The 223,408-nt window shown below is 65.6% G+C and carries 219 protein-coding genes, 2 tRNA genes and 2 pseudogenes (2 of these 223 only partly in view); 111 read left to right on the forward strand and 112 right to left on the reverse strand.

Features of this window, described 5'->3' with window-relative positions; genetic code table 11:
- Together hppD and phhA are read right to left on the reverse strand one after the other, a co-directional pair.
- Nucleotides 1–11: the 5' portion of a 4-hydroxyphenylpyruvate dioxygenase gene (gene hppD, locus sphantq_RS10800; protein WP_165363591.1), read on the reverse strand. The gene continues 1,054 nt to the left of window position 1, outside the view; only the first 11 of its 1,065 coding nucleotides appear in the window; it begins with the start codon at nt 9–11; the stop codon falls past the left edge of the window.
- 65 nt (nt 12–76) lie between these two features.
- Nucleotides 77–934: a phenylalanine 4-monooxygenase gene (gene phhA, locus sphantq_RS10805; RefSeq protein ID WP_443021476.1), complete on the reverse strand. Its 858-nt coding sequence runs from the start codon at nt 932–934 to the stop codon at nt 77–79.
- A 113-nt stretch (nt 935–1,047) separates the two neighbouring features.
- Between phhA and sphantq_RS10810 the strand changes: the two genes are divergently transcribed.
- Nucleotides 1,048–1,509 carry an Lrp/AsnC family transcriptional regulator gene (locus sphantq_RS10810; protein ID WP_066599076.1) on the forward strand — a complete coding sequence of 154 codons (462 nt, stop codon included), beginning with the start codon at nt 1,048–1,050 and terminating at the stop codon, nt 1,507–1,509.
- Nucleotides 1,510–1,535: 26 nt separating this feature from the next.
- On the opposite strand, the gene sphantq_RS10815 is transcribed toward sphantq_RS10810, so the two are convergent.
- Nucleotides 1,536–2,333, reverse strand: coding sequence for a hypothetical protein (locus tag sphantq_RS10815; protein WP_272798496.1), 798 nt, complete (start codon nt 2,331–2,333; stop codon nt 1,536–1,538).
- A gap of 120 nt (nt 2,334–2,453) precedes the next feature.
- On the opposite strand from sphantq_RS10815, the gene sphantq_RS10820 reads away from it, so the two are divergent.
- From sphantq_RS10820 to sphantq_RS10845, 6 genes are read left to right on the forward strand one after another with little or no spacing between them, the layout of a single operon-like run.
- Nucleotides 2,454–3,149, forward strand: a complete 696-nt coding sequence (locus tag sphantq_RS10820; RefSeq protein WP_272798497.1) for a DUF4129 domain-containing protein — start codon at nt 2,454–2,456, stop codon at nt 3,147–3,149.
- On the forward strand, nt 3,146–4,387 hold the full coding sequence (locus tag sphantq_RS10825; protein WP_272798498.1) for a hypothetical protein: 1,242 nt from the start codon (nt 3,146–3,148) through the stop codon (nt 4,385–4,387). The genes sphantq_RS10820 and sphantq_RS10825 overlap by 4 nt, the downstream gene beginning before the upstream one ends.
- Entirely contained in the window at nt 4,384–5,340 is a 957-nt protein-coding gene (locus sphantq_RS10830) for an AAA family ATPase (protein ID WP_272798499.1), read from the forward strand. Before sphantq_RS10825 ends, sphantq_RS10830 begins: the two co-directional genes overlap by 4 nt.
- A gap of 25 nt (nt 5,341–5,365) precedes the next feature.
- On the forward strand, nt 5,366–6,679 hold the full coding sequence (locus tag sphantq_RS10835; RefSeq protein WP_272798500.1) for a DUF58 domain-containing protein: 1,314 nt from the start codon (nt 5,366–5,368) through the stop codon (nt 6,677–6,679).
- A complete protein-coding gene (locus sphantq_RS10840; protein WP_272798501.1) occupies nt 6,676–7,710 on the forward strand; it encodes a stage II sporulation protein M in 1,035 nt (344 codons plus the stop codon). The genes sphantq_RS10835 and sphantq_RS10840 overlap by 4 nt, the downstream gene beginning before the upstream one ends.
- Entirely contained in the window at nt 7,694–8,572 is an 879-nt protein-coding gene (locus sphantq_RS10845; protein ID WP_129926364.1) for an RDD family protein, read from the forward strand. Before sphantq_RS10840 ends, sphantq_RS10845 begins: the two co-directional genes overlap by 17 nt.
- Nucleotides 8,573–8,635: 63 nt before the next feature.
- On the opposite strand, the gene pgeF is transcribed toward sphantq_RS10845, so the two are convergent.
- Nucleotides 8,636–9,397 carry a peptidoglycan editing factor PgeF gene (pgeF, locus tag sphantq_RS10850; RefSeq protein ID WP_066599090.1) on the reverse strand — a complete coding sequence of 254 codons (762 nt, stop codon included), beginning with the start codon at nt 9,395–9,397 and terminating at the stop codon, nt 8,636–8,638.
- 161 nt (nt 9,398–9,558) lie between these two features.
- On the opposite strand from pgeF, the gene sphantq_RS10855 reads away from it, so the two are divergent.
- Nucleotides 9,559–11,121 (forward strand): amino acid permease, encoded by a 1,563-nt coding sequence (locus tag sphantq_RS10855; RefSeq protein ID WP_272798502.1) that lies wholly within the window; start codon nt 9,559–9,561, stop codon nt 11,119–11,121.
- Between the two features lie 59 nt (nt 11,122–11,180).
- Here the strand turns inward: sphantq_RS10855 and sphantq_RS10860 are convergent, their stop codons facing one another.
- Entirely contained in the window at nt 11,181–12,452 is a 1,272-nt protein-coding gene (locus tag sphantq_RS10860) for a multidrug effflux MFS transporter (RefSeq protein WP_272798503.1), read from the reverse strand.
- Between the two features lie 225 nt (nt 12,453–12,677).
- On the opposite strand from sphantq_RS10860, the gene sphantq_RS10865 reads away from it, so the two are divergent.
- The gene (locus sphantq_RS10865) at nt 12,678–12,974 is read left to right on the forward strand and encodes a hypothetical protein (RefSeq protein ID WP_129926362.1); all 297 of its coding nucleotides are present in this window, start codon (nt 12,678–12,680) and stop codon (nt 12,972–12,974) included.
- Here sphantq_RS10865 and sphantq_RS10870 read toward each other — a convergent pair whose 3' ends face one another.
- The 5 genes from sphantq_RS10870 to sphantq_RS10890 form a co-directional block, all read right to left on the reverse strand.
- Nucleotides 12,975–14,108 (reverse strand): GNAT family N-acetyltransferase, encoded by a 1,134-nt coding sequence (locus sphantq_RS10870; RefSeq protein ID WP_066599100.1) that lies wholly within the window; start codon nt 14,106–14,108, stop codon nt 12,975–12,977.
- Nucleotides 14,101–14,736: a glycerophosphodiester phosphodiesterase family protein gene (locus tag sphantq_RS10875; protein WP_336314453.1), complete on the reverse strand. Its 636-nt coding sequence runs from the start codon at nt 14,734–14,736 to the stop codon at nt 14,101–14,103. The genes sphantq_RS10870 and sphantq_RS10875 overlap by 8 nt, the downstream gene beginning before the upstream one ends.
- 64 nt (nt 14,737–14,800) lie before the next feature.
- The gene (locus sphantq_RS10880) at nt 14,801–15,265 is read right to left on the reverse strand and encodes a RidA family protein (protein ID WP_272798505.1); all 465 of its coding nucleotides are present in this window, start codon (nt 15,263–15,265) and stop codon (nt 14,801–14,803) included.
- Complete coding sequence (locus tag sphantq_RS10885) at nt 15,262–15,918, reverse strand: hypothetical protein (RefSeq protein ID WP_066599105.1); 657 nt, start codon at nt 15,916–15,918, stop codon at nt 15,262–15,264. Before sphantq_RS10885 ends, sphantq_RS10880 begins: the two co-directional genes overlap by 4 nt.
- Nucleotides 15,915–16,202, reverse strand: coding sequence for a DUF3572 domain-containing protein (locus tag sphantq_RS10890; protein WP_066599111.1), 288 nt, complete (start codon nt 16,200–16,202; stop codon nt 15,915–15,917). Before sphantq_RS10890 ends, sphantq_RS10885 begins: the two co-directional genes overlap by 4 nt.
- 66 nt (nt 16,203–16,268) lie before the next feature.
- Between sphantq_RS10890 and sphantq_RS10895 the strand changes: the two genes are divergently transcribed.
- Complete coding sequence (locus sphantq_RS10895) at nt 16,269–16,631, forward strand: response regulator (protein ID WP_201785464.1); 363 nt, start codon at nt 16,269–16,271, stop codon at nt 16,629–16,631.
- Between the two features lie 151 nt (nt 16,632–16,782).
- Nucleotides 16,783–18,636 (forward strand): PhoX family protein, encoded by a 1,854-nt coding sequence (locus tag sphantq_RS10900; RefSeq protein WP_066599113.1) that lies wholly within the window; start codon nt 16,783–16,785, stop codon nt 18,634–18,636.
- Nucleotides 18,637–18,819: 183 nt separating this feature from the next.
- Here sphantq_RS10900 and rpmG read toward each other — a convergent pair whose 3' ends face one another.
- Nucleotides 18,820–18,987: a 50S ribosomal protein L33 gene (rpmG, locus tag sphantq_RS10905; protein ID WP_066599119.1), complete on the reverse strand. Its 168-nt coding sequence runs from the start codon at nt 18,985–18,987 to the stop codon at nt 18,820–18,822.
- A gap of 200 nt (nt 18,988–19,187) precedes the next feature.
- Here rpmG and sphantq_RS10910 point away from each other — a divergent pair, with 200 nt between their 5' ends.
- The 3 genes from sphantq_RS10910 to sphantq_RS10920 all read left to right on the forward strand — a co-directional run bounded on the left by sphantq_RS10910 (nt 19,188) and on the right by sphantq_RS10920 (nt 20,698).
- Nucleotides 19,188–19,517 (forward strand): hypothetical protein, encoded by a 330-nt coding sequence (locus sphantq_RS10910; RefSeq protein ID WP_066599122.1) that lies wholly within the window; start codon nt 19,188–19,190, stop codon nt 19,515–19,517.
- 12 nt (nt 19,518–19,529) lie between these two features.
- A complete protein-coding gene (locus sphantq_RS10915) occupies nt 19,530–20,096 on the forward strand; it encodes a TMEM165/GDT1 family protein (RefSeq protein ID WP_272798506.1) in 567 nt (188 codons plus the stop codon).
- Between the two features lie 110 nt (nt 20,097–20,206).
- Nucleotides 20,207–20,698, forward strand: a complete 492-nt coding sequence (locus tag sphantq_RS10920) for a Dps family protein (RefSeq protein WP_066599127.1) — start codon at nt 20,207–20,209, stop codon at nt 20,696–20,698.
- 81 nt (nt 20,699–20,779) lie between these two features.
- Here sphantq_RS10920 and sphantq_RS10925 read toward each other — a convergent pair whose 3' ends face one another.
- The 7 genes from sphantq_RS10925 to sphantq_RS10955 form a co-directional block, all read right to left on the reverse strand.
- Entirely contained in the window at nt 20,780–21,250 is a 471-nt protein-coding gene (locus sphantq_RS10925) for a GreA/GreB family elongation factor (RefSeq protein WP_272798507.1), read from the reverse strand.
- Nucleotides 21,251–21,346: 96 nt separating this feature from the next.
- On the reverse strand, nt 21,347–23,173 hold the full coding sequence (gene cobT / locus sphantq_RS10930) for a cobaltochelatase subunit CobT (protein WP_066599132.1): 1,827 nt from the start codon (nt 23,171–23,173) through the stop codon (nt 21,347–21,349).
- The gene (locus sphantq_RS10935) at nt 23,170–23,952 is read right to left on the reverse strand and encodes a tyrosine-protein phosphatase (RefSeq protein ID WP_066599138.1); all 783 of its coding nucleotides are present in this window, start codon (nt 23,950–23,952) and stop codon (nt 23,170–23,172) included. Before sphantq_RS10935 ends, cobT begins: the two co-directional genes overlap by 4 nt.
- On the reverse strand, nt 23,949–24,383 hold the full coding sequence (locus tag sphantq_RS10940; RefSeq protein ID WP_272798508.1) for an OsmC family protein: 435 nt from the start codon (nt 24,381–24,383) through the stop codon (nt 23,949–23,951). Before sphantq_RS10940 ends, sphantq_RS10935 begins: the two co-directional genes overlap by 4 nt.
- A 34-nt stretch (nt 24,384–24,417) precedes the next feature.
- Entirely contained in the window at nt 24,418–25,425 is a 1,008-nt protein-coding gene (gene cobS / locus sphantq_RS10945) for a cobaltochelatase subunit CobS (protein WP_066599142.1), read from the reverse strand.
- Between the two features lie 86 nt (nt 25,426–25,511).
- The gene (locus sphantq_RS10950) at nt 25,512–26,804 is read right to left on the reverse strand and encodes an Hsp70 family protein (RefSeq protein WP_066604772.1); all 1,293 of its coding nucleotides are present in this window, start codon (nt 26,802–26,804) and stop codon (nt 25,512–25,514) included.
- A 186-nt stretch (nt 26,805–26,990) separates the two neighbouring features.
- A complete protein-coding gene (locus sphantq_RS10955; RefSeq protein ID WP_066599144.1) occupies nt 26,991–27,611 on the reverse strand; it encodes a J domain-containing protein in 621 nt (206 codons plus the stop codon).
- 45 nt (nt 27,612–27,656) lie between these two features.
- Between sphantq_RS10955 and sphantq_RS10960 the strand changes: the two genes are divergently transcribed.
- The 3 genes from sphantq_RS10960 to sphantq_RS10970 are packed head-to-tail and all read left to right on the forward strand — an operon-like array spanning nt 27,657 to nt 29,614.
- Complete coding sequence (locus sphantq_RS10960) at nt 27,657–27,944, forward strand: BolA family protein (protein ID WP_272798509.1); 288 nt, start codon at nt 27,657–27,659, stop codon at nt 27,942–27,944.
- A gap of 60 nt (nt 27,945–28,004) precedes the next feature.
- Entirely contained in the window at nt 28,005–28,712 is a 708-nt protein-coding gene (locus tag sphantq_RS10965; RefSeq protein WP_066599149.1) for a glutathione S-transferase, read from the forward strand.
- The gene (locus sphantq_RS10970; protein WP_129926355.1) at nt 28,709–29,614 is read left to right on the forward strand and encodes a pirin family protein; all 906 of its coding nucleotides are present in this window, start codon (nt 28,709–28,711) and stop codon (nt 29,612–29,614) included. The genes sphantq_RS10965 and sphantq_RS10970 overlap by 4 nt, the downstream gene beginning before the upstream one ends.
- A gap of 67 nt (nt 29,615–29,681) precedes the next feature.
- Here the strand turns inward: sphantq_RS10970 and sphantq_RS10975 are convergent, their stop codons facing one another.
- Nucleotides 29,682–30,506: a zinc-ribbon domain-containing protein gene (locus sphantq_RS10975; RefSeq protein ID WP_066599155.1), complete on the reverse strand. Its 825-nt coding sequence runs from the start codon at nt 30,504–30,506 to the stop codon at nt 29,682–29,684.
- A gap of 169 nt (nt 30,507–30,675) precedes the next feature.
- Between sphantq_RS10975 and ftsE the strand changes: the two genes are divergently transcribed.
- From ftsE to sphantq_RS10995, 4 genes are read left to right on the forward strand one after another with little or no spacing between them, the layout of a single operon-like run.
- The gene (gene ftsE / locus sphantq_RS10980) at nt 30,676–31,386 is read left to right on the forward strand and encodes a cell division ATP-binding protein FtsE (RefSeq protein ID WP_066599158.1); all 711 of its coding nucleotides are present in this window, start codon (nt 30,676–30,678) and stop codon (nt 31,384–31,386) included.
- On the forward strand, nt 31,386–32,291 hold the full coding sequence (locus sphantq_RS10985; protein ID WP_129926353.1) for a cell division protein FtsX: 906 nt from the start codon (nt 31,386–31,388) through the stop codon (nt 32,289–32,291). Before ftsE ends, sphantq_RS10985 begins: the two co-directional genes overlap by 1 nt.
- Nucleotides 32,288–32,821, forward strand: coding sequence for a YdcF family protein (locus sphantq_RS10990; RefSeq protein ID WP_066599163.1), 534 nt, complete (start codon nt 32,288–32,290; stop codon nt 32,819–32,821). The genes sphantq_RS10985 and sphantq_RS10990 overlap by 4 nt, the downstream gene beginning before the upstream one ends.
- A 9-nt stretch (nt 32,822–32,830) precedes the next feature.
- Complete coding sequence (locus sphantq_RS10995) at nt 32,831–33,538, forward strand: lysophospholipid acyltransferase family protein (protein WP_272798510.1); 708 nt, start codon at nt 32,831–32,833, stop codon at nt 33,536–33,538.
- On the opposite strand, the gene sphantq_RS11000 is transcribed toward sphantq_RS10995, so the two are convergent.
- The 3 genes from sphantq_RS11000 to sphantq_RS11010 form a co-directional block, all read right to left on the reverse strand.
- Nucleotides 33,532–34,437 carry a prephenate/arogenate dehydrogenase family protein gene (locus sphantq_RS11000; protein WP_066599168.1) on the reverse strand — a complete coding sequence of 302 codons (906 nt, stop codon included), beginning with the start codon at nt 34,435–34,437 and terminating at the stop codon, nt 33,532–33,534. The genes sphantq_RS10995 and sphantq_RS11000 overlap by 7 nt on opposite strands.
- A gap of 4 nt (nt 34,438–34,441) precedes the next feature.
- Nucleotides 34,442–35,563, reverse strand: a complete 1,122-nt coding sequence (locus sphantq_RS11005; RefSeq protein ID WP_129926352.1) for a pyridoxal phosphate-dependent aminotransferase — start codon at nt 35,561–35,563, stop codon at nt 34,442–34,444.
- A 221-nt stretch (nt 35,564–35,784) separates the two neighbouring features.
- Nucleotides 35,785–36,615 carry a 23S rRNA (adenine(2030)-N(6))-methyltransferase RlmJ gene (locus tag sphantq_RS11010; RefSeq protein WP_272798511.1) on the reverse strand — a complete coding sequence of 277 codons (831 nt, stop codon included), beginning with the start codon at nt 36,613–36,615 and terminating at the stop codon, nt 35,785–35,787.
- Between the two features lie 226 nt (nt 36,616–36,841).
- Here sphantq_RS11010 and metX point away from each other — a divergent pair, with 226 nt between their 5' ends.
- Together metX and metW are read left to right on the forward strand one after the other, a co-directional pair.
- Complete coding sequence (metX, locus tag sphantq_RS11015; protein WP_066604775.1) at nt 36,842–37,978, forward strand: homoserine O-acetyltransferase MetX; 1,137 nt, start codon at nt 36,842–36,844, stop codon at nt 37,976–37,978.
- On the forward strand, nt 37,975–38,568 hold the full coding sequence (gene metW / locus sphantq_RS11020) for a methionine biosynthesis protein MetW (protein ID WP_066599182.1): 594 nt from the start codon (nt 37,975–37,977) through the stop codon (nt 38,566–38,568). Before metX ends, metW begins: the two co-directional genes overlap by 4 nt.
- A gap of 1 nt (nt 38,569) precedes the next feature.
- Here the strand turns inward: metW and sphantq_RS11025 are convergent, their stop codons facing one another.
- Both sphantq_RS11025 and sphantq_RS11030 read right to left on the reverse strand, forming a co-directional pair.
- A complete protein-coding gene (locus sphantq_RS11025) occupies nt 38,570–38,971 on the reverse strand; it encodes a PilZ domain-containing protein (protein WP_066599188.1) in 402 nt (133 codons plus the stop codon).
- 216 nt (nt 38,972–39,187) lie between these two features.
- The gene (locus sphantq_RS11030; RefSeq protein WP_272798512.1) at nt 39,188–39,370 is read right to left on the reverse strand and encodes a DUF6880 family protein; all 183 of its coding nucleotides are present in this window, start codon (nt 39,368–39,370) and stop codon (nt 39,188–39,190) included.
- Nucleotides 39,371–39,671: 301 nt separating this feature from the next.
- Between sphantq_RS11030 and sphantq_RS11035 the strand changes: the two genes are divergently transcribed.
- Genes sphantq_RS11035 through sphantq_RS11050 form a run of 4 tightly spaced genes read left to right on the forward strand, consistent with a single transcriptional unit; the run spans nt 39,672 to nt 44,666 of the window.
- Nucleotides 39,672–41,537: a CRISPR-associated endonuclease Cas3'' gene (locus tag sphantq_RS11035; protein ID WP_272798513.1), complete on the forward strand. Its 1,866-nt coding sequence runs from the start codon at nt 39,672–39,674 to the stop codon at nt 41,535–41,537.
- Between the two features lie 29 nt (nt 41,538–41,566).
- Nucleotides 41,567–42,520 carry a chromate resistance protein ChrB domain-containing protein gene (locus sphantq_RS11040; protein WP_272798514.1) on the forward strand — a complete coding sequence of 318 codons (954 nt, stop codon included), beginning with the start codon at nt 41,567–41,569 and terminating at the stop codon, nt 42,518–42,520.
- Entirely contained in the window at nt 42,517–43,920 is a 1,404-nt protein-coding gene (gene chrA, locus sphantq_RS11045; RefSeq protein WP_272798515.1) for a chromate efflux transporter, read from the forward strand. The genes sphantq_RS11040 and chrA overlap by 4 nt, the downstream gene beginning before the upstream one ends.
- 14 nt (nt 43,921–43,934) lie before the next feature.
- Complete coding sequence (locus sphantq_RS11050) at nt 43,935–44,666, forward strand: superoxide dismutase (RefSeq protein WP_336314424.1); 732 nt, start codon at nt 43,935–43,937, stop codon at nt 44,664–44,666.
- Between the two features lie 90 nt (nt 44,667–44,756).
- On the opposite strand, the pseudogene sphantq_RS24400 reads toward sphantq_RS11050, so the two are convergent.
- Nucleotides 44,757–44,864, reverse strand: a pseudogene (locus sphantq_RS24400) (metal-sensing transcriptional repressor); the annotation flags it as partial.
- Between the two features lie 964 nt (nt 44,865–45,828).
- Here sphantq_RS24400 and sphantq_RS11065 point away from each other — a divergent pair.
- The 7 genes from sphantq_RS11065 (at nt 45,829) to sphantq_RS11095 (ending at nt 53,987) form a co-directional block, all read left to right on the forward strand.
- On the forward strand, nt 45,829–46,572 hold the full coding sequence (locus sphantq_RS11065) for a DUF4198 domain-containing protein (RefSeq protein WP_272798516.1): 744 nt from the start codon (nt 45,829–45,831) through the stop codon (nt 46,570–46,572).
- Between the two features lie 32 nt (nt 46,573–46,604).
- Entirely contained in the window at nt 46,605–46,985 is a 381-nt protein-coding gene (locus sphantq_RS11070) for a hypothetical protein (RefSeq protein WP_066599294.1), read from the forward strand.
- 10 nt (nt 46,986–46,995) lie between these two features.
- Nucleotides 46,996–47,724: a HupE/UreJ family protein gene (locus sphantq_RS11075; protein ID WP_336314425.1), complete on the forward strand. Its 729-nt coding sequence runs from the start codon at nt 46,996–46,998 to the stop codon at nt 47,722–47,724.
- A 1-nt stretch (nt 47,725) separates the two neighbouring features.
- The gene (locus sphantq_RS11080; RefSeq protein WP_272798517.1) at nt 47,726–48,343 is read left to right on the forward strand and encodes a hypothetical protein; all 618 of its coding nucleotides are present in this window, start codon (nt 47,726–47,728) and stop codon (nt 48,341–48,343) included.
- Nucleotides 48,344–48,366: 23 nt separating this feature from the next.
- Nucleotides 48,367–49,581 carry a DUF1624 domain-containing protein gene (locus sphantq_RS11085; protein WP_082679086.1) on the forward strand — a complete coding sequence of 405 codons (1,215 nt, stop codon included), beginning with the start codon at nt 48,367–48,369 and terminating at the stop codon, nt 49,579–49,581.
- A 192-nt stretch (nt 49,582–49,773) separates the two neighbouring features.
- Nucleotides 49,774–52,596, forward strand: coding sequence for a TonB-dependent receptor (locus sphantq_RS11090; RefSeq protein ID WP_272798518.1), 2,823 nt, complete (start codon nt 49,774–49,776; stop codon nt 52,594–52,596).
- Nucleotides 52,596–53,987, forward strand: coding sequence for an FN3 domain-containing metallophosphoesterase family protein (locus sphantq_RS11095; RefSeq protein WP_272798519.1), 1,392 nt, complete (start codon nt 52,596–52,598; stop codon nt 53,985–53,987). Before sphantq_RS11090 ends, sphantq_RS11095 begins: the two co-directional genes overlap by 1 nt.
- Nucleotides 53,988–54,284: 297 nt before the next feature.
- Here the strand turns inward: sphantq_RS11095 and sphantq_RS11100 are convergent, their stop codons facing one another.
- Nucleotides 54,285–54,437, reverse strand: coding sequence for a hypothetical protein (locus sphantq_RS11100; protein WP_165363559.1), 153 nt, complete (start codon nt 54,435–54,437; stop codon nt 54,285–54,287).
- A gap of 160 nt (nt 54,438–54,597) precedes the next feature.
- On the opposite strand from sphantq_RS11100, the gene sphantq_RS11105 reads away from it, so the two are divergent.
- Nucleotides 54,598–55,896 (forward strand): methyltransferase family protein, encoded by a 1,299-nt coding sequence (locus sphantq_RS11105; RefSeq protein WP_272798520.1) that lies wholly within the window; start codon nt 54,598–54,600, stop codon nt 55,894–55,896.
- Between the two features lie 172 nt (nt 55,897–56,068).
- Here the strand turns inward: sphantq_RS11105 and sphantq_RS11110 are convergent, their stop codons facing one another.
- Both sphantq_RS11110 and sphantq_RS11115 read right to left on the reverse strand, forming a co-directional pair.
- Entirely contained in the window at nt 56,069–57,442 is a 1,374-nt protein-coding gene (locus sphantq_RS11110; protein WP_066599315.1) for a glutamate--cysteine ligase, read from the reverse strand.
- A gap of 99 nt (nt 57,443–57,541) precedes the next feature.
- On the reverse strand, nt 57,542–58,288 hold the full coding sequence (locus sphantq_RS11115; protein ID WP_272798521.1) for a 16S rRNA (uracil(1498)-N(3))-methyltransferase: 747 nt from the start codon (nt 58,286–58,288) through the stop codon (nt 57,542–57,544).
- A gap of 94 nt (nt 58,289–58,382) precedes the next feature.
- Between sphantq_RS11115 and ubiA the strand changes: the two genes are divergently transcribed.
- Entirely contained in the window at nt 58,383–59,291 is a 909-nt protein-coding gene (gene ubiA / locus sphantq_RS11120; RefSeq protein WP_272798522.1) for a 4-hydroxybenzoate octaprenyltransferase, read from the forward strand.
- Nucleotides 59,288–60,742, forward strand: a complete 1,455-nt coding sequence (locus sphantq_RS11125; protein WP_066599324.1) for a phospholipase D-like domain-containing protein — start codon at nt 59,288–59,290, stop codon at nt 60,740–60,742. Before ubiA ends, sphantq_RS11125 begins: the two co-directional genes overlap by 4 nt.
- A 1-nt stretch (nt 60,743) precedes the next feature.
- Here the strand turns inward: sphantq_RS11125 and smc are convergent, their stop codons facing one another.
- From smc to sphantq_RS11145, 4 genes are all read right to left on the reverse strand, one after another.
- The gene (smc, locus tag sphantq_RS11130) at nt 60,744–64,187 is read right to left on the reverse strand and encodes a chromosome segregation protein SMC (protein ID WP_272798523.1); all 3,444 of its coding nucleotides are present in this window, start codon (nt 64,185–64,187) and stop codon (nt 60,744–60,746) included.
- A 68-nt stretch (nt 64,188–64,255) separates the two neighbouring features.
- The gene (locus sphantq_RS11135) at nt 64,256–64,987 is read right to left on the reverse strand and encodes a DsbA family protein (RefSeq protein WP_129925607.1); all 732 of its coding nucleotides are present in this window, start codon (nt 64,985–64,987) and stop codon (nt 64,256–64,258) included.
- Between the two features lie 45 nt (nt 64,988–65,032).
- Nucleotides 65,033–65,719, reverse strand: a complete 687-nt coding sequence (locus sphantq_RS11140) for a thioredoxin domain-containing protein (RefSeq protein WP_066599329.1) — start codon at nt 65,717–65,719, stop codon at nt 65,033–65,035.
- 114 nt (nt 65,720–65,833) lie between these two features.
- Nucleotides 65,834–66,376, reverse strand: coding sequence for a DUF721 domain-containing protein (locus sphantq_RS11145; protein WP_066599332.1), 543 nt, complete (start codon nt 66,374–66,376; stop codon nt 65,834–65,836).
- A gap of 26 nt (nt 66,377–66,402) precedes the next feature.
- Here sphantq_RS11145 and sphantq_RS11150 point away from each other — a divergent pair, with 26 nt between their 5' ends.
- From sphantq_RS11150 to sphantq_RS11170, 5 genes are all read left to right on the forward strand, one after another.
- Entirely contained in the window at nt 66,403–67,470 is a 1,068-nt protein-coding gene (locus sphantq_RS11150) for an A/G-specific adenine glycosylase (RefSeq protein WP_272798524.1), read from the forward strand.
- Entirely contained in the window at nt 67,457–68,389 is a 933-nt protein-coding gene (gene nudC / locus sphantq_RS11155) for an NAD(+) diphosphatase (RefSeq protein ID WP_272798525.1), read from the forward strand. Before sphantq_RS11150 ends, nudC begins: the two co-directional genes overlap by 14 nt.
- Nucleotides 68,390–68,434: 45 nt before the next feature.
- On the forward strand, nt 68,435–69,781 hold the full coding sequence (locus tag sphantq_RS11160; RefSeq protein ID WP_272798526.1) for a TldD/PmbA family protein: 1,347 nt from the start codon (nt 68,435–68,437) through the stop codon (nt 69,779–69,781).
- A complete protein-coding gene (locus tag sphantq_RS11165; RefSeq protein ID WP_066599347.1) occupies nt 69,768–70,571 on the forward strand; it encodes an inositol monophosphatase family protein in 804 nt (267 codons plus the stop codon). Before sphantq_RS11160 ends, sphantq_RS11165 begins: the two co-directional genes overlap by 14 nt.
- 83 nt (nt 70,572–70,654) lie before the next feature.
- Nucleotides 70,655–70,999, forward strand: coding sequence for an NAD(P)-dependent oxidoreductase (locus tag sphantq_RS11170; protein WP_272800220.1), 345 nt, complete (start codon nt 70,655–70,657; stop codon nt 70,997–70,999).
- Between the two features lie 57 nt (nt 71,000–71,056).
- On the opposite strand, the gene sphantq_RS11175 is transcribed toward sphantq_RS11170, so the two are convergent.
- The 14 genes from sphantq_RS11175 to sphantq_RS11240 form a co-directional block, all read right to left on the reverse strand.
- Nucleotides 71,057–71,132 (reverse strand) — tRNA-Phe (locus sphantq_RS11175).
- 50 nt (nt 71,133–71,182) lie between these two features.
- The gene (gene yacG, locus sphantq_RS11180; RefSeq protein WP_272798527.1) at nt 71,183–71,389 is read right to left on the reverse strand and encodes a DNA gyrase inhibitor YacG; all 207 of its coding nucleotides are present in this window, start codon (nt 71,387–71,389) and stop codon (nt 71,183–71,185) included.
- Nucleotides 71,379–72,368, reverse strand: coding sequence for a ribonuclease (locus tag sphantq_RS11185; protein WP_272798528.1), 990 nt, complete (start codon nt 72,366–72,368; stop codon nt 71,379–71,381). Before sphantq_RS11185 ends, yacG begins: the two co-directional genes overlap by 11 nt.
- 8 nt (nt 72,369–72,376) lie before the next feature.
- Nucleotides 72,377–72,949: a Maf family protein gene (locus tag sphantq_RS11190; protein WP_272798529.1), complete on the reverse strand. Its 573-nt coding sequence runs from the start codon at nt 72,947–72,949 to the stop codon at nt 72,377–72,379.
- Between the two features lie 11 nt (nt 72,950–72,960).
- Nucleotides 72,961–73,179, reverse strand: coding sequence for a translation initiation factor IF-1 (gene infA / locus sphantq_RS11195; protein ID WP_003049127.1), 219 nt, complete (start codon nt 73,177–73,179; stop codon nt 72,961–72,963).
- 65 nt (nt 73,180–73,244) lie between these two features.
- Nucleotides 73,245–74,543 (reverse strand): adenosylmethionine--8-amino-7-oxononanoate transaminase, encoded by a 1,299-nt coding sequence (locus sphantq_RS11200; protein WP_272798530.1) that lies wholly within the window; start codon nt 74,541–74,543, stop codon nt 73,245–73,247.
- Nucleotides 74,544–74,673: 130 nt separating this feature from the next.
- Nucleotides 74,674–75,288 carry an OmpA family protein gene (locus tag sphantq_RS11205; protein ID WP_129925613.1) on the reverse strand — a complete coding sequence of 205 codons (615 nt, stop codon included), beginning with the start codon at nt 75,286–75,288 and terminating at the stop codon, nt 74,674–74,676.
- Nucleotides 75,285–77,096 carry a cation:proton antiporter gene (locus tag sphantq_RS11210; RefSeq protein WP_066604790.1) on the reverse strand — a complete coding sequence of 604 codons (1,812 nt, stop codon included), beginning with the start codon at nt 77,094–77,096 and terminating at the stop codon, nt 75,285–75,287. The genes sphantq_RS11205 and sphantq_RS11210 overlap by 4 nt, the downstream gene beginning before the upstream one ends.
- A gap of 135 nt (nt 77,097–77,231) precedes the next feature.
- Nucleotides 77,232–77,639, reverse strand: a complete 408-nt coding sequence (locus tag sphantq_RS11215; protein WP_272798531.1) for a DUF4168 domain-containing protein — start codon at nt 77,637–77,639, stop codon at nt 77,232–77,234.
- A gap of 224 nt (nt 77,640–77,863) precedes the next feature.
- On the reverse strand, nt 77,864–79,915 hold the full coding sequence (locus sphantq_RS11220) for a M13 family metallopeptidase (protein WP_272798532.1): 2,052 nt from the start codon (nt 79,913–79,915) through the stop codon (nt 77,864–77,866).
- 104 nt (nt 79,916–80,019) lie between these two features.
- Nucleotides 80,020–80,652: a dethiobiotin synthase gene (gene bioD / locus sphantq_RS11225; RefSeq protein WP_272798533.1), complete on the reverse strand. Its 633-nt coding sequence runs from the start codon at nt 80,650–80,652 to the stop codon at nt 80,020–80,022.
- Nucleotides 80,649–81,773 carry an 8-amino-7-oxononanoate synthase gene (locus sphantq_RS11230; protein WP_066599372.1) on the reverse strand — a complete coding sequence of 375 codons (1,125 nt, stop codon included), beginning with the start codon at nt 81,771–81,773 and terminating at the stop codon, nt 80,649–80,651. The genes bioD and sphantq_RS11230 overlap by 4 nt, the downstream gene beginning before the upstream one ends.
- 71 nt (nt 81,774–81,844) lie before the next feature.
- Nucleotides 81,845–82,840, reverse strand: a complete 996-nt coding sequence (locus sphantq_RS11235; RefSeq protein WP_066599375.1) for a sensor domain-containing diguanylate cyclase — start codon at nt 82,838–82,840, stop codon at nt 81,845–81,847.
- A 220-nt stretch (nt 82,841–83,060) separates the two neighbouring features.
- A complete protein-coding gene (locus tag sphantq_RS11240) occupies nt 83,061–85,184 on the reverse strand; it encodes a sodium-translocating pyrophosphatase (RefSeq protein ID WP_272798534.1) in 2,124 nt (707 codons plus the stop codon).
- 346 nt (nt 85,185–85,530) lie between these two features.
- Between sphantq_RS11240 and sphantq_RS11245 the strand changes: the two genes are divergently transcribed.
- Nucleotides 85,531–86,544: a LacI family DNA-binding transcriptional regulator gene (locus sphantq_RS11245; protein ID WP_272798535.1), complete on the forward strand. Its 1,014-nt coding sequence runs from the start codon at nt 85,531–85,533 to the stop codon at nt 86,542–86,544.
- Here sphantq_RS11245 and sphantq_RS11250 read toward each other — a convergent pair.
- A complete protein-coding gene (locus sphantq_RS11250) occupies nt 86,541–86,999 on the reverse strand; it encodes a low molecular weight protein-tyrosine-phosphatase (RefSeq protein WP_066599382.1) in 459 nt (152 codons plus the stop codon). The genes sphantq_RS11245 and sphantq_RS11250 overlap by 4 nt on opposite strands.
- Complete coding sequence (locus sphantq_RS11255) at nt 86,996–88,447, reverse strand: helicase HerA domain-containing protein (protein ID WP_272798536.1); 1,452 nt, start codon at nt 88,445–88,447, stop codon at nt 86,996–86,998. Before sphantq_RS11255 ends, sphantq_RS11250 begins: the two co-directional genes overlap by 4 nt.
- Nucleotides 88,448–88,573: 126 nt before the next feature.
- Between sphantq_RS11255 and ppc the strand changes: the two genes are divergently transcribed.
- Nucleotides 88,574–91,276 carry a phosphoenolpyruvate carboxylase gene (gene ppc / locus sphantq_RS11260; RefSeq protein ID WP_066604793.1) on the forward strand — a complete coding sequence of 901 codons (2,703 nt, stop codon included), beginning with the start codon at nt 88,574–88,576 and terminating at the stop codon, nt 91,274–91,276.
- Between the two features lie 31 nt (nt 91,277–91,307).
- On the opposite strand, the gene sphantq_RS11265 is transcribed toward ppc, so the two are convergent.
- Nucleotides 91,308–91,706 (reverse strand): DUF1489 family protein, encoded by a 399-nt coding sequence (locus tag sphantq_RS11265; protein ID WP_272798537.1) that lies wholly within the window; start codon nt 91,704–91,706, stop codon nt 91,308–91,310.
- 43 nt (nt 91,707–91,749) lie between these two features.
- Nucleotides 91,750–93,186, reverse strand: coding sequence for a magnesium transporter (gene mgtE / locus sphantq_RS11270; protein ID WP_129925623.1), 1,437 nt, complete (start codon nt 93,184–93,186; stop codon nt 91,750–91,752).
- A gap of 169 nt (nt 93,187–93,355) precedes the next feature.
- On the opposite strand from mgtE, the gene sphantq_RS11275 reads away from it, so the two are divergent.
- Nucleotides 93,356–93,811, forward strand: a complete 456-nt coding sequence (locus sphantq_RS11275) for a peptidylprolyl isomerase (RefSeq protein WP_066599397.1) — start codon at nt 93,356–93,358, stop codon at nt 93,809–93,811.
- A gap of 135 nt (nt 93,812–93,946) precedes the next feature.
- Here sphantq_RS11275 and sphantq_RS11280 read toward each other — a convergent pair whose 3' ends face one another.
- Both sphantq_RS11280 and sphantq_RS11285 read right to left on the reverse strand, forming a co-directional pair.
- Entirely contained in the window at nt 93,947–94,633 is a 687-nt protein-coding gene (locus tag sphantq_RS11280; RefSeq protein ID WP_066599400.1) for a hypothetical protein, read from the reverse strand.
- Nucleotides 94,633–95,334: a peptidase gene (locus sphantq_RS11285; protein ID WP_066599406.1), complete on the reverse strand. Its 702-nt coding sequence runs from the start codon at nt 95,332–95,334 to the stop codon at nt 94,633–94,635. The genes sphantq_RS11280 and sphantq_RS11285 overlap by 1 nt, the downstream gene beginning before the upstream one ends.
- Before the next feature lie 313 nt (nt 95,335–95,647).
- Between sphantq_RS11285 and sphantq_RS11290 the strand changes: the two genes are divergently transcribed.
- Nucleotides 95,648–96,205, forward strand: a complete 558-nt coding sequence (locus sphantq_RS11290; protein ID WP_129925626.1) for an outer membrane protein — start codon at nt 95,648–95,650, stop codon at nt 96,203–96,205.
- A 108-nt stretch (nt 96,206–96,313) separates the two neighbouring features.
- Here the strand turns inward: sphantq_RS11290 and sphantq_RS11295 are convergent, their stop codons facing one another.
- From sphantq_RS11295 to sphantq_RS11310, 4 genes are all read right to left on the reverse strand, one after another.
- The gene (locus sphantq_RS11295; protein WP_272798538.1) at nt 96,314–97,723 is read right to left on the reverse strand and encodes a UdgX family uracil-DNA binding protein; all 1,410 of its coding nucleotides are present in this window, start codon (nt 97,721–97,723) and stop codon (nt 96,314–96,316) included.
- Nucleotides 97,724–97,775: 52 nt separating this feature from the next.
- Nucleotides 97,776–98,246, reverse strand: a complete 471-nt coding sequence (locus sphantq_RS11300; protein ID WP_066599412.1) for a hemerythrin domain-containing protein — start codon at nt 98,244–98,246, stop codon at nt 97,776–97,778.
- 74 nt (nt 98,247–98,320) lie between these two features.
- Nucleotides 98,321–98,671 carry a hypothetical protein gene (locus sphantq_RS11305; protein WP_066604803.1) on the reverse strand — a complete coding sequence of 117 codons (351 nt, stop codon included), beginning with the start codon at nt 98,669–98,671 and terminating at the stop codon, nt 98,321–98,323.
- 74 nt (nt 98,672–98,745) lie between these two features.
- On the reverse strand, nt 98,746–99,990 hold the full coding sequence (locus sphantq_RS11310) for a putative DNA modification/repair radical SAM protein (RefSeq protein ID WP_272798539.1): 1,245 nt from the start codon (nt 99,988–99,990) through the stop codon (nt 98,746–98,748).
- Between the two features lie 131 nt (nt 99,991–100,121).
- Between sphantq_RS11310 and sphantq_RS11315 the strand changes: the two genes are divergently transcribed.
- The 5 genes from sphantq_RS11315 to sphantq_RS11335 all read left to right on the forward strand — a co-directional run bounded on the left by sphantq_RS11315 (nt 100,122) and on the right by sphantq_RS11335 (nt 107,021).
- On the forward strand, nt 100,122–100,433 hold the full coding sequence (locus sphantq_RS11315; protein ID WP_242495928.1) for a hypothetical protein: 312 nt from the start codon (nt 100,122–100,124) through the stop codon (nt 100,431–100,433).
- Between the two features lie 88 nt (nt 100,434–100,521).
- Nucleotides 100,522–101,682 (forward strand): FAD-dependent oxidoreductase, encoded by a 1,161-nt coding sequence (locus tag sphantq_RS11320; protein ID WP_272798540.1) that lies wholly within the window; start codon nt 100,522–100,524, stop codon nt 101,680–101,682.
- Nucleotides 101,683–101,821: 139 nt separating this feature from the next.
- Nucleotides 101,822–105,400: a hydantoinase B/oxoprolinase family protein gene (locus tag sphantq_RS11325; protein ID WP_272798541.1), complete on the forward strand. Its 3,579-nt coding sequence runs from the start codon at nt 101,822–101,824 to the stop codon at nt 105,398–105,400.
- A gap of 44 nt (nt 105,401–105,444) precedes the next feature.
- Nucleotides 105,445–106,434 carry an MlaD family protein gene (locus sphantq_RS11330; RefSeq protein ID WP_272798542.1) on the forward strand — a complete coding sequence of 330 codons (990 nt, stop codon included), beginning with the start codon at nt 105,445–105,447 and terminating at the stop codon, nt 106,432–106,434.
- Entirely contained in the window at nt 106,431–107,021 is a 591-nt protein-coding gene (locus sphantq_RS11335; protein ID WP_272798543.1) for an ABC-type transport auxiliary lipoprotein family protein, read from the forward strand. The genes sphantq_RS11330 and sphantq_RS11335 overlap by 4 nt, the downstream gene beginning before the upstream one ends.
- Here the strand turns inward: sphantq_RS11335 and sphantq_RS11340 are convergent.
- The 7 genes from sphantq_RS11340 to sphantq_RS11370 all read right to left on the reverse strand — a co-directional run bounded on the left by sphantq_RS11340 (nt 106,979) and on the right by sphantq_RS11370 (nt 115,377).
- Complete coding sequence (locus sphantq_RS11340; RefSeq protein WP_244884321.1) at nt 106,979–107,692, reverse strand: ATP-binding cassette domain-containing protein; 714 nt, start codon at nt 107,690–107,692, stop codon at nt 106,979–106,981. The two genes, sphantq_RS11335 and sphantq_RS11340, sit on opposite strands and share 43 nt — an antisense overlap.
- On the reverse strand, nt 107,674–108,441 hold the full coding sequence (locus sphantq_RS11345) for an ABC transporter permease (protein WP_272798544.1): 768 nt from the start codon (nt 108,439–108,441) through the stop codon (nt 107,674–107,676). The genes sphantq_RS11340 and sphantq_RS11345 overlap by 19 nt, the downstream gene beginning before the upstream one ends.
- A complete protein-coding gene (locus sphantq_RS11350; protein ID WP_272798545.1) occupies nt 108,429–110,555 on the reverse strand; it encodes a RyR domain-containing protein in 2,127 nt (708 codons plus the stop codon). The genes sphantq_RS11345 and sphantq_RS11350 overlap by 13 nt, the downstream gene beginning before the upstream one ends.
- A gap of 8 nt (nt 110,556–110,563) precedes the next feature.
- The gene (locus tag sphantq_RS11355) at nt 110,564–112,132 is read right to left on the reverse strand and encodes a C1 family peptidase (protein ID WP_129925634.1); all 1,569 of its coding nucleotides are present in this window, start codon (nt 112,130–112,132) and stop codon (nt 110,564–110,566) included.
- Nucleotides 112,133–112,159: 27 nt separating this feature from the next.
- Nucleotides 112,160–113,071, reverse strand: coding sequence for a hypothetical protein (locus sphantq_RS11360; protein ID WP_066599444.1), 912 nt, complete (start codon nt 113,069–113,071; stop codon nt 112,160–112,162).
- A gap of 63 nt (nt 113,072–113,134) precedes the next feature.
- The gene (locus tag sphantq_RS11365; protein ID WP_129925635.1) at nt 113,135–114,757 is read right to left on the reverse strand and encodes an SUMF1/EgtB/PvdO family nonheme iron enzyme; all 1,623 of its coding nucleotides are present in this window, start codon (nt 114,755–114,757) and stop codon (nt 113,135–113,137) included.
- Entirely contained in the window at nt 114,754–115,377 is a 624-nt protein-coding gene (locus sphantq_RS11370) for a hypothetical protein (protein WP_066599452.1), read from the reverse strand. The genes sphantq_RS11365 and sphantq_RS11370 overlap by 4 nt, the downstream gene beginning before the upstream one ends.
- 196 nt (nt 115,378–115,573) lie before the next feature.
- Here sphantq_RS11370 and sphantq_RS11375 point away from each other — a divergent pair, with 196 nt between their 5' ends.
- Nucleotides 115,574–117,199 (forward strand): caspase family protein, encoded by a 1,626-nt coding sequence (locus sphantq_RS11375; RefSeq protein WP_272798546.1) that lies wholly within the window; start codon nt 115,574–115,576, stop codon nt 117,197–117,199.
- Between the two features lie 17 nt (nt 117,200–117,216).
- Here sphantq_RS11375 and sphantq_RS11380 read toward each other — a convergent pair whose 3' ends face one another.
- On the reverse strand, nt 117,217–117,903 hold the full coding sequence (locus sphantq_RS11380; RefSeq protein WP_129925637.1) for a hypothetical protein: 687 nt from the start codon (nt 117,901–117,903) through the stop codon (nt 117,217–117,219).
- On the opposite strand from sphantq_RS11380, the gene sphantq_RS11385 reads away from it, so the two are divergent.
- A complete protein-coding gene (locus tag sphantq_RS11385; protein ID WP_272798547.1) occupies nt 117,902–118,837 on the forward strand; it encodes a toll/interleukin-1 receptor domain-containing protein in 936 nt (311 codons plus the stop codon). The genes sphantq_RS11380 and sphantq_RS11385 overlap by 2 nt on opposite strands.
- 13 nt (nt 118,838–118,850) lie before the next feature.
- On the opposite strand, the gene sphantq_RS11390 is transcribed toward sphantq_RS11385, so the two are convergent.
- Nucleotides 118,851–119,609, reverse strand: a complete 759-nt coding sequence (locus sphantq_RS11390) for a class II aldolase/adducin family protein (RefSeq protein ID WP_272798548.1) — start codon at nt 119,607–119,609, stop codon at nt 118,851–118,853.
- A 225-nt stretch (nt 119,610–119,834) separates the two neighbouring features.
- On the opposite strand from sphantq_RS11390, the gene rpsU reads away from it, so the two are divergent.
- On the forward strand, nt 119,835–120,041 hold the full coding sequence (rpsU, locus tag sphantq_RS11395; protein ID WP_006957190.1) for a 30S ribosomal protein S21: 207 nt from the start codon (nt 119,835–119,837) through the stop codon (nt 120,039–120,041).
- 88 nt (nt 120,042–120,129) lie between these two features.
- Complete coding sequence (locus sphantq_RS11400) at nt 120,130–120,717, forward strand: FKBP-type peptidyl-prolyl cis-trans isomerase (protein WP_272798549.1); 588 nt, start codon at nt 120,130–120,132, stop codon at nt 120,715–120,717.
- A gap of 76 nt (nt 120,718–120,793) precedes the next feature.
- Here sphantq_RS11400 and sphantq_RS11405 read toward each other — a convergent pair whose 3' ends face one another.
- From sphantq_RS11405 to pyrE, 6 genes are all read right to left on the reverse strand, one after another.
- On the reverse strand, nt 120,794–121,129 hold the full coding sequence (locus tag sphantq_RS11405; protein ID WP_066599465.1) for a hypothetical protein: 336 nt from the start codon (nt 121,127–121,129) through the stop codon (nt 120,794–120,796).
- A gap of 88 nt (nt 121,130–121,217) precedes the next feature.
- Nucleotides 121,218–122,303, reverse strand: coding sequence for an AI-2E family transporter (locus sphantq_RS11410; RefSeq protein ID WP_272798550.1), 1,086 nt, complete (start codon nt 122,301–122,303; stop codon nt 121,218–121,220).
- A gap of 20 nt (nt 122,304–122,323) precedes the next feature.
- On the reverse strand, nt 122,324–123,208 hold the full coding sequence (gene lepB / locus sphantq_RS11415; protein ID WP_272798551.1) for a signal peptidase I: 885 nt from the start codon (nt 123,206–123,208) through the stop codon (nt 122,324–122,326).
- A gap of 29 nt (nt 123,209–123,237) precedes the next feature.
- The gene (acpS, locus tag sphantq_RS11420) at nt 123,238–123,639 is read right to left on the reverse strand and encodes a holo-ACP synthase (protein WP_272798552.1); all 402 of its coding nucleotides are present in this window, start codon (nt 123,637–123,639) and stop codon (nt 123,238–123,240) included.
- A 13-nt stretch (nt 123,640–123,652) separates the two neighbouring features.
- Complete coding sequence (locus sphantq_RS11425) at nt 123,653–124,381, reverse strand: pyridoxine 5'-phosphate synthase (protein WP_066599476.1); 729 nt, start codon at nt 124,379–124,381, stop codon at nt 123,653–123,655.
- Nucleotides 124,382–124,386: 5 nt separating this feature from the next.
- A complete protein-coding gene (gene pyrE, locus sphantq_RS11430) occupies nt 124,387–124,968 on the reverse strand; it encodes an orotate phosphoribosyltransferase (RefSeq protein WP_066599478.1) in 582 nt (193 codons plus the stop codon).
- Nucleotides 124,969–125,253: 285 nt separating this feature from the next.
- Between pyrE and coxB the strand changes: the two genes are divergently transcribed.
- The 9 genes from coxB (at nt 125,254) to sphantq_RS11475 (ending at nt 133,599) form a co-directional block, all read left to right on the forward strand.
- Complete coding sequence (gene coxB / locus sphantq_RS11435; RefSeq protein WP_272798553.1) at nt 125,254–126,267, forward strand: cytochrome c oxidase subunit II; 1,014 nt, start codon at nt 125,254–125,256, stop codon at nt 126,265–126,267.
- Between the two features lie 15 nt (nt 126,268–126,282).
- Nucleotides 126,283–127,965 carry a cytochrome c oxidase subunit I gene (ctaD, locus tag sphantq_RS11440; protein WP_066599484.1) on the forward strand — a complete coding sequence of 561 codons (1,683 nt, stop codon included), beginning with the start codon at nt 126,283–126,285 and terminating at the stop codon, nt 127,963–127,965.
- 103 nt (nt 127,966–128,068) lie between these two features.
- Nucleotides 128,069–128,977: a heme o synthase gene (locus sphantq_RS11445; protein ID WP_066599489.1), complete on the forward strand. Its 909-nt coding sequence runs from the start codon at nt 128,069–128,071 to the stop codon at nt 128,975–128,977.
- Nucleotides 128,974–129,102 carry a hypothetical protein gene (locus sphantq_RS11450; protein ID WP_269076421.1) on the forward strand — a complete coding sequence of 43 codons (129 nt, stop codon included), beginning with the start codon at nt 128,974–128,976 and terminating at the stop codon, nt 129,100–129,102. Before sphantq_RS11445 ends, sphantq_RS11450 begins: the two co-directional genes overlap by 4 nt.
- Nucleotides 129,102–129,677 carry a cytochrome c oxidase assembly protein gene (locus tag sphantq_RS11455; RefSeq protein WP_066599491.1) on the forward strand — a complete coding sequence of 192 codons (576 nt, stop codon included), beginning with the start codon at nt 129,102–129,104 and terminating at the stop codon, nt 129,675–129,677. The genes sphantq_RS11450 and sphantq_RS11455 overlap by 1 nt, the downstream gene beginning before the upstream one ends.
- A gap of 42 nt (nt 129,678–129,719) precedes the next feature.
- A complete protein-coding gene (locus tag sphantq_RS11460) occupies nt 129,720–130,550 on the forward strand; it encodes a cytochrome c oxidase subunit 3 (protein WP_066599492.1) in 831 nt (276 codons plus the stop codon).
- Between the two features lie 85 nt (nt 130,551–130,635).
- On the forward strand, nt 130,636–131,283 hold the full coding sequence (locus tag sphantq_RS11465; protein ID WP_066599494.1) for an SURF1 family cytochrome oxidase biogenesis protein: 648 nt from the start codon (nt 130,636–130,638) through the stop codon (nt 131,281–131,283).
- Between the two features lie 44 nt (nt 131,284–131,327).
- Nucleotides 131,328–132,728 (forward strand): threonine synthase, encoded by a 1,401-nt coding sequence (gene thrC, locus sphantq_RS11470; RefSeq protein ID WP_272798554.1) that lies wholly within the window; start codon nt 131,328–131,330, stop codon nt 132,726–132,728.
- Between the two features lies 1 nt (nt 132,729).
- The gene (locus sphantq_RS11475) at nt 132,730–133,599 is read left to right on the forward strand and encodes a class I SAM-dependent methyltransferase (protein WP_066604810.1); all 870 of its coding nucleotides are present in this window, start codon (nt 132,730–132,732) and stop codon (nt 133,597–133,599) included.
- 16 nt (nt 133,600–133,615) lie between these two features.
- On the opposite strand, the gene sphantq_RS11480 is transcribed toward sphantq_RS11475, so the two are convergent.
- The 3 genes from sphantq_RS11480 to rnd are packed head-to-tail and all read right to left on the reverse strand — an operon-like array spanning nt 133,616 to nt 135,523.
- Nucleotides 133,616–133,999 (reverse strand): nuclear transport factor 2 family protein, encoded by a 384-nt coding sequence (locus sphantq_RS11480; protein WP_129925653.1) that lies wholly within the window; start codon nt 133,997–133,999, stop codon nt 133,616–133,618.
- 35 nt (nt 134,000–134,034) lie between these two features.
- The gene (locus tag sphantq_RS11485; protein ID WP_422932319.1) at nt 134,035–134,346 is read right to left on the reverse strand and encodes an I78 family peptidase inhibitor; all 312 of its coding nucleotides are present in this window, start codon (nt 134,344–134,346) and stop codon (nt 134,035–134,037) included.
- Nucleotides 134,347–134,356: 10 nt separating this feature from the next.
- Complete coding sequence (gene rnd, locus sphantq_RS11490; protein ID WP_129925728.1) at nt 134,357–135,523, reverse strand: ribonuclease D; 1,167 nt, start codon at nt 135,521–135,523, stop codon at nt 134,357–134,359.
- Nucleotides 135,524–135,650: 127 nt separating this feature from the next.
- Between rnd and aspS the strand changes: the two genes are divergently transcribed.
- From aspS to sphantq_RS11510, 4 genes are all read left to right on the forward strand, one after another.
- On the forward strand, nt 135,651–137,435 hold the full coding sequence (gene aspS / locus sphantq_RS11495; RefSeq protein WP_272798555.1) for an aspartate--tRNA ligase: 1,785 nt from the start codon (nt 135,651–135,653) through the stop codon (nt 137,433–137,435).
- A 108-nt stretch (nt 137,436–137,543) separates the two neighbouring features.
- On the forward strand, nt 137,544–138,326 hold the full coding sequence (locus tag sphantq_RS11500) for a polyphosphate kinase 2 family protein (protein WP_066599502.1): 783 nt from the start codon (nt 137,544–137,546) through the stop codon (nt 138,324–138,326).
- 74 nt (nt 138,327–138,400) lie between these two features.
- Entirely contained in the window at nt 138,401–139,714 is a 1,314-nt protein-coding gene (locus sphantq_RS11505; RefSeq protein WP_272798556.1) for a methyl-accepting chemotaxis protein, read from the forward strand.
- Between the two features lie 65 nt (nt 139,715–139,779).
- Nucleotides 139,780–139,965 (forward strand): hypothetical protein, encoded by a 186-nt coding sequence (locus sphantq_RS11510; RefSeq protein ID WP_066599506.1) that lies wholly within the window; start codon nt 139,780–139,782, stop codon nt 139,963–139,965.
- A 42-nt stretch (nt 139,966–140,007) separates the two neighbouring features.
- Here sphantq_RS11510 and bla read toward each other — a convergent pair whose 3' ends face one another.
- Nucleotides 140,008–140,889: a subclass B3 metallo-beta-lactamase gene (gene bla, locus sphantq_RS11515; RefSeq protein ID WP_272798557.1), complete on the reverse strand. Its 882-nt coding sequence runs from the start codon at nt 140,887–140,889 to the stop codon at nt 140,008–140,010.
- 107 nt (nt 140,890–140,996) lie between these two features.
- Here bla and sphantq_RS11520 point away from each other — a divergent pair, with 107 nt between their 5' ends.
- The gene (locus sphantq_RS11520) at nt 140,997–141,866 is read left to right on the forward strand and encodes a LysR family transcriptional regulator (protein ID WP_066599508.1); all 870 of its coding nucleotides are present in this window, start codon (nt 140,997–140,999) and stop codon (nt 141,864–141,866) included.
- Nucleotides 141,867–142,015: 149 nt separating this feature from the next.
- Here the strand turns inward: sphantq_RS11520 and greB are convergent, their stop codons facing one another.
- Together greB and sphantq_RS11530 are read right to left on the reverse strand one after the other, a co-directional pair.
- Nucleotides 142,016–142,501: a transcription elongation factor GreB gene (greB, locus tag sphantq_RS11525; RefSeq protein ID WP_066599510.1), complete on the reverse strand. Its 486-nt coding sequence runs from the start codon at nt 142,499–142,501 to the stop codon at nt 142,016–142,018.
- Between the two features lie 191 nt (nt 142,502–142,692).
- Nucleotides 142,693–144,744: a transglycosylase SLT domain-containing protein gene (locus sphantq_RS11530; RefSeq protein WP_443021558.1), complete on the reverse strand. Its 2,052-nt coding sequence runs from the start codon at nt 144,742–144,744 to the stop codon at nt 142,693–142,695.
- A 147-nt stretch (nt 144,745–144,891) separates the two neighbouring features.
- Here sphantq_RS11530 and dapA point away from each other — a divergent pair, with 147 nt between their 5' ends.
- The 8 genes from dapA (at nt 144,892) to sphantq_RS11570 (ending at nt 152,693) form a co-directional block, all read left to right on the forward strand.
- A complete protein-coding gene (gene dapA, locus sphantq_RS11535) occupies nt 144,892–145,770 on the forward strand; it encodes a 4-hydroxy-tetrahydrodipicolinate synthase (RefSeq protein ID WP_066599514.1) in 879 nt (292 codons plus the stop codon).
- A 61-nt stretch (nt 145,771–145,831) separates the two neighbouring features.
- Nucleotides 145,832–146,314, forward strand: a complete 483-nt coding sequence (gene smpB / locus sphantq_RS11540) for an SsrA-binding protein SmpB (protein WP_066599515.1) — start codon at nt 145,832–145,834, stop codon at nt 146,312–146,314.
- The gene (locus tag sphantq_RS11545) at nt 146,311–146,904 is read left to right on the forward strand and encodes a DUF2062 domain-containing protein (protein WP_066599516.1); all 594 of its coding nucleotides are present in this window, start codon (nt 146,311–146,313) and stop codon (nt 146,902–146,904) included. The genes smpB and sphantq_RS11545 overlap by 4 nt, the downstream gene beginning before the upstream one ends.
- A gap of 70 nt (nt 146,905–146,974) precedes the next feature.
- Nucleotides 146,975–149,359, forward strand: a complete 2,385-nt coding sequence (locus sphantq_RS11550; RefSeq protein WP_272798559.1) for a hybrid sensor histidine kinase/response regulator — start codon at nt 146,975–146,977, stop codon at nt 149,357–149,359.
- A gap of 85 nt (nt 149,360–149,444) precedes the next feature.
- Nucleotides 149,445–149,801 (forward strand): response regulator, encoded by a 357-nt coding sequence (locus tag sphantq_RS11555; RefSeq protein ID WP_066599520.1) that lies wholly within the window; start codon nt 149,445–149,447, stop codon nt 149,799–149,801.
- 123 nt (nt 149,802–149,924) lie between these two features.
- A complete protein-coding gene (recA, locus tag sphantq_RS11560; RefSeq protein WP_066599522.1) occupies nt 149,925–150,998 on the forward strand; it encodes a recombinase RecA in 1,074 nt (357 codons plus the stop codon).
- 380 nt (nt 150,999–151,378) lie between these two features.
- Nucleotides 151,379–152,158, forward strand: a complete 780-nt coding sequence (locus sphantq_RS11565; protein ID WP_066599525.1) for a transglutaminase-like domain-containing protein — start codon at nt 151,379–151,381, stop codon at nt 152,156–152,158.
- Between the two features lie 76 nt (nt 152,159–152,234).
- Nucleotides 152,235–152,693, forward strand: a complete 459-nt coding sequence (locus tag sphantq_RS11570; protein ID WP_272798560.1) for a hypothetical protein — start codon at nt 152,235–152,237, stop codon at nt 152,691–152,693.
- Between the two features lie 48 nt (nt 152,694–152,741).
- On the opposite strand, the gene sphantq_RS11575 is transcribed toward sphantq_RS11570, so the two are convergent.
- Together sphantq_RS11575 and sphantq_RS11580 are read right to left on the reverse strand one after the other, a co-directional pair.
- Nucleotides 152,742–156,962 (reverse strand): translocation/assembly module TamB domain-containing protein, encoded by a 4,221-nt coding sequence (locus sphantq_RS11575; RefSeq protein WP_272798561.1) that lies wholly within the window; start codon nt 156,960–156,962, stop codon nt 152,742–152,744.
- On the reverse strand, nt 156,962–159,094 hold the full coding sequence (locus sphantq_RS11580) for an autotransporter assembly complex protein TamA (protein WP_272798562.1): 2,133 nt from the start codon (nt 159,092–159,094) through the stop codon (nt 156,962–156,964). The genes sphantq_RS11575 and sphantq_RS11580 overlap by 1 nt, the downstream gene beginning before the upstream one ends.
- A gap of 139 nt (nt 159,095–159,233) precedes the next feature.
- Here sphantq_RS11580 and recJ point away from each other — a divergent pair, with 139 nt between their 5' ends.
- The 3 genes and pseudogenes from recJ to sphantq_RS11595 all read left to right on the forward strand — a co-directional run bounded on the left by recJ (nt 159,234) and on the right by sphantq_RS11595 (nt 161,973).
- Nucleotides 159,234–161,000, forward strand: coding sequence for a single-stranded-DNA-specific exonuclease RecJ (recJ, locus tag sphantq_RS11585; RefSeq protein WP_272798563.1), 1,767 nt, complete (start codon nt 159,234–159,236; stop codon nt 160,998–161,000).
- A gap of 101 nt (nt 161,001–161,101) precedes the next feature.
- Nucleotides 161,102–161,176: transfer RNA gene (locus tag sphantq_RS11590), tRNA-Glu, on the forward strand.
- A 126-nt stretch (nt 161,177–161,302) separates the two neighbouring features.
- Nucleotides 161,303–161,973: pseudogene (locus sphantq_RS11595) on the forward strand (peptidylprolyl isomerase).
- A gap of 6 nt (nt 161,974–161,979) precedes the next feature.
- Here sphantq_RS11595 and sphantq_RS11600 read toward each other — a convergent pair.
- Nucleotides 161,980–162,216, reverse strand: a complete 237-nt coding sequence (locus tag sphantq_RS11600) for a DUF2061 domain-containing protein (RefSeq protein WP_066599540.1) — start codon at nt 162,214–162,216, stop codon at nt 161,980–161,982.
- A 128-nt stretch (nt 162,217–162,344) separates the two neighbouring features.
- Between sphantq_RS11600 and sphantq_RS11605 the strand changes: the two genes are divergently transcribed.
- Nucleotides 162,345–163,085 (forward strand): DUF72 domain-containing protein, encoded by a 741-nt coding sequence (locus sphantq_RS11605; RefSeq protein WP_272798564.1) that lies wholly within the window; start codon nt 162,345–162,347, stop codon nt 163,083–163,085.
- 331 nt (nt 163,086–163,416) lie between these two features.
- Here sphantq_RS11605 and sphantq_RS11610 read toward each other — a convergent pair whose 3' ends face one another.
- The gene (locus sphantq_RS11610) at nt 163,417–163,602 is read right to left on the reverse strand and encodes a PspC domain-containing protein (protein WP_066599544.1); all 186 of its coding nucleotides are present in this window, start codon (nt 163,600–163,602) and stop codon (nt 163,417–163,419) included.
- 324 nt (nt 163,603–163,926) lie between these two features.
- Between sphantq_RS11610 and sphantq_RS11615 the strand changes: the two genes are divergently transcribed.
- Both sphantq_RS11615 and sphantq_RS11620 read left to right on the forward strand, forming a co-directional pair.
- Nucleotides 163,927–164,349, forward strand: a complete 423-nt coding sequence (locus sphantq_RS11615) for a gamma-glutamylcyclotransferase family protein (protein ID WP_129925670.1) — start codon at nt 163,927–163,929, stop codon at nt 164,347–164,349.
- 37 nt (nt 164,350–164,386) lie between these two features.
- Nucleotides 164,387–165,301 carry a dienelactone hydrolase family protein gene (locus tag sphantq_RS11620; RefSeq protein ID WP_272798565.1) on the forward strand — a complete coding sequence of 305 codons (915 nt, stop codon included), beginning with the start codon at nt 164,387–164,389 and terminating at the stop codon, nt 165,299–165,301.
- 39 nt (nt 165,302–165,340) lie between these two features.
- On the opposite strand, the gene sphantq_RS11625 is transcribed toward sphantq_RS11620, so the two are convergent.
- Together sphantq_RS11625 and sphantq_RS11630 are read right to left on the reverse strand one after the other, a co-directional pair.
- A complete protein-coding gene (locus tag sphantq_RS11625; RefSeq protein ID WP_272798566.1) occupies nt 165,341–165,868 on the reverse strand; it encodes a peroxiredoxin in 528 nt (175 codons plus the stop codon).
- A complete protein-coding gene (locus sphantq_RS11630; RefSeq protein ID WP_066599553.1) occupies nt 165,865–166,272 on the reverse strand; it encodes a VOC family protein in 408 nt (135 codons plus the stop codon). Before sphantq_RS11630 ends, sphantq_RS11625 begins: the two co-directional genes overlap by 4 nt.
- Nucleotides 166,273–166,392: 120 nt before the next feature.
- Here sphantq_RS11630 and sphantq_RS11635 point away from each other — a divergent pair, with 120 nt between their 5' ends.
- From sphantq_RS11635 to sphantq_RS11650, 4 genes are all read left to right on the forward strand, one after another.
- Complete coding sequence (locus sphantq_RS11635; protein WP_272798567.1) at nt 166,393–166,881, forward strand: hypothetical protein; 489 nt, start codon at nt 166,393–166,395, stop codon at nt 166,879–166,881.
- Between the two features lie 65 nt (nt 166,882–166,946).
- Nucleotides 166,947–168,017, forward strand: a complete 1,071-nt coding sequence (gene recF / locus sphantq_RS11640) for a DNA replication/repair protein RecF (RefSeq protein WP_066599562.1) — start codon at nt 166,947–166,949, stop codon at nt 168,015–168,017.
- A 108-nt stretch (nt 168,018–168,125) separates the two neighbouring features.
- Nucleotides 168,126–168,656, forward strand: a complete 531-nt coding sequence (locus sphantq_RS11645) for a CHAP domain-containing protein (protein WP_129925675.1) — start codon at nt 168,126–168,128, stop codon at nt 168,654–168,656.
- A gap of 150 nt (nt 168,657–168,806) precedes the next feature.
- Nucleotides 168,807–169,562 carry a CHAP domain-containing protein gene (locus sphantq_RS11650; RefSeq protein WP_066599568.1) on the forward strand — a complete coding sequence of 252 codons (756 nt, stop codon included), beginning with the start codon at nt 168,807–168,809 and terminating at the stop codon, nt 169,560–169,562.
- A gap of 38 nt (nt 169,563–169,600) precedes the next feature.
- Here the strand turns inward: sphantq_RS11650 and sphantq_RS11655 are convergent, their stop codons facing one another.
- From sphantq_RS11655 to sphantq_RS11685, 7 genes are all read right to left on the reverse strand, one after another.
- Entirely contained in the window at nt 169,601–169,891 is a 291-nt protein-coding gene (locus sphantq_RS11655) for a DUF3297 family protein (protein ID WP_066599573.1), read from the reverse strand.
- Between the two features lie 53 nt (nt 169,892–169,944).
- The gene (locus tag sphantq_RS11660; protein WP_066599575.1) at nt 169,945–170,778 is read right to left on the reverse strand and encodes a S1 family peptidase; all 834 of its coding nucleotides are present in this window, start codon (nt 170,776–170,778) and stop codon (nt 169,945–169,947) included.
- Between the two features lie 4 nt (nt 170,779–170,782).
- The gene (locus sphantq_RS11665; protein WP_066599578.1) at nt 170,783–171,205 is read right to left on the reverse strand and encodes a DUF350 domain-containing protein; all 423 of its coding nucleotides are present in this window, start codon (nt 171,203–171,205) and stop codon (nt 170,783–170,785) included.
- Nucleotides 171,206–171,277: 72 nt separating this feature from the next.
- Entirely contained in the window at nt 171,278–171,589 is a 312-nt protein-coding gene (locus sphantq_RS11670; protein WP_272798568.1) for a hypothetical protein, read from the reverse strand.
- Nucleotides 171,590–171,701: 112 nt separating this feature from the next.
- The gene (locus tag sphantq_RS11675; RefSeq protein WP_066599586.1) at nt 171,702–172,943 is read right to left on the reverse strand and encodes an SAM-dependent methyltransferase; all 1,242 of its coding nucleotides are present in this window, start codon (nt 172,941–172,943) and stop codon (nt 171,702–171,704) included.
- A 31-nt stretch (nt 172,944–172,974) separates the two neighbouring features.
- The gene (locus sphantq_RS11680; protein ID WP_272798569.1) at nt 172,975–173,721 is read right to left on the reverse strand and encodes a molybdopterin-dependent oxidoreductase; all 747 of its coding nucleotides are present in this window, start codon (nt 173,719–173,721) and stop codon (nt 172,975–172,977) included.
- Entirely contained in the window at nt 173,718–174,437 is a 720-nt protein-coding gene (locus sphantq_RS11685; protein WP_272798570.1) for a cytochrome b/b6 domain-containing protein, read from the reverse strand. Before sphantq_RS11685 ends, sphantq_RS11680 begins: the two co-directional genes overlap by 4 nt.
- A 362-nt stretch (nt 174,438–174,799) precedes the next feature.
- Here sphantq_RS11685 and sphantq_RS11690 point away from each other — a divergent pair, with 362 nt between their 5' ends.
- Complete coding sequence (locus sphantq_RS11690; protein WP_066599593.1) at nt 174,800–175,309, forward strand: porin family protein; 510 nt, start codon at nt 174,800–174,802, stop codon at nt 175,307–175,309.
- Between the two features lie 69 nt (nt 175,310–175,378).
- Here sphantq_RS11690 and sphantq_RS11695 read toward each other — a convergent pair whose 3' ends face one another.
- The 3 genes from sphantq_RS11695 to sphantq_RS11705 all read right to left on the reverse strand — a co-directional run bounded on the left by sphantq_RS11695 (nt 175,379) and on the right by sphantq_RS11705 (nt 177,693).
- The gene (locus sphantq_RS11695) at nt 175,379–175,801 is read right to left on the reverse strand and encodes a hypothetical protein (RefSeq protein WP_066599595.1); all 423 of its coding nucleotides are present in this window, start codon (nt 175,799–175,801) and stop codon (nt 175,379–175,381) included.
- 82 nt (nt 175,802–175,883) lie between these two features.
- Complete coding sequence (gene rlmN / locus sphantq_RS11700) at nt 175,884–177,146, reverse strand: 23S rRNA (adenine(2503)-C(2))-methyltransferase RlmN (protein ID WP_129925685.1); 1,263 nt, start codon at nt 177,144–177,146, stop codon at nt 175,884–175,886.
- 46 nt (nt 177,147–177,192) lie between these two features.
- Entirely contained in the window at nt 177,193–177,693 is a 501-nt protein-coding gene (locus sphantq_RS11705; protein WP_066604819.1) for a hypothetical protein, read from the reverse strand.
- Between the two features lie 172 nt (nt 177,694–177,865).
- On the opposite strand from sphantq_RS11705, the gene dnaN reads away from it, so the two are divergent.
- From dnaN to sphantq_RS11720, 3 genes are all read left to right on the forward strand, one after another.
- Nucleotides 177,866–178,978: a DNA polymerase III subunit beta gene (dnaN, locus tag sphantq_RS11710; protein ID WP_066599604.1), complete on the forward strand. Its 1,113-nt coding sequence runs from the start codon at nt 177,866–177,868 to the stop codon at nt 178,976–178,978.
- A gap of 98 nt (nt 178,979–179,076) precedes the next feature.
- Nucleotides 179,077–181,689, forward strand: a complete 2,613-nt coding sequence (locus sphantq_RS11715) for an EAL domain-containing protein (RefSeq protein ID WP_272798571.1) — start codon at nt 179,077–179,079, stop codon at nt 181,687–181,689.
- A 113-nt stretch (nt 181,690–181,802) separates the two neighbouring features.
- On the forward strand, nt 181,803–182,003 hold the full coding sequence (locus tag sphantq_RS11720; protein WP_066599610.1) for a hypothetical protein: 201 nt from the start codon (nt 181,803–181,805) through the stop codon (nt 182,001–182,003).
- A 104-nt stretch (nt 182,004–182,107) separates the two neighbouring features.
- On the opposite strand, the gene sphantq_RS11725 is transcribed toward sphantq_RS11720, so the two are convergent.
- From sphantq_RS11725 to sphantq_RS11735, 3 genes are all read right to left on the reverse strand, one after another.
- A complete protein-coding gene (locus sphantq_RS11725; RefSeq protein ID WP_066599614.1) occupies nt 182,108–182,536 on the reverse strand; it encodes a response regulator in 429 nt (142 codons plus the stop codon).
- 77 nt (nt 182,537–182,613) lie between these two features.
- Nucleotides 182,614–185,376: a TonB-dependent receptor gene (locus tag sphantq_RS11730; RefSeq protein WP_272800222.1), complete on the reverse strand. Its 2,763-nt coding sequence runs from the start codon at nt 185,374–185,376 to the stop codon at nt 182,614–182,616.
- Between the two features lie 181 nt (nt 185,377–185,557).
- Entirely contained in the window at nt 185,558–186,226 is a 669-nt protein-coding gene (locus sphantq_RS11735; RefSeq protein WP_272798572.1) for a 2OG-Fe(II) oxygenase, read from the reverse strand.
- Between the two features lie 92 nt (nt 186,227–186,318).
- Here sphantq_RS11735 and pip point away from each other — a divergent pair, with 92 nt between their 5' ends.
- Nucleotides 186,319–187,272, forward strand: a complete 954-nt coding sequence (gene pip, locus sphantq_RS11740; RefSeq protein WP_272798573.1) for a prolyl aminopeptidase — start codon at nt 186,319–186,321, stop codon at nt 187,270–187,272.
- Between the two features lie 11 nt (nt 187,273–187,283).
- A complete protein-coding gene (locus sphantq_RS11745) occupies nt 187,284–187,685 on the forward strand; it encodes a membrane protease subunit (protein ID WP_224547841.1) in 402 nt (133 codons plus the stop codon).
- 5 nt (nt 187,686–187,690) lie between these two features.
- Here sphantq_RS11745 and sphantq_RS11750 read toward each other — a convergent pair whose 3' ends face one another.
- From sphantq_RS11750 to sphantq_RS11760, 3 genes are read right to left on the reverse strand one after another with little or no spacing between them, the layout of a single operon-like run.
- Nucleotides 187,691–188,233 carry a SixA phosphatase family protein gene (locus sphantq_RS11750; RefSeq protein WP_066599633.1) on the reverse strand — a complete coding sequence of 181 codons (543 nt, stop codon included), beginning with the start codon at nt 188,231–188,233 and terminating at the stop codon, nt 187,691–187,693.
- Nucleotides 188,230–190,998 carry an ATP-dependent DNA helicase gene (locus sphantq_RS11755; RefSeq protein WP_129925694.1) on the reverse strand — a complete coding sequence of 923 codons (2,769 nt, stop codon included), beginning with the start codon at nt 190,996–190,998 and terminating at the stop codon, nt 188,230–188,232. Before sphantq_RS11755 ends, sphantq_RS11750 begins: the two co-directional genes overlap by 4 nt.
- A gap of 54 nt (nt 190,999–191,052) precedes the next feature.
- Nucleotides 191,053–191,427, reverse strand: coding sequence for a PilZ domain-containing protein (locus sphantq_RS11760; protein WP_066599637.1), 375 nt, complete (start codon nt 191,425–191,427; stop codon nt 191,053–191,055).
- A gap of 129 nt (nt 191,428–191,556) precedes the next feature.
- On the opposite strand from sphantq_RS11760, the gene sphantq_RS11765 reads away from it, so the two are divergent.
- Nucleotides 191,557–193,152, forward strand: a complete 1,596-nt coding sequence (locus sphantq_RS11765) for a lysine--tRNA ligase (RefSeq protein WP_272798574.1) — start codon at nt 191,557–191,559, stop codon at nt 193,150–193,152.
- Nucleotides 193,153–193,344: 192 nt separating this feature from the next.
- On the opposite strand, the gene sphantq_RS11770 is transcribed toward sphantq_RS11765, so the two are convergent.
- From sphantq_RS11770 to sphantq_RS11780, 3 genes are all read right to left on the reverse strand, one after another.
- Nucleotides 193,345–193,815 (reverse strand): RcnB family protein, encoded by a 471-nt coding sequence (locus sphantq_RS11770; RefSeq protein ID WP_066599640.1) that lies wholly within the window; start codon nt 193,813–193,815, stop codon nt 193,345–193,347.
- Between the two features lie 160 nt (nt 193,816–193,975).
- Nucleotides 193,976–194,650 (reverse strand): prolyl hydroxylase family protein, encoded by a 675-nt coding sequence (locus sphantq_RS11775; protein ID WP_066599643.1) that lies wholly within the window; start codon nt 194,648–194,650, stop codon nt 193,976–193,978.
- Nucleotides 194,651–194,776: 126 nt separating this feature from the next.
- Nucleotides 194,777–195,688 (reverse strand): RcnB family protein, encoded by a 912-nt coding sequence (locus sphantq_RS11780; protein ID WP_272798575.1) that lies wholly within the window; start codon nt 195,686–195,688, stop codon nt 194,777–194,779.
- 277 nt (nt 195,689–195,965) lie between these two features.
- On the opposite strand from sphantq_RS11780, the gene sphantq_RS11785 reads away from it, so the two are divergent.
- The 3 genes from sphantq_RS11785 (at nt 195,966) to sphantq_RS11795 (ending at nt 199,947) form a co-directional block, all read left to right on the forward strand.
- Entirely contained in the window at nt 195,966–196,505 is a 540-nt protein-coding gene (locus sphantq_RS11785) for a biliverdin-producing heme oxygenase (RefSeq protein WP_443021477.1), read from the forward strand.
- Entirely contained in the window at nt 196,498–199,062 is a 2,565-nt protein-coding gene (locus tag sphantq_RS11790; protein ID WP_066599648.1) for an HWE histidine kinase domain-containing protein, read from the forward strand. The genes sphantq_RS11785 and sphantq_RS11790 overlap by 8 nt, the downstream gene beginning before the upstream one ends.
- 72 nt (nt 199,063–199,134) lie before the next feature.
- Nucleotides 199,135–199,947 (forward strand): DODA-type extradiol aromatic ring-opening family dioxygenase, encoded by an 813-nt coding sequence (locus sphantq_RS11795; protein WP_272798576.1) that lies wholly within the window; start codon nt 199,135–199,137, stop codon nt 199,945–199,947.
- On the opposite strand, the gene sphantq_RS11800 is transcribed toward sphantq_RS11795, so the two are convergent.
- From sphantq_RS11800 to sphantq_RS11810, 3 genes are all read right to left on the reverse strand, one after another.
- Entirely contained in the window at nt 199,932–200,486 is a 555-nt protein-coding gene (locus sphantq_RS11800) for a (2Fe-2S)-binding protein (protein WP_129925699.1), read from the reverse strand. The two genes, sphantq_RS11795 and sphantq_RS11800, sit on opposite strands and share 16 nt — an antisense overlap.
- On the reverse strand, nt 200,483–200,974 hold the full coding sequence (locus sphantq_RS11805; RefSeq protein ID WP_066599657.1) for a DUF2721 domain-containing protein: 492 nt from the start codon (nt 200,972–200,974) through the stop codon (nt 200,483–200,485). Before sphantq_RS11805 ends, sphantq_RS11800 begins: the two co-directional genes overlap by 4 nt.
- A gap of 176 nt (nt 200,975–201,150) precedes the next feature.
- Complete coding sequence (locus tag sphantq_RS11810) at nt 201,151–202,362, reverse strand: LL-diaminopimelate aminotransferase (protein WP_066599661.1); 1,212 nt, start codon at nt 202,360–202,362, stop codon at nt 201,151–201,153.
- Between the two features lie 143 nt (nt 202,363–202,505).
- Between sphantq_RS11810 and sphantq_RS11815 the strand changes: the two genes are divergently transcribed.
- From sphantq_RS11815 to sphantq_RS11845, 7 genes are all read left to right on the forward strand, one after another.
- Nucleotides 202,506–204,245: a PHA/PHB synthase family protein gene (locus sphantq_RS11815; protein ID WP_272800224.1), complete on the forward strand. Its 1,740-nt coding sequence runs from the start codon at nt 202,506–202,508 to the stop codon at nt 204,243–204,245.
- 139 nt (nt 204,246–204,384) lie between these two features.
- Nucleotides 204,385–205,242, forward strand: coding sequence for a phasin family protein (locus tag sphantq_RS11820; protein WP_272798577.1), 858 nt, complete (start codon nt 204,385–204,387; stop codon nt 205,240–205,242).
- A 119-nt stretch (nt 205,243–205,361) separates the two neighbouring features.
- Complete coding sequence (clpS, locus tag sphantq_RS11825; RefSeq protein WP_066599673.1) at nt 205,362–205,772, forward strand: ATP-dependent Clp protease adapter ClpS; 411 nt, start codon at nt 205,362–205,364, stop codon at nt 205,770–205,772.
- Between the two features lie 84 nt (nt 205,773–205,856).
- A complete protein-coding gene (locus sphantq_RS11830) occupies nt 205,857–207,362 on the forward strand; it encodes a glycerol-3-phosphate dehydrogenase (RefSeq protein WP_272798578.1) in 1,506 nt (501 codons plus the stop codon).
- Nucleotides 207,359–208,843, forward strand: coding sequence for a glycerol kinase (locus sphantq_RS11835; RefSeq protein WP_272798579.1), 1,485 nt, complete (start codon nt 207,359–207,361; stop codon nt 208,841–208,843). Before sphantq_RS11830 ends, sphantq_RS11835 begins: the two co-directional genes overlap by 4 nt.
- 74 nt (nt 208,844–208,917) lie before the next feature.
- Nucleotides 208,918–210,699, forward strand: coding sequence for a sensor domain-containing diguanylate cyclase (locus tag sphantq_RS11840; RefSeq protein ID WP_066599680.1), 1,782 nt, complete (start codon nt 208,918–208,920; stop codon nt 210,697–210,699).
- 76 nt (nt 210,700–210,775) lie between these two features.
- Nucleotides 210,776–211,153: a MerC domain-containing protein gene (locus sphantq_RS11845; RefSeq protein ID WP_129925704.1), complete on the forward strand. Its 378-nt coding sequence runs from the start codon at nt 210,776–210,778 to the stop codon at nt 211,151–211,153.
- Between the two features lie 21 nt (nt 211,154–211,174).
- Here the strand turns inward: sphantq_RS11845 and glpX are convergent, their stop codons facing one another.
- Nucleotides 211,175–212,188, reverse strand: coding sequence for a class II fructose-bisphosphatase (glpX, locus tag sphantq_RS11850; protein ID WP_129925731.1), 1,014 nt, complete (start codon nt 212,186–212,188; stop codon nt 211,175–211,177).
- Nucleotides 212,189–212,329: 141 nt separating this feature from the next.
- On the opposite strand from glpX, the gene sphantq_RS11855 reads away from it, so the two are divergent.
- Nucleotides 212,330–212,761 (forward strand): hypothetical protein, encoded by a 432-nt coding sequence (locus tag sphantq_RS11855; RefSeq protein ID WP_242495937.1) that lies wholly within the window; start codon nt 212,330–212,332, stop codon nt 212,759–212,761.
- Nucleotides 212,762–212,766: 5 nt separating this feature from the next.
- Here the strand turns inward: sphantq_RS11855 and sphantq_RS11860 are convergent, their stop codons facing one another.
- Together sphantq_RS11860 and sphantq_RS11865 are read right to left on the reverse strand one after the other, a co-directional pair.
- Nucleotides 212,767–214,086, reverse strand: coding sequence for a homoserine dehydrogenase (locus sphantq_RS11860; RefSeq protein WP_272798580.1), 1,320 nt, complete (start codon nt 214,084–214,086; stop codon nt 212,767–212,769).
- Nucleotides 214,087–214,188: 102 nt separating this feature from the next.
- The gene (locus sphantq_RS11865) at nt 214,189–215,061 is read right to left on the reverse strand and encodes a hypothetical protein (protein ID WP_207212351.1); all 873 of its coding nucleotides are present in this window, start codon (nt 215,059–215,061) and stop codon (nt 214,189–214,191) included.
- Nucleotides 215,062–215,315: 254 nt separating this feature from the next.
- Between sphantq_RS11865 and sphantq_RS11870 the strand changes: the two genes are divergently transcribed.
- From sphantq_RS11870 to sphantq_RS11890, 5 genes are all read left to right on the forward strand, one after another.
- Nucleotides 215,316–215,978 carry an energy transducer TonB gene (locus sphantq_RS11870; RefSeq protein WP_066599698.1) on the forward strand — a complete coding sequence of 221 codons (663 nt, stop codon included), beginning with the start codon at nt 215,316–215,318 and terminating at the stop codon, nt 215,976–215,978.
- A 72-nt stretch (nt 215,979–216,050) separates the two neighbouring features.
- Nucleotides 216,051–216,806, forward strand: coding sequence for a MotA/TolQ/ExbB proton channel family protein (locus sphantq_RS11875; RefSeq protein ID WP_201785468.1), 756 nt, complete (start codon nt 216,051–216,053; stop codon nt 216,804–216,806).
- A gap of 114 nt (nt 216,807–216,920) precedes the next feature.
- On the forward strand, nt 216,921–217,409 hold the full coding sequence (locus sphantq_RS11880; RefSeq protein WP_066599702.1) for an ExbD/TolR family protein: 489 nt from the start codon (nt 216,921–216,923) through the stop codon (nt 217,407–217,409).
- Between the two features lie 24 nt (nt 217,410–217,433).
- On the forward strand, nt 217,434–217,856 hold the full coding sequence (locus sphantq_RS11885; RefSeq protein ID WP_066599709.1) for an ExbD/TolR family protein: 423 nt from the start codon (nt 217,434–217,436) through the stop codon (nt 217,854–217,856).
- A gap of 352 nt (nt 217,857–218,208) precedes the next feature.
- Entirely contained in the window at nt 218,209–218,538 is a 330-nt protein-coding gene (locus tag sphantq_RS11890) for a PilZ domain-containing protein (RefSeq protein WP_066599711.1), read from the forward strand.
- 44 nt (nt 218,539–218,582) lie between these two features.
- Here the strand turns inward: sphantq_RS11890 and sphantq_RS11895 are convergent, their stop codons facing one another.
- Nucleotides 218,583–220,370, reverse strand: a complete 1,788-nt coding sequence (locus sphantq_RS11895; protein WP_129925707.1) for an ABC transporter transmembrane domain-containing protein — start codon at nt 220,368–220,370, stop codon at nt 218,583–218,585.
- A gap of 141 nt (nt 220,371–220,511) precedes the next feature.
- On the reverse strand, nt 220,512–221,804 hold the full coding sequence (locus sphantq_RS11900; RefSeq protein WP_066599715.1) for a class I SAM-dependent methyltransferase: 1,293 nt from the start codon (nt 221,802–221,804) through the stop codon (nt 220,512–220,514).
- Nucleotides 221,805–221,907: 103 nt separating this feature from the next.
- Between sphantq_RS11900 and dgcA the strand changes: the two genes are divergently transcribed.
- Complete coding sequence (gene dgcA / locus sphantq_RS11905; protein ID WP_066604840.1) at nt 221,908–222,885, forward strand: N-acetyl-D-Glu racemase DgcA; 978 nt, start codon at nt 221,908–221,910, stop codon at nt 222,883–222,885.
- Here the strand turns inward: dgcA and sphantq_RS11910 are convergent.
- Together sphantq_RS11910 and sphantq_RS11915 are read right to left on the reverse strand one after the other, a co-directional pair.
- Nucleotides 222,879–223,286 carry a hypothetical protein gene (locus sphantq_RS11910; protein WP_272798581.1) on the reverse strand — a complete coding sequence of 136 codons (408 nt, stop codon included), beginning with the start codon at nt 223,284–223,286 and terminating at the stop codon, nt 222,879–222,881. The two genes, dgcA and sphantq_RS11910, sit on opposite strands and share 7 nt — an antisense overlap.
- Nucleotides 223,287–223,364: 78 nt before the next feature.
- A protein-coding gene (locus sphantq_RS11915) for a mechanosensitive ion channel family protein (RefSeq protein WP_129925709.1) crosses the window boundary here: on the reverse strand, nt 223,365–223,408 show its 3' portion. It continues 1,123 nt past the right edge of the window; only the last 44 of its 1,167 coding nucleotides appear in the window; the start codon falls outside the window, past its right edge — the gene reads right to left on this strand; the stop codon is at nt 223,365–223,367.

The raw sequence follows: 223,408 nt of genomic DNA on the forward strand, positions 1-223,408 counted from the left end.
TTGACGTCCATGGACAGGTCCTCTTTCTTATGTTCGTTATGCAGCAAGGGCGGTGCGTGTGGGGCCGTCGCCGGGATCATGCGCCGACCTCCGCCCGACTGAGGGCATGGGCCTGCGTTCCGCGCGTAAAGATATGGTCCCTTGGCAACAGCGCATCGGTGGCCAGATCGGGCTGCCCGTCCAACTCCGTGTAAAGGGGCGCAAAGTCGGTCTGCGCTGTCTGGCGCAGCAGGTCCTCGAAACTGTCGATCACGAAATAGCTCTGCTGATAATCGTCGATCTTGTAATTGGTCCGCATCAGCCGCCTGAGATCAAAGCCGATGCGATGGGGCGACGGATCGTCGAGCGCGAATAGCGATTCGCCATAAGAAGAGACGATGCCAGCGCCGTAGAGCTTGAGCCCGTCCTCCTGGCGGATCAGGCCGAATTCGACTGTGTACCAGTAAAGCCGCGCCAGCCGTTCGATCGCGCCCAGGCTGTCGGCGCGCAGCCCGCCCGCGCCATAGGCCTGCATATAGTCGGCGAACACGGGGTTCGCGAGCAGCGGCACATGGCCGAAAACATCATGGAATATGTCGGGCTCCTCCAGATAATCGATCTGGTCCGGGGTTCGGATGAAGCGCCCGGCGACAAAGCGGCGGTTGGCGAGATGGTCGAAAAATACCGCGTCGGGGACCAGCCCAGGCACGGCGACGACCTGCCAGCCCGTCGCCTTCATCAACCGTTCCGACAGCGCATCGAAATTGGGAATACCCGGCCTGTCCATGCGCAATATATCGAGACCAGCCATATATTCCGGCACGACCCGACCGGGCAGCATCCGGGCCTGCCGTTCGAACAAACGGTCCCACATCGCATGTTCCGCCGCGGTGTAGCGGTGCCAGTCCTGAGCGATCGTCCAGTCCCCGGCGGCGCCCTCCGGCCGTTCGTGCATATCCTGTCCCATAGCGACCTTATCGCATGAAAAAGCCGAAATCCCGTTTCAATATGCGCTAGTTTTCGGTATAATTTGAACTGCATGTTTCACAATAAAGGATAATATGAAATATGATCGACCTGGACGCCGTTGATCGGCGCATTCTCGACCAGTTGCAGTCGGACGCGACGCTCAGCAACGCGGAACTGGCCGAACGGGTCGGCAGCTCGGCCGCCTCCTGCTGGCGGCGAGTCAGGGCGCTGGAGGCCGCCGGGGTTCTCGGCCCGGCGGTCCGGTTGTTGAACGCGGTGGCGATCGATCGGAAGGTCAATGTCTTCTGCAACATCCGCGTGCGCAGCCACGCGCGGGAAGTGCGGGCGCCGTTCGAGGCGTTCGTGCGGGAACGGCGGGAGATCATCGAATGCTATTCGATGTCGGGCGACTGGGATTATCTGCTGCGCGTGGTCGCTTCGGACGTCGAGGACTATGAGCGCTTCCTGATGCGCGTCCTGCTGGAGCATCCCGCCGTCGGCGGCGCCTCCTCCCACTTCGCGCTGTCGCTCACCAAATATACCACCGCATTGCCGGTATGACTGGCCGCGGCGCAGAGCGGCGCGAGTCAGCCGAAGATGTCCGCCAGATCCTGCGATTGCGGCCCGTCCTTCCAGGCGCGCAGGTCGATATAAAGGCTGGCCTGCACCGTGCTCCAGAAGGCGATGATCAGCGTGTTGCTGACCGCCGACATCAGGAGATAGGGTAGCGACAGCGCCGATTCGCCAATGGCCTGGGTCGCCATGCCGCTCGCCAGAATGACCGCGCCCAGCGCTGCCGACACCAGCCATATCAGCACCAGCAACAATAGCTGTAGCGCGAAAATGCGCCAGCGCGCGCCCTTGGTCAGGAACCGGCTGCGCGAAAAGGCGGCCAGCACGCTGCTATCTTCGGCGATCAGCGCCGGCGCCGCGACCGACCACATCAGGAACAGGATCATGCCGGGCACGACGAACAGCGCGAACCCGGCCATGATCCCCAGGATCAGCAGGATGGTAAGGCCGATCAGCGGCGCCGCCTTGGCCAGGCCCGTGCCGATACATTGTCCAAAGCTGGCCCTCTGCCCCTGCGCCTGGGCCAGCGTGGCCCGGACGAGCGCGCCCTGCACCAGCATCGACAGCAGCAGGAACACGACGAAGGAGGCGACCGATACGGCAATCGCCGCGATCGCGCTCGCCCGGTCCGCGCTCGCCAGCGTCGAACCGATGAAATAGCTGTAGAGAGATTGCGGGATCGATCCGAACAGGAACGCGATGCCGAAGGTTGCGAGTGGATTGTCGCCCAGCGTGCCGAAGGCGCGGCTCAGCACCCGGCCGACCGAAAAGGATCGTTGCTCGTCCAAGGCCGCGCGCGTCGCCATCATCATATCCCCCATTTCCAAACCCGGATTCGACGCTGTCGTATTCGACCGGCTTTGTCATCCTTTGAATGGCTTGCGCCCGCGCCGCCAGCCGCTAGGGTCGCCCGCGACGGGGGGTGGGCATCGATGGCCGGACCAGCGCATATGTCGGACGATCAACTGGCTGCGGCGCATCGCGTGCTGCTGGCCGGCGGCGACGTGCAGTTCGACATGACCCCAGCGCCGGGTCGCCCGCCACCGCCCGCCTGGCTCAGGGCGCTGGGCGAATGGCTGGAATGGGCGCTTGCCCCCGTCGGCCGTTTCCTGCGCTGGATCGGCGGTTTCATGCCCGACGCGCCCTATGCCCGCATCGTCCTGTGGGCCATGATCGCTGCGCTGGCGCTGCTGATCCTGTGGATCGTGATCGACCGCGTCCGCCACGGCGTCTGGCGCTTGCCGCGCTGGCGACGGCGTCGTTCGGCCGCCGCAGTTGACGCGGCGGAAGAGGATTGGACCCCGGACGCCGCCCCGGCGCGCGCCTGGTTGGACGAAGCCGACGCCCTCGCCGCGCAGGGCCGTTATGCGCAGGCGGTGCATCATCTGCTGCTGCGCAGCGTCGAGGATTTGGCCCGCCGCCGTCCGCACGTCGTCCGCCCGGCGCTCACCAGCCGCGACCTCGCCCGCGCTGAGGGCATTCCGTCCGCGCCGCGCCGCTTGTTCACGGAAATCGCGTCCGCGGTCGAGCGCAGCCTGTTCGGCGGTCGCCCGATCGACGCCGACGAATGGGGCCGCTGCCGCCACGCTTATGCCGATTTCGCCCGGACACGGAACTGGGCGTCATGAGCGACGTCACGATCGCCCCGCCGTCGTCCGACGCCACGCTGTTCCACGGCCGCACCGTCGCGCTGATGCTGGCGATCGGGATAGTCGGCTTTTCTGCCATGCTGGTGCTGGGCGCCTATGCCCCCGACCTGCGATCGGGCCGCAACGGTGGCGCGCACGCTTTGTCCAATGCGGTGACCGGCTATGCCGGCCTCGTGCAATTGGCGCAGGCGACCGGCCGCCACCCGCGCATCATACGCACCGCCCACGAATTCGATACCGAAGACCTGCTGGTGGTCACCGCCGAAAGCGGCGCGACCGATATCAGTGCGGCGCTGATGCAGCGTGCGACCCGGCCGACCCTGTTCGTCCTGCCCAAATGGCGCACCGTGCCGGATGACGATCATCCCGGCTGGGCGCGCTATCGGGGGCTGTTGCCGCTTTCCGAGCCGATCGGCGTGCTCGCGCCCGGCGTCCGCTTCGCCATGCGGCAATATCGCAGCGGGGGCGGCGCGCTCGTCTCCAATGGCGTCCCCGGCCGCTTCCGGGCGCCGCGTCCGATCCAGGTCATCACTGGCATCGATCCCGACAATGACCAGCAACAGGACCGCTGGCGCAAACTGATCCCGCTGTTGACCGATGGCAGGGGCGGCGTCGTGTTGGCGCAGGTGGGGGAAGGACCGCTCTATGTGCTGTCCGATCCCGATTTGCTCAACAATCGCGGCATGAAGGATCTGGGCCAGGCCCGATCCGCGCTGGCGCTGTTAGACTGGATGAACAGCACTGATCCTGATGGCATCGCCTTCGACGTGTCGATGAACGGCCTGGGTCATTCGCGCAGTCCGCTCAAATTACTGTTCGAGCCGCCTTTCCTCGCCATGACGCTGGCCATCGCCGCCGCGCTGCTGCTCGCTGGCCTCCATGCCTTCGGCCGTTTCGGCCCGCCGCGCGCCCGCACCCGCGCCATCGCTTTCGGCAAGGCCGCGCTGGTCGACAATAGCGCGCTGCTGATCCGCAAGGCGGGGCGCGAGGCGCGGTTGGGCGGCCGCTATGCCGCCGCCATGCGTGATCGCGCGACGCGGGCGTTCGGCGCGCCCGCCCGTCTTCGCGACGGCGCATTGGACGCTTATCTCGATAGTTTGAAGGGCGCACGCCGCTTCACCGACCTCATACAGGCGGCGGATGCGGCAAGCGACCGGCACAGCCTGCTCGACGCGGCGCAGGCGCTCCATGATTGGCAAGAGGATAAGAGCAGATGAGGGTAGAAGAGGTTCAGGCGCTCGGCCAGGCCATCAAGCAAGAAGTGGCCCGCGCGGTGGTAGGGCAGGAATCGACCATCGATCTCATGCTCGTCGCGCTCTTTTCCGGTGGGCACATCTTGCTGGAAGGGCCGCCCGGCACCGCCAAGACGCTGATCGCCCACAGTTTCGCCCATGCGCTCGGCCTCGATTTCGGCCGCATCCAGTTCACGCCCGACCTGATGCCCGGCGACATCATCGGCGCCAATCTGTTCAACTTCCAGACCAGCCAGTTCAGCCTGACGCGCGGTCCCATCTTCACCGAATTGCTGCTGGCCGACGAAATCAACCGCACCCCGCCCAAGACGCAGGCCGCCCTGCTGGAGGCGATGCAGGAACGCACCGTCACCATCGACGGCGAAAGTCTGGCCTTGAGCGACCGTTTCATGGTCGTCGCCACGCAAAATCCGATCGAGCAGCAGGGCGTCTATCCGTTGCCCGAAGCGCAGCTCGACCGCTTCCTCTTCAAGCAGAGCGTCGATTATCCCAGCGCCGCGGAAGAACGGAAGATCGTCGCCACCCACGGCGCGCGCACCCATGCGATGACGCCGCAGGCCTGGGGCGTCGTCCCGGTCGCCGACGCCGCCCGCATTGCGCAGGCGATCGCCATGGTCAACGGCGTGCGGCTGGTCGATGAAGTGATCGACTATATTCTCGCCCTGATCCGCGGCACGCGCGACATCGCCGATCTCGAAAGCGGCGCTTCCCCCCGCGCCGGCGCGATGCTGGCGGGCGCGGCGCGCGCCCGCGCGGCGCTGGACGGCCGCGACTTCGTCATCCCCGACGACGTGAAGGCGCTCGCGCCCGCGCTGCTGCGCCATCGCCTCATCCTCTCGCCCGCCGCCGAAATCGATGGCCGCCGGGTGGAGGATGTCGTGACCGGCATCATCGACACGATCGAGGCGCCGCGCTGAGCGCGCCCGCCATGACCAGCCGCCCATGATCTATCCCACCCGCAATGCCATATGGACGGCGGCGGCCGGCGCGCCCGTAACGCTGCTCGTCGCCCTGCTGGTGCCGGGCCGCTGGTATGCCGCGCTCGCCTGGCCGGTGGCGGTGCTGATCGCAAGCCTCGCCGACGCGCTGCTGGGCAGCCGTCCGGCGCAAGCGGCGCTGCGGCTCGATCTGCCCCGCGCCGCCAGCGTCGGCGCGCCCGTGGAGGCGGCCGCGCATGTGACGATCGCGGGCGTCCCCCCGGCCCGCGCGCAACTGCTGCTGGACAGCGGACCGTTGCTGGAGCCGGAGGACGAGGACGGCCTCTGGGTCGACCTACATGCGGGCAAGGCGTCTGCCGCCATTCCGCTGCGCACCGTCCGGCGCGGCATGGCGCGGATCGCGCGCGGCTGGCTGCGCTGGAAAGGGCCGCTCGGCCTCGTCTGGAAACAGCGGATCGTGCCGCTCGACGCGACCATGGCGATCCTGCCCGACATCCGCCCTGTCCATGATCGCGGTGCGCAGATATTCCAGCGTCATGCGCTGCAAGGGCTGATGGCGCAGGTCGATCGCGGCGACGGTGCGGATTTCGACGCGCTGGTCGAGTTTCGCTCCGGTATGGACCGGCGCGCGATCGACTGGAAACAATCTGCCCGCCACAGCAAATTGCACGCCAAGGAATTCCGTTCCGAACGCAATAACCAGATCGTCTTCGCGATCGACGCCGGCCGCCAGATGAGCGAGCCGGTCGCGGGCCTCAGTCGCCTCGACCGCGTCGTCTCCGCTATGCTGCTGACCGCCTGGGTCGCGCTGAAGCTGGGCGACCGTGTCGCGCTCCACGCCTTCGATTCGCGCCCGCGCATCGCCAGCGGACTGGTATCGGGCGCCGCCGCCTTTGGTGAACTTCAGCGTCTCGCCGCCCGTATCGACTATAGCGGGGAGGAAACCAACTACACCCACGCCCTCACCACGCTGGCGACGCGCCTCACCCGCCGCTCGATGATCGTCCTCTTCACCGAGTTCACCGACCTCACCTCGGCCGAATTTCTCGTCCGCGCCGCCAGCCGCCTGGTCGAAACCCATCTCCTGTTGATCGTCGTTCTGCGCGACGAGGAACTGGAATCGATCCTCGACCGTCGCCCCAGCAATGCCGACGATGTCACCCGCGCCGTCACTGCCGCCGCCCTGCTGCGCGACCGGCGGATGGTGCTCACCCGGCTGCGGCATCTGGGCGCCCATGTCATCGAGGCCGAACATGACCGGGTCGCCGACCGGCTGGTCCAGGGCTATGTCGATCTCAAGCGGAGGAACCTGCTATGAGCGCGCTCATCGACGGCCGCGCCGCCGCCCCTCTGGTCAACGCCAGCCGCTTCCGCGCCGCGCATGAGGGCGAATGGGACCGGCTCGACCAACTCGTCACCCGCATGGAGAAACGCTCGGTCCGCGCCCTGTCCGAAGACGATATCCTCGCCCTGCCGCTGCTCTACCGCTCGGCTCTGTCGTCGCTCTCGGTGGCGCGCGAAACCTCGCTCGACCGGGCGCTCGTCATTTATCTCGAACAGCTTTGCACCCGCGCCTATTTCCAGCTCTACGGCGTGCCCGACACCGCGACGCGCCAGCTCGGCCGCTTCTTCGCTCGCGACTGGCCACTCAGCATCCAGTTGCTCTGGCGCGAAACCCTGATCTGCCTCATCCTGACGGTGGCGGGCGTCGTCGCCGGCTGGTGGCTCGTCGCCACCGATCCGAGCTGGTATTACAGCATCATCCCCGACGCGATGTCGGGCGGGCGCGATCCGTCCGCCAGCGCGGAAACGCTGCGCGCCACCATCTACGGCCCGCAGGAGGATGGCGGCCTCGCCACCTTCGCCGCCTATCTCTTCACCCATAACAGCCAGGTCGCGATCTTCGCCTTTTCCCTCGGCTTCGCCTTCACCGTGCCCACTGTGCTGCTGCTCGTCTATAACGGCCTCACTTTGGGCGCGATGCTCTGCCTGTTCGCGACCAAGGGGTTGGGTCTCAATTTTCTCGGCTGGCTCACCATCCATGGTTCGACCGAAATGTTCGCCATCATCCTGGCGGGCGCGGCGGGCATGAAGATCGGCACGGCGGTCGCCTTCCCTGGCCGCGAGGCGCGCACGCAAGCGGCCGTCATCGCCGGGCGCAGCGCCGCCATCGCCATGGCGGGCGTCGTGCTGATGCTGTTGGTCGCAGGCCTGCTCGAAGGAATCGGGCGGCAGACGGTCCAGTCGGACGCGATGCGCTACGGCATCGGGCTTGCCGCGCTGGCCGGCTGGCTGACTTATTATTATCTCCCCCGGCGCCGGGAGGATCGCGATGCGCTGGCGGCGTAACCGCGCGCCAAAGGCGCCCGCCTCGCTGCGGCGCAGCTTCATCACGCCCGAAGGCGTCGACCTGCGTCTGGAACTGGCCAGCGCGGGGACGCGCGCCTCGGCCTTCATGCTCGATATCCTCATCCTCTTCATCAGCCTCATCTTCGCCACCATCGCCATCGGCCTGCTCGGTATCGCCGGGGCCAGTGGCGAAATATTCCTGATCCTCTGGTTGGTCGGCGCTTTCGTCCTGCGCAACGGCTGGTTCATCCTGTTCGAAATGGGCGGGCGCGGCGCGACGCCGGGCAAGCGGCTGCTCGGCCTGCGCGTTATCGCGCGCGATGGCGGCCGGTTGACCGGCGGCGCGGTGATCGCTCGCAATGCGCTGCGCGAAATCGAAGTCTTCCTGCCGCTTTCATTCCTGGGGATGCAGGCTGCGCAGGGCGCGGCCGACGGCTTCCTCACCCTCTTCGCCTTGTGCTGGACCGGCATCTTCCTTTTTTTCCCGTTGTTCAATCGCGACCGGCTGCGGGTGGGGGATCTGCTCGCGGGCACCTGGGTCGTGAACAATGTGCGCGCGAAACTGGGCGCTGATCTCGTCGCCGCGCGCGCCGAGCAACCGCGCCGGGTCTTCACCGACGCCGCGCTCGACCTTTATGGCATTTATGAATTGCAGACGCTGGAAAATGTGCTGCGGGCTGGACAGGACGATGCGATCGCCACCGTCGCCGCCACGATCCGGCGTAAGGCGGGCTTGCCCGACGATGGCGACGATTACGGCTTCCTCGCCGACTATTATGCCGCGCTCTGCATCCGCCTCGAACGCGCCATGCTGGTCGGCCGCCGCCGCGAGGACAAGCATGGGACGGTGGGGCGGCGCTGACCTCAGCGCCGTTCGTTTCGAGCGAAGTCGAGAAACGGCGCGCGACGCGAACGCCTTTCCGTGTCAGCCCGGCAGCGCGATCATCGAAATCTGCCGCCCATAATCGCTCTCGCCCCGATGACAGGACCGGCGATAGCTGTAGAATCGATCGGGCTGGCTGTAGGTATCCTCGTCCAGCATCGCGATCCGGCCCACGCCGGCCCCCGCCAGCCGCGCCGCGACATAGGCGGCGATATCGAACTGGCAATGATCCGGCCGACCCGGCGTGAAGAAGCGCTCATTGGCCGCGTCGTCATCGACGAAGCGCGCCGCGAAATCGTCCGTGACCTCATAGGAGACGCGGCCGATGCACGGCCCGATGGCGCAGGCGATTCGCGCCGGATCGGCCCCCAACCCCACCATCGCGTCGATTGTGCGGTCCGTGACGCCTCCGATCGCGCCCTTCCACCCCGCATGGGCCGCGCCCACCACGCCCGCCGTCGCATCTGCGAACAGCACCGGCACGCAATCGGCGGTCAATATCCCCAGCACCAGTCCCCGCCGGTCCGTGACCAGCGCGTCGGCGCCCGGCCGTTCGCCCTCTGCGATCGGCGCGGTCACCGTCACGACGTCGGGCGAATGGACCTGCCGCACCGTCACCAGCGTCGCACCGGGCAGCAGCGCGTCCCGCGCCAGGTCGCGATTGCGCAGCACTGCGTCGCGTTCGTCCGCCGATCCCAAGCCGACATTCAACCCTGCATGGACCCCTTTCGATACCCCGCCGCGCCGTCCGGCAAAGCCATGAGGCACCATTTCCAGCCCCGACGCACGCAGCAATTCGATCATCAATCAACCCCTTGTCACCGCGCGCCGCATTTGGACGAGCATGTCGCATCCACGCAACATACTTGCGCGTGGCGGATTAGGCGATAGTCTCCCCTCCATAGCTCAACCGGGGCGGCGGCGCGTCGTCCGAGCAGAACAAATGAGTGTAAAGGGCATCATCCATGATTTTCGGGCGCGTTAAGCCTCTCGACGCCATATTGGCGACGGCCGAGAAGAAATCGCTGCACCGGTCGCTGGGCGCGTTCCAGCTGACCATGTTGGGCATCGGCGCCGTCATCGGCACCGGAATCTTCGTGCTGACGGCGGAGGCCGCGCAAAAGGCGGGGCCGGGCATGATGCTCTCCTTCGTCATCGCCGGCTTCGTCTGTGCGGTCGCGGCGCTCTGCTATGCCGAAATGGCCGCCATGGTCCCGGTGTCGGGTTCGGCCTATACCTACAGCTATGCGGTCATGGGCGAACTCATCGCCTGGATGGTCGGCTGGGCGCTGATCCTGGAATATGCGGTGGCGGCCGGCGCGGTATCGGTCGGCTGGTCCGGCTATGTCGTGGGCCTCATCGAACATACATTCCATATGGACATACCAGACCTGTTGACCCGCGGCCCGTTCGACGGCGGCATGGTGAACCTGCCCGCGATGCTGATTGCCTCGCTTGTCACCTGGCTGCTGGTCATCGGAACCAAGGAAAGCGCGACCGTCAACGCCGTGCTGGTGCTCATCAAGGTCGCCGCGCTGACCCTGTTCATCGTTCTGGCCCTGCCGGTCATCAACATGGACGAGTTCACCCCCTTCGCCCCGCTCGGTTTTTCGGGCATTTCGGCGGCCGCCGCCTCGATCTTCTTCGCCTATGTCGGCTTCGACGCCGTTTCGACCGCCGCTGAAGAAACCAAGAACCCGCAGCGCAACATGCCGATCGGCCTGATCGGCTCGCTCGGCATCTGCACCATCTTCTACATGCTGGTCGCCGCCGGCGTCATCGGCACCGTCGGCGCACAGCCCGTTGCGGGTCCGGCCGGCGAAATTCTGGCCCCCGGTTCGACGGCCCTGTCGCAGCAATGCGCCGCGCTCGCCGCCGCCGGCACCGAAGCGGTGACCTGCTCGAAGGAAGCGCTGGCCTGGACCCTGCGCGAAATCGGCTGGCCCCAGATCGGCAACCTGCTCGGCCTCGCCGCCGGCCTGGCGCTGCCCTCGGTCATCCTGATGATGATGTTCGGCCAGACCCGCATCTTCTTCGTCATGAGCCGCGATGGCCTCCTGCCGGCTGTCTTTTCGAAGGTGCATCCGACCTACAAGACGCCGCATGTCATCACCATCCTGACCGGCATCTTCGTCGCCCTCTTCGCCGCCTTCTTCCCGGTCGGCATCCTGGCGGACATTTCCAATTCCGGCACGCTGTTCGCGTTCGCCGCCGTGTCGATCGCCGTGATGCAATTGCGCAAGAGCGATCCGGGCCGCGCTCGCCCGTTCCGCACTCCCGCGATCATGGTGACCGCGCCAATCGCGATCCTGGGCTGCCTCTATCTCTTCTGGAGCTTGGGCGTCGAAACCAAGCTGATGTTCGTCGGTTGGGCGGCGATCGGCCTCTTGGTCTATTTCGGCTATAGCCGCAGCCGCAGCCATGTCGGCCGCGGTGTGGTGGACGTGCCAGAGGACGACGCCGGCATCCCGCCCCAGCCGGTGCCGCCGCTCCCCGGCGCGCATACGCCGGGCGGGCAGGACGCCTGATCGACACAAAGAAAAAGGGGCGGTTTTCCGCCCCTTTTTCTTGTCCGTTTCAGCCTGCTTCAGTGAAAGTCGATCTCCGCCTCGCGCAGCCCGCCATGGTGGGGTCGGGTGAACAGCTTGCCCCGTTCCGCCCAGATCACGATCAGGAACGACCCGATGCCGAACACCAGCAATCCGATGGTGAAGGGCAGGGTGGTGCCGTCAAAGGCGCGGCCGACGATGCTGCCCAGCGCGCTCGACAGCGCCGTCGTCAGGAACGCCTGGAAGGAGGAGGCGACGCCCGCGCCCTTGTGGAACGGTTCCATCGAAATCGCGCTGAAATTGGACGCGGTGAAGGCGACGGTCATCATCGTCATCGCCTGCAGCGCCATGAAGGTGGCCAGCGTCTCCATCCCCGTCAGAATCACCGCCAGATGGACCGCGGCGATCAGGATGAAGGCGATCAGCGCGCTCTGGCTCATCCGCCGGGCGCCGAATCGCTGCACCAGCCGGCTGTTGATCAGGCTGCCGATGCCCATGCACCCGGCGATCGCGGCAAAGGCGATCGGAAAGATATGCTCTGCCTCGAACACATCGAAAAAAATCTGCTGGACCGACAGGATGAAGCCGATCAGGCCGCCCATCACCGCGCCGCTCGCCAGCATATAGCCGATCGAACTGCGCGTGCGCATCACCATGCCCACCGTCTGCATCAGCGATCGCACCGTGATCCGCATCCGGTTTTCCGGCAACAGCGTTTCGGGCAGGCGCACCGTCATCCAGATCAGAACCAGGCTGGCCAGGATCACCAGCGCCCAGAAGATCCAGCGCCACGGCGCGACCCACAATATTGCCTGGCCGAAACTGGGCGCCATCACCGGGATCAGCATGAACACCGCGAAGATCAACGACATCACCCGCGCCATCGCGTCGCCCTTGAACCGGTCGCGCACGATGCCCACGGTGATCACCCTGCTCGCCCCGGCGAAAAATCCGGCGCAGGCCCGGCCCACCAGCATCATGGTGAAGCTTTGCGCACTGGCGCAGGCGACCGATGAGACGATGAACAGCGCCATCGCCCAGCCCAGCACCTTTTTGCGCCCATATCGGTCCGACAAGACGCCAAACAGCAAAGACCCAAAGCCCAGCCCCAGGAAATAGACGCTGATGATCAGTTGCCGGTCATTGGGATGCGGGATGGCAAGATCGCGGCCGATTTCCGGCAATGCCGGCAACATCGGGTCGATCGACAGCGCGTTCATCGCCATCAGGCAGGCGCATAGCAGCACGAATTCGCGGAACTGGATGTCCATGCGCGCTGGGGCGGGCGAAACAGGGGGGACTGAACTCATGCCGGGGCTATGCGGGCAATGGTCCGACGATGCCAGTCCCAATCCGCTACTGATGCCAAGAAGTTCGGCGAAGCGTTAACCCTGGTTGCGCCCCGATTACCTTAGGCGCGCGCTGTTACGGCGAAAATCACATTAACCATTTCTTATCGCTTCCCGGTCAAACCTGCTGTTCGTGGAAAAGGGGGTCCAGATCCATTGCATTAGATTGGGAACAGGGGAAATCACATGGGCAACAGCATCAAGAGCGCAGAATTTCTAATGGAAGCCCGCCTGTCGCGGGCAGCATATGGATCGGCCGACGATTGTTTCGACCTGGGCGTAGCCTATAGCTGCGGCACCGGCGGCCTGTCGATCGATCTGGTCGAAGCGCATAAATGGTTCAACCTGGCGGCGCTGCGCGGCAGCGAGCAGGGTCAGTCGATGCGCGCCGAAATCGCCGAGGAAATGACCGCGCGCGAAATCGCCGAGGCGCAGCGTCAGGCCCGCGCCGTCATCGCCGCCAGTCAGCTTCGCGCCGCCTGATCAATCGCCTTTTCTGAACGGCGTCCGTTCGGCCAGCCACATCCGGTCCTGCCGCACGCCCGCGCGTTCGGCCGTCAGGAAATCGGCGATAGCCCGGCGAAAGCCCGCATTGGGAACATAATGGGCGGAAAAGGTCGGTTCGGGCGCATAGCCCCGCGCCAGCTTGTGCCCGCCCTGCGCGCCCGCCTCCACCTTGCGGAGCCCGCGCGCGATCGCCGCGTCGATCGCCTGATAATAGCATAGCTCGAAATGCAGGTTGGGGACGTCCTCGACGCAGCCCCAATAGCGGCCGTACAGCGTATCCGCGCCGATCAGGTTGAGCGCGCCCGCGATCGGTCGTCCGTCGCGCAGCGCCAGGATCAGCAACACCCTCTCCGCCATCGTCTCGCCGATGATCGAGAAGAAGGCGCGGGTCAGATAGGGCTGCCCCCATTTGCGCGCGCCGGTATCCTGGTAGAAGCGCCAGAACATATCCCAATGCCCTTCGGTCAGGTCGCCGCCGCTCAGATGGACGATTTCCAGTCCCTCGACCGCGCGCGCCCGCTCCTTGCGGATATTCTTGCGCTTTTCGCTCGACAGGTCGGCCAGGAAATCGCTGAACCCGCCATAGCCGCGATTGGTCCAGTGGAACTGGCTATCCTCCCGGATCAGCCAGTCCGCCGCCTCGAACAGCGGCACCTGCTCTGGCGCGACGAAGGTCGCATGGGCCGACGACAGGCCGTTGCGCTCCACCAGGGTCTCGATCCCTGCGATCAGGGCGGGCGCCATGCTCTCGTCGCGCAGCAGCAAGCGGGGGCCGGGAACGGGGGAGAAGGGCGCGGCGATCTGGATCTTGGGGTAATAACGCCCGCCCGCCCGCTCCCAGGCGTCGGCCCAGCTATGGTCGAACACATATTCGCCCTGGCTGTGGCTCTTGCCATAGGCGGGCGCCGCCGCGGCGATGCGGCCGTCCGGCCCATCGACCACGATCGGCAAAGGCTGCCAGCCGCTGCCTTCGCCGACGCTGCCGGATCGCTCCAATGCGACAAGAAAATCCCAACTTATGAATGGGTTACCTGTTCCTGCGCAAGCATCCCATTGGTCCCGATCAAAATCCGCGACGCCCGCCGCGATCCGCGCCACGACCTCAGTCATGAGGATGCTCGAAGATGATCTGGTCGGCATGAATCGCCGCCCGCGCGCGATCGGCGGCGCTGCGCACGGTCCATGTCAGCACGGGCAGTCCCCTGGCGCGGGCGTGGCGGGACAGGCGAGAGGGCAGGTCGCGTATATCACAGGCCAGAAAATCGGGTTTCGACAGCCAAAGTGCAAGGGCGCGTTCGATCGGGCCGCGCCTTCGCCCCTTGCCCTGTTGCGTCACGACAAGGCCGAGATACTGTCCAACTCGCTGTCGCACGAACCAGCGCACCGCCCATGGGTTGAAGGACATGACCGCCACCGGCGCATAGGGCCATGCGGCCAGGTCGCGCGCCACCGCTGCGCAAATCGGCCGGACATGCCGCCCCTCCGCCTTGATCTCTACCAATAGCGGCACCCGTCCGCCGCACCGCGCCAGCAGCGCCGCCAAGCGCGGGATCGCGCCGCCATCGGGCAGGGTGACGCCGTCAATCGCCACGGCGTCCAGCGCGGCGAGCGCCTCTTCGCGCCCGGCCATCCTGCCCAACGTCGCGTCGTGAAAGACGAAGGCGACGCCGTCGCGGCTCGCCCGCACATCACATTCGATGCCATGGCCGGCGGCGATGGCGGCATCGAACGCCGCCATCCCATTCTCGCTCACGCCGCCACCGTGTAATCCACGATGGGCGAAGGAGCGATCGGTCGGAAAATCAGGCCTGCGTTTTGACAAGCACGATCGCATCGATCTCGACCACAGCACCCAGCGGCAGCACCGGCACGCCGACCGCGCTGCGCGCATGTTTGCCCGCTTCGCCGAAGACTTCGACCATCAGTTCCGACGCGCCATTGGCGACCTTGGGCTGGTCGGTGAAGGACGGCGCGCTGGCGATGAACGCGCCCAGCTTGACGATACGTTCGACCCGGTCGAGCGATCCCAGCGCCGCCTTCATCTGGGCGATCAGGTTGAGGCCGCACACCCGCGCAGCGGCGACGCCGTAATCCAGATCCTTATCTTCGCCGAGGCGGCCAGTCATCAGGCCGTCGGGCGCCAGTGCGATCTGGCCGCTGATATGCAGCAGGCCGTTCGCTTCAACCGCAGCGACATAGGCGGCGACGGGGGCGGCGGCCTGGGGCAGGGTGATGCCCAATTCGGTCAGGCGGGATTCGATGCTCATGATGGGACTCCTTGGATGATGCCTGTGTCGGTCGGGGCTGGCCCTTGCGCCAGCTTCTCCCTGATCCATTGTTCGGCCGCCGCCCAATCGTCAATCCGCACATGGGCATGGGTGGCGTCGGCCACATGTCCGGCGATTTCCGGTTCGCCCACCATGTGCAGCCGCCACACGTCCGGCGCATGGGAGGCGACCGATTTATGATGTTCGGCCAGATCGTCGATGAACAGGGTAACGCTGGGCTGGCGCTCCGCCACGATAGCGGCCAGCGGTTGCCCCTTGCCGCCCTGATTCCAGTGGACCGGCAGCGTCAGGCCATGGGACGCGAGTTGCGCGGATCGGGCTTGCTGGTGCCGTTCGGTGATGTTGGTCAGCACGACGATGTCGGCGATGCGTGACAGCCGCTGGATCGTTTCGATCGCGCCCGCGATCGGTGTCTGCCGGTGCATTTCGGTGTCGAAAAAGCCCAGCAGCAACTCCCATACCAGCGCGCGTTCGACCACCGCGCCGCTATCCTTGTGCCGCAGCGCCTCGGCGAAGCCGCGATCATGCATGTCGAAATGCACGTCATGCGTCTCGTCCAGCCAATGACGGAACGGCACGACCATGTGCAAAAGCACCTCGTCGCAATCGGTGATGATCAGCGGGCGGGTCATCGGCTCAATCTCTCCTGCGCCGCGATCAGCGCGGCGGGCGTGGTGTCGATCGCATCGGCGCAGGCGATCAGGTCCGGCTCATGGTCGGCCAGGAAAGCCAGCACCGCGCCCAATATCGCGGGATTGTCGATCCCCGCGCGCAGCGCGTCGGCATCCAGCCCCGTCAGCGACAGCAGCCGCTCGGCCCGCCCTACGTCGCTCAACGTCCAACCCAGCGCCATCAGCGCCAGGGTCGCGGCATCTGGATTGCTATCCTGCTTGCCATTGCCTGTGTCGGGTCGCATGATTGGCTTTCGGGGCGGGGTGGGTGTAGATGCGCCCCAAATTCATTTTCGGACCGCGGGTGACTGGTGGCAAAGCGCGTGCTCGTTGTCGAGGACAACGAACTCAATCTCAAACTTTTTTGCGACCTGCTGCGCGCGCACGGGCATGAGGTGCTTGCCTGTCGCGACGGGCGCGACGTGCTGGCCCAGGCGCAAGACTTCCTGCCCGACCTCGTCATTACCGACATCCATCTGCCCCATGTCAGTGGTCTCGACCTCATCGTCTCGCTCAAGGCGGATGATCGGCTGTCCGGCGTCCCGATCATGGCGGTCACCGCCTATGCCGGGCATGGCGACGAAGACCGGATTCGCGCCGCCGGGGCGCAGGCCTATGTCTCCAAGCCGATATCGGTGCTGCGCTTCGTCGAGCAGGTGAACGCCCTGCTGTAGCGCTCCCGACAGCGTCGTCACCGCGTTGTCATATGTTTTTCACGGACGTGACTTCGTTTCGAAGCCTTGCCGTCATGCCCCTCTGTCAACTCGCTGCCCAAGGCTGCGGCGTCCCGCCGACGGCCCTGCAACAAACCAGGGGTAGATATCCATGTCTCATCTGACCGACGAGGCGCGCGCGGCCTCTCGCGCCGCGCAGCCCACCATCGATATGGGCGCAAACAGCCTGGAAGCGATCGTCGCCGCCAATCCGGGCCGCCGCTCCGTGCTGAAGAACGGCCTGCTCGGCCTGTCGATCCTGCCCATGCTGGGCACGCTGGCCGCCTGCGGCGACGATGACGACGATTCGAGCACGCCCACGCCGACCCCAACGCCGACCCCGGCGCCCAGCTACGGCATCAGTTTCGCCGCCGTCGCCGCCAACATGAACGACACCGTGACCGTGCCGACCGGCTACACCGTCGATATCCTGCTCAAGGCCGGCGATTCGGTCGAAACCGGCACCCCCTATTCGGGTAGCTTCCCGACGCCTGCCGACGCCGAAAAATGGGCCGGCGGCAACCATGACGGCATGGAATATTATGAACTGTCGGGCACGGACGCCAACGGTGGCGGCCTGCTGGCCCTGAACTTCGAATATCCCGATTTCAACATCCTGATGGACGGCAGCTACGACGCCGCGACCGCGACCGCCGACCAGAAGGCGCTGGCGCTGTCCGCCGTCGGCATCGGCGTGGTAGAGATCGCCAAGGGATCGGACGGCAAATGGGCGGTGAAGGCCGGCTCCAAATATAACAAGCGTTACACCGGCAACAGCAGCTACAAGGCCAGCGGCCCCGCATCGGGCCTGCTGTCGGGCACGATCAAGGGCATGTTGAACAATTGCTCGTCGGGCCGCACCCCTTGGGGCACCTATCTGACCTGCGAGGAATCGACCGACAATTATCTCGATCCGACGCAGCCTGAGGAAGATTATGGCTGGGTGGTCGAAATCGACCCCTATCAGGAACTGGACGTGCCGACCAAGCGCACCGCGCTTGGCCGTTTCGACCATGAAAACACTGCCTATATGGCCAATGGCGATAGCCGCGTCGCTTTCTATATGGGCCATGACGGCACGCCGGGCTGCATCTACAAATTTGTGTGCGACCGCGCCTTTTCCAGCAGCAACCGCGCCCAGAACCGCGACATGCTCGATCATGGCACCCTTTATGTCGCGCGCTTCAACGCGGACGGCACCGGGCAATGGCGCGCATTGGTCCAGGGCCAGAATGGCCTGACCGTCGGCGCATCCGACCCCGGCAATGTCAGCCAGGGTCCGCAGACGCCGGAAATCGTCGATTTCCGCAACCAGGGCGACGTCCTGGTCAACACCATCTCGGCCGCGCGCGTCGCAGGCGGCACCGTGATGGATCGGCCGGAATGGATCACGGTCGCGCCCGATAACAGCGCCGTGTTCGTCACGCTGACCAACAACAGCAGCCGCGCTGTGGTCGATGCCGCCAATCCGCGCACCAAGAACCGTCACGGCCATATCGTGAAGTTCAAGGAGGAGGGGAATTCGCCGCTCGCCATGACGTTCAGCTGGGAAATCTTCCTGCTGGCGGGTGATCCGAGCCTGGCCGGCTTCGGCGACAAGCTGGAAGGCGACATCAACGGCGACACCTTCTCCAGCCCCGACGGCATCCGCATCGACCCCCAGGGCCGTCTGTGGGTCCAGACCGACCACAGCGTTCCCGGCACGTCGGGCAAGCCTGACACGTCGATCGAGGATGTGTTCGGTCAAAACGCGATGTTCCACATCGACCAGACCACCAAGAAGTCGTCGCGCTTCCTGGTGGGGCCGAAAGGCTGCGAGATCACCGGCCTCGCCTATACGCCGGACCTCAAGACCTTCTTCGTGAACATCCAGCATCCCACCGGCGACTGGCCGATAGCGGGACAGGAGCCGCGCTCCTCGACCATCGTCGTGCGCCGCACCGACAGCCAGCCAGTCGGCAATTAGGCACGACCAAATCCCCTTCCCGCTTGCGGGAGGGGTTGGGGAGGGCCTGTCATGGTCCTCCCTCTTTGCTTCCCGAAATCGGGCCGATAGCAACAGAAAAAGGCCCGGTCCCACGAAGGGAACGGGCCTTTTTCGGTTTCGAAAACCGAAAGATCAAACGCGCGGGTCTGGACCCGCAGCGGCTTACTTGATCTTGGCTTCCTTGAACTCGACATGCTTGCGCACGACCGGGTCATACTTACGGAAGCTGAACTTCTCGGTCTTGGTGCGCGGGTTCTTCTTCGTGACGTAGAAGAAGCCAGTGTCAGCCGTGCTGACGAGACGAATCTTGACGGTTGCCGGCTTGGCCATGGCCCTATTCCCTGGTCGTAAGTGCGTAAAAAGATAAAGCGGCCAATGCAGACCGCTCCGTTTCAGCCGTGGCCCATGCGGTAGATTCGGATTCATGTCAAGGCTGGGCATCCTATCGCGCGCTCGATCTACGCACTTTACACGCCTTTAACCAATCGGGCGCATGATCGTTTGTGGGGCGATAAGACGGGGGCTTTCCCATGCGACATGATCCGATGCTGGCCATATTGGCGGACCTGATGCGCCGGGTCGACGGGCTGGCGAACCAGCGCGGCCATCTGTCGGCTCCGCGCCTGCACGACGAACTGGACCAGATTCGCCACATCGCCCGCGCCTTCCGCCTCGACACGGTCGAAGGATTGGCCGGTACGCTCGAATCGGCCCTGTCGCTGCATGGACTTGGCCCGATCATGCTGTCCTATCTCGACCTGATGCGCGATGCGATCGCGCAGGATATGCCCGCCGCTGACATCGTTCCGATAATCCCGCAGGCGATGCCGTCCGCCACCATCCACGCCCTGCGCGCCTGATTCGCGCCGCCGATGGACGCCCTGCTGATCGCCCTGCTCGGCTGCGTGCTCGGCGAAATCGGAGACAAGAGCCAGTTGCTCGTCCTGGCGCTCGCCACCCGCTATGATCGCAACGGCGCGGTCATCGCCGGGATTGTCGTCGCGGCCGCCGCCAACGCCATCATCTCCGCCTTTGCCGGCGCCTGGATCGGTCCGATGCTGGGCGCGGACGCCCGGCTGCTGTTCATGGCGTTGTCCGTCCTCTTCCTGGGCGCAGGCCTGTTCTGGCCGGCCTCCGCGCCCGATCCGCTTTCTGGCTGGCCGACTGGCGCTTTCCTGACCACCGCGCTCGGCCTCTTCATCCTGGGCTTTGGCGACGGCCCGCAATTTCTGATACTGGGCATCGCCACCCGCACGGCCGATCCGATGCTGGCCGGAATCGGCGGCGCACTCGGCGTCATCGCCGCGCTCGTCCCCGTCGTGCTGCTGCGCGCGCGCATCCTGGCGGCGCTGCCGCTGCGGGCGATCCGCTGGACCGGCGGCGCGCTGCTGCTGCTGGCCGGGGCCGGCATGGCGCTGTCAGCGACCGGCCTGCTCTGATCGACCGGCTCCATCACGCTGATCGGATATTCCCACCCGAAAAAATGGCACCATCTGGGCGCGCGTTCATTATATATCCGAAATCATTTTCGCGAACAGGAGGATAGTGCATGACCGCGCCCGATCTGAAGACCCCGACCGACCTCAAAAGCAACGCAACCAAGTCCGTCGCCGAAGCGCTCAACGGCGCATTGGCGGACAGCTACGCGCTGTATCTCAAGACTAAGAATTTCCACTGGCACGTCTCCGGCCCGCATTTTCGCGACTATCATCTGATGTTCGACGAGCAGGCGACCGAGATATTGGGCACGACCGACCTGATCGCCGAGCGCGTGCGCAAGACCGGCAACGTGACCCTGCGCTCGATCGGCGACATTGCCCGGCGCCAGACCGTCAAGGATAACGACGCCGAGTTCGTAGCCCCGGCGGACATGCTCAAGGAATTGCGCGACGACAATCTGGCGCTGGTCGAAACCTTCCGCGCGGTGAAGGCCGCCGCGACCGAAGCGGGCGACAACGCGACCGAAGGCATTGTCGACGACTGGACCGATCAGGCCGAACAGCGCGCCTGGTTCCTGTTCGAAGCGGCCCGCGGGGCGTGATTCGTCTTTGAACCAAAACAAAAAGCCCGCCGGCGCAAAACGGCGGGTTTTTTTGACCGTAGGAAACGGGTCGAGTGAAGATCAGTCCTCGCCAATCACCGTAATCGCCACTATCTCGACCGCTTCGGCCTTTCCTGCAAAATCGACCTTCTCGCCGACCTCCGCCTCCATCATCGCGCGGGCAAGCGGGGAAGAGAAGCTGATCCGCCCTTCATGCGGATCGGCTTCGTCATCGCCGACGATGGCCACAGTCTTGTTCTGTCCGTTCAACCGATAGCGCACCCGCGTCCCGAACGCGACCGCATCGCCATCGGGCGCCGCCTGCAATTCCGCCGTCGCCAGCCGCGTGCGCCAATAGCGCAGCACCCGCTTATGTTTCTTGCCGGCCTCTTCTTCCATGGCGCCGCTGTCGACGCTCTCCAGCGCCTGCACCTTCTCCCGCGTCAGTCGCAGCCCCCGCGCCGTAACCCAATTGGGACCGGTCGGCAGCGGCAGCTCGAACTTGGGCTCCATATGCTCGTCATCGCTCTCGCGACGAAAGGCCACGCTCATGCAAACTCTCCAAACACAAATAGGCCTGCGAAGGCGGAAGCCCGGTCCCAATGCATGAGACTGGGCTCCTGCCTCGGCAGGCCTATGATTTTCTCGTCAATCTTCGTCGAATAATCCGGCGAGCTGCTCCACCATGGTTCCACCCAATTGCTCGGCGTCCATGATCGTCACCGCGCGACGATAATAGCGGGTCACGTCATGACCGATGCCGATCGCGACCAATTGCACCGGCGATCGGTTCTCGATCCAGTCGATCACCTGCCGCAAATGCCGCTCCAGATAGGTGCCGCTGTTCACCGACAGGGTCGAATCGTCCACCGGCGCGCCGTCGGAGATCACCATCAGGATGCGCCGCTCTTCGGGCCGCGCGATCAGCCGGCTGTGCGCCCATAGCAGCGCCTCGCCGTCGATATTCTCCTTCAGCAGCCCTTCACGCATCATCAGGCCCAGATTCTTGCGCGCCCGCCGCCATGGATCGTCGGCCTTCTTGTAGACGATATGGCGCAGGTCATTGAGTCGCCCCGGCATCGGAGGACGCCCGGCGGCCAGCCATTCCTCGCGGCTCTGCCCGCCCTTCCACGCCCGCGTGGTGAAGCCCAATATCTCGGTCTTGACCCCGCACCGCTCCAGCGTGCGCGCCATGATGTCGGCGCTGATCGCCGCGATGCTGATCGGCCGGCCACGCATCGATCCGCTATTGTCGATCAACAGCGTGACGACGGTGTCGCGAAACTCGGTGTCGCGCTCGATCTTGTAGGACAGCGAATGGGTGGGATCGATCACGATCCGCGCCAGCCGCGCCGCGTCCAGCATCCCCTCTTCCTGGTCGAAATCCCACGACCGCGACTGCTGCGCCATCAAACGGCGCTGCAAGCGGTTGGCCAGCTTCGTCACAGCGCCCTGCAAACTGACCAGTTGCTGGTCCAGGAAGCCGCGCAGCCGCAACAGCTCGTCCTCGTCGCACAGCTCTTCGGGGCTGACGACCTCGTCGAACCTCAGCGTATAGGCCTTATAATCGAAACCGGGCGGCAGGTCGGACAGCGGCCGGTTGGGGCGGACCGGCATCATGCCTTCTTCGCCCATATCGTCCGCGCCTGCATCGCTGTCGGCGTCGAACTCGTCGCTATAGTCTGTGTCGCCCTCTTCGGTGTCGCCGCCCTGGTCCTCGGCGCGCGCCTCGGCGTTCATGTCGCTGTCGCCCGACTCGTCCTGGCCGCTATCGCCTTCTTCCTGCTGCTCTTCCTGCTCGTCGCTCTCTTCCTGCGATTCAGGCTCCTCCGTGTCGGGCGGCACATCGGCGTCGATCAGTTGCAGATGCTCCAGCATCGCCGTCGTCAGCCGTTGGAAGGCGCGCTGGTCGTCGATCGCCAGGCCCAGCGCGTCGAGATCGGCGCCCGCCCTGTCCTCGATCCACTGGTCGACCATGGCGACGCCGGCCGCAACGTCCCTGGGGATCGCCTGGCCCGTCAGCCGCTCACGCACCTTCAGCGCCAGCGCGGTCGAGAGCGGCACCTCGTCAGCGGATCGCGCCCGGCGGATCGCGTCGGACTTCAGCCGCAGGTCGAGCGCATGGTTGAGGTTGGCGCGCACCCCCGCCATCGACCGCGAACCGATCGCCTCGACCCGCGCCTGCTCGACCGCGTCGAAAACCGCGCGCGCGACGGCTTCTCCGGGCGCTGAGTGGGCGTGCACCTTGGCATTATGATGACGCAGCTTGAGCGCGGAGGCGTCGGCGAAACCGCGCGCCAGCGCCACCTGATCGGCGGGCAATGCGCGACTGGGCGTCGGCACCTTGATCGCCTTGCCCGCGGCGTGGGGCGTGTCGGCGGTGAACCCGACCTCCACTTCCGCGTCGCGCGTCATCGCCCGCGCCGCGCCGGACAGCACATCCTTGAAGGCGTCGAGGGGAGAGCGTTCCGTCATGCTTCCAGCAGCGCATCGCACAAGGACGCGCGGGCGGCCGCATCGATGCCCAGCACGTCGCGCAGATAACCATCGATACCGCCATGCATAGCGTCGAACTGCGCGAACAACGCCTCCAGATAGGCCGCGTCGGCGATCAGCAACGGTTCCACCACATCGGCCCTGACCTGCTGCAGCTTGCTCAGATGATTCTCGCCCTGCGCCAGCCGCCACGCCCAGTCGGCATGGCTGTTGGTCAGCAGATAATCCTCGACGATGTCGTCCCGCGCCACGCCCAGCGCCGCCAGAATCATCGCCGCGCCTGCCCCGGTGCGGTCCTTGCCGGCCGAACAGTTGATCAGGATGGGCAGCCGCCCGCCCAACATCTGCGCGAACATGGCGCGATAGGCTTCGGCATGGTCGGTCGCGATCTCATGATAGACATTCAGCATCGCCGCCCGCATGTCCGCGGCGGTCGTCCGATCCTCGCGTACCAGGTCCATCAACACGCCGGTCGCGCCGCTATAATCGCGGCAATAATAATCGACGTCGGCATCATGCCAACTGGTCGGTTCCGACCTGCGTTCGCCGGGACGGCGGAAATCACAGATGGCCCGGATGCCCAGCGACTGCAATTGCGCGCTGTCCTCCGGCGTCAGCAGCGCCATCGTGCCCGACCGGTAGAGCATACCGCGCCGCACCCGCCGGCCGTGCTGCGTCGGATAGCCGCCGAAATCGCGCAGGTTGAACGCGCTCGCCAGCGGCAATCCGCGCCGCTCCATCATCGCCCCGCCGCTCATGGCCGTTCCGCCTCGCCGACGCGCGGCACCGCGATCGTTTCGATCTGCGTCTCAACCTCGCTCATCAGCTTGTGGACCGGACATTTAGCGGCAACCGCGATCAGTCTGTCATGCTGCTCATCGCTCATCGGCCCCGTCACCGCGATGCGGGTGGTCAGCTTGTACATGCCTTTGCGCTCCTGGCTCGCGTCGCGGACGACGCCGACATGGATGTCCTCCACCGGAATGGCGTTGCGCTGCGCATACCAGAGCATCGTCATCGCCTTGCACGCGCCCAGCGCCGCATCATACAGGTCATGCGGGTCCGGCCCGGCGTCATCGCCATCGGGCGCGGACATGTCCGCGACGATCTCATGCCCCCGGATGCTGATCCGGTGTGTCGTGCCGTCCCCAATGCCACCTGCTGGGTCGATCCGTTCGACGACGATCATGGGAAACTCCCGCCTTTAAGGCCGGCGCGAACGGTCAGTTCGCCCGGCTCGCCACGCTTTCCGGCAGATCCTTGCCGAACACGCGCTGATAATATTCGGCGACCAGCGCCCGCTCGGCTTCATCGCATTTGTTGAGGAAGCTCAGGCGGAAGGCGAAGCCGACATTCTTGAAGATCAGCGCATTCTGCGCCCAGCTTATCACGGTGCGTGGCGACATGACGGTCGAAATATCGCCGTTGATGAAGCCCTGCCGCGTCAGTTCGGCGACCTTGATCATGTTTTCGACTTCCTTGCGGCCGCCCTCATGATCATATTCGCCCGACTTGGCGAGGACCACCTGCGCCTCGGTCGCGGCGGGCAGATAATTCAGCGCCACGACCAGATTCCAGCGGTCCATCTGGCCCTGATTGATCTGCTGCGTGCCATGATACAGGCCGGTCGTATCGCCCAGGCCCACCGTATTGGCGGTCGCGAACAGGCGGAAATGCGGGTTCGGGCGGATCACGCGATTCTGGTCCAGCAGGGTCATCTTGCCATCCGTCTCCAGCACGCGCTGGATCACGAACATCACGTCGGGGCGCCCCGCATCATATTCGTCGAACACCAGAGCGACGGGGCGCTGCAACGCCCAGGGCAGCAAGCCTTCCTTGAACTGCGTCACCTGCTGTCCGTCCTGCAACACGATCGCGTCGCGCCCGACCAGGTCGATGCGGCTGATATGCGCGTCCAGGTTGATGCGGATGCACGGCCATTTCAGGCGGGCGGCGATCTGTTCGATATGGCTCGACTTGCCGGTGCCATGATAGCCCTGCACCATCACGCGCCGGTTGAACGCAAAGCCCGCCAGGATCGCCAGCGTGGTGTCCGGGTCGAACACATAGGCGGGGTCCAGGTCCGGCACGCGCTCGTCGGCCTGGCTGAACGCCGGGATCTTCATATCGACGTCGATGCCGAACACGTCGCGCGCATCCACTTCGCGGTCGGGCGCGTCCAGCAGCGTTTCGGCGCGGGTGTCAGGCTGGACGTTGGAAATATCGGTCATCGGGTCATCATCTTCCTGCGAGTCATCTCCGCCCTAAACGATCCATGAAGGCGATGTCGAGAGAGTGGCGGCAAGGCGCGCCCGGATCAAGCTGCCCATTCCGCCAAATTGGCTTCCGCGCCGATCAGCGCCAGCCCATGGGCGATGGAGGTCAGTTCGCCTCCGGTCGCCAGCCTGTCCTGCCCGAAACGCGCGCGGAAAATATCGCGGATCGCCGGAATGAGCGACGATCCGCCGGTCAGAAACACCCGGTCGATAATATCAGGCGCGACATTCGCCTTGGCCAGCGCCTTGTCCACAGTTTCCTCGATCCGGGCGATGTCGGGCGCGATCCAGCGTTCGAAATCGGCGCGCGTAACCGCCTGCTCGATCTCCAGCCCGCCGCCCGAAAAGCGGAAGGTGGCGCTTTCGCTCTCGGACAATGCGCGTTTCAGCGCGCCGACCGCATCATAGAGCGGATAGCCCAACTCCTTCTCGATCACGGTCATCATCCGCCCGATCGCCACCGGCTCCTTCGCCGTCTTCTGCAACCGCGCCAGTTCGTCCATCGTGCGCCGGTTGCGCATCAGGGCGAGGCGCGACCAGTCGGCGAAATCGGCGAAATAGCTGCGCGGTATCTCCAATTCCTTGCCGAAACTCTGATAACTGCCGCCCTTGCCCAGCATCGGCAGCACCAGATGGTCGAGGATGCGATAGTCGAACCGGTCGCCCGCCAGCCCGATGCCGGTCGATCCCAGCGGTACGCAGCGGCGCGCCGCACCCGGCGCCTCGACCCGGACCAACGAAAAGTCGCTGGTGCCCCCGCCGAAATCGGCGACCAGGATCGTCGCCGCCCCGGTGAGACGGCTGGCATAGCTGAACGCCGCGCCCAGCGGCTCATAGACATAATGTATTTCCGTGCCGAACCCGGAAAACATCGCGTCGTAGCGCTTGCGCGCCAGCGCCTCGTCGGGGCGCGATCCGGCATATTCGACCGGCCGCCCGACGACGATCCGTTCGGGACGCTTGTCGAGTGCGCCGCCGGCATGGCCGATCATCCGATTGAGGAACATCTGCCCCAGTTCCTCGAAACGAAACCGCTTTTCGAACACATTGGCGGTTTCGAAGATCGGGCTGGCGGCCACCGACTTGAACGATTGGAGGAAGCGGCTGTCTTCGGGATATTGCATATATTCCGCGATCGCCCACGGCCCTGCCTCATGCGCCATGCCGCCCTTGACCGCCTCGTCATGCCAGAAACAGAGCGCTGACCTGAACACCGCGCCGGTCGCTTCCGTCCCGGCAAATTCGACCAGTCGCGACTCCCCGCCGTCCGCCAGCGCGGCGACGCTGTTGGTCGTGCCGAAATCGAGGCCCAGCGCGCGCGGCACCTGCTGCATGAACATCTCCGGTTTTTTGAAAGGCCGCGCGCTATGACAGCCCAATCGGACTGGGGCAAGGCTGCGCTGTGCTACATCACGCGGCTCTGGTATAAAGGTGAACGGCGCTTGCTTTGGTCCACCCTCCTCGCAGTCAGATTTCCTATCATGTTACGATAATGTCAAAACATGTGGAAAAGTGCGAAGTTAAGCGAAAACCGAAGCCTTCTTCAAATGCCCATAGGCTTCTATCACGCTTTGCAGCGCGCTTTCGTGGGTGCGGTCGCCGCCATTATGGTCGGGATGATAGCGGCGCAGCAATTGCGTGTAGCGGGTGCGCAGCGCCTTGCGATCGGCGTCGATCTCCAGCCCCATCAGCGATAGCGCCTTGCGATCCTCGACCGACAGGAATTTGCCGTCCTGTCGCACCTGTGCGTCGGCTCGCGCCTTGGCCATGCGCTCTTTGAACTTCGCCCCGATCGCATCGAGCGGATCGACGAAATCGGCCCATTTGGGCGAGGGACTATGCGCATTGGCGGAAAAGGCGCGCGTCTCCCGTTCCCACCCGGCATAGGGGCGCTGCGCCGCGGCGATCTCGTCGGGGGTCATGCCGGTGAAGAAATTATAGCCTTGGTTGAACGCCTTGACATGATCCAGGCAGAACCAGCGCCAGCGCGGTCCTTCCTCGCCCGGTCGCGCGCTCCCTTCCGCCGGTGGCGCGCGGAATTCGCCCGGTTCGGGGCATCCTGGCGCGGCGCAGGGGCGGTCGCCTTCCACCCGGCCATGAAAACGGTTGAAACGACGTGTCGAGAAAGGATCGGTAGACAAGGAAGTCCTGATGCAAGTGGCGGCAAAGCAGCCTATATAGGGGATATGACTACCGACCTCAAAGGCCCCGTTGCCATAGAAATCGAGGCGCGGCTGCGCGCCGCCCTGTCGCCGGACCATCTCGCCGTCATCGACGACAGCGAAAAACATCGCGGCCATGCCGGCCATGACGGATCGGGGGAAAGCCATTTCACGGTGGAGATCGTGTCGGATCGCTTCGCCGGCCAGACCCGCGTCGCACGCCAGCGACTGGTCAACGCCGCACTCGCCGACCTGCTGGCGGAAAAGGTCCACGCCCTAGCCATCAAGGCGCGCGCGCCCGAAGATGCATGAGACTTTAGGTCGCGCCGCGGCGTTCTCCCTGCTTCGTGCAAGCAAGGAGCGCCGTCCGTCATGGCCTATGATTTCTGGTACTGGCCCACTATCCCCGGCCGAGGCGAGTTCGTCCGCCTGACGCTGGAAGCTTGTGGCATCCCCTATCGCGACCGCGCGCGGGAGGAGGGTGCCGACGCGCTGATCACCGACATGGCGGGTCATGCGCGCGGCCCCGCCTTCGCGCCGCCCTATCTTGGCGTTGATGGGTCCACCATCGCCCAGACCGCCAACATCCTGTTCTACTTGTCCGAACGGCATGAATGCGGCCCGTCCGGTATGAAAAGCCGCTATTGGCTTTCTCAGCTTCAACTTACCATCATGGACTTTGTGGCGGAAGCGCATGATGTCCATCACCCGATCGGCGTCGATATCTATTATGAGGATCAGAAGCCGGAATCGCTGCGCCGCGCGCATGGCTTTCGCGGACAGCGCATCCCCAAATTTTTCGACTATTTCGAACATGCCCTGAAATCTGAAGCCGGCCACTGGCTGGCGGGCGCGCGGTGGAGCTACGCCGACCTGTCGCTGTTCCATCTGGTCGCAGGCTTGCGCTATGCTTTTCCCCTGCGCATGGCGACGCTGATGCCCGGCTATCCAGAACTCGGCGCGCTGCACGACAGGGTTGTGGCGCTGCCCGAATTGCAGGACTATCTATCCAGCGACCGGCGGTTGCCCTTCAGCCAGGAGGATGTCTTCCGCCATTATCCCGAACTGGACGCCCCATGACCGCAGACGATCTCATCCTCCAGACGATCACCCCCACCAGTCACAATCTGGGCGATTTCCGGGTGCATCGCTCCCTCCCGGTCAAGGGCCGCACCATGGTCGGTCCCTTCATCTTCTTCGACCAGGCAGGACCGGCGAAGATCGGCGCGGGCCATGGCGTGGACGTCCGCCCGCACCCGCATATCAACCTCGCCACTGTCACCTATATGTATGAGGGCGCCTTCCTCCACCGCGATTCGCTCGGCACCGAGCAGTTGATCGAAGCGGGGGCGGTCAATCTGATGACTGCGGGCAAGGGCATCGTCCATTCGGAGCGTTCGCCCGATGCGGACCGGGCCAAGGAATCGAAGCTGTCCGCGATCCAGACCTGGCTCGCCTTGCCCGACCGTTATGAGGAGATGGACCCGGCGTTCGAGCATGTGGGCGAGGGCGGGATGCCCGTGATCGATGACGGCCATGTCCGCGCGCGCGTCATCATGGGATCGCTCTGGGGCGAAACGTCGCCGGTCACGACCTATGCCCAGACCATCTATGCCGATATCCAGCTATCGCCGGGCGGCCGCATCGCCATCGATCCGTCCGCCGACGAGCGCGCCATTTACGTCTCTGGCGGCGACGCCATGCTCGACGGCCTGATGCTCGTGCCGCAGACGCTCTACGTCCTGCGGCCCGGCGCGTCGGCGACCCTGATGAGCGTCGATGGCGGCCGGGTGGTGCTATGCGGCGGCGAAGCTTTCACCTCGCCCCGCCATGTCTGGTGGAATTTCGTGTCGTCCAGCCAGGACCGGCTGATGCAGGCGCGCGAAGATTGGGAAGCGATGCGCTTCCCACTCATCCCCGGCGACGACCAGGAATTTATTCCCATTCCGCAGGGCCGCCCGAAAACGGTCAGCTATCCCTGAACAGCAAAGGGGCGGGCCGGCCCCGTTCGTTTCGAGCGACGTCGAGAAACTTTCGCGCTACATGGCCTTACTGAACAAAGGTCAGCGACAGATTTTCGGCATTTTTGGGAATATCGATCCGACTTTCATTGATCGACGCTTCTTCGCCGGGCTTCAGCCGGCTCTTGTCCGCCTTGGTGGTCCAGCTGAACACCAGTCGATTCTGCCGGTCGCGTAATTGCACCAGCACCGGCGGCACCGGCAGCGCCTGCGCGCCGCTGTTCACGATCCGCGCGCCGAAGGCGAAATATTCTTCTCCGGTCGGCAGCTTGCGCCGTTCGGCGGGCTTGGACAGGTAGAAGAGCAGGTCCGGGTCGCCTTCTTCGCCGGCAAGTCCCATCGACACCATCCAGGCGGGCGGTCCGAAATAGACGAACGCCCCGCCCGCCGCCGCGACGACCAGACAAAAGCCTATGGCGGCATAGGTCCACAGCTTGAGCGGATTGCGCCGCGCCTTGAAAGGCGGCGCAGGGATGAAGCGGCTCTCCTCGACCGGATCGGCCGGCGCGCCGGCATAGATGTCGTCGAACCGATTGTCCGCCGGAGCCGCGATCGGCGGCGCTTCTTCCGCCGCGGGCGCGTCCTCTGCCGTGGCAGGCGCAACCGCCGCCATGTCGGGATCGGGGACTGGGAACGGTGTCGCATCGACAGGCGGTGGCGGTGAAGGGGCCGGCGCTGGCGCGACAACGGGCGCGGCGATCGGCACAGGCGGGGTATCCCGCTCCGGCAGGGCCGCCGATTCCTGGAACCAGCTATGTTTGCACGCGGCGCACCGGACCTGGCGGCCGCTCGTACCGACCGCACTGTCCGGCACGACATAGCGCGTCGCGCAATTGGGGCACACCAGGATCATGATGCTTCATAGGCATGGCAGGGACTCGCGCGCAAGCGGTCAACGACGGCCGGTGCAAATCGACCGCGACTCGCGGCGATATGCGGCGTGGGCTTTACGGCGGGCGGGCCGCTGTGCCATGGCTGACGCTTCGATACGTAGGGAGCGCGACGGCGCGAAATTTCAAGACATGTCGGCCATCGTCCAGTTCGAAAATGTCGGCCTGCGCTATGGTCTGGACAGCGAGACGCTTTCCGACGTCAGTTTCTCGCTTGCCGGCGGCGGCTTCTATTTTCTGACCGGCGCATCGGGCGCGGGAAAGACTTCGCTGCTCAAATTGCTTTACCTCGCCCAGCGGCCCAGCCGCGGCGTCATCCGCCTGTTCGGCGAAGATGTGGTCACGCTGCCGCGCAAACGCCTGCCCGGCTTTCGCCGCCGCATCGGCGTAGTGTTCCAGGATTTTCGCCTCGTCCCCCATCTGTCCGCCTATGACAATATCGCCCTGCCGCTGCGGGTGTCGGGGATGGAAGAAGGGGAGATCGACGCCCCCGTGGTGGAGATGCTGAACTGGGTCGGGCTGGGCGATCGTGGCCAGGCGCGCCCCGCCACCCTGTCGGGCGGGGAGCAGCAGCGCGTCGCCATCGCCCGCGCAGTGATCGGCCGCCCGGAGATACTGGTCGCGGACGAACCGACCGGCAACGTCGATGCCGACATGGCGCGTCGCCTCATGACCCTGTTCGAAGCGCTCAATCGCCTTGGCACCACCATCGTCGTCGCCACCCATGACCTGCCGCTGATCGCGCAGGTGTCGGGCGCACAGATGATGCGGCTCGACAAGGGGCGGCTTGCCGACCCGACGGGCACGCTCCGCTATCCGCCCAATTCGCAAGGCCGCGCCTGATGGCCACCCGTGTCGATCGCCGGGCCGCCGCGGCCGCGCGCCATCGCTTGTTACCCGGCGGCCGACTGGCGGGACCGATGCCCTGGATCATCGCGATCATGATGTTTCTGACCGTGCTCGCCGCGGCCGCCGCCCTTGGCCTGGGCGCCGCTGTCCGGTCGATGAGCGCCGACCTTGCCGGCCGCGCCAGCGTGCAGGTGGTGGAGGCGGACGGGCAGGCGCGCGACCTGCTCGCCGCCCGCACCTTGCGGGCGTTGCGCGGGGCTGATGGCGTCCGCGCCGCCGATCCGGTCGATCCGGCCAAGCTGGCCGATCAGTTGCGCCCCTGGCTCGGCGACGCGGCGAGCAGCGGCGACCTGCCGGTGCCGGCGCTGATCGACGTCATGCTGACCCCCGGCGATGCCGACGCCAAGCTAGATCGGCTGCGCCGACTGCTCGGCGGCCTGTCGCCCAAGCTGCGGATCGAACCCCATGCCGCCTTCCTCCTGCCGCTCGCCGGACTGCTGACGGCGCTTGGCTGGCTCGCCGCCGGGATCGTCTTGCTGATGATCCTGGCGACCGGCGCGGTGGTGGTGCTGGCGGCGCGGGGCGCGCATGACAGCCATCGCGGCACGATCGACGTGCTGCACCTGATGGGGTCGACCGACGTGCAGATCGCCCGCCTGTTCCAGCGCCGCATCGGCCTCGACGCGCTGATGGGCGGGGCGCTCGGTTTTTCCTTCGCCGCGCTGGTCATCCTGCTGATCGGCCTGCGGCTGTCGGCGACTGGATCGGACGTCGTCGGCGCGGTCAGTCTCGACCCGCGGGGCTGGCTGCTGCTGGCGGCGCTGCCGATTTTCGGCGTCATATTGGCGACTCTCACGGCGCGCTGGACCGTGCTGCGCGCGCTGGGCCGGGCGCTGTGATCGTCCGCTTCCTGGCGGTCGCGCTGCTGGCCTGGATGCTGGGCTTCGTCTGGTTCGCGGTTCTTTTGCCCCAGCCGCTCGATGGCCGCCGGACCGACGCCATCGTCGTGCTGACCGGCGGCGCGGGCCGCATCGATCGCGGCATCGCGCTGTTGCAGGGCGGCGCGGCCCAGCGGATGCTGATCTCCGGTGTCGACCGATCCGTCCGCCCGGTCGAACTGGCGGCGGAATATAGGACGCCCGAAGCGCTGTTCAGCTGCTGCATCACGCTGGGCCGCGAGGCGATCGACACCCGCTCCAACGGTCTGGAAACCGCGCGCTGGCTGAAACGGCGCGATTACAAGACCGTGCGTCTCATCACCACCGACTGGCATATGCGCCGCGCCGCGCTGGAACTGCGCCAGGCGTTGCCGGAGGGCAAAGTCTCGATCGTCTATGACGCCGTGCCCAGCCGCCCCAGCCTTTCCATTTTGGCGCGCGAATATAATAAATATCTCCTCCGTCGCATCGCCGCGTTGATCGGCATCTGAAAGACATCCATGCTGACCGCGCTGCGCTCTCTCCTTTTCATGCTGGCTTTCTACGTCGGCAGCCTGTTCTTCGTGCTGGCGGCGATGGCGCTGGGGTCTCTCACGCCGAACATGGTGCAGCGGATCGCGGCGGGCTGGAGTCGCTACCACCGCTGGTGCGCGCGCTGGCTGTTGGGCCAGATGGTGCGGGTGGAAGGAAATCTGCCGCGCGGCCCTTATCTCTATATCATCAAGCATGAATCGATGTTCGAGACGATCGACGTGCTGTGCCTGCTTGATAGCCCCGCGGTTGGCGCCAAACGGGAATTGTTCGACATTCCGCTCTGGGGCCGGATCGCGCGATTATACGGTTTGATTCCTGTCGAACGGGCGGCTGGGGCGAGCGCACTGCGCGTCCTTCGGGCGGCGGCGAAAGACCGGATCGCGCAGGGGCGGCCGATCTGCCTCTTTCCCGAAGGCACCCGCGTCCCCCATGGCGAAGCGCCGCCGCTGCGGGCTGGATTTGCAGGCCTTTACAGCCTGCTCGGCCTGCCGGTCGTGCCGATCGCCATCGACAGCGGGCGGGTGTCGCCGCGCGGCAAATTCCTCAAACGATCGGGCGTCATCACCTATAAGGTGGGGCAGATCGTGCCCATCGGCCTCGATCGCAGGGAGGCCGAGCGGCAGGTCCATGCCGCGATCAACGCGCTGAACCCGCCGTCCGCCCTGGATCAGTGAGAGCGGCCGAAGTCGGGCTTGGCGTCGTCCTGGCCCTGTTCGATGATCGACCGGCGGATCGCGCGGGTGCGGGTGAAGAGATTGAACAGCGCGTCGCCGTCATTCCAGCGGATCGCCCGCTGCAAGGCTGACAAATCCTCCGAAAAGCGCTGGAGCATTTCCAGCACCGCATCCTTGTTCGCCAGGAACACGTCGCGCCACATGGTCGGATCGGACGCCGCGATCCGGGTGAAGTCGCGGAAACCGCCGGCCGAATATTTGATGACTTCCGACTGGGTGACATTTTCCAGGTCGCTGGCGGTGCCGACGATGGTGTAGGCGATCAGATGGGGCAGATGGCTGGTCACCGCCAGCACCAGATCGTGATGCGCCGGGTCCATCGTCTCGACGTCCGCGCCGACCCGCCGCCACAGCTCGGATATCCGCTCCACCGCCGCCGGATCGGCATCGGCGGGCGGGGTGACGATGCACCAGCGGCCCTTGAACAGGGTGGCGAAGCCGGCCTCCGGGCCGCTATTTTCGGTGCCTGCAACCGGATGGGCCGGGATGATCGTCCGCCCCGGCAAGGCAGCGTTCAACTGCGTCAGGACGTCGGCTTTGCAGGAGCCGACGTCGCTGATGATCGCGTCGGTGGGCAGGTCATCGGCGATCTCCGCCGCCGCCGCGCCCATGGCGCGGACCGGCACGCACAAAACGACCAGATCGGCGTCCGTCACCGAAGCGCCCGCCGTATCGGTCACATCGTCGCACAGGTCGATCCGCCGGGCGATGTCCCGCACCGCCGGGTCGGCGTCATGGCCGGTGACGCGCACGGTCGGCATGTCCGCCCGGATCGCGCGGGCGAGCGAGGAGCCGATCAGCCCCAGGCCGATGATCGTGACGCGGGCGAAGGGCAGCATCGCGTCAGGCCGCTTCCGCCATGGCGCGCAGCTTGGCCGCGACGGCGCGGGTCTGCGCCTTGGTGCCGATGGTGATGCGCAGGCCGTTGGGCAGGCCCTGTCCGGGCAGCCAGCGGGTGGCATAGCCTTCGTCCCACAGCCCCTTCATCGCCGCTTCGGCGGTCAGCTTGCCGTCGAACAGGATGAGGAGGAAGTTGGTCTTGCTGGGCACGACGCGCAGGCCGTGGTTGGACAAGGATGCGACCTCGCCCGCCAGCCATTCGCGCCAGCGGGCGGTGTGGGTCCGGCTGAAGGCGACCCATTCGGCGTCGTTGATCGCGGCGACGGCAGCGGCCTGGCCGGCGGTCGTGACGTTGAACGGCGCGCGGATGCGGTGGAGGATGTCGATCACGTCCGCACTGGCATAGCCCCAGCCGATCCGTTCGGCCGCCAGGCCGTGGATTTTGGAGAAGGTGCGGGTGACGAAGATATTGGACGCGGTCCTGGCCAGTTCGAGGCCGCCATCATCCTCTTCCGCGTCCAGATATTCGGCATAGGCCTGGTCGAGGACGAACAGGATATCGGGCCGCAGCCCGGCGTGGAGGCGGGCGATCTCTTCGCGGCTGGTCATGGTGCCGGTCGGATTATTGGGGTTGGCGAGGAAGACCACCCTGGTCTTGTCCGTCACCGCGGCGAGCAGCGCATCGACGTCGGTGGCGTAATCCTTGTCCGGCGCGATCACCGGGGTCGCGCCGACGCGCCGCGCGGCTATGTCGTAGACGGCAAAGCCATAGCGGACATAGAGAATCTCGTCGCCCGGCCCGGCATAGGCGGAGGCGGCGATATGGAGCAGTTCGTCGGAGCCGGTGCCGTAGATGATCCGTTCGGGATCAAGCCCATGGACCGCACCGATCGCCTCGCGCAGGCTCGTCGCGCCCGGATCGGGATAGGTGGCGAGGTCGGCGGTGGCGGCGACGAGGGCGGCGCGCGCGGCGGCGCCAGTGCCCAGCGGATTTTCATTGGCCGACAGCTTGATCAGCGGGCGGCCGTCATCGGTGGCGGACTTGCCCGGCACATAGGCGGAGATGCCGAGAATCCAGTCCTTGGGCGCAGGTTTAGCAGCGGGGTTCGCAAGTGTGTCTGTCATGGTGCGCGGCTTTAGCGGCTTCCGCGCCAAAGGCAAAGTGGCAGGCCATGGTGCTTTTTTGGCGCGACGGCCGAAGTTCACACCGTCGTCGGGCTTTTCCGGCGAAAAGCTATCGCGAAGCCTCTGCGAAGCTTCGCCCAAGTCACGCCAGGGTAACGAATGGGTCACACCAGCGCGCCTGTTGCGCGCCTGTTGCGCGTCTGTGAACTTTCTCGACGCCCTCAATCCCCCAACCAACCGGATAGTATCTCGCCCTTATGCCCGTCGGGCGCCAGCGCCGCGCGCAAAGCGTCCAGCAGCGGCGGCAGCGCCTGCGTGAAGGCGTAGGGCGGGTTGACGATAAAAAGGCCCGCGCCGTTATAAATGCCGGGTTGCTCGCTATCATATAGCCAATGCTCCACCACCAGCAATTTCGGGATGCCGAGCTTGCGCAACTGCTGCTTCCACTTCCAATGCGTGGCGTGGTCTTTCAGCGGAAACCAGAGCACCGTCACGCCATGCGCCCATTTGCGGTGAGCGGCAGCGAGGGTGGCGGTGATGCGCGCGCGTTCGTCCGTCTGCTCATAGGGCGGGTCGACCACCACCACGCCGCGCGCGGTGCGGGGCGGCACCATAGCCAGCCACAGTTCGTAGGCGTCGCGTTCATGCACCGCCGCGCTGGCGCCCCGCATCACGCCGCGCAGGGTGTAAGCGTCTTCCGGGTGCTTCTCGTTGAGGATCAGGACATCCTGCGGGCGCAAAAGCTGCGCCAGAAGCCGCGGCGAGCCGGGGTAAAGCCGCGGTTCGTTCCCCAGATTCACCGCCTGCACGGCGGCGCGATAGTCGTCCAGCAAGGGATTCGGGTCGGCAAAGGCCCGCAGCACGCCCTGCGTAGCCTCGCCAGTGCGTTGGGCTTGGTCGCCGCCAAGGTCGTACAGTCCGCAGCCGGCATGGGTGTCGATCAGCGTGAGCGCGCCCGGCTTGTGCTGCAAGGCCCGCACCAAGGCGATCAGGAGGCTGTGCTTGACGACATCGGCGCTATTGCCGGCATGGAAGGAATGGCGATAATTCATTGTGATTCAGATCCTGACGCCCTGCCTTTACGAGCTACTGGGCCTTCTGCAAAGCGAAGCGATGGCAGCGCCGATATGGGCCGGAAGCGGACCTGGGATGGCCATTCCAGCTTGCCCCATAGCCGTGTCTCTCAGGCAGCGACAGAAGGAGGCGAGCCGTCAGATGCTATACGTTTTACCGCTCCGATTGACAGGGCGCGGTCGCGGTCCTAGCGCCGCTCAGATCATGGCCAGCGTTCCCATCAGCGAAGACAGCCGGTTCGGCCTGCGGCGGCAGGCCCGCCTGACCACCCCGTTGAACCTGTCCAGCGGCGCGCGGCTGGGGCCGGTCGACATCGCCTATGAAACCTATGGCGCGATGAACACGGACAAGTCCAACGTCATCCTGATCTGCCATGCGCTGACCGGCGATCAATATGTGGCGTCCGACCATCCCGTTACGGGGAAGCCCGGCTGGTGGTGGCGGCTGGTGGGGGCGGGCAAGCCGGTCGATCCGGCCCGTCATTTCATCATCTGTTCCAACGTCATCGGCAGTTGTATGGGATCGAGCGGCCCGGCCAGCATCGATCCGGCGACGGGCGACCCCCACGCCATGCGATTCCCGGTGCTGACCATCGCCGACATGGTGCGGGCGCAGGCGGCGTTGCTCGACCATCTGGGGGTGGAGCGGCTGAGCGCGGTGATCGGCGGTTCTATGGGCGGGATGCAGGCGCTGACCTGGCCCACGCTGTTCCCCGACCGGGTCGAAAGCTGCATAGTGATCGCCTCGACCGCGCGGCACAGTGCGCAGAATATCGCCTTTCACGAGGTCGGGCGGCAGGCGATCATGGCCGATCCGCACTGGCGCGGCGGCGACTATTATGCCGATGGGCAGGTGCCGAGCGCCGGGCTGGCGGTCGCGCGCATGGCGGCGCACATCACTTACCTGTCCGAAGCAGGGCTGACCGAGAAATTCGGGCGGCGCTTGCAGGGGCGCGACACGAAGACATTCGGGTTCGACGCCGATTTCCAGGTAGAAAGCTATTTGCGGCATCAGGGGCTGAGCTTCGTCGATCGGTTCGACGCCAACTCCTATCTCTACATCACGCGCGCGATGGATTATTATGATATTGCCGACGATCATGGCGGGTCGCTGGCCAAGGCGTTCACCGCCAGCAAGGCGCGCTTCTGCCTCGTCAGTTTCGATACCGACTGGCTCTATCCCACCACCGAATCGCGGATCATCGTCCATGCGCTCAATGCGTCGGGGGCGCAGGCCAGTTTCGTCGAACTCTCCAGTCCGTTCGGGCATGATGCCTTCCTGCTGGAATGTCCCGAACTCAACCGGGTGGTGGACGGGTTCCTGAAGGGCGGCCGGGCATGAGCGAGGCGTTGCGGCCGGACCTGGCCCTGATCGCGCGCACCGTGCGGCGGGGCGCGCGGCTGCTGGACGTGGGCTGCGGCGACGGCGCGCTGATGGCGGCGCTGCGCGACAATGCCCAAGTCGATGCGCGCGGGTTGGAGATTGACGGGTCCAACGTCGCGGCGGCGGTGGGGCGCGGCCTGTCGGTGGTGCAGGGCGATGCCGACACCGACCTTGGCTATTATCCCGACGCCAGCTTCGACTATGCGATATTGAGCCAGACGCTGCAGACGACGCGGCGACCTGACCTGGTGGTGGAGGAATTGCTGCGCATCGGCCGTCAGGCGTTCGTTTCCTTCCCCAATTTCGCGCATTGGCGCGGTCGGATTTCGCTGCTCTGGGGCGGGCGGATGCCAGTGACGCGGCTGTTGCCCGACACCTGGTATGATACGCTCAACATCCATCATGTGACGGTCGACGATTTCCGCGCGCTGGTGAAGGAGCGGGGCTGGACCATCGATGGCCAATGGTTCCTGAAGGGCGACAGGGAAACCACCCACGCCAACGCCAACCTGTTCGCCGAACATGCGGTGTTTTTGTTGCGCAAATAACTTAACGGCCGGCTTCCGTCAGACGCAGGCCGAAGGAGGCTGTTCGGCCGCGCGGCGTATGGCGCTGAAAATGCGTCAGTCCCGACGTGAGGGCGGCGGCGTAGACCGGGCGGTCGGGCGATTTGCGCCCGCTGGCCTTGAGCACCGCATCGACGTCCACCGGCTTGTCGAAGGCCACGCCGAAATGGCGGTCCGCGGTCCATACCACCCGGCCCGGCATCTCCGTTTCGCCGCGTGTGACGACGATTCGGGCGCCGACGCCCGGCGATTTGCCCTGAATGCGCGCGCCCCCCACCGAGATGTCCCGGATGCGCACGACCTGTGTCGCGGAAAGCGGTTCGCCCAGATTGAGATGCGCGTCGATGAAGACGTTGGCGCGCTTGGCGCGCGGGGGCAGGTCCATGGTCCTTCTCGCATGATGTTCACCATGGGAAAGAGTCCCCAACATGGCCAGTGGTTGCAGGGCGCGCGCCGATCCGGGCCGCCGATGCGACGGACGGCGTATTTGTGGGCGTTGCGGACAGGTTTCCTTTTCCACGGCGGCGCGCGACGCTTTTCGACAAGCGCGAACCGAACGCGGATGGGCAAGCGTGATGACCGACCGAACATCTTCCTCCGCCTATGTTGGCGTCGCCAAGGCGATCAACCGCGCCATCAACTCGAACGCGCGCGCCGGATCGGTCGGCGCGACATGATCGACAATCGCGCGCCTTTGCATATGGATGTCATGGGCCAGCGGTTTGATCTTGCGCCAGTCGACAAAGGCCTTGGCCTTGTCGATGGTCACAAGCCGTTTGCGCACCGGCTCCGCGACATCCTCACCGCCGCCAGACGCGCAGCGCCGAGCGCTTCCAAGTTGGCAAGGGTGAGTGTTTTGGGTGAGGGCATGGCCGGATATTTCGGTGTCAGGGGCGGGTCGTCAGGGGGGGGCCATCGTTGGCCATCGCCATGGCAGTAACCAAGTCTGCTTGAGCGGACTCAACGAACGGCGACTGGGGTGAGGGCCGGATAGGCTTGGCGCCGTCAATGCTAACATACTCGGTGGACTTGTGCCCTCTTTGCACCCCTGCCAGCGTCCGATCTCTCAAAAAGGGCGTTGCGTCATGAAACGATTCGCACATTCCGTGGACGGGCAACCCGAAGAGACATGGGAACCGCTGTCCCATCATCTCGCGGCAGTGGGGAAAAGCGCCGCATCCTTTGCGGACCTGTTCGGCGCATCGCCGATCGCGCTGGCGATGGGGCTTTTGCACGACATCGGCAAGCAGTCTGAGCCTTATCAGCATTACATCCGCCGACCGCGTAACGCCGGCGGGCCGAAGGGGCCGGATCACAGCACGGCGGGAGCCAAGGAAGCAGTGACCGCCTATGGCAAATATCTCGGTACGCTGATGGCATTTGGCATCGCGGGCCATCATGGCGGCCTGATGGATGGATCGGGGCATGAGGGCAGCACCTTGCCCACACGCCTCGTCAAGACCATCGAGCATTATCAAGGCTGGGCGGACCATGTTACGGGCCTGCCCGCGATGGAGGCCATGAAACCCGCTATTATGGGCCTGAAACCCAATGCCGTGGACCGGGCCTTCACCACCACCTTTCTGACGCGAATGCTCTTTTCCTGCTTGGTCGATGCCGATTTTCTGGAAACGGAAGCCTTTTACGCGCAGTCTCTTGGCGAAAATCGCCCCATGCGCGGGGGCATCCTCACTCCTCAGCATCGCGCGCTTGTCCAAGCCTATATGGCGCGACACCGCCGCGACGACACGCCGGTCAACCGACTGCGATCGGACATTCTGGACCATGCCAACGGCAAAGCCGCCCTGCCGCCGGGCCTCTTCACCCTCACGGTTCCGACCGGCGGCGGCAAGACGCTGACCTCGCTCAGCTTTGCGATGGAACATGCCGCCGCGCATGACCTGCGGCGGATCATCTATGTGATTCCGTTTACCTCGATCATCGAACAGACCGCGCAGATATTCCGCGAGCATGTCGAACTGGGCGATGCCGTGCTGGAGCATCATGCCAGCTTTGATTGGGACCAGCGCCGCCCCGTATCCGGCGCGGATGAGGAGGAGGAAGGCGCGCAAGGCCTCGCCAAACTACGCCGCGACGCCGAGAATTGGGACGCGCCGATCGTCGTGACCACCGCGGTCCAGTTCTTCGAAAGCCTGTTCGCCGCACGCACCAGCCAGGCGCGCAAGCTGCATAACCTGGCCAAGAGCGTCATCATATTGGACGAGGCGCAGTCGATGCCCGTGCACCTGCTGCGCCCCTGCATGGCCGCGATCGACGAGCTGGCGCGCAATTATGGCGCCACCGTGATCCTGTGCACCGCGACCCAACCCGCGCTGCGCGTGCAGGACGAAGCCTTGCCGCAAACCGATGCGATGAAGAAGGCGGGGCAGTGGGAAGGCCTCGACATCCCGGAGGATCGCGAACTCGCGCCCAATCCTCAGGCGCTCTATGACCAGCTCAAGCGGGTCGATGTCGAATGGCGGCGCGAACCCGTCAGCGACGCGGACATCGCCGCCCGCTTTGCCAAGCAGCCCCAGATGCTGTGCATCGTCAACAGCCGCGCCCATGCCCGCGACCTGTTCGACGCGATCCGGGGGCAGGAGGGGGCGGTCCACCTCACGACCCTGATGTGCGCGAAGCATCGCCGGGACGTTCTGGAAAAACTGCGCGGCGATCTGGCGATGGGAAAGCCGGTACGGCTTATCGCCACCAGCCTGATCGAGGCGGGGGTGGACATCAGCTTCCCCGAAGTGTGGCGCGCGGCGGCGGGCCTGTCGAGCATCGCGCACGGAGGCGTGGATCGAAACGACCACGAGTCGCGTGATGCTAGTAGCCGCAACGGTCGCCTCATCGGCCATAGCGACGGACGGGACGCCCAAAGCAAGACAGGACCTCACGACGAGGGGGAGGCGGGCGGAGGCGAGTTGCATGAGATATATATGCTCCTCTGATTCTGTTGATGTGATATATATGTTCTATCATGACGACGAGCGAACCCTCCATCTGGCTGGCCCTGCTGCACCAGCTTCCCGTCAAGCCGCCCTATCTGCGCGTAAAAATCTGGCGTCGCCTGCAGGCGATCGGTGCGGTGCCACTCAAAAATGCGGTGCATGTCCTGCCTCTCCGCGACGAGCATGAAGCTGCGTTTCGCATTCTGATGGCTGAGATCATCGATGGCGGTGGGGAGGCGACCCTCCTCGAAGCGCGGATGCTGGGCGGCCAGAGCGACGGTGACATCCGCGCCATGTTCGACGCCGCGCGCGACTCCGACTATGATGACATAGCCCAGGCGGCGCGGCGGCTGATCGACACCGGCCCGGCCAGCGGGGCCGACATCGCCAAGCTCCAGAAGCGGATGGCGGATGTCGTCCAACTCGATTTTTTCGGCGCGCATGGGCGGCAGCACGCCGAAGCGACGTTGGCGGACCTTGATCGGCAACGCTATCTGCATCCCGACGTCCGTCGCGACGAACCCGCGGCCGATCTGCCGCGCGATCTGAAAGGCAGGACATGGGTGACGCGCAGCGGCGTCCATGTCGATCGCATCGCCTGCGCCTGGCTGATCCGCCGCTTCATAGACCCGGATGCTACCTTCCGTTTCGTCGATGGTCGCAGTTATGCGCCGCAAAAGGATGAGCTGCGCTTTGACATGGCGGATGCCGAGTTCACCCATGAAGGCGAGCATTGCAGCTTCGAAACCCTCGTCGAGCGCGGTGGCCTGACCGACGATCCGGCGCTCGTCGCCATCGCGGAAATCATTCACGACCTGGATATTGCCGACGGCAAGTTCGCGCGGCCCGAAACGGCGGGCCTTGGCGCGATGCTGTCGGGCGTCTGCGCCTCCACCGATGACGACCTGCAGCGCATCGCGACGGCCAGCGACGCGCTGAACCAGTTTCACGCCTATTTTTCGAACCGAAAGGCAGATCGATGACCGCAACCGGCTCCATGCTCGCCGATACTTCTGAGGCCCACGCGAGCGATCATGGCATCCCGCTTGGGGAAGCGACCCGCATCTGGGCGCGCGTCGCTGCGTTGAGTTTTGGCGGACCGGCTGGTCAAATCGCGGTAATGCACCGGATATTGGTCGAGGAAAAGCGCTGGATCGGCGAGGAACGGTTTCTCCATGCGCTCAACTATTGCATGTTGCTGCCCGGCCCGGAGGCGCAGCAGCTTGCCATCTATATCGGCTGGCTGTTGCACAAGACGCGCGGCGGCCTGATCGCAGGCGCGCTTTTCATTCTGCCCGGTTTCCTCGCCATATTGGCCTTAAGCTACCTCTATGTGTTGCTCGGCCATGTGCCGTTGATAGAAGGCATATTCTTCGGGCTGAAAGCTGCGGTGCTGGCCGTGGTGGTCCAGGCGGTGGTGCGCGTGGGATCACGCGCGCTCAAGAATAATGTCATGCGCGGCATCGCGGTTGCAGCCTTCGTCGCGATCTTCTTTCTGAACGCACCCTTTCCCCTGATCGTCCTGGCGGCGGGCATCGGTGGCTATGTCGGGGGGCGAAGCGGCTTTGCCCAGTTCAAGGGCGGCGGCGGTCATGGTCCCGCCGGCGACGACGTCGTCCATGATCGGGACACCGCGCTGGGTGAAGCCTTGCCCGACCATGCGCGACCCAATCTGGGTTGGTCGCTGCGGATTTGTGTTATCCTGTCCATCCTCTGGCTGGCGCCCGTCGCAGGGCTGTTCCTGATCCTGGGGCCGGACCATGTGTTCACCCACATCGCCACCTTCTTCAGCCAGATGGCGGTCGTGACCTTTGGCGGCGCTTATGCCGTTCTCGCCTATGTGGCGCAGGAAGCGGTCGGCACTTTCGGCTGGCTGCGCCCCGGCGAAATGCTCGATGGCCTCGGTATGGCCGAAACGACGCCAGGCCCACTCATCATGGTGACGCAGTTCGTCGGTTTTCTCGCCGCCTTTCGCGATGGGGGCATGATGGCGCCCCTGTTTGCGGCGACGCTGGGCGCGATCCTGACGACCTGGGTGACGTTCGTACCCTGCTTCCTGTGGATCTTCGCCGGCGCGCCCTTCATCGAGCGGCTGCGGGGCAACAAAGCCTTGTCGGCGGCGCTGACCGCCATCACCGCGGCGGTCGTGGGGGTCATCTTCAACCTCGCCATCTGGTTCGCGATTCACACCTTGTTCGGCCAGACGATGGCGGTCCGCTCGCCAACCGGCGGCTTCGACGTGCCCATCCCCGCTTCTGTCAATATAGCGGCGGTCGTGCTAGCGCTCGCCGCCGCCATCGCCATCTTCAGGTTCAAGCTGGGCGTGTTGATGGTTCTCGCCGGCTGCGCGACCCTGGGCGCGATCTACGCCCTCGCTCTTTGAAAGGATCTGCAAAAATGGTTGATGTTTCTCGTCGCACCGCCTTTCAAACGCTTGGCGCAGGCGCTTTGGCCATGGCCGCCACCGACGCGGCAAGCGGGCAAGTCGCCGCGCCGCCCGCTGAATCGCCGCCAGCCTTCGCCGGCACGCACCAGCCCAAACCGCTGCGCTTCGATCCGGCGAAGCTGGACGGGCTGTCGGAGCGACTCATCCGGTCGCATTGGGAGAATAATTATATCGGGTCGGTGAAGACCCTCAACATGGTCGAAACCCGGCTCGCCGCCGCGCTGGCCGATGCCGACATGCCGCCGGTCCTTTATGGCGGCCTCAAGCGCGAGGAACTGCACCGGACCGGATCGGTCATTCTCCATGAAATCTACTTCGACGGACTCGGCGGCGACGGCCAGGCCGCTGGCTCCATTCGCGCGGCGCTCGCCAAAGCCTGGGGATCGTTCGAAACATGGGCGAAGGATTTCCGGCGCACAGGCTTGTCGCTGGCCGGTGGATCGGGCTGGGTGATCCTTGCCTATAATCTCCATGCCCGCTCGCTGCGCAATCATTGGGCCTGGGACCATATGCATGGTGCGGCCGCCAGCGTCCCGATCCTCGCCCTCGACATGTACGAGCATAGTTTCCACATGGATTATGGCACGCAGGCCGCCAAATATATCGACGCCTGGTTCCGCAATCTCGATTGGGAAGCGGCGGACCGGCGCTATGCGCAGGCGACTGCGATCGGCGCCACCTGAGGTCGGCAGCGTCTGTAGATATTTGGAGATCGTGCGAAATTCTTCGACGGCCGAACCCATGCCTTCCATCGCCTCGGTGTGGCTGAGGCGATGGTCGAGATGATCGTGGATCAGTGCCTTCTTGGCGCCGACGATCGCCTTTTCGACCGCCTGAAGTTGCTGGGCCATGTCTGCGCAGGGGCGTCCGCTTTCGATCATCTCGACGATGCTGCGCAGATGGCCGCCCGCACGGTTCAGCCGCTTTATGATCGCGGAATGGCTGTCATGAGTCGCCCTTGCGTTCCGTGCTCGCCACCCGCACCTATCGCCATCTTTTCTGTGCGCAGGTCATCGCATTGGTGGAACCGGCCTGGCGACCGTGGCGCTCGGTCTGCTGGCCTATGACATAGCCGGCGGCAATGTCGGGGCGGTGTTGGAGGCGGCGCTCGCGGCGAGGTGGCGACGCTCTAGGAAAGAGGCCCATTCGCAGCCGCTTGAGCCGTGAAACTGACCGGGAACTGGACGCCTGTAGCGCCCGATTTCGCTTCTTTTACAAAGCCTGTGAGCAAACGCCGAAAACATTCGATTTGATACGGAATATGCGGGGAATTCGGAGGATTATTCCGCGAAACGGCATTCAAACCACATCCTACGCCTCTCAATGTCGATACCAATTTGGGGAGCCAAGACAATGGTTGCACGCGAGATGGAAACGCAACGTGACCAGCGGCGCAATGGCCCCGGTTTGCAAGCCGCAAGACTATTAATGGCTGCGCTCATGGTCAGCGGCAGTGGCGGGATCCAGGAGAAACCCGCTCCCGTCGTTGGATCGATTACGCATGCTCGGAGCGTCTTTGCGGCATGCTGGAAAACGGCTGGCGAAGGCCATGCGCGCGAGCGACGAGGCCCGCAGCATAGCCTTCGCTATTATTAAGACCTGCATCGAGATGCGGTCAGGGAGCAATGTCGTGCCTATGCAGTCCGTACACATGCGAGACGATGGGAGAAGATAAAGAGGAAATATCCGGAGTGTCCTGATTCACAGTTATTTGAAAAATCGTGCGGCAACGCCCTAAAACTCGCGCATTATTACCAATATTACCTAACGCCTTTCAGTGATCACTTGGCCTTTGTGCTGCAAGATGGCTGAAGAATTGGAAAATTGAACAGGTTGGAGACTCGCATGAGACTGGTTCGAACATTATCCGTTGCACTGGGCGTAAGCACGTTGCTGGCCGCGACCGCGCCGGTTGGCGCGCACGGCATCTGGTTCGCGCAGCGGGCGCGCCAGTTGGCGCTGATCTATGGCGTGGGCGCGGACGATCTGGACGCGGTCAAGCGGCTGCCGCTGGTCAAGACCGTCACCGGCTATGACAGCGACTGGGCGCCGGTGGCCACCTCTTTTCGCGCCGCCGGGGCAATCCCGGTGGTGGACAGCGACGAGCCGGTCGCGGCCGTTGCCGCGATCATGGACTATGGCTATTGGAGCAAGACGCCCGATGGCGAATGGCACAATAAGGGTCGCGACGAGGTGCCCACCGCCACGCTGGCCGAGCATAATTTCAAATATGCGGTCCATCTGACGCAGGTGCCGACCAAGCCGGTGCCGCTGTTCGAGGGGCACATGCTTCAACTCGTCCCCGCCGACCTTGCCATCCCCCAGAAGATGGGCGAGCCGATGAAGGTGCGCGTCTATTACAAGGGCAAGCCTGTCGCCGGCGCCACCGTCATGCAGGATTACGTCAACGATCCCGACGAAGTCGCCCCGGCCAAGACCGGCGCTGATGGCACCGCCACGATCAAGCTGCGCAATCAGGGCATCAATGTGCTGATGGCGATCTATGTCGGCCAGACGACCGACAAGAAGGTCGATCATGAGGAATATCGCGCCTCGCTGTCCTTCGTCCTCCCACACCTGCCGGAATAAGTCTTTCCACCAGTCCATTGGAGACACGCATCATGAAGATCGATCTTTTCCGCACGGGGCTTGCTGCCCTGGCGCTTGCCGCGCTGCCCGCTACCGCGTTCGCGCACGGCAGCATGAAGCCCCAGCATGGCGGCCTTGTCCAGATGTCGGGTGAAACCCTGATCGAGTTGGTGACCGGCCCCAAGGGCGTTGACGTCTATCTGAGCGAAGAGGATGAGCCGGTTGCCGCCGCCGGCTACACAGCGAAGCTCACCCAGACGGCCGCTGGCAAGAAGACCGAAGCGGCGCTCAAGGCTGCCGGCGGCAACAAGCTTAGCGCCCCCGGTTTCAAGGCCGCCAAGGGTGCCAAGCTCGTCGTCGCCCTGGTTGACAAGAGCGGCGCGAAAATCTTCGCGACGTTCCAGACCAAGTAAAGGCGCCGACATGCACAGCGCGATCCGGTTTCCGCTCCAACCCCAGATATTGCGGCGGATCGTGCTGCTGCTTTTGGGCTTGGCCATGGCGTTCATGAGCGCGACGCTCTGGGCGCATGGCGTCAACGAGAATGACAAGGCCTTCATCGAAGGCGCGTCGGGGATCAACATCATCCCCTATATGTATCTGGGCGCCAAGCATATGGTCACCGGTTACGATCACCTGCTGTTCCTGGCGGGGGTCATCTTCTTCCTCTACCGGATGAAGGATGTCGGCGCCTATGTGACGCTGTTCGCGATCGGCCACAGCACCACGCTGCTGCTGGGCGTCATCTTCGACATTCGCGCCAACCCCTACATCATCGACGCGATCATCGGCCTGTCGGTCGTCTACAAGGCGATCGACAATCTGGACGGGTTCAAGACCTGGTTTGGCGTATCGCCCAATCCCAAGGCGGCGGTGCTGATCTTCGGCTTTTTCCATGGCTTTGGCCTGGCCACCAAGATCCAGGAACTGACGCTGGCCAAGGACGGGCTGATCCCCAATCTCATCAGCTTCAACGTGGGTGTTGAGATGGGCCAGTTGATGGCGCTGACCGTGATCCTCCTGCTGATGAACCTGTGGCGCATGTCGCCCAGTTTCAATCGTAGCGCCATCGTCGCCAACGCCGTGCTGATGACCGCCGGCTTCGTCCTCATCGGCTTCCAGTTGGCCGGCTATTTTACCCAGGGTGCCTGACATGACCATGCAAACTGCTTCCGCACTTCCGACCTTGATCAAACCCTCGCCTTCCACGCTCGCCAAGGCGACCGGCGGCGCGGCCATCGCGGCCGTTGCGATTCTCACCTTGTTCGTGCTGCCGGCCGAATATGGCATCGACCCCACCGGCGTCGGCACGGCGCTTGGCCTGAACGGCATGGTTGCCGGTGAGGCGGCCGAAACAGCCCCCGCGCCCGCGCCGGAAGCTGCCGCCCCAAGCGACATCGCGATCCCGACCAAGGCGACCATCGCCAAGTCGGCCGCATGGCGCCAGGATGAGATGACCATCACCCTGGCGCCCCATAGCGGGCAAGAGGTGAAGGCGCACATGGTCAAGGGTGACAGCTTCATCTTCCAGTGGAAGTCGACAGGTGGTCCGGCGAAGGCCGAAATGCACGGCGAAAAAACCGGCGCTACCGACGGTTCCTTCACCGACTATTGGAAGGAACTCGCACTCACCGGCGGCCAGGGCGGCTTCACTGCGCCCTTCGATGGCACGCATGGCTGGTATTTCCGCAACAAGGGCGAAACGCCGATCACCGTCACCGTCAAGACGGTCGGCTTCTACAAGGATCTCTTCCTGCCCAAGGGTGAGTGAAGATCCAGGCGAGGGATAATCAGATGAACAACATTGCGGGCCACGCGCCCCTTACAGCCTTAAATCCCGGCATGACATCGCCGGTCGCCGCTGCAAAGGCGCGCACGCGCTTGATCGCCATCGACGCGCTGCGCGGGTTGGTGATGCTGTTCATGCTGGTCGATCATGTCCGCGAAACATGGTTCCTGCATTTGCAGGTCACGGATCCTGTTGACGCGAATATAACCGATCCGGGTCTCTTCTTCACCCGCCTGCTCTCCACTTTCTGCGCGCCGACTTTCGTCGCACTGACCGGTCTTTCGGCATGGCTCTACGGCCAGTCGCATAGCCGGGCCGAGGTGTCTGCTTTTCTGCTGAAGCGCGGGCTTTTCCTGATTGCTCTGGAATTCACGATCGTCTGCTACGCTTGGCCGACACAGGCCAACATATTCCCGCCGCCCACCATCTGGTTCCAGGTGATCTATACGATCGGCATCAGCATGATCGCGCTGGCGGCGCTGCTCCATCTGCCGCGCCCTGCGCAGTTCGCTCTGGGGTTGGCGATCGTCTGTCTTCACAATCTGCTCGATCCGATTCGCCTCAGCCCGGATTCGCCCTTCTTCATTCCATGGGCGATGCTCCACCAGCGCGATAAGTTCGAGATCGCCGGGATATTGTTTAAGACCACCTATCCGGTGCTGCCCTGGATCGGCATCATCCTGTTAGGGTATGCCTGCGGTCCGTGGTTCGCGCGGGGCGCCGATCCCAAGCCAAGGATCAAGCGGCTGGCTATGCTGGGCCTGGGCCTGCTTGTCGGCTTCCTGCTCATCCGCACGCTCAATTTCTATGGCGACAAGCCCTGGTTCATCGCGGACACGCCGTTGCGAACCGTCATGAGCTTCCTCGCGCTCACCAAATATCCGCCATCGCTGCTCTTCCTGATGCTGACCGTGGGCACCGGATGCCTGTTGCTGGCGCTGTGCGAGAAGTTTGAGGATAGCAAGGTGATGCCGACGCTCGCCATGCTGGGCGGCGCACCGATGTTCTACTACATCCTCCATCTCTACACGCTCAAGCTGCTCTACAACATCGCGATGCTGCTTTACGGCCCGACGAAGGGCGCCGTGTTCGGCGTCGATAATTTGCGGTGGGTATGGATCTGGGTGTTTATATTGATCCCGGTTCTCTATTTTCCGACGAGATGGTTTGCCCGGCTCAAGCAGCGCCGCAAGGATATCTGGTGGCTGAAATATCTTTAAGCCTGGAGCATCCGAGCGCATCGGCATGTCTTTTCAGCGTACTGATGCTGGAGCGGTTAATTCCCAAACAGTTATCATGGCCAAAGCCCTGCTACTGCTGCGTCATGCCGTGCAATCATAATGTCACGCAATTACAACACGGCTGTCACTTTCATTCCCTAACGAGCCTGCAACTAATGCTCAGGGGGAATCATGCTTTCGAATATCATACGCGCGCGCCTGCTTGTCGGCACGGCGCTGCTCTGCGTTCCTGCCATCGCGCAGGCCGGCCATGTGGTCGGCACGGTTTCCGATATCACAGGAACCCGGACGCTGCCGAGCGCGCAGATATCCATCGTCGAACTGGGCCGGACCGTCGAGGCGGACCGGGCAGGGCGTTATCGCTTTACCGACGTTCCGGCGGGCACCTATACCCTGCGGGCGATTTACACGGGCGCTGAGCGGGTCGACACGAGCATCACCGTCGCCCAGGATGGCGATCTGGTGCAGAATGTCCTGCTCGGCGGGGCCAACGACATTCTCGTCAACGGACAGCGCGCCAACCTTGCCAGTTCGCTCAGCCGGCAGCGCGGCGCCGACGGCGTGGAGAGCGTTCTGACGCGCGACTCGATCGGTCAGTTTCCCGATCAGAATGTCGCTGAATCCGTCCGCCGCGCGCCCGGCGTGAACGTCCTCAACGATCAGGGCGAAGGCCGCTTCATCGCCGTGCGCGGCCTCGATCCCAGTCTCAACGCCGCCTCGCTCAACGGCGTGCGCGTGCCCGCGCCCGAAGCCGATACCCGATCGGTCGCGCTGGATGTCGTGGCGTCGGAACTGATCGAATCGATCGAGATCAAGAAGTCACTGACTCCCGACATGGACGGCGACACGATCGGCGCGTCGGTGGAAATCAACACCACCAGCGCATTTGATCGCAAGAAGGATCTGCTCGCCGCGTCGCTGGAAGGTTCGTATAACCATTATTCCGGAGACCTGACGCCCAAGGGCAGCGTCAGTTTCTCAAATCGCATCGCGGACAATTTCGGCGTGTCGGGCGGCGCCTCCTATTATCTGCGCAAATTCGAGACCGACAATGTCGAAATGGATGGTTGGAACACCGACGATGCTGGCAACGGCTTTGCCGATACGGTCGAATATCGCGACTATGACGTGCGCCGCCTTCGCACCGGCGGATCGCTGTCGTTCGACTGGCAGCCGGCCGAATCGACGCGGCTGTACGCGCGCGGCATCTACAACCGCTTCTCCGATCAGGAAGATCGCCGTCGCCTGATCTTCGAGATGGACGAAGATCCTGCGTCCTCCACTGGTGCGAGCGCCACGTTCGACAGCGCCGACGGCCAGATTCGGGTCGAGCGCGACCTGAAGGACCGTTTCGAGAAGCAGACGATCCAAAGCTATACCGTGGGCGGCGAAACCAATAGCGGCCCCTGGAAGCTGGTTTATTCCGCAGCATGGTCGCGCGCCTCTGAACTGGAAGAAGGCTCGATCGATCCGATCACCTTCCGCCGCGATTTCAACGGCGAGGATGGCGACGATCTGACGGTCGGGTTCGACTATAGCAATTATCTGATCCCCGGCTTCACCGTCGGCGGCGCAAGCGTTGCGGATTTCAACGACGCTTCCGCTTATGCATTCGACAGCCTTGACCGCACGACGCTGAGCCGCGCGACCGACAAGGAATGGACCTTCCGCGCCGATGTGACGCGCAGCTTCGCCCTGGCCGAAGGCACGTTCGACCTGCAATTCGGCGGCAAGGCGCGGCTAAGGAAGAAGGCGTACGACCTGAATGTCGATACGCTCGAATATGATGGTGACTTCACGCTTGCCGATGTAGTCGGCGCCCAGACCTATCGCCTGGCCGACCTTGGGCCTGTCGTCGCCAAGAAGGGGCAGCGCGGTTTCCTGCAAAACAACATAGGCGATTTCGAGATCGACGAGCTTGGCTCCGCCTTCGCCTCGGTTGCCGAGGATTTCTCGGTCGATGAAGATATTTACGCCGGTTATCTGCTCGGCCGCTATCAGGCTGGGCCATTGCGCCTGATCGGCGGCGTGCGCATGGAGCACACCAAGAACGACATTCGCGGCAACACAGTCACGCTGAACGAAGATGGCGAGGACGGCGAGCAGTTGATCGTCGCGCCGAACAGCATCCGCCGCAGCTATACCGATTGGCTGCCCAGCGCGCTGCTTCGCTATGAGGCCAGCAGGGATGTGGTGCTGCGCGCTGGCGTTTTCCGCAGCCTTGTGCGGCCGGGCATCGGCCAGCTTGCGCCGCGTTTTGCGATCGAACGCGATGGTGACGATCTGGAGGGCGCATTCGGCAATCCAGACCTTACCCCCTATCGCGCCTGGAACGTCGACGTTGGCGCGGAATGGTATTTCGCCAAGTCCAGCGTCCTGCAACTCGGCTTCTTCTACAAGGATATCGACGATTACATCACCACGGTGACGTTCGAAGCCGACGATGCGCCATTCAACGGCCTGTATCGCGGTATCGCCTTTACCGAGGCCGACATCCCGCTCAACATGGGCAAGGCGAAGATCAAGGGCATCGAATTCGCCTATTCGCAGGTCTATTCGATGTTGCCCGCGCCGTTCGATGGCTTGCTGACCAACGTCAACTATACCTTCACCGATGCCGATGGTCAGACCTTCGATGGCGATACCGGGGGATTGCGCGACATTCCGTTGCCCGCTTCTTCCCGGCATACTTTCAACGTCGTTCTGGGCTATGAAAAGGGGCCGGTCAGTGTCCGCCTCGCCGGCACCTATCGCGACAAATATCTTGATGAAGTGCAGGCGGTGGCGGATGAGGATCGCTATGTCCGCCAGCATTTCCAGCTGGATGCCAGCGCACGCTATCGGATCACCCCCAACATCCAGGTTTTCGGCGAATGGGTGAACATCAACAACGCCAAATATGTCGCCTATCAGAACGCGCCGACCACGCGCCGACTGCTGCAATATGAGAAATATTCCTATACGATGAAGTTCGGCGTGCGGGCCAACTTCTGATGCGCGCCCTCCTGTTCGCCGCCGCCGCTGCGCTGATTGCCACGCCGCTTGTCGCGCAACCCATCGCGGTGCCACGTACGCCGGGCCTGCCCTATGCGCCGCGGCCGATCCCCGACAGGATCGTCCTGACGGCTGGGGCAGATCCGGCGCGTGAAATGGCGGTCAGCTTTCGCACCGACGGGGCGCAAGGCGATGCCCAAGCCCAGATCGCGGTTGCGGTGGACGGCCCTACGCTGGAGCGGGAGGCGCGCACGATCATAGGAACGACCCGGCCGATCGAAAGCGCCAATGGCGCGGCCAACTATCATCAGGTGCGATTTACCGGCCTGGAACCGGGTCGCGCCTATGCCTATCGGGTAAAGGGCGCGGCGGGGTGGAGCGAATGGCTGCAATTCCGCACGGCGGCCGCAGATTTCCGTCCCTTTCGTTTCCTCTATCTGGGTGATACCCAGAACGGCATCCTTGCTGATGCGTCGCGCGTCATCCGTCAGGGATTCGCGGCGGGCGAGATCGCGCTGACCGTCCATGCAGGCGATCTCGTGGCGCAGCGCGACGATCTCGACCATGATGATGAATGGGGTGAGTGGAACCAGGCGGGCGGCTATAATTACAGCCAGGCGCCCCAGCTCCCGGCGACCGGCAATCACGAATATCTCGATGTGCTGCTGCCTAACGGAAAGGAAAGTCGCCAGCTTGGACCCTATTGGCCGCTGCAGTTCGCGTTGCCCGGCAACGGCGCCGCGGGGGTGAAGGCCACGACCTATTTCGTCGATTACCAGGGCGTGCGCTTCATCATTCTCGATGGCACGGCCGCGCTCGATCTGGGCACGCTTGACGCGCAGACGAGATGGCTCGACGCGACACTGGCCGCGAGCAAGGCCCACTGGAATGTCGTCCTGTTCCACCAGCCGATCTTCACCTGCGCGCGACCGCAGGACACGGAGGAGCTGAAGGCGGCCTGGAAACCGATCTTCGACAGGCGTCGCGTGGATCTGGTGCTGCAGGGTCATGACCATTGCTATAGCCGCCTGACTGCGGAAGCAGGAAGCGAGGCTGGAAAGGCGGGACGGGCCAAGGGGGCGGCGCAGGGACCGGTCTATCTGGTGTCGGTCGTCGGGTCGAAAATGTATGGTCTCAATGACCGTGCCAGAACGCAGCCTGACCGGACAGCCGAAGCGACCGAACTGTATCAGATCATCGACGTGGAAGCGGATCGCCTGAAATTTCGCACCTTTACGGCCAGCGGCACTTTGTATGATGGTTTTGACCTGACGCGCGGGGCCGATGGCAGGAATAGGCTGGCCGAGATCGCTGAGCCTTTGCCGCCGGCGCGCACCTGCACCGGCGTTACCGGCCCGGACGGCGGCGCCTGCGTCGCGCGGGGTAAATAGCCGCACGATAATCGCAAGGACGGGTGCGGCGGGTCAGTCCCCTGCCGCCGCGCCCGTCCTTGGTGGTTGCCAGCCGGATGCGGGTGATCTTGTAGCCGTCAATAGCCTCGACCGACAGCCGATACCCGTCCAGGTCGATAAATTCGCCCAGTTCGGGCATGACGCCACGGGCGGCAAGGGGAGTCCTGCAATGGTGACGATGTCGCCATGCTCGAAGACAATGTCATGATCTTCCGACAGCTCGGCCAGCGTGACTTCCCCGTCGAGCAGCCACGCGCCATCGGGCGTCTTGCGGCTTCAGTCGGATTCGGCGGCCTCCTCTTCATCGATCAGATCTTCGAGCGTAACGAAGCCCAGCGTGCCGCCATGTTCCACCACCGCCAGCGCTGCATGGGTCCGCTGTTTCTTGAACAGTGCGAGCAGTTGGGTCGTTATCGTGGTGGCGGCCACGCGCGGCAATGGCCGGTCAGGGTTTGCAAGCCATCCACCTTGCCCACGATCCGCGCCCCGATGAAACCCTTGACGTGGAGGACGCCGCCGATGTCTTCGAGCGATCGGCCGCGGGCGCCGGTTCACCGCTTGCTTACCATTTCGCGCTAAAGCCGCGGACATGAGCAAGGCCGATCCCTGTCCGAAATCCGCCGTTAGCCATGGTGTCGGCATTGCCGGCCTGGTGGGACTTGGCCTCTGGACGCTGGTGGCGCGCCATTATGGCATGAACGGTCCCAATGCGGGCCTTGCCGCCGTGGTCGCCTGCGGGCTGCCCATGGTGCTGTGGTCGCTGATCGTGGACAAGGTGCATCGCAACGCATCGACCGGGATCGACTGGCGCGGGCCGGCGCGGACCGTTCGGGACGTGCTGGACATCAGCATCATCAAGATCGCCGGGCTGTGGGCGACCTGGCTCGCCATCGCCATCTTCTATTGCATCGCCCGCTGGTATTGGAGCGGCAATTACCGTTTTTCGATGGACCTGTTCATGGCGGCCGCGCCCTGGCTGCTGGTCCTGTCCGTCCCCTATATGCTCTGGATCGACCGGCGACTGGTGGAGCCGAAGGACGCCTGCTTCAGCTTCGGCCAATGGGTGATCGGCGGCGTGGCGGGACAAGCCGACATGGTGCAGGTCGGCCACCATGCCCGCGCCTGGGCGGTGAAGGGATTTTTCCTGGCCTTCATGGTGTCGATCGTGCCGGGCAATTTCGCCAGCGTGGTCGAGTGGCGGATCGAGGATGCCTTCGCCCATCCGGTGGCGCTGGCTGGCTTCCTGATCGCCATCATGTTCATGATCGATGTCTGCCTGGCGACGGTCGGCTATATATTGACCTTCAAGCCGCTGGATTCGCATATCCGCACCGCCAATCCTTATCTGGGCGGTTGGCTGGCGGCGCTGATCTGTTACCCGCCCTTCGTCCTGATGGGCGGCGGCGGGCCGCTCGATTATCATGCCGGCGGCGCGGAATGGGATTATTGGACGCAGGGGTCGAGCGCGCTGCAATGGATATTGGGCGGCTGGCTGGTGCTGCTGACGGGCCTGTACGCCTGGGCGACGGTGGCATTCGGCCTGCGCTTTTCCAACCTCACCCATCGCGGCATATTGACCCACGGCCCCTATCGCTGGACGCGGCACCCGGCCTATCTGTCGAAGAATCTGTTCTGGTGGTTTTCCGCCCTGCCCTTCCTGTCGGTCAGCGGGTCGCTGACCGACATGGTGCGCAATTGCGCGATGCTGGGGCTGACCAATGCGGTCTATTATTGGCGCGCCAAGACCGAGGAACAGCATTTGTCGGCCGACCCCAACTATCGCATCTACAGCGACTGGATGGAGCGCAACGCGCCGGTGCCGCGCTTCTTCGCCTGGGTCACAGGCAAGAAGCGTGAGACGGCGATGACGGCGCAGGCGGCGGAATAGGGTTTAGAGCGCGGTGACTTTAAGTTGCATAATATCCGTTCTTGCTGAGTAGAGACTGAGTTTGTCGAAGGCTCGTATCGAAGCATCGGGTCCATGCGCATCCTTCGATACGCCATTTCGACTTCGCTCAATGGCTACTCAGGACGAACGGTCGCTGACGTCAGCTCTGCCCTTAAAAACTCTCTTCCTCATAGACCTTGCTCAGATCGCCCTGCCATTCGCCATGATAGCGTTCGAGCAGGTGTTCGGCGTTGGTCTTGCCCGACGCAACCACCTCATCGAGGAAGGACAGATAGCCCGTCTCATTGTCGCCCGCCCCGTTGAGGCGACCGCGCGCGGCCAGACCCGAACGAGCGATATCGACAACCTGCCCCGCAATGTCGCGCAGCTTGCGCCCGCCGCCGATCGGCGCGTCGAGGCCGAGCTTCGGCACGGAATCGCGCAATATCTGCCGTTCCTCCATGGTCCAGTCCTTGACCACATCCCACGCCGCGTCGAGCGCACCCTGGTCGTAGAGCAGGCCCACCCACAAAGCCGGCAGCGCGCAGATGCGGTTCCAGGGGCCGCCATCGGCGCCGCGCATTTCCAGGAAGCTCTTCATCCGCACTTCGGGGAAGGCGGTGGAGAGATGATCCTCCCAATCCTTTTCCGTCGGCTTTTCGCCGGGCAGAACGGCCAGTTTACCGTCCAGGAAATCGCGGAACGACAGGCCGGAGGCATCGATATATTTGCCGTCGCGATAGACGAAATACATCGGCACATCGAGCGCATAGTCGGCATAGCGTTCATAGCCGAAACCATCTTCGAACACGAAGGGCAACATCCCGGTGCGCCCCGGATCGGTGTCCGACCAGATATGGCTGCGATAGGACAGGAAGCCGTTGGGCTTGCCTTCGGTAAAGGGCGAATTGGCGAACAGCGCGGTGGCGAGCGGTTGTAGCGCCAGCGAAGTGCGGAATTTCTGCGCCATGTCGGCTTCGCTGCCATAATCCAGATTGGTCTGGATGGTGCAGGTGCGCAGCATCATGTCCAGGCCCATAGATCCCACGCGCGGCATGTGCCGCAGCATGATCTCGTAGCGGCCCTTGGGCATGATCGGCAATTCGGCGCGCGTCTTGTCCGGCCACATGCCCAGGCCCAGAAAGCCCAGGCCCAGCATGTCGCCGACATATTTCACCTGCTCCAGATGGCGGCCGGTTTCGGCGCAGGTCTGGTGCAGATTTTCCAGCGGCGCGCCCGACAATTCGAGCTGGCCCGCAGGCTCCAGGCTGATCGTGCCGTCGGCGCCGGACAAGGCGATGATATTCTCGCCCTCGAACACGGGGTTCCAGCCATAGCGAGTCAGGCCGATCAGCAGCGTGTGGATGCCGCCCTTTTCCTCATAGGACGGGGCGTGATGATCGCGGCGATTATAGACGAATTTCTCGTGCTCGGTGCCGATCCGCCAGCGGTCCTTGGGCTTTTCGCCCTTGGAAAAGGCCGCGATCAGCTGGTCGCGGTTTTCGATGACGGGATCATGTCCCGCTGAGTCGGTTCTGGTGCTCATGCCCCGCCCTTACTGCTTCCCCTTGGCCCGTCAAACAAAGACGGGCGATCACCACATAGGGCTTGGCCTTAAGCGCTTCAATCCAATAGCGGAATGAAACTAGTTCCAGTCCCCGTTCAGCGTCATCCAGGCCGAAGTCGCGGCGATCGCAGCCGTTTCCGCGCGCAGGACGCGCGGCCCCAGCGACACCGGCACCGCGACCGGCGTCGCGCGGATCGCGTCGCGCTCGGCGGGATCGAATCCGCCCTCCGGCCCGACCAGGAAGGCGGCAGGACCGGGATGGGCGCGCAGGCTTTGTTCCAAAGGCGCCCCGCCCGTCTCGTCGGCGAAAAACAGGTGGCGATCGACCGGCCAGGCTTTGAGCAAGGCGTCGAGCTTCACCATCTCGGCGAGGTCGGGCAGCGCGGTGCGTCCGCATTGTTCGGCCGCCTCGACCAGATGGCTGTGCAGCCGGTCGAGGTTGAGCTTGTCCACCACCGCGCGGCGGGTCAGCACCGGCTGGAGGCGGGCGACGCCCAGTTCGCACGCCTTTTCCGCGATCAGGTCGATCCGCCCCTTCTTGATCGGCGCGCAGCAGAGCCAGAAATCGGGCACCTGTTCGGGCGGCTTGGTCCGGCTGACGCAGTCCAGCACAAGATCGCGCTTGCGAATATCGCGGACCCGCGCCGCCCATTCGCCCGACCGGCCGTCGAACAGCAGGACGATATCGTCGGGCTTCACCCGCATGACGGCGATCAGATAATGGGCCGGATTGCCGTCGATCGGCACCGCAACTCCCTCGCCCAGCTGGGTTTCGACATGGAGTCGCGGCGCGCTTTGCGGCGGCCAGGCGGGCGTTGCGGTCATTTTGTCTCTTCCGGTTCGGCCGCGCTTGTGGTCGGCCCGATCTTCCCTAAAGAGAAGATGCGGGCTTCGACAAGCTCATGCGAACGGAGTCACGGTGAATCAGACGATCGTCCCCGACAGCGAAGCGCGCGGCCTGCTGGCGCGACTGCCGGACACGCCGCGCATATTGGCGCAACTGGCGCGGTTCGACCGGCCGATCGGCTGGTGGCTGCTCTTCTGGCCGGGCGCATGGGCGGTCGCATTGGCGGGTGGCGGCTTTGCGCGCTGGCCGCTGATCGGCTGGCTGCTGCTGGGCAGCATCGCGATGCGCGGCGCGGGCTGCGTGTTCAACGACATTGTCGATCGCGACCTGGACCGGAAAGTGGCGCGCACCGCCGCCCGGCCGCTGGCGAGCGGGGCGATGTCGGTGAAGCTCGCCTGGGCCTGGCTGCTGGCGCTGTGCCTCATCGGCCTGATCGTGCTGGTGCGGCTTGATCGCTATGCGCAGATCGTGGCGCTGGGCAGTCTGGCGCTGGTGGCGGCCTATCCCTTCATGAAGCGGATCACCGGTTGGCCGCAGGTCTGGCTGGGGCTGGTCTTCTCCTGGGCGGCGCTGGTCGGGTGGAGCGAGGTCATGGGCGCGCTCAGCCTGCCGGGTGTGCTGCTCTATGCGGGAACCATTTTCTGGGTGATTGGCTATGACACCATCTATGCGCTGCAGGACCGGGAGGATGATGCGCTGATCGGAATCGGGTCGAGCGCTTTGTCGATGGGGCGGCATGTGCGGGGCGGGGTGGCGTTCTGCTATGCGCTGGCGCTGGCGCTGTGGGCCTGCGCGATCTGGCAGGTGCGCGATCAGATATTGGCGCTCGCTGCGTTGGCGCCGATGGCGGCGCATTTGCTGTGGCAGGTGGCGACGCTCGAACAGGATGGTGTCGATCCGCTGTCCAAATTCCGGTCCAATCGTTTTGCGGGGTTGCTGATGTTTCTGGCTTGTCTGGTGGTGGGGAGCAGCGCCGCATGACGCCGCAACCGGGCGACGATTGCTGGCGCATCGCGCGGGCGGAGCGAGCGAGCGTCATTATCGACGCCGACAATTATTTCCGCAACGCCCGCGCCGCGATGATGAAGGCGCAGCGCCGCATCATGCTGATCGGATGGGATTTCGACGCCGCGATCAGCCTGATCCGCGAGGATGAGGTGGATGACGGCGCGCCTGCGGTGATCGGCGATTTCATCAGCTGGCTGGTCGAACGCACGCCGGAACTGGAGATTTTCCTGCTGCGCTGGGATGTCGGCGCGATGAAGTCGATGGTCCGGCCGACCAACCTGTTCACGACGCTGAAATGGATGGCGCATCCGCGCGTCACGGTAAAGCTGGACAGCCATCACCCGCCCGCCGCCTCGCATCATCAAAAAATCGTGGTGATCGACGATTGCTTCGCCTTTTGCGGCGGCATCGACATGACCGGCGACCGTTGGGACACGCGCCATCATCGCGACGAGGAGCCGGGCCGGCATCATCCCGATGGGTCGCCCTATGGTCCCTGGCATGACGCGACCACGGCGCTGATGGGGCCGATCGCCGCGGCGCTGGGCGAACATGCGCGCAACCGCTGGGTCGGCGCGGGCGGCGATCCGCTGGACCCGGTCGAAGGCGTGCAGGATTGCTGGCCCGACAAGCTGCCGGTGCAGTTCGAGGGCGTCGATATCGCCATCGCCCGCAGCGCGCCGAAGATGGACGATCAGGACGAACTGATCGAGATCGAGCGGCTTTACCTGAACCAGATCGCGGCGGCCAAGCGGCACATCTATGCCGAAAGCCAATATTTCGCGTCGCGCCGGATCGCCGAAGCGATCGCCAGGCGGCTGGGCGAAGCGGACGGGCCGGACATCGTCATCGTCAATCCGCAGCAGGCCGACGGCTGGCTGGAACAGCAGGCGATGGATACGGCCCGCGCGCGTCTGTACGAAGCGCTCAAGAGCCGCGATCCACACGGCCGTTTTCGCATCTATCATCCCTTCACCCAGCGCGGCGCGCCCATCTATGTCCATGCCAAAGTGCTGATCGTCGATGATCGGCTGATCCGGGTCGGATCGTCCAACATGAACAATCGGTCGATGCGGCTGGACACCGAATGCGACATTTGTATCGACACGCAGCTACCCGGCAATGACGGGCGGCAGGCGACGATCCTGAAGATCCGCGACGACCTCATCGCCGAACATTTAGACCTGCCGGCCGAGCGCGTGTCGGCGGTGATCGCCGAACGCGGGCTGGTGGCGGGGATCGAGGAATTGCGGCAGAAGCCGGGCCGGACGCTGCGTCCCTATGTGACCCCAGACCTGAACGAGGTGCAGGCTTGGATCGCCGACCATGAGGTGCTGGATCCCGAAGGGCCGGAAGAGATGTTCGAAGCGATCAGCGAACGCGGCCTCTTCCGCCGGATGAAGGGCTGGTTGGGGCGGGGCTGAACTACTCCGCCGCCAGCAGCGCTTCGGCGCTTTGCAGGTTGACCGACACGAGCCGGCTGACGCCGCGTTCGACCATTGTCACGCCGAACAGGCGGTGCATTCGCGCCATGCTGACGGCATTGTGGGTGACGATCAGATAGCGGGTGTTGGTTTGCGCCACCATTGCGTCGAGCAGGTCGCAGAAGCGTTCCACATTGGCGTCGTCCAGCGGCGCGTCGACTTCGTCCAGCACGCAGATCGGCGCGGGATTGGTCAGGAACAGGCCGAAGATCAGCGCCACGGCGGTCAGCGCCTGTTCCCCGCCCGACAACAGGGTCAGCGCCGCCAGTTTCTTGCCCGGCGGCTGGGCCATGATCTCCAGCCCGGCCTCCAGCGGATCGTCGCTGTCGATCAGTTCCAGATGCGCCTGCCCGCCGTTGAAGAGGGTGGTGAAGAGGCGGCGAAAATGGCCGTCCACCGCTTCGAACGCGGCGAGCAAGCGTTGGCGCCCCTCGCGATTCAAACTGCCGATCGAGCCGCGCAGGCGATGGATCGCCTGGGTCAGTTCCTCGATTTCGGCGCGGCTCTTCGCTTGGGCAGCTTCCAGTTCCTCCAGTTCCTGCGCGGCGATCAGGTTGACCGGGCCGATCCTTTCGCGTTCGGCATGGAAACGGTCATGATCGGCCAGTTCGGTCTGGGCCAGTCGCACCTCGGCGCTGGCGAAGCCCAGTTTTTCCGGCAGCACCGGCGGCGGACATTCGAATCGCTCGCCCGACAGGCGGTTGGTTTCGACCCGCCGTTCGTCGGCGGCTTCGGCGCGGGCGACGGCGGTGGCGCGGGTTTCGCGGGCGGCGGCGAGCGTCTCGCCCGCCTGAGCGGCGCAGCCTTCGGCGGCGCGCAGCGCGACTTCCGCCTCCAATTCGGCGCGGCGGGCCTGGTCGGCGGCGTCGGTCAGGGCCGATCCCCGATCGCTGAGCGCGCTAATCGCGGTGGCCAGCGCGTCGGGCTGCGCCTCGATCGTCGCACGCTCGGTCGCGATCTCTTCGGCGCGGGCGACCATGGCGGCGATGCGTTTGGCCGCCTCGCCGGCGCGGGCGCGCCAGCCCTTGATCTCCGCATCGGCGGCCGCCTGCCGCTCGCGGTCGCTGGACAGGGCGCGGTCGGCGAGCGCCTGATCGGCCTGTAGCTGGCTGACGGCGGCGCGCGCCTTGTCGCTGGCCTGGGAAAGGGCGGCGACCAGCGCCCGCGTCTCTGCGCCGTCCGGCACGGCGGCGCGGCCGGCCCGCGCCTTTTCATGCTCGCCCTGTGCGGCGGCGCGATCGCGCTGCGCTTCGCCCAGCCGTTCTTCGATCCCCTCGCGCCGCCCGGCCAGCCGTTCGAGCGCGGTCGTCGTCTCGTCGGCGGCGCGGAGCGCGGCGCGCAACCGCTGGTCGGCCTGCGACAGGCTGCTGCGCCCTTGGGCCAGCGTCTGGGCGGCGGCTTGTTCGCGCGCCTTGGCCGCATCCTGGGCAGCGGCGGCGCTTTCCACTTCGGCCTGGAGCGCGGGGCGCGCAGCGGCGATCGCGTCCAGCCGATTGAGACGGATCAGCCGTTCGGCCGCCGCCGCGCCACCTTCCAGCGCGACATAGCCGTCCCAGCGGCGCAACTGGCCATCGCGGGTGACGAAACGCTGGCCGACGGCGAGCGGCTGGCCCTCGTCATGCTCGGCGACAGCGATCTGCACCAGACGGCGGGCCAGTTCGGCCGGCGCGGTAACATGGTCGGACAAGGGGGTGGCGCCGGCGGGCAAGGCTGGATCACCAGACAGCGCATCGGCGCCGGCCCAGCGGCGCTTGCCGTCCGCGCCGACCGGGGCTTCGAGGTCGTCGCCCAGCGCGGCGGCGAGCGCACGTTCATAACCGGGCGCGGCCTTCAACTGGTCGAGCGCGCGCGACCGGTGGCCCGCGCCGCTATCGACGGCCCGTTTCAGCGCCGCCGCCTCGCTATCGAGCGCGGCGAGGGCGGCGCGCGCGGAGGACAGGGCGGCCTCCGCCGTGGCGCGCGCTTCGGCGGCGGACTGGCGCTCGGCGTCGGCGGTCCGGATCGTCGCTTCGGCGGCGTCGCGATCGGCCTTGGCCTTGTCCTGATCGGCCAGCGCGGTGGCGCGTTGCGCCTCCAGTGGCGCGGCGTCGGGCAAGGCCGCGGCTTCGGCGGCAAGCCGCGCCACCTCACGCTCCGCCCGGTCGAGACGGGTGCGCGCGGCGGCCAGTGCGGCTTCGGCGACGCGCAGTTCGGCCTGTTCGGCCGCCTGAGTCGCCATCGCCCGCGCCAGATCCAGTTCGGCGTCGCGCGCGGCATCCGCCGCCGCTGCGATGCGGGCGGCGAAGGCCGGACGCAGCTTGTCCGTCTCGGCGATACGCGCCTTCAGCGTTGCGATCTCGGCGGTCAGCCGGGCGATCGCATCGGCGGCGTCATTGGCCAGCGTCCCTTCGCGCGCGCGATCCTCCTCCAGCCGGGAGGCCTGCTGGGCCAGGTCGGCAAGGCGGCGGACCACGGCCTCGCGCTCGGTGCGGAACGCGGCGAGGCGATGGCCCGCCTCATTGGCGTCGTCGCGCGCGCTCTGGGCGGCGGCGCGGCGATCGGCCAGCGTGGCGATGGCGGCCTGGGCATGGGCGGCGGCCGCGAGTTGCCCCTCCTGCGCGGCGGCAACGGCGGCGTCCGCCTGCTTCGCTTCGGCGCGGGCCGCCTCGGCGCTCGCATTGGCTTCGCGCCAGCGGGCGAAGAGGGTGCGGCCTTCGGCGACGCGGATCTGGTCGGACAGGCGGATATAGCGTTCGGCGGCGCGGGCCTGCCGCCGCAGCGCATTGGCGCGCACATCCATGTCCAGCAGGATTTCATCGAGCCGGGCGAGGTTGGCTTCGGCCGCGCGCAATTTCTGTTCGGCATCCTTGCGCCGGACATGCAACCCCGCGATGCCCGCCGCTTCCTCCAGCATGGCGCGCCGTTCCAGCGGGCGGGCGGCGATGACGGCGGCGATGCGGCCCTGGCTGACCAGCGCGGGGCTGTGCGGGCCGGTGGCGGCGTCAGCGAAGACCAGCGACACATCCTTGGCGCGCACGTCCCGGCCATTGGCGCGATAGGCGCTGCCCGCGCCGCGCTCGATCCGGCGGGTGACTTCCAGTTCGCCGTCCGCGCCGACATCGACGGCGTTGAAGAGTTCGCCCTGTTCCTGGATCGTCAGCAGCGAGACTTCGGCAAAATCGCGCTGCGGCCGGGTGGCGGTGCCGGCGAAGATGACATCCTCCATGCCGCCGCCGCGCATGGATTTGGCGCTGGATTCGCCCATGACCCAGCGAATGGCTTCCAGCAGGTTGGATTTGCCACAGCCATTGGGGCCGACGATGCCGGTCAGGCCCGGCTCGATCCGCAACTCCGTCGCGTCGACGAAGCTTTTGAAGCCGGAGAGTTTGAGCCGCTTTATCTGCATGACGTCATGTCGGGGCGGCGCGCCGCCCCGGCCTTGCTAAACGATGCTGTCAGCCCCCGCTGGCGCAATCAGAGGCCCGCTTCCTTGAGCTTGGGCTGGAGCGAGGACCAGTTGGCGACATTGTCGACCAGCACGCCGTTGATGAGAAAGCTGGGCGTGCCCTGGATCTGATACTGGCTGTTCGCCGCCTCGACGCCCTTGGCGAGCCGTTCGGCCGCGCCGGTGTCGGCCAGGCATTGTTTCGCCTGATCGGCGGAAATGCCGCGCTGCTGGGCATATTCGACAAGGCCCGCAATCTGCGCGATCGCGCCGGGGCGCTGCGCCGGGGGCAGCTTTTCCACGCCCTGGAAGGCGGCCTCATTACCCTGCACTTTTTCGAACATCGCCGCCTGGTTGGCGAAGAATTGCTCGGACAGCGGATAATATATGTCCTTGCCGCCGCAGCCGGCCAGCAGCGCGGTGGTCAGGTCGATCGGATCGCGGACATAGGTGCGGAATTCGAAGCTCATCTTGCCGGTATCGACGATCTTCTTGATCTCCTCCGACGCTTCGGCGGAGAAATCCTTGCAATGGCTGCAAGTGTAGGAGCCATATTCGACCAGCTTGATCTTGGCCGACGGATTGCCCATCAGATAATAGCCTTCGGGCGTCTGCGCGATCGTTTGCGACCAACTGGTCCCGGCAGGGGCGGCGACGGCGGCGACGGGATCGCCGCTGGGCTTGGCGCCTTCCTCGCTCTTGCCGCAGGCGGCGAGGGTCAGGCTGACGGCGATGAGGGCAAGAGCGGAAACGGCTTTCACGACGGGCAAGGCTCCGATGACTGGCGGTATGAAGAGGGGTTTAGATCAGCGCGCGGCCGTGGGCAATGCAGCGGGGGGCAATGCGGCCTGGAGAATGGACCAGGTCGATCCCTTGACGAGCGTGCCGTTGACGACGAAGCCGGGCGTGCCGCCGATCTTCACCTTGTTCCAGGCGTCGTCGGTCATGGCGAGGATCTGCTTCATCGCCGTGGGATTGGCGATGCAGGCGTCCAGTTGGGCATGGGTGAAGCCGCGCTGGGTCATCAGCGTATAAAGGCCGGTCTTCCGCCCGATGTCGCGCATCGCCGCGGTCTGGTCCGAGGGCTTTTGCGTCGTCGCCGCATCATAGGCCTCGATCTGCGGCATCCAGGCGGTCTGGTTGGCGAACAACGCCTCATGATTGCCCATGAAGCGGGCCGGGCCGCCGCAGCGGGCGAGCAGAGCGGCGGTCAGGTCATATCGGTCGCGCACGGCGTTGCGGACTTCGACGCTGACCTTACCGCCCTTCACATAGTCGTTCTTGAGCGGGCCGCTCGCTTCGCCGACGAAATGGGCGCAATGCGAGCAGGTGTAGCTGACATATTCGACCAGCTTGGTCGGCGCATTGGGATTGCCCATCGCATGGCCGCCGATCGGTGACAGCACGACCCGGCTCACCCAATTGGCGGCGGGCGCGGCGATCAGCGCAGCGGGAACGGCAAGCAAAGCGAGCGGCAGGAGCAGTTTTTTCATGGCGGGCGATCCGTAATATGGTCCGGCTGAACCACAGCCGAATAGCATCGTTTCTGGCGCGATTTTCAAGTTGATCGCTCAGTCTTTTTTGACGCGATTTTCAAGTCGATCGCTTCAGTTGATCTTCGGCAATCCGCTGCTGTTGGCAAGCCCCTGCGCCAGAGATTCGAGTACGGCGCGCAATTCCGGGTCGCCGATATCGCGCAGCGAATCGCCCAGCTCGACCGGAATGGGCTTCAAATTGCGGGGCGGCGGGCGGCGTTCGGCCGCGACGGGCCTGATATCGCCCTGCCGGATTGCGACCTTCGTCACGGCGGCATAGCCAAAGAAGCGGTTCACCCGCTCGACGATATCGGGCAGCATATGCTGCACCATCGGCCCATGGCCGCTCATCACCGTCAGTTGCAGCGTGCCGCCAGCCTTTTGCCCCACCGGGAAACGGATCGATTCGGGCGCGGAAATGCCGGCATAATGGGCGCCGACAATCTCCGCCCAGCGGGTGACGATGCTGGACTGGACGAAGCCGAACTTGCGGAAAGCGGCGCGGCCGATGTCGGGCATCAGGTCCGCGATCGCGCGCGGCGCGCCCACGCGCGGCCTGTCTTCGGCCGGCAGCTTGCGACTCTTATATTTCGGGGGGGCCGGGCGTTCCGTCATGGCCCGCTTAATGGCATAGGGTCGCCATGCGCGTCGAGGGTAGAGCCACAAAAATCGCAAGCGACCTGCTTGCTCATTATGACGTCCATGCCCGGCGACTGCCATGGCGCGCGCCGCCGGGCAGCAATGCCGCCGATCCATACCGGGTGTGGCTGTCCGAAGTGATGCTGCAACAGACCACGGTCGCGGCGGTCGGCCCCTATTATGCGAAATTCCTGGCGCGCTGGCCCACGGTTCAGGATTTGGCCGCCAGCGAAGACGCGGACCTGATGGCCGCCTGGGCGGGGCTTGGCTATTATGCCCGCGCCCGCAATCTGCTGGCTTGCGCGCGGGCGGTGGCGCAAGATCATGGCGGTGTCTTTCCCGATACGGAGGATGGGCTGCGGGCGCTGCCGGGGGTGGGCGCCTATACCGCCGCGGCCGTCGCGGCGATCGCCTTCGGCCAGCGCGCGGTGGTGGTGGACGCCAATGTCGAGCGGGTGGTGGCGCGGCTGTTCGCGATAGCGACGCCGCTCCCCGCCGCCCGGCCGGCGATCCGCGCCGCCGCCGACAGCATCACGCCCGATGCCCGCGCCGGGGATTTCGCGCAGGCGATGATGGACCTGGGCGCGACCATCTGCACGGCGCGCAATCCGGCCTGCGGCATCTGCCCGTTGCGACAGGATTGCGCCGCGGTGCTGACCGCCGACCCGGCCGCCTTCCCGGTCAAGGCGGCGAAGAAAGTGCGACCGCACCGCACCGGCCATGGCTGGTGGATCGAGCGGGAAGGCCATGTCTGGCTGGTGCGCCGCCCGGACAAGGGATTGCTGGGCGGGATGCGGGCGCTGCCCAGTTCCGATTGGGGCGACGCGCCTGACCCGACGCCGCCGATCGCCGCCGCCTGGACGACGATCGATGAGCCGGTCGCCCATGTCTTCACCCATTTCTCTCTGGCGCTGCGCGTCCACCATGCCCATGTGGAAGCGAACGAAACGCCGGAGGGCGCAGGCGAATGGTGGCCGATCGACCGTATCGGCGAGGCGGGATTGCCGACATTGTTCGCACGGGCAGCGGATGCGGTGAGGAAGGAAGGGCAGGCAGATGCACGGAACTGATCCAGCGATAAAGGCGGTGCCGGGCTTCGTCGGCAGCAATCTGGACCGGGTGGACCATATCCGCACCAACCCCGCGCTTCTGGCGGAGACGTTCGCCGATCCGGCCGCGCGCCTGCTGGTGCTGGACGGGTTGGAGCCGGTCGAGGTGAACGGGCATCTGCTGCTGGAGCCGCTGGAGCCGCACGCGCAGGTCGAGGATCATCTGCTGCTGGGCATCGATCCGGGCAAGCGGCCGATCTTCGCCCGGCTGGTCGCGGACCTTGGCCCCAATCTGGTCCCCACGCCGCGCAGCCGGGCCATTGCCGGGCTGGTCCCGACCGAAGAGGTCGCTCTCTATGGCACGGCGCGCAGCCTGGTCCACTGGCATGCCCGCCACCGCCATTGTTCGGTCTGCGGCGGGACGACGCAGCCTGCCAAGGCGGGCTGGTCGCGCAAATGCGAGGCGTGCGCCGCCGAACATTTCCCGCGCACCGACCCGGTCGTCATCATGCTGGCCGAACATGGCGGGCGCATCCTGCTCGGCCGCCAGCACGCCTGGCCGCCCGGCCGCTATTCGGCGCTGGCCGGCTTCGTCGAACCGGGTGAGACGATCGAGGAAGCGGTCGCGCGCGAATTGTTCGAGGAAGCAGGCGTGCGGGTGCATAAGGTCCGCTATGTGATGAGCCAGCCCTGGCCCTTCCCTTCCTCGCTGATGATCGCCTGCATCGGGCAGGCGCTGGACGATGCGCTGACGCTCGATCCGACCGAGATAGAAGATGCCTTCTGGTGCGATGCGGATCAGGTCCGCGCCGCGATGGCGGGCGATCGCGATGCCCCCTTCCTCGCCCCGCCGACGATGGCTGTGGCCTGGCACCTGCTCGACCATTGGCTGGCGGACGTCGCCGCCGCCAGCCTTGTGAGCGCCGGCGCAAGCGCGTAAGGCCGATCCCCTTCCCTTCATGATTTTGAGGACCATTTTCCCTCCATGCTCAGCCTAGAAGAAGCCCAGTCGCGCGCGCAGGATCTGGTCAGCGCCGCGCGCAAGGCCGGCGCGGATGCCGCCGACGCCATCTATGCCTGCAATGCATCGACCAATGTATCGGTGCGATTGGGCGCGCTGGAGGATGTGGAACGGTCCGAGGGCGAGGAGATCGGCCTGCGCGTCTTCATCGGCCAGCGGTCCGCCAGCATTTCCGCGTCGGACATGAACCCGGCGACGCTCGCCACGCTGGTCGATCGCGCCGTCGCCATGGCGCGCGAGGCGCCCGAAGACCCCTATGCCGGCCTCGCGCCGGAGGATCGGCTGCTCAAGAAGCGCCCGCCCGCGCTCGACCTGACCGACGAGGAGGAGCCGGAACCCGCGGCATTGCGCGAACGCGCGCTGATGGCGGAGGAAGCGGCGCGCAGCGTACCCGGCATCACCAATAGCGAGGGCGGCGGCGCGGCGAACGGCCGCAGCCAGGTCGCACTCGCCACCAGCCATGGCTTTGCCGGCGCCTATGCCGGCACCAGCCATTCGACCTGGGCCAGCGTGCTGGCGGGCGCGGGCGCCGACATGCAGCGCGACCATGCCAGCCATAGCGTGCGCCACCTGGAGGATCTGGACGACGCCGAAGCGGTCGGCATCCGCGCCGGCCAGCGGGCGGTGGCGCGGCTCAATCCGGTCAAGGTCGAAAGCGGCGTCATGCCGGTGATCTTCGACCCGCGCATCGGCTCCAGCCTGCTGGGTCACCTGATTGGCGGCATGGTCGGTCCCGCGATCGCGCGCCGGTCCAGCTTCCTGCTGGAATCGCTGGGCGAGGCCTTGTTCGAGGCGGGCGTCACCATCATCGACGATCCGTTGCTGCCGCGCGGGATGCGATCGCGCCCGTTCGATGGCGAAGGGCTGCCGGTCGAAAGGCGCGCGCTGATCGACCAGGGCGTGCTGACCGGATGGCTGATGGACAGCGCATCGGCGCGGCAATTGGGGCTGGAACCCACCGGCCATGCCAGCCGCGGCGGCAGCGGCGCGCCAGGCGCCAGCATCACTAACGTCCATATGGAGGCTGGCGCCATCTCGCCCGGCGATCTGATGGCGGACGTGAAGCGCGGCATCTACGTCACCGAACTGATCGGCATGGGCGTCAATGGCGTGACCGGCGATTATAGTCGCGGCGCGGCCGGCTTCCTGATCGAAAATGGGGCGGTGGCCCATGCCGTGTCGGAAATCACCATCGCCAGCAATTTAAAGGCCATGTTCCGGGCGCTGACGCCCGCGAGCGACCTGCATTACCGCTACACGATGAACGTCCCGACCATCCGCGTCGACGGGATGACCGTTGCAGGGGGCTGAGGCCCATCTCCGCGCGGTCATATCCGCCGTGGCGGATGCGGCCGACCATGCGCTGGCGCTATGGGCGGGCGGGGAAACCCGCGTGCGCCAGTGGGAAAAGGTGCCGGGCCATCCGGTGTGCGAGGCCGACCTGGCGGTCGATGCGATGCTGCGCGCGCGGCTGGCGGCGATCGACCCGGACGCTGGCTGGCTGTCGGAGGAGACGGCCGATACCGTGCATCGGCTGGGCGTGCCGCGGGTGTGGGTGGTCGATCCGATCGACGGCACGCGCGATTATCTGCGCGGGCGGCCGGGCTGGTCGGTGTCGGTCGCGCTGGTGGAGGATGGCGCGGTCCAGATCGGCCTATTGGCGGCGCCCGCGCGCAACGAATTGTGGGTGGCGCAACTGGGCCAGGGCGCGACGCGCAACGGCCAGATTTTGCGCGCCGGAACCCGGACCATGCTGCCGGGCGCGCGCGTGCCCGCCGACCAGTTGCCGCGCGTCGATCGCGATCTGGTGACGGTGGACAAGCCCAACAGCATCGCGCTGCGCATGGCGATGGTCGCCGCGGACGAAGCCGACCTGGTCGCCACCGTGCGCTGGGGCAATGAATGGGACATCGCCGCCGCTGCGCTGATCGTGCAGGAAGCAGGCGGCGCGGTGACCGACGCGCTGGGCGACCCGCTGCGCTTCAATCGGCCGCAGCCCACCGCCTTCGGCCTGCTCTGCGCTGCCCCCGGCATCCACGCCGCCGCCGTGGAACGGCTGGCGCCGCGCGCGCGGGAGATATTGGGCCAGTCGCCGGGCTGAAGGCATCGCGGGGCTAGGGTTGACGTTGGTCGGGAAGCCGTCGAACAGCGCGGACACCATCGAATAGACCTGCGCATAGGCGAATTCGCCTTGCCCATGGTGAGCGGGATGTCGATCAGCCCGCTTTGATCGCTGCGCTCGACCACGGGGCGCTTGGCTTTGCTCCGCTCGATGTGACCGAAGTGGAGCCACTGACCGAAGGCCACATCCTCCACTCCCGCGCCCAAATGCGACAGACCCTGCATATCTCTGGCAACCACATGCTGGTTCGCCACCAGTTGCTGCAAAAGGCGCAGGAAGATCTGACCTGCTTCCTGCGCGGCGAAAATCCCGCCACTTCGTTTATCCCGCGCGGAGCTATTGAAGGTTCAGAGCGCCTGAACCATCTCTCGCGCCCGTTCCGCCAGGCGATACGCAACCAGGCCTGAATATGGCTGACTTCCGGGTTTTGCGAACCCGTCAGTGAATGGTGACTAAGGAAGCTATGGTGCCCGGGGACGGATTCGAACCGCCGACACTGCGATTTTCAATCGCATGCTCTACCAACTGAGCTACCCGGGCAGGGGTCTTCGGCGGGAGGCTCCCGCCGGATGGAGGCGTGCCTATAAGCGTCAATCCGGCTCGCTGTCCAGCCCATAATTACCGTTTTTTTGCGCATCTTCATCGACCGGCGCACCCGGCACGCGATAGCCTTCGCCCAGCCATTGCAGCAGGTCGCGGTCACGGCAGGCGGCGCTGCAAAAGGGCTTTGTCTCGGGCTGGGCGGGCTGGCGACAGACCGGGCAGGGGGCGGGCTTGGACGAAGGTTCAGGCGACATGACCACCCGCCAGGTCAAGCAACGCTTCTGCCTTCAAGGTGATCGCGCCGCCGCGGCGCTTGGCCAGTTGCTCGATCCAGTCCTGCCGCTTGTGCAGCAGGTCGATGATCGCGGGCATGGCGGTGATGGTGGCCGCACCGCCCTGCCCATGGCGCTCGGCCCGGCGCAGCAGCGCCAGCGCGGCGGTCAGCACCACATCTTCGCGCACTATCTCCATCAGATTGGCGCGCTCACGGCGGCGGATGATCTGGAGGAAGCCGAAGCCGTTCACGGCCGTACGCTCGAACGGCAGCGGCAGATATTTGTCGATCTGCGCCGCGGCGACCATCCGCTCATCCTTGTTGTTCATCGTCGGCAGGTCGATGCCGATGGAACCGGAAAGCCCCATGCGTCGCACCGTCTGCGCCGCCAGCTTCGCCCCTTTGGGGCCAAGCTGCGCGGGCGGGAGCGATCCGTCGACGTCGATCAACAGCATGGCGGGGGTCAGGTACAGGCGAAGCGCGGCGTCTTCTGCGCCGACCTCGCCGCTCATCGCCTCGTCCATCAATTCGCTCCAGCCATGCGCTTCCAGCCGGTCTTCCTCATGCGCGGGGCAGGGGACGACGGGCGTGCCGGTGGCGCGGATGCGCTGCAACAGGCTGGGGCCGGCATGGGGCTTGGCGCCCGGCTGGGGCATCCGGCCCTTGGCGCGCTTGGGGCGGCCTTCTTCTGCGATGGCTTCGCGGATGATTTCAACCAGGACGTTGGCGCCTTCGGCCAGCCGGGGCGGGATCGGTTCCAGCAGCACTTCCTCGCCCGAAATCAGGCGCACGATGCCGCGTTTCTTGGGGATGATGGTGGCGACTAGCCGGCCCTGCGCCACCGCGCCCGCACGGACGGCGTCGCCCTCGCGCTCGATCAGGGCCTCGACCAGCTTGCCCTTCTCGATCAACGCGGCCCGCGCCTCGCCAATGCCTTCTTCATAGAGCCATTCGGCCATGTGCGTTCCTAATCGATCGGATAGCCCGCTGCCTTGAGCAGCGTGCGGGTTTCGTAAAGCGGCAGGCCCATGATCGCGCTGTGGCTGCCCATGATGGTGCGGATGAGGCCCGCGGCGCGGCCCTGTATCGCATAGCCGCCTGCCTTGCCGCGCCATTCGTCGCTGGCGATATAGGCGTCGATCTCGGGCTGCTCCAGCCGCTTGAAGATGACGATATTGTCCGACAGGCGATGCCGCGCGCGTCCCTCGCCATCGATCAGCGTGATCGCGCTCAGTACCCGGTGCCGCCGTCCCGACAGCAAGGCCAGGCAGGCGCGCGCGTCCGCCTCGCTCTCTGCCTTGGGCAGGATACGGCGCCCCACGGCCACCACGGTATCGCCCGACAGGACCAGCGCGCCGGGATGGCGCGCGGCCACAGCCACGCCCTTTTCCGCCGCGACGCGCGCGGCGTAGGTGGCAGGCAGTTCGGCTTTCAGGGGCGTTTCGTCGATATCGGCGGGATCGACGGCATCGGGGACGACGCCGATCTGTCCCAGAAGGTCACGCCGTCTGGGAGAAGCCGAAGCAAGAATAAGCCGCATGAACAAGCGGCTTATTTGAAGCGGTACGTGATCCGACCCTTGGTCAGGTCGTAGGGGGTCAGCTCGACAAGCACTTCGTCGCCCACCAGCACGCGGATGCGATTCTTGCGCATCTTGCCGGCGGTGTGGCCGAGAATCTCGTGGTCATTTTCAAGCCGGACACGGAACATGGCGTTGGGGAGAAGCTCCACAACCTGTCCGCGCATTTCAAGCAGTTCTTCTTTAGCCATATTATCCCGAATTCACAAAATCGCGCCGCCATAGCGCCAAATTGCGGGAAATGGAAGCCAAGCCTTTATTCGCCGAAATGATCGCCTGCGGCGGCGATCGCCGTGAAGATATGATCGAGCTGATCTTCGTCGAGGCAATAGGGCGGCATCAAGTAGATGGTGTTGCCGAGCGGCCTTAGCAAAAGGCCGTGGCCCAGAAAGAAGGCGCGCAGGCGCGGCGCCAGGTCGGACAGATAGCCCGCATCGGCGGCGACAAGGTCGATCGCGGCGATCGTGCCCAATTGTCGCGGATTGGCGAAGGCGGGGTGGCGGGCGAGCCGTTCGAGTCGCGTCGCGATACCCTGCGTCAGCGCGACGATTCGGCCCAGCACATCCTCTTCGCGCCAGATCGCCAGATTGGCTACCGCGGCGGCGCAGGCGATCGCGTTGGCGGTGTAGCTGGACGAATGATAGAATAGCCGGGCGCGGTCGGTCGATCGGTGCGCGTCGAAGATCGGGGCGGTCGCCAGCGTCGCGGCCAGCGGGATCGCGCCGCCGGTGATACCCTTGGCCACCGCCATGATGTCCGGCACGATGCCCGCCTGTTCGCAGGCGAAGAGGGTGCCGGTGCGGCCCCAGCCGGTCATCACCTCGTCGGCGATGAACAACACGCCATGGCGGCGGCAGATCGCGGCCATCTCGCGCAGTATGTCCGCGGGATAGATCAGCATCCCGCCAGCGCCCAATATCAGCGGTTCGACGATGAAGGCGGCGGGCTTGTCGGCGCAGGCGGCGTCGAGTGCTTCGAGGCAGGCCCGCTCGCGACCGGGCGCGGGAAAGGGGATGGTGCCGACATCAAACAGCAAGGGCTGCCAGGCGGCGTTATAAACGCCGCGCTCGCCGATCGACATCGCGCCGATCGTGTCGCCATGATAGCTATGCTCCAGCACCAGGATGCGGCTGCGCGGCCCCCCCGATTCTTCCGGCGCCCGCCCGTCCAGCGCCAGATTGTGCCAATAGCCCAGCGCCATCTTGAGCGCGACCTCGACCGCGGTCGAGCCGCTGTCGGAATAGAAGACATGGCGCAGCTCCGGCTGCCCCTCGCCGCGCGGGGCCAGATCGATCAGCCCCCGCGCCACCGTTTCGGCCGGATCATGGGTGTAGCCCGCGAAGATCAGCTGATCGAGTTGCCCCGCCTGCGCGGCGATGGCGGCGGCGATGCGCGGATGGCAATGGCCATGGGTGGTTACCCACCAGCTCGAAATCGCGTCGATCAGCGTGCCGCCGTCTGCCAGATGCAGCAGCGCGCCTTGCGCCCGCGCGACATGGGGGATCGGCTCATTGAGGCCATGCTGGGTGAAGGGGTGCCAGACGGGGGATGTCATGACGGTCCTTTCAAGCGATTTCTAATCAGGTGGAATCCCTGATGACTCGGAAATCGCATAAAATCAAAAACTAGAGCAAGTGGTCCGACGCAGCCGGATCACTTGCTCTAGGCCAGCATGGCCGCCAAATCTATGGCTTTGCGGCCTCGGTCGCGTTGGGCGCCACCGGCGGCGGCACGATGATGGCCGGCAGCGCGACCGTCACCTCGACCCGGCGATTCTTCGCCCGGCCGTCGGGATCGTCGCTGCCATCCTCTTTCGCATTGGGGGCGACGGGGCGGGCTTCGCCCAGCGCGACCAGGGTGATGCGCGCCTCATCCACGCCTTTTTCGACCAGATAGTCACGGACCTTTTCGGCGCGGATGCGGGACGCGACCTTGTTGTCGCCATCGGACCCGCGCGAATCGCTGTGGCCGCGCAGCGTGATCGGACCGCCGGCCTGCATCGCCGGGCTGGCGAGCAGCGTTTCAACTGTCGCCTTCGCCGTCTCATCCAGCGCCATCGACGATTCGCCAAAGCCGATCACCGCCTCTGCCGGCTCGATCTTGGGCGTTTCCGTTTCGGGCACGACTTCGGGGCGCAGGATCGACCGTTGTGGTTCGGCGCCATTGTCCGCGCCATTGTCCGCCACGGCATTGGCCTTATCCGCTTCGTCCACCGCATTGGCCGCAGGCGTCTGCGCCGGCGGCTGGCAGGCGGCGAGCGCTGCGCACAGGATGATAGAAGCGCGACCAGATTTCGTCATTTTTCCTCTCCTTGTCGCCGGGGCTGGGCGGGCGGCACATAGGACAGGATCGTGTCGCCGGGTTGGGGCGTGGGGCGCGAAGCATGGGTGAAAAAGCGCAGCGCCCCGGTCTTGCGCAACAGCAACAGCATGTCGCCCTCCGGCGGCAGCGCTGCGCGCGCTGCGTCATAGTCGAACTGCTCGCTGATCCGTGTCTTGCGGAAGGTCCAGCCCTGCTCCTCGCGCTGCATGATGTCCTCCACGCCATGGCCGGATTCGAACAGCGCGCGCCCGCGCAGCGATTCAGGCAGGCTGCGCGGATCATGATCGTCGCTGGCGTTGCCCAGCTGATGGACATTGTCGCGCCCGATTTCCGGGGCGAATTCGTTGCACACCAGCGCATTATAGGCTTCATTGTCGGTCGCCGCCGCCAGCATCTGGAACTGGGTCAGGTCCAGCCGCTCTTCGGTCGCTTCCGACAATATCTCGCCATGATAGGTGGGGATGCCTTGATGCCGGGCCGGCGCAAGCCGCTGCCAGCTATTGTCGGCGATCGTCACTGGCACCTCCAATTGGCGCAGTTGAGCCGCAAGTCCCAGGGTGAAGGGCGTAGCGCCGACGATCAGCAAGCCCTGCTCCGACGCACCCGTAACTTTCAGCCAGCGTGCGACCGGTTTGATCGAAAATCCGTGAAACAGGATGGTGGTGACGACCACGGCGAAGGACAAGGTGACCAGGATCGACCCGTCGCTATAGCCCAGCCGATCGAGCCGCAGCGCGAACAGGCCGGAGATCGCGACCGCGACGATGCCGCGCGGCGCGATCCAGGCGACCAGCAGCCGCTCATTCCAGGGCACGGGCGAAAAGGCGAGGCTCAACAAGACCGTCGCCGGGCGAACGAGGAACAGCAGCGCCAGCAGGAAGGCCAGGAACCGCCATTCAAACTGGCGCAGCACCTCCAGATTGAGCGAGGCGGAGAGGATCACGAACACGCCGGAAATCAGCAGGACGGTGACATTTTCCTTGAACGGCTGGATGTCGCGCAGCGAATCGAAACGCATATTGGCCAACGCCACCCCCATCACCGTGACCGCCAGCAGGCCGGTTTCCTGCTGGATCATGTTCGATCCCACGAATACGCCAATCACTGCGACCAGCAGCACCGGGGCCTTGAGATATTCGGGCACATGGCCGCGCGGGAAGGCCCAGCCCACGGCGCGGGCGGCGAGCCAGCCGATCAGACCGGCGATGACCGCCGCGGCCAGCAGCGACAGGATGACCGACGCCAGCGTGCCGCCCTCGCCCGCGCGGCGCAGATATTCATAGGTGACGACGCCCAACAGCGCGCCGACCGGATCGTTGACGATCGCTTCCCATTTCAGGATCGCGCGCGGCCGCGCCGCGACATTGGACTGGCGCAGCAGCGGCAGCACCACGGTCGGCCCGGTGACGACCAAAATCCCCGCGAACAGGATCGCGACAGGCCACACCAGCCCCCCGACATAATAGCAGGCCAGCGACCCCAGCACCCAGCCGATGGGCGCGCCCAGCGCGACCAGCCGGGTGACCGCGCCATCGGTCTGGCGCAATTCACGGAAATTGAGGCTGAGGCCGCCTTCGAACAGGATCAGCGCGACCGCGACCGACACCATCGGTTCCAGCAATTCGCCGAAGACATGTTCGGGGTTGATGAGGTGGAGAACCGGACCGGCGAGGACGCCTGCGGCCAGCATCAGAGCGATGGCTGGCCAGCCGGTGCGCCAAGCGATCCATTGCGCGCCGATGCCTAATATGCCGATGAGCGCGATGGATAGAGCCAGTTCCTGCATGGGCGCAGGATAGACGGACACATTGGCGGTCGTCACCCCCCGATATTTTTCGATATTGCGGGAACTATCGTGACGAACCCGTGTGTCGGGCGCGAAAGAAAAGGGCCGGTCTGTGACCGGCCCCTCGCTATCACGTCATTGCGGCGGCTGGCCCGGCTGCGCCGGGGCGGCCGGAGTCGCAGGTGCCGCCGGAGCCGGCGGCGCGGCGGCCTGGATGCGTTGCTGCAGCGCCGGATCGGCGGCCGCCGCCTGCCCGATCTGGTTGAATTTTTCAGGCGGCAGGCCCGACGCCTGCAAAGCGGCCAGCATCTTGGGCTGCTTGTCGGCCTCGGCGATCGAGGCGTCCGACTGAATCTTGGTCACTTCGACCGCCGCGGCGGCGAACTGCTTGATGTCGCTGTCACTGAAATTGCTGGCGCCTGCTGCGGGCGCGGTGGGCGCTGCAGGAGCGGCGGCATCCTGCGCAAGGGCGGGGTAAGCTGCGAACAGCGCGATCGACGCGATGCCGGCTTTCAGAAATTTACTGCTGTTGGGACCCGTCAACTTTCTTCTCCTCTTGACCGATATACTGATGAACAGACGACCAAGTTGTTGAAAGCGTTCCTTTCGGAAAAGGCCTGAACGGCCAGTTGTGGGATTTGAGGGGTAACGGGATTGAGGGAAACAGCTCGTCCCGCCACAGTCGCGATCCGCCGCAGCGCCCTTCGCCGGCGCGCAATGACGATCGGCCCGGATTCGTCAAAACGGTCCGGGCCGACCATTGGATTTCACCAGATTTTCACGCGATCCTTGGGCGCCAGATATATTTTGCCGCCCGGCGCAGGCTTGAACGCATCATACCAGGCGTCGAAATTGCGCACGATGTCGGTCCGATATTGCGATGGCGCGTGCGGATCGGTGACCAGCCGCTGGCGTAAATTCGCCTCGCGATAATTGCGCCGCCACACCTGCGCCCAGCCCAGGAAGAAGCGCTGGTCGCCGGTCATGCCATCGATCACCGGCGCGGGCTTCCCGCCCAGCGACGCATGATAGGCGTCGAGCGCGACCGCCAGGCCGCCCAGGTCGCCGATATTCTCGCCCATGGTGAAGGCGCCCTTCACATGCGCGCCGGGGAAGGGCTCATAGGCGTCATATTGGGCGCCCAGCTTCGTGGTCAGCGCCTTGAAATTGGCGACGTCCTGGTCGGTCCACCACTGGTTGAGCTTTCCCGTCTCGTCATATTTCGCGCCCTGATCGTCGAAATGATGGCTGAGTTCATGGCCGATCACCGCGCCGATGCCGCCATAATTGACCGCGGGGTCCGCCTTGGGATCGAAGAAGGGCGGTTGCAGGATCGCGGCGGGGAAGACGATCTCCACCATGCCGAAATTGGCGTAGGCGTTGATCTCCATCGGGGTCATGCCCCATTCCCAGCGATAGATGGGTTTGCCCAGCTTGCCGATATTATAGTCGAATTCGAACTGGTTCGACCGCTGCGCATTGCCCAGCAGGTCGTCCCGCCTGATCGCCAGCCCGTCATAATCGCGCCACTTGTCGGGATAGCCGATCTTGGGCGTGAAGGCGGCCAGCTTCTTGTGCGCGCGCGCCTTGGCCGTATCGCTCATCCATGGCAGGCCGTCGATGCGGCGGCCCATGGCGGACAGGACATTCTTGACCAGCACGTCCATCGCCGCCTTGGTTTCCGGCGGGAAATATTGGGCGACATAGACTTTGCCGACTTCCTCGCCCAGCGATTCCTTGAGGAAGGTGACGCCGCGCTTCCACCGTTCCTCACGCTCCGGCGTACCCGACAGGGTGGTGCCGTAGAAGGCGAAGTCAGCGTTCGCGACGCTGTCGGGCAGATAGTCGGCATAGGCGTGCAGGCTGGCCAGCAGCAGCGCGTCCTTGAGCACGCCGACCGGCGTCTTGGCGATCAGCGCGGCTTCGCCGGTCACGGCGCTCGGCTGCGCGACCAGTAGGCTGGCGGGGGTCAGTCCGTTCGCCTCATAATAGGTGGCGAAATCGAAACCCGGCGCGCTCTTCTGCAGGTCGGCCAGCGTCATCTTGTTATAGGTCTTGTCGGCGTCGCGGCTTTCGACCTGGCTCCAATGGACCTTGGCGACCTCCGTTTCGAACGCCATCAGCGCCGCCGCGCGCATCTTGGCGTCGCTTTCGCCGGCCAGGGTCAGCATCTTTTCCAGATGCGCGACATAGGCGGTGCGGATCGCCGCCATCTTTTCGCCCTGGTCCAGATAATAGTCGCGGTCGGGCAGGCCCAAGCCACCCTGCGTCATCGACAGGATATAGGTTTCAGGGTCTTTGTCGTCCTGCCCCACATAGAAGCGGAACGGGCCGGGTACGCCGGCGCGGGCGCCCTTGGCCGCGACCCTGGCATAGCCGGCCAGGTCGGTGACGCCCCTGACCTCGTCCAGCCAGGGCTTGATCGGCGCCAGTCCCTTCGCCTCGACCGTGGCGCCGTCCATATAGGCGGCATAGGCGTTGCCGATCTTGCTGCCGCTATCCTTCTGCGCGCTTTCCAATATCGCCTTGGTCCGCGTGCGCGACAGGTCGTCCAGCGTGTTGAATGCGCCATAATTGGACTTGTCGGCGGGGATCGGCGTGTTTTTCGCCCATGCGCCATTGGCATAATCGTAAAAATCGTCGCCGGGCTTTACCGATTGGTCCATGCCCGCAGCGTCGAAGCCATAGCTGCCATAGGTGGGCTTGTCGGCGCTTGCCGAGGTCGGCGCTGCGGCAGGTGTCGCCGGCTGGTCGGCCTGCGCCATGGTGGCGGCCAGCGCCAGCGCCGTGGCGGCTGCGCCGAGGAGGAGGGTTTTCATGGGTTGCATCCCTTGCATCATAATGGCGATCGGCCTTGGGCCGTTCGTTCTGACGCGGACTTGAACGCCCGTCAAAGAATGAAGTCCATGTCGTTGGTCGAAAATTATCGATCGTTGAAATATTCGGGAAGCCGGATGTGCGCGGCGAAAGCGGTGGCCAGGGCGGCGGGATCAAGCCGGTCCAGATGCGGCAAGCGGCCGAGCGACGGCGCGCCCGCCAGTTGCGGGATGATCCGCTCATTTTCGTCATGCGCCTCGCCGATGAAGGCGATGCCCGCCACGCGCACGCCGCGCGATCGCAACGCCTCGATGCTCAGCAGACTATGGTTGATCGTGCCGAGGCCGGTGCGCGCGCAGAGGATCACAGGCTGGCCCCAATGGGCGAACAGGTCGGCCATCAAAAACGTCTCGGAAATCGGCACCAGCACGCCGCCCGCGCCCTCGACCACCAGCGGTCCGTCCACCTGGGGCAGCGCCAGCTGGTCCAGCCCGATCGCCACGCCATCAATCCGCGCGGCCAGATGGGGGGAGGCGGGGGTGGTCAGGCGAAAGGCTTCAGGCAGGATGCGCGCCGCGGGCAGGCCGGAGAGCGCGGCGACGGTTTCCTTGTCGCCTTCGGGATCGACCCCGGCCTGGATCGGCTTCCAATAATAAGCGCCCAGCGCCCCGGCCAGGCCGGCGGCGAACACCGTCTTGCCGATGCCGGTATCGGTGCCGGTGACGATCAGAACGCTCATTGCATCGCCTTAAGCAACGCCTGACCCAGCGCGGCGACATCGGCGCGACCGACGTTCAATGTCAGCGAGATGCGCAGCCGGCTGGTCCCCGCCGGCACCGTCGGCGGTCGAATGCCGCGCACGTCGAAGCCCGCCTGCTGCAAAGCTGCGGCCACCGCCATGGTGCGGATATCGTCGCCCAGGATGACCGGCACGATCTGGCTGCGGGGCGAGGGCAGGCCCAGCGGCGCGCAAATCGCTTCGGCCGCATCCTGCCGCAGCGTCTTCAATCGTTCGCGCAGGTCGCTCGCCTGCTCGATCCGGTCCAGCGCCGCCGACGCCGCCACCGCCATCAGCGGGGACGGCGCGGTCGAGAAGATGAAGGCGCGGGCGCGGTTGATCAGATAGTCGACATGGATGCGCGGGCCGCAGATCAGCGCCCCTTCGGTTCCCATCGCCTTGCCGCAGGTATGCAGGGTGATGACATTGTGCAAACCATCCAGCCCGGTCGAAAGCCCGCGCCCGCCCGGCCCGAAGACGCCGGTGCCATGCGCTTCGTCCAGCAGCAGCATCGCGCCATGGGTCGCCGCCAACTTGGCGAGATCGGTGAGTGGGGCGACGTCGCCATCCATCGAATAGAGCGTCTCTACCGCGATCCAGATACGGCCCGTGCCGCCCTCCTTGCGCCAGGCCGCGATCAGGTCGGCGAAGCTCTGCACATCATTATGCCGCGCGAACACCGCCTGCGCCTTGCTCATGCGGATGCCGTCATGGGCGCTGGCATGGATCAGTTCGTCCGCAACGATCAGGTCGCCGCGCTGGGGCAGCGTCGAAAACAGCGCCAGATTGCCGACATATCCGTTGGCGACGAACAGCGCCGCCTGCGTACGGAAGAAATCGGCCGCCTTGGTCTCCAGCCCCTCATGTTCGGGCGCATTGCCGCGCAGCAGCCGCGACCCGCCCGATCCCACCGGCACGCCCCGCCCGATCGCGTCGGCGACGGCCTGCGCGATGATCGGATCACCGGCCAGGCCGAGATAGTCGTTGGACGCGAAATCCCGCCCGGAACGGGAGATCAGGCGACGCAATCGCCCGCGCGACTCCAGCGCGGCGAGTTGCTTGGCGAAGGGTTCGGCAGTCATGCCGCGCCTATAGGCCCGGCCGGGGAAAGCGGCAAGCGGGGGTAAGCCGGTGGGCGCGGCCGCCTTTCAGCTCATGCCGCGCGGATCGCTTCGATGGGGGCCAGCACCGCGCGGTTGCGACCGCTGCGCTTGGCATCATAGAGCGCCGTATCCGCAGCGGTGAGCCAGTCCTGACTGGTCATGCGGCCGGGACCGATCGCGGCCACGCCAAAGCTGGCGGTGACGCGCAGCGGCGGATCATGGGGGATGTCCAACGCCTCGATCGCCGCACAGAAACGGTGCGCGGCGGCCAGCGCTTCCGTCTCGCTGGTTTCGGGCAGCAACAACCCGAATTCCTCACCGCCGATCCGCCCCAGCGAATCGCTGGGGCGTGACAGGCCGGCGCAACAATGCGCGACCGCCTCGATCACCCGGTCGCCGACGGGATGGCCATGGCAGTCGTTGATCGCCTTGAAATGGTCGATGTCGAGCAGGATAAGGGCGGCGGGCCGCTGGTGCCGGACGAACAACGCGATCCGCTTGTCGATTTCGGCGACGAAGGCGCGGCGGGTCATGGCGCCGCTCAGATGATCGCGCTCGGCCAGCATCCGCAATTCCATCTGTTCGACCACGATGGCGGCCAGGCCCTTCATAATCTCCATCTGTTCGGCCGGGAAATCCCTGGCGCGGGTGTCGATGGCGCACAGCGATCCGATATTATAGCCATCGGGCGTGCGCAGCGGCACGCCGGCGTAGCTTCGAATGCCCGGATCGCCGGTCACCAGCGGATTGTAGCGAAAGCGCACATCGTCCTTCGTGTCGGGTATGACGAGGGGATCGTCCTGACGGATGGCATGATCGCAAAAGGCTGCGCTGCGCGGCGTTTCCGACACATCCAGCCCGGCGATCGACTTGAACCATTGCCGCTCCTGATCGATCAGCGACACGGCGGATATCGGCACGCTGAACAGCGCGCGCACCAGATTGGTGACCTTGTCGAAAGCGCCTTCCATTGGCGTGTCGAGTATTTCATAGCGCCGCAGCGCGGCGATGCGGCCCGGTTCGTCGTTGGTAATGGCGTGCAGCATATCATGGCATCCGGTGGCTGGCTTGGGTCACGCCTTGGAAGGCATGACGGGAAATCCGGTGCGGCGCGGCTCGCCCCCGTCAGGCCGACCGCGCGCGCAGATTGCGCCTCTGCCCTGAATAAAGGGTTAAAATGAACTAAGCATGGCCGACGCCGCGACCAGTCGGGGCGCAGGCAAGGGGAGGAGAGGCGCGCGGCCTCTCCCCACCTGTCACGGCCTGTCAGGCCCCATGCGCCAGCGCCGCCAGCAACAACAGCGCGACGATATTGGTGATCTTGATCATCGGGTTCACCGCCGGGCCGGCCGTATCCTTGTACGGATCGCCCACCGTGTCGCCGGTCACCGCGGCCTTATGGGCTTCGCTGCCCTTGCCGCCATGATGGCCATCCTCGATATATTTCTTGGCATTGTCCCATGCGCCGCCGCCGCTGGTCATCGACAAAGCGACGAACAGGCCGGACACGATGACGCCCAGCAGCAACGCGCCCAGCGCCGCAAAGCCGTTGTCGCTGCCCGCCACCGCGGTGATCGCGAAATAGACGATAATCGGCGCCAGCACCGGCAACAGGCTGGGGATGATCATCTCCTTGATCGCGGCCTTGGTCACCAGATCGACCGTGCGCGCATAGTCCGGCTTGCTGGTGCCGTCCATGATGCCCTTATTCTCGGCGAACTGCGCGCGGACGTCCTTGACCACGTCGCCCGCCGCGCGGCCGACGGCGGTCATGCCCATCGCGCCGAACAGATAGGGCAGCAACGCGCCGAGCAGCAGGCCGACGATGACATAGGGGTTTTTCAACGAGAAATCGACCGGCTCGGTCAGGCCCAGCGCCGCGCCATAATAATCGAGATCCTGAGTGAAGGTGCCGAACAGCACTAACGCCGCCAGACCCGCGCTGCCGATGGCATAGCCCTTCGTCACCGCCTTGGTCGTGTTGCCCACGGCGTCCAGCGCGTCGGTCTTCACCCGCACGCTATCGTCCAGATGCGCCATTTCGGCGATGCCGCCCGCATTGTCGGTGACCGGACCATAAGCGTCCAGCGCCACCACCATGCCCGCCAGCGCCAGCATTGCGGTCGCCGCGAAAGCGATGCCCATCAGACCCGCCAGCTGATAGGCGACGATGATGCCGACGACGATGACCAGCGTCGGCAAGGCGGTGGATTCCAGGCTGATCGCCAGCCCCTGGATGACGTTGGTGCCATGGCCGGTTTCGGACGCCTTGGCGATCGAGCGGACCGGGCGATAGTTGGTGCCGGTATAATATTCGGTGATGACCACCAGCAGGCCGGTGACGGTCAGACCGACCAGCATCGACCAGAACAGATCCATCCCGGTATAGCCGCCATAGCCGTCCAGGTCCGCGCCGAAGACGGCGTTGAGGTCGCCCAGCGTATATTGGGTGACGACATAGATGGCCGGAATGGACAGGAGCGCGGTGGTCCAGAACCCCTTATAGAGCGCGCCCATGATCGACTGACTGGCGCCCAGACGGACCATATAGGTGCCGATGATCGACGTGACGATGCACACGCCGCCGACGATCAGGGGCAGCGCCATCAGCTTCATCAGGAAGGCGTTGTCGACCCCGGTGACCAGCAAGGCGGTCAGCACCATGGTCGCGCCGACGGTGACGACATAGGTTTCGAACAAATCGGCGGCCATGCCGGCGCAGTCGCCCACATTGTCGCCGACATTGTCGGCGATGACGGCGGGATTGCGTGGGTCATCCTCCGGGATGCCGGCCTCGACCTTGCCGACCAGGTCGGCGCCGACGTCGGCCGCCTTGGTGAAGATGCCGCCGCCCAGCCGCGCGAAGATGGAGATGAGCGACGCGCCAAAGGCCAGCGCGACCAGCGAGTCGATCACCAGCCGGTCGTCGGGCGCATGGCCCGCCGGGCCAGTCAGATACCAGAAGAAGACGCTGATCGCGAGCAGGGCGAGGCCGGCCACCAGCATCCCGGTGATGGCGCCGGCGCGGAAAGCGACGGTGAGGCCGCTCTGTAGCGTGCCGCGACAGGCTTCGGCCGTGCGGACATTGGCCCGCACCGATATGTTCATGCCGATGAACCCCGCCGCCCCCGACAGGATCGCCCCGATCAGAAATCCGACCGCGGACGTGACGCCCAGAAAATAGAGGACCAGCACGGCCACGACCAGGCCGACGATGGCGATGGTGGTATATTGGCGGCCCAGATAGGCCTTGGCCCCCTCCTGAATCGCGCCGGCGATCGCCTGCATGGCGTCATTGCCCGGTGGCTGGCTCAACACCTGGCGACTGGTGATCAGGCCATAGATGATGGCCAGCAGGCCGCACCCTATGGCGATATAGACGATTTGCATGGATGTTCCTCTCCCCCTGTTATGACTGTCATCGACCGCTCCGCAGGGAATGACGGGCAGGCGAAAGGCGCAGAGGCGGGCGGCCGGACGAGGACGGTCCGGCATCGGGCACCGCGTCAATCAGCAACATGGCAGCGCGCATAAGCGGTCCAACCGGGCTGAGAATAGGGTGGAAGGAAGCTACAGCCCCGACGGCGCGCGTCAAGATGGGTTGGGATGAGGAGAGGCGGCATCGCCTCTCCTCATCCCGCTCGTGCGGTGTGCCGCGGACGCCGGCTTCGTCGGGCCGTGTATGCCGCGCGGCAAGGCGTTGTGGACCCGCCATATTTGTCCTAGTCTGCGGCGCATGGACGATCAGGAAACCGGCCCGCTCAAGAGCATCGCCGACCTGGCGCGCCTGGCCGGCGTGTCGGTGTCCACCGTGTCGCGGGCGCTGACGGGCAAGGGGGCGCTGAGCAAGGGGACGCGCGGCCGGATTCAGGCGCTGGCCGACCGGCACGGCTTCCGGCTCAATGTCGCCGCCCAGAATCTGCGCCTCGGTCGGACCGGGGCGATCGCGGTGCTGATGCCGCTGGGACTGGCGAGGGGTCTGCAATTGTCCGATCCCTTCCTCGTGACGATGCTCGGTTTTCTCGCCGATGCGCTGACGGATCGTGGCTATGACCTGCTGCTCTCAAGGGTATCGCCGGACCGGGACGACTGGCTGGATGCCTTCATCCGGGCCGGGCGCGCCGATGGCGTCATCATCATCGGCCAGGCGGATCAGGGCGCGGTATTGGGCCGCGTCGCTGCTCATTACCGGCCGATGGTCGTCTGGGGCGAACAGGGGGCTGGCGGCGGTCCCGCCATGGTGGGCGCTGACAATGAAGCGGGCGGGCGGCTGGCGGCGCAGCATCTGGTGGAGCGGGGGCGACGCAGCCTGGCCTTTTTCGGTGACATCGACGTGCCCGAATTCGCCGCCCGCCATGCCGGCTTCCTCGCTGGCCTGCCCGCATCCTTGCGTGGCGGCGTCGCGCTGATATGCAGTCCGCTCACGCCGGAAGCGAGTCATGCCAAGGCGCGCGACTGGTTCGCGGCCGGAAACCGCCCCGACGGCATTTTCGCCGCGTCCGACGTGGTGGCGATGAGCCTGGTCGCCGCCGCGGCGGACCATGACCTGCGCGTGCCGCAAGACCTGTCGATCATCGGCTTCGACGACATCCCGCTCGCCCGCCTGGCCCGTCCGCCGCTCACCACCGTCCGGCAGGATATAGAGGCTGGCGCACACCATCTGGTCGATCTGCTATTCCGGCGCATCGGCGGGGAAGACGCCGGATCGGTGCAGATCGCCCCCGAACTGATCGTCCGCGAAACGAGCTAAAGGCCGGCGACGATCGCTCTGGCGGCGCGGGTCACATCGTCCCAGGTCAGGTCGAACCCGGCATCGTCGCCATAATAGGGATCGACCACGCCCGTTCCTTCGCGCCCCGGCACCATATCCATTAGCAGGCGCAGGTCCGCTGTCCCGTCCGGCGGGCGGATGTGACACAGATTTTTGAGATTGTCGGCGTCGAGCGCGAAAATATGGGTGAAGCGCTGGAAATCCGCCGGTTCGACCTGCCGCCCCCGATAGCCGCCAATGTCGATGCCATGGCGCAACGCCACCGCCTGCGCCCGGCGGTCGGGCGGGTGGCCTACATGCCAGTCGCCGGTCCCGGCCGAATCGACGGTCATATCGACGCCTGTCTTCGCTGCCTCTGCTCTGAGCGCGGCTTCGGCCAAGGGCGAGCGGCAGATATTGCCAAGACAGACGAAAAGGACGGAGGCGGCCGTCATCCATCCGCCGCCGCGGTGGAGAGGCCAAGACCCGGCACGCCGATCGAGCGCTTGCCCGAAAAATCGGTGCGGGCGACGATGACGCCCAGTTTTTCCATATAGTCGATCAGCCGCCGCACCCGCCCCGGCGAACTGGTGCCATAGGCGCGGGCCAGAAGCGCGTCATCGGGGCAGGGAAGGCCCGCCATCGCGGCGCGCGCGATCAGCAGGAAGGGGGCGAGCATATCCTCCGGCAGAGGCTCCGCCGCCTGCATCGCATCGGCCCAGCGCGGATCATGCGCATCGGCCATCCCGGCCTGCGCCATGGCGAAGCGCTTGCGAAAGGCGGGCAGGTCGAGCGGGGGCGTGCGCAGCCCCTTCATCCGGCAGCGCACGCCGAAATCCTGATACAGCGTCGAAACGCTGGGGGCCGAGTCGCCCAGATCGGCGACGATCTCGTCCAGCACGGCGATCACCACCGGTTCGTTCTGGCCGAAATCCAGTTCCGGCGCGGCGGGCCGGGCCGATGGGGTATCGGCGAGCGCGCGAATGATCTCCTCGGCCGGGCGGGGCGGGGGATCGGCGCGCGTCGGCGGAGGGGGCGGCATATCCTCCTCGCCGCGGGCGAACAATAATTCCTGTAAATCCTCGCCGCTGGTGGTGGGCGGGGCGATCAGCTTGTGCGCGCCGCCCCGCGTGCCGGTCTGCACCGCGCCGATCTTCACATTGACCGGCCGCCGCGCGATCGCCGGACCCAGGCCCAGGAAGCGCCCGCGCTCCAGGTCGCGAATCTGCTCCGCCTGCCGCCGCTCCATGCCCAGCAGGTCGGCGGCGCGGGCCATGTCGATATCCAGGAAGGTGCGGCCCATCAGGAAATTGGACGCTTCGGCCGCGACATTCTTGGCCAGTTTCGCCAGCCGCTGGGTCGCGATCACGCCCGCAAGCCCCCGTTTGCGCCCCCGGCACATCAGGTTGGTCATGGCGGCCAGGCTCAGCCGCCGCGCTTCGTCCGACACGTCGCCGGCCGATACCGGGGCGAACATTTGCGCCTCGTCCACCACCACCAGCGCGGGATACCAATGGTCGCGCGGCGCATCGAACAGGGTCGACAGGAAGGTCGCGGCGCATTTCATCTGCGCCTCCAGCTCCAGCGATTCCAGGCTCAGCACCACCGAGGCGCGATGTTCGCGGATGCGCATCGCCATCTTGACGATCTCGCGCTCATTATAGTCGCCCGCATCGATCACGATATGGCCATAGGCGTCGGCCAGCGTGACGAAATCGCCCTCCGGATCGATCACCACCTGCTGCACCATCGGCGCGGATTCTTCAAGCAGGCGACGCAGCAGATGCGACTTGCCCGACCCCGAATTGCCCTGAACGAGCAGCCGGGTGGCGAGCAATTCCTCGACATCGACCAGCACGGCATTGCCATGGCTGTCGGTCCCTATGCTGATGCTGGCGGTCACGATCGCGTCTTTGGCGCAGGGGGTGGGGGAGCGCAAGGGGGGGCGGTGATGTCGGCTATGGTGACCTACGTTCCCATCAGCAACCTCCGCTTGACCCTTCCCCTGTTGCAATGCAGCATCCTTGCCATGGCGACTCTTTCCCCCTCCCCGTCCGCTCCGGCGATCACGCAAAATCCCGACATTCGCTATCTGGGGCGGCTGCTGGGCGATGTCATCCGCGCTTATGGGGGGGAGAAGCTTTATAAGCAGACCGAATATATCCGATCGGCCTCGGTCGACCGGGCGCGGGGATTGCAGGGGGCGGACCTGACCGATAGCGGGCTGGACGCGCTCGATCTGGACGATACGCTCAATTTCACCCGCGGTTTCATGCTGTTTTCGATGCTCGCCAACCTGGCCGAGGATCGGCAGGGGGTGGCGGCGGAGCCGGGCGCGGATGTGGCGTCGGCGGTCGCGCGGCTGGAATCGCATGGCATCGACAAGGATGCGGTGCTGGGCCTGCTGGCGCACAGCCTGATGGTGCCGGTCCTGACCGCCCACCCGACCGAGGTGCGGCGCAAGAGCATGATCGACCACAAGAATCGCATCGCCGACCTGATGCACCTCAAGGATGCCGGGCGGATCGAGACGGCAGAGGGCGAAAATCTGGACGAGGCGATTTTCCGCCAGATCGCCTTGTTGTGGCAGACGCGGCCGTTGCGGCGCGAGAAATTGTTCGTCGCCGACGAGATCGATAATGTGCTCGCCTATTTCCGCGACACGTTTTTGCCGGTGCTGCCCGCGCTCTATGCGCGGTGGGAGCGGGTGCTGGGCGCGCGGCCGCAAAGCTTCCTGCGGGTGGGGTCGTGGATCGGCGGCGATCGCGACGGCAATCCCTTCGTCCAGGCGCCGCAACTGGAGTTCGCACTGAAACGCGGCTGCCAGGCGGCGATCGCCTATTATCTCGACGCGCTCCATGCGCTGGGGGCGGAACTCTCGCTCTCGACCGAACTCGCCCATGTGCCGCAGGCGGTGCTGGACCTGGCGGACGCCAGCGGCGACGCATCGCCCAGTCGCAAGGACGAACCCTATCGCCGCGCCTTGTCCGGCATCTATGCGCGGCTGGCCGCCACCTGCACCGCGCTGACCGGCGGGCAGCCGGCGCGGCCGTCGAGCCTGAAGGGGGACGCCTATGCGACACCCCAGGAGTTCCGCCGTGATCTGGTGACGGTGGCGCAGGGGCTGGCGAGCGAGGGCGACGGCGCGCTGGCGACCGGGGGGGCGCTGGGGCGGCTGATCCGCGCGGTGGAGACGTTCGGCTTTCACCTCGCCACGCTCGACATGCGCCAGAATAGCGCCGTGCATGAGCGGGTGGTGGCGGAACTGCTCAAGGCGGCGGGGGTCGAGGCGGACTATCTCGCGCTCGACGAATATGCGCGGATCGCGCTGCTGCGCCGCGAACTGGCCAGCAATCGTCCGCTGGGGTCTCGTTTTTCCGCTTATGGCGAGGAAACCACGTCCGAGCTGGCGATCGTCCATGCCGCCGCGACCGCGCACCGGCTGTACGGACCGGCCTGCATCACCCATTATATCATCTCCAAGGCCGAAAGCGTGTCCGACATGCTGGAGGTCAGCATCCTGCTGAAGGAAGCGGGGCTGTGGCAGGCGGGCGTGGATGGCGCGCCGCCGCAGGCCGCGATCATGGCGATCCCGCTGTTCGAGACGATCGCCGATCTGGAGGCTGCGCCCGCCATCATGACCGCCTATTTCGGCCTGCCCGAAATCGCCGGCGTCGTGAAGGCGCGGGGCCATCAGGAAGTGATGATCGGCTATTCCGACAGCAACAAGGATGGCGGCTACATCACATCGACCTGGAGCCTGTACAAGGCGAGCCAGGCGCTGGAGCCGGTGTTCGCCGACGCCGGGGCGGCGATGCAGCTGTTCCACGGCCGCGGCGGCGCGGTGGGGCGCGGCGGCGGCTCGGCCTTCGCCGCGATCCAGGCGCAGCCGCGCGGCAGCGTGCAGGGGCGCATCCGCATCACCGAACAGGGGGAGATGATCGCCGCCAAATTCGGCTCGCGCGACGTCGCCATGACCAATTTGGAGGCGATGACCAGCGCCACCCTGCTCGCCAGCCTGGAGCCGGAAGGGGTGTCGGACCGCGACGCCGCCCGGTTCAGCGCGGCGATGGACGCGCTGTCGAAAAACGCCTTCGCCGCCTATCGCGACCTGGTGTACGGCACGGAGGGGTTCAAGGAGTTTTTCCGCCAGCTCACTCCGATCCAGGAGATTTCGGGCCTCAAGATCGGGTCGCGCCCCGCCAGCCGGACGAAGAGCAACGCGATCGAGGATCTGCGCGCCATCCCCTGGGTGTTCAGCTGGGCGCAGGCGCGGGTGATGCTGCCGGGCTGGTATGGCGTGGGGCAGGCGCTGGCACAGTTTGAGGACAAGGCGTTGCTGGCCGACATGGGGCAGCATTGGTCGTTCCTGAAATCCGCGCTCGCCAATCTGGAGATGGTGCTGGCCAAGTCGGACCTCGGCATCGCCGCGCGCTACCTGCCGCTGGTGGAGGACCAGGCAGCGGGCGAGGCGATGTTCGGGCGTATTCGCGAGGGGTGGCAACAGGCGCATGACGGGCTGCTGGCCGCCACCGGCCAGTCGCGGCTGCTGGAGAAGAATCCGGCGCTGGACGCATCCATCCGGTTGCGCCTGCCCTATATCGAGCCGCTGAACCTGCTCCAGGTCGAATTGCTGAAACGCCACCGCGCGGGCGAGGATGATCCGCGGATCAAGGAGGGGATCGAATTGTCGATCAACGCGATCGCGACGGCGCTGCGCAATAGCGGGTAGGCAAAGAAAGCTAACGCCAACGCCGTTCGCCCTACACCAGCCCCAGCTTGCTCAATTCCCCCAGCAAAGCGGCGGGCATGGCGTCCAGATCATCGGCTTCGTCCCCGTCCAGGTCGACGGGCGCGTCCGCATCCTCCAGATAGCGCCAGCCCTGATGCGCGCGCTTGGGCTTGGCGCGGACCGGGATCAGGCGCGGTTCCAGCCGGATCCAGTGGCGGCCCTGGCCTGTTTCCTCAAAGCCCAGGATCGGGCTGCGGCCGACCAGCATATGGCCGTGAATCCAGTAGAGCGACCCGCCCGCCATCTCCTCCACCCGCTTGGGCAGGTAACGGGTCGTGAGCCGCGCTTCGTCCGCATGGCTTTCCAGCCAGGCGCGCAAGGATGCGGGGCTTTCGCTGCGGAAGGCGATCTTGGTCATGTGGAGCGGCATGGGTCAGCACATGGGCGGCCGAAGCCGCCAGATCAATGCATCATCAGGTCAGGAAGAGCGTCGCCAGCCCCAAAAAGGTCAAGAAGCCCAGCGAATCGGTCATCATCGTCACGAACACGGCCGAGGATATGGCTGGATCGATGTTACGCCGGTCGAGCGTCACGGGAATCAGCACGCCCGCCAGACCCGCCACCATATTGTTGATGAGGATCGCGGTGGCGAACACCAGCGACAGGCCAAGCTGGCCGTAGATCAGATAGGAACCGATGCCGATCAGCACGCCCAGCACCGATCCATTGGTCGCGGCGATGCGAAATTCCCGCACGATCATGCGCAATGTGTTGGAACTGGTGACCTGATTGGTGGCGATGGCGCGCACCATGACCGCCAGCGTCTGCGTCCCCGCATTGCCGCCCATGCCCGACACGATCCCCATCAGCGCGGCCAGCATCGCCAGATGTTCGATCGTATCTTCGAACAGGCCCACCACCGACGCGGCGACCATGGCGGTGCCCAGATTGACGACCAGCCAGACCAGGCGGGTGCGCACCGTCATCAGGATCGGCTGGTTGATGTCGCCTTCGCCCGCGCCCGACAGGCGGAGTATGTCTTCGCCCGCTTCTTCGGCGATGATGTGGACGACGTCATCGACCGTGATCATGCCGACCAGACGGCCCGCCGAATCCACCACGGCGGCGGAGATCAGCGCATATTTCTGGAAGCGCAGCGCCACTTCCTCCTGGTCCATGTCGACCGGGATCAGCGTCTGTTCGCGCTTCATCAGGTCGGTCATGGCGATGCCGCGGGGGCAGGTCAGTATCCAGCTGAGCTGGCAATAGCCGATCGGCCGATGGGCCGCGTCGACGATATAGATTTCCCAGAAATCCTGCGTCAGGTCGGCATTGTCGCGCAGATAGTCGATCACCTGACCGACCGTCATATGCGCCGGCACCGCGACCAGATCGCGCTGCATCAGGCGACCGGCGGATTCTTCCGGGTAGGACAGCGCGCTTTCGATCGCGGCGCGGTCTTCGGGGTCGAGCGCGTCAAGGACGGCCTGCTGGTCGGCCTCCTCCATATCCTCGATCATCGCGACGGCGTCGTCGGTATCGAGTTCGGCGGCGAATTCGGCGACCTGTTCGGGCGCCAGCGCGCCGATCAGGTCGTCGCGGACATAGTCGTTAAGTTCCGACAGAACTTCCGCGCCGACCAAGTCGCCCAGCGCAGAGGCGACATCGGCGCGCCGGTCCGACGGCGTCAGTTCCAGAAGGTCGGCAATGTCGGCCGGGTGGAGCGGCGACACCAGGTCGCGCGCGGTTTCACTGTCGCCATCCTCCACCGCGTCAAGCACGGAGGACAGGAATTCGGGCTTCAGCCGATCATCCTCGTCCAGGCCTGTTTCAGCCTGTTCAAGGATCGTTTCATCGTCCGTGTCGTCCCCACGCAACAGGGGGTCGGCTGGATCGCCGCGCTCGCTCATGGCGCCCCCTACTGTCCGGTTCCTGTAACATGGCGGATGCTTTCGCCCATGCAACATGGAATTGCAATGGGGTGACGGGCGGTTGACGCCTTCTCCACAAGAAACTTCCATCCCCTTTTGAAGCCTCTATATGGGGGGCATCACCCCTTCCCACATGAGAGGATGCTTCATGGCCGACGAAACCCTTACCCTTACCCTCGACAGCGGCGGCGACGTCGTGATCAAGCTGCGCCCCGACCTGGCCCCTGGCCATGTCGCGCGCATCGTGGAAAACGCCAAGGAAGGCTTTTATGACGGCGTGGTCTTCCACCGCGTCATCCCCGGCTTCATGGCGCAGGGCGGCGATCCGACCGGCACCGGCATGGGCGGCCACCCCAACAAGCCCGACATCAAGGCCGAATTCAGCCGTGAAAAGCATGTCCGCGGCGTCTGCTCGATGGCCCGTTCGTCCAATCCGAACAGCGCCAACAGCCAGTTCTTCATCTGCTTCGACGACGCCACCTTCCTGGACGGTCAATATACCGTCTGGGGCGAAGTGACGTCGGGCATGGAATATGTCGACGCCTTGCCCAAGGGCGAGCCGCCGCGCACGCCGGGCAAGATCGTCACGGCGACCGTCGCCTGAGATCAGCCTGACATCGGATAGGAAAAGGCGTCCGGTCGCAAAGACCGGGCGTCTTTTTTACAGGCGGTGACGAATCATCGGGATTGCGAGCGGAAGGCGGTGCGCCGATCGATCCGGCAATCACCTTGCCGGCCTCTACGGTCGTTTCGCCATCCCGTCGGTCATCGAAATGGCCTGCGCCTCCGTGCCGTTATCCGCACCGGGCGCATCCACCGGCGGCTGATAAGCCCCGATCGTTTCGATATGCCAGCGCCGTTGTTCCTGCGTCGATCCGGGGACGTCATCGACGCGGCGCAACACCACCTGCCGCAGCACATGCCAGGGCCGGCCATTGGCGGCGATGCGCCCATAGACCTGCACCGGCACTGTCACATGCATCGATCCGGCCGTCCCTTCCGGGTCAGATGGCGCGCCGACATTGGCGTGAATCTCGCTAAAGCCGCGAAAGCGCGCGGCGAAATGGGCGTCGTCCTGCAATCCGATCGCGCCTGCGGGATTCCACAGATCCTGCGCATCCTCGAACCGCTTTTCCTCCAGCAGGCCATAATAGCCCTGCACCACCTGCGCCGCGCCCTGCGCGCTGTCGGGGTCGATCGATCCTTCGGCGATCGGGGCGGGATCGACGGGCAAACCGCCCGGCGCGCCGGGGGCGGGCGGGTTGAGCGGCTCCATCACCGCCATCGCTTCGGCGCGAAACTGGTTTTCCACCTGCGCGGCATTGGCGCCATTGGCCAGATTGTCGATCGCGCTCTCCTCCCGCCCGTCGCAGGCGACGACGAGCAGGAGGGACAACAGGGCGGCGGTCTTGATCGCTGCCCGCATCAGTTCGGACGGACCCGCGCCGCCGGTTCGCGCCCGCGCGTCACGCGGCCCGCGCCACCCCAGTCGCGCTGCGGGCGCGGCTGGCTGACCTGCGGTCGCGACGGGCGGGGTTGAGGTTGCGCCTGTGGTCGGGTTTGGGGTTGGCGCAGGCCCGGCTGCGGCGTGGGTCGCGCGCCATCGCCCCGGCCGCGGTCATTGCCGCGCCACTGGTTGCGGTCGCGACCCTGGCCATCATTGCGATCCCGTCCCCAATTGCGATCGCCGCGGTCTCGATCCCGGTCGCCGCCCTGGGGCGGACGGGTCCAGTTGCCATTGCCCGGTTGCCGATCGCGATCGCGCCAAGTGCCGTCCCGATCGCGATCCCGGCCGCGCCAGCGACCATCGTCGCCGCGTTCGGTCCGACGGCCTTCCCAATACCGGCGTTGCCCGTCATTCCAGCGGTGGCGTCGACCGCCGCGGTCATAGACATAATAGCCGTTGCCGGGATAATAATAATTGTCGTACCAACCGCCAAAACCACCGGGCTGATAATAGCCCGACGGCCCATAATAGCCGTCTCCATAATAGCCGCCATTGCCATAATAGCCGCTACCCACGCTGACGCCGCCATAGCCATAGCCGTCATCATAGGCGCAACCACCCAGGGTCAGCGCGCCTGCAAGTCCGATTACCGCCAGGAACCGATGTCGGATGCCCGTCATCGCCTTTCTCCTCATCTCCATCTGATCCTTTGCTTAACGCGGCCCGGTTGAATTGGTTGTGAATGGATTATCCTTTCCGCACCAGCGTTTATCGCAGGTTCAGAAATGTCGGCTTTTATTCATCGGGGCGACAGAAAGCGTGTTCTTTCCGTCACATAATCGCCTTTCGGCCAGCTTTTGTGAATTGTTCAGGAAACCTTCCGGCCCGTCCGGTCATTCTTCCCCCTGTCGATCGCAGCTTTAAGCGCTCGCATCGGCCCGGCGGGTCCAAACCGCCGCTGAACAAATCCACAATAGACAAAGGGTCACCCCCATGAAGACACTGCTTTTTTCGGCAGCCGCCGCCGCGTCCTTGTTGCCTGCCGCCGCCATGGCGCAGGATGACGCCGGTTCGTCCACCCGCCGCATCGAACCCTATGTCGGCGTGATGGGTGGCGTGCATAATTATGACAGCGAAACCAGCAAGGAAGGCATCCCGCCGGTCGGTTACAAAGGCCGCATGGTCGAAGGCGTGGCAGGCGTGAACGTCAATGTCGCAGGGCCGCTGGTGCTGGGCGTCGAGGGCACCGCGTCCAAGGGCGTGTCGGGCGACATCGACTGGGAATATGGCGCCGCGGGCCGGGTCGGCGTGAAGGCGGGCAAGGACAGCATGATCTTCACCAAGGTCGGCTATCAGTGGACCAATTTCGACGCGCTCGGCAAGGATAGCCGCGACTATCACGGCATGACCTATGGCGCCGGCGTCGAACTGTCGCCCGCCGACATGGGCGGTTCGGCCCAGAGCAGCAATATCCGCCTGCGCGTGCAGGCCGATACCACCGGCGATTTCCACTCGATCCGCCCGATGGCGGGCGTCGTCGCGAAATTCTGAATAATGGGCGGGCGGGTGCCATGCCCGCCCCGCCTTTGAGTCAGCTTCCGAACGGAAGTTGGGGTGCGGAGCGGCTTCTTTGGACTGTAGCCGTTCCGCATTCCCCGCTCAGGCCAGTGTCTTCACCCGCTCGCCAATAGCGCGCAGGTCCTCGATAAAGCGGGCCTGCTCCTCCGCCCGGCGACCCTCGTCCGGCAGGCGCAGCACATAGCTCGGATGCACCGTCACCCAGCCCTCCGCACCGCCATCGAGCGCGATCGCCTCACCCCGTGTCCGGCTGATCGTCACCGCCTTGCCCAGCATCGCGCGCGCGGCGGACGCGCCCAGCGCGACGATGATGCGCGGGCGGACCAGATCGATCTCTTGGTTCAGCCACCAGCGGCACGCTTCGATCTCGCCAGCGTCGGGTGATTGATGCAGGCGGCGTTTCCCTCGCCTCTCAAACTTGAAATGCTTGACCGCATTGGTGACGTAAGCGCGCGATCGGTCGACGCCCGCCGCCGCCAACGACCGGTCGAACAATTGCCCCGCCGGTCCGACGAACGGCCGCCCGGCCAGATCCTCCTGATCGCCAGGCTGTTCGCCGATGAAGAACAGGGGCGCGTCGAGCGGTCCTTCGCCGAACACCGTCTGCGTGGCGTCCCGATGCAACGGGCAGCGGGTGCAGGTCTTCGCCTCGCTGCGAACCGCCGCCCAGACGGCGGCGGCATTGCCCTGGCGCTTGGGCGGCGCTTTTTCGGGCAGGGGGGGCGTGGCGATCATGGCCGCCTCGCGCGCCTGCGCCCCGGCGATAAGGTCGGGGATAAGCGCGGCTTCGGGCAGGTTGCGCCAATATTTTTTCGGCATTTCGGACAGCATGGCCCCGGTCTTGAGCCGGGCCGGATTGAAAATCGCGGCATAATAGCCCTTCCACATCTCCTCGACCGGATCGTCGGCGGGTGCGCCGGCGCGGCTGGCGCCCGGTCCCTCGGTCAAGACGTCGCCGTCCCAATGGATGCTGGCCGCCGGCGTCAGGATCGACCAGCGCATGGACGCGAAGCGGCGCATGAAAAAGCCCGCATTGGCGCGGACGATATGATGATCGGGTTCGAACCAGGCGACGAAGCGCAGCCCTATATTATCCTCTAACGCACGGAACCGGACGAAAGCGCGCATCTTGTGGATGTCGCGCCGCACCGCCTTGGCCAGCATATCGAGCCGCCGCAGCAGCGGATCGGCCTTGTCCTCCATCCGCCCCGGCCGATCGCGCAGCCGGCGCAGCAGCGCATAGAGCAGGGCGAAGCGTTCGGGGTCGCTATGCAGGATTGCACTTTGCGCAAGATCGACGAAAGCGCGCGGCACGGAAAAGGCCGCGCCGGGACGTTCAGGGGGCAGGGGCGCATCGCCGAACAGATCGCCGCCCGCGTCCCCCACCTGCCAGACGATGTCGGCGGGATCGACGCCCTTCATCGCCAAGCGCCGCGCTGCTGACCGCCAGCCGTCGAAATCGTCCGGGGCGGTCAGTGCGATGCGATACATAGCGTCCGATCCACGCCCGACACCGGAGACGGGCCGATTGCAGCTTCGGCCTTCAGTCCTCGGCCTGCGCGCGCTCCAGTTCGGCCGGCTTGCGCTTGGCGAACAGCTTGCCCAGTCGATCCTCGTCCTGCGCCGTCAATTCCTTGGCGGCGTCGGGGAACATCTCCTCCTCTTCCTCCTCGATATGGTGGAGGTAGCGCTTCTTCATCTCGGCGAATTTCTTGCGCCATGCCTCGCCGTTGAATTTCAGCGCGTCCAGCTCTTCGAGATAATCGTCTATCTCCTTGTGCTCGGATACGCTGTGCTGCGCATCCTCGCGCAGGTCCGGGCGGGCCAGCATGGTGGCGTAGAGGGTTTCCTCCTCCGCGGCGGCATGGGCTGACACTTCGACCTTGAACTGCTCGAACAGCTTTTCCAGCCGGTCCTCGTTCTTTTCGCGCTCCGCGTCGGCCATCTTGTCGAACAACTGGCGATGGGTGTCGTGATCCTGCTTCAGGCGGTCGAAAATATTGGCGTCGGCCATGATTGGTCCTCCTCTTTCGAGGACAGACAACGACAGGCGCGGCAATTGGCTCCCGCCAAAAAGCCGACCGATATTCAGCCGAACAGAAAGCGGAAGATGATCGCGACCGGAATCCAGAGCAGCGCCCCCAACAGGCTGGCGGCCCACAGTTGCGCCACGTCGCGACGGAAGCGCACGGCAAGGCCGCTGTCGGGCAGGCCGCCCCGTTCCAGCAACTGCCAGCGCCGTTCCAGTCCGCGCGCGGCCACGGCATAGCCGCCAATCGCGACGATGACGCCCAGATGCAGGACGAGCGAGCCGCCGGTCTTGGCGACGATGCCGATCTGAAGCAGGCAGAAGACAACCAGCGACGCCGCCAGATGCGTGCTGATCCGCTTCGCAAACGCCTTGCGCTGATATGTGCGATTGCCGAGCGCCGTCGCCAAAGCCTCGAACTCCTTGCTTGACCCTGACGACAGAATTTCACGAGTCGCGGCATGGATCAACCGTAAATCGGCGTTCAGGCGAACAAATCCAGCTGCTGCGCGGGCGGCGCGACCCGCGCGCGCAGGTCGGCGCTGTCGATCAGCGCCAGGGGTCGCCAATCCGCCGCGATCAGGAAGGGGCGCAGCTTCCTGATGGATGTCGTCAGACGCGCGACATCGTCCAGCCGCAGGCGGCGATGGCGGCGGCTCGACAGGATACGATCCACCGCTTTCACCCCCAGGCCCGGTACTCGCAACAGCGCCTCGCGCGGAGCGCGGTTGACATCGACCGGGAAGGTCGCGCGATGGTTGAGCGCCCAGGCGAGCTTGGGATCGATGTCGAGCGGCAGGCAGCCCGTCGCCGCATCCGTCGCGGCGGCGATCTCCTGCGCGTCATAGCCATAGAATCGGATCATCCAGTCGGACTGGTAGAGCCGATGTTCGCGCAGCAATGGCGGGCGCTTGAGCGGCAGCACCGCGCTGGGCGAGGGGATGGGGGAGAAGGCGCTGTAATAGACGCGGCGCAGCTTGTGCCGGTCATACAGGCTGCTGGCCCGCGCGATGATCGCCCGGTCGTCGGCCGCGTCGGCGCCCACGATCATCTGGGTCGATTGGCCGGCGGGGGCAAAACGCGGCGCGCTCTTATATTTGCGGCGGGCGTCCTGCCCATCCTCCATGTCGCTGCGCAGGCGGCTCATCGCCCCTTCGATCCGCACCCCATTTTTTTCCGGGGCCAGCCGCTTGAGGCCGCTTTCGGTCGGCAACTCGACATTGATCGACAGGCGATCGGCATGGAGCCCTGCCTGGTGGATCAACGCCGGGTCGGCGTCGGGAATGGTCTTGAGATGGATATAGCCGCGAAAATGATGGTCCTCGCGCAGCGATCGCGCCACCTCGACCATCTGCTCCATCGTATAGTCGGACGAGCGGATGATGCCCGACGACAGGAACAGCCCCTCGATATAATTACGGCGGTAGAAGCTCAGGGTCAGGTCCACCACCTCCTGCGCGGTGAAGCGGGCGCGGCGGACATCGCTGGACCGGCGGTTGATGCAATAATGGCAATCGAAGATGCAACTGTTGGTCAGCAATATCTTGAGCAGCGAAATGCAGCGGCCGTCGGGCGCATAGGCGTGACAGATGCCCATGCCCTCGGTCGATCCGATCCCCTTGCCGCTGCGGCTGTCGCGCCTGGTGGTGCCCGACGAAGCGCAGGACGCATCATATTTGGCGGCGTCGGCGAGGATTTCGAGTTTCGAACGGGTGGAAAGCTGGGCCATATCGTTCCTGATATGTTCGTGTAAGGCGCTTGTCCACAATCTCGATCAGTCCTGCCCCAAGGATCAGGGGGCCGGGAGGGGGCCGGGCAAGAAAGCTGGCGCGCGCGGCTAACCATGCTATGCGCGTCGCCATGCACAGCAGTAGCGGTTCCGTCGACGTCGACGGCTTCACATATGAATGGGAATTGCGGCGCGAGCCGCAGTGGAGCGACATCGACGGGTGGAAAGGCATGGCCATCGCCCTGTTGCAGAAGGATATGCAGCGCGGCGCGTTGCTGGAATTTCCCCCGCCCAAACGGCTGCTCAAGGGATTGCAGCGCGGCCGGCTCCAGATCAACGATGCGATGATCGCGCGCGGCATCCGCGCCGCTCTGGAGGCGGGCTGGGAACCCGGATCGCGCGGCAAGCCGATGGTGTTCACGGTCGACGCCGACGGCAACTGATCGCCGCTGGCGCGACCTGCCAGCGCTTGCGGCTCCCGCGCAGTCGTTCGTTATGTCAAAAGGGCGAAGCGAACAGGGAGACAGGCGAGTGGACAGGCGCGCATTTCTGGGCCGGGGCATGGGCGGCATGGCGGCGCTGTCGCTGGGGACGGCGGGCCGCACGGCGAATCTGTGCGAGGGGATGCCGCCGCCGATCCGCGCCACCCCCGATCGCCTGTTTCGCGTTACCGTCTGCCTGCGCCCTTTCCGCGCCGCCGGGCCGCGGATCGAGGTGGAGCGGGTCGGGGCCAAGCGGGTGGTGCATAATTATGGCCATGGCGGCAGCGGCTGGTCGCTATCCTGGGGATCGGCGCAGGTCGCGGTCGGCATGGCGCTGGCGGACGGAGTGCGCGACGTTGCGGTGATCGGCGCGGGCGCGCTGGGCCTGACCGCCGCGCTCACCGCCCAGCGCGCCGGGGCCGACGTCACCATCTACGCCAAAGAGCAATTTCCCTATGTCCGCTCCGCCCGCGCGACCGGCGGCTGGACGCCCGACAGCCGGATCGCGATGCAGAAGGCGGTCGATCCGGGCTTCGGCGACCGGTGGGAGGCGATGGCCCGTGCGTCTTTCACCATGCACCAGAGCTATCTGGGCCTGCCCGGCGACCCGGTCGAATGGACCGACCGCTACATGCTGTCGGACACGCCCTTCACCGAACGGGTGCGACACGCGCCGACGGGCGAGCATCCCGATGAATTTCTCCGCCTCGAACAGCGACTGGCCGACATCACCCCACGCTCGGTCGAACTGGCGCCCGGCGCCCACCCCTTCCGCCCGACCTATGCCCGACGCGGCAGCGGCCTGACCTTCAACGTCGCCGACCTGGCCCATCAACTCATGGCCGATTTCCGGCTGGCGGGGGGCAAGGTCGTACCTATGGAACTGCACGATCCCAATGACGTGACGAAGCTGCGCCAGAAATCGATCATCAACTGCACCGGCTATGGCGCCCGCGCGCTGTGGCGGGATGAGAGCATCGTGCCGGTCCGCGGCCAGATCGCCTGGCTGATCCCGCAGGCGGGCGCGACCTACGGCGTCTATTATGGCTCGCTATCCATGCTCGCCCGGCGCGACGGCATCGTCGTGCAGGAAGTCGGGGCCGACGAATGGTTCGGCTATAATGACGCAAACGAAGAACCGGATTACGCAGCGGCCCAGGCGTCGGTGCTGCAACTGGCGCAATTCTGGGCGGACGGTAAGGGGGCGTAACAGGGAGGGAGCGGGGTATCCGCATTTCTTCGTCATCCCGGCCTTTGCTGAATGACGGTATTGGATGATGGCCAATGGTCCCTGATGCTTTTCACCCGTCTCTTGCCATTCCACCCCCGCGTCGCCATCACCTGCGCCCATGACCTGGCAATTCTGGATCGATCGCGGCGGCACCTTCACCGATGTGGTGGCGCGCGCGCCCGATGGGCGGCTGCACACCGCCAAATTGCTGTCGAGCGACCCGGAACGCTATGCCGATGCGGCGGTCGAAGCCGTGCGGCGGCTGACCGGCTGTGGTGAAGGGCCGATCCCGCCCTGCGTCCTGCGCATCGGCACCACCATCGCCACCAATGCGCTGCTGGAGCGCAAGGGCGAGCCGGTGCTGCTGGCGATCACGCGCGGGTTCCGCGACGCGATCCGCATCGGCACGCAGGAACGGCCGGACCTGTTCGCGCGCCGCATCCGCCTGCCCGATCCGCTCCACGCCGATGTGGTCGAGGTGGACGAGCGGCTGATGGCCGACGGCACGGTGCGCGTGGCGCTGGACGAAAGCGCCGCGCGCGCCGCGTTGCAGGGCGCTTATGACAAGGGGTTGCGCGCCGTCGCGATCGTGCTGATGCACGGCTATCTCTACCCGGATCACGAACGGGCGCTGGCGCGGATTGCGGCCGATATCGGCTTCACCCAGATCAGCGCCAGCCATGATGTCGCCCCCCTCATCAAGCTGGTCGGGCGCGGCGATACGACGCTGGCCGACGCTTATCTCTCGCCGGTGCTGCGCACCTATGTCGATGGCTTGCGCGATGCGCTGGGCGAAGAGGCCGACATGTTCTTCATGCAGTCGAGTGGCGGCCTGACCGACGGGGCGCTGTTCCGGGGCAAGGACGCCGTGCTGTCCGGCCCGGCCGGCGGCATCGTCGGTTTGGCACGAACGGCAGAGCAGGCGGGCTTCACCGAGGTCATCGGCTTCGACATGGGTGGCACCTCGACCGATGTGTCGCACTATGCCGGCGTCTATGAGCGTGACAATGAGGCGCGGGTGGCGGGGGTGCGCCTGCGCGCGCCGATGATGCGCATCCATACCATCGCGGCGGGCGGCGGCTCCGTCTGTTCGTTCCTGGACGGGCGCTTTCGCGTCGGCCCGGAAAGCGCGGGCGCGGTGCCCGGCCCGGCCTGCTACCGGCGCGGCGGGCCGCTCACCATCACCGACTGCAATGTCCTGTTGGGCAAGGTCCAGCCGGATCATTTCCCCAGCCTGTTCGGCCCGAACGGCGACCAGCCGCTCGACCGCCAAGCGGTGGAGGCGCGCTTCGCCGCCCTCTGCGCGCAGGTGGAGGCGGAGACCGGCCGCGCCATGACGCCGCGCGACGCCGCGCAGGGCTTCGTCGCGGTCGCCGTCGCCAGCATGGCCAATGCGATCAAGCGCATATCGGTCGCGCGCGGCCATGACGTCGCCCGCTATACGCTGGCCAGCTTCGGCGGCGCGGGCGGGCAACATGCCTGCCTGGTCGCCGACGCGCTGGGGATGGACCGGGTGATGATCCATCCGCTGGGCGGCGTGTTGTCCGCTTATGGCATGGGGCTGGCCGATCGCCGCGCGGTGCGGGAGCGGACGATCGCGCTGCCATTAGGTGACGATGGGCTGGACGCGGCGCTCGCCACCCTAGCCGCCGACGCCCGCGCCGACCTGCCACAGGCCGACCGGATCGAAACGCTGCTGCGGCTGCGCTATGATGGCGCCGACAGCCTGTTCGACGTGCCGCTGGGGGATGTGGACGCCATGCGTGCGGATTTCCTGGCCCAGCATCACGCCCGCTTCGGCTTCGCGGGCAAGGGGGGCATATTGGTTGATATGGCGCGGGTGGAGGCGATCGCATCGGCGCACGAAGCCATGGACGGCATCGCGGCGATCGCGGCGCAGGCCGCCCCGCCGCTGGCCCATGTCGACTATGCGGGCGACACCGCGCCCGTCCATGACCGCGCCGGCCTGTCCGCCGATAGCGTCATCGACGGCCCGGCGCTCATCATCGATCCCGTCTCCACCACCGCGGTCGAACCGGGCTGGCGCGCGCGGCTCGATGGCCATGGCAATTTGATCCTCACGCGCCACATCCCACGCGCCCGGCCCGAAAGCGGCGACGCCGCCGCCGTCGATCCGGTCCGGCTGGAGGTGATGGGCGGCCTGTTCATGGCGATCGCCGAGGAAATGGGCGCCGCGCTCCAGCATAGCGCCTCCTCGGTCAATATCCGCGAGCGGCTCGATTTTTCCTGCGCGCTGTTCGACGCGGCGGGCCATCTGGTCGCCAACGCGCCGCATATGCCGGTGCATCTGGGCAGCATGGGCGACAGCATCCGCACGATCATGCGGCGGCGCGGGGTTGGCGCGGACGGTGCGCCGATCGACGGGCGCGGGATGCGGCCGGGCGACGTCTATGCCCTCAACGCCCCCTATGATGGCGGCACGCATCTGCCCGACGTCACCGTGGTGATGCCGGTGTTCGCGGGCGATCTCGTCACCCCATCCTTTTATGTCGCCGCGCGCGGCCATCATGCCGATATCGGCGGCATCACCCCCGGATCGATGCCGCCCGGCAGCACCTCCGTCGAGGAAGAGGGCATCGTCCTCGACAATATGCTGCTGGTCGATCGCGGCATGTTTCAGGAAGCTGCCATCCGCGACCTGCTCGGCGCAGGGCCATGGCCCGCGCGCAATATCGACCAGAATATCGCGGACCTCTCCGCCCAGATCGCCGCCTGCGCCAAGGGCGCGAGCGAATTGCGCCGTATCAGTGATAGTTACGGTAACGAAACGATAACCGCCTATATGGGCCATGTGCAGGACCAGGCCGAAGCCGCCGTCCGCCGCCTGATCGATCGCCTGTCCGACGGCCACTTCACCTATGCCATGGATAGCGGTGCAACTGTCCATGTCGCTGTCCATGTCGATCGCGCCGCCCGCGCCGCGACCATTGATTTCGCCGGGTCGTCGGCCCAATTGCCAGGCAATTTCAACGCCCCCGTCTCGGTCGTGCGCGCCGCCGTCCTCTATGTCGTGCGCACCCTGATCGATGAGGCGGTGCCGATGAATGACGGGTGCCTGAAACCCATCACGATTCTCGTCCCCGAAGGCTCCATGCTGCGCCCCCGCTATCCCGCCGCCGTGGTCGCGGGCAATGTCGAAACCAGCCAGGTGGTGACGGACGCGCTGTTCGGCGCGCTGGGCGTCATGGCGGGCGCACAGGGAACGATGAACAATTTCACCTTCGGCAACGACCGCCACCAATATTATGAAACGATCGCGGGCGGCTCCGGCGCCGGTCCCGATTTCGACGGCGCCGACGTGGTCCAGACGCACATGACCAACAGCCGCCTGACCGACCCGGAAATATTGGAAACCCGCTTCCCGGTGCTGCTGGAGGCATTTTCGATCCGCGCGGGATCGGGCGGTGCGGGGCGTCACCATGGCGGCAATGGCGCCTTGCGCCGCGTCCGCTTCCTGGAGGATATGACCGCCGGCATCCTGTCGAACCGCCGGATCGTGCCGCCCTTCGGCCTGGACGGCGGCGCGCCGGGGGACGTCGGTCGCAACCGGGTGGAGCGCGCCGACGGCAGCGTCGAACCGCTCGGCCCGACCGCTACGGCATCGCTGCGCGCGGGCGACGCCTTCGTCATCGAAACGCCGGGCGGCGGCGGCTTTGGCGATGTTGGAGACGCTTGACAAGCGGCCCGCGCAGGTCTGTTCTGCTACAGGGGGAGTGGGGCATGACGCCGGACTCGACGACGCAGATCAGATGGGGATTGGGGGCCGCGCTGCTCGCCTTGGGCGTGGTCGCGATCCTGGCGCTCGTGCCCGATCCTTTCTTCCGCCAGCGGGTGATCGCCACGACCCTGGACGATGTCGAGGGCGTCTCGCCGGGTGTCCAGGTCTATTTCCGGGGGGCGCCGATCGGGGCGGTGCGGTCGATCGACCTCAACCGGCAAAGCCGCACCTTCGCCGTCGCCATGGGCATCGACCGCAAATGGCAGCCGTCCGCCTGCTCCTTCGCCACCGTCGCCTCGGCCAATCCGCTCACCGCGCCGCGCATCGAACTGGTGGCGCTGGAAACCGGCAGCGCCCAATGCCCCGCCGCCCGCCGCGCCTATGGCTGCGATCCGGTGCCGGGCCGGGAGGCCGCCGGTGCGCTGCCCGGTTGCCGTCGCCCCGCCGACCTGTTCGAAACCGCAGCCCTCGCGATCGGGGAAGCGGCCAATGTCGCCCGCACCGCTAACGCCATGGCGCAGAAATTGTCGGGCCTGTTGCAGGGTGACGGATCGGCGGTCGACATGGCGCAGGTCGCCCGCAACGCCACGCAAACGCTCGCCGCGCTCAATAGCCTCAGCACGCAGCTCGACCGCAGCTTCACGCCGGGCCGGGGCGACATCGCCCTGACCTTGTCGCATGTGCGGCAGGCGACCGGCCGGGCGTCCGAAATCGACGTTGCGGCGCTCAACGGCATCTTGCGCGAAACCCGGTCTCTGGTGGCGCAAAATCAGGCCAGCATCGCCGGGCTGCTGGCCGAGGGCAAGAGCAGCGCCGGGGAAGTGCGCGGCATATTGGAGGGCGCGTCCGCCTCGCTGGTGGCGACCAGCGCCAATCTGGAGCGCACCAGCAGCAGCCTTGGGGCGCTGAGTGAAAGACTGGCGGGCGACCCCACCTATGCGATCCGCGGCCAGCGCTATGCCGATCCGCCGCCGCCGGGAGGACAGAAATGAAGCCGATCGCCCTGCTGCTGCTCTGTGCGCTCCCCGCCTGCGCCGCGCTCAGGCCGGGCGATGCGCCGGTCACCATGCGCCTGTCGCCCCAATTCGCGCCCGGCCGGCCGGTCGCCGCCCCCAGCTTCACGGTCGCGGCGGTGCAGGCGCGCGGTCTGTCGGGCGGGATGCGCTACGCCTATGTCGATGCCGCCGCACCGGGCGAAATCCATCAGGCCGCCACCTATTTCTGGGAAGAGCCGCCCGCCGACAGTCTCGCCCGCGCACTGGTCACGGGGCTGCGCACCCGCTTCGCCACCGTCACCGGCCCCGCCTTGCCGCTCGCCGCCGACCGGCGCGTGGTGGCGACGCTCGACCGGTTCGAGGAACTGAGCGCAACGGGTAATGCTCAGGCGGTCGTCGCCTTCGACGTGACGCAGGTGGCCCAAGGCAAAGCGATCTGGGCCGGCCGCTATTGCGCGACCCGGCCGATCGCATCGGCCGCCGGCACCGTCCGCGCCGCCGCCTTCCAGGGCGCGATCGAACAGGCGGTCGCCGCCTTCGTTCAGGACGTCGCGTCGGGCACCGTGACCGCCGCGTCCTGCTGAATGAGGCGTCCGCGCTCCAGCCGGTAGACCCGCTCGCACAGCCGCCCCGCCAGCGCCCGGTCCTGCGTCAGCAGCAGCAGCGCCCGGCCCTGCGGCACGATCCGCCGCCGCACCTGCGCCTCCAGCATGTCGCCCCGCGCGAAGGCCCCCTCGAACGGTTCGTCCAGCACCAGCAATTCGGGATCGCGGACGAAGGCGCGGGCCAGTTCCGCACGCCGCCGCTCGCCGATCGACAGCGCGTCGGCGCGGGTCGTCGCCGCCTGCTCCAGCCCATATTCCAGCAGCAGCCGGTCGATCCGCCGCTCCCCGCGCCGCCGCTTGGACCAGTCGCCGGTGCCGATCGCCAGCCGCATATTCTCCTCGACGCTGAGGTCGCCGAGCAGCGACCCGCCCTGCATCGCCACGCCGCACCGCGCGCGCAACAACCGGCGCACATCCGGCGGCGCGACGTCCAGCGCCACGCCCATCAGGCGCACGGTGCCGCTGCCGGGCGTGACCAGCCCGATCGCCAGCCGCAACAGCCAGCTCTTGCCTGCGCCGCTGTCCGCCAGGATCGCGACCCGATCGCCGGCTTCGATGGCAAGGTCGACCTGATCCAGAAGCCGCGTCCCGCCCAGCACCAGGCTCACCCCCTCGAACGCCAGCAGCGCGCTCACAGCAAAGCCGTCCACAGCGCCGCCGCGCTGAAGATGCCCAGCAATCCGGCGGTAAAGGCGGTGGTCGCGCGCCGCCCGATATCGGCCGGTGACCGCACCGGCTTTGCCCCCACCGCGCTGCCCACGCCAAAGGCGATCAGTGCATAGAGCAATAGTTTGGCGATGCCGGTCAGCATCGCGGCGGCGGCCTCGTGGGAAAAGGCGAAGCCGGACCATAGCGGCCAGCCGACATTGGCGATCAGCGCCAGCGGGACGCCGCAGCCGATCACCGCCGCGATACCCCCCAGCAGCATATGGATCGGCGCGGACAGCAGCACCGCGGCCAGCGCCGGCCCCAGCGCATGGGCGACCGGATCGCGCCCCAGCGCCTCCAGCGCGTCGATTTCCCGGTTGAGCGCCATTGCGCCGAGCCGCGACGACAGCGCCACCGACACGCTGCCGCAGGCGAACAGGCCGACCAGCAGCGGCACGATGTCGCGCAGCAAAATCTCCGCCAGCGCGCTCAGCACCGGAATCTGCGCATTATAGAGCGTCAGCAGCCGCCCCGCGCCGATCCCGGCGATGATCCCGGCCAGCGCGGCCAGCGGCAGCGATGTGCGCAACGGCCGCCACACATGCAGGGGCAGGCCGTCCGCCAGTTGCCGCTGCGCCAGTGCGTCGCCCGCGATGATGCGCCGCCCCATGCCCAGCCCCGCGCGCATGGTCAGCCATGCCCCCGCGCCGATCGCGGCCAGCAGCTTGGGGCCGCCCTTCAGCGCGTCCATGGCGCGCGGCTGATCGCGCCGTCCGGTCCAATGCGAATGGCGCGCGGATCGGGGCTGGGATCGCTCGCCAGCAGCAGGTCGGCGCGCGCCGCCAGCGCCGTCATGCCGCCCGCATGGATCGCGTCCGCGCCTTGCACCAGCGCCGCGGCGCGGGGGGCTTCTCCGGCCGGCAGGGGGTCAAGGATCGCCTGCACATGGCAAGCCAATGCCAATTGTACCAATTGCCCCTGTGCCTGCAACGGGCCGAGCAAATGGCGCGACCAGCGATCGGCCAAATCGCCGACAAACACCGGCGCGCGGTCGGGATAATGGGCGCGCAACGCCGCCACCAAAGCGGCCGGATCGGACGCACTATCCTCGCCGCCCGGCAACAGCGCCACCGTCAGCGTCCGCAACGCCCGTCGGCCCGACGCGCTCAGCAGCCGCGCCATGATCCGCACCTGCTCCCGGTCCAAATCCTTGATCGCTTCGCTGAGGTCATCATAGGGGACGATGTCGGGATGCAGCCGCCGCGCGTCGTCGCGCACCGCGCCATGGGTCCACCCCTGCACCAGCTTCGCCGCCATCCAGCGATCATGTTCGGCGCGCGACAATTCCTCCAGTTCGTCGGGGGAAAGGCTGAGCGACGGTCCGGCTCCCTCGACCAGCCGCGCGCCGATGTCGCGCAGTTTGAGTTGATAGCAGTCGGCGACCAGCCGGTTGTCGTCGCGGAAGCTTTCGGGCAGGTCTTCCCATTCCTGCATCGACGCGCGCGCGCCGATCCGCTCGCCCTCGGCAAAGCGCCCCTCCAGGTAGAAATCATGGATCGACCGGGCGAGCGCGTCGTGCCGGTCCTGCAACAGCATGTCGGGGTCGGCGAGGTCGGACAGGCCGCCGAAGGGGAAGATGCCCGCGCCGATGCGATGATCGTGCGCGCCCGCCATCCGCACATGGATCGGCGGGGCGGGCAGGGCGGCGGCGCGATAGCGCGCATCGACCGCCAGCGCGACGGCCAGCGCGCGGTCGTCGTCGTCCAGATCGATCAGGATCGCCACCGGCTCGCCGGACGCCGCGACATGGGCGTCGATCAGCATGCCGATCCCGGCCGGGTCGGGCCGCGCCTCGACAAAGCGCAGCGGCGACAGCGCGTCCGCGCCGGGATTGCGCGCGCGAAACGCCGCCTCGCCCTGCGCGGCGTCGGCCATGTGGATAACGAAAGCGGGCTTGCCGCCGTCGCGATAATGGCCGCCCGCCAGCGTGCGGAGCAGATAGCGCTCGATCAGCGGGGTGAAGCCGATCACCAGCACGCCGCGCCCCACCTGTCCCGCGCGGGTGAATCCGTCGATCGGCCGGGCCAGCGCCAATTGCCGCGCCGCGATGTCGGGCAGCGCCGCCAGCCGCACCCGCGCCGTCCGCCGGTCGCCATGTTCGAACCGCTGCTCGACGCTGCGCCGCAGGTCGAGGTCGTCGACGCGCAGGATGATGTCGATCGGATCGCCCGCCAGCCGAACCGCCGCCGCCTGCGCCAGCACGGCGGACGCCAGCGCGATATTGCCGCGCGCCTCGCGCGACAGCAGCAGCACCGCGCGCGCCTTGTCCAGCGCCAGTCCGGCGGCGCTCTCCTGCGCCACGCCCTGCTCCACTTCCGCCGCGCCCGCCTCCAGCGCGTCGCCGATCCAGGTCGTGCGCCGGTCCTGCGGCCATAGCAGCACCCGCCGTCCGTCCGCCAGCGCGCCGCGCGCCGCCTGCGCGGCAAGGCCCCCGCCCTCGTCGCCCGCAATCACCAGATGTTCGCCCCGCGCCCGGATCAGCGCCAGCCGCAGCGGATTGCGCACCTGCTCCCATGCCAGCGCCGCGGTCGACCAGAAGGTCAGCAGCGGCAGCGCCCAGCGCGCGATGTTGAGCGCCAGCGGCAGGTCGCGCCCCTCCAGCACCTGCGGGAAGCTGCCGACGATCAGCCGCAGCGCGCGCAGTCCGTCCTGCATGACGGTCGATGCAATGCGGGCCTCCGCAAAAGCCTGGGCGAAACCCCATGTGCCCAGCAGGAAGGCGAGGGCCATCGCGCCGAAGCGCACGACCGGCGCCACCGGCGGCAGGTGCAGGCTCCTGATGCCCTTCTGTGGCTGGCCCCCCATGGCCGGGGTCAGTTGCTGGTCTGGAGCCGGACGAAGGCGGCGGAGACGCCCGCACCCTGACTGTTATTCTGGCTATCCCCCTGACGCCCGGCCAGCTTGGCGCGCAGCCTGGTCAGGAACTGCCGCTCGGTGCCGTTCACCACCTCGTCATCGCCGAACAGCGGCTTGGCCGACGCCAGCGCGACGATCAGTTCGGGGCCGAAGGGCGGCGCGACCTGATAGCGTTGCGCCGCCTGCGACAGGCCGATGGTGACGCGCCGCACGCCCTTGCGGTCGGGTTCGGGATGGCCACGATGCAGTTCCACCGCGCTGCCGTCGGCCTGAAGGTAGATGATGCTGAGATAGGGCCGCGCCGCGCTCGTCGTCGCGCTGACGCCGAAAATCTCATTCTCCTGCATCACCACCGGGTCGCCGCTGCGATCCTTGCCGTCCGCGGTCAGCGCGACGATGCTGGTCCCGTCGCGGGAGAGCGGTGCGGCGAGCGTCAGCGCCGCCTCGCATTGCGGCCAGGGCAGGTGGCGCACCGCGAAGCTGCGGGTCGGGTCGGCCCTGGCGGACGCTTCGCGCAGCGCGGCGATGGCGTTGAGGTCGCCGGAAAAGCCGGTCACGCTCTTGCCCTGCACCGACACCGCGCCGCAGGGCATGGCCGCCATCTGGTCGGCGAAGATCTGGGCGTCGCTGCGCGGCGGTGGGGGCGGCGTGCCGGGCGCGGCCGGGGCGACCGGCGCTTCGAGCGAATAGGCTTCCCCGGTCAGCAGCTTGAAGGTGGCATAATCGATCCAGGCATAGCCTTTGTCGCCCCAGATCGGCCCCCAGCTATTCATGATGCGCAGGGCCTGCCGATCCTCGTCATAGCCTACGATCGCCATGGCGTGATAATTGGCCCTTTCGGGCTTTTCCGCGCGCCGATAGACGCCGTCGCCGCGAAACGCCTTGAAATCTGCGGGGGCCGGCATGGCGAATATCACCGGCGCGCCGCGCGCCAGGGCGCCCTTGACGTCGTCCAGCACGATCGGCGTGCGCCAGTCGTCCTTGACCTCCCGGTCGACCGCGCGCCAGTCGAGCAGGCGGAAATTGCCCGCCTTCTCCTTCAGCCCCTCAGCCGCAGGAATGGCGCATTTGGTCATGTCGTCGGGAAATTCGGCCAGGCTGACCGTGCCCTCATTCTTGAGCAGGGTCAGCGCCTGGACGATGCTGATCGTGCCGGTGCAGGGCGACCCCGCCGGGCGCAGCCGGTTATAGACATAGGCCGGACTCATCTGGTCGGCCGGTTCGTCGGGTTGCACATTCTTGTCGCGAAAATTGAGGAAGGTGCGCGCGGCATAGGTGGTCGCCCAGGCGACGCAATTGGGCTGCGGACCCTGCGATCCGGGCGGCGGATAGGCGTTGGACAGGTCCACCTGCTTGGGCAGATAGGCGCGGAACCGCCCCTGTTTGGGCAGCTTGGCATAATCTTCGGGAGAAACGGGCTCCGCCCCGGTCATGAACAGCGCGTCGTCGCTCTGCTGCGCTGAAAGGCCCGCACCAGACAGCGCCAGCAGCGCGCCGCTTCCCCATGTGACGAGACGACCTGTCATCACCCGTTCCTCCCCTGATGCGCTTTTTTAGAAGCGGTAACCCACGGTCAGCGTCACCGCGTCATAATCGAAATCATGCGAGAAGCTGCTGGTGCCATGGGTGTAGATCAGGCCGATACGCAACTGCTCGGCCCGGCTCTTCTGCTCAACCTCGCGGGTGCGGATGCCCACGCTCAGCGCCGCTTCATGCACATTTTCATAAGCTTGCGGATCGCCGGTCAGCTTGGTCCAGGTGTAGCTGGCGCGCATCGATCCCTGCCGCCCGCCGAACATCCGTCCCTTGAACGGCAATTGATAGGCGATGCCGTTGCGGAACGCCCAGACATCCTCCTTGAAATAGAAGGGCAGCTTCTTGCCGATGCCGATATCGGTGGTGGTGGACCATCCAACCATATTGCCGATGGTCAGGTCGCCGCGGCCCACCTGCGCGATCTTGTAGCGGCTGGTGGCGGACAGGGTCAGCACTTCGTTGCTGGCGCCGAAATAGCCGTCATTGTCGCTCACGCCATAGGCGACGCGCGGGGTGATGAGCCAGTTGGGCTGCACCGGTATTTCGACGCCCGTCGACAGCGTGCCCAGAATCGTGGTCTGGCCGTCATTGACGTGCAGGACATTGAGGATCGGATCGATCAGCACGCGGGCGCGGCTGCCTTCCGAGGGACGGAACGCCTTTTGATAGCGTAGTTCGTAGCGCTGGCCCTCGGCCCCTGCGCCGCCCCAATAGGTGAAGGCGCCGCCGATCGTGTCGGCATCGCCCTCCATGTCGAATCCGGGCGTGTCCGGGTCATCGTCATAGTCGAGGTCGTTGAGATTGAGTGCGGTCGTGACCGCCGTATGTTGCAGGCTGTTGGGACTGCCGATGCTCGCATAATAAGGCGACGCGAACGCCGTACCCGGCACGAGCGCCGCCACCGCGGCCGCGATCAGAAACTTCTTCATCGATATTACCCCTCTTGATGCGCCGGCTTCCCATTTCCCGCGCAAACCCTCAGATATTCCGCGTCAGGACGATCCCCCGATCTCGTCCGGCTCCAGGTCGCGCACGACGCGCAAGCCTGCGTCCTGCCGGCGCTTGCCGGGCGGGACGGTGAAGCGATTGGCCGATCGCAGCGCATCGGGCGCGCTCTCGAACGATCCGCCGCGCATGATCCGCGCGCGGCAGGACGTATCGGTGCAGCCCGACGTCCATTCCCACACGTTGCCCTGCATCTGGTTGAGGCCGAAGGCATTGGCGGGATAGCTGTTCACCGCTTCGGGATAGCCGCGATAGGGCGCGGTATCCGATCCGTGATAGCGGGCGGTATGATCATAATTGGCCATGGACGGCCCGATATCGTCGCCCCAGGGAAAGGCCGACGGCGCGCCGCCGCGGCTGGCATATTCCCATTCCTGTTCGCTCGGCAGGCGATAGGCGCGGCCCGACTGGACCGTCAGCCAGGCGACGAAGGCCTGGGCGTCCTCATAGCTGATGTCGGTCGCCGGGATCAGCGGATTGGGATTGTCCTTGGACCAATTGCCCAGCTTCGTGCAGGCATTGTCGCGCACGCAGGCATTCCATTCTGCGATCGTCACTTCATAGACGCCGATGGCGAAGGGTCGGTCGATTCTCATTTCGGCCTGCACCGCCTCATCCCCGCCGCGCCCCGGTTCCGAGAGGGGGGACCCGAATGGTGTCAGCCCGGCCGGGATCGCCCGCATCCAGGGACAGTTGGCGCAATCGTAGAAACGATCGCTCGCCGCCCGGTCGCAGGAAATGAAGCAGGGCGGCGCGCCTTGCAGCCCATAGTCGAAGGTCGGCTTCTGGAAATTCTTGCCCGACGACAGCGCCACCCGGTCCGACACGCGCTTCAGGGCATCGGCGATATTCTGCTGCGGCCGGCGGATTTCCTCGGCCAGCACCTTGGAAAAGATGCCGTCGTCAAAGGCGACCTGGTCGGCGCTGGTGGAAAAGGCGACCAGATAGCCCTGGTCGGGCCGGATCGCGGCGGCGGTGGCGCGCACCATGCGGCGCAACCCCTTGCTGCCCGCCAGTTCGCCCACCGCGCTGGCCTCTGTCCCGGTTTCCGCCGCGATCATCTGGGTCAGCGACGGCGGCGGCGCGGGCAGGACGTTGCGGCACATGTCGAGCACGATCAGCACCGTCTTCGCGCCCGATCCCAGCAGATTATGGGTCAGCGCCGCGCGGGTCAGCGTCGCGCTTTCGGGCGTCAGGTCGCGGCCGGCATCGACCGGCAGCAGCATGACGTCGCCATAGCTGCCCAGCGCCGCGCCATGGCCGGAAAAATAGAGGGTGCCGAACGCCTTCGGCCCGGCCGCAGCCAGCTTCGCTCGGAAATCGGCGACGGCTTGCAACATCGCCTCACGCGACAGGTCGCGGCGCACCTGCACCGGACCGTCACCGCTGGCATCGGTGAAGCCGGTGGCGTTGAGCGCGGTCGCGACCTTGTCGCCATCGGCATAGGTGGAGCCGAGCTTGTCGAAGGCCTGATAGGCGCCGTTGACGATCACCAGCGCCAGCCGCGGCTCTTCCGCCGCGCGCGCGGGACCGGCCAGCGCGAGCAGCGCCAGCGCCAACATCGCCGCAAGCGCGCGGATCAGGCCGCCCTCCGGATGTGGACGGTTCATTTTGTCGCCTTGCGCGGCGCGAACTCGACCTGGGTCACGACCTGATCGACCCCGTCGACATGCAGGACCGCGTCATAGCGGCGCGCGGCCCTATAGGGTTCGGCCGGGCCGCCTCCGAACAGCTTGGCGAAGAAGCCGCCCAAACCGCGTCCCTTCTGGCAATAGGGAGCGACGCTGACCGCGCCGCCGCTCTGTTTGACCTCGTTCAGCCAGGCGCCCAACGGCAGCGGCGCTTCATTGTCGGCCGGATAGGGGGTGTCGAGATCGACCACCACCGGGCGGCCACGCCGCAGCTTGGCCTTGAGCGCGCGATCGAAGCGGGCGGGATCGGTAAAGCGCAGCGTCGGCTTCGCCACCGGGCGATCGCAACTCTTGAGCACGGGCGCGACTGGCGCGGCGGCGACCGGCGCCTGCCGGCCGGGATCGACAGCGGGACCGGGATTGACGGCGTGGACGGGCTGCTGCGCCTGTGGCTCCTGTGCAACAGGCTTTGGCGCGGGCGGCTCCGGCGGCAATATTCGCACGCCACGGCCCGCTGCGCCCTCCACAGCGGCTGGTTCGGACGGCGGAGCGTTATCCGCCTGCGTCAGGGCGTTTGCCGCTCCACCTGCAAAAAGCATAAAAGAAGCAACGACTATAGTGCAACGCAACACGGCCATTTGTCCGCTCCGAGTCAAGATATAGTTATTGCCCCGATTACCTTTCTGAGACTATGGATATATAGCTATTGAGGCAACAAAAAAGCGCGGGGGAATCCCAATGTCGAAGGGGCGACGTGGACTCTGGGCAACAGTATTGACCGGCTTTGTCACAATAATGACTAATCCAGGTTACGCCCATGCTGAAACGCGCGCCTTGCTGGTGGGGGCGTGGCAGTTTCAGTCCAAGTTGATCATGGACCTGGTGGGGCCGGAAAATGATCTGGCGGCCATGGAGGCGTTGATTCGCGGTCAGGGCGCGAGCGACGTCACCGTCCTGCGCAATGACGGCGTCAGCCGCACCACGGTCGAAACCGCGCTCCATGCGCTGGGCCTGCGGTCCAGGCCGGGCGACTGGATCTTTCTCTATTATACCGGCCATGGCGCGCTGGCCGAAGCCGCGGTCAAGGGTACGCGCGACGGCGATACCGACCAGTTCCTGCCGCTGCCCGGCTTCGATCCCGACGTAAAGGATGCCGAGCGCTTCATCGTCGACAAGGATTTCTACACCTGGCTGTCCCTGTACGTGCCGAAGGGGGTGCAGGTGCTGATGATGGCCGATACCTGCCATTCCGGCACGCTGCATCGGTCGGTCGATCCGCGCGCCATGGGCATGACCCCGCGGCTGACGCTGGGCGCGCGCAATGTGGAGCTGGGGTCGCGCCCGGCCCCGCGCTTCGCCAGCGTGCTGGCGTCCGGTGACGCCGCCCCGGTCAGCGCCACCCGCGACGACCTGCCCAACCTCTATTATATCAGTGCGGCGCGCGACGATCAGATCGCCTGGGAAAATGCGCTGCCGGTGGAAGGCGCGCCGACCCGCGGCTTCCTGACCTGGTCGTTCGAACAGGGCGTGACCACGGCGCGCGCCGACGGGAAGGGGATGGCCGCCGACCAGGATGGCGACGGCATATTGTCGATCGCCGAACTGGGCGCCTATCTCAACGTCCAGGTGCGGATGCTGAGCGGCCAGCGACAGGAAAGCAATACCGTCATCCCGCCGGGGCGGGAAGGGCAGGGGCTGTTCGCCACCGTCCCGCCGCCACCCGCGCCGCCGGCCCCGCCGCCGCTGCCCGGACTCTATGTCGCGGACCTGAAGGCGCGCGCCAGCGTCAGCGGCGACCATCCCTGGCGCATTCTGACCGATGGCCAGGGCGCAGACTTTGTGTGGGACGCGCGGGCGCAGGCGATGCTGCGCCGCACCGGCGACATCGTGGCGCAGAATGTGAAAAGCCCGGCGCAGGTCCGCGGCGTCATCGACAAATGGGCGGCGCTGGAGGCGCTGCGTCCGCTCCTGTCGGAACGCAGCGCGCGGCTGATGGTCGGCCCGCTCGACAATGGCGCGCGCTATCCGTCCGGTGCGCCGGTCACGCTGGCATTGGCCCCGGTTCAGGCGCAAACGGGGGATGGCGCGGTTGCGCCCGGCCCGCACTATGCGACCGTGTTCAACATCGCGTCCGACGGCACGGTGCAACGACTCTTCCCGGTCGCCGCGTCGGACGGGAAGGGCGAACTGGCCGCCGGCCAGTTGCTGCCCGTCCTCGACAGCCAGGTCATTCCGCCCTTTGGCGCGGACCATGTCGTTGCGCTGGTGACGCCGCGACCGCCCGACGATTTCCGCCTGCTGCTGCGCACGGTCGAGAACCAGCGCGCCGCCGCCCGGCTGGTCGGCCCGATCCGCGACCTGATCGCCAGGGCCGGGGCGCAGGCCAGCCTGTCGATCGGCGAACTCTACACCGGCAACTGACGATGCCGCCGCGCGCCTCAGTTGCTCAGGATCACGGTCCGGCTTCTGGCAGCGCTCTTATTGCCGATATCGACCCGATATTGGCCCGACGCGCGCGGCGTGACGGCGCAGACCGGGGCGTAATCGGCATTGTCGTCCAGGCAGAGCTGCTTGCCCGACGCATCGAGCAGGCGGATATACATGTTGGTGCCGATATCGCCGATCGCGCCGATGCGCAGCGGCTCGCCACCCTTGGCGGTAACGTTGAAGCGATAGGCGTTGCGCGGATTGACGTCGAGCACGCGCCGCACCAGCCCCTTGCCGAAGGCGGAGGCGACCACGCCGCGGCCCGACGCCGACTGCGCCAGCCGGATTTGCAGCAACAGCGCCTGATCGTCGCGCGCCAGCGCCTTCGCCTCGGCGAACAGCGCGTCGGGGGAAAAGGCGGCGTCGCCCTGCGCCGGGGTCGCGCCATCGGTCATCGGCACCTGCTGCAACATCCGCGCGGCGGTCAGCATCGCATGGGGATCACGCTCGCGCCGGGCGAAGTCGGCGACCTGCCGCGCGGCGATCGCCTGGGCGAAGGGATCGGCGGGCGCGGCGGGGGGCGTGGCCGCAGGGACGACTGGTGGAGGAGTGGCTGGCGGCGGCACCGCCTCCTGCGCTGCGACGGGACCATAAAGCGCCATCATCGCCACACCCGCGATCAGGAATTTCCGCATCATGTCCAACCCTCTCGGTAAGATCTTCTCGTCCCCTGTGGATACCGCCGCAGCGGTGGGAAAGCCAGTGCTTGCGGGCGGCGCGGAACTGGCGGGCTATGCGCACAAGCACTTGTCGGCGCTGGTCGGCGCGGTCGGCGGCGAAGGACGCTACGCCGCCTTCATCAGCTACAGCCATGCCGACATGAAGGTCGCGCGCTGGCTGCACCGCGCGATCGAAAATTACCGCGTGCCAAGCGGGCTGGTGGGAACGGCGGGCGATCGCGGCCCGATCCCCGCCCGGCTGCGCCCGATCTTCCGCGACGAGGATGAACTGGCGGGGGCCGCCGAACTCGGCCCCAAATTGCAGGGCGCGCTCGCCCGGTCCGACGCGCTGATCGTCATCTGCTCGCCCACGGCGGCGCGATCGGTCTGGGTGGACAAGGAAATCCGGTCCTTCAAGCGCTGCAATCCCGACGCGCCGGTCTTCGCGTTGATCGCCGCTGGAGTGCCCGGCGATCCCGACACCGACTGTTTCCCCGCGCCCCTGCTGTTCGCGCTGGACGCGGCGGGCGAACTGGATCGCAGCCAGCCGCTCGAACCGCTGGCGCCGGATTTGCAGAAGAACGAGCGCCATGTCGTCAAGCTCAAGCTGATCGCAGGCTTGCTCGGCGCGCCCTATGCCGCGCTCTATCGCCGTGACCAGCGCCGCAGCCGGCGAATCGCCGCCGCCCTCTCCGTCGCCGCGCTGCTGCTGATCCTGGTGCTGAGCGGCCTGTCGATCGCCGCCTTCACCTATGCCCGGATGGCGGTGCAGCAGCGCAACGAGGCGCAGGCCGCGCGCAAACTGGCGGAGCAGAACGCCGACAAGGCGGAGCGCCGCGCCTGGCTGGCCCAGGTCGCCGCGCAGGAGGTGCGCCGCATGGTGGCCGAAGGCGAAAGCTGCCCGCGGCCGTGAGCCGATCCGCGCCCTAGTCCCGCCAACTCGGATCGATCCGGTCGATTCGCCGCACCATCGTCTGGAAATCAGGCACGCCCGGCCCAACCGGCAGTTGCACGGCGCTCAGGTCGCGCTGATGCACCGCGATCACCTCGGCCGGAATATCGATCGGCGTCCCCGCCGCGCCGGCCGCAACCTGGATTTCGCAGGCCCGCTGCAACAGCCAATGGGTCAGGAAGGCTTCGGGCAGGCTGCCCGCCATCACCAGCGTCCCATGATTGCGCAGCAGCATGACGCGCCGGTCGCCCAGATTGGCGATCAGCCGCTCTCCCTCATCGGCGCGAATCGTGATGCCCTCAAAATCATGATAGGCGATTCGTCCGATGAAGGCGGCGGCATAGAAGCTGATCGGTTTCAGCCCCTCGGCGCAGGCGCTCACCGCCATCCCCGCAGTCGTATGGGTGTGGATGATGCAATGGGCGTCGGGCAGATGCCGGTGAAACACGCTATGCTGGGTGAAGCCCGCACGGTTGACGGGATAGGGGCTGCCGTCCAGCACCTGACCGTCTATGTCGATCTTGACAAGGTTGGACGCGGTCACCTCGTCATAGCCCAGGCCAAAGGGATTGATCAGAAAAGCGCCGTTTTCCTGCGGTACGCGCAGCGTAATATGGTTGTAGATCAGCTCCGACCAGCCCATATGGTCGAAGATACGGTAGCAGGCGGCAAGCTGCTGGCGCGCTGCCCATTCGGCGGCGGGCATATCGGGGCGTTTGGCGGCTGTAGCCATGGCGATCCTCCACTATTTTTATGCCGCCACTATCCGCCCGCATGCTCGGCTTGTCGAGTATGAAGGCTTTAGGGTTGAGTTTACACGACTCTGCTGATAGGGCGCCGCCCACATGGCGTAGGGCGACCTGCGACGACTCACTGGCTTTGCTATTCGGTCGGCCCGTCGGGAAGGATGTGAAAATCCCGGCGAACCGCTCGTTTTCGATTGGAGATAGACGGACTTATGCAGATCATCGTTCGCGACAACAATGTCGACCAGGCTCTTCGCGCGCTCAAGAAGAAGCTGCAGCGTGAAGGCGTGTATCGCGAAATGAAGCTGCGTCGTCACTACGAGAAGCCTTCGGAAAAGCGCGCCCGCGAAAAGGCTGCCGCTGTGCGTCGCGCCCGCAAGATGGATCGCAAGCGCGCTGAGCGCGACGGCGCGAAGTAAGCGCTATCGGGGCGGTCCCCGGCCTGTGCGCCATCGCCGCCCCATATTCTGCCGAACACCCTGCCCTTAATTTGCGAGAGCATGCGCCATGTCCACGACGGCCGTACCCCTTCGTCCTATCGCCAAGGGGTCGCTGACGCGCCTCTGGATCGGTGTCGCCGCGATTGCGCTGGCGGCCGGTGGCCTCGCCTGGGCGGGCCAGCAGGGCGTTGAGGCTTCGCCGTCGGCGTTCCTGACGCAGAACACGCATGCGGACGGCGTGGTGACCACCGAGTCGGGCCTGCAATACAAGGTTCTGTCGGAAGGCGCGGGCGCCAGCCCGACCCCCGCCGACGTGGCGCTGGTCGGCTATAAGGGCACGTTGCTGGACGGCACGGTGTTCGACGAGAATCCGCAGGCGCCGATGCCGATCGACGGCGTCGTGCCGGGCTTCTCCGAAGGGCTGCAAAAGATGAAGAAGGGCGGCAAGTACCGCCTCTGGATTCCGCCGCAGCTGGGCTATGGCGACCAGGCGGCCGGCCCGATCCCGGCCGGCTCGGTACTGGTGTTCGACGTCACGCTGCACGACTTCAAGTCGAAGGCCGAACTGATGCAGTTGCAGCAGCAGATGCAGCAACAGCAGGGCGGGCCGCAGGGCGCGATGCCGCCGGGTGCCGGGCCGCAGCCGGGCAACTAAGCCGGTTAAGCCAGAACCAATCGCGAAAAGGGGCCGGTCATCACGGCCCCTTTTTCTTGGCCTGGATCAGGCTCGATCAGGCGTGACCCTGGCACACGCTGTCATCCTCGGCGCTCAGGCCAAAGGCCAGCGCATCGGCGCTGCCGACCCTCTCTTCCCCGGCGAATAGCTTGTCGAGTCGCGCCTTGATGTCGCGGCGATAGGCGGCCGTGGCGACCGATCGGGATGCGGAGACTTCGATGTCGCAGGCGATCGCGCCCTTGATCCGTTCGATCGCGGGTTCGTCCAGCACCCCGGCGCGGCGGAGCTCCTGGCAGAGTTGCAGCAGTCCCGCCGCGGTCGCATGGGCGCGCAGGCCGACATTGCTCAGGTCGAAATGCAGCTTCTTCTGTTTGTCCAACGGAACGGTCATGATGGCATCCTCTCGAATCTTATGAGCCTATCATAATTCCAACCGTGGAACAGGCCATCCCGTTCCCTGCGCCATCAGGCCTCAGGCCTCAGGCCGCAGGCTTCGGCACGACCACAGCCGGGTTCCGCTCCTTCATCGCCTTGGAGCGTTCCTCCAGATAGACTTTGATCATCGCCACGATCGGATCGGCCAGGAACAGCCCCATGATGCCGAACAATGCGCCGAACAATATCTGCGCGCCCAGCACCAGCGCCGGGGCCAGGTCGGTCGCGCGCTTCGCCACCATCGGCACGATCAGGTAACCGTCGATGATCTGCACCACCATATAGACGCCAAAGGCATAGAGGCCGGTGTCGGTCCCCCCGGAAAAGCCGACCAGGATGATGAGCACGCCCGATATGATCGACCCGATATTGGGCAGGAAGGCGAACAGGCCGGTCAATATGCCCAGCAGCCCCGCCATCGGCACGCCACCGGCCCACAGCAGCAGCCAGGTGCCTACGCCCTCCACCGCCATGCCGATCAGCCGCCCGAACATCAACCGGCGCAGCGTCCAGCCCATCTTGTCGGCGACGCGGTAGAAATGGGCGCGCTTCTCGATCGGCAGCATCCAGGCGACGCCGCGCTCATATAATTTGGGTTCGACCGCGATGAAGATCGCCAGCACCAACATCATCACGCCGCTGGTGATCGCGCCCACAGCCGTGCCGACCGCGGCGGTGACCCGGCCCATGCTGCTCATCGCCTGGGTCGCCAGGCCTTTCAGGTCCGACGGGGTCGCGCTGATGCCCAGTTGCTGCATCCAGCCGCCGATGCGCATCACCTGCGCCTCGACGATGGTGCGCATCGCCTGCGCCTGCGCCGCCAGGCTCGATCCGGTGAGGTAGAAGGTATAGGCCATGAACGCGACCGCGCCCAGCAGCACGATGGTCAGCCGCCAGCCGCGCGATATCGGCAGGATGCGGCCCAGCAGGCGGGTGCCGCCATCCATCATCGTCGCCAGCACCAGCGCGCCCAAGATCAGCATCAGCGGTTGCGCGAGAATGACGACCAGCGCCACCGCGATAGCGAGCGCGAACCAGACGCCCGCGCGCTTCAATTCCTCCTGGACGAGCGGGCTGCGGACTTCGCTGGGACCGGGTTCTTCGACATGAAATGCCTGCGCGTCGCTCAAAACCCTATGCCCCTTTCAAATCATTGCGGGGGTGCAACGCTCTGTGGACGCAGGCTGTTCCCGGCCCGGCCGCTGCGCAGCGCATGGACCCAGCTGAGCGGGTTCCAGGTGGCGTCGCCGTCCAGGCTGAATGTGATGAACTCCGCCCGGCCGCCAATCGCCTCCCATGGCACCGGACCGCCCAGGCCGTTTTCTTCCAACGGCGCGCGGCTGTCGGCGCTATTGTCGCGATTGTCGCCCATCAGGAAGACATGGTCGGCCGGCACCCGCACCGGGCCATACCAGTCGAGCGCGCTCGGCCCCATGTCGATCGTGACATAGGTCTTGCCGTTGGGCAGGATTTCCTGCCGCACCGGCAGCTCGCAATAGTCCCTGCCGTCCTTGCCCGTCACCAATGCGCCGGGGAATTGCAGCGGCGGGCAGGGGGCGTTGCCGTCGACGGCCAGACGCAGGGGTTTCAGCATCTTCTGCTTCACCGCCACGCCGTTCAGGATCACCTGGCCGCCGCGCACCTCGATAATGTCGCCGGGCAGGCCGATCACCCGCTTGATATAATCCTCCCGACGGTTCTGGGGCGACACGATGACGATGTCGCCGCGGTCGGGCAGGCGGCCCAGCACCCGACCCTTCAGGAAGGGCAGGGGGTGGAAACTGGGCGAGACATAGGACCAGCCATAGGGAAATTTGCTCACCACCAGCCGGTCGCCGGTCAGCAGCACCGGCATCATCGATTCGCTGGGAATGTAGAAGGGCTTGGCCACGAAGCTGTGGAAGGCCAGCACGGCCAGGATCAGCAGGACGATGCTTTTGAGTTCCTGCCACCAGTTGACGGCGGATCGCTGCGCGTCGTCCCCCTGTGGCGCATCGGAAAGAACCGTCTCTTCGGGCAGGTCGATGGCCGTCACGGGCGGGCTTTCGCTAGGGGGAAGGTTGCTCACTGGGGCAGGGCTTCGATGATGACGAAGGCCTGCGCCCATGGATGATCGTCGGTGAGCGTCAGGTGAATGACAGGCTTATGCCCCGCCGGCACCATCGATTCGAGCCGCGCCAGCGCGCCGCCGGTCAGCTTGAGCGTCGGCGCGCCGGACGGGGCGTTGACCACGCCGATATCCTTCATGAACACGCCCGCCTTGAAGCCAGTGCCGACCGCCTTGGAGAAAGCCTCCTTGGCGGCGAAGCGCTTGGCCAGGGTCCCAGCCTTGGTGAAGGGGCGGCGATTGCCCTTGGCCTGTTCGACCTCGGTGAAGACGCGCTGTTCGAAGCGCTGTCCGAACCGGTCGAGCGAGTTCTGGATACGCTCGATATTGCAGAGGTCGGAGCCGAGGCCGATGATCACGCGCCCCTCACTTTCACCGCGCCAGCTCCATCTGCCGCCGCATCTCTCTAATGCTGCCCTCCAGCCCGCCGAACAACGCCTCGCCGATCAGGAAATGGCCGATATTGAGTTCGGCGACCTGCGGAATGGCGGCGATCGGGGCGACATTGTCGAAGGTCAGGCCGTGGCCGGCATGGGGTTCGATCCCGTTCTTGGCCGCCAGCGCGGCGGCGTCGGCGATCCGGCGCAGTTCGGCCGCGCGCGCCTCGCCGCTCAGATGGGCGTAGGCGCCGGTGTGGAATTCCACCACCGGCGCGCCCAGCCGGATCGCTGCGTCGATCTGGCGCGCGTCCGCCTCGATGAACAGGCTGACGCGAATCCCCGCATCGGCCAGCGCCGCGACGACGGGCTTCAACGTCTCGAACTGCCCGGCGGCGTCCAGCCCGCCCTCGGTCGTGCGCTCCTCGCGCTTTTCCGGCACGATGCAGGCGGCGTGCGGCCGGTAGCGCAGGGCGATGTCCAGCATCTCCTGCGTCGCGGCCATCTCCAGATTGAGCGGCACGGTCAGCGCCGCCATCAGCGTCGCCACATCCGCGTCGCGAATATGCCGCCTGTCCTCGCGCAGATGGGCGGTGATGCCGTCCGCCCCGGCCTTCACCGCCAGCAGGGCGGCCTTGACCGGATCGGGATGCTCGCCCCCCCGCGCGTTGCGGATGGTCGCCACATGGTCGATATTGACGCCAAGGCGCAGGGGCGTGGTCATAAGGCCTATTGCTTCCGGCTGCCGGGCTTGATCGCCGGGATCGCCGCCAGTTCGGGCGGCACCGCATCTTCATCATAAACTGGGAAATTGATGGAGACGAGCGGGTAGAAAGGCACGCCCAGATCGACTTCGCCCGCCGACCGGTCGACCAGCGCGACTTCGGCGACGACAATGCCGCCTTCCGCCTCGACCGCTTCGATCGCCTGGCGCGACGACAGGCCGGTGGTCACGACGTCCTCGACCATCAGCACCTTCTGCCCCGGCGTGATCGCAAAGCCGCGACGCAGTTCGAACACGCCCTCCGGCCGCTCCAGAAACACCGCATCCTTGTCCAGCGCGCGGCCGACTTCATGGCCGATGATCAGGCCGCCCATCGCCGGCGACACCACCAGATCGATCTCCTGCCGCACTTCGCGCGGTAATTTCTGCACCGTGGCGCGGGCCAGCTTGCCGGCCCGTTCGGCGTTCATCAGCACGCGCGCGCATTGCAGATAATTGGCGCTGCGCCGCCCGGACGACAGGATGAAATGTCCTTCGAGCAGCGCCCCCGCCGCCCGGAATTCCGCCAATACTTCCTCATCTGTCATGCCGTCATATATCCATGTCGGGCGGCCCGTCGCCTGTTCGCGCGGCCCGCCAATCCGTCAGCACGACGCACCTGTGGCGCGCCATGATCGCGCCCCTGTGCGCGGACCAGCGAAATAGGCGGCCAAGGGGAGCGTTGCAACAGCGAAGAAAATCTGCTCCTGCGTGCTTGAGGCACGGGAAAACCATGCCTATAAGCCGCGGCAGAACCGACCGGACGAGGATCATGCGCTTCTTGCGCGTCTTCGTTGCAGCGGCGCCAAGGGGTTACGGGGTAAGAAGACGCTATGAAAAAGGTGAAATCGCTCGTTCTCGCCGGGTTGTTGGCCGTTGCGCCAGCGCTTGGCATGAACGGACATGCGCTGGCGCAGGACAATGCCGTTGCGGCCGCGCCGGCTGCCGACAATGCCGCCGCGCCGGCCGAATCGGCCAACGCCGCCGCGCCGGTTGCTGAAGCTGCGCCCGCCGCCACGGTGGCCGCGCCGCCGCGGATGAAGCCGACCGAAGGCGTCGGTATGCCCAAGCCGGGCGAATTCACCCTGCAGGAGCAGTTCACGTCAACCGGCCATACCGCGCGCTGGCTGCATGACGTGATGCTGCTGCCGCTGATCTTCGCGATCTCCATCTTCGTCCTGATCCTGATGATCTACGCGATGTGGAAATTCCGCCGCAGCGCCAATCCGATCCCGTCGAAGACCGCCCACAACACCATGATCGAGGTGATCTGGACCGTCTTGCCGGTCGTGATCCTGCTGGTCGTCGCGGTCCCCTCGATCGGCTTGCTGGCCGACCAGTATAAGCCCGCGCCCAAGGATGCCGTCGTCGTCAAGGTGACCGGCTATCAATGGTATTGGGGCTATGAATATCCCGACAACGGCATTCCCGAATTCGTTTCGAACATGCTGCCGGAAGACAAGGCGAAGGCCAATGGCGAGCCTTATCTGCTCGCGCCCGACAATCGTCTGGTCCTGCCCGCCGGCCGTCCGATCAAGCTGATCATCACCGGCGCCGACGTGATCCATGCCTTCGCCGTGCCCTCGCTCTGGGTGAAGATGGACGCCGTTCCGGGGCGCCTGAACGAGAAGAGCTTCACCATCGACAAGCCGGGCGTCTATTACGGCCAGTGTTCGGAACTGTGCGGCGCCCGCCACGGCTTCATGCCGATCGCGATCGAAGCGCTGCCCCCGGCCCAGTTCGACCAGTGGGTGCTGTCGCAGGGCGGCAAGCCCGCCGGCGCAGCGGCTGCGGAAAAAACGGCTGACGCCGCGCCCGCAGCCCCCGCCGCCGACAAGAAAATCTGATCAGGGTAGGAAGCCATGACAACCATCACCGCAGATCATCACGGCGACCACGCCCACGATCATCACGATGCCGATCATAAACCAGCCTTCTTCCAGCGCTGGTTCATGTCCACCAACCACAAGGACATCGGCACCCTCTACCTGATCTTCGCGATTATCGCGGGCATCATCGGTGGCGGCATTTCCGGCCTGATGCGCGCCGAACTCGCGCATCCGGGCATCCAGTATCTGCACACATGGGCCATGATGATGGATGGTCCGGAAGCGACGCTGGACCAGGCCTATCATCTGTGGAACGTGCTGATCACCGCCCACGGCCTCATCATGGTCTTCTTCATGGTGATGCCCGCTATGATCGGCGGCTTTGGCAACTGGTTCGTGCCGATCATGATCGGCGCGCCGGACATGGCCTTCCCGCGGATGAACAATGTCAGCTTCTGGCTGCTCATCCCCGCCTTCGCCCTGCTGCTCGGCTCGACCTTCGTCCCCGGCGGCACCGGCAATGGCGCAGGTACGGGCTGGACGGTCTATGCGCCGCTCTCGACCAGCGGTTCGGCCGGGCCGGCCGTCGACATGGCGATCTTGTCGCTCCATATCGCGGGTGCGTCGTCGATCCTGGGCGCGATCAACTTCATCACCACCATCCTCAACATGCGCGCGCCGGGCATGACCCTGCACAAGATGCCGCTGTTCGTCTGGTCGGTGCTGGTCACCGCCTTCCTGCTGCTGCTCGCGCTGCCGGTCCTGGCCGCCGCGATCACCATGCTGCTGACCGATCGTAACTTCGGCACCACCTTCTACGACGCGGCCGGTGGCGGCGATCCCGAACTCTACCAGCATCTCTTCTGGTTCTTCGGCCACCCCGAAGTCTATATCATGATTCTGCCGGGCTTCGGCATCGTCAGCCAGATCATCTCGACCTTCAGCCGCAAGCCCGTCTTTGGTTATCTCGGCATGGCCTACGCCATGGTCGCGATCGGCGTCGTCGGCTTCGTCGTGTGGGCGCACCACATGTTCACCACCGGCATGTCGGTGAACGTGAAAATGTATTTCACCGCCGCGACGATGGTCATCGCCGTGCCCACCGGAATCAAGATCTTCTCGTGGATCGCGACCATCTGGGGCGGCTCGATCAGCTTTAAGACCCCGATGGTCTGGGCGCTGGGCTTCATCTTCCTCTTCACCGTGGGCGGCGTCACCGGCGTCGTGCTGGCCAATGGCGGCGTCGACGACGTGCTGCACGACACCTATTATGTCGTCGCGCACTTCCACTACGTCCTCTCGCTGGGCGCCGTGTTCGGCCTGTTCGCCGGCTTCTACTACTGGTTCCCGAAAATGTCGGGCAAGATGTACAACGAGTTCCTGGGCCACCTGCACTTCTGGGTGTTCTTCGCCGGCGTGAACCTGTTGTTCTTCCCGATGCACTTCCTGGGCCTGTCGGGTATGCCGCGTCGCTATCCGGACTATCCGGCCGCGTTCGAAAAGTGGAACGAACTGGCCAGCCATGGCTATGAGATCATGGCGGCAGGCATGTTGATCTTCTTCATCAACCTGATCTGGTCGCTCGCGGCCGGCAAGAAGGCGGTCGGCAATCCCTGGGGCGAAGGCGCGACGACGCTGGAATGGACCCTGCCCAGCCCGCCGCCCTATCACCAGTTCGAAACCCTGCCGGTGATCGACGATAACGGCCATCATTGATGGCATGATCGACTGACAAAGCCGGGGCGGATATCATGTCCGCCCCGGTGGTGGCATTTTGCTCCGTGCGCCGTGATGGATCGCGACGGAGCCGGAACATGACATGACCAGTGTGACTTTCGACCAAGCTCTTCTCCCCGCCCATTGGCGCGATTTCGTCGCGCTGACCAAGCCGCGCGTGATGACGCTGGTCGTGTTCACCGGCCTGTGCGGTCTGCTCGCCGCGCCGGGGCATATCCACCCGATCCTCGCCTTCACCGCCATATTGTGCATCGCCATCGGCGCGGGCGCCGCCGCGGCGCTCAATCAATGGTATGAGGCCGATATCGACGCCAAGATGAAGCGCACCGCCAACCGCCCGCTACCCGCTGGCCGGATGGACCGGCAATCGGCGCTGCATTTCGGCGTGGGCCTCTCCTTCTTCTCGGTGATCCTGATCGGCATGGCGACCAACTGGCTCGCCGCTGCCGTGCTGGCCGTCTCCATCCTTTTCTACGTCTTCGTCTACACCATCTGGCTTAAGCCCCGGACGGCGCAGAATATCGTGATCGGCGGCGCGGCGGGCGCTTTTCCGCCGGTGATCGGCTGGGCGGCGGTGACCGGCGACATCAGCGCGCTGCCCGTCGCCCTGTTCATGCTGATCTTCTTCTGGACGCCGCCCCATTTCTGGGCGCTCGCCCTGTTCGTGAAGACCGATTACGCCGCCGCCGGCATCCCGATGCTGCCTGTCGTATCGGGCGAGGTCGTCACCCGCCGCCAGATCTGGGCCTATACCGCGATCATGGCGGTCGCGGCGATGGCGCCGGTGCTGCTGCAATTGACCGGCTTGGTCTATGGCACGGCGGCGCTGCTGGGCACTGCGCTCTTCGCCGTCTTCGCCTTCCAGGTCTACCGCCGGCGCGAAAGCGACCCGGCCCGCATGGCGCCCGAAAAGCGTCTGTTCAAATATTCGATCCTCTATCTCTTCCTGCTGTTCGGGGCGGTGGTCGTCGACCGCTGGCTGCTCGCATGACGCCCGAAGAGCTGGAAAAGGTTCGGGCGCGGCAAAAGTCCCGCGCGCTGGTGATGGGCCTGTTGCTCGGCGCGCTCGTGCTGCTCTTTTACGGCATCACCATCGCCAAGATGGGCGGCAACTGATGGCCACCCTTCCGCCTTCTCCCTTCGATCGCGATCGCCGCAACCGGCGCACGCTGGTCGCCATGGCGACGGTCGGGCTGGCGATGCTGGGCCTAGGCTTCGCCTCGGTCCCGCTCTACCGCATCTTCTGCGAACAGACCGGCTTTGGCGGCACGACCAAGCGCGCGTCTGCCGATGTTCAGGTGCAGGCGGCGGTCGGCCACACCATGTCGATCCGGTTCGATTCCAATGTCCAGCCCGGCATGCCCTGGCAATTCTACCCCGAACATCGGACGGATACCGTCACCATCGGGCGCAAGGATATGGCGATCTTCATCGCCAGGAACATGTCGGACAAGCCGGTGACCGGCACCGCCAGCTTCAACGTCACGCCGACCCAGGCGGGCGCCTATTTCACCAAGATCCAGTGTTTCTGCTTCACCCAGCAGACGCTTCAGCCCGGCGAGGAAGTCCGCATGCCGGTGCTCTATTTTGTCGATCCGAAGATTTTGCAGGACAGCGACAACAAGGACACGCAGCAAATTACCTTGAGCTACACTTTCTATCCTGTTGAGCAGGACAAGAAGCCAAGCTAAGGCAAGCATCAGATAACGCGAACCGCGAACAGGGAAGAGACGATGGCAGGCGCCAAGAACCACGATTATCATATCCTTCCGCCCAGCATCTGGCCGCTCTTCGGCTCCATGTCGGCGCTGGTCATGGCATTTGGCGCGATCATGTGGATGCATCCCGACGCGATGCCGGCCGGCGGCGGCTGGGTCTTCCTGCTCGGCGTCGCCGGCGTGCTGTTCACCTTCTACAGCTGGTGGGCCAATGTGATCACCGAAGCGCATGCCGGCGACCATACGCCGGTGGTGCAGTTGCACCTGCGCTACGGCATGATCCTGTTCATCGCGTCGGAAGTGATGTTCTTCGTCGGCTGGTTCTGGGCCTTTTTCGACTTCTCGCTCTTCCCCAGCGCGCTCGCGCCGATCGAAGGGCTGTTCCCGTCCAAGGGCATCGAGGTGATGAACGCCTTCGAACTGCCCTTGCTCAACACGCTGATCCTGCTCTGCTCGGGCACCACCGTCACCTGGGCGCATCATGCGCTGATCCATGGCGACCGCGAAGGCCTGAAAAAGGGCCTGTGGTGCACGATCCTGCTCGGCCTGCTCTTCTCGTCGATCCAGGCCTATGAATATGCCCATGCGCCGTTCCCGTTCGGCGGGTCTCCCTACAGTTCGGGTTTCTACATGGCGACCGGCTTCCACGGCTTCCACGTCATCGTCGGCACGATCTTCCTGATCGTCAATCTGGTGCGCGTCTATAAGGGCCACTTCACCCCGCGCCAGCATTTCGGCTTCGAAGCCGCCGCCTGGTACTGGCATTTCGTCGACGTGGTGTGGCTGTTCCTGTTCGTCGCCATCTATGTGTGGGGCGGCTGGGGCGCGCCGGTCCACGGCGGCTGAACGACCGTCAGTCACTGACGACAAGACGGCCGGGGCGATGCTCCGGCCGTTTTCTTTTGCCCTGTCGATCGCTACAAGGATATCCATGACCGATCAGCCCGCACCCGCCCGAATCCCGCTGATCGCCACGATCATCGTCGCGCTCGCGGTGCTGACGATGATCGCGCTGGGCGTCTGGCAACTCCAGCGCCGCGGTGAAAAGGAACAGGCGTTGGCGCTGGCCGCGGCCAATCCCGGCCGCTCCGCCGTCGCCTTCCCGATGCTGCCGCCGGTCGCGCCCGACATCCTGTTCCGCCCCTCGTCGGTCCATTGCCTGCGCGTCGTGGGCTGGCGGATCGAGGCGGGTCGCGCCGCCGACGGATCGACCGGCTATCGTCATATCGCGCAATGTTCGACCGGGGCGGAGGGACCGGGCGCACTGGTCGCGATCGGCGTGGGGCAAAAGCCCGACGACAAGCCGAACTGGACCGGCGGGCAGGTATCAGGCTGGATTTCGGAGGAGCCGGACCACCGCGCCCTGCTATCGCGGATCGGCGGCAAGGTGACGCCCCTGCGCCCGATGCTGATCGCGCGCCAGGCCCCGGCGGGCCTCAAGGCCGCTGCGCCGCCCAGCGCCGCTGACGTCCCCAACAACCATCTCGCCTATGCGGTGCAATGGTTCTTCTTCGCTGGCGTCGCGGTCATCATCTACATATTGGCGCTGCGTCGCCGGAACGGGCCGAAATCCTCCTAAACGCTTGCTCCCGCGCGCGCGGATCGTTACCGCGCTTTCCCATTATGCAATATCAAAGCACCAGGGGCACCGCGCCCGCGCTCGGTTTCGAAGACGTCACGCTGGCGGGGCTCGCGTCCGATGGCGGCCTGTATCTGCCGACCAGCTGGCCGGCCTTTACCGTCGATCAGATCAGCGCCCTTGCCGGCCTCTCCTATGTCGAAACCGCCGTTCGGGTCATGGCGCCCTTCGTCGCGGGATCGCTCAGCGAATACGAACTGCGGGAACTCTGCACCGCCGCCTATGGCCGCTTCAGCCATCAGGCCGTGACCCCGCTGGTTCAGCTCGACCATCAGCATTGGCTGCTGGAACTGTTCCATGGCCCGACGCTCGCCTTCAAGGATGTCGCGCTCCAGCTGCTTGGCCAGTTGTTCGAACGCTTCCTCTCGCGCCGCGACGATCATTTGACCATCGTCGGGGCGACGTCGGGCGACACCGGGTCGGCGGCGATCGACGCGGTGGCGGGCCGCGAAAAGATCGACATCTTCATGCTCCATCCCGAAGGGCGGGTGTCGGACGTGCAGCGCCGCCAGATGACCACCGTGCTGGCCCCCAACGTCTATAATATCGCGATCGAGGGCAGCTTCGACGATGCGCAGGCGCTGGTGAAGGCGATGTTCAACGACGCCGCCTTCAAGAACCGCTTCAACCTGTCGGCGGTGAACAGCATCAACTGGGCGCGGCTGATGGCGCAGGTCGTCTATTATTTCTACGCCGCCGTTCGCCTTGGCGCGCCTGAACGCGAAGTCGCCTTCTCGGTCCCCACCGGTAATTTCGGCGACGTGTTCGCGGGCTATGTGGCCGCGAAGATGGGCCTGCCCGTCGCGAAGCTTATCGTCGCCACCAACGTCAACGATATCCTGCACCGCGCCTTGTCCGAAGGCGATTATAGCCAGGGCCAGGTCGTGCCGACCGCCACCCCCAGCATGGACATCCAGGTCAGTTCCAATTTCGAACGGCTGCTGTTCGACGCCGGCGGTCGCGACGGCCTGGCGCTGGCGGAGCAGATGCGCGGCTTCGAAACCAGCAAGGCGATGCGCCTGACCAACGCCCAGCGCGAAGGCGCGGCGCATCTGTTCAGCTCCGCCCGCGTCGATGCCGACGGCATGACGATGGCGATGCGCTGGGCCTATGACGGCGCAGGCCAGATCCTCGACCCGCACAGCGCGATCGGTCTCGCCGCCGCGCGCGAAGCGGGCATCGATGCGCACATCCCGGTTGTCACGCTGGCGACCGCCCACCCCGCCAAGTTCCGCGACGCCGTCGAACGCGCGACCGGCACCCGCCCGCCGCTCCCCGCGCGCGTCGGCGACCTGTTCTCGCGCGAGGAAAGCTACGCCAAGCTCCCCGGCACGTTCGAGGCGGTCACCGCTTATGTCGCCGAACGCGCGACCCCGCGCGGCTAAGTTGGAGCTCAAGACCCTCATCGGCGAACCCTGGTCCGACTACGGCCTGCTCGACAGCGGCGACGGGCGGAAGCTGGAGCGCTATGGCCGCTTCCGCTTCATCCGCCCGGAACCGCAGGCGATGTGGAAGCCCGCGACGACCGACTGGCGCGCCGACGGCGAATTCATCCCCGGATCGGACGAGGATGGCGGCGGCCGCTGGTATTATGAAAAGCCGGTCCCGGCCGAAGGCTGGCCGCTCCACTGGCGCGAAGTCACCTTCCAGTCGAGCTGCACCCCGTTCCGCCATCTCGGCTTCTTCCCCGACATGGCGCCGATCTGGGACGATCTGCGCGCCACCTATGCGGATAAACCCGATGCCGAGATCATGAACCTGTTCGGCTATACCGGTGTCGGCACGCTGGCCCTGTCGGCCGGCGGCGCGCGCATGGTCCATGTCGATGCGTCCAAGAAATCGGTGGCGCAGGCCCGCGCCAATGCCGACCTGTCGGGCATGGCGGACAAGCCGGTCCGCTGGATCGTGGAGGACGCCGCCAAATTCGTCGCCCGCGAAGTACGCCGCAATCGCCGCTATGACGGCATATTGCTCGACCCGCCCAAATATGGCCGCGGTCCCGACGGCGAAGTGTGGCGGCTGGAGGAAGACCTGCCCGGTCTGATCGCCAATTGCCGGGCGCTGCTGGACGCGGACAGCCGTTTCCTGTTCCTGACCGTTTATGCGGTGCGCATGTCGGCGCTGGCGATCGGCGAATTGCTGCGCCAGGCTTTCGCGGACCTGCCCGGCACGGTGGAGGCGGGCGAACTGGCTGTGCGGGAAGAAGCGCGCGGCATCGCGCTGCCCACGGCGATCTGGGCGCGCTGGAAACGGTAAGCTATGTGCGGTTGGCTCAGGCCAGCGTCAGATAGATTTCCGCCTCGATCACCCAAGCGCCGCCGACTTCACGCCATTTGGCGCTGTAGCTCCCCGATGCTTGGGCTGCACCATGCACGACGCCCTGCCAGACGCCATGCTCCATCGCGATCGGCTCCACGGGCGACGCGACGATGGTTTCGGGCGTGCGGGTATAGATCATGCGCGGCTTGGCAGCGAACTCGCGCTTCCACGCCATCAACTGCGCCTTGCGTCCGGCAATGACCGCGCTGTCGGTGCCCGTCACCATGACGACATCCATCGCCAGCAGCGGCCCGATGGCGGTCAGATCCGCCTCGGCCAGCGCCCGGTTGAAGGACGCGCGCGCCAGGCGGATGGCGAGGTCGGCGGTGGGGGTCATTTCCAGATAAAGCTCTCGAAGCGAACGTGGCTTGATTACCCGCAACGGGCCGAAATAATCGCCATCGCCGCGTCATAACTCACGGTCAGCCGATCGGCGCGGTAATCCATGGTCATCGCCATGCCCGGTCCGCCCCAGCGCAACGTCTTCGCGCCCGACGCCTTGAGCAAAGCCGCGCCAACCTCGGCGCTCGCCTTCTGTCCGACGAAGCTGTCCAGGCCATCATTGCGGCATGGTCCTTCGGCGCTGACGGGCGGGGTGGCCGGTCCCGGCCCGTTCGCCCCGGCGCACGCGACCAGGGACAGAGCCATCAGGCTTGCAATCACCATCCGCCCAGCCCGCTTCATCGCCGCTCTCCTATTCCGTGCGCGTCATCTTCAACCGGCCATTTTTGACCGCAAAGGCCATGCGGCCTTCGACCAGGTCAACCGCGTCGCGGCCAAATTGTTCATAACGCCAGCCCTCCAATATCGAGAGCCCCTCGCGCACGCCCGCGGCCAGCGCGTCGATATCGTCGGTCCGCGCGATCAGCCGCGACGCGACATTGATGTCGCGCGAGCGGATTTTCAGCAGCAGCTTGAGCAGGTCGGCCACCAGCGCGCCGTCCTTGCCCAGCCCCGGCCGCTTGGGATCGCGCTCCGGCATCTCGTCCTTGCCCAGCGGCTGGTGCTTGGCCAGCGCGTTCATCAGCCGCGCGCCGATATCGTTGGTCCGCCAGGTCGCGCTCAGTCCGCGCACCTTGCCCAATTCTTCCTGGGTGCGCGGCGGATGGCTGGCGATGTCGGCCAGCGTTTCGTCCTTGACGATGCGGCCGCGCGGCAGATTCTTGTCCTGCGCCTCGATCTCGCGCCAGGCGGCCAGCGCCTTGAGCCGTCCCAGTACGTCTGCCTTCTTGCTGGCGATCCGCACCCGCTGCCACGCCTGTTGCGGGTCGTTTTCATAATGGGAAGGATCGCTGATCCGCTCCATTTCCTGGTCCAGCCAGTCGCCGCGCCCGGTCTTGCGCAATTCTTCCAGCATTTTGGGGAAGATCTGGATCAGGTAAGTGACGTCGCCGATCGCATAGTCGATCTGCCTTTTGTCCAGCGGCCGCCGCGCCCAATCGGTAAAGCGCGCGCCCTTGTCCAGCACCACGCCCATCCACGCATCGACCAGATTGCCGTAACCGATCTGCTCGCCCAGCCCCAGCGCCATCGCCGCGATCTGGGTGTCGAACATCGGGTGCGGCGTCTTGCCGGTCAGGTTGTGGACGATCTCGATATCCTGCCCGCCGGCATGGAAGACCTTCAGAACATCCTCATTCTCGCACATCAGGTCGAGCAGGGGCTTCAGGTCGATGCCGGGCGCCTTGGGATCGATCGCGGCGGCCTCGTTCGGGTCGGCAACCTGGACCAGACACAGTTCGGGCCAATAGCTGTTTTCCCGCATGAACTCGGTATCGACGGCGATATAGGGCGATTTGGCGATGCGGGCGCAGAAATCGGAAAGCGTCTTGCTGTCGGTAATCAGCGGATGAATTTGCATATGGTCTTCGATCTTATTATGGGCTGGCCCGCGTCCGGCGGACTGGTCAATGCTTGACAGCATAGGCCATAGCGGGACTGCAACACTTTGTCATTTCCGTAAAACGAAGCTGAAAGACCAAAACGCCATGCACGCCTATCGCACCCACACCTGCGGCGCCCTGACCACGGCCGATGTCGGCACTGAGGTCCGCGTGTCGGGCTGGGTGCATCGCAAGCGCGACCATGGCGGCGTTTTGTTCGTCGATCTGCGCGATCATTATGGCATTACGCAGGTGGTGGCGAAGGCCGACAGCGATCCGCTCCGTACGCTGGAATCGCTCCGCCTCGAATCCGTCGTGACGATCGACGGTCATGTGGTCGCCCGCGCCGCCGAAGCCATCAACCCGCGCATGGCGACCGGCGAGATCGAGATCGTGGCCGACAGCGTGACGGTGCTTTCCACCGCCGCCGAACTGCCGCTGCCGGTCGCGGGCGAGCAGGAATATCCCGAAGATATCCGCCTGCGCTATCGCTTCCTCGACCTGCGCCGCGAAACGCTGCACGCCAATATCGTCAAGCGGACCAGGATCATCTCCGACATGCGCCGCCGCATGGAAGGCATCGGCTTCACCGAATATTCGACGCCGATCCTGACGGCGAGCAGCCCCGAAGGCGCGCGCGACTTCCTGGTGCCCAGCCGCATCCATGCTGGCAAATTCTACGCCCTGCCGCAGGCGCCCCAGCAATATAAGCAGTTGCTGATGGTCGCGGGCTTCGACCGTTATTTCCAGATCGCCCCCTGCTTCCGCGACGAAGATCCGCGCGCTGATCGTCTGCCCGGCGAATTCTACCAGCTCGACCTCGAAATGAGCTTCGTGACCCAGGAAGATGTCTGGAACACGATGGAGCCGGTCATCGCCCAGGTGTTCGAACAGTTCGCCGACGGCAAGCCCGTCACCCCGGCAGGCAGCTTCCCGCGCATCCCGCACGCCGAGGCGCTGCTGAAGTACGGCAGCGACAAGCCCGACCTGCGCAACCCCATCCTCATCACCGACGTGACCGAACATTTCGTGGGGTCCGGCTTCGGTATTTTCGCATCGCTGGTCGACAGCGGCAGCGTGATCCGCGCGATCCCGGCGCCCGGCGCAGGGGCTGGCAGCCGCAAATTCTTCGACGAGATGAACAATTGGGCGCGGGGCGAGGGCTATTCGGGCCTTGGCTATATCAACATCAAGGATGGCGTTCCCGGTGGCCCGATCGCCAAGAATCACGGCGAGGAAGCGACCGGCAAGCTGATCGCAGCGCTCGGCCTCGGCCCCAATGACGGCGTGTTCTTCGCAGCGGGCAAGGAATCGCAGGCCGCCAAGCTGGCGGGCCTGGCGCGCACCCGCGTCGGCGAAACGCTGGACCTGATCGACAAGGACCGCTTCGACCTGTGCTGGATCGTGGACTTCCCCTTCTACGAATATGACGAAGACACCAAGTCGGTCGATTTCGCGCACAATCCCTTCTCCATGCCGCAGGGCGGGCTGGACGCGCTGAACAATCAGGACCCGCTGACGATCAACGCCTATCAATATGACATGGTCTGCAACGGCTATGAAATCGCTTCCGGCTCGATCCGCAACCAGTCGCCCGAACTGATGGTCAAGGCGTTCGAACTGGTGGGCCTCAGCCAGCAGGATGTGGAGGATCGCTTCGGCGGCCTCTACCGCGCCTTCCAGTACGGCGCGCCGCCCCATGGCGGCATGGCGGCGGGCGTCGATCGCATCGTGATGCTGCTGTGCGGCGCGCAGAATCTGCGCGAAATCACGCTGTTCCCGATGAACCAGCGCGCCGAAGACCTGCTGATGGGCGCTCCCAGCGCCGCCGAATTCAAGCAGCTGCGCGAACTCCATGTCCGCGTCGTGGAGCCGCAGGCGAAGGCCTGATCCCTATACTTTCCAGTTCCGTTCGGTTCGAGTAGCCTTCGAGCGAAGCCGAGAAGGCGTATCGAGAACAAGTTTCTCGACAAGCTCGAACCGAACGGGAGTGGAGCATTGACCATCGACCTTGCCGACTACGAAAAGGGCGCGAAATATAAAGGCGACTATGACGCCGACCTCCTAGCGGTCCAGCGGCGCCTCGCCAAGATTCAGGTCGCGCACATCCTGCACGGCAAGCGCAGCGTCGTCCTGCTGGAGGGCTGGGACGCCGCGGGCAAGGGCGGCATTATCAAGCGGATGAGCGCCGACTGGGACCCGCGCTATTATCAGGTCCACCCGATCGCAGCCCCCAATGAGGAGGAGCGCGACCATCATTTCCTCTGGCGCTTCTGGACGCGCCTGCCCGCCAGCCGCAATATCGGCATTTTCGACCGTAGCTGGTACGGCCGCGTGCTGGTTGAGCGGGTCGAGGGCTTTTGCAGCAAGGCCGACTGGAAGCGCGGCTATGACGAGATCAACGCCTTCGAAAAGCAACTGGCGCAGGATGGCGTCAATTTCGTCAAACTCTTCGTCCATATCACCCAGGAAACCCAGGACGAACAGCTCGCCCAGCGGCTCGATACGCCGTGGAAGCGGTGGAAGACCGGCGCGGACGATTATCGCAACCGCGCCCGGCGGGCCGACTATCTCGACGCGATGCACGCCATGTTCAAGAAAACCGACAGCAAGCACGCCCCCTGGCAGGTAATCGACAATAACCACCGCAAGGCCGGCCGGATCGCGGCCCTGACCTATGTTGCCGATCGGCTGGAAAAGCTGGTGCCGATGGATTTCCCCGATGCGGACCCTGCCGTGGTCAAACTGGCGCAGGACGCATTTGGCTATAAATCCAAATGAAATCAGCTACTTGTAACAAAATTGTCATGAAATTCTAACCGCGCATTTACCATTGACCGTCTAAGCCGCTGTCCATGTTAGCTGCGCCCATCGCCATGCCCGATCCGTCCGTCGTCCCCGGTCTGCCCCTGGCGGAGCGGACGCCGGTCGTCCGCCTGGGCCAGCCGCTCAGTGAAGCGGTTGACTGGTTCCAGCGCGATTCGGGGCTGCGCCTGCTGCCGGTGCTGGATACGCGCGACCGGCCGGTGGGCGCGATCTACGAGCGCGACATGCGCCGTATCCTGTTCAACCCCTTCGGTCACGCGCTGCTGCGCAATCCCAGTTTCGGCGGGCGGCTGGACGATCATGTCCGCCCCTGCGCCACCGTCGATCGCACCGCCAGCGTCGAGGCGCTGGTCGATCTGTTCGCGGCGCAGGGCGCGGGCTGCGACGGGTTGATCGTCACCGACGCTGGCGTCTATAGCGGCGTGCTCGGCGGCGGGCTGCTGCTGCGGCTGGCGGCCGATCGCGACGCGCGACTGGCGCTGGCGCGGACCGCGCGGGTTGAGCAGATCACGCAGGAAAGCGCCGCCTTCCGTCAGGATATCGCCACGATGATCGCCGACATGGCGGCGATGGCGCAGCGGCTGTCCGCGCTGGCGGGGCAGGCGGCGGAGCGGGCCGCAGGCGACGGCGCCGATTCGGCCGCCATGGCCGTCGCCGCGGCGCAGACGGCCGAGCGGCTGGCCGACCTGGCGTCGGGCGGCGCGGAATTGGGGCAGTTGTTCCGGGCGATGGAGGCCGAGGCCCAGGCGGCGGGCGCAGCGATAGCGGAGGCGGCGGCGCGCAGCCGGTCCGGGGTCGAACGCAGCACGGCGCTGCGAGTCGAGGCCGACGGCATCGGCGAGGTCATTGCGCTGATCGACAGCATCGCTCGCGCGACCGCCATGCTGGCGCTCAATGCGGGGATCGAGGCGGCGCGTGCGGGGGAGGCGGGGCAGGGCTTCGCTGTGGTCGCGCGAGAGGTGAAGTCGCTTGCCCAGCAGACCCGCGACGCGGCCGCCGGCATAGCCGGGCGGATCGACCATATCCGCGCCGCCATCGGCGAAGTGGCGGCCGGTCACGCCCATATGGACGCCACCATGGTCCGCGCCGACCGGCTGTCGGCGGCGGTGTTCGAGGCGGTGGCGCGGCAGAGTCTCTTCAGCCGGACCATGGCGGACAGTGTGGCGGAGGCGGGATCGTCCAGCGCCCATATCCGCACCGGCGCGCGCCAGATCAGCGACAATGCCCAGGCCACCGTCCTGGCGGCGCGGGGGATGCGCAACGTCGCCGACGCCCTGGCCGACGAAGCGCATCGGCTGGAACGGCGCGCGGGCGGCTTCATCGCGGCCATTCGCGCCGCCTGAACGATCCCTCTGGCGTCTACGCCGAAACGCGCTAGGCTATGGTTCCATAATAAGGAGAGGACGCCATGCTCGTGATGTTCGTCGGCACTGATCGCACCCAGACCGCGATCAACCCTGCGCAGGTCACCTTCGTTTCCTCGGTCAGCAACGGCACCCGCATCCGCTTCGGCGAAGGGCGCAGCGTCACCGTGACCGAACCGATCGATGCCGTGCTCGACAGTCTCAACCAGGCGCTGCGCCCGCACGAATGAAAGAGCGGTTGCGCTCCTGTTTTCGCAGGAGTTCGAGCGTCTCTATTCCGCCAGCTTCTTCGCCAGCGCGTCCTCCGCGCGCTGCGCATAGGCGCGGCAGGCGCGGGGATCGAGAAACGGATTGGGCGTGCGCGCCCTGGCCAGTCGCGCCAGCCTGTCGGCTTGGTCGTCGGCCGGGTGGGACGGGATCAGCAGGTCGCACCGCATCGCCTTCACCCGCGCGAAGCTGGTGCGAAAGGCGTCGACGAACGGCCGGTGCGCCGGATCGGCGAAGCGCCAGCCATCGGGCGCGATGGGATTGAGGCTGGAACCGAAGACGATCGTCCGGCAATCCTTCCCCTCGCAACTCTTCCAGCTCCAGCTCATGCTGCCCAGCGTATGGCCTGGCGTGGCATGGGCGGTGACCGCGGTATCGCCCAGCCGGATCCCTTCCCCATCGCGCACGCGCCGCACCTTCGCGACGCCGGGGAATCGATCCAGCCACGCCGCCTGCGGATCGTCGGGGTCGCCGCCCCCCGTCCGCAGCACCGCCGCCCCGGCCGCGCTGGCGATCACGGTCGCGCCGCTGTCCCGCGCCAGCCCGGCGATGCCGCCGGCATGGTCATAATGGGGCTCGGTGGAGAGGATCAGCTTCACCTGTTTGATCGACAGGCCGAGCTGGCGGAGATGCGCCGCAATCTCCGGCACCCCTTCCGGGACGCCGCCATCGATCAGGATCAGCCCCGCGCTGGTGTGGATCATCGCGACGTTCAGGTCGCCGAACCCGACCAGATAGGTCGATCCGTAGAGTCTGGCGGGCGATTGCGGTTCCATCCACTTGGCATGATCGGGCGCGACCGGCGGTGATGCGGCGCCGCCGGGTTCGCCCGCACCCATGGTCGCCATCCCAGCCAGGCTGATAGCGAATGCCACCGTTTTCCGCATGATCCTGCCTCCATTGCTTCTTGAAGGCGAAGTTGCCCTGTCGGACGGCCGCTCGCAAAGCAACATTTCTCGACAGAGCCATGAGCCAGGCTTATGGCTCTTGCCCCATGGACCGCGCTCAACTGCCCCTGAACGCCCTGCGCGCCTTCGAGGCGTCGGCGCGCCATCTCAACTTCACCAAAGCCGCCATCGAACTGTGCGTCAGCCAGGGCGCGGTCAGCCAGCAGGTGGCGGGGCTGGAGGCGCGACTGGGCGCGCCGCTGTTCCGCCGCCTGCCCCGCGGCCTGATGCTGACCGACGAAGGCCGCGCGCTGCTGCCGGTCATGGGCGACGCGCTCGACCGGATCGGCGCGACGCTGGACCGGATCGAGGGCGGCCGCCCGCGCGAAATCCTCAATCTGGGCGTCGTCGGCACCTTCGCCTCCGGCTGGCTGCTGGATCGGCTGGCGGATTTCGAACGGGCCTGCCCCCATGTCGATCTGCGCATCATGACCAATAACAACCGCGTCGATCTGGCGGGGGAGGGGCTGGACCTCGCCATCCGCTTCGGCGACGGCGCCTGGCATGGCACCCATGCCGACCCGGTCCTGCGCGCGCCGCTCGCCCCGCTCTGCACGCCTGACGTCGCAGCGCGCCTGCCCGATCCGGCCGCGCTCGCGCGTGAAACCCTGCTGCGTTCCTATCGCGCCGACGAATGGCCGCGCTGGTTCGCGGCGGCCAGCGCCCTCTGTCCGCCGCTGCGCGGGCCGCTGTTCGACAGTTCGATCCTGATGGTGCAGGCGGCCCTGCGCGGACTGGGCGTCGCCCTCGCCCCGCCCGCTATGTTCGACGCGGATCTGCGCGCCGGTCGCCTGGTCCAGCCCTTCGCCACGGCGGTCGATCTGGGCGGCTATTGGCTCACCCGCCTGATGTCGCGCCCGGACAGTCCAGCGATGGCGGATTTCCGGCGCTGGCTGATCGCCGCGGCCGGGGTCTGATCGTTCGCGCATAGGCGCAGAGAATGCAATGGATGGTTTGACGGGATCGCTATGCTCTATTCGTGCCTGGCGACCATGAAATAGCCGATTGCTTCCATACAATCACGAAAAGCGCAAAACCGCCACAACTGTCCAACTTGTTGTCTCAATCACGCGGGATAGGCGATCGCCATCACCTCATATTCCTTCTCCCCCGCCGGCAGGCGCACGCGGCGCAGGTCGCCCACCGCCGCCCCGCGCAGCGCGCGCGATATGGGCGATCCCCAGCCGATCCGCCCCGCGTCCACATCCGTCTCGTCATTGCCGACGATGGTGACGGTGCGGTGATTGTCGTCCTCGTCTGCGATGGTGACGGTCGCGCCGAAATAGACCCGTCCCTTGTCGGGCTGTTGCCGGGCATCGACGACCTTGGCGTCCTTCATCTTCTTCGACAGGCGTTTCAGCTGAAAATCGATCTCGCGCATCCGCTTGCGGCCATAGAGATAATCGCCATTCTCGCTGCGGTCGCCATTGCCCGCGGCCCAACTGACCACCTCGACGATGCGCGGCCGTTCGGTGCCCAGCAAATGGTCATATTCGGCGCGCAGCTTCGCGAAGCCTTCGGGCGAGATATAGTTGGGATAGGGGACGGTCATGGCGCAGCCTTATCCGTTGCCGGGGTGGTTGCGCAATTTTGTTCGCGCAGAGGCGCAGAGATGGCAGAGAAACGGATTGGCGCGGAGACGCGCAGGCGCGGAGATTTTGGGGAGCGGCCTTCTGCCGAAGAAACCGCCGCGCAGCGGCCTCAAAACCCTCCGCGACTCCGCGTCTCCGCGCGAACCAAAAATCACCCCGGCGTCTGCTTGCCCAGATAACGGCTCAGCACCGCATTGGTCCCCCGGAACTTCGCCCGCTCCGGGTTCATCGCCTCATAGACCACGGCGTTTTCCAGCACGCGCTGCACATAGTTGCGCGTCTCGAAAATCGGGATCTGCTCGATCCAGCGCAGCATGTCCGCGCCCGGCATCCGCGGGTCGCCATTGGCGCGGACCCATTTGTTCACATTGCCCGGCCCGGCATTATAGGCCGCCACCGCCAGCGGATAGCTGCCGCCATAATAGTCCAGCATTCGCTGGAAATAGCCCGACCCCAGCATGATGTTGTAACTTGGATCGTTCAGCGAGGCGGGTGCGTAGCTCATGCCCATCTTGCTCGCCTGCTCGCGCGCGGTGCCGGGCATCAACTGCATGAGGCCGCGAGCGCCCGCATGGGACACGATCTGCTTGTCGAACTGGCTTTCCTGCCGCGCGATGGCGTGGATCATGGTCCAGCTATATTGGGCTTGCGCCGGCACGGGCACGCGCGGGAAGGCGCTCTGGCCGTAACCGCTCAGGCCGCTGGACACGGCGCGGCGGCCGACCATCACGCCCATGTCGGGACGGCCGATCTTCTGCGCCAGTTCGGCCGCCAGATAATGGTCGGTGTCGCTATCGGCATTGTTGGCGATGGCGCGGGCGAATTTGCTCTGATCCTCCCAATAACCCATCTGGCCCAGCGCCTGCACCGCGCGCACCACCGTCCGATTGTCGAACGCGGCGCGCTCGGCCGCAGAAATCGGCACCGGCCGCTCGACCGTGGCGGGGGCGGGGATCGTTCGGCCCAGCCGCTCCAGCGCCAGTTGCCCGTAAAACTGGTCGGGATAGACGCCCGCCTGATTGAAATAGCTGTTGGCGCTGGCCGCGTCACCGGACTGGAGCGCGGCGCGACCGGCCCAATAATAGCCCTTTGACTTGGTCTGGGGCGATTTGGCCGCATCGGCATAGCGGCGGAACATCGTCACCGCGTCGGTCGGGCGATTGAGGTTGTAGAAGGCGGTGCTGCCCGCCAGCCAGGCCAGGCTGGTATAATCGTCGCGCACGCCGATCGGTTGGTCGCTGACGTCTGCGCCGGGCGGCACCGCATCGTCGATCTTGCTGGCGATGCCGTAGGCGAAGCTCCACTGGCTGTCGTTGGCGGCGGCGCGGGCTTGCCCCAGCAGGACTTCGTAAAATTCCTCCGGCTTGCTCGGCCGGTAGGTGACGGCGTTGCGGTTCGCCAGATATTGCCGTGCCGCGACCCAATTGCCGCTGTCGCGCAACCACACCGCCTTGTCGGCGATGAAGCCCGCATCGCTTGCGCCCATGGCTTCGGCCGCTTGCATCAGCATCGCCGCGTCGGGCGCCTTGCGCCGGAACGCGATTCGCGCCTGGAACACCGGCCGCCGGGCGGGACTGACATAGGCGATCATCCGCGCCGCGCCATTGCTGTCATTGGCCCAGAGCAGCGCATCGGCGCGCTGGTCATGATCCGCGGGCGTCAGGGTGGAGCCGAACAGCGACAGCAGCCGCGCCTCGTCGGTGGGGCTGAGCGATCCGCCGACCCAGGCGTTGCGGGCGGCGATCCGGGCTTCGTCCATCCGGCCGAGCTGCATCAGCGCCACGGCGTTGCGGGCATGACCGGTCGCGGTGCGCGCCGGGAAGCGTGCGAAGAAGCCCGCCACCTGGCTGGGATCGAAACTGTCGGGATTGATCCCCGTCTCCGCCAGCCGCCGCATTCGGTCCTCGCCCGGCCAGCCGGGATTGGCGACGATGAAGCTGGCATAGGTGGAAAAGCCCAGGCCATCGCTCTGTTGCAGCGCGCGCCACTGGCTGATCGTGCTTGCGATGCCGCCATCCTGCGCCACGCCGATCCGGCCCTGCGCCTGTTGCCAGGGGCTGGGGCCCCCTAACCCCTGACCGTCCTGCGCGGGCAGCGGCTGCACGACCGGCCCCTGCGTCGGATATTCGGGCGGCACGCGCTGGACCGTCTCGGTCTGGGCGCCGGCGCCGGCGGTCATGAGCAACAGGGCGATGATGGGCATGCGGATCAGATAACTTTCGACATGGGTTGTGGCGCGCATGCTGGACATAATCGCAATTGCATCCTTATCAGGCCCTGAATGACGCGCTATAGCGCCCGGCTCGAATGATCATGCCCCGGCCGCCCGGAGATTTGAAGGAGTTTAATCATGTTTTCGGGCTCGATTCCGGCTCTGGTGACCCCGTTTCGCGACGGGCTGGTCGATGAGGCGGCGTTTCGCGCGCTGGTGGACTGGCAGATAGCGGAAGGATCCAGCGCGCTCGTCCCCTGCGGCACCACCGGCGAAAGCGCCACGATGACGGTCGAGGAGCATAATCGCGTTATCGCCATCTGCGTCGATCAGGCCGCCGGGCGCGTGCCGGTGATCGCGGGTTGCGGGTCCAACGACACCCGAATCGCGCTGGAACATATGTATGCGGCGCAGGGCGCTGGCGCGAACGCCGCGCTGGTCGTCGCGCCTTATTATAACAAGCCTAATCAGGATGGCGTCTATCAGCATTTCGCCTGGCTGGCCGAACGCTGCGACCTGCCGATCGTCCTCTATAACGTGCCCGGCCGCACCATCACCGACATCGGCGTGCCGGTCATGTATCGTCTGGCCGAGGAATATCAGTCGATCGTCGGGATCAAGGACGCGACCGGAAATCTGGGGCGGGTCACCGCCCAGCGGCTGGCTTGCGGTCCCGACTTCTGCCAGCTTTCGGGCAATGACGAAACGGCGCTGGGTTTCAACGCGATGGGCGGCAAGGGGTGCATCAGCGTCACCGCCAATGTCGCGCCGCGTCTGTGCGCCGATTTCCAGGCGGCCTGCGCAGCGCATGATTGGGATGGCGCCCTGGCGTTGCAGGATCGTCTCTATCCCCTGCACGACGCCCTGTTCAGCGATTCTTCACCCGGCCCGGTTAAATATGCGCTCACGCGCGTTCGCGCAGATATGCCCAGCGACGTCCGCCTGCCGATCACCTGGCCGTCGGAATCGAGCCGGGCCGCGGTCGATCGCGCGCTGGAAATTGCGGGCCTGGTGTAAAGTTGCGGCTGGTGGCCCATATGATGTGGCCCCCTTTGATGAAATGAGTAGTTAGACAGTCATGGCCCGCCCCCGTCCCGCAACCTTCGACAAGAAGAAGATCGTCGCCGAAAACCGGCGCGCGCGCTTCGACTATTTCATCGAGGACGTGTTCGAGGCCGGCATCGCCCTGCAGGGGACCGAGGTGAAGGCCCTGCGCGGGGGCGAGGGCAATATCGCCGAAAGCTATGCCGAGGTGAAGGGCAACCAGGTGTTTCTGGTGAACAGCAACATCCCCGAATATAGCCATGGCAACCGCGAGAATCACGAGCCCAAGCGGCCGCGCAAGCTGTTGCTGCACGAGCGCGAGATCGAGAAGATGCACAGCGCCGTGTCGCGCAAGGGCATGACTTTGGTGCCGCTGATGATCTATTTCAACAGCACCGGCCGCGCCAAGATCGAGCTGGCGCTGGCCAAGGGCAAGCAGAATCACGACAAGCGCGAGACGATCAAGGATCGTGACTGGAAGCGCGACCAGCAGCGCATCATGCGGGACAAGGGCTGATGAGCCGCCTGACCCGCTGGTGGCACGCCAATTGCCCGACCCGCGAATCGCTGGAACAGAGCCGCGTCCTGGCCCCCGTCGCCCATCGCGTGTTGGAACCCTCGCTCTGGCGCTTCACCCGCCGGTCGGTGCCGCGCGGCGTGGCGCTGGGCCTGTTCGTTGGCATCTTCCTGCTGATCCCCGGCGTGCAGATCGCCGGCGCGGCGTTGCTGGCGCTGCCGTTCCGCGCCAATATCCCGGTCGCCGCCGCGATGACTTTCCTCTCCAATCCCGCCACCACGCCGCTGATCCTGATGGTGTCGGTCTGGCTGGGCAACTGGATGCTGGGCCGCAGCGCCGACGCGACCGGCTTCATGGCGCTGGTCGATGGCCATGCCACCGTCAGTCAGTGGACCACATGGCTCCTGTCCGAAGCGGCGCCCGCGATGCTGCTCGGCCTCTTCCTGATCTCGCTCGCCAGCGCCGTCATCGGCTATGTCATCGCAGACTGGTTCTGGCGCCGCCGCATGGGGCGGAAATGGCAGGCGCGCAAATTGAGGATTGGCAAGGTCCATCAAAGCGGCGCATTGGAGAAGGCCGCCGGCGTCTGATCGGCGGAACATTCAGGTCCAGTTTCGTGTCAGAGGTGTCGGGTTGAAAAGAGGTGAAGAGGCTTGGCTGATGCAGCCGCGCTCGCGCTTGGCGCTGCCGCTGCTGATCCTCGCCGCCCTGGCCTCCGCCGCGCTCGTCCTCTACGCGGTGGGCAGCTGGCCGCTCGCCGCCGGTTTCGCCGCGACGATCCTGACCGCAGCAGCGCTGCTGACCTGGTATCAGCATCTCTATCCGCCGCAGATTTCGGACCGGGAGGCTACGCCCGACTGGACCGTGGCCCGCGCCGCGGCCGATGCGTCGAGCATGGCGATCGCCGTCACCGACCGGGGCGGACGGCTGGTCTGCGCCAGCGACCTGTTCGGCGAATGGTTTCCCGGCTACCCGACCCCGCCCGGCGTCACTGCCGACGCGGCGCTCAACGACGCCCTCTCCGCCGCCGCCCGCGCCGCCTGGCGCGATGGCGAGGCCAGGCATGAGGGCGTGGCGCAGGGCGCGCTGCGCCTCGACGTCGATGTCGCCCGCACCGGCCGGTCGGAAGATTATCTGCTCTGGCGCTTTTCGCCGGTGCGGCAGCCCAGCGCGCTCGATGACGTCAACCGCTTCCTCACCGGGGAAGCGGGCCGCCAGCTTGGCGAAGCAGGCATCATGGCGGTGCTGATCGGCGGGGAGGGGCGCATCCGCGCCGCCAATGGCGCCTTCCTGCTGCGTGCCGCTGGGCGGATCGACGCCAATATCGTCGGGCGCGATTTCGCCACCCATATGCGGGTGGACGACAAGGGACGGCTGTTCCTGGCGCGCGAGGAGCAGGGCGGCCTGCCGCTGCGCCTGCTCCAGGTGCCGTTGAAGCGCGCGGCCCAGCCCAATGGCGCGCAAGCGTCGATGCAGGATGGGCCGATGCTCCTCCTGTTGATCGACGAGCCGGCGGGCGGCGGCGGCACGTCCGCGCTGTCCTATATCGAAACCCTGTTGTCGCTGCTGCCCTTCGGCCTCGCCATGGCCGATCGGGACGGGCGCGTCCTGTTCGTCAACAACGCCTTTGCGCGGGTCGCGGGATTGAAGTCTGGCGACAAGCCCAGTTATCCCGGCGATCTGGTCGTGCGGGAGGATCAGGCGGCGGTCGCCGACGCGGTGCGCCGCTTCGCCGTCGGCCCGCAAATGTCCGGCGACATCGCGGTGCGGATGCGCGACACGCCCGACGATCCGATCGCGCTCAGTCTGGCGGGGGTTCGCGGTCTGGGCGAAGCGGCGGTGCTGCTCAGCCTCAAGGACAATAGCGAGGAATCCAAGCTCAAGCGTCAGGTCGCGCAGGCGACCAAGATGCAGGCGATCGGCCAGCTCGCCGGCGGCGTCGCGCATGATTTCAACAATATCCTGACCGCCATCATCGGCCATTGCGACCTGATGCTGATGCGCCATACGCCGGGCGACAGCGACTATGACGATATCCAGCAGATCAAGTCGAACAGCAATCGCGCCGCGGGCCTGACCCGCCAACTGCTCGCCTTTTCGCGCCAGCAGACGTTGCGGCCGCAGATATTGCAGTTGCCCGATATCGTCGCCGACGTCTCCAATCTGCTCAAGCGCCTGCTGGGCGAAAATGTGAAGCTGGACGTCACCCATGGCCGCAATCTGGGCGCAATCCGCGCCGATCCGGGCCAGTTGGAACAGGTGATCGTCAATCTGGCGGTCAACGCCCGCGACGCCATGCCCGAAGGCGGCACCGTCAATATCCAGACCTACGCCGTGCCCGCGATCAAGGTGCGGGAAATGCGCCAGCAGATATTGCCGGTGGGCGATTACACCGCGCTGCGCGTGTCCGACACCGGCCTTGGCATTCCGCCAGACATTCTTGCGAAGATCTTCGAACCCTTCTTCACCACCAAGGAACTGGGCAAGGGCACGGGGCTGGGCCTCTCCACCGTCTATGGCATCGTCAAACAGTCGGGCGGCTATATCTTCGCCGAATCCGAACTGGGCCGCGGCGCCAGCTTCGTCATCTACCTGCCGGTCTATGCCGGCGCCGACGCGCAGCAGCCGGCCCCGGTGAAGGCGCCCGCGCCCCGCCCCGAAACCTGGGGCACCGGCACCGTGCTGCTGGTGGAGGACGAAGATATGGTCCGCGCCGTCGCCGAGCGCGCGCTGACGCGGCAGGGCTATAAGGTGCTGACCGCCAATGACGGCGAACAGGGGCTGGAGGTGCTGAACGGCCCGGAGAAGATCGACCTGCTCATCTCCGACGTCGTCATGCCCAATATGGACGGCCCCGCGATGGTCGCCCAGGCCCGCCGCGCCTATCCCGACCTGCCGGTGCTGTTCATGTCGGGCTATGCCGAGGAACAGCTGCGCAAATCGATCGACATCGCCAATGTCGCCTTCCTGCCAAAGCCTTTCTCGGTCAGCCAGTTGGCGGAGGCCGCACGCGACGCGCTGGCCATGCATCCGGCGCCAAAATGACCTTGCGCGGGATCAAGGTGAATATGCTGGGCAAGTGGGTGGTGATCGGTTAGCGAGTCGGCTGCATCAACGGGGATTACGCAGCATGTCGGACGGCAAGAGCATATTGATTGTCGAAGATGAAGCGATGATCGGCATGATGCTGGAGGATTATCTCGACGCGCTGGGTTATCGGCTGCACGCCGTTGCGGCCTCCGTCGACGAAGCCTGCGCCCATGCGCGCGAGGGCGGGTTCGACGCGGCGCTGGTCGACTGCAATCTCCAGGGTGAAAAAAGCTGGCCTGTGGCTGATATCCTGGTGGAGATGGACATTCCCTTCATCTTCGCGACCGGCGGCATGGCCGATGATCTGCCGCCCAGCCACGCCGATCGGCCGACCCTGGCCAAGCCTTTCACCATCGGGGCGGTCGAGCGTGCCTTGGGCAAGGTTTTGGGCGCATAAGCTTGGCTGGATTGCGGCGGGATAGGAAATTTCCGTTCCCCTCTTGTTCTTTAAGAACAAACAGGATACATCATCGTCCAGGCGCACGGAACCCATGCGTTCCGCTTGACAGAGGACTGGCCGATGACCGCAATGCTCTCACTCATCGATTCCAAGAAGAACGGGACAATGGACAGACAGAAAGCATTGGACGCGGCGCTCGCGCAGATCGACCGCGCCTTCGGCAAAGGCTCGGCCATGAAACTGGGCAGCCGCGAGAAGCTGGAGATCGAAGCGATCTCTACCGGCTCGCTCGGCCTCGACATTGCGCTCGGCATCGGCGGCCTGCCCAAGGGCCGCATCATCGAGATTTACGGCCCGGAAAGTTCGGGCAAGACCACGCTGGCGCTCCATGCCATCGCCGAAGCGCAGAAGGCGGGCGGGACCGCCGCCTTCGTGGACGCGGAACATGCGCTCGATCCGGGCTATGCCAAGAAGCTGGGCGTCGATATCGACGAACTGATCGTGTCGCAGCCCGATACCGGCGAACAGGCGCTGGAGATCGTCGATACGCTGGTGCGCTCCAACGCGATCGACATATTGGTGATCGACTCCGTCGCGGCGTTGGTGCCGCGCGCGGAAATCGAGGGTGAGATGGGCGACAGCCATGTCGGCCTACAGGCGCGCCTCATGTCCCAGGCGTTGCGCAAACTGACCGGCTCGATCTCGCGCTCCAAATGCATGGTGATCTTCATCAACCAGGTGCGCATGAAGATCGGCGTGATGTATGGCAACCCGGAAACCACGACCGGCGGCAACGCGCTCAAATTCTACGCCTCGGTCCGCCTCGACATCCGGCGCACCGGCCAGATCAAGGATCGCGACGATATCGTCGGCAACGCGACCCGCGTGAAAGTGGTCAAGAACAAGGTCGCCCCGCCCTTCAAGCAGGTCGAATTCGACATCATGTATGGCGAAGGCATCTCCAAGATCGGCGAAATTCTCGACCTCGGCGTCAAGGCCGGGATCGTGGAGAAGTCGGGCGCCTGGTTCTCCTACGACTCGATCCGCATCGGTCAGGGCCGTGAAAATTCCAAGACTTTCCTCAAGGAACATCCCGAACTGGCGGACAAGCTGGAAAACGCCATCCGCGGTAAGACCGAAGAAGTCGCCGAAAAGATGATCACCGGACCCGATGCGGAGGATGATGGCGAATAAGCCCTGAAACAACCCCGGCCGGATCAGCCGGGGCGCGGTTCACCGGCTCTCGCTCGCCTTGCGCATCACGCTCTGAAAAGGCCCGCCGCGTCCGCGCGCGACGGGCCTTTTACCGTGACCGCGCAGACGAAAGGGGGACGTGCCCTCGCTTCCGTCATCTCCCGGCACATGAATTCCGTCCAGGCGGCGGAACATAAAGCGCAGGCAGGTTTTTCAGGCCAGGCCATCTGGCCACCGCTATATCAATCCACCAAGGCGGCCCCATTCTGCTTGTCCCATTCTGCGGCCGTTCAAGACTTCTTGCTAACGCCGTGCAGCCTCCCGATGCTGTCCCGGACGCGCCGATTCGACCCGTCCCCTCTCACACCGGAACCCATTCCATGCGCGTCGCCATTGAAGCGATCCTCGACTATGACTTTGCCGAACCGACCGACGTGCTGCTCGCGGTCGAGGCGGCCGGGCTGCCCGACCAGCGGGTCGTTTCCCAGTCGCACATCATCGACAATGCCGGGCCGCTGACCAACAAGGTAGGCGGCAGCGGCATCGGCCGCCGCACCTGGACCCGCACCGGCACCGGCCGGATGCTCAGCACCTATCGCGCCACGGTGGAGGTCGATCGCGCGCCAGTCGATATCGCCAACCTCTCCAAAAGCCCGCTGCCCAGCCTGCCCGAAGAGGTGCTGCCCTTCATCTGGCCCAGCCGCTATTGCGAGGCCGACCGTTTCGGCAGCTTCGTCAGCAGCCATTTCCCGGATATGGAGGGCGGTGCGCTGGTGCAGGCGCTGGTCGATTGGGTGCACGAGAATCTCGTCTATGTACCGGGCAGTTCGGACATTACGACCACTGCGGCCGACACCTTCGTCGCCCAGCAGGGCGTCTGCCGCGATTTCGCCCATCTGACCGCCGCGCTGATCCGATCGCGCGACATTCCCGCCCGGCTGGTATCGGTCTATGCGCTGGGCCTTGATCCGCCGGACTTCCATGCGGTGGTCGAAGTCTGGCTCGACGGCGCCTGGCGCATCGTCGATTCTACCGGCCTCGCGCCGGTCGAAACCATGGTCCGCATCGCCGTCGGCCGCGACGCCACCGACATCGCCTTCATGACCGTCTTCGGCGGCGCGATGATGAACGCCCAGTCGATCACGGTAACGGCAGCATAGACCGTCCGCTCGCCTCGGCCATCGGGTCGAAAGGCGGTTATATATTTGAAAAAGATATGCCTGTTAGGGACCGGGCATGAGCAACGAACGCCAATTGACGGGCAACGCCGGCGTCCATCATGTCGCGCGCGAACTGTCGCGACATGGTTGGAACGTGATGCTCACCGTCCACAACGCCCGCAGGGCCGACCTCTACGCCGTCTCGCAATGTGAGCGGATCGTTCATCCCATTCAGGTAAAGGCCCATAGCGCCAGGCCCAACGATGTGCGCCTGGGGCTTCAGCCCGAAGCGATCGTTACGCCATGGTGGGTCTTAGTTGCGGACGCGCTATCGCGCAGCCCAACTTGCTATCTCCTGTCACTGGACGAAATCCGGCAACATATGGTGCGTGATCCGGGAACCCGCTCCGGCAAGCCGGAAGCGCAGCGCGCCTTCTGGTTCGATCGACGCTTCTACACGCCCGCCAGCGATCGCGAACTGCTCGATGCGCGTGAAGCATGGACAAGGCTGGGTGTCCCCCGGACGCTGACCTGATCAACGGCGACCGTCGCTTCACCTCGGCGGTCTTCCGTCGCGCTACGCTCAATAGTCCTTCGAATAGCGCAGGTTTGCCGACGACCCGGCATTGGTGCCGGTCTTCGACAACAGGCTCAGCGTTTTCGACAGCGCGATCTCCAACTGGGTGGCGGTAAAGCCCTTGGAGTCGGTGATGACCTCCACATAGATATTGTTGGAGATATGCTGGCCGACTGCGAGCGAGGTGCCGCGCCCGGTCGTGTCGTCGCCGCCAACGATGCCGATCCGGTCGATGCCCGACGCGCCCTGCAACTTGCCCATCGGGTTCAATCCGCCGCTGCCGCCACGCAAGCCGTTGAGCGCCGCCGCCAGTTGCACCGCCTGCATCGGCGAGAGGTTGGCGACATTGTCGCCGAACAATATGCGCGAGAGAATTTCGTCCTGCGGCAAGGTGGGCGTGGAGATGAAGGCTATGTCCGGCTGCTGCGCCGACCCCGTCACTTGGATGCCCGCGGTCACCGTGTCGATCCGGGTCTGCGCCTTGATCGCCAGGATGGGATTGAACATCGGCCCGTTGAAGGTGATCAAGCCCTGTTCCAGATCGAACTGGTGACCCGAAAAGCTGTAGCGGCCGCGGATCGATTCGATCCTGCCGACGACGCGCGGATTGGCGGTCGTTCCGGTGACGCGCATGTTGGTCTTCCATTCGGAATCCAGCCCCATGCCGGTGACGTAGATTTCGTTGTCCGCCTTCACCCGGATATCCAGCTTCCAGTCGGCGGGCTTGGCCGCCGCCTTGCGCGCCGCCAGTCGCTGGTCGAGCGCGTCGCCGCCTGCGCCCTTGCGCCGCACGCCGGCAAGCTGGCGGATCTCGGTCCCGCCCTGCCAGGCGACCTTGTACCGGGTTTCGGGCAGGTTCAGGTCGCCCTTGATCAGGCCACCATTGGCCGGGCTGTTGCTGATATTGATGGTCCCGCTGACGACGCTGGTGATCGCTTCGCTGCGCGCCAGCCGCGCGCGGTTCAACTTGACCGCGATATCCATCGGGAAGCCGCTCGCGGCGGCCAGCCCGATATTGCCCGACGCCTGCACCGTACCCTCGCCCGCCCGGCCGGAGAAATCGCGTATCTCCAGATGATCGTTGGTGAAGCGCCCATCCAGCTTCATCTGGGTAACGCGCGTGCCGAACGTCTCATTCTCATAGGTCAGCGCATTGGCGCGCACCACGCCGTTCAGCAGCGGATCGCTCAGCCGTCCGCTGAAATCGGCCGCAACGGCCAGGCCGCCGGTCAACTGCTGATCGGCCAGCCCGGCGAAGGAGAACAGGACATCGGCCGGCCCGGCATAGCGGATGCCGCCGCCCAGCGGCGCATTCTGCAACTGCTCGGCCCAGCTTGCGCCCGCGCCCGGCGGCGCCAGCGTGGCGGTGAAGCGGCCCAGCGTGCTGCTGCCTTCGCGAATCAGGCCGCGCAGGTCGCCACCGGCCGAAGACAGCTTGCCTTCGACATTCATCGACACCGGGTCGGACACGGCGGTCAGGCTGGAGCGGCGGAAATCGTTGATCGCCAACCGGGTGGTTGCGGTCGGGAAGGCGCTGCCCTTTTGCGCATAGTCCAGTGTGCCGGTCATTCGGCCGCCAATGCCAAGGCCGGGCGCGGCCATATTGGCGATGGCGAGGTCGAAATCCTTGAACCGCGCCTGCGCCACGGTTGTGTCGCCGAAGCGCCCGGCCAGATCGACCTTGCCCTGCGGCAGCACCAAAGTCGCCGGTTCCAGGCGATAGCCGCCCGGCTCGCTGCGGATGATGGCCGGCTGGGCCAGGCGGAAGTCGATGTTCGCCGCCTTGCCCTGCAACGCCACGGCATAGAGGTTGGGGCGCAGCGCGGCGTTGGCGGCGATCGAGAAGGGCACGCCGCTGGAGCCGTCGGCGACCAGTTGCGCGCGTCCGCGTCCGCCCTGATAGTCGATCCGCGCCCGCGCCTTTCGCACCACATAGGCGCCATAGGCGGCGTTGGCGATCTGCGCGTCGGCCTTGATCTGGGGCTGATCGGTCAGCAGCATGGAGGCGGTGACGATCGCCCGGCCGATCACGACATCGGCCTCGCCCGGCAGTTTGGCGTTGCTGGCGGTGGCGTTGACGTCCACGCCCTGCACCTTGCCCACGGCGGCCAGCCGGATCGCGCCGGTGATGCCGGAGCCGTTCATGGCGAGCTGCCCGGTGAAGGGGCCGGCGGTGCTTTGCTGGATGCGGCCGTTCATGTCGACCCCGGCGAAGCGCGCCTTGGTGACGTCGATGGTCAGCGGGCCTTTCGCCGTGCGGATCAACACATTGGCGAAGAATGGCCCATAGGGCGACCCGCCGGTGGCTTCGAGCCGGTATCCTGCCGCCTCGCCATTCAGCTTGGCCACCACGTCGGTCAGTTGCACGCCGACATTGGGCCGCGCCGCGCGCAACACCGCCTGCGGCCGTTCCATCGTGCCCCGCACGGTCAGCGCGAGCGGCCCATATTGTTTGGAGGACGCCGTCGCATCGAACGCGACCTGCCCGTCGGTGTCATAGCTGCCGGAGCCACTGTGGATCGTGAAGTTGGGCGCTGCGCCTTTCAGGCCGGCGAGGGTGAACTTGCCCTCCGGCGTCATGCCGATCTTGCCGCTGGCGACCGCATTGCCGCCCAGGAAATCGCGGACCGAGGCATTCTCCCAGCGCGCGGTGCGCACGCCGAAGCGGCCCGACAGGCCAAAGCCGCCCTTGGGGCCGGGCACCAGTTCGACATCGGTATTGAGGTTGACGATGCCGACTCCGTCGATCTTATAATCGTTGACCCGACCTTTGAGCGCCCCGCGATAGAGCGCATTGTCGAGGTCGGCCAGCACGATGGCGGTGGCGTCCACCCGGTCGCTGTCGATCTTCAGATTGTCGCTGATCAGCTTGCCTGCGGCATAGGCGAAATCGCCCTTCACCCGCAGATTTTGCAGCAGGCCGCCCGCTGCGGCATTGAGGCCGGTGACGCGGGTGGCGGTGGCGCTGATCGGAATGCGGATGCGATCGCTGTCGATCACCGCCCGGCCGCTGGCCTTCAGATTCTCGATGCCGGTGGCGTCGAACGCCAGGCTCTTGGCGGTAATGTCATAATCGATGAACGGCGTCGCCATCGGCCCGTCGAGGATGATGGAGGCGCGCACGTCACGACCCTTCACCTTCTCCATGATCGCGCCGGGCGTCAGCAGCGCGGCGTTGATCCTGAGCGCGCTGAACTGGCTTTTGCCGAGGTCGATCAGCCCCTGCGCGTCGGCGCTCATGGCGGGCGAGCGCAACGTGCCCTTGATATTGACGCGCCGCTCGTTCAGCCCGGCGAACAGATCGACGTCCAGTTGCGGCGCGGTCAGGCGATCGACCGTGCCGGCGAAGACGAGGCCTGGACGCAACGGGCCTTTGGCGGTGAAATTGCCGTCCCGCGCCGACAAGACGATGTTGGCCAATTCACCTTTGGGCGAGGTCGCGACGACCCGCCCGTCCCACGCCTGCCATGTCCCCTTGCCGTCGAGCGTCGCGGTGACGCCGTCGGTCAGGCCGGTCATGGCGGCGATCACGCCGCCCTTGGGCGCGGTCAGCGTGCCGCTCATCGCCAGGCGGTTCTGGTCGGGCACAGCGTCCAGCTTCGCCTGCAGCCGGTCGCCGCTGTCGACGACCGCATCGGCGGACAGGATGGCCCGGCCATCGGCAATATGGGTGACGCCGTCGATCGCGATCTCGCGCTTCTGGCCGATCACCGGCTTGGCCAGGATGAACTTGCCGATCTTCATCCGGTCGACGTCGATGTCCAGGTCGGGCAGGATCGGGGCGTTGGGATCGCTGGCGACGACGTTGAACTGCGGGCTGCGCGCCAGCACGACCAGCGGCGTTTCCAGCAGGCTGACCGAGATATGATTATTCACGTAGCGGAACGGGCGCCAGATCACATGCACCTTTGGGCTGACTGCGAACACGCCCTTGGGATCGCGCAGCACCAGATCGTGGATCGTCATGTCGCTGTAGATCGACCCGTCGATCCGCCCGACCTCGATCTTCATGCCGGATTCCATCTGGAGCGCGGCGATCTGCTGGATCAGGAATTTCTTGCCCGGCTGGGTATTGAGGCCCAACAGCAGCCCGCCGGCCAACAGCCCCAGCGCGATGACGAGGCCGACGACGCCGATCGCGATCTTTTGCCACAGCGGACGCTTTTCGCGGATGACGATCGTCTGGGTCGCGTCGTCAACGGCGGGCATGATGTCGTCCTGCGCCATCAGAAAGCCTGCCCGATGCCGATGTAGAGGGCGAATTTAGACTCGCCGGGCTGCCGGTTGATCGGCATGGCGATGTCCGCGCGGAACGGACCGAAATTGGTATAGAAGCGGCCGCCCAGGCCGACGCCGTAGCGCATGTCGGAAAATTGCGGCATGGAGCTTTCATAGACCTGACCGGCGTCCACGAAGGCGACGACGCCATAATTGCCGAAGCGATAACGCCCCTCGACCGCAAATTCATTGACCGACCGGCCGCCGATCGGATCGTTGTTCGCGTCCTTCGGCCCCAGCTCCTGATAGCCGAAACCGCGTACCGATCCGCCGCCGCCCGCATAGATGCGCCGCGATGGCGCGACATCGCCGCGGCTGACCCCGGTGATGGTGCCGACCTTGGCCCGTCCCGCAATGACCAAGTTGTCCGACACCGGATAATAGCCGGTCAGGTCGAAACTAGCGCGCAGATAGGGCGAGAAATTCCCCTGCAACGACCCTTCCGGTTCGGCGCGCAGATTGGCGCGGAAGCCCTTGGTCGGGTTGAGCAGGTCGTTGGAGCGATCATAGCCGATCTGCACCGGCAGACCGCCGATGAAATAGGTGCGCCGCGTCTTGTCCGCGGTGGCCGGGTCGATCACCACCTGCTCGTTGGTCAGCAGGATTTCCGCGCCATAGCTATAGGTCCAGCGCTTCTGGAAGATCGGCGTCGATTGGCGCGCCCAGCCGATGTTGAGCCCGGCGGTGAATGCTTCATAGGCGTCGTAATTTTGATGGTTGAGCGTGATGCCGGTCTGGAACGTCTTGTCGCGCTTCCCCGCATTGGACCGGCGGAAGGTCGCCGATGCGCCCTGTTCCTGCGTGCCTGCGATCGCGCCCAGGATCAGCGCGCCTTCTGGCGGAAACAGATTGCGATGAGTCCATGTCGCCTCGGCGCGGAAGCCCTGGCCGGTGCCATAGCCCGCTTCGCCCGCCAGCGTGCGGGGTGGCCCGGCTTCCTGCTCGACGGCCAGATCGACATATTCGGTGCCGTCCGGCCCCGCCTCGCCGGTCTGCACCGGCTCCACCGACACGCTGGAAAATAGCGACGTCGCGACCAGCGCCTTGCGCAGATCGTCCACCTTGCGGCTGTCATAGAGTTCGCCCGGCTTGTAGCGCTTGATGACCTCCATATGATCGGCGCCAAACGCCTGTTTGTCGCCGCTGGTGATGATCTTGCGGAACGTGCCGCGCGGGCCGGTATCCACCGGCAGCGTATAGTCGCCCGTTACTGTCGCGGGATCGAGCAATATGTCGCGGTCCCCGACCTTTGCGAAAGGATAGCCATTTTCGGGCAGCTTCAACGCGATATTGGCCTCCGCGCCTTCGACCAGGGTCGCGACGATATAATCGCCGGTCTTGAGCGGCAGGCTGTCGCGGACCAGGCCGGGCGGCACCGTCGGCCCGGCATTGATGACGATGTCGCCGATCTTGTAGCGTTTGCCCGGCGTTACGGAGATCACCGCCTTCAGCGTCCCGTCACCGGCCTGGTCCAGGCTGGCGAGCGCCGTCGCGTCATAATAGCCCTGCGAATAGAAGAGGCGCGTCGCGAGCTTCTCATCCTCCTGCGCGCGCGCCTGCACCATGGCTGCGGTTTCAGCCTTGCCCTTGCCGTCGATCAGCGCGGATTCGGCGCGGAATTCGTCCTCCAGACCCGTCTTGCCAAAGCCTTCTATGCTGGTGGCGTAGCGTATGTCGGGCTGCTTCGCGTTGGCATTATTATTGTCCGCGACATTGGTCGGCACGGTCACGCTGTCGAGCGGCGGCAGCGGCTGGGCCAGTTCCTGTTCCTCGGCTGGATCGATCGCCGGCGGCAATTCGGTTGGCGCGTTCGATGACTGCGGCATCTGCTGGTCGATCCAGCTCTCGATCGAGGGCAGGGGCGCGTCGGGATTGGCCTGGTCCGGAGTCCCTGCCTTGGGCAACCGCGCCTCGAACTGGTCGTCGGGCAGGATCGGCTCTTCGCCCTGGGTCGCTTCATAAGGAAGGCTGGGATCGGGTACGGGCGTCGACTGGGCTTGGGCCATCAGCGGCAGGGACGAGGCTGTCATCAGCGCCACGGCCATTATGCGCCGGACATGATATGCCTGTCGTCTCGTCATGAACCTACGATGCCCCCTTTGCACCGTGCATTCCACACGCGCGGTAAAGAGGCAATACGCTCAACAAGTTGCCTCGGTTCCACCTACAACAGGATTTGCCGCGCTTCCCACGGGACTCGCGGAAGGCTAGAGGCTTTGCATGACATTTGCGCTCAATATCTCGCGATCGATTTCGGGCCAGCCCTGGCGCTGGCGGGGCGGCAACGCCGACGGGCGCGACGCCACCTATCTGCCCGACGATCTGGTGACGCAATTGCTGCTGGCGCGGGGGTGTCCGCGCGACGCAGTCGAGGCGCACCGCAATCCCACCATCCGTCAGTTCATGCCCGACCCCAGCCTGTTCCGCGACATGGACGCCGCCGCCGATCGGCTGGCCGACGCGGTGCAGCGCGGCGAGGATGTCCGTATCTTCGGCGATTATGACGTCGACGGTGCGACCAGCGCGGCGCTGCTGATCCGGTTGCTGCGCGATCTGGGGCTGCACGCGAAACCCTATATCCCCGACCGTCTGATGGAAGGCTATGGCCCGTCGGGCGAGGCGCTGGTGCGGCTGGCGGGGGAGGGCGCGACCCTGATCGTCACCGTCGATTGCGGCGCGCAGGCGTTCGAGGCGCTGTCGATGGCCAGGGCGACCGGCGTCGATGTCGTCGTGGTCGATCATCATAAATGCTCGACCTCGCTGCCCGAAGCCTTTGCCCTGGTGAACCCCAACCGGCTGGACGAGAATGACGGCGCGGCGGTGCATGGCCATCTCGCCGCGGTCGGCGTCGCCTTCCTGCTCGGCGCGGCGCTGGTACGGGTCTTGCGGGCGCGGGGCTGGTTCGCCAGTCGCAGCGAGCCGGCGCTGATGGAGTTGCTCGATATCGTCGCGCTCGGCACGGTGGCGGACGTCGCGCAATTGAAGGGGCTCAACCGCGCCTTCGTGGCGCAGGGGCTGAAGGTGATGGCCAAGCGCCATAATATCGGCCTTGCCGCCCTGATCGACGCCAGCCGCCTGACCCGTGCGCCGCTGTGCCACGATCTGGGCTTCGCGCTCGGCCCGCGCATCAATGCGGGCGGTCGGGTCGGGCAGGCGGATCTGGGCGTGCGGTTGCTCACAACGGAAGACCCGGTGGAAGCGGCAAGCATCGCCGCGCAGCTCGACCAGTATAATGAGGAACGCCGCGCCATCGAATCGACGGTGCAGGAACAGGCCGAAGCCTTGCTGGCCGCGCAGGGCAATCGCGCCGTGGCGGTCATATCCGGCCAGGGCTGGCACCCCGGCGTCATCGGCATCGTTGCGGGCCGGATCAAGGAAAAGGCCGGCCGGCCCGCCATCGTCATCGCCATCGATGAAGACGGCATGGGCAAGGGGTCGGGCCGCTCCGTCTCCGGGGTGGACCTGGGCGCGGCGGTGATGGCGGCCAAGGATAGCGGCCTGCTCGTCGCGGGCGGCGGCCATGCCATGGCGGCGGGGCTGACGGTCGCGGCCGACCGGATCGACGCGCTTGCCGACTATCTTGACGACCGGCTGTCCGCCGCCGTCGCCGGCGCGCGCGACAACCGGGCGCTGCTGATCGACGCGGTGCTCGCCCCGGCCGGGGTGAACCCGGACTTCGTCGCGGCGATCGAGCAGGGCGGGCCCTATGGCGCGGGCTGGCCTGCTCCGCTGATCGCCGCAGGGCCTATGCGCGTTATCAAGGCCGATGTCGTGGGCAACGGCCATTTGCGCGCGATCATGAGCGGGGAGGACGGCCGGTCGATCAAGACGATCGCCTTCCGCCAGGCCGAAACCGATCTGGGCCAGGCGATATTGGGCGCGCCGCGCGACCGCAAATTGTGGGTCGCGGGCAAGGCCAAGATCGATGACTGGGGCAGCCGCCCGGCCGCCGAACTGCATCTGGAGGACGCCGCCTGGGCGGATTAAGCAGGATTGTCATTTTCTTGCCTTTTGGGGGTTGACCCTTTTGCCGTCCCCGCCTAATTGCGCCCTCGCTTCGCAGCGCTGCCCGGTCAGTCGCTGCATGAGGTCCCATCGTCTAACGGTTAGGACACTGCCCTTTCACGGCAGCGATACGGGTTCGAATCCCGTTGGGATCACCACCTCCGCTCCGGCGGAGGGGCTTTTCACCTCCCTTCATCGACAAATCCTTCGCCCAGCGGTTGCGGGGTGCGTGCGTCGGCTTTAGCCTTGGACGCCCGCCGTCCTTGCCGAGTATATGTTGCCCGATGCGTTCTTGTGTCTTGTGCGTCCTTGGTTTGATCCTCGGCCTGTGGCCTGTCCTCTCCGTCGCGCTGCCGGCCAATCAGCCCACCCCCGGCTTCACCCGCGTCGCGATCGAAACCTCGGCCGGCACGATCACCGTCGCGGTGGACCAGAAGCGGGCGCCGCGCACCTCGGCCAATTTCCTGACCTATGTCGATGACGGCCGCTTCGACGGCGTCACCTTCTATCGGGCGGCGCGGCGCAAGAGCGATCCCCATTATGGCCTGATCCAGGGCGGGATCGACACCGACGCCCGTCGCTCGCTGCCGCCGATCCCGCATGAGCCGACCAGCCGGACCGGCATCCTGCATCGCGATGCGACCCTTTCCATGGCGCGGCCCAACCGGCCCAATTCGGCGATGGGCAATTTCTTCATCACCATCGGTGCGACGCCCAACATGGACGCGCGCGGCGACTATATCGGCTATGCCGCCTTCGGCCATGTCGTCGGTGGCATGGATGTGGTGCGCAAAATTCTGTCGGTGCCGACCTGTTGCGGGTCGGGGCCGATGCGCGGGCAGATGATCGTAAGCCGATCCGCATCCTGCGCGCCCGGCGACTGGACGGCGCGCCCAAGCCCACGCGCGGGGTGAAGCCGTGGCTGATCGGCCTCAACAAACGGACAGCGAAGTAGACATCTCTACGCGAACACCGCCCGATCGCGCACCCATCGCCTGCCGCCCTCGCGCGGCGGCCGGGCCTGAACCCTCTTCCACGCCTGTTCGTGGAAGAAGAAGGCGACGGCGTTGATCACCGGCTCCACCAGCGCGATTCCGCCGGCGAGCGCGATCGACCCGGTCATGGCATAGGCGACGGTGAAGCCAACGGTCAGGTGGATGGACAGATAGGTGCCGGTCTTGATGAGGTCGAGCGACATGGGCGTCTCCTTGGTCGCGACCTAGTTAAGAGTCGTTCGCAACAACGGCCAATGGCTTTTTCCGCTGGCTCTGATCGCCCCGGACGATCAGGCTGCCGCGATCAGGACGGCGACGGAGGAGAGGGCGCATGGCTGGACGGATCAGGGTGGGCATTGGCGGCTGGGTCTACGAGCCGTGGCGCGGGAATTTCTACCCGGTGGGACTGCGGCAGAAGGACGAGTTGGCCTATGTCGGCGAACATCTGACCGCGACCGAGATCAACGCGACTTATTATAGCAGCCAGAAGCCCGCGACCTTTGCCGGCTGGGCGAAGGCGGTGCCGGACGGCTTCCGGTTTGCGGTCAAGGCGTCGCGCTATTGCACCAATCGCAAGCTGCTGGCGCAGGCGGGTGATTCCATCGCCAAGTTCACCAGCCAGGGGATCGCCGAACTTGGCGACCGGCTGGGGCCGATCCTGTGGCAGTTCATGCCGACCAAGCGCTTCGACCCGGACGATTTCGGCGCCTTCCTGCACTTACTGCCGCCGAGCGTCGATGGCGTGCCGCTGCGCCATGCGCTGGAGGTACGGCATGAGAGTTTCGACGACCCGGCCTTTCTGGCGATGGTGCGCGACGCCGGGGCGGCGGTCGTGCTGGCGGACCATGACGACTATCCCGCGATCGCCGGCCAAGATGTCGGCTTTGCCTATATGCGGCTGATGCGGACGCAGGCGGACGAGGCGACCGGCTATCCGCCTGCGGCGATCGCGGACTGGGCCGGGCGGGCCAGGGCGGCCGCAGGGCAGGGCGATGTCTTCGCCTTCTTCATTAGCGGCGCCAAGGAGCGCAACCCGGCGGCGGCGCAGGCGATGATCGTGGCTTTGCAGTAACAGGCCTGTTGCATTTAGTGCAATCGGTATGCCGTGCTTTGCGATTGTTACAAGAATATGACGGGCTTATTGGCCCGCTCACACCCAGATGGGTGACAATTCTTGCAAAGATGGAGCAAAATATGCGGCAGGCCTTTCAGGGCGCTGTGCTGGCCATTGCGGTCGGCGTTCAGATGCTGACTTTCTATTCGGTGCTATATGCCTGATTGCGCGTTGCGCGCGCATTGCATCCGACTCGTCAGGATGCGAAAAGGCCGCTCCCGGTTTGACCGGAGCGGCCTTTTTATTTGCTCTCTATTTGGCGATGTCGTGAACCGATCGCGGGCGATCATCAGCCCTCCGCCAGCCAGCCCGCGAGCAGATAGGCCACGACGCCGATCGGTCCCAATGCGCAGAGCGTCAGCAGGACCAGTCCGACGCGGAGCAGCGTCACGTCCAGTCCGGTGCGGTTGGCGACGCCGGCGCATACGCCCATAATCTTGCCGTTGTTGCGGTCGAGGGTGAAGCTGTTGCTCATCTGTCTGGCCTTCTGCTGAAATGATGGGAAGGGCGCGCGCGATCAGGCGATCGGCGACACCGGGATCGCCGCGCTGACGAACAGGCTGGCGACGATGAAAGCGCCGATAAGGGCGACAGCGGCGTGCTGGATCTTGGCGATGGACATGGTGGATACTCCCTGATGTGATGGCCGGATCATTCCGACCTTGATGCCCACAGGAGTTGCAGATGCCGTGCCAGTTTCGATTTTTGGCGGAAATCCCAGATTCTTTGCCAATAAGGCATCATGCTAGGCTGGCGAATAGACTCGCTATTGGGATATTTTCCCGCAGGTTGGTGAAATATGCCTGACGCTGTGGCGGGACCTGCTTTTTTATTCGTGTATGGCACGCTGCGGGCTGCCTTTGACGGGGAGATGGCGCGCTGGTTGCGGCAGGTGGCGCGGCTGGTCGGCCCGGCTACGGTCGGCGGCGCGCTCTACCGGGTCGCCGACTATCCGGGGCTGGTGGCCGGGCCGACGGGCAGGGTGCGGGGCGACCTCTTCGCACTGAGCGACGCCGCGGCGATCCTGGTCGTGCTGGACGATTATGAGGAATGCGCGCCCCATCACCCCCAGCCCCATGAATATCGCCGCGAGGCGATGACGGTGCAGGCGGCGGACGGGCCGGTGGAGGCCTGGGTCTATCTCTACACGCGCGACACAGCTGGCCTGCCCCCTGTCGCCGATGGCGACTTCCTGTCTTGCGCGCAGACCCCGGACGACTAGTCTGCCGCGTCGGGGGATGCACAGGAGACAGGCGCCGATGACGACCGATCGCAAAGAGGATGACGCGGCCCCCGTGGAGCGGCTGGCGGAAGACCGCAACTGGGTCGGCACCACCGGCTTCCAGCGTCGGCACATATTGGCGGGCGGAGCCTTCGCGGCCGGTTTCGCCGCCGCCTGCCGCCCCATCGCCAGCAGCGCGGTGCAGACCTCCGCCGAAGGGCTGACGGAAGAGAATGTCTCGATTCCCGCCAGCGACGGCTTTGCCATGCCCGCCTTCGTCGCGCGCCCGGCGGGCGGCAAGGCCGCGCCCGTCATCGCCGTGGTGCATGAGATTTTCGGCGTGCATGAATGGATTCGCGACATCTGCCGCCGCTTCGCCAAGGCGGGCTATTACGCCATCGCGCCCGACCTGTTCGCCCGCCACGGCGACGCGACCAAGGTCGCTGATTTCAAGCAATTGATCGGCACCATCGTGTCCAAAGCACCCGACGCGCAGGTGCTGGCCGATATCGACACCACCTATGGCTGGGCCGGAAAACATGGCGGCGATGCGACGCGGCGCGGCATCACCGGCTTCTGCTGGGGCGGGCGGGTCGTCTGGCTCTATGCCGCGCATAGCGCCGATCTGGATGCGGGCGTCGCTTATTATGGGCGGCTGGTGACGGACAAGACGCCCTTGCAGCCGCTGAGCGCGATCGAGGAGGTCGGCAAGCTCAAGGCGTCGGTGCTGGGCCAATATGGCGCACTGGACAAGGGCATACCGCTGACGGACGTGGAGGCGATGCGCGCGGCGCTGGTCAAGGCGGGCAAGTCCCCGCCCGACGCCATCACCGTCCATGAGGGCGCGGACCATGGCTTCATGGCCGATTATCGCCCCAGCTATAACGAAGCCGCCGCCAAGGCCGCGTGGGACGCGACGCTCGATTGGTTTGGAACATATGTGAAGCGGTGAGAAAAACCGGGCTCCTGTGTTCGCAGGAGCCCGGCCATGTTATTTCTGCTTCATCGCCTCGACCGCGGCGAGCGTGGTCTTCACATGCTCGGCATAGTTCATTTCGCTATGGACGAAGGCCACCCGGCCCGACGGCGCGATGACATAGGAGGTGCGATCGGTCATGCCCGGCCGCATCTTGAGCGCCACGTCATAGCCGGTCACGATCGTCGGCCCGGCCGACGCCACGGCGAACTTGCCCGCGCATTCCTTGGTCGAAAAGGCGACGAGATCGTCCACGGGGTCGGCCGACATGCCGATGACCGTCGCGCCGGCCGCCTTGAACTTGTCGATATTCTCGGCAAATTCGCGCGCTTCGGCCGAACAGCCCGGCGTGAACGCCTTGGGGAAGAAATAGAGCACCACCGGCCCGCGCTTCAACTGGTGCGACAGGGTCAGGGTGAAGGTCTTGCCCGCCTGCGCGCCGCGGGTGGTGAAGTCGGGCGCCTTGGCGCCGACGGCAAGGGCGGCCATCGCGCCGCTGGAACTCAGGGCGGCGGCGGCGAGGAGAAGAGACAGGCGCTTCATAGGTCGGTTCCTTGGGTCGGACGGTGATCGGGCTGTTCCCATAATTCGATCGCATTGCCCTCCGGATCATGAATGCGGGCGAAACGGCCGAGGACGGGATCGTCCCATTCGGGCTTGGTGATGATCGCAACGCCTGCGGCGCGCAAGCGGTCCAGAAGGGAATCGAGATCGGACACGCGGAAATTCAGCATGAAGGCCTTGTCGGCGGCGAAATAGTCGCTGTCCGCCTTGAACGGGGCGAACACCATCGGCCCGCCGCGCGGCTGCCAGATCCATTCATTGGGCGTGTCCGCCGGATCGACCACGCAGCCGCCGCCGACATTCAGGTGGGTGCGATACCACGCCCCCAGCGCATCGGGATCGCGCGCGCGAAAGAACAGGCCTCCCATTCCCAGCACCGGCATGGCATCGACTCCCCATTATGTGAACGCCCGGACGCTATCATGCGGGCAGGGCCGAGTCATGCATGGGAACCGGCGGCGCGCTGGCCGGTTCCTCCTTACATGCGGAAATCATGTCCACCCGTGACGCTTCTGTCCCTGTTGCTGGCCGCCGGCTGCAACCAGGCGTCGGACAAGAGCGCCGACCAGCCCGGCGTCGTCGCCAACATATTGGACCAGACGCTGCCCAATGTGGAGGAAGCGCCGCCTGCCGCCAATGCGATTACGCCGGTGGAATCGCCGCCGAAGATCGACACGCCCCCGCCCGAAGCGGCTCCCGTCGGCCTGATCCCCGCCGCCATGCAGGGCAACTGGACCGGCACGCAGGATCGATGCGGCGATCGCAGCGCCGATCTTGAACTGACCGTCACCCCCGACCGGCTGTTGTTCCACGAAAGCGTCGGTACGGTGCAAAGCGTGACGGCAGGCGAGGATGGCCGCGCCGCTGTGGAAGCGGCCTTCACCGGCGAAGGCCAGAGCTGGACCCGCACCCTGGCGTTGCGCACGTCGCCGGACGGCAAGGCGCTGACCATCGTCTATGACGGGACGGCGGTTACGCGCAAGCGTTGTTGAAGGGCGAGGCGTTGCTTTGACACCCGCCCCTTCCCCCTCCGCCTTCTGCCCGCTACAGCCACGCGATGATCGGCCGCCTTACCTTGAGCGATTTCCGCAATCATGCGGACGCGCTGATCCTGCCCGACCATAGCTTCATCCTGCTGACCGGCGACAATGGCGCGGGCAAGACCAACATATTGGAAGCGGTGTCGATGCTGGCGCCCGGTCGCGGGCTGCGCGGCGCGCCGCTGTCCGCCATGGCGCGGCAGGAGGGGAGCGGAGGCTTCGGCATCGCGGCGGAAGTGGACGGCGTGGTGTTGGGCACCGGCGTCGCCGCCGCCAGCCCGGAACGGCGACAGGTGCGGATCGGCGGCGTGGCCTCCTCCGCCAACGCGCTGGCCGACCATCTGGCGATCGTCTGGCTCACCCCGGCGATGGACCGGCTGTTCCTCGACAGTCCCGGCGGGCGACGGCGCTTCCTCGACCGGCTGACGCTGGCGCTGCATTCGGGCCATGCGATGCACAGCGCCCGCTATGACGCGGCGATGCGGGCGCGCAACCGGCTGCTCACCGACCCGCGCCGAGCCGACCCGGCCTGGTTGTCGGCGTTGGAGGCGCAAATGGGCGAGCATGGTGCAGCGCTGGCGGGTGCGCGCGCCGATCTGGTGGCGCGGTTGAACGCGATGCTGGCGGACCAGCCCGACGAGCCCTTCGCCCGGCCGCGGATCGCGATCGAAGGCGAGGATGCCGGCGACGACGCGCTGGCGGATCGGCTGGCGCGCGAGCGGCGGCGCGATGCGGCGGCGGGGCGCACCCTGTCCGGCCCGCATCGCCACGACCTGGCCGTCACCCATATCGCCAAGGATCAGCCCGCTGCGCTCTGTTCGACCGGCGAGCAGAAGGCGCTGCTGCTCTCGATCCTGCTGGCCCATGCCGCGCTGGTGGCGGCCACGCGCGGCCAGCCGCCCGTGCTGCTGCTGGATGAGGTTGCGGCTCATCTCGACCCGTCCCGCCGCAGCGCATTATTCCAACGATTGCGGGAAACCGGGGGGCAGGTGTGGATGACGGGTACAGAATCCAGTCTTTTCAACGATCTGGATGATGCAACCCGATTGACGGTAACGGCCGGGCAGGTTTTTCGTTCCGCAGCATAACGCATCGACGAAACGACTCGTCGCCCCACGCTTGTCCATCCGTCCGGCGTCTGCCCTAAGACCGGCATCGGGGTTCAAGCCTACAAAATAAGTCGGGGTCGCAATCACATGGTCGTTGGTTTTCGCGCGTTTTTCGCGGCGTCTATTCTTGCGCTCTCGACCCTTTTCGCTGTTCCCGCCACCGCCGGCACACTCCAGTGCGTTCCTTTCGCCCGGCAGGTTTCCGGCATCGACATCCATGGCAACGCCAATACCTGGTGGGGCCAGGCCGAAGGGCGCTACGACCGTGGTCATGAACCCCGCGTCGGTGCCGTCCTGGCCTTCGCCGCCAGCCGTTCGATGCCGGTCGGCCATGTCGCCATGGTCAGCAAGGTGGTCAGCGGCCGCGAAGTGCTGCTGACCCACGCCAACTGGTCCTATCGCGGCGGCATCGAGCGCAACGTCCGCGCCATCGACGTGTCGGCCAATAACGACTGGACCGATGTCCGGGTATGGTATGGTCCGATCGGCGACCTGGGCCTGCGTTCCAACCCGGCGCGCGGCTTCATCTACGCCCAGCCGTCCAAGACCATCGATCAGCCCGTCCAGATCGCGTCGGCCGACGCGACCGGCGGCGCTGCGGTGCGCGCCGCTTTCTGATCGCGGCGCGCGATCGACAACGCCTGCGGCGCGGATCGATCGCTTTTTTCCAAACCCTTACATCGCTGATGCAGGCTTAACCTCTTCTCAAACCATGGCGGCCTAGGGTCATCCTTGGTGGGGCGATTCTTGTTATCGGGATCGCATAAGATGTTTCGAGCGATACGCCGGACTGCGGCATGGCTGCTGTTGTCCGGTCTGGCGGCCGCGCCCTCCTGGGGGGCGGCGGTGCTGCAATGTGTGCCCTATGCCCGGATCGTATCGGGCGTGGCGATCAAGGGCGATGCGCTGACTTGGTGGGATCAGGCGGATGGTCAATATAAGCGCGGGACCAAGCCGAAAAAGGGTGCGGTGCTGGCTTTTCGGCCCAATGGTCCGATGCTGCTGGGCCATGTCGCGGTCATCAGCAAGGTGCTGGACGACCGCCGCGTACTGATCCGTCACGCCAACTGGTCCGTCCCCGGCGCGATCGAGGAGGATGTGCTGGCGATCGACGTGTCGGAGGATGGCGACTGGAGTCAGGTGAGGGTGTGGCATAGCCCGACGGGCCAGATGGGCGCGCGCACCAACCCGACCTTCGGTTTCATCTATCCGGCCAAGGCCCGGCTGCATGATTTCACCCCCGACCCGATACTGGGCGCGAGCGTGCGTTTCGCCAAGGTCGATTCGGATATGTGGGACGAACAGGGGCTGCCGCGGATGTTGCGGGAGCCGCGCGTAACGCCGGTCATGGCCAGCCCGCGCATGATCCAGGTCGCGCAGGCCAGGCCAGCGCCCAGGGCGCGCAAGGCCGTACCGCGGCTGGAGGCCGATCCCTTCGTCGTCGAATATGCCGACGCGGCTCCGTCGCAACGGACGCTGAGCGCGATCATCGCCGATGTGCGGCGCGAGGCGGTGATGAACTGATACAAAAAAGGGGCGCTCTCGTCGGCGCCCCTTTTTGTTTATTCGGCCTCGGTCGGCTTGTCTTCGGCAGACTTGTCTTCGATACCCTCGGCAGGATTTTCGAACCAGGCTTCGACTTCGCCGGTCAGCTTGATCGTCAGCGGATTGCCGTGACGGTCGCGGCTCTTGCCGGCGGCGACGCGAATCCAGCCCTCTGAGATCGAATATTCCTCCACATCCTTGCGCTCGCGGCCCTTGAACCGGATCCCGATGCCGCGTTGCAGCACCTCCATGTCGAAATGGGGGCTTTTGGGATTGGTGGACAGATGATCGGGGGGCGTGTCGCTCATGGTCATATTCCCTGGAAAGTTTGTTCGCGCCTAGCGCCTGGGGTCGCCGTCCGTCAACCGCCGCGCTTTTCATCGACGTCACAGAAGATGCGGCGAATGACGCCCGCGTCCAGCCAGGCGGTGAAGCGGTTTTCCGCGTCGGCGAGGCCCGCGAAGGGATAGGCGACCGGGCGATCATCCACCGCGCGGCTGGCCGCCATCAGCCGGGCGATAGCGTCGGGCGCGGTGGTCAGGATGCGCCCGCGCCGGTCGGTCGAGGCGCTGTTGACCCCCACGACATGGCCGTCTTCGGCAAAAACCGGCCCGCCGCTTATCCCCGACAAGGTGCCGTCTCCGTCAGGGATACGGCCCTTTTCGGCCCAGGCCAGGATCGGCTGGGTCAGGTCGCTGCGCCCACGCCGCGCGCTCGCCTCGCCGATTAGTTCTGACATGACCAATGTCGGTCGGCCGGCTGGAAAGCCCATATGAAAGCCCGGCGTGCCGGGTTGCGGGATGCGGCTGGACAGCGGCAGGGCGGCGGGACTGGTTATGCCGTCACGCACCAGCGCGGCGTCCGCCTCCACGCTTTCGATCACGCGCGACACCGGTCGCGCGAAACGGCCATCCTCAAGGCCCACGCGGGTGCAGCCATGGGTGACATGCTGGGCGGTCAGCCAGGCGCCGTCGCGGTCGACGGCAAAGGCGGTGCCCATCGAATCGGCTGGCCCGTTGGGATTATCCTCGATCACGAACTGTTCATCGCTCCAGTCGGGCATCGGCCGGCGCGGCGATCGCGGGTCGAACTGTTCGACCTTAAGCGGCGGCACGGCCATGTCCTGACCGAGCCACGCGACCAGCAACAGGCCCCCGAACGCGAAGGGCAGGCAGCCGCAGCCGCGCTTCGCCATCGCCTCAGCCCGCGACCGCGGCGGCGGTCAGGCAGGCGATCGCGGCTTTCATCATCGCCAGGAAGATCGCGGCCGATCGCTCGTTGGCCTCGATTCGCGCCGACAGGGTGCCGAGCAGGAAATCGACAAGGCGGAAGGCGACGAGTTGCAGCACCAATGTCACGCTGCCCCAGATGACGATGTCCCAGACATTGACCGACCCGGCGAGGCAGAAGCCCAACGGCGCCGCCAGCCCGATCGCGGCGCCGCCGAGCGAGATCGCTGCGGCTTCGTTGCCGCCGCGGATCAGCGCGAATTCGTCATGCGGGGTGATCCACATATAGAGGCCCAGCGCCGCCAGCCAGACCAGCGTCGCGCTGCCCAGATGCAGCAACAGGATGGGAAGGCCCGACAACAGGCTTTGAATCACGGGCATGGGATCGGTCATGCCGTCCCCAATGCCGTAACCCGCCCCAAGGTTCAATCGGGGCGGGTCACGGGTGAAATATAGCCGCTGGCGTTATCGGCAGATGCGCACGCGCACGTCGCGGTCGCGATAATAGTCGTAGCGCCATTCGGTCCAGCAGCGCGTGCGATAGCGATAGGCGGTCCGATAATGGCCGCGATGCCCGCGCCAATCGCGCCGGTCGCCGCGCCAGTGGCGGCGATCGTCCCAGCGCCTGTTGTCCCAGCGTCGATTGTCCCAGCGCCCGTCGCGGTCGCCGCGCCAGCCGGAGCCGCCATAATATTGCGCCTGGGCCGGGGCCGCTGCTGCGCCAAGGCCGGTGATGGCGAGGCTTAACGCGGCCGCGCCCTTCCAGAACAGGTTCATGTCTTTCTCTCCTCACAGATCCCGCCCGTCACGGGAGGGAGCATGAAAGGGAGAATGCATCGCGCCGACTGAACCGTCCGCGAATGGACATGTCAGCGACGGTTCAGGCTTTTCAGCGCCCCCGCAACGCCGCCTCGGCTTCCTGCATATAGTCGCGGGTGATCGGCAGCGCGCGGCGGTCGCGGCTATACTGGACCTGGAAATTCACCATGCCGCCATGTTCGAACACGGTCGCCGCCCCGGCCAAGTAGAAGGTCCACAGGCGAAAGAAGCGTTCGTCATAGAGGGCGACGATGTCGGCCTTGTGCGCCATGGTCCGCCGATACCATTCGCGGATGGTAAGGCCATAATGGATGCGCAGCACCTCCACATCCGTCACCATCAGCCTAGTGCCCTCGCTGCCCGCGATCATTTCCGACAGGGCCGGGATATAGCCGCCGGGGAAGATATATTTCTGGGTGAAGGCGTCGGTCACCCCCGGCCCGCCCATGCGGCCGATGGTGTGGACCAGCATCACCCCGTCCGGCGTCAGCAGGTTGCGGCAGGTGTCGAAGAAGGTACGGAAATGGGCGGTGCCTACATGTTCGAACATGCCCACCGACACGATCCGGTCGAACGGCCCCTTCATGTCGCGATAGTCGATCAGTTCGAAGCGGACATGGTCGGCGACGCCCGCATCGGCGGCCCGCTGGCGCGCGACCTTGAGCTGCTCTTCCGACAGGGTGATGCCGGTCACATCGACGCCGCAGGTGCGGTGCAGGTAGAGCGCCATGCCGCCCCAGCCGCAGCCTATGTCCAGCACCGTCATGCCCGGTTTCAGGTGCAGCTTGGCGGCGATATGCGCCTTCTTGTCTTCCTGCGCCTGTTCCAGCCCGATCCCGGCCTCATTGTCCGCATCGGGATAATAGGCGCAGCTATATTGGCGATCGCGGTCCAGGAAGAGGGCGTAGAGAGCGCCCGACAGGTCGTAATGATGAGCAACATTGGCCTTGGACCGCGCCTTGTGGTTGGCGCGCCACAGCTTTTGCCGCACGCTGCCGACGCTGCGCTTGAGCAGGTTCTTGGTTTCGATCGACTTGCCCTGTTCCCAAGGATTGTTCGCGCGGATCATGGACAGGAATTCCATGATGCCGCCGCCTTCGATCGCCACCCGTCCGTCGATCCAGGCTTCGGCCATGCCCAGCCGCGGATCCTTGACGATGTCGAAAGGCACCCGGCCGTCCTTGAAGCGCAGCGCGAGGTCGGGAAAGGCGGGGTCGGGCTGACCCACGGTGATCGTTTTGCCGTTGGCGTAGTAGACGGTCAGGCGACCGCGTGAGACCAACCGCTTGAGAACCAATTCAAACAGTTTCATTCCGCGACCTTGTCATGTCGTTACGCAAACGTCAAATGCCGGCATACCAATCATAGTCGGCATGGTCCTCCCAAAAACCACCCTTGCCTTTGCCGATTGCGGCCAGGCTGTCGACCGCTTCAATCCCCATCAGATATTTGGCCTGTTTATAGCCCAGCTGGCGTTCGACCCGCAGCCGCAGCGGCGCGCCATTGGCGACCGACAGCGGCCGGTCGTTGAGCGCGAAGGCCAATATGGTCTGGGGATGGAAAGCATCGGCCAGGTCGATGCTTTCATAATATGGCCGTCCGCCACCCATGTCGTCGGCGCAGCGAAAGACGATATAGCGCGCGCCGCTGCGAAGCCCCGCGCCATCTAGGATCGTCTTCAGGCGAACCCCGCGCCACTTGCCGATCGCGCTCCAGCCCTCGACGCAATCATGGCGGGTGATCTGTTCGCGATGGGGCAGCGTGCGCAACTGCGACAGCGATAGCGACAGGTCGCGCGATACCAGGCCGGTGACGTTCAGCCGCCAGTCCGCAAAGCCGCCATGCCACAGCGCCTTATAGGCGGGCGTATTGGGATTGGCGGTGCCGTTGGCGCGGAAGACGGGGGAAATCTGGTCGGGCCGGAATTCGCGCGCCAGCGCGTCGGGCGCCATCAGGCCGCGCTGCGCCCATTTATGGAAATTCTCGGCGGAAAAGAGCGTCTCGCGAAACGACTCGTTGCGCGCCAGCCGGTCGCAGCCGGCCAGCGTTGCGGTCGCGCCGAGCAGCAGATGGCGGCGGGTCAGGATCATGGCCGATCCTCCGACACGCGATAGCGGCCGGTGATCATCGAGCGCACCTCGTTCAGCGGTCCGGCGAGGACGACCATCAATATGTGAACCAGGAAGAAGGCGATGAGCGCGAAGGCGGTGATGAAATGGATCGATCGCGCCGACTGCCGTCCTCCGAACAGGTCCAGCAGCCAGGGCCAGGCCGCATTCATGCCTGGCGACATGGTGAGGCCGGTCAGGATGATGACCGGCAGCATGACGAAGATCACACCGATATAGCTCGCCTTTTGCAGCACGTTGTAGCGCAGCGCCGCCTGGCCAGTGGGGAAGCGCAGCCGGGCATGGTCCTTGATATCCTGCCACACATGGCGCGGGGCCAGTTCCCCGCGGCGAAAGGCGAGGTCGCGGGCGATGTGCCGGTTGGCGAGGCTCCAGAGCATGTAGGCGAGCAGTGCGAAGGCGAAGAGCGGCGCGGCGGCCAGATGCCAGTGGCGCGACAGGGCGAGGCTGTAATGGCCCGGCAGGGTGATCCAGCCGGGGAAGCGTTCCAACGTCAGCCAGGCCACATCGAAATTCGCGCCATATTGCCCCCAATAGAGGCGGGGATGGGCGTTGAAAATGCCAAGGCCACTGGTGAACAGCACATAGAGCAGCAGCGCATTGAGCCAATGCCATAAGCGGGTGGACAGGCGGTGGCGTTTGACGACACCGGCTTCCATGGGGGTCGGTCTGTCCATGATGATGATCCTATCCCATCTGTCGCAATAGTCCAATATTCGGTCCGTGGCTCGTTTTGGTTACAACCCGTCGCGAATGGCCGCATCGGGATCGCTCGACCGGGCAGCGCGGGCGTTGTCACACTTTTGCAACACAAGTCCTGAAATTGATTGAAATAAAGTCTGACCCCCTTTGCAACTCAATCTTGCGATCCTAGATGGCGGCTGCGTGATCATGATGCAGATCATGTTCTTGATCTCCCGATAACGGAGAGAAGAGTCGCAGGAGTTGTCGTGAGAATAAGTTCATGATTGCTTTGCATCGAACCTGAACGCCGGATGAATGTCTCAATCACGGCGACTAGATAATAAATGAGGACTTTATGAAGACTGTGATTTTCGCAGCCATTGCTGCTGCCACCGTTGTTTCCGCTCCTGCTTTCGCTCAGGACGCAGCGCCCTTCACCGGGCCGCGCGCGGGCGTCACCTTGGGTTATGACAAGATCGGCGGCGAAGAAGGCTTCTCCTACGGCGTCAACGCCGGCTACGACCTCGCGCTCGCGCCCCGCATCGTCGGCGGTGTCGAAGTCAGCCTGGGCGACACCACGGTCGACGACAGCGACCTGGACGTCAGCCGTGACATCACCGCCTCGCTGCGCGCCGGTTATGTCGTGACGCCCCGCGTCCTTGCCTTCGGCAAGGTCGGCTACACGTCGACCCGCTTCGAAGTCGACGGCGACGGCGTTGGCCTGGAAGGCGTGCGCTACGGTGGCGGCCTGGAGTTCGCGGCGACCCCGAACACCTATATCTCGGCTGAATATCAGCGCACCGAATATGAGCAGAACATCGGCGGCCGCGACGCCGCGGTGGTCGGCATCGGCTTCCGTTTCTGATCCCTCTCAAAAGGTCGGAATCAAGGAAGGGCGGTCCTGTAAAGGGCCGCCCTTTTTCTATATGACCTGTTATGCAGGAAGCGGTCGGATGTCGGGTTCCACCCATGTCAGTCGGGCTGGCGATGCCATCAATAGATCGCGTGACCAGTAAGAAAATGGCCATTCCTTGTTCTTCAGCGGCGAGCACATCAGCGCGGAATAGGCGGTCGCCGGCGTCACATCGTCCGGCAGCCCGGCCAGCAGGCGGCGCGCCATGTGCAGGGAGGCCAGGGTAATCGTCTCATGATAGCCGCTGCTGTCACTGTTCACGCCGCCGACACTCTCATTATAGCGGCGGATCATGTCGGGCATGTCCCGTTCGGGCTGCACATCCGGGCGCGTGCGGATCAGCCACAGGGCGGTCGCGAAATGCGCGTGATGGGTCCAGCGCTCCTTCGGCAGCGCGCAGGCGCAAAAGCCCTGCGCCAGCGCATCGATTTCGTCATCGGTCATCGTCTTCCCGCAAAAGAAAAGCCCCACCATCGCTGGCGGGGCTTCTTGTCCTGCACCCGTGGCGCATTCTATCGTCCCGCGATCATCCTAGCGCGGCTTGCTTCTCTTCGGCCAAGCGCTTTATTTCCGCCTTGCTCTTCTTCTCGCTCGCCGATTTGAGCTGGCCGCACGCGGCCATGATGTCGCGGCCGCGCGGGGTGCGCACCGGCGCGCTGATGCCGCCTTCGAACACGATGGAACTGAACGCGCGGATGCGGTCGGGCGTCGAACATTCATAATCGGTGCCCGGCCAGGGATTGAACGGGATCAGATTGACCTTGGCCGGCAGCTTATATTTGCGGATCAGCCGGACCAGCTCGCGCGCATCGTCATCGCTGTCATTCTTGTCGCGGATCATCACATATTCGAAGGTGATGCGCCGGGCATTGTTCGCCTTGGGATAGTCGGCGCAGGCCTGGAGCAGTTCCTCGATGCCATATTTGCGGTTCAAGGGCACCAGTTCGTCGCGCACCGCCTTGGTCACGCCATGGAGCGAGACGGCGAGGTTGACGCCAATCTCCTCGGCCGCGCGCGCCATCATCGGCACCACGCCCGACGTCGACAGGGTGATGCGCCGCTTCGACAAGGCCAGGCCATCGCCGTCCATGACGAGCTTGAGCGCATCGCGGACATGGTCGAAATTATAGAGCGGCTCACCCATGCCCATCATGACGATGTTGGTCAGCATCCGCCCGTCGGATGTATATTGCGGCGCGTCCTCGTCCTCATCGACGTCGTTCGCTACGGCCATATTGCCCTTGGGCCATTCGCCCAGCGAATCGCGGGCCAGCATGACCTGGCCGACGATCTCGCCCGGCGTCAGGTTGCGCACCAGCCGCATCGTGCCGGTGTGGCAGAAGCTGCAATTGAGCGTGCAGCCGACCTGGCTGGATACGCAGAGCGTGCCGCGATCCGCATCGGGGATGAAGACCATTTCATAGTCCTGGCCGTCGTCCGACCGCAGCAGCCATTTGCGCGTGCCGTCGCTTGACACCTGCGCCTCGACCACCTGCGGGCGGCCGACGACGAAGCGTTCGGCCATCCAGCCGCGCATCGGCTTGGCCAGGTCGGTCATGGCGTCGAATTCGGTGGTGCCGCGATGATAGAGCCAGTGGAACAGCTGCTTGGAGCGCAGCTTGGCGGCCTTTACGTCCAGTCCGGCCTCTTCCAGCACGGCTTTGATCTGCGGGCGCGACAGGCCCATCAGGTCGATACGCCCGTCTTCACGCGGCGTCACCGCGCGCGGCACGGGCACAGGGTCGATAAGGCCGGGAATCGGCATGAGCGGGCTGGCGGCTGATTGCATCGCGCGCCTCTAACCGATTTTTGCCGATTTTGGAAGTGGCGCGCGCCTAGCGCAGTCTGGCGCATCCCAGCGCCGCCGCGTCCATCGCCGTCGCTGCGCCGCGCAGCGCATAGCTGTCAGCGAAACCGCGCCCGTCCGCGCCCACGCCCGCGACGCTCATGCTGCTGGCCGATCGCATGGCCGCGACGATCTGCGCGTCGCCGCGGGCGTCGGGCGCCCAGGCATCCATCTGCCCGGCGACCAGCGCAAAGCGGCGCTCGCCCACGGTCAGCGTCACCCGCGCCTTGGCCGCCAGCGCCCGGCTGAGGCGGATATGCAGTTGCCCGCGCACCCGCCGGCGCGGCCATGTGCCGATCGAGGCGAACCCCTTGGGCATCTGGCCCCGTCGCGCGGCGGGCTGGGCGATGGCATAGCAGCGCGGCCCGTTCTGCCCCGCGCCGGGATCGCGAAAAGCGCCCCAACCCTCGAAAATACCCAGCGAATCGCGCGCTATGGCCGGTGAAGCCGCCAGCAGCGACAGGATCAGCAGGGCGATGACGCGAGGCATGATGCGGGCAAAGCCCATGCCGTCCCCATTTGCAACCCCGGCCCGATCAAAAGCGCGAAGGCGGTGCTTGCCCAACCCGTCATAGCGGTTATGAAGAAGCATCCATCATTGTCGCCGGGATTCGACCGAATCTCCGGCTATCGGCTTAAAAAGAAACGGACAGAACAGGGACATGAAGGCCACCATCGAACGCGCAACGCTCCTCAAGAGCCTGAGCCACGTCCAGTCGGTGGTCGAGCGGCGCAATACCATCCCCATCCTGTCAAACGTGCTGATCGAGGCGTCGGCCGATGGCGCGATCAAGCTGATGGCGACCGATCTCGATCTGCAGATCGTCGAAAGCGTGTCGGCGCAGGTGGAACAGGCCGGGGCAACCACCATTTCGGCCCACACCCTGTTCGACATTGCGCGCAAACTGCCCGAAGGCAGCCAGGTGTCGCTTGCGGCGGCCGAAGGCAAGATGCTGATCCAGGCTGGTCGCGCCCGTTTCAACCTGTCCACCCTGCCACGCGACGATTTCCCGGTGATCGCGGAGGGCGACCTGCCGACCCGCTTCGAACTGCCGGCCGAGACGCTCAAGCAGATCATTGATAAGACGCGCTTCGCCATCTCGACCGAAGAAACGCGCTATTATCTGAACGGCATCTATTTTCATGTGACGGATGACGACCAGCCGGTGCTGAAGGCCGCGGCGACCGACGGCCACCGCCTGGCCCGCGTCACCGTGACCCGCCCCGACGGCGCGGAGGGGATGCCCGGCATCATCATCCCGCGTAAGTGCATCGGCGAACTGCGCAAGCTGCTCGACGAGGTGGACGGTTCGGTCGGCATCGCCTTGTCCGCAAGCAAAATCCGCTTCGGCCTGGGCAGCGCGATCCTGACCAGCAAGCTGATCGACGGCACATTCCCCGACTATAGCCGCGTCATCCCTACCGCAAATGACAAACTGCTCAAGATCGACCCGCGCAGCTTCGAGGAGGGCGTCGATCGCGTCGCCACCATCGCCACCGAAAAGACCCGCGCGGTGAAGATGAGCCTGGACAAGGACAAGATCACCCTGTCCGTCACCAGCCCCGAAAATGGCACCGCGGCCGAGGAAGTGCCCGGCGCTTTTCAGGGCGAGGGCTTCGATATCGGCTTTAACGCGCGCTATCTGCTCGATATATTGGGGCAGATCGATAGCGATCTTGTCGAACTGCATCTGGCCGATGCGGCTGCGCCGACGCTGATTCGTGAAAATGACGCCAGCCCGGCACTTTATGTGCTGATGCCCATGCGCGTCTGACTTTCCTTTTGGTGCAGGTTTAGGCCTGCACGATTATGGATCGTCATGACGGGCCGGAAGTAATTCTCTGGCAAGGAGTTTGGGTTACCAACAGGCGCATGGCCCTGTTGCGCGCATCCCTTACCGATAGTCCGTCCCGCCCGATGACTCTGATGGTCGCGCTCGGCCTGTCTGAAAGCGGGACCGAGGTGTCGGCGTCCTGGATTTCCGGCGCGTTCATCCATATCGCGCGACTATGGCCGCTGATCCTGCTGGCCAAGATCTGCGTCATCGCGCTGCTCAATCTGCCCTTCTACTCCGGCGACGTCGTGCAGGTCGGCCTGATGGCTTCCATGTTGGCGATCGACGGGGCCCTGATGCTTGCGCCGCGCCGATCCTGGTTTCAGCGCCAGATGCCGCATGTCCAGAACTGGATGATGCTCCCACTTGTGTTCCTGTCGGGTCTGACCTTCAGCCTGTGGCTGGGATATGAGGCCAAGGCGGCGACCGATGCGCTGTTCCTGGCGGCGGTGCCCGAATTGGCGGTGGCGCTGCTGGCGGTGTGTATCTTCGGCGACCGGCGGTTGCTGGGGATCAGCTATTTCCTGGGCGCATTGCTGGTGTCGGTCGCGGAAAAGGCCGGGGTCGTCCAGATCGGCCTGCTGTGCAGTTGCGTCATCGTCATGCTGGTCGCGACGCTGCGGCAGGCGACCGCGGATCGCGATCAGGCGATCGCCCGGCATAGCCAGGATTTGCGCGCGCAGCGTTCCGACCGGCTGTTGCAGGAACATGAGCGCACGGGGCGCGGCTGGTTCTGGGAAACCGACCGCATGGGTTGCCTGACCTATATTAGCGACGCGCTGGCGCAGACGCTGGATGCGCCCGGCGACGGGCTGATCGGCCGGCCGATTACGGAGATTATTCGCCCCGGCGACAAGAAGCAGGGCGATGGCGAACGCACGCTTGGTTTCCATTTGTCCGCCCGCACCGGCTTTTCCGATCTGGCCGTGTGCGCCGCGCTGGCGAAGGAAGAACGGTGGTGGTCGATTTCCGGCCAGCCGGTTTTCAACGAATATGGCCAGTTTCACGGCTTTCGCGGGTCGGGCACCGACCTGACCGAAATGCGCCGCAGCCAGGCGGAGGTGACGCGCCTGGCCCAGTTCGATTCGCTGACGGGCCTGGCCAACCGCATCCAGATGCTCAGCTCGCTGGAGCAGGCGGTAGTCGACCGCCGCGGCAAACAGGGCGAATGCGCATTGATGATGCTGGACCTCGACCGGTTCAAGATCGTCAACGACACGCTGGGCCATCCGGCCGGCGACACGCTGTTGCGGCAGGTCGGCCAGCGGTTGCAGCGCGTGGTTGGCGACAAGGGGCTGGTGGGGCGTCAGGGTGGCGACGAATTCAAGCTGCTGCTGCCCGGCCGCCACGATCAGGCAGCGCTGGCCCAGCTGGCGCAAGCGATCATCGCGTCGATCTCGCAACCCTATATGATCGAAGGGACCGCCGTGGTCATCGGCGTATCTATCGGCATTAGCTGCTGCCCGCAGGACGGCGTCACCGCCGATGCGCTGATCCGCAACGCCGACCTCGCCCTCTATGCGGCCAAGGGCAATGGCCGCGGCGTCCATCGCTTCTATTCGTCGGACATGCATGCCGATGCGGAGGATCGCCGCGCGCTGGAGGAGGATCTGCGCCGGGCGCTCGCCGCCGACGGCCTGCATCTGGTCTATCAGCCGGTGGTGTCGTCCAAGACCGAGCAGATTACCGGTTATGAAGCGCTGCTGCGCTGGAACCATCCGGTGCGCGGGCCGATTTCCCCGGCGCTGTTCATCCCGATCGCGGAGGATAGCGGGCTGATCGGCCAGATCGGCGAATGGGTGATGCACACCGCCTGCCGCGACGCGGCCGATTGGCAGGACGGCATCCGCGTCGCCGTCAACGTCTCGCCCAGCCAGTTCGCCAATCCCGGCTTCCCGTCCACAGTGATGAACGCGCTGGCGGGCGCGCAACTGGCGCCCGAACGGCTGGAGCTGGAGATTACCGAAAGCGTGTTCCTGAACGACGACGACGGCACCGACGCGATGTTCACGCGGTTGAAGGCGATCGGCGTGCGGTTGGCGCTGGACGATTTCGGCACCGGCTATTCCTCGCTCGGCTATCTGAAGAAGGCGCCGTTCGACAAGATCAAGATCGACCAGAGCTTCGTGCGCGGCGCCGCGACCAAGGGCAGCCGCAACAGCGCGATCATCAAGGCGATCGTCAGCCTGGCCGAAGCGCTGGGCATGGACACCACGGCCGAGGGCGCGGAAACGCAGGACGAACTGGCGCTGATCCGCCAGCTTGGGTGCAGCCATATCCAGGGCTATATCTACGGCCGGCCGATGTCCGCCGCCGATGTGCTGGCGGGGCAGCGCCGCAAGGGCACCGCAGCCAGCGCCAACGGCTTCCAATCCAGCCGGCCCGAACGCAAGACGATGCTGCGCACCATCGCGATCCATCATGACGGTCATGTCTATACCGGCCGCGTTCGCAACATCTCCGCCACCGGCGCGCTGATCGAAGGATTGTGGAATGTGCCCGCAGGCACGTTGTTCGCGATCGAACTGGCCGAAAATCAGTTCGTCAATGCGACCAGCCGCTGGTCGAAGGATGATCGGATGGGCGTGGAGTTCGCCGGGTCGGTCGATATAAGCACCCTGCGCAATGCGCCCAAGTCGATGGCGGGGTGAGGGTGACGGCGGTATGCCAGCGCCGCTTGGCAACAAAATGTCACAGTGCCCGACGGGAACGTCGCAACTGTCCAGCGAGTATGCTCGACGCAATGTCAGCATGAGGACGGTCGATGCGCAATTTCGATGATCAGAATCTCAAAACACCGGCTCGCCGTCGTGGCGTCGGCAATCTTGCCATCTTGGGCATGGCGATGATTTTGGGGGTCGCGGCCCTGAGCGCCTATGTCATTTCCGGCAAGGACGCACCGGTCAAACCGGCGAGCGGATCGGCGCAGGCGATGGCGCTGGCGGGTTCCAAACCATCGCGTTGATCCACCCTCGGCACGCCGGACCTGTCCGGCATGATGAAATGACGAAGGGGAGGCGCAGATGATGCGCCTCCCCCTCGTCGTTGCTCATTGTTCGAAGCGCGCGATCAGGCGGCGATCGCCACCGGCTCCATCGCGGTATCCGCCACGACCAACCCACGACCCAGATCGCGGATCAGGCCGATGAAGCGGGTGGCTTCGCGCACGATCATCGCCTTGTTGAAACAGGCCGCCGCGCCCCGGTCCATCGCTTCGGCGACGATCGGCGCGCCGTCGCGCATCAGGCTGGAGAGCATGATGACGGGGCATGGCTCCATGTCCATGATCTCGTCCAATATCGCCAGGCCATCCTTGCCCGGCATGGCGATGTCCAGCGTCACGACATCGGGCTTTTCCAGCCGGATCATGTCGATCGCCTCTTCGCCATTGCGGGCGATGCCGACCACCTCGATCCGCCGGTCGCGCTCCAGCAGCGTTTCGATCATTGCGCGGATGGTGAGCGAATCGTCGACCACCACTATCCTGACGGGCTTCATCACAGGCGTCTCCCCAAACCGTTACACCTCCTCATAACGGCCGGGGAACGACAGCCTTTAACGTCCCTAATGCGGGTTTAACTACGCGGCCGGTTGCCCGCCGCGAAATTGGGGAAGAACAATTTGCGGAAGCTGATCGACACGGTCCGGCCCAGCGGGTCGAGATAGCCCGGCTGGTAACGCAGCGGCGTCGCCCCGGTCGCGTCGGTAACCTCCCGGCGCTGGTTGAAGATATTGTCGATGTTGAACGACACCCGCGCACCGCGCAGGAAGGGGATTTTGCGCTCCAGCCCCTGAACCTGCCCCAGATTGGCGAAGAGGCGCAGGTTCGCGGTGGCGAGGCTGCCGAAGTTCAGCCGCGAACTGCCGCCCGCCGTACCCGTCAGCGCGCCATCGACATGGGTGCCGCTTTCCCAGTCGATGCCCAGCCGCGCGCCGATGCCGTTGTTCATATAGCCGACCCGCGCCTCTATCTCGTGCCGGGGCTGGCCGCCCGACGATCCGGTGGCGTCGCCGTTCAGCAGGTTAAGCTGCGGCACGCCCGGCGCGATGGCGATGCTCTCGGTCAGATGCCAGGTATGATAGAGGCTGAACGTCATGCGCCCGCCGCCCTGGCCGCCGCCACGACCCCCGCCAAAACCGCCACGGGGGCCACCGCCACCCGGCCGCCCACCACCGCCCGGCCCCGCATTGTTGCCCTCACCGCGCGGCCGGTCGCCGCCGCCTTCCTGTCCGGGTGCGCGCGGGCCGCGGTTGCCGAACAGCGCCTGCAATTCGGGCGGCCGGTCCTCCGGCTTGCCGCCCGATGCGCGCCAGGCTTCCACCAGCTTCTGGACATGCGACTTGATCGGGATCGACAGGTCGAAGCCCCAGCGCAACTGCTCGCTCTGCGACGACAGGAAGTTGATCGGCCGTGCGTCGATCTGGAGCAGATTGCCGTCGGCGTCGCGCACGAAGCGCTGCGGATAGGCCGCCTCCAGCGCCGGGGTGGGCGTGGGGAAAGCGGCGATCGGGTTGCTGGTGCGGCTGTTGAGATAAGTGGCGGTCAGCGTCAGATTGGGCTTTTCGAACGGCTTGATCCGGGCGCTCAGGCGAAACTGGTCGCGCACGCTTTCGCGCAGGCTGGCGTTGCCGCCCGACAGTTGGGACACGAACACCGTCTGCCCGGTCGCATAGTCGAACACCGACACGTTGGGCGTCACGATCTGCGGATCGGTGATCTGCGTGCCGGTGGGCGCGGCGCGATCCTGATTGGCGGACAGCAACAATTGCACCGCCTTGACCGGTTCCCAGCGCAGGCCATAGCCCAGCGTCGAGAGCGTGCCTAAGTCCGAATAGCGTTGCGCCGCGGCGTTGACATTGACGCCGATGTCGCCCACCGCGCCCAGCACGCCCTTCGACCGGCTGGTCAGCGGCAGGTCGACGCTGATCTGCCCGCTGCCGATCTCCCGGCTATAGTCATTGCCGCTTGCCACGCCCGACCGGACCGACCGGCTTTCAAAGCCATTGGCCGATGCGCCGAGCCGGATCGATGTCATGACATCGCCCGCCGGCAGGTCGAACAGCGACCCGCTGACCAGCAGGTCGCCCTGCACCGCCCGGCTTTCCGCGCGGGCGCGGTCGGTCAGGCGGGTGGCGGTCAGCGCGGGGGCGAAGCTGCCATAGGGATTGACGCTGGCGTCGCCGGCATCGAGCGCCGTCTGGATCGCGCCGGTGTCTATGCCGCGATCGGTGCGGGTGCGGGTGATCGACAGGTCGCCATTGCCGGTGAAGGACCATTGCCAGCTCCCGCCCAGCCGCCCGCTCAGGGTCAGCCCGATATGGCCGGTCGTGCCCTTGGTCTGCTGCTGCAACGCGCCGCCCTGCGCCAGATAGCGATAGAGGATAACGTCATTGGCGAAGGGCGAGAAGGGGCTGCCCGTCGCCAGATCGAACGCGCCCTGCGACAGGCCCTGAAGCGAATCGCTGTCCGACAGTTCCAGCCGTCCGTTCAGCGTCGCCGACACCCCGCCCAGCGCGCGGGCCAGGGTGGCGTTGGCGGAAAAACTCTCCGTCTCCGGGCTGAGCGTGCGATAGCGGGTCAGGTCGCTGACGCTGGCGGCTTTCGCGCCCGCGACGAAATCGCCGAGCGTCGGCGCGCCCGCCGCCGCGCTGCCGGGTACGCTGGCCACGGTGACGCTCTGCCCCGCCAGCGCGGACAGCGAGGGATCGATTTCGCCATTCGCGCCCGTGCCGACGATGTTGCCCGTCAGCGCATAGGGGCGGCCCGGCGCTGTGGCGGTGATGCCCCGCTCGCTTTCCAGCAGCGCGGCCGCGCGGCTATATTGCAGGTTCAGGGTGAAGCGATTGTCGCCCTGGATGCGCAGCAGCCCGGCCTCCACCTTGCCATTCTCACGCCCGCCCTGGGTCGTCGTGCCCGCGCGTCCTTCGGCCGTTTCGGCGCGGAAGCGCTGGCGCAGGACGATGTTCACCACCTTCTGCGTCGGCGCATAGCCGTAGGAGAGGGCGACCTGTTCGGGCAAGATGTCGACCCGCGCCACCGCTTCGGACGGGATGTCCTGAATCTCGGAAAAGCTGGAGATGCGCTTGCCATTGAGCAGGATGACCGGCGATCCGTTGGTCTGCGGCGACAATTCGCTGATCAGTTCGGAAATGGAGGTGACGCCCAGAGCACGCACGTCGGCGGCCGACAATTGCTGTTCGGGCTGGACGTCGCCGATCACCGATCCGCGCTGCGGCTGGCCGGTAACGACGATTTCTTCGCCCTCGTCCATTTCGACGGGGGGTGCGGCCTTCTTCTCCTCCTGGGCCATCAGCGCGCCGGGCGCGACGCCGGCCATGAGCGCGACACTGAATAGGCAAGCGGAAAAACGCACGAAAACCCCCACAGAAAAACCGAACCTGATTCCCGGACTAGCAGCCGCTTGTCGCAAGATATTGGCAACGACCAGCGATATTTGTCGCAAGATGTAATGGGGCCGGCTGAACGTGGGCTGAGGCCGGGGTCTTGACCCTGCAATGTCAGGCCGCGTCGTGGAAGATGATGCCCAGCGTATAGCGCACGCCCGACAGCAAGCGGCTGACGCCGTGCCGCATCTGCACCCGATGCACGCCGCGCGCGCCCGTCACCAGCCGGTCGCGCACCGGGAAGATCACCGCATCGCCCTGGCCCAGCGGCACCACTTCGGGACGCGACTGCATCCGCGGCCGCTGCTCGGTCAGGACGAAGGCGCCGCCGGTAAAGTCGCGCTCCGGCTGCGACAGAAGGATCGCGACCTGCAATGGAAAGATATGCGGGCCATAGACATCCTGGTGCAGCGCATTCCAGTCGCCTGCCTCGTAGCGCAGCAGCAGCGGGGTCGGCTTGTCCTGCCCGGCCAGCGCGCAGCGGACCAGGAAATCGGCATGGCGCGCCGGATAGACGTCGCCGGTCCCCAGCATCGCCGCCCAGCGATTGGCCTGCGCCGCCAGTACGGGATAGAGGCTGTCCCGCAGCGCCGCGACCGGATCGGGCAGCGGATAGGCGCAATAGCGATAGCGCCCACGCCCATAGCCATGGCGCGCCATCACCACTTCCTTGCGAAAAGCGGCGGGATCGTCCCATAGCGCGACGATCGCGGCGCATTGGTCGGGGGTGAGGAGCGCAGGCAGGCGCGCGGCGCCATGGCGGTCGAAATCTGTGAGGTCCATGGGTGCCAGGATGAGCCTATCGCAGCGGGGCGTCATCCCATGGCTTGCGGTCAAAGCTTTTCTTCGCCGCTGCGGCTTTCTAGGATGGCGGGATGCGCACCCTTTATCCCCCGATCGCTCCCTTCGCCTCCGGCCATCTCGACGTGGGCGACCGCCATCATATCTATTGGGAGCGGGCCGGCACGCCCGGCGCGAAGCCGGCCGTGTTCCTGCATGGCGGGCCGGGCGGCGGCATATCGCCCGATCATCGCCGCCTGTTCGACCCGGCGCGCTACGATGTGCTGCTGTTCGACCAGCGCGGCTGCGGCCGATCGACGCCCCATGCCGATCTGACCGCCAACACGACCTGGGATCTGGTCGCCGATATCGAGCGGCTGCGGGTGATGATGGGCGTGGAGCGGTGGCTGGTGTTCGGCGGCAGTTGGGGATCGACGCTGGCGCTGGCCTATGCGCAGGCGCATGTCGAGCGAGTCACCGAACTGGTGCTGCGCGGCATCTTCACGATCCGACAGAGCGAGATCGACTGGTATTATCAGGCGGGCGCGAGCCGCATCTATCCCGACAAGTGGGAGCGGTTCGTCGCGCCGATAGCGGAGGCGGAACGGGGCGATCTGGTGGCGGCCTATCGCCGCCTGCTGACCGGCACGGACCGGGCGGCGCAGATCGCGGCCGCGCGGGCGTGGAGCGTGTGGGAGGGGGAGACGATCCGCCTGCTGCCCGACCCGGCGCTGTCGGCGACCCATGACGCCGACGATTTCGCGCTCGCCTTCGCCCGCATCGAAAATCATTATTTTGTTCATGGCGGCTGGCTGGAGGACGGGCAGCTGATCCGCGACGCGGGCAAGCTGGCGGACATTCCCGGCGTCATCGTGCAGGGCCGCTACGACATGGCCTGCCCGGCGGAAACCGCCTGGGCGCTGCATCGCGCCTGGCCGCAGGCGCGCTTCGAAATGATCGAGGGGGCGGGGCACGCCTATAATGAACCGGGCATAATGGACGCGCTGATCCGCGCGACCGACGGCTTTGCGGACATAATAGAGGGATGAGGGGGCAGCCCATGAGCGGAACGGCCATTGTCGGCATCATCATACTGATCTTCGTGACCGGGTTCGGCCTGCTGGCTGGCTGCCCCGCTTATAATGTATACAGTCAGGAACAGGCCGGGCGGGCGGCGCTCGCCGAAGCGCAATCGTCGCGCCAGATAGCGGTGCTGGAAGCGCGCGCCCGGCTGGAAAGCGCCAAGATGCTGGCGGATGCCGAGGTCGTGCGAGCGGAGGGGGCAGCGCGTGCCAACCGAATATTGCAGGACAGCCTCGGCGGACCCGACGGCTATCTACGCTATCTGCAAATTCAGGCTATCGACGCCAAGGATGCCAATATTATCTACGTGCCAACCGAAGGCGGTCTGCCGCTGCTGGAAAGCAACCGTCTGGCGCCCCGGACCAGCCCGGCGCCATAAAGGCCTCAGCGCGTGCCCGGCCCCAAGGCGGGATCGAGGTCGCGGGGGCGGGTGAAGCTGCTCAGCGTCGCGCACTTCTCGCCTGCTTGCCCCCAGCGGTCGATGGCGAGGTCGAGCACGGCGATGCTGGCGGTCGGGAACTTGACCTCCACATCCTCGCGCAGCGGATTGACGCCGTCGTCGGGGACGAGGTCGAGGATCAGCTCCTCCAGCCCCGGATTATGCCCGGCCAACAGCGCGCTGTCGGCGCTGTCGGGCAGGTCGCGCACGACGTCGAACAGGGTGGGCGCGGACGCCAGGTAGATGCGCCGGTCCCAGCGCGCGTCGAGCGTCTGGCCATAGCCCGCGAAGAAGGTTTCCAGCGTCTGCATCACCCGCACCGCGGGGGAGGCGACCAGCAGGTCGAACTGCATCTTCCGCTGGGCGGCGAACTGGCCCATCAACATCGCGGCCTTTTCGCCGCGGCGATTCAAGGGCCGGTCGAAATCGCGCGCCACCGGATCGTCCCAGTCCGATTTGGCGTGGCGCAACAGGGTCAGGCGCTTCATTGTCTCTCCTGTTCGGGAGTCCCTGATCGGGGCAGGCCGGATTCGCCCCCCTGATGCCCGAACAGGCCGGTTTCGCCAAGCGTTTCGCGATGCGACGCCCCGCTGACGGCGATGATCGCCTCGTCCAGCGTCAGGCGGCGGATCGGCGTTCCGGGCGGGAAGGCGCTCAGCAAGCGGCTGGGCATGGCGGCGGACAGGATGACGAAATGGCCCTTGTCCTCGGCCCGTCGGATCAGGCGGCCAAAGGCCTGCGCCAGCCGCGCGCGGATCAGCCGGTCGTCATAGGCGCTGCCGCCGCCCGCCAGTCTGCGGGCGGCGTGCAGCACGGTGGGCTTGGACCAGGGCACGCCCTCCATCACCACCAGCCGCAGCGAATGCCCCGGCACGTCAACGCCGTCCCGTAAAGCATCTGTGCCCAGCAGCGAGGCGCGCGGATCGTCGCGGAAGATATCGACCAGCGTACCGGTATCCATCGGGTCGACATGCTGGGCGTAGAGGGGCAGGCCCGCGCGCGCCAACCGGTCGGCGATACGCGCATGGACCGCGCGCAGCCGCCGGATCGCGGTGAACAGCCCCAGCGTCCCGCCGCCCGCCGCCTCGACCAGCCGGCCATAGGCGCCGGACAGCGCCGCTATATCGCCGCGCTTGATGTCGGTGACGATCAGCACTTCGGCGCGGCCGGGATAGTCGAACGGGCTGGCCGCCTCGAACCGTTCCGCGCCATAGGGCAGATGCGTTGCGCCGCTGCGCTCCTCCGCATTGGACCAGTCACCGCCGCCCTTGAGCGTGGCGGAGGTCAACAGCACGCCCTGTGCGGGCTTCAGCACGGTTTCGGCGAGCGGGCGGGTGGGATCGAGCCAGTGGCGATGGATGCCGATATCGAACTCGCGCCCTTCGACCCGGTCCACCGTCATCCAGTCGACATAGTCGGGGTCGGCCGGCCCCCCAACGCGCGCGAGCAGCGCCAGCCAGGCCGCGATCAGGTCGCGCCGCCAGCCGAGCGAGGCGATCGCGCCCTCGACCCGCGCGCGCGCCGCGCCGTCCAGCCAGTCGGGCGCATCCTCGATCACCGCCTCCAGCCGTCGGGACAGACGCACCAGCGGCTTGATCAGCGCGTCGAGCGCCAGTGCGGCCTCCTGTGCCGCCTCGACCAGCGCGCCGTCGGGTTCGGCCAGTTCGGTTTCCAGCCCATAGCCGGCATCCGCCTCGCCCGCCGCTTCCGCGCGGGTATAGACGGTGCCGCGCACCGCGGCGAGCAGCGTTTCCAATGGTCCGAACGGCTCGGCCGCCACCACCCGCTTCAACCAGTCGTCGGCGGGCAGCGCCTGCGCCGCGTCCACCGCCGCGCGAATCGCCTGGCCGCCTTCCTCGTCATAGCTGGCGAGGTCGGACAGGCGCGCCGCCAGCCCGCGCCGCCGTCCGCGCGATCCGCCCTCCGGTCCCATGATCCAGCGGCGCAGTTCGATCGCCTCCTGACCCGACAGGACGACGGAGAAGGTCGAATCGGCGGCGTCGAACAGATGATGGCCTTCGTCGAAGATGATGCGTTGCGGGCGCTGGCCGGTTTCGCGGCCGCGCGCGGCGTTGATCATCACCAGCGCATGGTTGGCGATGACGATGTCCGCGTCGGCCGATGCGCGGGCCGACCGCTCGATGAAGCATTTGCGATAATGGGGGCAGCCGGCATAGATGCACTCGCCGCGCCGGTCGGTGAGGGCCGTGGAGCCGTTGCGCCGGAACAAGGTGGGCAGCCATCCGGGCAGGTCGCCGCCGACCATGTCGCCATCCTTGCTGAACGCGGCCCAGCGCGCCACCAACTGGGCCAGGATCGCCGCGCGACCGGCAAAGCCGCCCTGCAACGCATCTTCCAGATTGAGCAGGCAGAGATAATTTTCCCGCCCCTTGCGCACCACTACCCGCTTCGCCGCGACCGCGGGATCGGGAAAGAGACGGAGCGATTCGCGGTCGAGCTGGCGTTGCAGCGCCTTGGTATAGGTGGACACCCAGACCGTGCCCTGCGCTTGCATTGCCCAGAGGGAGGCGGGGGCGAGATAGCCCAATGTCTTGCCGATGCCGGTGCCCGCTTCGGCCAGCAGCATATTGGGCTGGTCGCGATGCTTGCGGGGCAAGAAAGCGGTGCTGGCGGCGGCGGCATAGGCGCGCTGGCCGGGGCGCGGTTCCGCCCCCGCGCCGGTCAGCGCGTCCAGTCGCGCTAATATCTGCTCCTCGTTCAGGCTGACGGTGCGCGGGGCGGGGCGGGGCTGCGCCTCCTCCCATTCGGGCAGTTTGGAAAAGAGCCAGCGCTCCGCTTGCCTAGGCCGGGCGATGCGCGGCGCGACCAGCGGCGACCAGGGCCAGCGCAGTCGATGCAGCGCCTGCGCCGCCGTCCAGCCACCCTCCCGCTCGGTCCAGTCGGCCGCGTCCAGTCGGCCCAGCAGCAACGCCGCCCCCTGCTGCAACAGTGCCGGGATGTCCGACTCGCTGGCCGGCGCGGGCAAGCCGAGCGCCGCGGCCAGCCCCTTGGGCGTGGGCACGAGGAAGCGCGCGGGATGGAGAAAGGCCCAGAGTTCGAGCAGGTCGAGCCCATTGAGTTCGGGATAGCCGAGCCGTTGGCCGGTGAGGGGCGCGTTCAGCAGCAGCACCGGGGTTTCGGCGGTGCGCGCGATCGCCTGCCCCTTGGCCAGCGCCTGGGTGCGGTCGCCTTCGCGCAACCAGATGCCGCCATGGCTGGCGTGGAGCGCGGGCAGGGTGGCGGGATCGATCACCTGTCCGGGCTTAGGCGAACAGGAACAAAAGGAAAACCTGAAATATGGGACGGTTCAGCCCGTGCGCCGGCCAAAACCGCCGCCGCCCAGGCTGGCGGAACCGAAACCGGTCTGGGCACGCGGCTGGAAGGCGACCGGCGCGCGCTTGGCGGCGCGGGCCATTTCAAGCCGTTCGTAAAGCGGGCCATCGCTCAGCTCATAGGGGAAGCGAATGCCCATCCGGTCCTCCTCGGCCCAGCGGACCGTGCCGAAGACGATGAAGCCATCCAGATCGAGTTGACATTGCGAGCGCGCCGGCAAGGTGCAGCCCACGACTTGCGCCCCGCCTTCGCTCAGATCGACGATCATGCCTTCCAGACTGTCCAGCACCGTCGTGACGACGATGGGAATGTCCACGGCAATGCGTTCGCGGCTGCGCTGTATCTGCATATCGCCTCCAAATCTCGTCAATTATCGACCCGCAAGGTTAATGAAATCTTAAATTGAGAACGATTCTTAACGTGGATTTGCCGCCAATATCCGTTTTCTTTCGCCCTTTCCGGGTTTAGGGGGCGTTGCATGACCATGTCCGACATCCTCCGTACCGCCGCGACCGCATCCAAGGCCTGGCCTTATGAAGAAGCCCGCAAGCTTGTGAAGCGCTACAAGCTTGACGAGAAAGAGGGCGGCGCGCCGGACAAGGGGCATATCCTGTTCGAAACCGGCTATGGCCCATCGGGCCTGCCGCACATCGGCACTTTCAACGAAGTGTTGCGCACGACCATGGTCCGCAACGCCTTCCATGCGCTGTCGGATATTCCCACCCGGCTGGTGGCGTTCAGCGACGATCTGGACGGGTTCCGCAAGGTGCCGGATAATGTGCCGAACCAGGCGATGCTGGCCGAATATCTGGGCAAGCCGCTGACGCAGGTGCCCGATCCGTTCGAAGAGCATGAAAGCTTTGCGCATCATAATAATGCGAGGCTGCGGGCGTTCCTCGACAGTTTCGGTTTCGACTATGAATTCGTGTCGGCGACGGAGCGGTATCAGGCCGGTGCGTTCGATGGGGCGCTGCGCCAGGTGCTGCGTCGCTATCAGGCGATCATGGACATCATGCTGCCGACCCTGCGCAAGGAACGGCAGGCGACCTATTCGCCCGTCCTGCCGATCAGCCCAAAGAGCGGTATCGTGTTGCAGGTGCCGGTGGAGGTGATCGACGCCGAAACGGGCATTGTGCGCTTTGTGGATGAGGGCGAGACGATCGAACAGTCGATCCTGGGCGGCGCGGCCAAGCTGCAATGGAAGGTCGACTGGGCGATGCGCTGGTATGCGCTGGGCGTCGATTATGAAATGGCGGGCAAGGATCTGATCGATTCGGTGACCCAGTCGTCCAAGATTTGCCGTGCGCTGGGCGGCCGCCCGCCCGAAGGCTTCAACTATGAGATGTTCCTCGACGAAAAGGGCGAGAAAATCTCCAAGTCCAAGGGCAATGGCCTCAGCCTCGAACAATGGCTGACCTACGGCCCGCAGGAAAGTCTGGCCTTCTACGCCTATCGCGAGCCGAAGAAGGCGAAGCAGCTCCACATGGGCGTCATCCCGCGCGCGGTGGACGAATATTGGCAGTTCCGCGGCAATTACGCGAAGCAGGCGGTCGAACAGCAACTGGGCAACCCGGTGCATCATATCCATGATGGCCAGTTGCCGCAGGGCGAATTGCCGGTGACTTTCGGCCTGCTGTTGAACCTGGTCGGCGTGATGGGCGATGCCAGCCGCGAACAGGTGTGGTCCTATCTGCAAAATTACGCGCCCGGCGCCAGCGCGCAAACCTATCCCGAACTGGACGCGCTGATCGGCCATGCGCTGGCCTATCACCGCGATTTCGTCGCGCCGACCCTCCGACGTCGCGCGCCAGACGTCAATGAGGCAGCGGCGTTGCGCCAACTGGACAAGGAACTGGCCGCGCTGCCGACAAGCGCATCGGCCGAAGATATCCAGAATATCGTCTATGCCATCGGCAAGGACGAGACGTTTGGTTTTGCCGAACTGCGCAACTGGTTCAAGGCGCTCTACCAGACGTTGCTGGGCGCGGATCAGGGACCGCGCATGGGCAGTTTCATTGCGCTGTACGGCATAGAAAACAGCCGCAAGCTGATCGCGCAGGCGCTTGCCGCCTGAGGCTGGCGACGCGGAACATTCTGCCATCATGGGGCGTTCTGCGCATCGGTCCACCCCCCTTTCGGACTGGTGATGCGCCTTGCGCGCATCATCGGCCGCGTGCGCCTGGAAACGGGCGGCGCGGCCAAGCGGGGGAATATAAAAAAACGGCCCCGAACGATCCGTCCGGGGCCGTTTTTATGCCCTTGGCTTTTACCAGAAGAAACTGCGGTGGGCCGTGATCACGCGGCCGGTACGGACGTTGACCAGCAGCACGTCGTTATAATGGCGGACCCAGCGCTGGTTCACGCCCGGACGAGGCAGGCGATAGCGGTAGGGATTGGCGATATAATAGCGCGAATTATAATAGGCCGGACGCAGCTGCGCACCGGCGTTCCACTGGCTGTAGCGGAAGGGCGCGCGCCAGTTGCCGCCGCGATAGACGCTGCGATGGGTGCGGCGATAGTCGCGCCAGTCTTCGCGCGCTTCCTGGCGGGCGTCGCGCACATCGCGTCGTTGTTCGCGCACATCGCGACGGTCGCCATAGCGTTGCGCCTGGCGCAGATCGCGCTTTTCCTCGCGCAGATTGCGTTCGCTGCGGCGGGCTTCGCCATAGGATTGGGCCGACGCGACGCTGGGTGCAACTGTGGCGGCAAGCAGACCAAGAATGATGAGTTTACGCATAGAAATTCTCCCATATTCTGTGGCGGTTGAACCTGTCCGGCAAGATCGGGTTCCATCGCCTGGAAAGGGGTTATGCGGCCCGGCGCCTGAACGGCGCGGAAATGAAGCTGTCAGTTTTCAGTCATTTATGTCGCAAAGTGTAACCGGCCACCGACAAGGTTCAGCCCCAGGGATGCTCGCGAAACCATTTGGTGACGACATATTTGGCGCCCCGTTCGACCGGGCGTGCGGCATGCAGGCTCAAGCGGTTGGGCGCCCCGTCGCGGTCCATATTGTTCCAGATCAGGATCATGCCCTCGACCGGCGGCACCATGAATTCGCATTGCGGGAAGTGGGTTTCGCCGCCCGCCTCCACCGGCGACAGATAGATCATCGCGGTCCAAGTCCGCTGCCCGCCGCTGGCGCGCATCTGCGGCCAATAGCTGGCGGTGACCGGGAAATAGTCGCAATGGACCTTATATTCCTGTCCCGGCGCATAGCGCTGCCCCTGGAGCGTTTCGCCATGGCGGGCGGACAGGCCGGTCAGCGCGCAGATACGGTCGCTCACCGCCAGCACCAGCTTGTCCCAGGGATTGAGGTTGCAGCTATGGCTGGTGCGATAGTCCGCGTTCGCGCTGCCCGAAAAGAGCGTGGACGGCTTGGCGTCCGCGTCGATCATTGCGCGCAGGCCTGCACATTCTTCCGCGCTCAGGAAATCCTGGCGGCCATAGATGTCGAGCAGCGGGGCGTCGATGCGATGCACCATGGGGTTGCGGTCCAGCCGCTTGCGCACATCGTCGCCAATCCCGGCGCGCAGCAGCGACGCGATGCCGCCATCATCCTTTTCCTGGCTCATGTCCGCGTCCTGCCACAGAGGCGACCGTCCTGAAAAGACCCCGGCGCGTTTCCGCGCCGGGGCCAGTTTTCCTGAAGGCCACTTCAGGGAGGGGGTTCTGATATCAACGCGGCGGCCGCCGCGGCGTCACCAGAAGAAGTCGTGGATCACATCGACGACATAGCCGTCGCGAATATCGACCAGCATCGCGTCGTCATAATAGCGAACCCAGCGCAGCGTGCCGTAGGCGGGCGGCAGGCGGTAGCTATAGGGATCATTCAGCCAGTAGCTGTTGGAATAGAGCAGGCTGCTCAGCACGATGCCGACCGAAAAACGGCGATAGCCATAATCCCAGCCGCGCGGCGCGTAATAGCGGCCCATGCGGTAGCGGTCGCCATAGCGGTTGCGATAGCTGTTCCAGTCATAACGCCGATCCTGGCGCCAGCCATTGTCCCAGCGCCGCTGGTTGCTCCAGCGGGTGCGGTCGTCATAACGGCGGCCATTATTCCAGTTCGCGCCATTCTGGCCTCGATTGTCGGTCCAACGGCGATCGTCACGCCTGTCGTCCCTGCGATCATCGCGCCGATCGTTGCGCCAGTCCTGGCGGTCGTCCCGACGATCGCTGCGCCAGTCCTGTCGCGCATCGCGGCGGTCATTGCGCCAGTCTTGCTGGTTTTCGCGCTGGTCGTTGCGGCGATCCTGCCAGTTTTGCTGGCGATCGTCGCGCCGGTCCTGCCGCGCTTCGCGTTGCGCCAGGGCGCCGGGGCGGTTCTGGTCGCTGCGCCATTGCGGATTGGCGCGCTGTTGAGGGCGCTGATCGATGCGGCGCTCAGGGCGGACTTCCGGGCGCGGCGCCGCCATCTGGGGCGCGGGCCGCACGGCCGCGCGCTGCTGCCCGCGTCGCACCTGCGCCTCGCCACGCTGGTTCATGCGGTTGCCGCGCGACATGCCGCCGCCGCTTTCCACGCGGCCGGCGCGCTCGCCACCGCGGTTGCCGCGCTGCTCCTGGTTACTTTGCGCATAGGCCGGGGCGACGCCGCTCAGCAGCGTTGCGGTCATCAGACCCGCCAGCATCATCTTCCTCAACATCGTCGTGACTTTCGTTGGCCGGGGGGCACTACGCTCCCTCATAATCCTCATTTAGAACCGCCGCGATGTCGTGATGCTGAACCCGTCAGACAGCGATTTGAAAGAATCGGCCGGAGACGATAGAGAGGGTCCATTCATGCGACCAGTGTCCGTTGGTGCGTGTCGCATTGGCGACGAACTCCCGGAACCCTGCCAAAAGCTGATCCAGATCAGTGCGCCGCCGCGTAACTGCCTATAGGACTGACGAGTGACGAGAATTCCCGAAGCTGGCCAGACCCGCCAGGCCCTGCGCGCCGCGACGATGGAATCCCATCAGGTGGTTGACGCGATCTATGCCGGCTTTGCGCTCGATTCGGCTGTCGATTATCGCGCTTTTTTGACTGCGCACGCCAGGGCGCTCGGCGGCTTGGAGCCAGCCGCACGCCCCGACGCGCCACGGTTGCCGCTATTGGCGCAGGACCTCGCGGCGCTCGACCTGCCCGTTCCCGACCCTTTGCCGTTGGCGCAAAGCCGTACCGATGGCTTTCATTGGGGCTTGCGCTATGCGCTGGAAGGATCGCGGCTGGGCGGCGCCATGTTGTCGCGCCAGGTCGCGCCCGGCCTGCCCAAGGCCTATCTGTCGGCCGCGCATGGCAAGGGCGAATGGATAGCCTTCCAGCAGGCGCTCGACAGCGCCGCGATGGAAGGCGGCGAAGGCTGGCTGGACGACGCCGTGCAGGGCGCGCAGGCCGCCTTCGCCCTTTTCGCGCAGGCGGGCCGAGCCTCTCAGGTGGGTGGCCATGGCTGATCGCGAAGCGACCAACGCGACCTTCGCGGTCGATCTCACCAATTGCGATCGGGAACCGATCCATGTGCTGGGGGCGGTTCAGCCGTTCGGCTTCCTGATCGCGCTGACCGCCGACTGGCTGGTGTCGCGCGTATCGGCCAACAGCGCGGAGTTTATCGGCCTGTCGCCCGACGACATGTTGGGCAAGCCCATCCACGCCCTGTTGGATGGGGAGGCGATCCACGCGCTGCGTAATCGCATCACCCTGCTGCGCGGCCCCGATTCGGTCGAACGCCTGTTTTCGATTCCCTTGATGGCGGGCGGCCCGGCTTTCGACGTCGCGGTCCATTTTTCCGGCCCGTTGGTGGTGGTGGAGGCGGAGCCGGCGGCGCATGGCGAGATGGAGGCGAGCAGCACCGTCCGTTCGATGGTGGCGCGATTGGCCCAGGCCGATGGCATGGCCGCCTTCCTGCGCGACGGTGCGCGGCAGGTGCGGGCGCTGACCGGCTTCGATCGTGTGATGGTCTATCGTTTCGCCGATGCCGGGGACGGCGAAGTGGTCGCCGAAGCTTTGAAACCGGGTATCGACAGCTTTTTTGGCCTTCACTATCCTGCGTCCGACATTCCCGCGCAGGCGCGTGCGCTCTATATGCGCAATATTTTTCGCGTGATCGCCGACGTGAAAGCGCCGCCGGTGCCGATCGTTCCGCAACTCGACCCCAATGGTGCGGCGCTCGACATGTCGCTGTGCCTGACCCGCGCCGTGTCGCCGATCCATATTGAATATCTTCGCAATATGGGGGTGGGCGCGTCGCTCTCCATCTCCATCATCGTCGAAGGCAAATTGTGGGGGTTGTTCGCCTGCCACCATTATGCGCCGCGCCTGCCGACCTTCGCACAGCGCAGCGCGGCCGAACTGTTCGGCCAGATATTCTCGATGATGCTGGAAAGTCGCGAGCGTGGCGAAACCGCCGCCTATGAAGGCAAGGCGCGGCAGGTGGCCGACCGGCTGCTGTCGGCGGTGGCGCAGGACCATGATCTGCTGTCCAACGCCCGTTGGCTGGGCGACATCATCTTCGACACGATCCCCGCCGATGGCGTGGGCGTCTATATTGACGGGCAGATGACCTTTTCGGGCCTTGCCCCCGACGAGCCTGCCTTCGCCGCGATCGTGTCGATGATGAACCGCGTGGCCGCCAGTCAGGTCTATACTACCGCCAATCTGTCGGCGGTATTGCCCGACGCGGCCGCCTATGCCGACCGCGTATCGGGCCTGTTGGCGATCCCGCTGTCGCGCCGACCGCGCGACTATGTCGTGTTGTTCCGGGCCGAGCAGTTGCGATCGGTGCGCTGGGCCGGCAATCCCGAAAAAGCCATCGAATATGGTCCCAACGGGCCGCGGCTGACGCCGCGCAAAAGTTTCGAACAATGGTCGCAACTGGTGAAGGGCACCGCGCTGGCCTTCACCCCGGCGGAACTGCGGGTGGCCGAAGCGCTGCGCACCGCGCTGCTGGAGGTGATCCTGCGCCTGTCCGATTCGGCCGATGCCGAACGGCGACGGGCGCATGAGAAGCAGGAACTGTTGATCGCCGAACTCAACCACCGCGTCCGCAACATCCTGTCGCTGATCCGCGGGCTGTTGTCGCAGACGCGCGACAGCGCGCAATCGGTCGACGAATTTATCGGTACGCTGGAAAGTCGGGTCCATGCGCTGGCCCGCGCCCATGACCAGATCACGGCCGATCGCTGGAGCCCGGCGCGCCTCTATGATCTGATCGAGGTCGAATCAGGCGCTTATCTGGGCGAACGCAGCGACCGGGTAAAGCTGTCTGGTCCCAATGTGCTGTTGACGCCGGGCTGTTTCACCGTGCTGGCGCTGGTGATCCACGAAATGCTGACCAATGCCGCCAAATATGGCGCGCTGTCGGACAATGGGTCGGTCAAGATCGCCTGGCGCGTGGACGGGGATGGCAGCCTGCTGATCGACTGGACCGAAAGCGGCGGCCCGGCGGTGGTCGCGCCAACGCGGCGCGGCTTCGGTTCGACGGTGATAGAACGGTCCATTCCCTATGATCTGGGTGGCCATGCCGAAATCAACTATCGACTCGCGGGGATCGAGGCGCATTTCTGCATTCCGTCCACCCATGTCGTGTCGGTGCTGCCCGACGTGGTGGGAAGCGATCGCGCAAAGCCGGTCGCCGCGGTCGAGCCCGGCCTGCTGAAAGGGCGCAATGTTCTGCTGGTCGAGGATAATATGATTATCGCCATGGATGGCGAGGATGCGCTGCGCGACCTGGGCGCGGAGGTGATGACCGTCGCCAGCGTGGGTCGCGCGCGCGAGGCGATCGCGATCCAGCCGGTCGATCTGGCGGTGCTCGACTTCAACCTGGGTCATGAAAACAGCCTGCCGATCGCGGAATTGCTGGCGGAGCGTGGCGTCCCCTTCATCTTTGCGACTGGCTATGGCGACGGGCTGGAACTGCCGGCGCGATTCGAAGGAGTTACGCTGCTCAAAAAGCCTTATTCCGGCGCGACTCTGGCGCAGGCGCTGACGCCGGTCGTCGGCGCAGCGGGCTGACCTGAGACAACGAAACGGACAGTTTCCGCATCGTCGATTGCGGCCCGCCCCGCGCTTGCCGATCTATGCGCCATGTCCACACAGCCTACCCTTTTCATCCCCCATGGCGGCGGTCCCTGTTTCTTCATGGACCCGGCCGATTCCGACCATGCGCATAGCGACCCGATATGGCGGCCGATGCAGGATTATCTCGCCGGGCTGATCGCAACCCTGCCCGAACGGCCGCGCGCGATCCTGCTGGTGTCGGGCCATTGGGAAGAGCAGGCCTTCACCGTCCATACAGGGGAACGCCCATCCCTGCTCTTCGATTATTATGGCTTTCCGTCGCACACCTATACGCTGCGCTGGGACGCGCCGGGTGCGCCCGATCTGGCGCGCCGCGCCGCCAGCCTCCTGGCGGATGCGGGCTTCGCCACGGCGGAGGAAGAAGCGCGCGGCTGGGACCATGGCGTCTTCGTGCCCCTGAAGGTCGCGCTGCCCGATGCCGACATTCCGGTCGCCCAGTTGTCATTGCGCCATGATCTCGATCCGGCCGCTCATATCGCGGCCGGGCGTGCGCTTGCTCCTTTGCGTGACGAAGGCGTGCTGATCGTCGGGTCGGGCATGAGCTTTCACAATCTGCGCGTGCGCGGGCCGCAGGCGATCGGGCCGTCCACATCCTGGGACTATGCCCTGACCGCCGCGGTGACCGCTACCGATCCGCAGAGCAGGGCGGCCCGCGTCGCCGCCTGGGAGGCATTGCCGCAGGCCCGTTTCGCCCATCCGCGCGAGGAGCATCTGTTGCCGTTGATGGTGGCGCTGGGCGCGGGCGGCGACGATGCCGCCACCTGCGACCATCGCAGTTCGGTCATGGGCTGGTCGGTGTCGGGCTATCGTTTCGGCTGAGTCGGCGGGCGGCCGAGCGCCGGGACGGTCCGGGCCGCATCCTCCGGGGTGATGCCCGGCGGTGGCGCGGCCGCCACCTGATCTTCCCCGCGCATGATCCGGCCGGCCCGCTTGATCGCGCCGCGCAGCCGGGGGTAGATGCCGCAGCGGCAGATATTGGTGATCGCCCCGTCGATCTCTTCGTCGGACGGGTCGTTGGTCCGCCGCAGCAGCACCGACGCGGCCATGATCATGCCGGGGATGCAATAGCCGCATTGCGACACATTGTCGGCCGCGAACGCCTGTTGCAGCGGGTGGCCGCGATCGGGCGACAGCGCCTCGATCGTGGTGACGAAGCGGCCCTCGGTCTTCCCGATCGTCACCTGGCAGGATCGTACCGCCTCGCCATCGATATCCACGGTGCAGGCGCCGCAATCGCCGGTGCCGCAGCCATATTTGGCGCCAGTCAGGTTCGATGCATCGCGCAACGCCCAGAGCAGCGGCGTTTCGGGGTCCATGCGATATTGGACAGGCCGGTCGTTGACGGTGAAGCGGGTCATGGCAGCGCTTCGATCGCAGCATCCGCCTCTTCCGCTTTGTGATAGAGGACTTCGTTGCGGATATGGATGATCTGCGACGCGAGCCGGATTTCCTGGATGAAAGTGGCGAAACCGCCCGCCTGCAACAGCATCGCCAAGCTGAACAGGGCGGCGATCGGCGTGCCCAGATGCGCGTCGAACAGATTGCCCGCGAACAGCAGGATGACGACCAGGCAGACCGCGCAGGCGGACGCGACCGACAGGAAGATGGCGCTGTTGACGACGCTCATCCGCCGGTCGAGCACGCGGATTTCCGCGACCATCCGGTCATGTTCCTTGCCGCGCGAGGTCAGGATCGCGGCCTCCACCGAGCGCGCCCGATCAATGATGCGGGCGAGGCGACTGACGCAGACGTTCAGGAACGCGCCGATGCCCGCCAGCAGGAAGACGGGTGCAAGCGCCAATTGGATGGTCTGGGCGACCTGACTGACCTGGGGCAGGGGGATCATTGCGCGGCACCTCTCACGACGCAGCTATCCTTCATCGCGGAAGACGGGGCAAGAGCATGACGGAATGCCATTGCACGCCCTGTTTAGACGAAGCAGGTGTTCCCGCGACGGCGGGAACCCAGTCCTGTCGTCTGAACTGGATTCCCACCTTCGCGGGAACACGCCGCGTCCTGCAATCAGGCCACGCCCTTGGACGAGGGCGCATTGACGCCCATGGATTTCAGATATTGCTTGATGTTGCGCGCCGCCTGCCGCAGTCGCTGTTCATTCTCGACCATGGCGATGCGGACGAAGCCTTCGCCATCCTCGCCATAGCCAACGCCCGGAGCGACCGCGACCTTGGCATGGGTGAGCAACTGTTTGGAGAATTCCAGCGACCCCATCTCCTTCAAGGCCGGCGGCAACGGCGCCCAGCAGAACATCGATGCGCGCGCAGGCGGAATGTCCCATCCGGCGCGGCCGAAGCTCTCCACCAGCACGTCGCGGCGCTTGTGATAGAGAAGGCGGTTCTTCTCGACGATGTCCTGCGGCCCGTTGAGCGCGGCGCAGGCGGCCGCCTGGATCGGCGTGAAGGCGCCATAGTCGAGATAGGATTTCACCCGCGTCATCGCCGCGATCAGTTTGCGGTTGCCCACGGCGAAACCCATGCGCCATCCGGCCATGCTGTAGGTCTTGGACAGCGAGGTGAATTCGATCGCGACATCCTTCGCGCCCGGCACCTGAAGGATGGAGGGCGTCGGATTGCCGTCATAATATAATTCGGAGTAGGCCAGGTCGCTCAGCACCCAGACCTTATTCTCCTTCGCCCAGGCGACCAGCCGTTCGTAGAAGGCGAGGTCGACCGTCTCGGCCGTCGGGTTGGACGGATAGTTGACGACGAGGATCGACGGACGCGGCACGGTGAAGGCCATGGCGCGGTCGAGCGCGCGGAAATAATTTTCGTCCGCGGTCGTTGGCACGGACCGGATCGTGGCGCCCGCCAGGATGAAGCCGAACATGTGGATCGGGTAGCTGGGATTGGGGGCCAGCACGACGTCGCCCGGCGCGGTGATCGCGGTGGCGAGGCTGGCCAGCCCTTCCTTCGACCCCATGGTCACGACGACTTCGGTTTCCGGGTCGACATCGACGCCGAAGCGGCGGCCGTAATAATTGGCCTGCGCCTTGCGAAGGCCGGGAATGCCCTTCGACTGGGAATAGCCATGGGCGTCTGGCTTCTGCGCCACCTCGATCAGCTTGGCGATGACGTGCGGCGGCGGCGGCAGGTCGGGATTGCCCATGCCCAGGTCGATAATATCCTCTCCCGCCGCACGGGCGGCCGCTCGCATCGCATTGACTTCGGCGATGACATAGGGCGGCAGGCGCTTCATGCGGTAAAATTCTTCGGACATTATAGGGGCTTTCCTGAAAGCTCTCTGTAGGGAATAGTGCGCGACGCGCCGCTGGCATGTCACAATCTGGCTATAACTCGCCCGATTGCGACGCGCCAGCGAAAGCGGCGCGACGCAATGATGCCAGGAGGAGCAAGGTGGCCATGGATAAAGCCGACGTCATGGAACCTCACCTGCCCACGCTCCAGCAGATGCAGCAATGGACCGAGGTGATCGGCCGCGCCCAGCAGTTGATGCTGGAACAGGCGGCGGGCGCGACGGGCCGCGTGCTGTCTTTCGACCCGGAAACCGTGGCGCGCATCCAGACCAGCTTCGCAGACGAAGGGTTGGCGCTGTGGCAGCGTTTCCTCGATTCGGGCGGATTGCTGCGCGATCAGCCCGACCCGGCACCGGCGGACAGCCCGGCGGCCGCCAAGGACCGACGCTTTGCCGACCCGGCCTGGACGCAGCATCCCTTTTACGACCTGATCCGGCAAAGCTATCTGCTGGTGTCGGACTATCTGACCCGGCTGGCGGACGCGGTGGATGGCGTCGATCCCAAGGCCAAGGCCAAGCTGCGTTTCGCCACCAGCGGGATGCTGGACGCGCTCTCGCCCGCCAATTTCCCGCTCACCAATCCGACCGTCGTGCAGAAGACGATCGAGAGCGGCGGCGAGAATCTGGTCAAGGGCCTCAAGCACATGCTGGCCGACATGGAAAAGGGGCAACTGACCCATACCGACGGCACGCAATTCGAGTTGGGGCGCAACATCGCCGCGACGCCAGGCAAGGTCATTCATGAAACCCCGCTCTACCAGCTGATCCATTATGCCCCTTCGACCGCGACGGTGCTGGAAACCCCGCTCATCATCTTCCCGCCCTGGATCAACCGTTTCTACATTCTCGACCTGTCGCCGGAAAAGAGTTTCGTCAAATGGGCGGTGGATCAGGGGATCAGCGTGTTCCTGGTATCGTGGAAGTCGGCCGACGCCTCCATGAAGGATCTGGTCTGGGACGATTATATCCTTAAGGGCCAGGTCGATGCGATCGATACGGTGCGCAACCTGCTGAAGGTGAAGAGCGTCCACACCATCGGCTATTGCGTCGCGGGGACGACGCTGGCCGCGACGCTGGCGCTGCTGGCGGCGCGGGGGCAGGCGGACAAGGTGGCGAGCGCGACCTTCTTCACCGCGCAGGTGGATTTCAGCAAGGCCGGCGACCTGACCTTGTTCATCGACGACGAGCAAATGAAGCTGGTGGATCAGCTATCGTCGGGCGGATTTCTGGACGGGCGCTATATGGCCGTCACGTTCAACCTGCTGCGCGGGCGCGACTTGATCTGGAACTATGTCGTCAACAATTATCTGCTGGGCATGGATTATCCGCCCTTCGACCTGCTTTATTGGAATGGCGACACGACCAACCTGCCGGCGCGCTGGCACAAGGATTATCTGACCCGGCTGTATCGCGACAATCTGCTGGTCGCGCCCGGCGCCATCAGCGTGGACGGTACGCCGATCGACCTCAAGACGATCCAGACCCCCGCTTATGTGCAGGCCGGACGGGAGGACCATATCGCCCCGCTGGAAAGCGTATGGAAGCTGACGGAAAATCTGTCCGGCCCGGTGCGGTTCCTGCTGGCGGGGTCTGGACATATCGCCGGGGTCATCAATCCGCCCGCAGCGAACAAATATCAATATTGGGTGGCGGACGAGGCGCAGCCGACGCTGGAGGATTTCCTGGCGATGGCGAAGGAAACCAAGGGAAGCTGGTGGCCGGATTGGCGCGCCTGGATCGAACGGGGTGATTCGCGCACGGTGCCGGCCAAGGGCGCGCGGCAGCCGGGGAAAGGCCGTCTCAAGGCGATCGAAGATGCGCCCGGACGCTACGTAAAGGGGCGCTAAGCTCCATAATATAAGCTTTTCGGCCAATAGTGCCGAAAAGCCGTCCAACCGTCCGTTTCAATTTTGTTGCAGTGCACAATAAGCCTTGCAAGGCGCTTTCAAAACCCTTATTGTGCACTGCAACAAACGGAGGATGGTCATGGCTGTTACCCCAAAGACCCCGAAGAGCAGCCCGCTCGCCAAGCCCGGTTCGTCGACCCTGTCGGCGAGCGAGGCGCTCAAGGCGGCGGAAGCGGCGATCGGTGGCGCGGCTGAAAAGAAGCCCGCGCCCAAAAAAGCGGTTTCGGCCGCGGTGAAGCCGATCGACACCAATCCGCAGAAAGAGCCCACGCCGACGCCTGCCCCCACGCCGACGCCGACGCCCGCTCCGATGCCTTCGTCAACTGCCGAGATCCCGACCGAACAGGTTGATCCCGTCGCGATCGCCGCCGCGTCGACGGCGGTGGACGCCGCGCCCGAACCCGAAATTACAGAGAGCCTGGCCAAGGCCGAAACCATTGCGACCCAGCCGCTGCCCGCAGAAGGAACCAAGATCATGAACGATGTCATCGAAACCGGTAAGAAGTTCGCCGAAGACACCAAAGCCAAGTTCGAAACGGCCTATGCCGACATGAACGAGAAGGCCAAGGCCAGCGTCGAGAAATCGACCAAGGCGATTGAAGAGCTGAGCGACATCGCCAAGGGCAATGTCGAAGCGCTGGTCGAGTCCGGCAAGATCGCCGCCAAGGCCATGGAGACCATGGGCCAGGAAGCCGTCGATTACAGCCGCAAGAATTTTGAAAAGGCGACCGCGTCGTTCAAGACCTTCTCGACCGTCAAGACGCCGACCGAATTCTTCCAGTTGCAGAGCCAGATGTTTTCGAGCAGCTTCGACGAGTTCACCAAGGAAGCCGCCAAGAGCAGCGAAGCGATGATGAAGCTGGCCGGTGACATCGCTCAACCGCTGACCGCGCGCGTGACGCTGGTGACCGACAAGGTGAAGTCGCTGGCCGCCTGATCGGCCACGCTTTCCCTATCGTAGCAAAGGGGCGTCACTTCCATCACGGAAGCGGCGCCCCTTTGCTATAACGCTGAAATATCGTCCTACCGGCCGGATGGGCTTTTCGGCCCCTTGCCATGGCGCGGCAAATCGCCATATCCTTGAGCATCATGAACAGCCTTACCACATCCCATGCAGGCCCCGTTGCGATGGCCGGCCAGCATCCGGACGATCAGGGCGAGGGGCCAGGCGGTCCCAGCGTCGGAATCGCCACCCGGACGCGCACCCGCACCAAAAAGCCTTCGCTCTACAAGGTGTTGCTGCTCAATGACGACTATACCCCGATGGAGTTCGTCGTGCATGTGCTGCAAAGCTTCTTCCGCATGGACATGGAGGAAGCGACGCGGGTGATGTTGCATGTCCACCAGCGGGGCGTCGGCGTATGCGGCATTTTCAGCTATGAGGTCGCCGAGACGAAGGTGAACCAGGTGATGGATTTCGCCCGGCAAAACCAGCATCCGTTGCAATGCACGCTGGAAAAGGCCTGACCGGGGCCAAGCGTTAATCGGTTCTTGAGCGGGCATAGTTTTCACGGGTTCCCTCGCGCGCCTGCCCATCCTACACCGGCAGGCGTGAGCGACGCGCCAAGAGCCGACATCTATGACCTGGCCGTCATTGGCGGCGGGGTGAATGGCTGTGGCATCGCCCGCGACGCGGCCGGGCGCGGCGCGCGCGTGCTGTTGCTGGAACAGGGCGACCTTGCCAGCGGCACATCGTCGGCATCCACCAAGCTGATCCATGGCGGCCTGCGCTATCTGGAGCATCGCGAGTTCGCTCTGGTGCGCGAATCGCTGGCCGAGCGCGAGCGGCTCTGGGCCATCGCGCCGCATATCATCCATCCGATGCGTTTCGTCCTGCCTTGGACCAAGGGGCTGCGGCCGCGCTGGATGCTGCGGCTGGGCCTGTTCCTCTACGACCATGTAGGCGGCCGTCGCGCTTTGCCCGCGACGCAGGCGATCGACCTGCGTCGCCATCCGGCGGGCGTGGCGTTGAAGGCCCGATTCGGGCCGGGCTATTGCTATTCCGACGGATGGGTCGACGACGCCCGGCTGGTCGTGCTCAATGCGCGCGATGCCGCTGATCGAGGCGTGGACGTGCGCACCCGGACGACCGTCATCCGCCTGGCGCGCGCCGATGGCCGTTGGCGGATCGTGACGCGGTCGAAGCGCGGCGAAGAGACTGTCCACGCCCGCGCGGCGGTGAACGCCACCGGGCCGGCCGTGCTGGACCTGCTCCACCGCGCCGAACGGCCGACCGACCGGCATATGCGGCTGGTGCGCGGATCGCATATCGTCGTGCCGCGCCTGTTCGATCATGGCTTCGCCTATTTCTTCCAACTGCCCGATGGCCGCATCTTCTTCGCCATCCCCTATGAACGCGACTTCACGCTGATCGGCACGACCGACCGCGATCATGACGGCGGGCTGGACCATGTGGCCGCAAGCGCCGAGGAGATCGCCTATCTGTGCGAGGGCGCGAATCGCTATTTCGCGCGATCGATCGCGCCGGCCGATGTCGTCTGGTCCTATGCCGGGGTGCGGCCGCTGGTCGATGACGGATCGGCGAGGCCCGAAGCGGCGACGCGCGGCTATCGCCTGGAACTGGACGGGGAGGCTGGCGCGCCAGCGCTGCTGAGCGTCTTCGGCGGCAAGATCACCACCTATCGTCATCTGGCGGCGGAGGCGGTCAATCTACTCAAGCCCCATCTGCCGATGTTGCAGGGTGGCGACTGGACCGCCCATGCGCCCTTGCCCGGCGGCGACTTTCCCATGACCGGCCTTGCGGACCTGACCGCCGGTCTGGCGCGCGACTATCCCTTTCTGGCGTCCGCCACGGTTGACCGGATCGCACGCGCCTACGGCACCCAGGCGCGGGTCTGGCTGGGGGCGGCCCGCAATGCATCGGCGCTGGGTTTGGACTTCGGCCATGGCTTCACGGAAGCGGAGGCGGCGCATATGGTGACCCGTGAATGGGCGCAGACCAGTGAGGACATGCTGTGGCGGCGCAGCAAGCTGGGGCTGCGGCTGGACCGGGCGCAGGTCGATCGGCTGGAGCGGTGGCTGGAGGGGAGGCTATGAGCGAGCGGCTGTTGCTGGTGCTGGACGCGGGCACGACGTCGACCCGCGCCATGCTCTATGCCCCCGACGGCGCGCGGATTGCGACCGCGCAGGCGGACCTGACCCAATATTATCCGCAGCCCGGCTGGGTCGAGCATGATGCGGCGGAAATCTGGACCCGCACGCTGGCCTGCGCCCGGCGGATGGTGGATCGGGCCGGTGGCGCGGACCGGGTCGCCGCGATCGGCATCGCGAACCAGCGCGAAACGACGGTCGCCTGGAACCGGCGGACGGGCGATCCGATCGGCCGGGCGATCGTGTGGCAGGACCGGCGCACGGCCGATCACTGTGCGGCCTTGCGGGAAGCGGGTCATGAGCCGCTGGTCCAGCGGCGCACCGGCCTGGTCATCGACCCCTATTTCTCCGCGACCAAGATGCGCTGGATGATCGACCACCGCCCCGATGTCGCGGCAGCCGGGGACGGATTGGCGCTGGGCACGGTCGAAAGCTGGCTGGTGTGGAAGCTGACCGGCGGGCTGCATATCAGCGACGCCGGCAATGCCAGCCGGACGCAGTTGATGGCGCTTGACGGGGCGGGATGGGATAGGGATCTGTGCGCCCTGTTCGGCGTCCCGCAGGCGGCGTTGCCGGAGATCGTCGACAATGCGGGCGATTTCGGCGCGACCCTGCCGGAATGGCTGGGTGGGCCGATCCGGGTCTGCGGGCTGGCGGGGGACCAGCAGGCGGCGACCATCGGGCAAGGATGCCTGGCGCCGGGCGCGGTCAAGGCGACTTTGGGCACTGGCGCTTTCGTGCTGGCGCCGGTGGGGGAGGCGGCGCCGACGTCCGCCCAGCGGCTGCTGGGCACGATATTGTATCAGATAGCGGGGCGACGCCACTATGCCTTGGAGGGATCGATCTTCGTCGCGGGCAGTCTGATCCAGTGGCTGCGCGACCGGATCGGCCTGATCGCGGCGGCGGCCGATACCGATGCGATCGCCCGTTCCGTGCCCGACAATGGCGGCGTCTTCCTGCTGCCCGCTTTGTCCGGCCTGGGCGCGCCGCACTGGCGGCCGGAGGCGACCGGCATGATCGTCGGGCTGACCCATGGCGCCGGCCGGGCGCATATCGTCCGGGCAGCGCTCGAATCGATGGCGCATCAGCTGCATGACCTCGCTGCCGCCTTTGCCGCTGATGGCGCGCCCTGGCGGTCGCTGCGGATCGATGGCGGAATGAGCGCCAATGACTGGATCGCGCAGGACGTGGCCGACATGCTGGAGCTGACCGTCGAACGGCCTGGCGATGTGGAGACGACGGCGCGGGGCGCGGCCATGCTGGCGGGGGTCGGGGCCGGCCTGTTCCCCTCGCTGGCCGCGGCGGCTGGCATGGCGGCGACAGGGATGCGATTCGCGCCCGTTCTCGCCGCGCCGGTACGGGCGCAAAGGCTGGCGGGGTGGCGCGCGTTATTGGCGCAGGCGGCGCAGGGAGCCGCTACGGATTAGCGGCTGTTTTCCTCCATGGCGACACGGCGATCGTGAGCAAATATTAACGATGAACGCCTAGCATCGCCAGCGACATGCCGCATACCGCCCTTCGCCAACCTTCCTTATGGATCGCACCGGTCGTGACCGGCTGCGTTTATTTCGTCGTGGCGTCGCTGGCCCTGATGCTGTCCCGATTCGAGGGCGGATTGGCGTTTATCTGGTGCGCCAATGCTTTTCTGATGGCGCAGTTGCTGACTTCGCGGGTCGCGCATTGGCCTCGTGCCGTCATCGCCTGCGGGGTCGCCAGCGCGGCGGCGACCGCCTGGGTAGGCATGGGACCGGCGGCGGCCGTGCCCATGGCGGCGATCAATATCGCCGAATCGCTGATCGTGGCGGTCATGTGTCGCTGGTTCGTCATCGACCGGCTGGTGATCGGCGCCATCCGGCCGCTGATCGTCTTCGTCGTCTCGCTGTGCGGCGTGGCCAATATCGTCGCTGGTCTGGCCGCGGCGCTGGTCGCCTCGGCCCTGACGTCGGTGTCCTTCTGGCCCTCCTTCGTGCAATGGTATACCGGCCATGTGCTGGGAGGGCTGACCTGCGCGCCGATCCTGATCATGGCGTTTCAGGGCGAATTCCGGCGGTGGATGGATGAGGCATCGTCCCGCGCCAAGCTGGAAGCGGTGCTACTGCTCGGCCTGTTCGCGCTTACGACCGTGCATGTTTTTTTCTGGGCGCGTTATCCCTTGCTGTTCGCGCCGCTCCTGCCGCTGATGCTGATCGCGTTCCGCGTCGGTCATATGGGATCGGCGGCGGCGGTCATCCTGCTGGCGGCGATCGGCGGTGGCGCCACGATGGCCGGGATCGGCCCGCTGACCTGGGTCGTCGGGTCGCCCGGCGAGCGCATTCAGTTCTTCCAATTCTATCTCGCGCTCAGCTTCCTGCTGTGTATGCCCGTCGCGGTAGAGCTGGCGGCGCGCAAGCGGCTGTTCCAGATGTTGCAGCAGAGCGAGGCGCGCTATCGCGCGATGGCCGAATATAGCGGCGACGTGGTGCTCAACATCAGCATCGATGGCGTCATCCAATATGCATCGCTCTCCGCCGCCGAGCAGATTGGTTGCGCGCCCGAATTGCTGTTGGGACAGGCCGCCGCCAACCTGGTCGATCCGCAGGATCGGGCCGTGGTGATCGCCACCCATCGGCGCGCGCTGGAGCAGCCGGGTACGGCGCAGAAGGTCGAATTCCGGCCATTGGTGACGACCGACGGGCTGGAATGGTGCGAAATGGTGAGCCGCGCCATGATCGACGAGCGCGGCCTGCCAAGTGGCGTCGTCAGCATGATCCGCGACATGTCGCGGCACAAGGCGCGCCAACGCGCGCTGCAACAGGTCGCGGCGCGCGATTCGCTGACCGGGGCGGATAGCCGCCGGGCGTTTCTGGACAAGCTGGATCACGAGATCGTGCGCGCCGCCTCCGGCGCCCGTTCGTCTTTGCTGCTGATCGACATCGACCATTTCAAATCGGTCAACGACCGCTACGGCCATGGCGCGGGCGACCGGGTGCTGAGCGCCTTCGTCGAACGGCTGCGGCCCGGCCTGCGGGCGGGCGACAGCATCGGCCGGTTGGGCGGCGAGGAATTCGCCATCCTGCTGCTCGACAGCGACATCGACCGCTCCAGCATGATGTGCGAACGGCTGCGCGCCATCTTGGACGAGCCGATCGCCGTTGGCGCGTCGCTGGCGATCAGCGTGACATTCAGCGCCGGGCTGGTCGCGCTCGATGGCGCGTCGGACCGTTCGACGCTGCTGGAGGCGGCGGACAAGGCGCTCTATCGCGCCAAGCATAGCGGCCGCAACTGCCTGCGTCTGGCGGCCTGATCGGCCGCGCGATCCCGCGGAAAAATTACAATGTTATGTTGTAACTTACGGTCGGCTGGCCTATGTAATCGCGACCATGAAGTTGACCTTGCGCCATGCCCTGTTGAGCGGCCGGATCGATCGCATCGCGATCGCGCTGTCGGGGCTGTGCGTCGCCCATTGCTTCGCCACGGCGGTGATATTGGGCCTGCTGGCATCGGCGGGGGGCATGTTCGACAGCCCCATATTCCACGAAGCCGGGCTGGTGCTGGCGATCCTGCTGGGCGCGGTGGCGCTGGGCCATGGCGCGCTGGTCCATGGCTATATGATGCCCGCGGCGATCGGATCGCTGGGGCTGGGGGTGATGGCCGGCGCGCTCACCATGGACCATGGGTTGCAGGAAGGCGTCTATACGCTGATCGGCGTCGGCATCCTGGCGCTGGGCCACGACCTCAACCATCGCGCCGGCCGTTAGAATCGGCTGCAATATGTGAGGTCAGGGAGTCTGAATGGCTCCCTTTTTTCGTTCAGCGGCTTTTGTGTCGATCCGATGCTCGCCCTTCACCCAGCGCACGGTGCCGGTGCTGGCGCGCATCACCACGCTCTCGGTGGTCAGCTTGCCGCCGGGCAGGCGCTTGACTCCGTCGAGCAGCGAGCCGTCGGTCACGCCGGTCGCGGCGAAGATGCAGTCGCCCTTCGCCAGTTCATTGAGGTCATAGATTTTTTCGAGATCGGTGATGCCCCATTTGCGGGCGCGCCCTTTCTCATCCTCGTTGCGGAACAGCAGCTTGCCCTTGAACTGGCCGCCGACACAGCGCAGCGCGGCGCAGGCGAGCACCCCTTCTGGCGCGCCGCCCGATCCCATATAGATGTCGATCGTGGTTTCCGGGTCGGTGGTGGCGATGACCCCGGCGACGTCGCCGTCGGGGATCAGCATGATGCCGCAACCGATAGCGCGCAGTTCGCCGATCAGCTTTTCGTGGCGGGGCCGGTCCAGCACGCAGACGATGATTTCGTGCGGATCGACGCCCTTGGCGCGGGCGACCGATTCGACATTCTCCCGCACCGACTGTTTGAGGTCGATCGTGCCGTCGGGATAGCCGGGGCCGATCGCCAGCTTTTCCATATAGACGTCGGGCGCGTTGAGCAGGCCGCCTTCTTCCGAAATGGCCAGCACGGCCAGGGCGTTCGGACCGGCCTTGGCGGTGATAGTGGTCCCTTCGAGCGGATCGAGCGCGATGTCGATCCGCGGCCCGGTGCCGATGGCGTTGCCGACCTTCTCGCCGATATAAAGCATAGGCGCTTCGTCCCGCTCGCCTTCGCCGATGACGACGGTGCCGTCCATATAAAGGTCGTTGAAGGCGAGGCGCATCGCTTCCACGGCGGCGGCGTCGGCCGCTTTTTCGTCGCCGCGGCCGATCAGCTTCGATGCGGCGATCGCGGCCGCTTCGGTGACGCGGACCATTTCGAGCACCAGGACGCGATCCAGAGTCGAGCTTGCCTGCACCATCATTTTCCTCTGCCTTTTTTATCGATCGATCCGATAGGCGTCTCGTCGGTTCTTGTCGAGCGAGGAGGCCGGAGCCATGATCCATGGCGCAACGATTGGCCGCGACATGATGCGGCCATGATTGGCTGATTTTCTGGCATCATGACGCGGTTCCTCCTTTTCGCCCCGCTGGCGATGGCATCGTCTGCTCATGCGCAGGATACAGGCGAGGATGCGCTGATGGCCGCCTACCGGGCCAAGACGCAGGCAGTCCGTCCGTGCGACCGCAGCGGTGATGCGATCGTGGTGTGCGGCACGCGGGCGGAGCGCAATGCGCGCGAGCGGCTGCCTTTACCCCGTGCCAGCGATGGCGGCGCCGCGCCGTTGCGGGGAGAAGCGCCGCGCGCCTCGGCCGTCGCCGTACGACAGGGCAGTTGCGGCGTGGTCGGCGGACAGGGCGCCGGCTGCACTGGCGGCTTGCCGGTGTTCCAGATGATCGGCGCGCTGGCCAGGGGCGTGCAGGCGATCGTCGATCCCGATGCCGACCTGTCGCCACCGCCGCCCGAACGCATCCAGGGCGCCGGGCGGCATTAGGCATATCAGTCGAGAATATGCATGACCATGGGCGTGTCGAGCAGGCTGTCGGACCCCGCCAGTCGCTCCAGCGTCTCGTGCACGCAGCGCTCTTCGCCGGCATGGGTGACGATGGCGACCAGAACGCCATCGTCCTGATTGGCGCCACGCTGGATCATGCTTTCGATCGATACGCCCGCGTCGCGGGTGGCGGCGGCGATCTCGGCCAGCACGCCTGGGCGATCCTGCACCTTGAAGCGCAGATAGCTGCGACCGATTCGCGCGCCGGCGTCTGCGCTGTTCTGCGGCGTCAGGGCGGCGACCGGCATGGCGAAGGCGTCGCCATATTCGTCGCGGGCGACGTCGATCAGGTCGGCGACCACGGCGGAAGCGGTCGGACCATCGCCCGCGCCCCGGCCCTGGAAGAACAGGCGGCCGACGAAATTGCCTTCCGCCACCACGGCGTTCAGCGATCCATCGACATGGGCGAGCGGATGATCGAGCGGCACCAGCATCGGGTGGACGCGCTGGAACAGGCCTCCCCCTGGTCTACGGGTGTCCCCATTCTGCGCCATGCCGACCAGGCGGATGCGGAAGCCCAGCGCAGCGGCTTCGGCGATGTCGGCGGCGATGACGTGGCGTATGCCGGTGGTCGCGACCGCGTTGAAATCCAGTTCGGTGCCGAAGGCGAGGCTGGCGAGGATGGTCAGCTTGTGCGCGGCATCGACGCCGTCGATGTCGAAGCTCGGATCGGCCTCGGCATAGCCCAGATCCTGCGCTTCCTTCAGCACCTCGTCGAACCCCCGGCCTTCCTTCTCCATCGTGGTCAGGATATAATTGCAGGTGCCGTTGAGGATGCCGTATACGCGGCTGATCTCATTGGCGGCGGCACCTTCGCGCATCCCCTTGATGACAGGGATGCCGCCGGCGACTGCGGCCTCATATTTCAGCGCGGTGCCGCCCGTCTCGGCGAGCCGGGCGAGGTCCAGGCCATGATGCGCCAGCATCGCCTTGTTGGCGGTGACGAAGGGCTTGCCCAAGGTCAGGCACTGGCGCGCCAGGGTGAGGGCGGGGCCATCCGCGCCGCCGATCAGTTCCACGACGACATCGACATCGTCGCGCGTGGCGAGCGTCGTCATGTCGTCCACCCATTCATAGGGCGACAGATCGACGCCACGATCCTTGTTCCGGTCGCGCGCGGAGATGGCGACGATCTGAATCGGGCAGCCGGCGCGGCGCGCAATCAGGTCGCCATTGGTGTTGAGCAGCCGAATCACCCCTCCGCCCACCGTGCCGAGGCCGACAAGCGCGACGCGCAGCGGGGCATGGCGGTGCAGATTGGTCATGGCGGCGTATCTTCCTTTTTGCGGCTGATGAACGCCGCGCTGATAGCCGCCCGCGCGAAACTGTCCAAGGAAAAGCGCGGCGTCGCTCGCGCCTTCCCCGAATCACGACGTGGCGCGCGTCCGCCCGCAGGGGCCAAGCGCGGCGATCACCACGCCATAGTCCGCGCGTGCGGCCTCGGCGTCCTGAACCGACAGGCTGCGGACAGCGCGAGGAGGCAGGGTGGCGGGCAATGTGCAGGCCAGCCGATACCAGAGCAGGGTGCCCGGTTCCGGCGCGCGGGCGGCTTCATCCATAATCTCGCCCAGGGCCACCGCCCAGTGCGGGGCCTGGCCCGGACGACGCAGAATCGACAGGGATACCGGATCGCCATTTTCGGTGCGCAGGAAAATCTGCGTCTCGCCTTCGCCCGCGACCGTGCCGGCGACATGGAAGGCGTCGCCCAGGCCCAGAATCCGCGGCGGCGTATGGGGCGCGACCAGCGCCGACAGCACCGCCTTGACCCGGTCGACTTCGGCGGGGGTGGCGGGAATTTGGGCATCGGGCGCGATCAACTGGATTTCGCCGGGGCGCCCGCCTGGACGGGCGAAGAGGATGACCTGCGCCTTTTTGAGCTTGGCGATCTTGCCCCGCGCGTCGAGCGGGGCGTCGTAGAGATAGGTTACAAGCGGCGCGATCCCCGCTTCACCACGAATCAGCCCCGTCACATCGGCCTCGACATACAGCCTTTTATGGCCCGCCGGGACCGATCCGGCCTGTTCTGACTTGAGTGCGATGATGTTGCGAATACGCACATTGGCCACTAGCGGCGCTCTGTCCGCCAGGTCCACAATGTCGGCATAGGACAGGCCGGAGCGGGCGGTGGGTGATTGCGTTACCATCTTCCCGCTTTGAGCAAAGGCGGGAAAAACCGCGGGAGATGCGGCGGAAATGAGGCAGAGCAATCCCAAATGGCGCAGGCGGATGGCGGATTTCATCGTCAGCTTCGTCCTATGTTTTTGGCCAGTGGCAAGGATGTCACAGGCAAGTCATTCCGATATGAAATGGTAACCGCAAATGAACAAATCGATAAAGCGTTTGCGTGCCACGATGCGTCGCGATAGGAGTTTGCGCGGTAGCAAATGAACGGGCAGGGGCCAAAGGCGATTGGGGTAGCTCGGTCGGCTTGGGTCGTTTTTGGCTGATTTTGTATAAACCACTGGTAAGATGAGTTAAGGAGTGTCGTTGCCGAATGGCCTATGCTGACCACTCGCAAGGATCGAGTCGGACTGTCTCGATCGTCATCGTCGCCCTGATTCACGCTGTTCTTGGCTATGCCTTCGTCACCGGTCTTGGCATGAAATATGTCAAAAAGGCGGCAGAACAGCTGAACGTGATCGACGTGAAGGAGGAACCGCCACCACCGGACGAGGAGCCGCCACCGCCGCCGCCAGACCAGCCGGTCGAGCCGCCGCCGGTCGTGGCCCCGCCGCCGATTGTGCAGACCCCAGCGCCTGCGCCGCCGATTCAGACCGTTCGGACGCCCCCGCCGGTGTTCAATCCGGTTCCGGTCGCTGCGCCGCCGCCGCCGCCGGCTGCACCGCCGCCGCCGCCTCAGGCTGCAACGCGCGCTTCGCCGCGTAGCTCGCCGGGCGGTTGGCTCAGCGATGCCGACTATCCGAGCCGCGCCCAGCGCGAAGAACGCTCTGGAACGGCCGGTTTCCGGCTGGAAATCGGCGCTGATGGTCGGGTGACCAACTGCACCATCACTCAGTCGACCGGCCATGCCGATCTCGACGAGGCGACCTGCCGTCTGCTGCCGAGGCGTGCGCGCTTCAAGCCGGCGAAGGGTTCTGATGGCGCGGAGATGCCCGATACCTACAACGGGCGTATCACCTGGCGTCTGCCGGAATAATCCTGATCGGGCAGGCGCGCGCTCGGCGCCGCCTCGCCCTAGCTTGATCTCATTGAGAGGGAAGTCTTGAACATGTTGATGTATCTCGCAGCTGCGGCTCCCAAGCCGGAAAACCCCTATGGCCTTATGGAAGCTCTGGAACAGGGCGGCACGATCGCCTGGACCGTGTTCCTCATCCTGTGCGCCATGTCGGTCGGTACTTTCTACGTCCTCTTCACCAAGCTGATCGAACAGCAGAAGGTGATCAATCAGGGCAAGAAGGTCCGTGCGACCTTCTGGCGCGCCGGTTCGCTCAAGGAAGCCTCGGCCAAGCTCGAAAAGAACTCGGCCTACAAGCAGATCGTCGACGACGGCATCAAGGCCCAGGAAGAGCACAGCAAGCTGAAGGATCCGGTCGAAGCGCATGACTGGCTGCACGGCTCGCTGGCTCGTTCGGAAGCCGCGATCAACTCGTCGCTCGGTGGCGGCCTCGCCTTCCTCGCGACGGTCGGTTCGACCTCGCCGTTCATCGGTCTGTTCGGTACCGTTATCGGCATCTACCGCGCCCTCATCAAGATCGGCGCTGCCGGTCAGGCTTCGATCGACGCCGTCGCCGGCCCGGTCGGTGAAGCGCTGATCATGACCGCCCTGGGTCTGGCCGTCGCCGTTCCCGCGGTGCTCGCATACAACTTCCTGCAGCGTCGCAACAAGTCGATCGCCGAACAGCTCAACGGTTTCACCGTCGATCTGCTCGCCTATCTGGTTTCGGACGGCGCCGTGAAGCCGACCGTCGGTCCGGCCCCGGCTGCTCCGGTCGCCAAGCCGGCTGTTGCGCCGACCAAGGCCTGATTGCCTTAATATTCCGGTTCGGGGACCGGGTGGCGGCTGCGACCGCCCGGTTTCCCACCGGACGTGGGCCCCGCTCGACGGGGCGCCATCGACACCAAGGTTAGGATAGTATCAATGGCAATGAGTGTTGGCCCCGGCGGCGGTGACGACAAGCCCTTGTCCGACATCAACACGACGCCGCTCGTCGACGTCATGCTGGTGTTGCTCATCATCTTTCTCATCGCGGTCCCGGTCGTCGTCCAGACGGTCGATCTCCAGCTTCCCAAGGTGGCTTTCGAGCCGACCACGACGAAGCCGGAAAATGTGTCGCTTTCCGTCACCCAGGCTTCCGATGGCAAATGCGCGGTGTTCTGGGGCATGGCGCCTGTCAGTTCCAGCGAACTGCTGGATCGTGCGGTCGCCAAGCTGGAAGCGGACATCAAGAAGGTGGGCGGCGTTGAGAATATGACGCCGGAGGATCTGCCCGAAGTGCACATCCGCGGCGACATCAATACCCCCTATCGTTGCATTGGCGGAACCATCTATACGATGCAGCGCGCTGGTTTCCCCAAGGTGGGCTTCATCTCCGAGCCGGAACCCGGTTCGACGACGCAGCGCCTCTGACCAGCTGATTAAGGAGATTTCGCTATGGCCATGAGCATGGGTTCCGATGAAGGCGAACCGATGATGGAAATGAACACGACGCCGTTGATCGACGTCATGCTCGTTCTCCTCATCATGTTCATCATCACCATCCCGATCCAGACCCACGCGGTGAAGATCGACCTGCCGCAGAACGCGCCGCCGACGGACAGCGTGATCGACCCGGTCAAGAACAAGGTTGCGATCGACCCCGCCGGGATCATTACCTGGAATGGATCGCCGATCGACCTGCTGACTCTGCGTCAGTACCTCCAGCAGTCGCTGCGTTTGCCCGTCGAGCCGGAACTCCAGTTCCAGCCCAACGCGCAGACCCGCTATGTGACGGTTGATGAAGTATTGGCCGAGATCAAGCGCGCCGGCGTGACGAAGCTGGGCTTCGTCGGCAACGAGCAATATGGCAATTTCTGACCGCTGACTTCCGGCAACGGCCATCCGCGCAAGACTTCCCGGTTTTGCGGATCGGCCACGCCGGACCAGGCATCAGATGATTGCCGCTATTCAAGGGTCGCCTTCGGGCGGCCCTTTTTTGTGTGTCGTCCATGCCGGGCGAATGCCGGCGAGCGAAGGCAAAAAAAGGGCGCGAACGGCTCTGCGCCATGCTTGGAAAGGGCATGATAGGGCCAAGCACAAACCCATGGCGGGACGTAGCTTCTGGACATGCAATTGCTCCGGCGACTTTTGCGGCAGTCACGACAGGCCGGCTTAACCTTTTGCTTACTTCGATCGTCGATGGTGGGTCAGAGGTGGCGCGGTATCGATCATGAGTGCGGAACGGAAATCAGAATATGACCGCAAGGACCGTGCGGCGGAGCGTCGCCACGTCCAGATCGCGGTCAAGGTCCGGCGACCGGGTGAAACCTGGTTCACCAGCCGGATCACCGACGTATCCACCACCGGATTTCGTCTGCAGAGCTTCATGAAGCTGACGGTCGGTAGCGACCTCTGGGTCATGCTGCCGGGTTTCGAGGGGCGGCGCGCCCGCGTGTTATGGACTCGTGGTCCCGAATCGGGCTGCACCTTCGAACGGCCGCTTCACCCCGCGATCCTCGACCATATCGTGCGCTTGAACGCGGCCGCCGGCTCCTACTGACGCGGCGGGCAGGACATCGCTAGGGCATTTAGAGCGACGGCGGTTCAGACGGTCGGAGCATCCTGGAACTGGAGACTCGCCAAGCGGGCGTAAAGGCCATCCTGCGCCACCAAGGCGGCGTGATCGCCCTGTTCGACGATGCGGCCCTCATCCATCACAAGAATGCGATCGGCGGCGCGCACAGTGGCCAGTCGATGAGCGATGACGATGGTCGTGCGCGCCTGCATCAGCCGACCGAGCGCATCCTGCACCAGCCGTTCGGATTCGGCGTCGAGCGCAGAGGTCGCCTCGTCCAGCAGCAGGATCGGCGCATCGCGCAGCAGGGCGCGCGCGATCGACAGGCGCTGGCGCTGGCCGCCCGACAGGCGTGCGCCGCCTTCGCCCATCTGGCTGTCCAGCCCCTGTGGCAGCGCGCGGAGAAAGGCTTCGGCATTGGCGGCGCGGGCGGCCTCCCAAATTTGCTCGTCGGTCGCGTCCCAGCGGCCGTAGCGCAGATTGTCGCGGGCCGATGCGGCGAAGATCACGCTGTCTTGCGGCACGATCGCCATCATGGCGCGCAATGCGGCGGGATCGGCATCAGGCAGGGCGACGCCGTTCAGCCGAATCGCGCCGGAACCTGGATCGTAGAAGCGTAGCGCGAGTTGGATAAGGGTCGACTTGCCCGCGCCAGAAGGGCCGACGACCGCGATCGTCTCGCCCGGCGCGACGGCGAAGGAGACGCCATGCAGCGCCGCCTGATCGGGGCGCGTCGGATAGTGGAAATGCACATCCTCGAAACGCAGATGCGCGCCCTGCAAACCGCTGGGCAGCGGGGCCGGGTGGGCTGGAGGCAGGATGTCCGGCGCGGCCGTCATCAACTCATGCAGGCGACTGGCCGCGCCCGCGCCACGCAACAGGTCGCCCCAGCTTTCGGACAGCGATCCGAACGCGCCGGCGACCAGGCCGCCGGTCAGGACGAAAGCGGCGATGCTGCCGCCGGACAGCTTACCGGCTGCGACATCAAGCGCTCCCTGCCACATGACGGCGGTGATCGATCCAAAGACGAGCCCGATCACCACCGCGGTCATGAGCGCGCGCAGGCCGATCCGCCGTCGCGCGGTGGCGAAGCCGCTTTCCACGGTCGCATCGAAGCGAGCAGCCTCGCGCCCCTCTTGGCCGAAGGCCTGCACGATCTTCATCGCGCCCAGCACTTCGCTGGTGACGCTGCCGATGTCGGCCAGCCGATCCTGGCTGGCGCGCGACAGGCCGCGGACCCGGCGGCCCAGCCCAATCAGCACGAGCAGGATGACGGGGATGCCTAGCAGCAGCATCGCCGCGAGCTTGGGCGCGAGCGCGAAGAGGTAGATCAGCCCACCCATCCCGGTGACGAGGTTGCGCAGCGCGACCGAGACTGTCGATCCGACCACCTGCTCGACGATCGCGGTGTCCGCGGTCATGCGGGACGCGATTTCGGACGGGCGGTTTTCCTCGAAGAAACGTGGCGCCTGGCGCAGCAGATTGGCCTGGGTGGCGCTGCGAATGTCGGCGACGACACGCTCGCCCAGCCAGGACACGAAATAGAAGCGCAGCGCGCTGGCGATCGCCAGGATGATGACGATCAGCAGCAGATATTCAAACCAGCGGCTGATGTCGCCGCCGCCCATGAAGCCCTTGTCGATCACCAGCCGGAAGCCGCTGGGGATGCCCAGCGTTGCGGCCGACGACACGATCAGCGCCAGCACCGCGCCGGCGATGCGCCCCGGATAGCGACGGGCGAAACCCCATAGCATCGACAGGCTGCCAAGGGCGGGGCGCGCATCGGCGCGGGCGGCGGGTTGCAGGGCATCCTCCATGGATGCGGCGCTTAGAGGGATTTCATGGGATAGGAAATATCCGACCGCCCCGAAATCGCTTCAGGTCCAGAAAATCGCGGCGTTGAGCACGGAGCAATGCGTCGCCTGGGGCCAGTCCGTCCCACCCGCTTCGACAGCCTGTCAGCTATCGCCCGCCATTTCCCCCGCCAATTGCAGCACACGGCGAGTGTCGGCCTTGCCGGTCAGGGCATAGGCCATCGCGCCGGCTTCCCAATAAGCGACGACCTCGCCCTGCTGCCGGGCGATCAGCGGCGTGCCCTCCGCCGGGGTTTCCGCGCGGTCGGCGAAGAAGGAGAGCGCCTCGCCCTGTGGCGTCAGCATCGACATGGCGATGGCCGGACTGTCGGGGGTCGGGAAGAGCTGGACATCGGTCACGCGCCAGCCTGCGGGCAAAACGGGCAGCACGATGCCGGTGGACTGTTCGATCTCCCGCGCGTCGAACGTCGCGCTTTCGACTTGGGAGGCCATGGCCTGGCGCAACAGGCCGGCGCGGCGGGAGGCGGCGGCTTCGTCGAGGAAACTGCTCGCCTGCGCTGTCTGCGGAAATTCGCCCAGTGCGCCGCGCGCTATCCAGCCGGTGGCGAGCAAAGCGGCGATGGCGGCGGCGCGCCCGACATGGCGCCAGCTGCGGCCGGCGTCATTGTCATTGGCGACCGGCAGGCGGGTATCGCGGCGGCGGCCGACCAGCGTCCCCTTGGTCCCGTCCTTGACCAGGCGAAAATCGATATGCGGCCAGCGCTGCCGCCAGCGCCGCGCCACCAGTCGTTCGCCGGGACGGGCGGCATCGTCCAGCAGGACCACGCCGTCGGGGGACAGGCGCGCGAAGAGACTATCGGCCGCGCCGCGGACCAGCGGGTGGACGCTCCAGGGCGGCCCGTCGATGATGATGAGATCGATCTGGTCGGGCAGCGCATCGATCGCATACCAGCGGCCCGGCCAGTCGGCGCTGTCATGGGTCAGCGGGGCGTGGCGGATATCGACGTCGAGCGCATGGTCGGCCAGCCATTGCCGGGTCGCATCGACAAAGCCGCCATGCTGGTCGAAACTGTGCAGCCGGCCGCCGCCATGCAATTGCAACGCGCGGGCGGCGATGAGCGAGGAGGCGCCCGCGCCCAGTTCCACCACATGGGCGGGGCGCGTCCTTGCGATTTCACGCACGATATGGCGCAGGAACCCGACATCGGCCTTCCAACTGCCCAGATGCGGCAGGGCGTCGTGCGGCAGGCGCAATTCGTCGAGCAGGGCGCGCTTGTCCGCCGGGCGACCACCCGACAGGCTGGCGAGCAGCCAGGGCCAGCCGATCGCGCCGAAACCAATGCGCCAGGCCATGTCCGACAGGCGGCGCGGCAGGTCGCTGTCGGCATGGCCCGCTTCGGTCAGGGGGAGAAGGCCGGTGAGGTCACGGGATGTCACTGTAAAAACATGCTCCTTATGGAATCGCCGGACTATGCCGCTCATCCTGTTTCGCGCATATGACAGCGTCACAGATCGTCAATGGATGACGCAGGGAAGGCCGATGACCCGTATAATTTCCGCGACAGTCGAACGGTGGCCGGTGGCGGGCGCCTTCGTCATCAGCCGCGGGGCCAAGACCCATGTCGATGTCATCGTGTGCACCGTGAGCGACGGCGTGCACGAAGGGCGGGGCGAAGGGACGGCCATCTATTATGAGGGCGAGAGCGCGGAGGGCTGCGTCGCGGCGCTTCAGGCCTATGCCGGGCCGCTGGAGCGGACGGCGTTGCTGACCCATATGCCGCGCGGCGCGGCGCGCAACGCGCTGGACTGTGCGCTGTGGGATCTGGAGGCGAAGCAGGCCGGAGTTCCGGTGTGGCAACTGGCCAGTCTTGACGCGCCCGCGCCCCTGCCCAGCGCCTTCACCATCAGTCTGGGCGAACCGGCGAAGATGGAGGCGGATGCCGGGGCGGCGGCGGCGCGGGGCTTTGCGCTGCTGAAATGCAAGCTGACCGGCGAAGGCGACCAGGCGCGCATCGCAGCGGTGCGCGCAGGCGCGCCGGACGCCCGGCTGATCGTCGACGCCAATGAAAGCTGGCACGCCATGGACATTGCGGCGGAAGCGGCGGCGCTGGCCATGCTGGGGGTTGAAATGGTCGAACAGCCGGTGATCCATGGGCAGGAAGCGCGGTTGGCGGGGGTGCGCGCGCCATTGCCGCTGTGCGCCGACGAAAGTTGCCATACGCGCGCCGATCTCGACCGGCTGGGCGATTTCGACGCGGTCAATATCAAGCTGGACAAGGCGGGCGGGCTGACCGAGGCGCTGGCGCTGGCGAAGGACGCGCGGGCGCGCGGTTTTCGCATCATGGTCGGCTGTATGCTCGGCACCTCGCTGGGCATCGCGCCGGCTGCGCTGGTGGCGCAGGGGGCGGACTGGATCGACCTGGACGGCGCGCTGCTGCTGGCGAAGGACCGGGACGGTGGATGGGCGCTGCGTGAGGGGCTTTTGCAGCCGGGTATGTTGTGGGGCGGCGGTCAGTAGCCGAGCGTCAGGCCGACCGCATAATATCGGGGACCGACATTGGCCTTGGCCCGCAGCTTGGGGATGATCGGCATCGCCAGCGTCGCATAGGGGCGGATATGATCGCCGCTGAAGCGCGCACCCGCGCCGATCGTGGCGGACAGCGGGATGGTATAGGCGGCCTCGACACGGCCATAAAGTTTCGTGTCGCCATCGCGTAGGTAGACGCCGGCGCCCGGCGTCAGGCTGAACCCGGCCATATTCAGCGCGTAGCCCGCGCCGATTTCCGTCCCCCAATGACCATCGGCGCGGCCATAGTTGATTTCCGCGCCCAACCCTTCGGCCTGGACCGTTGCGGGAATGGTGGCGGACAGGATGGCGGCGAGCGCCGAGGCGGCAAGGGGGAGGCGCGATATCGTCATCGCGCCCCGCTAGGCGCGGAGGGGCGCCGCCACAAGCCGGCGCGGGACGAACCGACTCGTCCGCGCGTCGGCCCGCCTTCATCCTTCCAGATCGACCCGCTTGACCGGCTGCACTTCGGCAT

This window comes from Sphingobium sp. AntQ-1 (assembly GCF_028538045.1).
GTDB classification, from domain to species: domain Bacteria; phylum Pseudomonadota; class Alphaproteobacteria; order Sphingomonadales; family Sphingomonadaceae; genus Sphingobium; species Sphingobium cupriresistens.

What these genes read in the sequence shown, in the direction of transcription:
- sphantq_RS11025 (WP_066599188.1), bottom strand. Translation starts at nt 38,971, where the DNA reads ATGGACCTGCCCCCGCGCGCCAAGCGCGCCAACGTCTTCATCGACGCG.
- sphantq_RS11760 (WP_066599637.1), bottom strand. Translation starts at nt 191,427, where the DNA reads ATGCAGATACAGCGCAGCCGCGAACGCATTGCCGTGGACATTCCCATC.
- sphantq_RS11385 (WP_272798547.1), top strand. Translation starts at nt 117,902, where the DNA reads ATGTCCAACCCTCTCGGTAAGATCTTCTCGTCCCCTGTGGATACCGCC.
- sphantq_RS10830 (WP_272798499.1), top strand. Translation starts at nt 4,384, where the DNA reads ATGAGGGTAGAAGAGGTTCAGGCGCTCGGCCAGGCCATCAAGCAAGAA.
- sphantq_RS11870 (WP_066599698.1), top strand. Translation starts at nt 215,316, where the DNA reads ATGGCCTATGCTGACCACTCGCAAGGATCGAGTCGGACTGTCTCGATC.
- pgeF (WP_066599090.1), bottom strand. Translation starts at nt 9,397, where the DNA reads ATGATCGAATTGCTGCGTGCGTCGGGGCTGGAAATGGTGCCTCATGGC.
- sphantq_RS11765 (WP_272798574.1), top strand. Translation starts at nt 191,557, where the DNA reads ATGACCATGTCCGACATCCTCCGTACCGCCGCGACCGCATCCAAGGCC.
- metX (WP_066604775.1), top strand. Translation starts at nt 36,842, where the DNA reads ATGGCCAGCGTTCCCATCAGCGAAGACAGCCGGTTCGGCCTGCGGCGG.
- sphantq_RS11425 (WP_066599476.1), bottom strand. Translation starts at nt 124,381, where the DNA reads ATGACCACGCCCCTGCGCCTTGGCGTCAATATCGACCATGTGGCGACC.
- sphantq_RS11690 (WP_066599593.1), top strand. Translation starts at nt 174,800, where the DNA reads ATGAAGACTGTGATTTTCGCAGCCATTGCTGCTGCCACCGTTGTTTCC.
- sphantq_RS11600 (WP_066599540.1), bottom strand. Translation starts at nt 162,216, where the DNA reads ATGTCGCTCGACCTCATCAAGACCGGCACCTATCTGTCCATCCACCTG.
- sphantq_RS11315 (WP_242495928.1), top strand. Translation starts at nt 100,122, where the DNA reads ATGCACAGCAGTAGCGGTTCCGTCGACGTCGACGGCTTCACATATGAA.
- sphantq_RS11330 (WP_272798542.1), top strand. Translation starts at nt 105,445, where the DNA reads ATGACGCCGGACTCGACGACGCAGATCAGATGGGGATTGGGGGCCGCG.
- sphantq_RS10975 (WP_066599155.1), bottom strand. Translation starts at nt 30,506, where the DNA reads ATGATCCTGGTGTGCCCCAATTGCGCGACGCGCTATGTCGTGCCGGAC.
- sphantq_RS10885 (WP_066599105.1), bottom strand. Translation starts at nt 15,918, where the DNA reads ATGACCCGCCCGCTGATCATCACCGATTGCGACGAGGTGCTTTTGCAC.
- sphantq_RS11565 (WP_066599525.1), top strand. Translation starts at nt 151,379, where the DNA reads ATGCGCGTCGCCATTGAAGCGATCCTCGACTATGACTTTGCCGAACCG.
- sphantq_RS10880 (WP_272798505.1), bottom strand. Translation starts at nt 15,265, where the DNA reads ATGAGCATCGAATCCCGCCTGACCGAATTGGGCATCACCCTGCCCCAG.
- sphantq_RS11010 (WP_272798511.1), bottom strand. Translation starts at nt 36,615, where the DNA reads ATGAATTATCGCCATTCCTTCCATGCCGGCAATAGCGCCGATGTCGTC.
- sphantq_RS11650 (WP_066599568.1), top strand. Translation starts at nt 168,807, where the DNA reads ATGTTTCGAGCGATACGCCGGACTGCGGCATGGCTGCTGTTGTCCGGT.
- sphantq_RS10935 (WP_066599138.1), bottom strand. Translation starts at nt 23,952, where the DNA reads ATGAGCGGCGGGGCGATGATGGAGCGGCGCGGATTGCCGCTGGCGAGC.
- sphantq_RS11350 (WP_272798545.1), bottom strand. Translation starts at nt 110,555, where the DNA reads ATGGGGGGCCAGCCACAGAAGGGCATCAGGAGCCTGCACCTGCCGCCG.
- sphantq_RS11400 (WP_272798549.1), top strand. Translation starts at nt 120,130, where the DNA reads ATGTCCACGACGGCCGTACCCCTTCGTCCTATCGCCAAGGGGTCGCTG.
- dgcA (WP_066604840.1), top strand. Translation starts at nt 221,908, where the DNA reads ATGACCCGTATAATTTCCGCGACAGTCGAACGGTGGCCGGTGGCGGGC.
- sphantq_RS11480 (WP_129925653.1), bottom strand. Translation starts at nt 133,999, where the DNA reads ATGACCCCCACCGCCGACCTCGCCATCCGCCTGGCGCGCGCGTCCTTC.
- sphantq_RS11080 (WP_272798517.1), top strand. Translation starts at nt 47,726, where the DNA reads ATGACCATGCAAACTGCTTCCGCACTTCCGACCTTGATCAAACCCTCG.
- sphantq_RS11750 (WP_066599633.1), bottom strand. Translation starts at nt 188,233, where the DNA reads ATGAAGCGCCTGACCCTGTTGCGCCACGCCAAATCGGACTGGGACGAT.
- recF (WP_066599562.1), top strand. Translation starts at nt 166,947, where the DNA reads ATGATCGGCCGCCTTACCTTGAGCGATTTCCGCAATCATGCGGACGCG.
- sphantq_RS11805 (WP_066599657.1), bottom strand. Translation starts at nt 200,974, where the DNA reads ATGATCCCCCTGCCCCAGGTCAGTCAGGTCGCCCAGACCATCCAATTG.
- sphantq_RS10825 (WP_272798498.1), top strand. Translation starts at nt 3,146, where the DNA reads ATGAGCGACGTCACGATCGCCCCGCCGTCGTCCGACGCCACGCTGTTC.
- sphantq_RS10840 (WP_272798501.1), top strand. Translation starts at nt 6,676, where the DNA reads ATGAGCGCGCTCATCGACGGCCGCGCCGCCGCCCCTCTGGTCAACGCC.
- sphantq_RS11075 (WP_336314425.1), top strand. Translation starts at nt 46,996, where the DNA reads ATGCACAGCGCGATCCGGTTTCCGCTCCAACCCCAGATATTGCGGCGG.
- sphantq_RS10925 (WP_272798507.1), bottom strand. Translation starts at nt 21,250, where the DNA reads ATGAGCGTGGCCTTTCGTCGCGAGAGCGATGACGAGCATATGGAGCCC.
- sphantq_RS11610 (WP_066599544.1), bottom strand. Translation starts at nt 163,602, where the DNA reads ATGAGCAACAGCTTCACCCTCGACCGCAACAACGGCAAGATTATGGGC.
- mgtE (WP_129925623.1), bottom strand. Translation starts at nt 93,186, where the DNA reads ATGAGCGAGCGCGGCGATCCAGCCGACCCCCTGTTGCGTGGGGACGAC.
- sphantq_RS11875 (WP_201785468.1), top strand. Translation starts at nt 216,051, where the DNA reads ATGTTGATGTATCTCGCAGCTGCGGCTCCCAAGCCGGAAAACCCCTAT.
- sphantq_RS11035 (WP_272798513.1), top strand. Translation starts at nt 39,672, where the DNA reads ATGAAACGATTCGCACATTCCGTGGACGGGCAACCCGAAGAGACATGG.
- sphantq_RS11840 (WP_066599680.1), top strand. Translation starts at nt 208,918, where the DNA reads ATGCCGCATACCGCCCTTCGCCAACCTTCCTTATGGATCGCACCGGTC.
- sphantq_RS11775 (WP_066599643.1), bottom strand. Translation starts at nt 194,650, where the DNA reads ATGAGCCAGGAAAAGGATGATGGCGGCATCGCGTCGCTGCTGCGCGCC.
- sphantq_RS11575 (WP_272798561.1), bottom strand. Translation starts at nt 156,962, where the DNA reads ATGGCGCAGGACGACATCATGCCCGCCGTTGACGACGCGACCCAGACG.
- sphantq_RS11235 (WP_066599375.1), bottom strand. Translation starts at nt 82,840, where the DNA reads ATGCTGCACGCCATTACCAACGACGAACCGGGCCGCATCGCCGCGCTG.
- sphantq_RS11550 (WP_272798559.1), top strand. Translation starts at nt 146,975, where the DNA reads ATGCAGCCGCGCTCGCGCTTGGCGCTGCCGCTGCTGATCCTCGCCGCC.
- sphantq_RS11210 (WP_066604790.1), bottom strand. Translation starts at nt 77,096, where the DNA reads ATGCAGGAACTGGCTCTATCCATCGCGCTCATCGGCATATTAGGCATC.
- sphantq_RS11300 (WP_066599412.1), bottom strand. Translation starts at nt 98,246, where the DNA reads ATGGCCGACGCCAATATTTTCGACCGCCTGAAGCAGGATCACGACACC.
- dapA (WP_066599514.1), top strand. Translation starts at nt 144,892, where the DNA reads ATGTTTTCGGGCTCGATTCCGGCTCTGGTGACCCCGTTTCGCGACGGG.
- sphantq_RS11865 (WP_207212351.1), bottom strand. Translation starts at nt 215,061, where the DNA reads ATGAAATCCGCCATCCGCCTGCGCCATTTGGGATTGCTCTGCCTCATT.
- sphantq_RS10890 (WP_066599111.1), bottom strand. Translation starts at nt 16,202, where the DNA reads ATGCGACCCGACACAGGCAATGGCAAGCAGGATAGCAATCCAGATGCC.
- sphantq_RS11345 (WP_272798544.1), bottom strand. Translation starts at nt 108,441, where the DNA reads ATGGACGCGCTGAAGGGCGGCCCCAAGCTGCTGGCCGCGATCGGCGCG.
- sphantq_RS11530 (WP_443021558.1), bottom strand. Translation starts at nt 144,744, where the DNA reads ATGCCCATCATCGCCCTGTTGCTCATGACCGCCGGCGCCGGCGCCCAG.
- thrC (WP_272798554.1), top strand. Translation starts at nt 131,328, where the DNA reads ATGCAATATCAAAGCACCAGGGGCACCGCGCCCGCGCTCGGTTTCGAA.
- sphantq_RS11630 (WP_066599553.1), bottom strand. Translation starts at nt 166,272, where the DNA reads ATGCCGGTGCTGGGAATGGGAGGCCTGTTCTTTCGCGCGCGCGATCCC.
- sphantq_RS11715 (WP_272798571.1), top strand. Translation starts at nt 179,077, where the DNA reads ATGGCCCTGTTGCGCGCATCCCTTACCGATAGTCCGTCCCGCCCGATG.
- sphantq_RS11355 (WP_129925634.1), bottom strand. Translation starts at nt 112,132, where the DNA reads ATGACAGGTCGTCTCGTCACATGGGGAAGCGGCGCGCTGCTGGCGCTG.
- yacG (WP_272798527.1), bottom strand. Translation starts at nt 71,389, where the DNA reads ATGTCGCCTGAACCTTCGTCCAAGCCCGCCCCCTGCCCGGTCTGTCGC.
- sphantq_RS11240 (WP_272798534.1), bottom strand. Translation starts at nt 85,184, where the DNA reads ATGCAAATCGTCTATATCGCCATAGGGTGCGGCCTGCTGGCCATCATC.
- sphantq_RS11885 (WP_066599709.1), top strand. Translation starts at nt 217,434, where the DNA reads ATGGCCATGAGCATGGGTTCCGATGAAGGCGAACCGATGATGGAAATG.
- sphantq_RS10910 (WP_066599122.1), top strand. Translation starts at nt 19,188, where the DNA reads ATGCGACATGATCCGATGCTGGCCATATTGGCGGACCTGATGCGCCGG.
- sphantq_RS11040 (WP_272798514.1), top strand. Translation starts at nt 41,567, where the DNA reads ATGACGACGAGCGAACCCTCCATCTGGCTGGCCCTGCTGCACCAGCTT.
- sphantq_RS11230 (WP_066599372.1), bottom strand. Translation starts at nt 81,773, where the DNA reads ATGACTGCCGAACCCTTCGCCAAGCAACTCGCCGCGCTGGAGTCGCGC.
- greB (WP_066599510.1), bottom strand. Translation starts at nt 142,501, where the DNA reads ATGACCGTCCCCTATCCCAACTATATCTCGCCCGAAGGCTTCGCGAAG.
- sphantq_RS11295 (WP_272798538.1), bottom strand. Translation starts at nt 97,723, where the DNA reads ATGTATCGCATCGCACTGACCGCCCCGGACGATTTCGACGGCTGGCGG.
- sphantq_RS11285 (WP_066599406.1), bottom strand. Translation starts at nt 95,334, where the DNA reads ATGACGGGCATCCGACATCGGTTCCTGGCGGTAATCGGACTTGCAGGC.
- recA (WP_066599522.1), top strand. Translation starts at nt 149,925, where the DNA reads ATGACCGCAATGCTCTCACTCATCGATTCCAAGAAGAACGGGACAATG.
- sphantq_RS11615 (WP_129925670.1), top strand. Translation starts at nt 163,927, where the DNA reads ATGCCTGACGCTGTGGCGGGACCTGCTTTTTTATTCGTGTATGGCACG.
- glpX (WP_129925731.1), bottom strand. Translation starts at nt 212,188, where the DNA reads ATGGTGCAGGCAAGCTCGACTCTGGATCGCGTCCTGGTGCTCGAAATG.
- sphantq_RS11570 (WP_272798560.1), top strand. Translation starts at nt 152,235, where the DNA reads ATGAGCAACGAACGCCAATTGACGGGCAACGCCGGCGTCCATCATGTC.
- coxB (WP_272798553.1), top strand. Translation starts at nt 125,254, where the DNA reads ATGAAAAAGGTGAAATCGCTCGTTCTCGCCGGGTTGTTGGCCGTTGCG.
- sphantq_RS11115 (WP_272798521.1), bottom strand. Translation starts at nt 58,288, where the DNA reads ATGACCGCAACGCCCGCCTGGCCGCCGCAAAGCGCGCCGCGACTCCAT.
- sphantq_RS10865 (WP_129926362.1), top strand. Translation starts at nt 12,678, where the DNA reads ATGGGCAACAGCATCAAGAGCGCAGAATTTCTAATGGAAGCCCGCCTG.
- cobS (WP_066599142.1), bottom strand. Translation starts at nt 25,425, where the DNA reads ATGACCGATATTTCCAACGTCCAGCCTGACACCCGCGCCGAAACGCTG.
- sphantq_RS11655 (WP_066599573.1), bottom strand. Translation starts at nt 169,891, where the DNA reads ATGAGCGACACGCCCCCCGATCATCTGTCCACCAATCCCAAAAGCCCC.
- sphantq_RS10815 (WP_272798496.1), bottom strand. Translation starts at nt 2,333, where the DNA reads ATGATGATGGCGACGCGCGCGGCCTTGGACGAGCAACGATCCTTTTCG.
- pyrE (WP_066599478.1), bottom strand. Translation starts at nt 124,968, where the DNA reads ATGACAGATGAGGAAGTATTGGCGGAATTCCGGGCGGCGGGGGCGCTG.
- sphantq_RS10845 (WP_129926364.1), top strand. Translation starts at nt 7,694, where the DNA reads ATGCGCTGGCGGCGTAACCGCGCGCCAAAGGCGCCCGCCTCGCTGCGG.
- sphantq_RS11190 (WP_272798529.1), bottom strand. Translation starts at nt 72,949, where the DNA reads ATGCGGCTTATTCTTGCTTCGGCTTCTCCCAGACGGCGTGACCTTCTG.
- sphantq_RS10950 (WP_066604772.1), bottom strand. Translation starts at nt 26,804, where the DNA reads ATGCAGCAGGTGCCGCGCGCGCTGGGCCTCGATTTCGGCACGACCAAC.
- sphantq_RS11150 (WP_272798524.1), top strand. Translation starts at nt 66,403, where the DNA reads ATGCGCGTCGAGGGTAGAGCCACAAAAATCGCAAGCGACCTGCTTGCT.
- sphantq_RS11815 (WP_272800224.1), top strand. Translation starts at nt 202,506, where the DNA reads ATGGATAAAGCCGACGTCATGGAACCTCACCTGCCCACGCTCCAGCAG.
- sphantq_RS11580 (WP_272798562.1), bottom strand. Translation starts at nt 159,094, where the DNA reads ATGACGAGACGACAGGCATATCATGTCCGGCGCATAATGGCCGTGGCG.
- rnd (WP_129925728.1), bottom strand. Translation starts at nt 135,523, where the DNA reads ATGCAAATTCATCCGCTGATTACCGACAGCAAGACGCTTTCCGATTTC.
- sphantq_RS11335 (WP_272798543.1), top strand. Translation starts at nt 106,431, where the DNA reads ATGAAGCCGATCGCCCTGCTGCTGCTCTGTGCGCTCCCCGCCTGCGCC.
- clpS (WP_066599673.1), top strand. Translation starts at nt 205,362, where the DNA reads ATGGCGCGGCAAATCGCCATATCCTTGAGCATCATGAACAGCCTTACC.
- sphantq_RS11705 (WP_066604819.1), bottom strand. Translation starts at nt 177,693, where the DNA reads ATGCCTCGCGTCATCGCCCTGCTGATCCTGTCGCTGCTGGCGGCTTCA.
- sphantq_RS10960 (WP_272798509.1), top strand. Translation starts at nt 27,657, where the DNA reads ATGACTACCGACCTCAAAGGCCCCGTTGCCATAGAAATCGAGGCGCGG.
- sphantq_RS10970 (WP_129926355.1), top strand. Translation starts at nt 28,709, where the DNA reads ATGACCGCAGACGATCTCATCCTCCAGACGATCACCCCCACCAGTCAC.
- recJ (WP_272798563.1), top strand. Translation starts at nt 159,234, where the DNA reads ATGACATTTGCGCTCAATATCTCGCGATCGATTTCGGGCCAGCCCTGG.
- sphantq_RS11505 (WP_272798556.1), top strand. Translation starts at nt 138,401, where the DNA reads ATGTTAGCTGCGCCCATCGCCATGCCCGATCCGTCCGTCGTCCCCGGT.
- sphantq_RS11200 (WP_272798530.1), bottom strand. Translation starts at nt 74,543, where the DNA reads ATGACATCCCCCGTCTGGCACCCCTTCACCCAGCATGGCCTCAATGAG.
- sphantq_RS10860 (WP_272798503.1), bottom strand. Translation starts at nt 12,452, where the DNA reads ATGAGTTCAGTCCCCCCTGTTTCGCCCGCCCCAGCGCGCATGGACATC.
- sphantq_RS11465 (WP_066599494.1), top strand. Translation starts at nt 130,636, where the DNA reads ATGACCGATCAGCCCGCACCCGCCCGAATCCCGCTGATCGCCACGATC.
- smpB (WP_066599515.1), top strand. Translation starts at nt 145,832, where the DNA reads ATGGCCCGCCCCCGTCCCGCAACCTTCGACAAGAAGAAGATCGTCGCC.
- pip (WP_272798573.1), top strand. Translation starts at nt 186,319, where the DNA reads ATGCGCACCCTTTATCCCCCGATCGCTCCCTTCGCCTCCGGCCATCTC.
- sphantq_RS11625 (WP_272798566.1), bottom strand. Translation starts at nt 165,868, where the DNA reads ATGAAGCGCCTGTCTCTTCTCCTCGCCGCCGCCGCCCTGAGTTCCAGC.
- sphantq_RS11685 (WP_272798570.1), bottom strand. Translation starts at nt 174,437, where the DNA reads ATGGACAGACCGACCCCCATGGAAGCCGGTGTCGTCAAACGCCACCGC.
- chrA (WP_272798515.1), top strand. Translation starts at nt 42,517, where the DNA reads ATGACCGCAACCGGCTCCATGCTCGCCGATACTTCTGAGGCCCACGCG.
- ctaD (WP_066599484.1), top strand. Translation starts at nt 126,283, where the DNA reads ATGACAACCATCACCGCAGATCATCACGGCGACCACGCCCACGATCAT.
- sphantq_RS10920 (WP_066599127.1), top strand. Translation starts at nt 20,207, where the DNA reads ATGACCGCGCCCGATCTGAAGACCCCGACCGACCTCAAAAGCAACGCA.
- sphantq_RS11085 (WP_082679086.1), top strand. Translation starts at nt 48,367, where the DNA reads ATGAACAACATTGCGGGCCACGCGCCCCTTACAGCCTTAAATCCCGGC.
- sphantq_RS11520 (WP_066599508.1), top strand. Translation starts at nt 140,997, where the DNA reads ATGGACCGCGCTCAACTGCCCCTGAACGCCCTGCGCGCCTTCGAGGCG.
- sphantq_RS11145 (WP_066599332.1), bottom strand. Translation starts at nt 66,376, where the DNA reads ATGACGGAACGCCCGGCCCCCCCGAAATATAAGAGTCGCAAGCTGCCG.
- sphantq_RS11890 (WP_066599711.1), top strand. Translation starts at nt 218,209, where the DNA reads ATGAGTGCGGAACGGAAATCAGAATATGACCGCAAGGACCGTGCGGCG.
- sphantq_RS11405 (WP_066599465.1), bottom strand. Translation starts at nt 121,129, where the DNA reads ATGACCGTTCCGTTGGACAAACAGAAGAAGCTGCATTTCGACCTGAGC.
- metW (WP_066599182.1), top strand. Translation starts at nt 37,975, where the DNA reads ATGAGCGAGGCGTTGCGGCCGGACCTGGCCCTGATCGCGCGCACCGTG.
- sphantq_RS11360 (WP_066599444.1), bottom strand. Translation starts at nt 113,071, where the DNA reads ATGAAGAAGTTTCTGATCGCGGCCGCGGTGGCGGCGCTCGTGCCGGGT.
- sphantq_RS11835 (WP_272798579.1), top strand. Translation starts at nt 207,359, where the DNA reads ATGAGCGAGCGGCTGTTGCTGGTGCTGGACGCGGGCACGACGTCGACC.
- sphantq_RS11720 (WP_066599610.1), top strand. Translation starts at nt 181,803, where the DNA reads ATGCGCAATTTCGATGATCAGAATCTCAAAACACCGGCTCGCCGTCGT.
- sphantq_RS10820 (WP_272798497.1), top strand. Translation starts at nt 2,454, where the DNA reads ATGGCCGGACCAGCGCATATGTCGGACGATCAACTGGCTGCGGCGCAT.
- sphantq_RS11220 (WP_272798532.1), bottom strand. Translation starts at nt 79,915, where the DNA reads ATGAAAACCCTCCTCCTCGGCGCAGCCGCCACGGCGCTGGCGCTGGCC.
- sphantq_RS11735 (WP_272798572.1), bottom strand. Translation starts at nt 186,226, where the DNA reads ATGGACCTCACAGATTTCGACCGCCATGGCGCCGCGCGCCTGCCTGCG.
- sphantq_RS10995 (WP_272798510.1), top strand. Translation starts at nt 32,831, where the DNA reads ATGCTGACCGCGCTGCGCTCTCTCCTTTTCATGCTGGCTTTCTACGTC.
- rlmN (WP_129925685.1), bottom strand. Translation starts at nt 177,146, where the DNA reads ATGCAATCAGCCGCCAGCCCGCTCATGCCGATTCCCGGCCTTATCGAC.
- sphantq_RS11375 (WP_272798546.1), top strand. Translation starts at nt 115,574, where the DNA reads ATGACTAATCCAGGTTACGCCCATGCTGAAACGCGCGCCTTGCTGGTG.
- sphantq_RS11160 (WP_272798526.1), top strand. Translation starts at nt 68,435, where the DNA reads ATGCTCAGCCTAGAAGAAGCCCAGTCGCGCGCGCAGGATCTGGTCAGC.
- sphantq_RS11895 (WP_129925707.1), bottom strand. Translation starts at nt 220,370, where the DNA reads ATGGAGGATGCCCTGCAACCCGCCGCCCGCGCCGATGCGCGCCCCGCC.
- sphantq_RS11730 (WP_272800222.1), bottom strand. Translation starts at nt 185,376, where the DNA reads ATGGCCGGCGTCGCGCCCGGCGCGCTGATGGCCCAGGAGGAGAAGAAG.
- sphantq_RS11770 (WP_066599640.1), bottom strand. Translation starts at nt 193,815, where the DNA reads ATGCGTAAACTCATCATTCTTGGTCTGCTTGCCGCCACAGTTGCACCC.
- sphantq_RS11325 (WP_272798541.1), top strand. Translation starts at nt 101,822, where the DNA reads ATGACCTGGCAATTCTGGATCGATCGCGGCGGCACCTTCACCGATGTG.
- sphantq_RS11660 (WP_066599575.1), bottom strand. Translation starts at nt 170,778, where the DNA reads ATGGCGAAGCGCGGCTGCGGCTGCCTGCCCTTCGCGTTCGGGGGCCTG.
- sphantq_RS11380 (WP_129925637.1), bottom strand. Translation starts at nt 117,903, where the DNA reads ATGATGCGGAAATTCCTGATCGCGGGTGTGGCGATGATGGCGCTTTAT.
- sphantq_RS11790 (WP_066599648.1), top strand. Translation starts at nt 196,498, where the DNA reads ATGGCTGATCGCGAAGCGACCAACGCGACCTTCGCGGTCGATCTCACC.
- sphantq_RS11855 (WP_242495937.1), top strand. Translation starts at nt 212,330, where the DNA reads ATGACGCGGTTCCTCCTTTTCGCCCCGCTGGCGATGGCATCGTCTGCT.
- sphantq_RS11620 (WP_272798565.1), top strand. Translation starts at nt 164,387, where the DNA reads ATGACGACCGATCGCAAAGAGGATGACGCGGCCCCCGTGGAGCGGCTG.
- dnaN (WP_066599604.1), top strand. Translation starts at nt 177,866, where the DNA reads ATGAAGGCCACCATCGAACGCGCAACGCTCCTCAAGAGCCTGAGCCAC.
- sphantq_RS11510 (WP_066599506.1), top strand. Translation starts at nt 139,780, where the DNA reads ATGCTCGTGATGTTCGTCGGCACTGATCGCACCCAGACCGCGATCAAC.
- sphantq_RS11365 (WP_129925635.1), bottom strand. Translation starts at nt 114,757, where the DNA reads ATGAACCGTCCACATCCGGAGGGCGGCCTGATCCGCGCGCTTGCGGCG.
- sphantq_RS11820 (WP_272798577.1), top strand. Translation starts at nt 204,385, where the DNA reads ATGGCTGTTACCCCAAAGACCCCGAAGAGCAGCCCGCTCGCCAAGCCC.
- sphantq_RS11310 (WP_272798539.1), bottom strand. Translation starts at nt 99,990, where the DNA reads ATGGCCCAGCTTTCCACCCGTTCGAAACTCGAAATCCTCGCCGACGCC.
- sphantq_RS11695 (WP_066599595.1), bottom strand. Translation starts at nt 175,801, where the DNA reads ATGACCGATGACGAAATCGATGCGCTGGCGCAGGGCTTTTGCGCCTGC.
- sphantq_RS11070 (WP_066599294.1), top strand. Translation starts at nt 46,605, where the DNA reads ATGAAGATCGATCTTTTCCGCACGGGGCTTGCTGCCCTGGCGCTTGCC.
- bioD (WP_272798533.1), bottom strand. Translation starts at nt 80,652, where the DNA reads ATGAGCGTTCTGATCGTCACCGGCACCGATACCGGCATCGGCAAGACG.
- sphantq_RS11780 (WP_272798575.1), bottom strand. Translation starts at nt 195,688, where the DNA reads ATGACCGCAACGCTGCTGAGCGGCGTCGCCCCGGCCTATGCGCAAAGT.
- sphantq_RS11065 (WP_272798516.1), top strand. Translation starts at nt 45,829, where the DNA reads ATGAGACTGGTTCGAACATTATCCGTTGCACTGGGCGTAAGCACGTTG.
- sphantq_RS11745 (WP_224547841.1), top strand. Translation starts at nt 187,284, where the DNA reads ATGAGCGGAACGGCCATTGTCGGCATCATCATACTGATCTTCGTGACC.
- sphantq_RS11050 (WP_336314424.1), top strand. Translation starts at nt 43,935, where the DNA reads ATGGTTGATGTTTCTCGTCGCACCGCCTTTCAAACGCTTGGCGCAGGC.
- sphantq_RS11880 (WP_066599702.1), top strand. Translation starts at nt 216,921, where the DNA reads ATGGCAATGAGTGTTGGCCCCGGCGGCGGTGACGACAAGCCCTTGTCC.
- sphantq_RS11800 (WP_129925699.1), bottom strand. Translation starts at nt 200,486, where the DNA reads ATGACCCGCTTCACCGTCAACGACCGGCCTGTCCAATATCGCATGGAC.
- sphantq_RS11250 (WP_066599382.1), bottom strand. Translation starts at nt 86,999, where the DNA reads ATGACGGCCGCCTCCGTCCTTTTCGTCTGTCTTGGCAATATCTGCCGC.
- sphantq_RS10940 (WP_272798508.1), bottom strand. Translation starts at nt 24,383, where the DNA reads ATGATCGTCGTCGAACGGATCGACCCAGCAGGTGGCATTGGGGACGGC.
- sphantq_RS10835 (WP_272798500.1), top strand. Translation starts at nt 5,366, where the DNA reads ATGATCTATCCCACCCGCAATGCCATATGGACGGCGGCGGCCGGCGCG.
- sphantq_RS11460 (WP_066599492.1), top strand. Translation starts at nt 129,720, where the DNA reads ATGGCAGGCGCCAAGAACCACGATTATCATATCCTTCCGCCCAGCATC.
- sphantq_RS10810 (WP_066599076.1), top strand. Translation starts at nt 1,048, where the DNA reads ATGATCGACCTGGACGCCGTTGATCGGCGCATTCTCGACCAGTTGCAG.
- ftsE (WP_066599158.1), top strand. Translation starts at nt 30,676, where the DNA reads ATGTCGGCCATCGTCCAGTTCGAAAATGTCGGCCTGCGCTATGGTCTG.
- sphantq_RS10875 (WP_336314453.1), bottom strand. Translation starts at nt 14,736, where the DNA reads ATGGCGGCGTTCGATGCCGCCATCGCCGCCGGCCATGGCATCGAATGT.
- rpsU (WP_006957190.1), top strand. Translation starts at nt 119,835, where the DNA reads ATGCAGATCATCGTTCGCGACAACAATGTCGACCAGGCTCTTCGCGCG.
- sphantq_RS10855 (WP_272798502.1), top strand. Translation starts at nt 9,559, where the DNA reads ATGATTTTCGGGCGCGTTAAGCCTCTCGACGCCATATTGGCGACGGCC.
- sphantq_RS11445 (WP_066599489.1), top strand. Translation starts at nt 128,069, where the DNA reads ATGACCAGTGTGACTTTCGACCAAGCTCTTCTCCCCGCCCATTGGCGC.
- sphantq_RS11005 (WP_129926352.1), bottom strand. Translation starts at nt 35,563, where the DNA reads ATGACAGACACACTTGCGAACCCCGCTGCTAAACCTGCGCCCAAGGAC.
- ppc (WP_066604793.1), top strand. Translation starts at nt 88,574, where the DNA reads ATGGCGACTCTTTCCCCCTCCCCGTCCGCTCCGGCGATCACGCAAAAT.
- sphantq_RS10965 (WP_066599149.1), top strand. Translation starts at nt 28,005, where the DNA reads ATGGCCTATGATTTCTGGTACTGGCCCACTATCCCCGGCCGAGGCGAG.
- sphantq_RS11810 (WP_066599661.1), bottom strand. Translation starts at nt 202,362, where the DNA reads ATGTCCGAAGAATTTTACCGCATGAAGCGCCTGCCGCCCTATGTCATC.
- sphantq_RS11675 (WP_066599586.1), bottom strand. Translation starts at nt 172,943, where the DNA reads ATGAAACTGTTTGAATTGGTTCTCAAGCGGTTGGTCTCACGCGGTCGC.
- sphantq_RS11680 (WP_272798569.1), bottom strand. Translation starts at nt 173,721, where the DNA reads ATGATCCTGACCCGCCGCCATCTGCTGCTCGGCGCGACCGCAACGCTG.
- sphantq_RS11095 (WP_272798519.1), top strand. Translation starts at nt 52,596, where the DNA reads ATGCGCGCCCTCCTGTTCGCCGCCGCCGCTGCGCTGATTGCCACGCCG.
- sphantq_RS11140 (WP_066599329.1), bottom strand. Translation starts at nt 65,719, where the DNA reads ATGAAAAAACTGCTCCTGCCGCTCGCTTTGCTTGCCGTTCCCGCTGCG.
- sphantq_RS11485 (WP_422932319.1), bottom strand. Translation starts at nt 134,346, where the DNA reads ATGAAGCGGGCTGGGCGGATGGTGATTGCAAGCCTGATGGCTCTGTCC.
- sphantq_RS11555 (WP_066599520.1), top strand. Translation starts at nt 149,445, where the DNA reads ATGTCGGACGGCAAGAGCATATTGATTGTCGAAGATGAAGCGATGATC.
- sphantq_RS11670 (WP_272798568.1), bottom strand. Translation starts at nt 171,589, where the DNA reads ATGAACCTGTTCTGGAAGGGCGCGGCCGCGTTAAGCCTCGCCATCACC.
- sphantq_RS11450 (WP_269076421.1), top strand. Translation starts at nt 128,974, where the DNA reads ATGACGCCCGAAGAGCTGGAAAAGGTTCGGGCGCGGCAAAAGTCCCGC.
- sphantq_RS11645 (WP_129925675.1), top strand. Translation starts at nt 168,126, where the DNA reads ATGGTCGTTGGTTTTCGCGCGTTTTTCGCGGCGTCTATTCTTGCGCTC.
- sphantq_RS10985 (WP_129926353.1), top strand. Translation starts at nt 31,386, where the DNA reads ATGGCCACCCGTGTCGATCGCCGGGCCGCCGCGGCCGCGCGCCATCGC.
- smc (WP_272798523.1), bottom strand. Translation starts at nt 64,187, where the DNA reads ATGCAGATAAAGCGGCTCAAACTCTCCGGCTTCAAAAGCTTCGTCGAC.
- sphantq_RS11280 (WP_066599400.1), bottom strand. Translation starts at nt 94,633, where the DNA reads ATGCGGGCAGCGATCAAGACCGCCGCCCTGTTGTCCCTCCTGCTCGTC.
- sphantq_RS11725 (WP_066599614.1), bottom strand. Translation starts at nt 182,536, where the DNA reads ATGAAGCCCGTCAGGATAGTGGTGGTCGACGATTCGCTCACCATCCGC.
- sphantq_RS10900 (WP_066599113.1), top strand. Translation starts at nt 16,783, where the DNA reads ATGTCTCATCTGACCGACGAGGCGCGCGCGGCCTCTCGCGCCGCGCAG.
- sphantq_RS11910 (WP_272798581.1), bottom strand. Translation starts at nt 223,286, where the DNA reads ATGACGATATCGCGCCTCCCCCTTGCCGCCTCGGCGCTCGCCGCCATC.
- sphantq_RS11390 (WP_272798548.1), bottom strand. Translation starts at nt 119,609, where the DNA reads ATGGCTACAGCCGCCAAACGCCCCGATATGCCCGCCGCCGAATGGGCA.
- nudC (WP_272798525.1), top strand. Translation starts at nt 67,457, where the DNA reads ATGCACGGAACTGATCCAGCGATAAAGGCGGTGCCGGGCTTCGTCGGC.
- sphantq_RS11455 (WP_066599491.1), top strand. Translation starts at nt 129,102, where the DNA reads ATGGCCACCCTTCCGCCTTCTCCCTTCGATCGCGATCGCCGCAACCGG.
- bla (WP_272798557.1), bottom strand. Translation starts at nt 140,889, where the DNA reads ATGCGGAAAACGGTGGCATTCGCTATCAGCCTGGCTGGGATGGCGACC.
- sphantq_RS11110 (WP_066599315.1), bottom strand. Translation starts at nt 57,442, where the DNA reads ATGAGCACCAGAACCGACTCAGCGGGACATGATCCCGTCATCGAAAAC.
- sphantq_RS11105 (WP_272798520.1), top strand. Translation starts at nt 54,598, where the DNA reads ATGAGCAAGGCCGATCCCTGTCCGAAATCCGCCGTTAGCCATGGTGTC.
- sphantq_RS11000 (WP_066599168.1), bottom strand. Translation starts at nt 34,437, where the DNA reads ATGCTGCCCTTCGCCCGCGTCACGATCATCGGCCTGGGGCTGATCGGC.
- sphantq_RS10870 (WP_066599100.1), bottom strand. Translation starts at nt 14,108, where the DNA reads ATGACTGAGGTCGTGGCGCGGATCGCGGCGGGCGTCGCGGATTTTGAT.
- sphantq_RS11125 (WP_066599324.1), top strand. Translation starts at nt 59,288, where the DNA reads ATGACGCCGCAACCGGGCGACGATTGCTGGCGCATCGCGCGGGCGGAG.
- sphantq_RS11275 (WP_066599397.1), top strand. Translation starts at nt 93,356, where the DNA reads ATGGCCGACGAAACCCTTACCCTTACCCTCGACAGCGGCGGCGACGTC.
- sphantq_RS11205 (WP_129925613.1), bottom strand. Translation starts at nt 75,288, where the DNA reads ATGACGAAATCTGGTCGCGCTTCTATCATCCTGTGCGCAGCGCTCGCC.
- infA (WP_003049127.1), bottom strand. Translation starts at nt 73,179, where the DNA reads ATGGCTAAAGAAGAACTGCTTGAAATGCGCGGACAGGTTGTGGAGCTT.
- phhA (WP_443021476.1), bottom strand. Translation starts at nt 934, where the DNA reads ATGCACGAACGGCCGGAGGGCGCCGCCGGGGACTGGACGATCGCTCAG.
- sphantq_RS10915 (WP_272798506.1), top strand. Translation starts at nt 19,530, where the DNA reads ATGGACGCCCTGCTGATCGCCCTGCTCGGCTGCGTGCTCGGCGAAATC.
- sphantq_RS11290 (WP_129925626.1), top strand. Translation starts at nt 95,648, where the DNA reads ATGAAGACACTGCTTTTTTCGGCAGCCGCCGCCGCGTCCTTGTTGCCT.
- sphantq_RS11090 (WP_272798518.1), top strand. Translation starts at nt 49,774, where the DNA reads ATGCTTTCGAATATCATACGCGCGCGCCTGCTTGTCGGCACGGCGCTG.
- sphantq_RS11185 (WP_272798528.1), bottom strand. Translation starts at nt 72,368, where the DNA reads ATGGCCGAATGGCTCTATGAAGAAGGCATTGGCGAGGCGCGGGCCGCG.
- cobT (WP_066599132.1), bottom strand. Translation starts at nt 23,173, where the DNA reads ATGACGGAACGCTCTCCCCTCGACGCCTTCAAGGATGTGCTGTCCGGC.
- sphantq_RS11370 (WP_066599452.1), bottom strand. Translation starts at nt 115,377, where the DNA reads ATGCTTTTTGCAGGTGGAGCGGCAAACGCCCTGACGCAGGCGGATAAC.
- sphantq_RS11265 (WP_272798537.1), bottom strand. Translation starts at nt 91,706, where the DNA reads ATGCCGCTCCACATGACCAAGATCGCCTTCCGCAGCGAAAGCCCCGCA.
- sphantq_RS11860 (WP_272798580.1), bottom strand. Translation starts at nt 214,086, where the DNA reads ATGACCAATCTGCACCGCCATGCCCCGCTGCGCGTCGCGCTTGTCGGC.
- aspS (WP_272798555.1), top strand. Translation starts at nt 135,651, where the DNA reads ATGCACGCCTATCGCACCCACACCTGCGGCGCCCTGACCACGGCCGAT.
- sphantq_RS11245 (WP_272798535.1), top strand. Translation starts at nt 85,531, where the DNA reads ATGGACGATCAGGAAACCGGCCCGCTCAAGAGCATCGCCGACCTGGCG.
- sphantq_RS11665 (WP_066599578.1), bottom strand. Translation starts at nt 171,205, where the DNA reads ATGACCGATCCCATGCCCGTGATTCAAAGCCTGTTGTCGGGCCTTCCC.
- sphantq_RS11605 (WP_272798564.1), top strand. Translation starts at nt 162,345, where the DNA reads ATGGCTGGACGGATCAGGGTGGGCATTGGCGGCTGGGTCTACGAGCCG.
- sphantq_RS11845 (WP_129925704.1), top strand. Translation starts at nt 210,776, where the DNA reads ATGAAGTTGACCTTGCGCCATGCCCTGTTGAGCGGCCGGATCGATCGC.
- sphantq_RS11795 (WP_272798576.1), top strand. Translation starts at nt 199,135, where the DNA reads ATGTCCACACAGCCTACCCTTTTCATCCCCCATGGCGGCGGTCCCTGT.
- rpmG (WP_066599119.1), bottom strand. Translation starts at nt 18,987, where the DNA reads ATGGCCAAGCCGGCAACCGTCAAGATTCGTCTCGTCAGCACGGCTGAC.